A 230,686-nucleotide genomic window follows, 5' to 3' on the forward strand; every position below is an offset into this window, starting at 1 on the left:
CGCTCGCTGGGCAACCCCCATCAGCGTGCCGGCAGTGTCGAACATGTGCACGAACAGGAACGCCAGCACCACGCTGATCATGCTGACATTGAACACGCCAGCCACGTCCATGGCCATCCAGGTCGGTGCCAGGCTTGGGGGCATCGACATCACCCCGCCAAACTTGACCAGGCCCAGGCCCCAGCCCGCCAGGGTGACACCAATGATGCTGATCAGGATCGCGCCGAATACCCGCTTGTAGCTGAGGATGGCGATCAGCAGGAAGCACACGGCCGCCAGCAGCGGCCCCGGCTCATGCAACGAGCCCAGCTTGATCAGGGTGGCGGGGCTGTCGACGATGATGCCTGCGGTCTTCAGGCCGATCAGCCCGAGAAACAATCCGACGCCGGCCCCCATGGCATGGCGCAGGCTGACCGGGATGCTGTTGAGCAGCCATTCGCGCACTTTCGACAAGGTCAGGAACATGAACAACACGCCGGAGACGAATACCGCCCCCAGCGCCGTTTCCCAGTTGTAGCCCATGGTGCCGACCACGGTGTAGGTAAAGAAAGCATTGAGCCCCATGCCCGGCGCCAGGCCCACCGGCCAGTTGGCGTACAGGCCCATCAGCAGGCAGCCCAGCGCGGCGGCGATGCAGGTGGCGACAAAAGCGGCACCATGGTCGATGCCGGCGTCGGCCATGATGTTGGGGTTGACGAAGATGATGTAGGCCATGGTGATGAAGGTGGTCACCCCAGCGATCATTTCGGTTTTGACAGTGCTGCCGTGTTGCTTGAGTTTGAAAATCCGCTCCAGCCAGCTCGTTTCGAGCGGCGGGGCGAGATCCAGCGTAGGGGCTTCGGATTTGCGGCTTTCCACAGCGGGTACTCCTCAAGTCTTTCTTGTTGTTATGGAGCCAGTTTCCTGCGCAATGCACTTGGCGGCTCCGCGAGGGAAGGCAGACGTCTGACCTTTTTGTTGACTCATGGGTCAAGAAGTTGCTCGATGGATTATGCTTTTGTGTACAAATAAAGCAAATAATGTTTTATGTTTTGTATGCGCAATGCGTCGTACAACGGCTATATAGGTAAAACGCCCCCTGCGGAATCGCCTCAGCCTGTGTACAATGGCGCCATACTTTCTCTTCGTGCCTCGAGAGCCCATGAACGAACAGCTGCAACCTCTGAAAAAACCTGCACGAGTCGGCAAGGCCGGCCGCAGCGGTACCCAGGACGACATCGTCTACGCGCATATTTTCGAGGCGATCCTCGAGCAGCGTCTGGCTCCGGGCACCAAGTTGAGCGAGGAAGCGCTGGGCGAGATCTTTGGCGTCAGCCGCACCATCATCCGCCGCGCCTTGTCGCGCCTGGCCCACGAAAGCGTGGTGCTGCTGCGGCCGAACCGCGGCGCGGTGGTGGCAAGCCCGACTGTAGAAGAGGCGCGCCAGGTGTTCTTCTCGCGGCGCATGGTCGAACGCGCCATCACCGAGCTGGCGGTGCAGCATGCCACCCCCGATCAGCTTAACGAGCTGCGGCAGATGGTGCGTGAGGAGCGCGACAGCTTTTCGCGCGGTGACCGGGGTGCCGGCATTCGCCTGTCCGGTGAGTTCCACCTCAAGCTGGCCGAAGCGGCGGGCAATGCACCGCTGGTAAGTTTCCAGCGCAGCCTGGTATCGCAGACTTCGCTGATCATTGCCCAGTACGAAAGCGGCAACCGCTCGCACTGCTCTTACGATGAGCACATGCAGCTCATCGATGCCATCGAGGCGCGCGATGCCGAGCAGGCCGTGAGCCTGATGATGCATCACATGGACCACATCGACAGCAAGCTGAACCTGGACGAGGAGAGCGCCTCCGACGATTTGCATGCGGTGTTCTCGCATTTGCTGAAAAAGCCCAAGGTTTCCGTCAAGGGTTGAACGTTTGCCAGTGTGATCGAGGGGCTGCAAGGCCGCCCCCAGCCGCTACTGGCCATAACCCAAAGGTCTGCTAAATTCTTGTGAGCAAACCTTCATCAAGCAGTTGGGCTTGCGCATTCGTTGCGTTCAACTTCTTGAGGAATGGATTCATGAGCATGTCCCTCGGTAAACGCATGGGTGCCGAACTGATCGGCACCTTCTGGCTGGTCCTTGGTGGCTGTGGCAGTGCGGTACTCGCAGCCAGTTCCCCTCTCGGCATCGGTGTGCTCGGTGTCGCCTTCGCCTTCGGCCTCACCGTACTGACCATGGCCTTTGCCATCGGCCATATTTCTGGTTGCCATCTAAACCCTGCCGTGTCGTTCGGGCTGGTGGTCGGCGGGCGCTTCCCGGCCAAAGAGCTGCTGCCTTATGTGATCGCCCAGGTGATCGGTGCCATCCTGGCGGCCGGGGTGATCTACCTCATCGCCAGCGGCAAGGCCGGGTTCGAGCTGTCTTCGGGGTTGGCTTCAAACGGCTACGCCGACCATTCGCCCGGTGGCTATACGCTGGGTGCAGGCTTTGTCAGTGAAGTGGTGATGACGGCGATGTTCCTGGTGGTCATCATGGGGGCGACCGACGCCCGCGCACCGGCAGGTTTCGCACCCATCGCCATCGGCCTGGCCCTGACCCTGATCCACCTGATCTCGATCCCGATCACCAATACTTCGGTCAACCCCGCGCGTAGCACGGGGCCGGCCTTGTTCGTCGGTGGCTGGGCCCTGCAGCAGCTATGGCTGTTCTGGGTGGCGCCGCTGATCGGTGCTGCAATCGGCGGCGCGCTGTATCGGGGCCTGGCGAAAGAACCTTAGCGCTGGTGCACGCAGCGCCCGGCGGCGTAGGTTTCACGCACGGTACGGTCATCGCCCAGGGTAGTGAGCACGAACAAGGTTTCTTCGATGCTGTTGGACTGCTGGATGCGGTAGTCCAGCAGTGGTGTGGCCTTGTAGTCCAGCACCACGAAGTCGGCATCGTTGCCTGGGCGCAGGCTACCGATACGGTCGTCCAGGCGTAGCGCGCGGGCGCCGCCGAGGGTGGCCAGGTACAGCGATTTGTACGGATGCAGGCGCGCGCCTTGCAGCTGCATCACCTTGTATGCCTCGTTCAGGGTGTTAAGCAGAGAGAAGCTGGTGCCGGCGCCAACGTCGGTACCCAGGCCCACGTTGACCTTGAACCGCTCGGCCTGGGGCAGATTGAACAGGCCACTGCCGAGGAACAGGTTGGAGGTGGGGCAGAAGGCCACGGCCGAGCCGGTTTCGGCCAGGCGCTGGCACTCGTCGTCGCACAGGTGCACGCCGTGGGCGAACACCGAGCGCTCGCCCAGCAGCTCGAAGTGGTCGTAGACGTCCAGGTAACCCTTCTGCTCGGGGAACAGCGACTTGACCCAGTCGATTTCCTTGAGGTTTTCCGACAGGTGCGTGTGCATGTACACGCCGGGGGTGTTCCTTGAGCAGTTGGCCGGCCAGGGACAACTGTTGCGGCGTGCTGGTCGGGGCGAAGCGCGGGGTGACTGCATAGTGCAGGCGGCCTTTGCCGTGCCAGCGCTCGATCAGTGCCTTGCTTTCGGCATAGCCGGACTCGGCGGTGTCGGTCAGGTAGTCTGGGGCATTGCGGTCCATCATCACTTTGCCGGCGATCAGGCGCAGGTCCAGGCGCTCGGCCTCTTCGAACAGGGCGTTGACCGATTCCGGGTGCACGCTGCCGAATACCAGCGCAGTGGTGGTGCCGTTGCGCAGCAGTTCCTTGAGGAAGATCTTCGCCACCTGGTCGGCGTGGCCTTTGTCGGCGAACTGCTTTTCGCACGGGAAGGTGTAGGTGTTCAGCCAGTCCAGCAACTGCTCGCCGTACGAACCGATCATGCCGGTCTGCGGGAAGTGGATGTGGGTATCGATGAAGCCCGGGGTGATCAGCGCGTCCTGGTAGTGCTCGACCGGGATGCCGGCATCCAGCGTCGGCAGCAGTTCACTGGCGTGCCCAACGGCGCTGATGCGGCCATCGTCGACCACCAGCAGGCCGTCTTCGTAGTATTCATGGGAAGCCTCCAGGCCCACCTCGGCCGGGTCGGCAATGCTGTGCAGGATGGCGGCACGGTAGGCTTTGCGGGTAACGGTCATAACACACTCGTCAAATGGCTTGGCTGCGGCGGGAGGGCGGCAGCAATTGGGCAATGGGGCCGGCATTGGCGGCAGCGTCGTGCTGGCCGAAGCAGGCGTTGTAAGTGGCAATGATTTCACCGGCGATAGACACGGCGATCTCGATGGGCAGCTTGCCCTTGACCTCGGCCAGGCCCATCGGGCAGCGCATGCGTGCCATGACGGCCTCGTCGAAGCCTCGCTCGCGCAGACGGTGCTCGAACTTGACCCGTTTGGTCTTCGAGCCGATCAGGCCGAACCAGGTGAAATCGTTGCGCTTGAGAATGGCGGCGGTCAGTTCCAGGTCGAGCTGGTGGTTGTGGGTCATGACGATGCAGTAGCTGCCGGGCGGCAGGTCCGCGACTTCGTCGACCGGTTCCTCACTGACGACCTTGGTCACCCCTTTGGGGATGAGTTCGGGGAATTCCTGTTCACGCGAGTCGATCCAGCGCACCCGGCAGGGGAGCGCGGCGAGCAAGGGTACCAGAGCCCTGCCGACATGGCCCGCGCCGAACACGGCGATCTGCGCCTGCACCGCGGCCATCGGCTCGAACAGCAGCACGGTGGCGCCGCCGCAACACTGGCCCAGGCTGGCACCGAGGCTGAAGCGCTCCAGGTGCGGGGTGGTGCGCTGCTCTTCGAGCATTTGCCGGGCGATGTGCAGCGCCTTGTATTCCAGGTGGCCGCCGCCGATGGTGTCGAACAGGCCGCTGGCGCTGACCACCATCTTCGAGCCTGCGTTGCGCGGGGTAGAGCCGCGCTCTTCGATGATGGTCACCAGCACGCAGGCTTCGCCACGGGACTGATGGTCGGCGAGGGCGTTGATCCATTGGTGCATGATGCAACCTCTCTAAGCCATGCTGCCGACCCTTGTAGGAGCGGGTTTACCCGCGAATGCGGCGGTGAAGCCACTATCGCATTCGCGGGTAAACCCGCTCCTACAAGGGCCTTGCGTTGTCAGGGGGTGATGGTTTCCAGTTCCCGTTCGCGCGACTGTGTTTCAGCCACTGCCTTGCGCATCTGCTCGCAGCCCCACAGCACCCGCTCCGGCGTTGCCGGCGCATCCACCTGCGGCTGGACGCGGTAATCAGCCAGGCTGGCCACGGCATCCTTGATCGCGCACCAGGCGGCAATGCCCAGCATGAACGGCGGCTCGCCCACGGCCTTGGAGTGGAACACGGTGTCTTCCGGGTTTTTGCGGTTTTCCACCAGCTTCACCCGCAAGTCCAGTGGCATGTCGGCCACGGCCGGGATCTTGTAGCTGGCCGGGCCGTTGGTCATCAGCTTGCCTTTGGCGTTCCACACCAGCTCTTCGGTGGTCAGCCAGCCCATGCCCTGGATGAAACCGCCCTCCACCTGGCCGATGTCGATCGCAGGGTTCAGCGAATCGCCCACGTCATGCAGGATGTCGGCGCGCAACATCTTGTATTCACCGGTCAGCGTGTCGACGATCACTTCCACGCAGGCAGCGCCAAAGGCGAAGTAGTAGAACGGCCGGCCGCGGGCCTGGCTGCGGTCGTAAAAGATCTTCGGCGTGCGGTAGAACCCGGTGCTGGACAGCGACACCTGAGCGAAGTAAGCCTGCTGCACCAATTGCTCGAAGCTGACGATCTGGTCGCGCACCCGCACATGGCCGTTGCGGAACTCGACGTCTTCCTCGGTCACTTGATAGTGCCGTGCGGCAAACTCGGTCAGGCGGCGCTTGAGGATTTCAGCCGCGTTCTGCGCCGCCTTGCCGTTCAGGTCGGCACCACTCGACGCAGCCGTAGGCGAGGTGTTGGGCACCTTGTCGGTGTTGGTGGCAGTGATCTGGATGCGGCTGAAGTCCACCTGGAAGATCTGCGCCACCACCTGGGCCACCTTGGTGTTCAGGCCCTGGCCCATTTCGGTGCCGCCGTGGTTCAGGTGAATGCTGCCGTCGGTGTAGATATGGATGAGTGCACCGGCCTGGTTGAGGAAGGTGGCGGTGAACGAAATGCCGAACTTGACCGGTGTCAGTGCCAGGCCTTTCTTCAGGATCGGGCTGTTGGCGTTGAAGCGGCGGATCGACTCGCGGCGTTCGGCGTAGTCGCTGCTGGCTTCCAGTTCGGCGGTCATCTCCTCGAGCATGTTGTGCTCGACGGTCTGGTAGTAGTGGGTGATGTTGCGTTCGGTCTTGCCGTAATAGTTGGCCTTGCGCACGGCCAGTGGGTCACGGCCCAGATGACGGGCGATATGGTCCATCACCTGCTCGATGGCGACCATACCCTGTGGGCCGCCAAAGCCGCGGTAGGCGGTGTTGGAGGCGGTGTTGGTCTTGCAGCGGTGGCCGTGGACGGTGGCATCGCCCAGGTAGTAAGCGTTGTCGGAGTGGAACATGGCACGGTCGACGATCGAACCGGACAGGTCGGGCGAATAGCCGCAATTGCCGGCCAGGTCGAAGTTGATCCCGTGCAGCCGGCCGTTGTCGTCGAAGCCCACGTCATACTCGACGTAGAAAGGATGGCGCTTGCCGGTCATGGTCATGTCTTCGACCCGCGGCAGGCGCATCTTGGTCGGCTGGCCGGTCAGGCGCGCGACTACCGCGCACAGGCATGCCGGGCTGGCGGCCTGGGTTTCCTTGCCGCCAAAACCGCCACCCATGCGGCGCATGTCCAGCACCACCTTGTTCATCGGCACGTCGAGCACTTCGGCGACCAGTTTCTGCACTTCGGTGGGGTTCTGCGTGGAGCAGTAGACGATCATGCCGCCGTCTTCGGTGGGCATGACCGAGGAAATCTGCGTTTCGAGGTAGAAGTGCTCCTGGCCGCCGATGTGCAGGGTGCCCTGAATGCGGTGCGGGGCGCTGGCCAGGGCGGCAGCCGAATCGCCGCGCTGGTGGGTGTGGCTATCGAGCACGAAGTGCTTCTTGCGCAGCGCCTCGACCACGTCCAGCACCGGCTCCAGGTCTTCGTACTCGACGATGGCGGCCATGGCCGCTTTGCGTGCGGTTTCAAGATCGCGGGCAGCGACAGCGAGCACCGGCTGGCCGAAGAACTCGACCTTGTCGATGGCCAGCAATGGGTCGCCGGCCACCACCGGGCCGATGTCTTTCAGGCCGGGGATGTCTTCGTGGGTGATGGCAATGCGCACACCCTCGAAGGCATAGCACGGCGTGGTGTCGATGCGCAGGATGCGCGCATGGGCGCGGTCGGCGGTGCGGGCATAGACGTGCAACTGGTTGGGGAATTCCAGGCGATCGTCAATGTACAGTGCCTCCCCCGATACATGCTTGTCGGCGCTGTCGTGCTTGACGCTGCGGCCGACCCCGGTGGTCAGGTCCTGGCTGAACAGTTCGGCCATCTCGGCCTGGCTCTTGGCTACGTGATGGTTAGACATAAGCGGTCACCCGGGTTTCGATGTGCGGCGTTTGCTGTTCGATGAAGTACTTGCGCAGCAGGTTCTGCGCGGTCAGCAGGCGGTATTCCTTGCTGGCGCGGAAGTCGCTGAGCGGGGTGAAGTCCTCGGCCAGGGCCTGGCAGGCGCGCTCGATTGCGGCCTGGTTCCACGGCTTGCCGCGCAACGCTGCCTCGCAGGCACGGGCGCGCTTGGGTATCGCCGCCATGCCGCCGAAGGCGATCCGCACACCGCTGACCACACCGTCTTCGATGCTCAGGTTGAAGGCTGCGCACACGGCGGAGATGTCATCGTCCAGGCGCTTGGACACTTTATAGGCGCGGAACGCCCAGTCACTGGAGGCGCGCGGTACGATGATTTTCTCGATGAACTCGCTGTCCTGGCGAGCCGTGATGCGGTAGTCGATGAAGTAGTCTTCCAGCGGCATCACCCGTTGGCGTTCACCCTGGCGCAGCACCACCTGCGCGTCCAGGGCGATTAGTAGGGGTGGCGAGTCGCCGATTGGCGAGGCGTTGCCGATGTTGCCGCCGAGGGTGCCCTGGTTGCGTATCTGCAGCGAGGCAAAGCGGTGCAGCAGGGCGCCGAAGTCGGGATACTCCTCGTTAAGCGCGCCATAGCAGTCGGTGAGCGGGGTGGCGGCGCCGATTTCCAGGTGGCTGGCGGTTTTCTCGATGCGCTTGAGCTCGGCCACGTGGCCGACGTAGATCATCACGGGCAAGGTCTTGTGGAACTGGGTGACTTCCAGCGCCAGGTCGGTACCACCGGCCAGCAGTCGCGCTTCGGGGTGCGAGCTGTACAGGTCGGCCAGATCCGCCACGGTCAGCGGCACCAGGCAGCGCTTGTCGCCGCTGTTCAGCTCGCCGGTCTGGGTCGGGGCAATGGCCTTGAGGCGGCTGATGGTTTGCGCCTGCTGGGCATCGAACTGGTCGCGGCAGGGCTGGCGGCAGCTCTGCTCGGCGGCGTCGAGGATCGGCCGGTAACCGGTGCAGCGGCACAGGTTGCCAGCCAGGGCTTCCTGGGCCTGGTGCAGATCAGGGCCACTGCTGTTCTTTTGCAGGGCGAACAGCGACATGACAAAGCCGGGGGTGCAGAAGCCGCACTGCGATCCATGGCAATCGGCCATGGCCTGTTGCACGCTGTGCAGTTGGCCTTGGTGCTTGAGCCCCTCGACGCTGATCAGTTGCTTGCCGTGCAGCGACGACACAAAGGTGAGGCACGAATTGAGGCTGCGGTAGCGCAGGCTGTCGTTGCCTTGGTCGTCCTGGCTCAGTTCGCCGACCACCACGGTGCACGCACCGCAGTCACCACTGGCGCAGCCCTCCTTTGTGCCGGGTTTGCCCAGGTGCTCGCGCAGGTACTGCAGCACTGTCATGTTAGGGTCCAGGGCGTGCTCACTACGCAGCTCCTGGTTGACGAGAAACTGGATCACGGGGATGGCCTCGCAATGGTTTTATTGTTGTTGGGCGGACTCTAAGCAAGACCTGTCTAGCAGGTCAATATTTTTCTGACTCAAAGGTCAAGAAAATGTACATGTCCATGCCCAGCCGCACACACTGCCTCTATTACAAGCATAGATCGCGCCGGGCGCGTGGCTGTCTGACAGGTCAAATAAACCACCTGGCCCCTCTGCGCGATTACCGCCCAAGTACGCTACAATTCGCCCCTTGTGCCCAGTTCAATGATTTTGAAGGAAAACCATGACGTTCAAGGCCCCGGACAGCCTCTCCGAGCAGATTGCCGATTACCTGGCCGAACGCATCATCCGCGGCGAGCTGGCGCCAGGCGAGCGTATCCAGGAGCAGAAGGTTACCCAGGCGCTCAACGTCAGCCGCGGCTCGGTGCGCGAAGCACTGCTGATCCTCGAACGCCGCCATCTGGTGGCGATCCTGCCGCGACGTGGTGCCCATGTCACCGAACTGGACGAACGCAGCGTTCGTAGCCTGTGCTCGCTGATGGGCGAGTTCTACATCCTGCTGGGCAATGCGGTTGCGCAAAAATGGCGCACCGAAGCCGACCTGCGCCCGTTTCTGGAGATCCAGCAGCGGCTGCAGCGTGCCCATGACCAGCTCGACATCAAGACCTTCGTCGCCGACAGTTTTGCGGTCATGCGTGCGGCCTATCCGTTCGCCGACAACCCGTTCCTGCAGGAAACCGTGGAAAACCTGCAACCGGCCATGAGCCGTGCCTATTACCTGTCGCTGGACCAGCGCCAGGCCAACATGATCGACTATCTCGACCTGTTCGCCCGCCTGCTCGAAGCCGTGGTCTCCCGCGACCTGCCGCGCATTCGCGAGGTGCTCACCGCCTATGGCCAGCGCAGCTGCGAACTGGTGCTGGCGGCACTGGCCAGAGGCTGACCGATGCGCCTGAAGTGCATTCGCCTGGCCGGGTTCAAGTCGTTCGTCGACCCGACCACGGTCAACTTCCCCAGCAACATGGCGGCCGTGGTCGGCCCAAACGGCTGCGGCAAGTCCAATATCATCGACGCGGTGCGTTGGGTGATGGGCGAGAGTTCGGCGAAAAACTTGCGCGGCGAGTCGATGACCGACGTCATCTTCAACGGCTCCAGTGGCCGCAAGCCGGTCAGCCAGGCCAGTATCGAACTGGTGTTCGACAACAGCGAAACCACCCTGGTCGGCGAGTATGCCGCCTACGCCGAGATTTCGATCCGCCGCAAGGTTACCCGCGACGGGCAGAACAGCTATTACCTCAACGGCACCAAGTGCCGCCGGCGTGACATCACGGATATTTTCCTCGGGACGGGTCTGGGGCCGCGCAGCTACTCGATCATCGAGCAGGGCATGATCTCCAAGCTGATCGAGGCCAAGCCCGAGGAGCTGCGCAACTTCATCGAGGAAGCGGCTGGCATTTCCAAATACAAGGAGCGCCGCCGCGAAACCGAGAACCGCATCCGCCGCACCCAGGAAAACCTGGCGCGCCTGACCGACCTGCGCGAAGAGCTCGAGCGCCAGCTGGAGCGTCTGCATCGCCAGGCCCAGGCAGCCGAGAAGTACCGTGAGTACAAGGCTCAGGAGCGGCAGATGAAAGCGCGCCTGTCTGCCTTGCGCTGGCGAGACCTGGACGAACAAGTAAGCCAGCGCGAATCGGTGATCGGCGATCAGGGCGTTTCTCACGAGGCACTGGTGGCCGAGCAGCGCAATGCCGATGCCAGTATCGAACGCCTGCGCGACGGTCATCACGAACTGTCCGAACGCTTCAACCAAGTGCAGGGCCGTTTCTATTCGGTGGCCGGTGACATCGCCCGGGTCGAGCAGAGTATCCAGCATGGCCAGCAGCGCCTGCGGCAGTTGCAGGACGACTTCAAGGAAGCCGAGCGCACACGACTGGAAACCGAATCGCACCTGGGGCACGACCGTACCCTGCTGGCGACTTTGGGCGAAGAGCTGGCCATGCTCGAACCCGAGCAGGAAATGACCCTGGCTGCTGCCGAGGAAGCCGCTGCCGCGCTTGAAGAGGCCGAGCTGGGCATGCACGGCTGGCAGGAGCAGTGGGACAGCTTCAACAGCCGCTCCGCCGAACCGCGCCGCCAGGCCGAAGTGCAGCAGGCGCGCCTGCAGCAGCTGGAAACCAGCCTTGAACGCCAGGCCGAGCGCCAGCGCAAGTTGGTCGAGGAGCGCGAGCAACTGGGCAGCGACCCGCAGGATGCCGCCATGCTCGAACTGGCCGAGCAACTGGCCAGCAGCGAAATGCTGCTGGAGGAACTGCAGCTCTGCGAAGAGCAGGTGATCGAGCGCCTGGAAAGCGCGCGCGAGCAACTGCAGCAGGCCACCCAGGCGCAACAGCAGGCACAGGGCGACCTGCAGCGTCTGGGCGGGCGCCTGGCCTCGCTTGAAGCCTTGCAGCAGGCCGCCCTGGAGCCGGGCGCAGGTGCTGCGCAATGGCTGCACGGCCAAGGGCTGGAGCAACAGCCGCGGCTGGCCGAAGGCTTGCGGGTGGAGCCGGGTTGGGAGCTGGCGGTAGAGACGGTGCTTGGCGCCGATCTGCAGGCTGTGCTGGTGGACGATTTCAACGACCTCGATTTTGCCGGCCTGGAACAGGGTGAGCTGCGCTTGCTGCTGGCCGTCGGCGCGGGGGCGACGTTGCCCGGCAGCTTGCTGGAGAAGGTCGAGGGCCGTATCGACCTGGCGCCCTGGCTGGGCCAGGTCAGGCCTGTGGAAGACCTGGCTCAGGCACTGGAGCAGCGCGGATCGCTCGGCGAAGGGCAGAGCCTGGTCAGTCGCGATGGCTACTGGGTCGGCCGGCACTTCCTGCGGGTACGCCGGGGTGGCGAGGCCGAAGGCGGCGTGTTGGCGCGCGGCCAGGAAATCGAACGCCTGGGCCAGGAACAACTGGAACAGGAAGCGGCGCTGGAACAGCTCGATCAACAGTTGCAGGCCCTGCGCGAGCAGCAACTGGACCTGGAGGAGCAGCGCGAACAGTTGCGCCGCCGCACCCAGGATGAAAACCGCCTGCACGGCGAGCTGAAGGCCAGTCTTTCGGCCAGCCGCGCGCGCGCCGAGCAGGTCGAGCTGCGCCGCCGCCGCCTGCACGAAGAGCTGGGCGAGCTGGAAGAGCAGCGCGCCCTGGAACACGAGCAACTGGGCGAAGCACGCCTGCTGCTGCAAGAGGCTCTGGAGCTCATGGCCCAGGACACCGAGCAGCGCGAACAGTTGATGGCCCGCCGCGACACCCTGCGCGAAAGCCTTGACCGGGTGCGTCAGGAGGCCCGCCAGCACAAGGACCACGCTCACCAGCTGGCGGTGCGCCTGGGGTCGTTGCGTGCCCAGCACGACTCCACCCGCCAGGCGCTGGAGCGTCTGGAGCAGCAAGCTGCGCGCCTGACCGAGCGCCAGGAACAACTGAGCCTGAACCTGGAGGAGGGTGAAGCCCCGCAGGAAGAACTGCGCCTGAAGCTGGAGGAGCTGCTGGAGCGGCGCATGAGCGTCGACGAGGAAATGCGCCTGGCTCGCCTGCACATGGACGAAGCTGACCGCGAACTGCGCGATGCCGAAAAACGCCGCACCCAGGCCGAGCAGCAGGCCCAGCTGCTGCGTGGTCAACTGGAGCAGTTGCGCCTGGAGTGCCAGGGCCTGGATGTGCGGCGCAAGACCCTGCAAGAGCAGTTGCTGGCCGACGGCTATGACCTGCAAGGCGTGCTCGCCACCCTGGAAACCGAGGCCAGCGAGCAGGGCACCGAGCAGGAGCTGGAACAGCTTGAAGCGCGCATCCAGCGCCTGGGGGCGATCAACCTGGCGGCCATCGAAGAATACGAGCAGCAATCCGAGCGCAAACGATACCTGGACGCTCAGGACGCCGACCTGGTCGAAGCGCTGGAGACCCTCGAAAACGTCATCCGCAAAATCGACAAGGAAACCCGCAACCGCTTCAAGGATACCTTTGATCAGATAAATGCCGGATTACAGGCACTTTTCCCAAAAGTTTTCGGTGGTGGCAGCGCTTATCTGGAACTGACGGGCGAAGATCTACTCGATACAGGGGTAACGATCATGGCGCGACCGCCGGGCAAGAAGAACAGCACCATCCATCTGCTGTCCGGCGGCGAGAAGGCACTGACCGCTTTGGCGCTGGTGTTTGCCATCTTCAAGTTGAACCCCGCACCGTTCTGCATGCTCGACGAGGTCGATGCACCGCTGGACGATGCCAACGTCGGGCGCTACGCGCGTCTGGTCAAGGAAATGAGTGAAAGCGTGCAGTTCATCTACATCACCCATAACAAGATTGCCATGGAGATGGCGGACCAATTGATGGGGGTGACCATGCATGAGCCGGGTTGTTCACGCCTTGTTGCAGTTGATGTGGAGGCGGCCATGGCCATGGTCGACGCTTGATGCACGACGATAGGGGCACATTCTGCAGCGAAATGCCCCCGCCGTGTGCGACAGACGGTGTAAAGTTGTCTTTGGTCGTGCTAGCTTAATGTCACTCGTTTTTTGCGTGGGTAAAACGCCTGTCAGAACATAGAGTTGGCGCCACGTGTTAAAGGGCTTTGAACCCTTTGTTTTCAAGCATATTTTTATAGAGGCACGGGATTACATGGAAATCGGTCTGCGCGAGTGGCTGATCCTCATCGGCATCATTGTTATCGCCGGGATTCTTTTCGACGGCTGGCGCCGCATGCGCGGCGGGAAAGGCAAGTTGAAATTCCGTCTGGATCGCAGTTATTCCAACCTGCCAGACGAAGAGGGTGGCAGTGCCGAGGTGCTCGGCCCGTCGCGAGTGCTCGATACCCACAAGGAGCCTGAGCTGGACGAAAGCGACCTGCCGTCGCTCAGCGCGTCTGCGCGTGATCGCGAGCGTGAGCCCAAGCCGGTCAAGGCCAGCAAGCGCGGCAAGCGTGCCAGTGCGGCTGCCGATGTGCAGCAGGGTGACCTGAACCTGAGCGCCGAGCCGCGCGAGCCCGACCTGTTTGCCGACAGCGATGACGACTTTGCCGCCGACAACAACCGTAGCAGCGGCGCAGCGCCTGCCAGCAGCAGCGTCAAGGAGTTGCCACCCGCCGAAGAGGTGCTGGTCATCAGCGTGATCTCCCGCGACGAGGGTGGCTTCAAGGGCCCGGCGCTGCTGCAGAACATCCTGGAAAGCGGCTTGCGCTTCGGCGAAATGGACATCTTCCACCGCCACGAGAGCATGGCCGGTCACGGCGAGGTGCTGTTCTCGATGGCCAACGCAGTCAAGCCTGGCGTGTTCGACCTGGACGACATCGATCACTTCAGCACTCGCGCTGTGAGCTTCTTCCTCGGCTTGCCGGGCCCACGTCATCCGAAGCAGGCTTTCGACGTGATGGTTGCCGCGGCACGCAAGCTGGCCCACGAACTGAACGGTGAGCTCAAGGATGACCAGCGCAGCGTGCTGACTGCCCAGACCATCGAGCACTACCGCCAGCGTATCGTCGAGTTCGAGCGCCGTGCGCTGACCCAGAAACGCTGACAGATCCAGACGAAAGAGCAGCCTGAGGGCGTGCTGGCCGGTTCGGGTATCGTCGTTGCCTGTGCCGGCCTCTTCGCGGGTAAACCCGCTCCTACAAAGGCATGTGATGCCCTCGTAGGAGCGGGTTTACCCGCGAAGAGGCCGGCACAGTCAATAGACACCTAAAACTCCACGCACACCCCAAGCTGCTCTTTTGCTTTGCAAGAGAAGACAAATCCCATGACCGCCGAAACCCGTATCCTCGAACTGCGTGCCGAGCTCGATCAGCATAACTATCGCTACTACGTGCTCGACGAGCCCAGCGTGCCTGATGCCGAATACGACCGCCTGTTCAACGAGCTCAAGGCGCTGGAAGCCGAACACCCGCACCTGGTAACCCCCGACTCGCCCACCCAGCGCGTTGGCGGCGCTGCCTTGGCGGCGTTCAGCCAGGTGCGCCACGAAGTGCCCATGCTCAGCCTGGGCAACGCCTTCGAAGAAGCCGACCTGCGTGAGTTCGGTCGCCGCGTGGTAGAAGGCCTCGATCAGCCTGGCGCGGTCGACTACAGCTGCGAACCCAAGCTCGATGGCCTGGCCGTGAGCCTGCTATACCGCGACGGCCAGCTGGTGCAGGGCGCCACCCGTGGCGACGGCACCACTGGCGAAGACATCAGCGCCAACGTACGCACCGTGCGCAACATCCCGCTCAAGTTGCAGGGTAAGGGCTGGCCGGCAGTGCTGGAGGTGCGCGGCGAGGTGTACATGAGCAAGGCCGGTTTCGACCGGCTCAATGCCGCCCAGGCCGAGGCCGGTGGCAAGACCTTCGCCAACCCGCGCAATGCCGCCGCTGGCAGCTTGCGCCAGCTGGACTCGAAAATCACCGCCAGCCGCCCGCTGGAGTTCTGCTGCTATGGCGTCGGCCAGTTGTCCGAAAGCATCGGCGACAGCCACATCGGCATCCTCGAGCAACTCAAGGCCTGGGGCCTGCCGATCAGCCGCGAGCTCAAGCATGCGGCGGGCATCGAAGAATGCCTGGCCTACTACCGCGACATTGGCGAGCGGCGTAACAGCCTGCCGTATGAGATCGACGGTGTAGTGTTCAAGGTCAACAGCCTGGCCGCCCAGCGCGAGCTGGGCTTCCGCGCCCGTGAGCCGCGCTGGGCGATTGCCCACAAGTTCCCGGCCATGGAAGAGCTGACCGAGGTGCTGGACGTTGAGTTCCAGGTTGGCCGTACGGGTGCCGTAACGCCTGTGGCGCGGCTGAAGCCGGTCAAGGTGGCCGGTGTGACCGTGTCCAACGCCACCTTGCACAACATGGACGAAATCGCCCGCCTGGGCCTGCGCATCGGCGACACGGTGATCATTCGCAGGGCCGGCGACGTGATCCCGCAGGTGATGCAGGTGGTGCTGGAGCGTCGTCCGCAAGACGCCCGCCCGGTAGAAGTGCCAAGCGAGTGCCCGGTGTGTGGTTCGCAGGTCGAGCGCACCCAGCTGGTCAAGCGCAGCAAAGGCAAGGAAACCACCAGCGAAGGTGCGGTGTACCGCTGCGTCGGCCGCCTGGCCTGTGGCGCCCAGCTCAAGCAGGCGATCATTCATTATGTGTCGCGCCGTGCCATGGACATCGACGGCCTGGGTGAGAAGAGTGTCGAGCAGTTGGTGGATGAAGGCCTGATCGGCTCGCCGGCTGACCTGTACAAGCTGCAGTTCGAGCAGGTCGTCGGCCTTGAAGGCTTTGCCGAGGTGTCGACCCAGAAGCTGCTGGATGCCATCGAAGCCAGCAAGCGCCCGAGCCTGGCGCGCTTCATCTACGCGCTGGGCATCCCGGATGTCGGCGAGGAGACTGCCAAGGTGCTGGCCCGCTCGCTGGGCAGCCTGGCGCGCGTGCAGCAGGCATTGCCGCAGGTGCTGACCTATTTGCCGGACATCGGTCTCGAAGTGGCCTACGAGATCCACAATTTCTTTGAAGACGAGCACAACCAGAAGGTTATCCAGCAGCTGCTTGACAGCGGTATGCAGTTGCAGGACGAAGGTGAGCTGGCTGCCGAATTTGCCGCCAGCACCACCTTGGCCGGGATGATCGCCAAGCTCGACATTGCCTCCGTCGGCCCGACCGGTGCCGAGAAGTTGGTGGCCAAGCTCGACAGCCTGGACAAGATCATCGCCGCCGACGGCATTGACCTGCGCCAGGCCCTGGCGGCCAAGCAGGCCGACGCAGTGCGTGAGTTCTTCAAGGATGAAGCGAACCAGAAACTGGCCCGGGACATCGAAGCGCAGCTGCTGGCGTTCGGCATGCACTGGAGCAGCGAGAAGAAGGTAGCCGAAGGCTTGCCGCTGGCCGGCCAGACCTGGGTGCTGACCGGTACGCTGGAGCGCATGAGCCGGGACATTGCCAAGGACAAGCTGGAAAGCCTGGGGGCCAAGGTTGCCGGTTCCGTTTCCGGCAAGACCCACTGCGTGGTGGCAGGGCCTGGGGCAGGTTCCAAGCTGGCCAAGGCTGCTGAGCTGGGTGTGAAGGTACTGGACGAAGATGCCTTCGTCACATTCCTGGCCGAACACGGCATAGCGGTCTAGGCATCCGTGCCCCCCTGTGGGGGGCAACTGTCTTGCTCAAAACTTGAAAAGCCTGCGCGGTCGCCCGTAGGAGCGGGTTTACCCGCGAAGAGGCCCGTCCAGGCCGTCTCGACCCTGTCAAGTCATTGAGAAATGATGACTTTTTCTGCCGCGGTGGTTGTATCTGCTCCAAAGACCGGTACAATGGCGCCACTCGCTGCTCAGCGAGGCATGTAGTGGTGGCCCCATCGGTCCCCCCGCATTGATTACCCGTTAACCTGGTCAGGCCCGGAAGGGAGCAGCCATAGCGGGAACATCGAGTGCCGGGGTGTGGCTGGTGGGGCCGCCTCCATTCTGTAGGTCCTTAATTCTAAAGGACTGTTCTCGCTCAAAATTTCGAAGTGGACCAGTGCCGTAGTACACCTAAGTGGTGCACTGTGCTGAGCAGCTTCGTCATCTCGCCTCTCCAATAGCCTCTCTGGTTACGCCAATCTCGGCGCTACCTTGTCATTCGCTCATGTGGCGTTTTCCCCTTGTCTCTCGCAGTGATTTGCAATTGCCAGTATGGTGGCTGTGCTACTAGGATGTGGCATCTGAGCGAGGAGTGAGAGATGGAATTCTTAGAGCGACTGAACGCATTATCAGCCAAGATCCGCCAGCAGGGCCCTGCTATCCAGACAGAGGAGGCGACCAAGATTGCCTTTGTCATGCCCTTCATCAACTCCGTCCTAGGCTACGACGTCTTCGATCCCTCAGAGGTTACGCCAGAGTACGTCTGCGACGTGGGGACGAAGAAGGGCGAGAAGATCGACTACGCCATCATGAAGAACGGCGAGATTCAGATCCTTATCGAGTGCAAGAAGATCGGCGAACCGCTGCATATCAACCATGCGAGCCAGCTGTTCCGGTACTTCCACGTCACCACCGCCCGTATCTCGATCCTTACCAATGGCCAGATTTACCGGTTCTTTACCGACCTCGATGCCCCTAACAAGATGGATGAGAAGCCATTCTTGGAGCTAGACCTTCTCGATCTGGACGAGCACGCCCTTCCGGAGCTTCAGAAGCTAACCAAGTCTGCGTTCGATGTTGACTCGATCATCAGTGCTGCAGGAGAACTGAAGTATGTTGGCCAGATCAAGAAAGAGATGGCTTCGCAGTTCAGTCAGCCTAGTGACGAGTTCGTGAAGTTCTTCGCTACTCGCGTCTACGACGGGATCATTACCCAGAAAGTTAGAGAGCAATTCACCACCTTGACTAGGAAGGCGGCAATCCAGTTCCTAGGAGATCAGATTAACGACAGGCTGAAGTCGGCTATGAGCGGTGCGGTCGAGCCGTCTTATGCGATGATGGCCGTTCAAGCAGCTCCGGCGCCTGAGTCTGCTGAGGGAAGCGGCGACGACGATCGTGTCCAGACTACTCTTGAAGAGCTTGAGGGCTTCCATATCGTCAAGGCAATTGTGCGGGCGGTTGTGGATGCAAAGCGGATCGTTCACCGTGATACCCAAAGTTACTTCGGGATTCTGCTGGACGATAATAATCGTAAACCGATTTGCCGGTTGCACTTCAATCGCAGCCAGAAGTACATAGGGATCTTCGACGCTGAAAAGAACGAAACGCGCCACCCAATTGCATCTGTGGATGATCTCTACGGATTTGCGGAGCAGTTGAAGGGTACCATTTCGCTGTACCAGTAAGTTTTTGTTTCTGGCGGGAGCCGATCTAATTAGTTGTCGAGCGGTGCTCTCGCCATTATTTCCGAAAAGTTGCTGTGAGAGGGAGTTCGCCTAATTGCCTGCTCGCTTGCTCCGCCAACAATGGTTCGAGAAACAGAGCAGCTTGACGTCATGCAATAGGAGGGATATGCCAAGGGTATGGCGGTTGGGGAGCAGACGCTTCGGGAGTCGAAGATATAGGTAGCAAACTTGGCGTCGGACGATGTAAGTCAAAAATGTCACCGGAGCGGACCAGAAAAGTGGAGCAATTGAGTGGAACAATTCTGATCACACCCCGAGTCTTGAGCACCCATGATGGATATCCGCATGGTTGAATGGCCGGCCTCCTCGTCAGTCTGAAACCCTTGCCTCATAAGGCCTGCATTCAGGAGGCGCTATCGCTCAGCCAAACGAACATCTGCCTTATTGCGTCAAAGAGACTTGCTTGGCCTCAGGGTTGAGCGCCTTGAGACGCTTCATAAGTGTGCTGATATTGGTGCGAGCCGAACCCTCATTGGCCAGGCGAAGACGCTTGATCCCGATTAGTGAGTCGCCCATCCCGGCAGTATATGGCGTCCGGATGATCTCTCGGAAGATCACGGCGTTTGAACTTGACTCGGTCAGTGTGTATTCAGCCTCGCAGGTGACTTCGAAATCCGCGCCAAAAATGGGCTGATCGACGCGTAGCAGGTTGGCGCGCAGTGTGTAGGCAGTGGGGCCTTCGCCTAGCAAGCCGGCGCTAGCAAGTGATTGCTTGAGGGCTGCGCCAAAGTCGGGGCCGTCAATTTCCGAAGTCCAGAGAGGATTGGTGCTGTCTCCGCCATTAACCTCGGTTACCTGGATGTTGCGATGCAGGCGTTGGTCATAGAATTGCGCATCGGTTTGATCCGATATTACGGCCATTCCGGAGATCTGGGCAGGTGAAGCACACCCTGTGCAAAGCGCAATAAATGCCGAGGCTATAAACAAACGGAAGTAGTTCACTCGAATAATCCTTGAATGTTATGTCAGTCACATTAGACAGAAGCCATACGTCGTGTATGGCCTCAGGGGTTTCTACGTCCGCGCTGAGCATCGTCGGAACGTGTATTCCTCATGCCGAGCGTTGCGCTGATCGGCAGCCCTTACAGGTTGTATTTGTCATCGATCCTGCGTTTGTCCAGCGTGTACCGCTTGAGGTCGATTGCGTCGGACTCCAGCTTGGCATCTAGCTCGTCCATGTCATGCTTCTTAAGCGTCGCAACGTGAGCTTTGGTGGCCTGGTAGTTGATGAACTCTGCAGCATCATGCCCGCTCACTGGGTCCCAGAGAATTGAGAGAGGCCAAAACAGCAAGTTCACGACGCCAAAACCGTAGGCGCGACCATAGAACGAGCCTCCTCCCGGAAGCAGGCCGAGGCCGGCAGCCAGCCCAGGGTTTTTTTCTTCAACCGCGAGGTTTTTGGCGCGGTAGCTAGCAAGTTCCGACTCTTGGGCCGAATTGAGGCCGGTAGCGCAACCAGTGGTTAACGTTATCAGGGCGGCAGCGGTCAGATTTCTAATTGTGGACATGCAACATTTCCTAAGCGTAAGTGTTGTTCTCGTGCACGGCTGGGCGTCGAGGCGCGTAACTTTACACTGAGTAGTGGCGCATTAGAATCATTATGCCATCATCTTGTGAGGGCGATTCGGCCCCTGTTTTTCCCGAGCCCCGCCGCCGACAGCTTCATCAGCCGCTGGAATTTCGGGCATGCCAGATGATCTTTCTCAGGGCATTGCGCGGCATGCCGCAACCCCTTGCTCATCGCCTGCAACCGCTTGATCCGCGCATCCAGCTCGTCCGCCTTGGCCATCAGCATCTGCCGGTCGACCTGCAGGTCCACCAGCATCGCCCCCACTTCATCCAGCGAAAACCCCGCAGCCTGCCCCAGGGCGATCAGCGCTAGCCTGTCCGCCACGTCGGCTGCAAACTGTCGTCGCTGGCCGCGCCCGGCCAAGGACTTGAGCAAGCCTTTCTTCTCGTAGTAACGCAGTGTCGATGCGGGTACGCCTGTGCGTTTGGCGACGTCGGCAATGTCCATTTCGGGCCCTTGACTTGAAGTTGACTTTAACTTCTATGCTGCGCGGCATGGTAATGACCGTCAACCTTCGAGGGCTTGTTCAAATGACGTTTACTGCGATGTTTCTAGCTGCATTGCCGATTGGCATTGGTGCCACTGTAGTGATGGACCTGTGGGGGTTGCTGCTGAGGCGGTTAGGTATCGCAACGCTGAATTTCGCCATGGTCGGACGTTGGGCGGGGCACCTGCTAGGCGGGCGTGTTTCGCACCAAGCGATTGCCAAAGCGGAACCGGTGCGAAATGAGTTGGCGTGGGGATGGGTGATTCACTACGCCACCGGCGTGCTTTTCGCGATGCTGCTGGTTGTGATCGTAGGGGAGGGCTGGTTGCGGTCGCCTACTCTTTTACCAGCAGTAGTTGTGGGTGTGGGTACAGTTGTGGCGCCGTTTTGCCTCATGCAGCCAGCGATGGGGGCAGGGTTCTTTGCGTCCAGGACGCCGACGCCTGCGCGCAACTGCCTGAAGAGCCTGGCCACGCATTTTGTGTTTGGTGTGGGGTTGTTCTTGAGTGCGTATTTACGGGCTTTGGTGTGAAGACAGGGAGCCCGATAACAGTAAGCACATGATCAGAGTGCCCACTTTAAGATAGGTCTGATAACAGTCTAGGAAAGCCCCTACACGTCAGGCAGGCATAGCGAATTATCCTACGTGTTCCGTCGACTCCCGTCTGATTGTCCCGGTCAACCTCGCCCACTAGGCTTTCGCGGTCGCTGTCAGTTCAGCGATCGGGTGTGGAAGCCTGGGTGGTTTGGCGGCTGTCGATATGACAGTTGTGCGTGGGAGGCCTTCGGGCCTGCCGGGTTTGCCATACCCCTGGTCTTCCACCCCGCGTACAACTGTCACCCTAAGTGTGGAAGCAAAAGGGTGCTCTCAGCCCGGTATGGTGAGCTCATGAAAAAATTGGTCCCCGATCCGCCCCACGTCTTTGATCTTCCCCAAGGCAAATCCCTTTCCCGCGCGATCAGCGAAGGCATCGTCCCGATGGAGTTCGCGTTGATGAATGTTTCCCACTACCTGATGTTCGCCTACAGCGATATCCGGCGGGCGCTTGAGCGTATTCAGGACGAAGAAACCAGGTAGTTGTTGGAGCATGGGTTGCGGGCCATGCAGATTGCCTGGGGGCAGGCGGATGCTGTCAGCTTGGCGTTTGAACGTAAAGGCCGGTGACATTGAGTTTGTGATAGAGATTGTGAGTGTGCCGCACAACGCTGTGGGAGCGGGCATGCCCGCGAAGAATATAACGTGGTGGATGGCACCGGCTATGCCGGTGTTCGCGGGCAAGCCCGCTCCCACAGTGTTTGCGCAAGCGTTCGCGAAATGAGCAGGGCGTTAGTTGCGCTGGCTGTGTGCCGGCATTTTGCTGGGTATTTCGGGCCGGGCCACAGACATACTGTCCGGGTCGCCCGTCCCTCCATACCGCTGCAAAATCCGCTCGATCTCCCCCGACTGCTTCATCCTTACCAACGCCCGCAACAGCCCTTGTGTCGGTATCGCCGGATCGTTGCGCACCATGCACCCCAAATCCTGTTCGTCCAGCACCGCCAGCGCTTGCAATTGCTGCTCCGCTGGCAACCCTTGGTTGAACCACTGCAACGACAACTGGTTGCTCACCGCATGGCGATACCGGCCTGCCTGCAGCTTTTGCAGCACCAGCAACTGGCTGCGGCTGTCCTCACGGTGCAGCTGGCCGTGGTCCAGCAGCGGTTGCAGGGTTGAATAGGTGTAGCCAAGCACCGTGCCGATCGCCTGGGGTGGCAGTTGCTCAGGGGGGATCGGTGTGCTGTCGCCGGCGCGGCCGACCAGTACGTCACGCTGATGAATCAGCGGGATACTCCACACAAAATCCCTTGGGCGGTCGTTGAGCCATTGGGTACTGACGTAGCAACGGACATCAATGTCGCCGCTGCTCATGGCCTCCTCCAGGCGCAGGCGGGCCATGACGTGGAACTCGGGGCGAGCGCCCACTTGCCTGGCAACGGTTTGCATCAGGTCGTAAAGCAATCCCTCCACTGGCTGATCGCCTTCGATGCGTACCAGCGGCATGCTCCAGCTCTCGGCGACGGAAAAGCGCAGCACCGGCTGGTCAGCCAGGCTGTTTGTAGACCACAGCAGTAACAGGGCCAGCAGTCTTCGCAAAGGCAATCCTCCCTGGACAATGCGCCATTCCAAGCTTAGACGAGTTGCGCAGGGTGCAATTTTGCCCCCGCTCCGCTAGCATTAGCGATCTTCCGCTCGATCAGGCTACGATGGTTTTTCGATGAGTTATCAGGTTCTTGCACGAAAATGGCGTCCGCGCTCGTTCCGCGAAATGGTCGGCCAGACCCATGTGCTCAAGGCCTTGATCAATGCCTTGGACAACCAGCGCCTGCACCATGCCTACCTGTTCACCGGTACCCGCGGCGTGGGCAAGACGACCATCGCCCGTATTATCGCCAAGTGCCTGAACTGTGAAACCGGCATCACCTCCACGCCCTGTGGCACCTGTTCGGTGTGCCGGGAAATCGACGAAGGCCGTTTTGTCGACCTGATCGAGATCGACGCCGCCAGCCGTACCAAGGTCGAGGACACTCGCGAACTGCTCGATAACGTGCAGTACGCCCCCAGCCGTGGGCGCTTCAAGGTCTACCTGATCGACGAAGTGCACATGCTCTCGACCCACTCGTTCAACGCCTTGCTCAAGACGCTGGAAGAGCCACCGCCCTACGTCAAGTTCATCCTCGCTACCACCGACCCGCAGAAGCTGCCGGCCACCATCCTGTCGCGCTGCCTGCAGTTCTCGTTGAAGAACATGAGCCCGGAGCGGGTGGTGGAGCACCTCAGCCACGTACTGGCCGCCGAAAATGTGCCGTTCGAGGAAGATGCCCTGTGGCTGCTGGGCCGTGCGGCCGATGGTTCCATGCGTGATGCCATGAGCCTGACCGACCAGGCCATCGCCTTCGGTGAAGGCAAGGTACTGGCCGCCGATGTACGTGCCATGTTGGGTAGCCTCGACCATGGCCAGGTGTATGGGGTCTTGCAGGCACTGCTCGAAGGCGATGCCAGGGCTTTGCTGGAGGCCGTGCGTAACCTGGCCGAGCAAGGGCCGGACTGGTCGGGCGTTCTGGCCGAAATGCTCAATGTGCTGCACCGTGTAGCCATTGCCCAGGCGCTGCCCGAAGCGGTAGACAACGGCCAGGGTGATCGCGAGCGGGTATTGGCGCTGGCTTCGGCGCTGCCGGCCGAGGATGTGCAGTTCTATTATCAGATGGGCCTGATAGGCCGCCGTGACCTGCCCCTTGCGCCGGACCCGCGCGGTGGCTTCGAGATGGTGCTGTTGCGCATGCTGGCGTTCCGCCCGGCAGACACGGACGACGCACCGAAGCCGGTGCTAAAGCCAGCGGGGATCAGCCAGGCCACAGCTGATCCTGCAGGGAAGGTGGCAGCCGCGGCGCCGGTCGAGCCTTCATCACCTGTCGCGGCTGTGCCGGCGGAGCCTGTAGCGCAAGCCCCGCAACTGGAGGTGCCTGCACCCGCGACGGCTGATCATGAGCCGGAGGCCGAGGCAGATGTTGAGCTGAAGGCCGAAGCCGAGGCCATCTCCGTACCTGAGCCTGTTGCCGAAGTGGTCGACTTGCCGTGGGAAGAGCCTGCCGTTGCGCCCGCGCCGTTAGCGGCTGAACTCGCGCCCGAACCGGCACCTGCGCCCGAGCCCGAGTCTGTTGCCCCGGTGGCGCCCCCACAGGCCGCCCCGGCACACGACGAGCCGCCTTTCGACCCGTCTGCCTACGCTGCCGTGGGGATGGAGCGCGACGATGAGCCGCCGCTTGACGAAGACTACTACGGTGGCGAAAGCGACCCGGCAGGCTTCAGCTACCTGGACGAGCTGGCCGAGCATGTTCAGGAAGATGTGTCCAAACCGGCGGCCGAACCGTTGCCGGCAGCCAAACCAGCCACCGGTCTGGCCCTGCAATGGCTGGAATTATTCCCACAGTTGCCTGTGTCCGGGATGACAGGCAACATCGCGGCAAACTGTACGCTGATTGCCGCCGATGGCGACGACTGGTTGCTGCATCTGGACCCGGGCCAGGGTGCGTTGTTCAACGCCACCCAGCAGCGGCGCCTGAACGAAGCGCTCAACCAGCACTTGGGGCGCACGCTGAACCTGCGTATCGAGCTGATCCTGCCCGAGCAGGAAACCCCGGCTCAGGCCGCAGCGCGCAAGCGTGCCGAGCGCCAGCAGGACGCCGTCGCGTCGATCGAGCAGGATCCGTTGATCCAGCAGATGATCAAGTTGTTCGGCGCCAAGGTGCGGCAGGATACTATTGAGCCTGTAGAAGCCCTGGCCAGTCAGGGCCAGTAACGGATAACCATGCGGCCGGCCCGGTGCCGGGCCGCATCACATGACCCAATCGAGGTATACCCCATGATGAAAGGTGGCATGGCCGGCCTGATGAAGCAGGCCCAGCAGATGCAGGAAAAAATGCAGAAGATGCAGGAAGAACTGGCCAACGCCGAAGTCACCGGTCAGTCCGGTGGCGGTCTGGTGAGCGTGGTGATGACCGGTCGTCACGACGTCAAGCGCGTCAGCATCGACCAGAGCCTGATGTCGACTGATGAAGACGACAAGGAAGTTCTGGAGGACCTCATTGCCGCTGCGCTGAACGACGCCGTGCGCAAGGTTGAGCAAAGCAGCCAGGAAAAGATGGGCGGCATGACCGCCGGCATGCAGCTGCCGCCAGGATTCAAGATGCCGTTCTAAGGCATTGAGGTACTCAAAAACGCCGCTGATATCAGCGGCGTTTTTTTTTGCGTAGATTTCACCCGGCTGCGGTCTGCTATTTATGTGGGGGCGGCCTTGTGTCGCGAAAGGGGCGCGAAGCGGCCCCCGGATTCCAGCTTTGCAGCATAGAATGCCGGGGCTGCTTCGCAGCCCTTTCGCGACACAAGGCCGTTCCCACAAAAAAGCAGACCTTGCAGGCTTTGGGCGAGGTGATTTGACGCCATCGCCCCCGCTGGGTATAAACCGCCTCTTATTGAATTGTCAGGCCTTTCCCATGAGCTTCAGCCCTCTCATCCGCCAACTGATCGACGGCCTGCGCATCTTGCCAGGCGTTGGCCAGAAAACCGCCCAGCGCATGGCCCTGCAACTGCTCGAGCGCGACCGCAGTGGCGGGCTGCGCCTGGCTCAGGCCTTGACCCAGGCCATGGAAGGGGTAGGGCATTGCCGCCAGTGTCGCACCCTCACCGAGCAGGAACTGTGCCCGCAGTGCGCCGACCCGCGCCGTGACGACACCCAGCTGTGCGTGGTCGAGGGGCCGACCGATGTGTATGCGGTGGAGCAGACGGGCTACCGTGGGCGTTACTTCGTGCTCAAGGGGCACCTGTCGCCGCTGGATGGCCTGGGGCCTGAGGCGATCGGTATTCCGCAGCTGATGGCGCGGATCGAAGAGCAGGGCACCTTTACCGAGGTGATCCTGGCGACCAACCCGACGGTGGAGGGGGAGGCGACGGCGCATTACATTGCCCAGTTGCTGAGCGAGAAAGGCTTGGTGGCGTCTCGCATTGCCCATGGTGTGCCGCTGGGCGGTGAGCTGGAGATGGTGGACGGTGGTACCTTGGCCCATGCCTTTGCAGGGCGCCGGCCCATTTCGCTCTGATTCATTGGGGCCGCTTGGCGGCCCATTCGCGGGTAAACCCGAGCCTACAAAAAATGCGTGGCCTTTGTAGGCGCGGGTTTACCCGCTGATGGGCTGCAAAGCAGCCCCAAAAGCCCACTCAGTACTCGCTGAGGGAAAACTCGGTCAGGCAGAAGGTAGGCACCCCGGCCGCCTGCAACCGGCGCGACCCGTCCAGTTCCGGCAGGTCGATGATCGCTGCCGCCTCGAACACCTGCGCCCCAGTACGACGCACCAGGTTGGCCGCCGCCAGCAGCGTACCGCCAGTAGCAATCAGGTCATCGAAGATCAGCACCGAGTCGCCTTCACACAGGCTGTCGGCATGCACTTCCAGGAAGGCCTCGCCGTACTCGGTCTGGTAACCCTCGCTCAACACGTCGGCCGGCAGCTTGCCCTGCTTGCGGAACAGGATCAGCGGCTTGTTCAGCTGGTGGGCGATGATCGAGCCGATCAGGAAACCCCGCGCGTCCATGGCGCCGATGTGGCTGAATTCAGCCTCGACATAGCGCTCGATGAACTGATCGGCCACATAGCGCAGCCCGCGTGGCGACTGGAATAACGGGGTAATGTCGCGGAAGATCACACCCGGTTTGGGGAAGTCCACTACCGGGCGGATCAGGGCTTTGAGGTCGAAGGCTTCGCTGTGCATTGTTGCGGGTATCCTGGGAAAACGAATGCCCAAGTATACCCGCTAAAAACCGGCCTCAGGCCTCGATTGCACCACCGGCCAGCGCGCACAGCTGGATCGGGTCGAGGATGTGCACTTCCTTGCCCTCGGCGCGCAGCAGGCCGTTCTGCTGGAAGCGGGTGAACACCCGTGACACGGTTTCTACCGCCAAGCCAAGGTAGTTGCCGATTTCGTTGCGCGACATGCTCAGGCGGAACTGGTTGGCCGAATAGCCACGGGCACGGAAGCGCGCCGACAGGTTGACCAGGAAAGTGGCAATGCGCTCGTCCGCGGTTTTTTTCGACAGCAGCAGCATCATTTGCTGGTCGTCGCGGATTTCACGGCTCATTACCCGCATCAGCTGGCGGCGTAGCTGTGGCAGTTGTACCGACAGCTCGTCCAGCCGCTCGAAGGGGATTTCACACACCGAAGTGGTTTCCTGGGCCTGGGCCGATACCGGGTAGGCCTCGGTATCCATGCCTGACAGGCCGACCAATTCGCTGGGCAGGTGGAAGCCTGTGATCTGCTCTTCGCCGCTGTCGCTGAGGCTGAAGGTTTTCAGGGCCCCGGACCGTACTGCGTAGACCGAGCCAAAACTGTCACCCTGGCGGAACAGAAACTCGCCTTTCTTGAGCGGCCGCCCGCGTTTGACGATTTCATCCAGCGCGTCCATGTCTTCCAGGTTCAGCGAAAGAGGCAGGCACAGAGGGGCCAGGCTGCAATCCTTGCAATGGGCCTGGTTGTGTGGGCGCAGTTTGACTGGCTCGGACATTTGAATCGATCCTTGTGGGAAAGCACACATAAGTCGTAAGGGTAACTCACGACACAGGGTGTAGGCCAGTGTGCGCGGTGATGGTGCGCGCTGGCGAAACCCCGGCAGGTGGCCTGCCGGGAGTCCTTGTGTGCTCATAGTGTGCCTGACAAGGAAGCTTGTCCATGCGGTTGAACGCCTTGTTTTTCAGATCACTCGCGAGAAGCGCTGGCGGTTGTGCATCGCCAGATAGGCGTCGAACACCATGCATACCGAGCGCGCCAGCAGCCGGCCGGCGGGCAGGATGCGAATGCCCTTGTCGTCCAGGCTGATCAGGCCGTCGCGCTGCAAGGTCAGCAGCTCGGGCCAGAGGTCGTTGAAGTAACCGCGAAAATCCAGAGTGAAAGCCTGTTCGATGGGTTCGAAATCCAGCTCGAAATGGCAGATCAGTTGCTGGATCACTGCCCGGCGTATGCGGTCGTCGTGGTTGCACAGCAAGCCGCGCTGGGTGGCCAGCTGGGCGTTGGACAGGCTGTCCTGGTAGGTGTTGAGGTCACTGCTGTTCTGGCAGTACAGGTCGCCGATCTGGCTGATCGCCGACACGCCCAGGCCAATCAGGTCGCAGTGCCCGTGGGTGGTGTAGCCCTGGAAGTTGCGCTGCAAGGTGCCTTCTTCCTGGGCAATGGCCAGTTCGTCGTCGGGCAGGGCGAAGTGGTCCATGCCGATGTAGCGGTAACCGGCGGCGGTCAGTTGGTCGATGGTGGCGTGCAGCATCTCCAGCTTGGCGGCCGCGCTGGGCAGATCGTTGCTGTCAATGCGCCGTTGCGGCATGAAGCGTTCGGGAAGGTGAGCGTAGTTGAACACCGACAGGCGGTCGGGCTGCAGGCGGATCACCTCTTCGACGGTGCGGGCAAAGCCTTCCGGGGTTTGCTTGGGCAGGCCGTAGATCAAGTCGAGGTTGACCGAGCGAAACTGCAGCGTGCGCGCAGCCTCGATCAAGGTGCGGGTCTGCTCCAGGCTCTGCAGGCGGTTGATCGCGCGCTGCACGACCGGGTCGAGGTCCTGTACACCCAGGCTGACGCGGTTGAAGCCCAGTTCGCGAAGCAGGCCCATGGTCGACCAGTCGGCTTCGCGAGGGTCGATCTCGATGCCGTAGTCGCCGGAATCGTCGTCCAGCAGGTGGAAGTGCTGGCGCAGGGTGGCCATCAGCTGGCGCAGTTCCACATGGCTGAGGAAGGTCGGTGTGCCGCCGCCAAAATGCAGCTGTTCAACACGTTGTTTAGGGTCCAGGTGGCAGGCGACCAGCTGGATTTCCTGCTCCAGGCGCTGCAGGTAGGGCGCGGCGCGCGCACGGTCTTTGGTGATGACCTTGTTGCAGGCGCAGTAGTAGCAGATGTTGGCGCAGAACGGCACATGCACGTACAGCGACAGCGGGCGCACGGCCCGTCGGCTCTCGCGCAGGGCGTTGAGCAGGTCGAACGAACCCACCTCGCTGTGCAGTTGCACGGCGGTTGGGTAAGAGGTGTAGCGTGGCCCGGCGAGATCGTAGCGGCGGATCAGGTCGGTATCCCAACGGAGGTCGTCGAGCATGAGGGTAGTCCCCGGAAAGAGCAGCAGTGCACCGGAGTCTATGGCCGTCTGTAGGAAACTGTGTTGATTTGTATCAAGGGCATTGGGGCTGCTTTGCAGCCCCCGTCAATGCCCCATCAGCCAGTGCTGGTGTGGGCCCGGCAGAGTCCAGACACCGAATAGCATCACCAGCACACCGCCCGCCACGCGCACGCTGCGTCGCCGCAACAGGGCGTTTACCCGTTCGGCTGCCAGCCCGGTTGCCAGCAACACCGGCCAGGTGCCCAACCCGAACGCGAGCATCAATACCGCGCTGTACCCGGCGTTGCCCTGGCTGGCGGCCCACAGCAGGGTGCTGTACACCAAACCGCACGGCAGCCAGCCCCACAAGGCGCCCAGCAGCAACGCCCGGGGCAGGCTGGACACCGGCAGCAAGCGCGACGCCATCGGCTGGATATGCCGCCACAACCCGCGGCCCAGCGCCTCGATACGGGTCAGCCCGCTCCACCAGCCGGCCAGGTACAGGCCCATGGCAATCAGCAGCAGCGCTGCAGCCACCCGCAGCGCCAGCGCTGCCGGGCTGCTGGCCACGGCCCAGCCGGCCAGGCCCAGCAACAGGCCGGCGCAGGCATAGCTGAAAATGCGCCCCAGGTTGTACGCCAGCAACAGGCGCAGGCGCTTGCCGCGTTGTTCGGGGGGGATGGCCAAGGTCAGTGCGCCCATCAGGCCACCGCACATGCCCAGGCAGTGACCGCCCCCTAGCAGGCCAAGGACCAGTGCCGAGCCCAGCAGCGCAAGCAGGTCAGGCACGGGGCGGTGGTTCCTTGTCGGTGTCGGCCGGGGCATCGTCAAGCTTCACTGCCGCCTGGTGGCGCGGGTCCTGATCGTCGAACAGGATGCTGTGGGCGGGGCCTTCAAGGTCATCGTACTGACCGCTGTCGACCGCCCAGAAGAAGATGTACACGGCCACGCCGACCAGCAGCAGGGCTGCCGGGATCATGACATAGAGGGCGGGCATGGCGACTTCCTCCCGGGTAAAGGGGCTTCGTGGGGCAGCGGGCCCGAGGCCACTGGCATACGGGTCAGGCGCAAGGCATTGAGCACCACGATCAGCGAGCTGACCGACATGCCGATGGCGGCCCACACCGGCGTGATCCAGCCGAGCGCGGCGAACGGCAACATCAGGCCATTATACAGGGTCGCCCACAGCAGGTTCTCGAGGATGTTGCGGCGGGTGCGGCGGGCCAGCTCGAACGCCTGCACCAGCGCTTGCAGGCGGTTGGACAGCAAGACGGCGTCGGCACTGGTCTTGGCCAGGTCGGTGGCGCTGCCCATGGCGATGCTGATATCGGCGGCGGCCAGTACCGGTACATCGTTGACCCCGTCGCCGAGCATCAGCACCTTGCGCCCGTCAGCCTGCAGGGCTTTCAGGCGGTCCAGTTTGTCATCCGGGCGCAGGCCGCCAATGGCCTGCTCGATACCCAGCTGCGCGGCCACTTCGGCAACCATCGGCGAGCTGTCGCCCGACAGCAGCAGGGTGTGCCAGCCGCGCGCCTTGCAGGCAGCGAGCAGGGCCGGGGCATCGTCGCGCAGACGGTCATCCAGGCCGAACCAGGCCAGTGGCCCCTGGCGGTCGCCCAGCAGCAGCCACTGGCCGCGAGGCTCGGGCACAGCGGGGATTTCCGCACCACTCAAGGCGCAGACGAAGGTAGCCTGACCAATGCGCAGGCGCTGGCCGTCGACCAGCCCCTCCAGGCCCAGGCCGGGTACGCTCTGTACGTCATCGGCAGGCGTGGCGGTACGACCAAAGGCGCGAGCGATGGGGTGTTCGGAGCGGTTTTCCAGCGCCGCGGCCAGGGCCAGGCAGCGGTCGGCGGCCTGGCTGCCGAGCGGGCGGATGCTGCGCAAGGTCAGGCGGCCTTCGGTCAGTGTGCCGGTCTTGTCGAAAATCACCGTGTCGATGTGGTTCAGGCCTTCCAGCACGTGGCCGCGGGTGACCAGCAGACCAAGCTTGTGCAGGGTTCCGGTGGCGGCGGTCAGTGCGGTTGGCGTAGCCAAAGACAGGGCACAAGGGCAGGTGGCCACGAGCATGGCCAGCACGATCCAGAACGCCCGTGCCGGATCCAGGTGCCACCACCACAGGCCGATGGCAATGGCGGCCAGCAGCGAGAACAGCAGGAACCACTGCGAGGCGCGGTCGGCAATTTCCGCCAGGCGCGGTTTTTCAGTCTGGGCGCGCTCCAGCAGGCGGACGATGGCCGACAAGCGTGAGTCATGGCCGAGGGCTTCCACTTCCACATTCAGCGCGCTTTCAACGTTCAGCGTACCGCCAGTGACCCGCTCACCCACCCGGCGTGGTTGCGGCAGATACTCGCCGGTCAGCAGCGATTCGTCGACGCTGGAGCGGCCCTCGACGATGCGCCCGTCGGCAGGGATGACCGCGCCGGGCAGCACCTGCACGGTGTCGCCGCACTGTAACTCGCTGAGCAGGATGCGTTCGCTGCGCCCGATGGCGTCCAGGCGCAGGCATGAGGCTGGCAGCAGGTTGACCAGCTGCGCAGTGGCCGCCGCTGTGCGCTCGCGAGCGCGGCGCTCCAGGTAGCGGCCGGTCAGCAGGAACAGGGCGAACATGCCCACCGTGTCGAAATAAAGCTCGCCGCTGCCAGTGATGGCTGTCCAGATGCCGGCGCCGAACGCCAGGCCAATGGCCAGCGACACCGAAACGTCCATGGTCAGGTGGCGCGTTCGCAAGTCGCGCGCCGCGCCCTTGAAGAAGGGCGCGCAGCTGTAGAACACGATGGGAATGGTCAGGAACAGCGCCACCCAGCGCAGGATCGTGTGCAGCTCGGGTGTCAGGTCGATGTTGAATTCCGGCCAAGTGGCCATGGTCGCCATCATCGCCTGGAACCACAGCAGCCCGGCCACGCCCAGGCGGCGTAGGGCGCTGCGGTTTTCCCGGGCCAATTGCTCGGCGGCCTGGTCAGGCTGGTAGGGGTGGGCGGCGTAGCCGATCTGGCGAAGTTCGGCGAGCAAGCGCGACAGCGGCAGCTGCTTGTCGTCCCAGTTCAGCGCCAGGCGGTGGTTGGACAGGTTCAACCGGGCTTCGGCGACACCGGGCAGGTTGCGCAGGTGCTTTTCGATCAGCCAGCCGCAGGCGGCGCAGCTGATGCCCTCGACAAGCAAGGTGGTTTCGGCCAGCTCGCCCTGGTGGCGGACGAAGGTTTGCTGCACGTCGCTGCGGTCGTACAGGGCCAGTTCGTCCTGCAGTTGCTTGGGCAGGGCTTCGGGGTTGGCGCTGTTGTCGCTGCGGTGCTGGTAGTAATGTTCCAGGCCACCCGCGACGATCGACTCAGCCACCGCCTGGCAACCGGGGCAGCAGAACTGCCGCGGCTGGCCGAGGACCACGGCGGTGAAGCGGCTGCCGGCCGGGACGGGCAGGGCGCAGTGGTAGCAGGGGGTGGGCTGGGTCATTTTGGAACAGTCTTATGTCGTGAGATCGCCGGGGCCGCTTCGCAGCCCTTTCGCGACGCAAGGCCGCTCCCACAGAAGCATGCGTTCTCCTGTGGGAGCGGCCTTGCGTCGCGAAAGGGGCGCAAAGCGCCCCCATTCATACCAGGAATCATTACTGGTGTTCGGCGCCTTGCAGGGCTTCGTCACCCAACTGCAAGGTCACACCATGCGCCACTTTTTCCTCTTCGAACAGGCGCCACACCTGGCCCCCTTCGTTGCCCAGCAGTTCCACAAAGCGCCGCCCGTCGACCTTGTCTTCCAGTTGTCCCACATAGCGCCCTGCTTCGACACGGCTCAGCAGCACCTTGCGGTCCTTCTCTGGCTGGGTTGGCGAAATCAGGTTCAGCTCCAGGTTTTGCGGGCCACTGCTACCGGTCAGGCGCAGGTCCACTTCGCCGGTCAGTTCGTCCAGATGCACGCTGGCTTTCAGGCCCAGCTGCTGCGCCAGCAGCTCGCGGTCCAGCGAGCGGTTGATGCCCTTGCCGGCCTCGTAGTAGTTGTCATTCACCAGGTTGTCCGGGTTGTGCACAGCGATGCTGACCATGGTCAGGCTCAGGCACACCGAGGTGGTGAGGATGCCGATGATGATCCAGGGCCAGAGGTGCTTGTACCAGGGGCTGGCGGCGGTGGCGGCAGGCATTGTGCGTTATCTCTCTTAGCGGATCTGTGGGCCGATGAAACGGCTCTTGGCTTCAACCTGGGCGTCGCTGTCGTCGGCGCTCTTGAGGATGAAGGTGATTTCGTTGGTGGTCGATGGCAGCTTCTCGGGGGCAACCGACAGCTGCACGGGAAGGCTGACGATGTCACCGGCGGCCACGCGGATCTCGCGCTGGCCTTCGAGCTTGAGGTCCGGCAGGCCAGCGGCGTCCAGCACGTAGACGTGATCGCGCTGATCCTTGTTCATTACCTTCAGGCTGTAGACGTTCTCGATCCGGCCCTGGGCGTTTTCGCGGTACAGCACGCGGTCTTTGCTGACGTCGAAACCGACCAGCGAACGGGTGGCGAAGGCCGTCGCCAGCCCGATCATCATCACCAGCAGTACCACGGCATAGCCGATCAGACGCGGGCGCAGCAGGTGGGTCTTCTGCCCGGACAGGTTGTGCTCGGTGGTGTAGCTGATCAGCCCTTTGGGGTAGTTCATCTTGTCCATGATGCTGTCGCAGGCGTCGATGCAGGCTGCGCAGCCGATGCACTCGATTTGCAGGCCGTCACGGATGTCGATGCCGGTCGGGCAGACCTGCACGCACATGGTGCAGTCGATGCAGTCACCCAGGCCCTGGGCTTTGTAGTCGGTATCTTTCTTGCGCGGGCCGCGGGTTTCGCCACGGCGCGGGTCGTAGGAAACGATCAGCGTGTCCTTGTCGAACATCACACTCTGGAAACGTGCATACGGGCACATGTACACACACACCTGTTCGCGCAGCCAGCCGGCGTTGCCGTAGGTGGCGAGGGTGAAGAAACCGACCCAGAAGTAGGCCCAGCCATCGGCCTGGCCCGTGAAGAATTCGACCACCAGCTCACGGATCGGCGAAAAGTAGCCGACAAAGGTCATGCCGGTGACAAAACCGATCAGCAGCCACAGGCTGTGCTTGGCGAATTTGCGCAGGAACTTGTTGCCGCTCATGGGGGCTTTGTCGAGCTTCATGCGCTGGTTGCGGTCACCCTCGGTGACCTTTTCGCACCACATGAAAATCCAGGTCCACACGCTTTGCGGGCAGGTGTAGCCACACCACACCCGGCCGGCGAACACAGTGATGAAGAACAGGCCGAAGGCGGCGACGATGAGAATGCCCGAGAGCAGGATGAAGTCTTGCGGCCAGATGGTGGCGCCGAAGATGTAGAACTTGCGCTCGGGCAGGTTCCACCACACGGCCTGGTGCCCTCCCCAGTTCAGCCACACGGTGCCGAAGTACAGCAGGAACAGTGCGGCACCCCCGACCATGCGCAGGCGACGGAACAGGCCGGTGAAGGCGCGGGTGTAGATCTTTTCCCGGGAAGCGTAGAGGTCGACGGAATCCTTCCCTTTGCTGGCAGGCGGGGTGACATCATGTACCGGAATTTGCTTGCTCATCATCAAGTCCCACGGCAGTGGAGAAACGCCGCGGCCTGTGCGTGCGGGCCGCAGTCTCGCGCAATCTGCTAGCGCTCTGCGGTCCATGATACGCCGCTGAGGGCAGCATGGGATCGCACTGCGACCTTTAGTCGCGTTGGGTTCGTGGTATGAAACGTGTTATGGCGGGTGTCAATTGATCCAGGTCATCAGCCTGCGAGAAATGCTGTGCCAGTACCGGCCTCTTCGCGGGTAAACCCGCTCCTACAAGGATCCTGTGTAGGAGCGGGTTTACCCGCGAACAGGCCAGGCCTGCCTTACTCAGCCTTGGCCGGCTCAGCCTGGTGCGACAGGCTGTACACATAAGCCGCCAGCAAGTGCACCTTGTCGTTGCCCTGCAGCTGTTCCTGGGCCGGCATCTGCCCCTGGCGACCATAACGGATAGTCTGCTGCAACTGGGCAAAGCTCGAGCCGTAGATGAACGCCTGCGGGTGTGTCAGGTTCGGTGCGCCCATGGCGGGCGTACCTTTGCCTTCCGGCCCGTGGCAGGCCACGCAGTTGGCTGCGAAGATCTTCTGCCCGTTCTCCACATCGGCCTTAGCCCCCTCAGGCAATGTGCGGCCATCGAGTTTGCTGACCACGAACGCAGCCACGTCGGCCACGCCCTGGTCACCGATCACTTCGGCCCAGGCCGGCATCACGCCATGGCGACCGCCCATGATGGTGGTCTTGATGGTGTCCGGTTCGCCGCCCCAGCGCCAGTCGTTGTCGGTCAGGTTGGGGAAGCCGAAGGCGCCCTTGGCGTCGGAGCCGTGGCACACCGAACAGTTGGAGGCGAACAGCCGCGCACCCATTTTCAATGCCTGTGGGTCCTTGGCTACGTCTTCGATCGGCATGGCCGCGAACTTGGCGAAGATCGGCCCGAAGCGGGCGTCGGCCTTGGCCATTTCCTTTTCCCATTCGTGCACGCCGGTCCAGCCCGGCTGGCCGTTGGAAAACTCGGTCTGCTTGTCGTTATCCAGGTACGAATAGCCCGGCAGGACGCCTTTCCAGTTGCCCAGGCCCGGGTACAGCACCAGGTAGCCGAGGGCGAAGATGATGGTGCCGACGAACAGCCAGAACCACCATTTCGGCAGCGGGTTGTCGTATTCCTCGATGCCATCGAAGGCATGCCCGACGGTTTCGTCGGTAACCTCTTCGCGCTGGCCCTTGCGGGTCGACAGCAGCAGCCAGGTCAACGAGAAGATGGTGCCCAGGGTCAGGACGGTAACGTACAGACTCCAGAAGGTTGTCATTGTTGTTTGCTCCCAGAAGCTTTTGCTTGCTCGACGTGCCGAGTGGCCTCGGGGTCATCCGCGAAGGGCAGTTGGGTCGCTTCGTCGAAGTCCTTTTTACGCCGTGGGTTGAACACCCACAGCGCCAGGCCCACGAACGCCACCATCACCACGACGGTGCCCAGGCCGCGAATCATCCCGATATCCATCAGCGTCACCGTTTGCTCTTGATGATGGTGCCAAGACCCTGCAGGTACGCGACGATGGCGTCCATTTCGGTCTTGCCCTTGACCGCGTCACGTGCGCCGGCAATGTCGGCGTCGGTGTACGGGGTGCCGAGTGTGCGCAGCACTTCCATCTTCTTCGCGGTGTCCTTGCCGTCGAGCTTGTTCTCGACCAGCCACGGGTAGGACGGCATCTTCGATTCCGGTACCACGTTGCGCGGGTTGTACAGGTGCGCACGGTGCCAGTCATCGGAGTAGCGGCCGCCGACGCGGGCCAGGTCCGGCCCGGTGCGCTTGGAGCCCCACAGGAACGGGTGGTCCCACACGCTTTCACCGGCTACCGAGTAGTGGCCGTAACGCTCGGTTTCAGCACGGAACGGGCGGATCATCTGCGAGTGGCAGCCTACGCAGCCTTCGCGGATGTAGATATCGCGGCCTTCCAGCTCCAGCGCGGTGCGCGGCTTCATGCCCTCGACCGGCTTGTTGGTGACGTCCTGGAAAAACAGCGGGACGATCTGGGTCAGGCCACCGACGCTCACGGCGATGACCATGAAGAAGGCCAGCAGGCCTATGTTCTTCTCGACGGCTTCATGCTTCATCAGTGCGCTCCCACAACGACGATCTTGGCGGCCTCTTCAGCCTGTGCCGGGTTGGCGGCACGTACGGTACGGAACACGTTGTAGGCCATCAGCAGCATGCCGCTGGCGAAGAACGCACCGCCCAGGGCGCGGACGATGTAGCCGGGGTGGCTGGCCTGCAGGGCTTCGACGAAGGAGTAGGTGAGGGTGCCGTCATCGTTGATGGCGCGCCACATCAGGCCCTGGGTGATGCCGTTGACCCACATCGAGGCGATGTACAGTACGGTGCCGATGGTGGCCAGCCAGAAGTGCGCGTTGATCAGGCCGATGCTGTGCATCTGCTCGCGGCCGTAGAGTTTCGGGATCATGTGGTACACGGCGCCGATCGAAATCATTGCCACCCAGCCGAGGGCGCCGGCGTGGACGTGGCCGATGGTCCAGTCGGTGTAGTGCGACAGTGAGTTCACGGTCTTGATGGCCATCATCGGGCCTTCGAAGGTGGACATGCCGTAGAACGCCAGCGACACCACCAAGAAGCGCAGGATCGGGTCGGTGCGCAGTTTGTGCCAGGCGCCCGACAGGGTCATCATGCCGTTGATCATGCCGCCCCAGCTTGGCGCCAGCAGGATGATCGACATCACCATGCCCAGCGACTGCGCCCAGTCAGGCAGGGCGGTGTAGTGCAGGTGATGCGGGCCGGCCCAGATGTACAGGGTGATCAGCGCCCAGAAGTGCACGATCGACAAGCGATACGAGTAGATCGGCCGCTCGGCCTGCTTGGGCACAAAGTAGTACATCATCCCCAGGAAACCGGTGGTGAGGAAGAAGCCCACGGCGTTGTGGCCGTACCACCACTGGATCATCGCGTCGGTGGCGCCGGAGTAGGCCGAGTACGACTTGAACAGGCTCACCGGCAGCGAGATGTGGTTGACGATGTGCAGCATCGCGGTGACCACGATGAAGGCGCCGTAGAACCAGTTGCCGACATAGATGTGTTTGGTCTTGCGCTTGACGATGGTGCCGAAGAACACCAGCCCGTAGGTAACCCAGACGATGGCCAGCAGGATCGCCAGCGGCCACTCGAGCTCGGCGTATTCCTTGGTGGTGGTGTAGCCCATCGGCAGGGTGATCAGCGCGCCGACGATCACGGCTTGCCAACCCCAGAAGGTGAAGGCGGCCATGCTGTCGGAGATCAGCCGGGTCTGGCAGGTGCGCTGCACCACGTAGTAGCTGGTGCCGAACAGCGCACAGCCCCCGAAGGCGAAGATCACCAGGTTGGTGTGCAGCGGGCGCAGGCGGCCGAAGCTGGTCCAGGGAAGGTCCAGGTTCAGCTGCGGCCACACCAGCTGCGAGGCGATGAAGACGCCGAGGCCCATGCCAAGGATCCCCCAGACCACCGTCATGATGGCGAACTGGCGGACGACCTTATAGTTATAAGCAGTCGGACTGATTGCTGTGCTCATTCTAAGGTTCCACGGTTTTGATGTTCTTGTTGGTCGAAAAATCGGCGCCAGTATTGATAACCAGCAAGGTTGCCGCAACGCAACTTTGGTACGCCGACCCGTGTCCAGACCCGTTCACTGATGTCCCGCAGGGATCGGGTCTGGGCGATTGTACACAAATAAATATTTGTAATGTGTACCGTTTTTCATCTTTTTCTGATCGATCGGTCAAGCTTTTTCGGGGCGGCGTCAGGCTACGCGCCGTGTCTGCATCGGTCCTTTCGGAGCGAAGCCCACTGAGGCAACAAGCTTAGTTCTGTTCGGTGGGGGTGCAAGGGAAGGGGACTGAGGCTGGTAGTGGGCGGGGGAGTGTAAGGCTTGAGGGTTATGGGGGCGGGTAAGGAATGGGGGTGTGGTGGGGCGGGGGGGTAAGGTTTGGGTGTTGTGGTGGGGCGGGGGGTAAGGTTTGGGTGTTGTGGTGGGGCGGGGGTGTAAGGTTTGAGTGTTGTGGTGGGGCAGAAATCGAGCGCCGCCCGCGCGGCGCTTCGCGGGTAAACCCGCTCCTACGTTTGTTTCGGGCCAATTATTCCTGTGAGATTTGCGCGCGACCGCCTTGGCGCATGTCTCGATATCGCGTCGTACAAACAAGGCGGTCGCGCGCGACTGGTGCAGGAGGGACTGGCCCGAAACAAACGTAGGAGCGGGTTTACCCGCGAAGCGCCGCGCGGGCGGCGCTCGATCTCACAGGCGGCGAATGCCTTTCGGCGAACTCACTTGGCAAATCCCTTTCGGCAAACTCACTTGGCCGTCACAGCCTCAGCCGAACCATCCTGCGACAGGCTATACACGTAAGCCGCCAGCAGGTGCACCTTGTCATTCCCTTGGATCTCGGCCTGTGCCGGCATTTGCCCCTGGCGACCATAACGAATGGTCTGCTGCAGCTGGGCAAAGCTCGAGCCGTAGATGAACGCCTGCGGGTGGGTCAGGTTCGGAGCGCCCATGGCGGGCGTGCCTTTGCCTTCCGGCCCGTGGCAGGCCACGCAGTTGGCTGCGAAGATCTTCTGCCCGTTCTCCACATCGGCCTTCGCCCCCTCAGGCAGTGTGCGGCCATCGAGTTTGCTGACCACGAATGCAGCCACGTCGGCCACGCCCTGGTCACCGATCACTTCGGCCCAGGCCGGCATCACGCCATGGCGACCGCTCATGATGGTGGTCTTGATGGTTTCCGGATCGCCGCCCCAGCGCCAGTCATTGTCGGTGAGGTTGGGGAAGCCGAAGGCGCCCTTGGCGTCGGAACCGTGGCACACCGAGCAGTTGGAGGCGAACAGGCGGCTGCCCATTTTCAGCGCCTGCGGGTCCTTCGCCACTTCTTCTACGGGCATGGCGGCGTATTTGGCGAAGATCGGACCGAACCTGGCATCGGCCTTGTCCATTTCCTTCTGCCATTCGTTGGCGCCAGTCCAGCCATTTTCATAGCCCGGCAGGATGCCTTTCCAGTTGCCCAGGCCCGGGTAGAGGATCAGGTAGCCGACCGAGAACGCCAAGGTGCCCACGAACAGCCAGAACCACCACTTGGGCAGCGGGTTGTCGTACTCCTCGATGCCGTCGAAGCTGTGGCCCATGGTCTCGTCGGTGGTGTTGTTGCTCTGGCCCTTGCGCGTGGCGAGCAGTAGCCAGGTCAGGCCAATCAGGCTACCGATGGTCAGTACGCTGATGTACGTACTCCAGAAGGTGGTCATTGCCCGTTACTCCTTTTTGCAGCAGGCTCCTGCCCGGCAGGGGGCAGGCGGTCGTCGACGAAGGGCAGCAGGCGCGCTTCGGCGAAATCACGGTCGCGGCGGCGGTTGAAGACCCACAGGGTGAGGCCGATAAAGGCAATCATCACCACCAGGGTGCCCACACCGCGGATCATGCCGATGTCCATTTCCATCGCACTCACCTCTTGTTCTTGATCGCGGTGCCGAGCACCTGCAGGTAGGCGACCAGTGCGTCCATCTCGGTTTTGCCTTTGACCGCTTCACGGGCGCCGGCAATGTCGTCGTCGGTGTACGGCACGCCCAGGGTGCGCAGGGTGCGCATCTTGACGTCGGTGTGGCTGTTGTCGACCTGCTGGGCAACCAGCCACGGGTAGGACGGCATCTTCGACTCCGGTACCACGTTGCGCGGGTTGTACAGGTGCGCACGGTGCCAGTCGTCCGAGTAGCGGCCACCGACCCGGGCCAGGTCCGGCCCGGTGCGCTTGGAGCCCCACAGGAACGGGTGGTCCCACACGCTTTCACCGGCCACCGAGTAGTGGCCGTACCGCTCGGTTTCGGCACGGAACGGGCGGATCATCTGCGAGTGGCAGCCCACGCAACCTTCGCGGATGTAGACATCGCGGCCTTCCAGTTGCAGCGCGGTATAGGGCTTCATGCCTTCGACCGGTTTGTTGGTGACGTCCTGGAAGAACAGCGGGACGATCTGGGTCAGGCCGCCGATGCTGACGGCAAATACCATCAGCAGGGCCATCAGGCCGACGTTTTTCTCGATGACTTCATGTTTCATCAGGCGTTTCTCCTCAAGCCAACTGGGCGTTCGCAGGGGCGACGTCAAGCGCTGGCGAACGCACGGTGCGCCAGGTGTTCCAGGCCATCAGGAACATGCCGCTGAGGAAGATCGCGCCGCCGACGAAGCGCACGACGAAGCCTGGGTGGCTGGCCACCAAGGTTTCCACGAACGAGTAGGTGAGCGTGCCGTCGCTGTTGACCGCGCGCCACATCAGGCCCTGGGCGATGCCGTTGACCCACATCGAGGCGATGTACAGTACGGTACCAATGGTGGCCAGCCAGAAGTGCGCATTGATCAGGCCGAGGCTGTACATGCGTTCTTTGCCGAACACTTTGGGAATGGTGTGGTACAGCGCGCCGATCGAGATCATCGCTACCCAGCCGAGGGCGCCGGCGTGGACGTGGCCGATGGTCCAGTCGGTGTAGTGGGACAGGGCGTTGACCGTCTTGATGGCCATCATTGGCCCTTCGAAGGTGGACATGCCGTAGAACGCCAGCGACACCACCAGGAAGCGCAGGATCGGGTCGCTGCGCAGTTTGTGCCAGGCGCCCGACAGGGTCATCATGCCGTTGATCATGCCGCCCCAGCTTGGCGCCAGCAGGATCAGCGACATCACCATGCCCAGCGACTGCGCCCAATCGGGCAGGGCGGTGTAGTGCAGGTGGTGCGGGCCGGCCCAGATGTACAGGGTGATCAGCGCCCAGAAGTGCACGATCGACAAGCGATACGAATACACCGGCCGTTCGGCCTGCTTGGGCACGTAGTAGTACATCATCCCCAGGAAGCCTGCGGTCAGGAAGAAGCCCACCGCGTTATGGCCGTACCACCACTGCACCATGGCATCGGTGGCGCCTGCGTAGACCGAATAGGATTTGGTCAGGCTGACCGGCAGCTCCAGGTTGTTGACGATGTGCAGCAGCGCCACGGTCAGGATGAAGGCGCCGAAGAACCAGTTGCCGACGTAGATGTGTTTGGTGTTGCGCTTCATCAGCGTGCCAAAGAACACGATGGCGTAGCCTACCCAGACGATGGTGATCAGAATGTCGATCGGCCATTCCAGTTCGGCGTATTCCTTGGAGCTGGTGTAGCCCAGCGGCAGGCTGATGGCCGCCAGCAGGATAACCAGTTGCCAGCCCCAGAACGTGAACGCGGCCAGGCCCGGTGCGAACAGGGTGGTCTGGCAGGTGCGTTGCACCGAATAATAGGAGGTGGCGAACAGTGCGCAGCCGCCGAACGCGAAGATCACCGCATTGGTATGCAGGGGGCGCAGGCGGCCGAAACTGGTCCAGGGGAGGTCGAAGTTGAGGGACGGCCAGGCGAGCTGGGCGGCGATGAAGACGCCGAGCCCCATCCCGACGATTCCCCACACCACCGTCATGATGGCGAATTGGCGGACCACCTTGTAGTTATAGGCGGTACTGCTGGTTGTGTTCATGTATGGGTTCCCATCCACGGTTATTTGGCAGGCTTTACAGCGAGGCAAGCATGATTAATGGGCAAAGTGCCGGTATTGACGGGGATCAATGGGCGAAGGTCGCAAATGTCCCAGGCTTGCGCTGCGATCCTCCGCGGTTTGAAGGTAAAGGGGGCTACAAGGGGGGCCTGATCCTGGCTCATGGCGCGGGTGCGCCGATGGACAGCGGGTTCATGGACGAAATGGCGCAAAGGCTTGCGGCGCTTGGGGTAGCGGTAGTGCGCTTCGAGTTCCCGTACATGGCCGAGCGCAGGGTTACCGGTGGCAAGCGGCCGCCGAACCCGCAGAAGGTGTTGCTTGAATGCTGGCGCGAGGTGTACCGGCAAGTGCGACCTTTGGTCGCGGGTAAGCTGGCCGTGGGTGGCAAGTCCATGGGCGGGCGCATGGCGAGCCTGCTGGCCGACGAATTGGGCGCGGATGCGCTGGTGTGCCTGGGCTATCCGTTCTACGCGGTGGGTAAACCCGAGAAGCCACGGGTAGAGCACCTGGCCGAGTTGAAAACACCGACGTTGATCGTGCAGGGCGAGCGGGATGCGCTGGGTAACCGCGAGGCGGTGGCGGGGTATGCGTTGTCGCCGGCGATCGAGGTGAGCTGGCTAGTGGCGGGGGACCATGACCTGAAGCCGTTGAAGGCTTCGGGGTTCAGCCATGAGCAGCATTTGCAGGCGGCGGCTGAACGTGTTGCTGATTTCCTGAAGGATTAGTGCTGGATTCTTCGCGGGTAAACCCGCACCTACAAGGACCGCACACCATCGAAGGTCGGCTCAGCACCCTGTAGGAGCGGGTTTACCCGCGAAGAGGCCGGAACAGGCCGGCGCTTAGTCGCGGTATTCGCACAGGTAAGCGGTATCCACCTTCACCTGCAGCTGGAACTTGCTGTCAGCCGGCACGTTGAACTTGTCACCGGCGTTGAAGGTTTCCCAGTTGTCGCTACCCGGCAGTTTCACGGTCAGCGCGCCCGATACCACATGCATGATCTCACGCTTGGCAGTGCCGAATTCGTATTCGCCCGGAGCCATGACGCCGACAGTGGCCGGGCCTTCTTCGCCCGAGAATGCGATCGACTTGACGGTGCCGTTGAAGTACTCGTTGACCTGGAACATGGGCGACTCCTGAAAAGAGGTGCTGAAAAAGGGCTGGCCAGTATGCCCAAGGCCACAGGCCTCGTCATCTGCTTTCAGGGGCTGTGGGCGGGCAGGGTCAACGGTAATAGCCGCGCCGTGTTGCGCGCATCTTCCAGGGCCCTGTGCTGTTGCCCGCAAAAGTGCATGCCGGCCAGTTGCAGGGCGCCGTTCAGGCCGGTGGGGCGCTGCAGGTGGCGGGCCTTGGCAAAGCGTTGCTTGAGGTTGATGTGCGGCAATGTGCGCAGCAGGCTGTCGAGGCCGTGCTGCTGCCACTCCTGGTGCAATTGCTGGCGGTCGTAGTCGCCCCAGCTGACCCAGGCCTGAAGCTGCCCGCGGTGGTGCCCCAGCCAGCGCTCGAAGCTTGCCCACACCTCGCGAAACGGCGCGGCGTTGTCCACGTCGGCCTGGCTGATGTGGGTCAGCTCACGGCAGAACGGGGTCAGCTGCGGCCGCCGCCGTGGCTTTACAAAACGCTGGAAATGGTCGACCTCGCGGCCTTCGCGGGTCACCAGGCTTGCGCCGATTTCAATGATTTCCATCTCTGTGACCGGCCACCCACCATCGTCGGTGGTGGCTTCCAGGTCGATCACCAACCAATGGCCCATACCAGGCTCCCATGCAGATCCTGCTAGAGCGTAGCCAATGTACGGGCATACGGCATCCTATGGCATTTTGCCGCCTGCTTTGGCACAAAGAGCAGACGCCAGTAGTTGTGCCGCCCCTGGAAAACGCCTAGCTTAAGCGCATACAGGCATAAACCGTGATGAGTGTCCGTCTTGACTCCAGCGCCCGGCCTCAAGGCCTTGTCCACCCTGATGCTGCTGGCCGTGTTCTGGTTGGCGGCACCGGTATGGGCTGGCGAAGCGGTTGAAGTGAAGATTGGCGCAGCCCATTTCCCGCCTTACACAGTGCGCCCCGAGCAAGGTGCCGATACCGGTTTGCTGCCGCAGTTGGTCGATGCACTCAACCGGGCGCAGCAGCACTATCACTTCGTTCTGGTACCTACGTCTATCCAGCGGCGCTTCGGTGACTTCCAGCAAGGCCGCACCGACATGGCCATTTTCGAGAACCCACAATGGGGCTGGGAGCAGATTGCCCATCAGACCGTGGACATGGGCCTGGAAGATGCCGAAGTGTTCGTCGCCCGCAAGGAAAACGGCAGTGATCCGCGTTACTTCGACAACCTGCGCGGCAAACGCCTGGCCTTGTTCAACGGCTACCACTACGCGTTCGCCAGCTTCAACGCTGACCCCGATTACCTGCGCAAGACATACAACGCGACCCTGACCTATTCCCACGACAGCAACCTGCTGATGGTGCAGGCCGGCCGCGCCGATATCGCCCTGGTCACGCGTTCCTACCTCAGCGATTTCCTGGCACGCAACCCGGCGAGCAAGGCGCAGCTGGTGCCTTCGCAACGCATTGACCAGGTCTATCACCACTACGCCTTGCTGCGCCCGGGGGCGCCTATCGGCGAGCAGACGTTCGCTGCACTGCTGCGTGGCCTGCGTGACAGCGGTGAACTGGCGCGGATTTTCGAGCCCTACCGCATCACAGTCAGCACGCGCAGGCCTTGATTCCCGCCCGACGGCCTCGCCAATGTTCTCGAAGAATGACTCAGACCTGCCGGTTGGCGGTCTTGCGGCAATGCACCAGTGCATCGCGGATCATGAAGTTGACCAAAGTCGGCGACACCCCCAGTTCCTTGGCAATGTCCTTTTGCGGTACCCCATGCAGGCGGTACATCTCGAACGCATAGCGGGTACGTTGCGGCAGCTCGTTCAGCGCTTCGGCAATGTCGTCCAGCGCGGCAAGGTTGATATGGGTGGCTTCGGGCGAGGCGTTCTGGATAACCACATTCAGGCCTTCCTCCTCGCTGCCGGAGTACTTCAGCTCCATCGTCTGCTTGCGGTAGTGGTCGATCGCAAGGTTGCGCACGATCTGGAACAGGTAGCTTAGTTGCGCCTTGAACGACGAAGTGATCTGCGGGGCAGCGCCGAGCCGGAAGAAGGCGTCTTGCACCACATCCTCGGCGCGGGAGCGGCAGCCAGTGATGCGGGCAGCAATCTTGACCAGGATGCTGCGGTTGTCGACGAAGGCCTGCAGTAATGGTGAATCGCACTTACTTGTGGATAGTTGTTCCGCCATGGAAATCACCTTGTCACAGAGGGGAAAGGAGGCGCCCAAGGGTGGGTCGCTTCCTACGACGTGCGACAAGCTATTCAGAATGATAATGATTGTCAAATGCGAAACTAAATTATTATTGGGTGTTTCTGTTCTAAGGGGGCATACCTCAAGGTATGCCCCCAACCTTGACGCAGCGCAAAACCCTCACCCCCGCTAATTTCTGCCCCCGTCCATCCGTTCCCCTGTGTACATCCCCGGTCGCCGCTCGCTGCCCGCCCATGTTCGCGGCGTAGCCGGCACGCCCTAACAGACACTGGCAGGAACACCCCATGACGGACGCCTTCGAACTCCCGCTCTCGCTGGTCCAGGCCCTGGCGCAACGCGCCGCGCAGACCCCGGACAGGATTGCCCTGCGCTTTCTCGCCGACACCCCCGGCGAGCAGGCCGTGCTCAGCTACCGGGACCTCGACCAGCGTGCACGCACCATCGCCGCTGCCTTGCAGGCGCGCGCCAGCTTCGGTGACCGTGCCGTGTTGCTGTTCCCTAGCGGGCCAGACTACGTGGCGGCGTTTTTTGGCTGCCTGTATGCGGGCGTGATCGCAGTGCCGGCTTACCCGCCGGAGTCCGCGCGGCAGCATCACCAGGAGCGTTTGCTGTCGATCATCGCCGATGCCGAGCCGCGCCTGCTGCTGACCGTGGCGGCACTGCACGACAACCTGAACGGCCTGGAGGCACTGGCGGCAGATAACGCGCCCGAGCTGCTTGCCGTGGATGGCCTGGACCCGTTGCTGGCCTCGAGCTGGCACGCGCCCGAGCTCCAACGCGATGACATCGCCTTCCTGCAGTACACCTCCGGCTCCACCGCGCTGCCCAAGGGGGTGCAGGTCAGCCATGGCAACCTGGTGGCCAACGAGCAGCTGATCCGCCAAGGCTTTGGCATCGACCTCAACCCCGACGATGTGATCGTCAGCTGGCTACCGCTGTACCATGACATGGGCCTGATCGGCGGCCTGCTGCAGCCGATCTTCAGTGGCGTGCCTTGCGTGCTGATGTCGCCGGGGTACTTCCTGGCCCGGCCGTTGCGCTGGTTGCAGGCCATCAGCGAATACGGTGGCACCATTAGCGGTGGCCCCGACTTCGCTTATCGCCTGTGCAGCGAGCGGGTCAGCGAGGCTTCGCTGGCCGGGCTCGACCTGAGCCGCTGGCGCGTGGCCTATTCCGGTTCCGAGCCGATCCGCCAGGACAGCCTGGCCACCTTTGCCGACAAGTTCCAGGCCTGTGGCTTCGACCCGCAGAGCTTCTTCGCCAGTTATGGTCTGGCCGAAGCCACCCTGTTCGTTAGCGGCAGCCGTCGTGGCCAGGGTATCGCCGCGCTTGAGCTGGATGCCAAAGCCTTCGCCGCCAACCGCGCCGAACCCGGCACTGGCAGCGTGCTGATGAGTTGCGGCTTCCCGCAGCCGGGGCACGCGGTACGCATCGTCGAGCCGCAACAGCTGCAAGTGCTGGGCGACAACCAGGTGGGGGAAATCTGGGCAGGCGGCCCGAGCATCGCCCGGGGCTACTGGCGCAACCCAGAAGCCAGCGCTCGAACCTTCGTCGAAATGGACGGCCAGACCTGGCTGCGTACCGGCGACCTGGGTTTCATGCGTGAGGGCGAGGTGTTCGTTACCGGGCGCCTGAAAGACATGCTGATCGTGCGCGGACAGAACCTGTACCCGCAGGACTTGGAAAAAGCCCTCGAGCGTGAAGTCCAGGTGCTGCGCAAAGGCCGTGTGGCAGTGTTCGCCGTCGAGCACCAAGGCGAGGAGGGCATCGGTGTCGCGGTGGAGATCAGCCGCAACGTGCAAAAGGCACTCAAGCCCCAGGACCTGATCAAGACCCTGCGCCAGGTCATTGCCGACGCCTGCCGACAGGCCCCGGCCGTGGTCCTGCTGCTGAACCCCGGCGCGCTGCCGAAGACCTCCAGCGGCAAGTTGCAGCGCTCTGCCTGCCGCCTGCGCATGGACGATGGCAGCCTGGACTGCTATGCCCGTTTCCCTGAGGTGAGCGAAGCCGGTACCCGTGCAACCGCTGGCGATGACCTGCAAGCACGCATCGCCGCTGTGTGGCGCGACATCCTCAAGGTAGAGGCGGTGGCCGCGCACGACCACTTCCTGCTGCTGGGCGGTAACTCCATCGCCGCCACTCAGGCCACAGCGCGCCTGGCCGATGAGTTGGGTATCGACATGAGCCTGCGTACCCTGTTCGAGGCGCCGGTACTGGCCGACTACAGCAAGGCTGTGGCACAGATCATCGCCGATGGCGCCGCAGGCACCGCAGCGATCACCACGCTGGCGCGCGCCCAGGCATTGCCCCAGTCGCTGGCGCAAAACCGCTTGTGGCTGCTGTGGCAGCTGGAACCGCAATCAGCGGCCTACAACATTCCTGCCGGCTTGCACCTGCGTGGCGAGCTGGATATCAACGCTCTGCAAGTCGCCTTCCAGGCGCTGGTGGCGCGCCACGAGTCGCTGCGTACCGTGTTCAGTGAAGAGCGCGGTCAGGCGCTGCAGCGTATCCTGCCGCAGCAGCCATTCAGCCTGCACCGCCTGGACCTTGAAGGGCACTCGCCCGAGCAGGTTGCCGCGCAGCGTGAAACCGAGGCTCGCCAGCCGTTCGACCTCACCCAGGGGCCGCTGCTGCGGGTAACCCTGGTGCGCCTGGGCGACGAAGAGCATCAGCTGTGGGTGACCCTGCACCACATCGTTGCCGACGGCTGGTCGCTGAACATCCTGCTCGAAGAATTCGCCAAGCTGTATGCCGCTCGCTGCCAAGGCCTGGAGGCCAACCTGGCGCCGCTGCCCCTGGGTTACGCCGACTACGGCAGCTGGCAGCGGCAATGGCTGGTTGACGGTGAAGCCGAACGCCAGTTGCAGTACTGGAAGGCACACCTTGGTGGTGAGCTGCCGGCGCTCGACCTGTGCACTGACCACCCGCGCGCCAGCCAGCGCGAGCACAGCGCTGCGCGCTTCAACCTCAAGGTGCCGGCCAGGCTTGGCGAAGCGCTCAAGGGCCTTGCCCACCAGCAGCAGGCCAGCCTGTTCATGGTCCTGCTGGCAGGTTGGCAGGCGCTGCTGCAGCGCTACAGCGGCCAGGCCGATATCCGCGTCGGCGTGCCCAACGCCAACCGCCCGCGCCTGGAAACCCAAGGCATGGTCGGTTTCTTCATCAATACGCAGGTGCTGCGCGCGCAATTCGATGGCCGTCACTCGTTTACCCAATTGCTGACCCAGGTACGACAGGCCACGTTGCAAGCCCAGGCTAATCAGGACCTACCCTTCGAACAGCTTGTCGAAGCCCTGCCCGATGCGCGCGAGCAGGGCCTGTTCCAGGTCATGTTCAACCACCAGCAACGCGACCTGTCAGCCCTGCGGCGCCTGCCAGGGCTGTTGGCCGAAGAGCTGGCGTGGTACAGCCGCGAAGCCAAGTTCGACTTGCAGTTGCACAGTGAGGAGGACCATCTGGGCCGCCTGAGCCTGGCCTTCGACTACGCCGCGGAGCTGTTCGAAGCCAGCACCGTCGAACGTCTGGCCCATCACCTGCTGGCGCTGCTGGAACAGGTGTGTGCCGCGCCGCAGCAGGCGCTGGGCGACGTGCAACTGCTGGATGAGCCCGGCCGTGCGCAGCTGCTGGGTTGGGGCCAGGCACCGGCCGCCGCAGCGCAGCACCTGTTGGTCGAACAACTCAATGAGCAGGCACGCCTGACGCCGCAGCGCACCGCCCTGGTTTGGGACGGGGGCAGCCTGGATTACGCCGGGCTGCACCAGCAAGCCAACCGCCTGGCCCACTACCTGCGTGACAAAGGCGTCGGCCCCGATACCTGTGTGGCCATTGCCATCGAGCGCTCACCGCAATTGCTGGTTGGCCTGCTAGCCATTCTCAAGGCTGGCGGTGCCTACGTGCCGCTGGATGTCGATTACCCTGCCGAACGCCTGGCCTACATGCTGGCCGACTGCGACGCCCGTTTGCTACTGAGCCACAGCAGCCTGCTGGGCAAGCTGCCACAGGTCGACGGTGTCAGCGCCATTGCCCTCGACCAGTTGCACCTGGACAGCTGGCCCAGCCATGCCCCCGGCCTGCACCTGCACGGCGACAACCTGGCCTACGTTATCTATACCTCCGGCTCCACCGGGCAGCCCAAGGGCGTAGGCAATACCCATGCGGCGTTGGCCGAGCGCCTGCAGTGGATGCAGACGACCTATGCGCTGAATGACAGCGACGTGCTGATGCAGAAGGCGCCGATCAGTTTCGACGTCTCGGTGTGGGAATGCTTCTGGCCGTTGGTCACCGGCTGCAAGCTGGTGCTCGCCGGCCCCGGTGAACACCGCGACCCTCAGCGTATCGCTGCCCTGGTGCAGGCTTATGGGGTGACTACGCTGCACTTTGTACCGCCGCTGTTGCAGGTGTTCGTCCAGGAGCCGCAGGCAGGTGCCTGCAGTAGCTTGCGCCGGGTGTTCTCGGGTGGCGAAGCGTTGTCCGCCGCGCTGCGTGACCGCTTGCTGCAGGTGCTGCCGCAGGTGCAGCTGCACAACCGGTACGGCCCGACCGAAACCGCCATCAACGTCACCCACTGGCACTGCCAGGTGGTGGACGGCGAGCGCTCGCCCATCGGCCGCCCGCTGGGCAATGTGCTGTGCCGCGTGCTGGACGATGAGCTGGAACTGAGCGCCCCCGGTGTGCCGGGCGAGCTGTACCTCGGTGGCGCGGGCCTGGCCCGTGGTTACCTGGGCCGCCCCGGCCTCACTGCCGAGCGCTTCGTACCCCAGGCCGACGGCAATGGTCAGCGTCTGTACCGCAGTGGCGATCGCGCCCGCTGGCAGGTTCAGTTGGAGGCCCTGGAATACCTTGGCCGCCTCGACCAGCAGGTAAAGGTGCGTGGTTTCCGCGTCGAGCCCGAGGAAGTGCAGGCCTGCCTGCTGGCACAGGCGGGTGTGGAACAGGCGCTGGTGCTGATACACAAGGACGCCGTTGGTGCGCAACTGGTCGGCTATTACAGTGGCAGCGCCCAGCCTGCCGAGGTGCTGGCCGTACTGGCTGAGCAATTGCCAGCCTACATGGTGCCGGCGCAACTCATCCCTTTGGCACAGATGCCACTGGGCCCCAGCGGCAAGGTCGACCGCAAGGCACTGCCTGCTCCAGTGTGGCAGCAGCGTGAGCATGTCGAGCCACGAACCGAGCTGCAACAACAGGTCGCGGCCATCTGGCGCGACGTGTTGAATCTGCCGCGCATTGGCCTGCAGGACGACTTCTTCGCCCTCGGTGGCCACTCGCTGCTGGCTACCCAGATCGTTTCGCGCACCCGCCAGGCCTGCGATGTCGAGCTGCCGCTCAAGGCCCTGTTCGAAGCCAGCGAGCTGGGCGCCTTCTGTGCCGAAATCGCCCGCCTGCGCGCGGCCGGCGAGCGCAATCTGCAGGGTGCAATCACCCGTGTCGACCGCCGTCAGGCGGTGCCGCTGTCGTACTCGCAGCAGCGAATGTGGTTCCTCTGGCAGATGGAGCCGGACAGCCCGGCGTACAACGTCGGCGGCATGGCACGCCTGCGTGGCACCCTGCACGTGGACGCCTTCGAGCGTGCGCTGCAGGCGCTGATCGTGCGCCACGAAACCTTGCGCACCACGTTCCCCAGCATCGACGGGGTGCCGTACCAGTGCGTGGCCGAAGACAGCGGCCTGCATCTGGACTGGCAAGACTTCAGCGCTTTGTCAGACGATGCCTGCCAGCAACGTTTGCAACAACTGGCCGACGACCAGGCGCACCAGCCCTTCGACCTGGAGCGGGGGCCGCTGCTGCGCGCCTGCCTGGTCAAGGTCAACGAACGTGAGCACTTCTTCGTGCTGACGCTGCACCACATCGTCACCGAAGGCTGGGCCATGGACATCTTCGCCCGCGAGCTGGGCGAGCTGTACGAAGCCTTTGTCGATGACCGCGAGTCGCCACTGGCGCCGCTGCCAGTGCAGTACCTGGACTACAGCGTGTGGCAACGGCAATGGCTGGAAAGCGGCGAGGGTGCTCGTCAACTGGCCTACTGGAAGCACCGCCTGGGCGACGAGCACCCGGTGCTGGCGTTGCCTGCCGACCGCCCGCGTCCGGCAGTCCAGAGCCACCGTGGCGCGCTGTACCGCTTCGAACTCGATCCGGCACTGGTGGCCCGCGTGCATGCTTTCAATAGCCAGCGCGGCCTGACCCTGTTCATGACCATGACCGCCACCCTGGCCGCCTTGCTGCACCGTTACAGTGGCCAGCGCGACCTGCGTATCGGCGCGCCGGTGGCCAACCGCATCCGCCCGGAGAGCGAAGGCCTGATCGGTGCCTTCCTCAACACCCAGGTGCTGCGTTGCGAGCTGGACGGGCAGATGACCGCCAGTGAACTGCTGGAGCAGCTGCGTCAGGTTGCCATCGAAGGCCAGTCGCACCAGGACCTGCCGTTCGACCAACTGGTAGAGGCCCTGCAGCCACCGCGCAGCAGTGCCTACAACCCGTTGTTCCAGGTGATGTGCAACGTGCAGCGCTGGGCCTTCCAGCAAAGCCGCACGCTGGCCGGCATGCAGGTGGACTACCTGGTCAACGATGCCAGCGCCACCAAGTTCGACCTGTACCTGGAGGTGACCAACCTGGACGGCCGGCTGGGCTGCTGCCTGACCTACAGCCGCGACCTGTTCGACGCGCCGCGTATCGCGCGCATGGCCGAGCATTGGCAACAACTGCTGGTCGGTTTGCTCGACAACCCGCAACACCGCCTGTGCGAACTGCCAATGCTGAGCAGTGCCGAGCAACAAGTGCTTACAGGCCAATTGCAGGGCGAACACGATTTCGACCTTGGCCAGACCCTCCACGGTCTGTTCGCCGCCCAGGCCGCGCGCACGCCACAGGCGGGCGCGTTGACCTTCGCCGGCCAGCACTTGACCTACGCCGAGCTCGACCAGCAGGCCAACCGCCTGGCGCGTGCCCTGCGCGAACGGGGTGTCGGCCCGCAGGTGCGGGTGGGCCTGGCGCTGGAGCGCTCGCTGGAAATGGTCGTCGGCCTGCTGGCCATCCTCAAGGCCGGCGGCGCCTATGTACCACTTGACCCCGAGTACCCGCTCGACCGCCTGCGCTACATGATCGAAGACAGCCGCATCGGCTTGCTGCTCAGCCAGCGTGCGCTGCTGCACACCCTGGGCGAGTTGCCTGAAGGCGTGGCCAGCTGGAGCCTGGAAGACGATGCCGCCAGCCTGGCGGCCTACAGCGATGCGCCGCTGGACAACCTCAGCCTGCCGCAGCACCAGGCTTACCTGATCTACACCTCAGGCTCCACCGGCAAACCCAAGGGCGTGGTGGTCAGCCATGGCGAGTTCGCCATGCACTGCCAGGCGGTGATCGCTGCATTCGGCATGCGCAGCGATGACTGCGAGCTGCATTTCTATTCGATCAATTTCGACGCTGCCAGCGAGCGCCTGTGGGTGCCGCTGTTGTGTGGCGCGCGCGTGGTATTGCGCGCCCAGGGGCAGTGGGGCGCCGAGGACATCTGCCAGTTGGTGCGCGAGCAGCAGGTGAGCATTCTGGGCTTTACCCCCAGCTACGGCAGCCAACTGGCGCAGTACCTGGGCGGGCGGGGCGAACAATTGCCGGTACGCCTGGTGATTACCGGGGGCGAGGCGCTGACCGGCGAGCACCTGCAGCGTATCCGCCAGGCCTTTGCGCCGCAGCAGTGCTTCAATGCCTACGGCCCGACCGAAACCGTGGTTATGCCGCTGGCGTGCCTGGCCCCAGAGGCCTTGCCAGCAGACCTTGGCAGCGTACCGATCGGCCGCGTCATCGGTAGCCGTACGGCCTACATCCTCGACGAGGATCTGGCCTTGTTGCCGCAAGGCGGCATTGGCGAACTGTATGTCGGCGGCGCCGGCCTGGCCCAGGGTTACCACGACCGGCCAGGCCTCACTGCCGAGCGCTTTGTCGCCGACCCGTTCAGTGCCGAAGGCGGGCGCCTGTACCGTACCGGCGACCTGGTACGCCTGGGTACCGATGGCCTGGTGGAGTATGTCGGCCGTGCCGACCAGCAGGTGAAGATCCGCGGCTTCCGCATCGAACTGGGCGAAATCGAGAGCCGCCTGCAAGCGCACGAGGATGTCGACGAGGCCGTCGTGCTGGCGCTGGACTTGCCGGGCGGCAAGCAACTGGTGGGCTATCTGGTGTGCAGGCAGGCCACCGCCGTTAACGACGTGCAACAACTGCTGCGCGAAGCGGTGAAAGCCGATGCCCGCCAGCACCTGCCCGACTACATGGTGCCTGCGCACCTGGTGCTGCTCGATAGCCTGCCGCTGATGGGCAACGGCAAGCTCGACCGCCGTGCGCTGCCGCTGCCGGACCTTGAGCAGGCGCGGCAGCAATACCAGGCCCCTGGCAATGAGGTGGAAGCACAGTTGGCGCAGATCTGGCGCGATGTGCTCAACGTTGGCCGGGTCGGCGTGCAGGACAACTTCTTCGAGCTGGGGGGCGACTCGATCCTGTCGATTCAGGTGGTCAGCCGCGCCCGGCAGGCCGGCTTGCAATTCACCCCACGCGACCTGTTCCAGCATCAGACCATCCAGACCCTGGCAACTGTGGTTCAGCTCAGCGAAGCCGCGAGCACCGTCGAGCAAGGCCTGCGCCAGGGCCAGGCCGGGCTGACGCCGATCCAGCACTGGTTCTTCGACAGTGACCTGCCACAGCCGCAACACTGGAACCAGGCTGTGCTGCTGGAGGTGCGCCAACCCTTGGTTGAGGCCACCCTTGAACAGGCATTGGCTGCGCTGGTGCAGCACCATGACAGCCTGCGCCTGCGCTTCAGCGACGCCCAGGGCCGCTGGCAGGCACAGTACGCGCAGCCTGGCGCCGAGCAACTGCTGTGGAGCGCCACTGTCGCCGATTTCAATGATTGTCAGGCCCTCTACACTGACGTGCAGCGCAGCCTGGACCTGCAACAGGGGCCGCTGCTGCGCGCCTTGCTGGTGCGTGACGGGCAGGGCACCCAGCGGTTGCTGCTGGCGATTCATCACCTGGTGGTTGATGGCGTGTCCTGGCGGGTGCTGCTGGAAGACCTGCAGGCGCTGTACCGTGGCCAGCCTCTGCCGGCCAAGACCCACGCCGTCGGCGACTGGGCGGCGCGCCTGGTCAGCTACGCCGGCAGCGATTCGCTGCGTGACGAACTGGCCTGGTGGCAAGGCCAGCTGGGCGGTGTGCGTCGCGAATTGCCGTGCGACCATCCGCAGGGCGGCAATTTGCATCGCCACGCTCAAACCCTGGCCATCGGCCTGGACGTGGAGCAAACCCGGCAGCTGTTGCAACTGGCCCCGGCGGCTTACCACACCCAGGTCAACGACCTGCTGTTGACTGCACTGGCGCGGGCCTTGTGCCGCTGGAGCGGCGATGAAGAAGTGCTGGTGCAGCTCGAAGGCCATGGCCGTGACGGGTTGTTCGAAGACATGGACCTGACCCGCAGCGTCGGCTGGTTCACCAATGCCTACCCACTGAGCCTGCGTCCGCTGCCAGGTGAAGACGACGCGGCGCGGGCCGGTTCGATCAAGCGCATCAAGGAACAACTGCGCCATGTACCGCACAAGGGCCTGGGCTACGGTGTACTGCGCTACCTGGCGGATGCCGCCGGGCGCGAGCAGATGGCGGCCTTGCCGCAGGCGCGCATCACCTTCAACTACCTGGGCCAGTTCGACCAGCAGTTCGACAGTGCGGCCTTGTTCCAGCCCCTGGAGGCCCCGGCCGGGTTGGCGCATGACCTCGATGCGCCGTTGCCCAACTGGTTGAGCGTCGATGGCCAGGTGTATGGCGGTGCTCTCCAACTGCGCTGGACCTTCAGCGCCGAGCGCTACGACCAGCAGACCATCGCGGGTCTGGCTGAGGCCTATCGTCAGGAGCTGCTGGCGCTGGTCGCGCATTGCCTGGCTGATGGCAATGGCAGCTTCACCCCATCGGACTTCCCGCTGGCGCACCTGACTCAGGAGCAGATCGACGCATTGCCGGTCCCGGCCGCGCAGATCGAGGACGTTTACCCGCTGACGCCGATGCAGGAAGGCATGCTGCTGCACACCCTGCTGGAGCCGGGCACTGGCCTGTACTACATGCAGGACCGCTACCGCATCAACAGCGCCCTCGACCCTGAGCGTTTCGCCCGGGCTTGGCAGGCGGTGGTGGCGCGCCACGAAGCGTTGCGCGCATCGTTCAGCTGGAACAGCGGCGAGGCGATGCTGCAGATCATCCACAAGCCGGGCAACCTGGCGGTGGACTACCAGGACTGGCGCGGCCTGGCCGACGATGCCCAGGAGCAGCGCCTGCAGGCCCTGCACAAGCAGGAGCGCGAGGCCGGCTTTGCTTTGCTCAGCGAGGCACCGTTCCACCTGCGCCTGGTGCGCGTGGCCGATGAACGCTACTGGTTCATGATGAGCAACCACCACATCCTTATCGATGCCTGGTGCCGCTCGCTGTTGATGAACGATTTCTTCGAGGTCTACCAGGCCCTTGGCGAAGGCCGTCAGGCCCAACTGCCGGTGCCGCCGCGTTACCGCGATTACATCGGTTGGCTGCAACGCCAGGGCCTGGACGACGCACGCGCCTGGTGGCAGGCCAACCTGGCTGGCTTCGAACGTGCCACAGCCATCCCTAGCGACCGCCCGCTGCGCCATGACCACGCCGGTAGCGGCATGGTCGTCGGCGATTGTTATACCCGCCTTGAGGTGAATGATGGCGTGCGTCTGCGCGAACTGGCCCAGGCCCATCAGCTCACCGTCAACACTTTCGCCCAGGCGGCCTGGGCCCTGGTGTTGGCGCGTTACAGTGGCGACCGCGACGTGGCCTTTGGGGTAACCGTGGCCGGGCGCCCGGTGAGCATGCCGCAGATGCAGCGCACCGTCGGCCTGTTCATCAACAGCGTGGCCCTGCGCGTGCAGTTGCCCGCGGCGGGTGAGCGCTGCAGTGTGCGCCAGTGGCTGCAGGGCCTGCTGCAAAGCAACATGGAACTGCGCGAGTACGAATACCTGCCGCTGGTGGCGATTCAGGCGTGCAGCGAGCTGCCCAAGGGCCAGCCGCTGTTCGACAGCCTGTTCGTGTTCGAGAATGCGCCGGTTGAAACCGCCGTGCTCGATCACGCCCAGCACCTGAACGCCAGCTCCGACTCGGGCCGTACCCACACCAACTTCCCGCTGACGGCGGTGTGCTACCCGGGTGATGACCTGGGCCTGCACCTGTCGTTCGACCAGCGCTACTTCGACTACCCGACCGTCGAGCGCTTGCTGGCCGAATTCAAGCGCCTGCTGCTGGCGCTGGTACAAGGTTTTGATGGGGAGGTGAGCGAGCTACCGTTGCTGAGCGCCCAGGAGCAAGGCTTCCTGCTGGAGGACTGCAACCGGACCGAGCGGGTTTATCCGCTGGAACAAAGCTATATCGCGCAGTTCGAAGCGCAGGTCGTGGCGCATCCACAGCGTACCGTGGCCCGCTGCCTGGATGCGTCCTATGATTACGCCGGGCTGAACCTGGCGGCCAACCGCCTGGGCCATGCGCTGGTGGCTGCCGGGGTCTGCGTGGACCAGCCAGTGGCACTGCTTGCCGAGCGTGGGTTGCCGCTGCTGGGCATGATTGTCGGCAGCTTCAAGGCCGGCGCCGGCTACCTGCCGCTGGACCCGGGCCTGCCGGCGGCGCGCCTGCAAAGCATCATCCAGCTCAGCCGCACGCCAGTGTTGGTGTGCAGCGCGGCCTGCGCCGAGCAGGGGCGGCAGTTGCTCGGTGAGCTGGAGGCTGCGCTGCGGCCGCAACTGCTGGTCTGGGAAGACGTCCAGGCCAACCCGATCGCAAGCCACAACCCGGGTATCCACAGTGGCCCGGACAACCTCGCCTACGTGATCTACACCTCAGGCTCGACCGGTCTGCCGAAAGGGGTGATGGTCGAGCAGCGCGGCATGCTCAACAACCAGCTGAGCAAGGTGCCTTACCTGGCGCTGAGCGAGCAGGACGTGATTGCCCAGACCGCCTCGCAAAGCTTCGACATCTCGGTCTGGCAGTTCCTGGCTGCGCCGCTGTTCGGCGCCAAGGTTGAGATCGTGCCTAACGCCATCGCCCACGACCCGCAAGGCCTGCTGGCGCACGTGCAGGCCACCGGCATCACCGTGCTGGAGAGCGTGCCGTCCCTGATCCAGGGCATGCTGGCCAGCGACCACCAGGCCCTCGACGGCCTGCGCTGGATGCTGCCGACCGGCGAGGCCATGCCACCGGAGCTGGCGGCGCAGTGGCTGCAGCGCTACCCGCAGATCGGCCTGGTCAATGCCTATGGCCCGGCGGAGTGCTCGGATGACGTGGCGTTCTTCCGCGTCGATGCCGCCTCGACCCAAGGCAGCTACCTGCCAATCGGCACGCCCACCGATAACAACCGGCTGTACCTGTTCGGTGAGGACCAGAAGCTGGTGCCGCTGGGGGCGGTGGGCGAGTTGTGCGTGGCGGGTGCGGGTGTAGGCCGTGGCTACGTCGGTGACCCGGTGCGCACGGCGCTGGCGTTCATTCCTCACCCTTACGGGGCACCGGGAGAGCGCCTGTACCGTACCGGTGACCTGGCGCGGCAACGCCCGGACGGCGTGCTGGAATATGTCGGGCGCATCGACCACCAGGTGAAGATTCGCGGCTATCGCATCGAACTGGGCGAAATCGAGGCCCGGCTGCATGAGCAGGCGGAAATTCGCGATGCCGCTGTGGCGGTGCAGGAGGGCGTGAACGGCAAGCATCTGGTTGGCTACCTGGTGGCGCACCAGGGCGTCAGTGCCGATGCCGCGTTGCTGGAGCAGGTCAAGCAACGGCTGCGTGCCGAGTTGCCGGAGTACATGGTGCCCTTGCACTGGGGCTGGTTCGACAGCTTGCCGCACAACGCCAACGGCAAGCTCGACCGCAAGGCCCTGCCAGCCATCGACATCGGCGTGCAGGATAGCCAGGCCTATCAGGCGCCACGTAACGACCTGGAGGACGTGTTGGCGGGCATCTGGGCCGATGTGCTCAAAGCCGAGCGGGTGGGGGTGCACGACAACTTCTTCGAGCTGGGCGGGCATTCGCTGCTGGCCACGCAGATCGCTTCGCGGGTGCAGAAGCAGCTACAGCTGAACGTGCCGCTGCGGGCGATGTTCGAGTGCAGCACGGTGGAGGCGTTGGCCGAGTATGTACAGGGGCTGCAGGGCAGTGCGCTGGATGATGACAAGGTCGACCGGCTCAGTGACCTGATGGCGGAACTGGAGGGGCTGTGATGGGCAGGGGCGCTTGGCGCCCCCTCTCAATGGCCACGGTACCTAGACCGAAGCATTGATAAAGGCTTCATCCAGCGATTTGGCATGGTGGCGTTCCATGAACTGTCCACCACTGTCAAACGCTTCCAGTCGCTTGTTTGCGAGCATATAAAAGCGCTGGCAGTTTTTCGTGATTTCCTCTGTGTAATGAGAAGCTATCAGCACGCTCGCGCCTTCCGCGCACGCGCTTTTTATACCGAGCCATATATAGTGTCGAAATTCAGGGTCTACGCCAGCCGTTGGCTCGTCAAGAATGATCAAGTCACTGTTTAAAAGCAACAAGGTCAGCGTGAAGTAGCTGCGAATTTCACCGTAGCTGCAATTGGCGGCTTTTTTCTTGGCAATTTCTGCATATCGCTTGGACAGTGACGGGGACCATTTGGCTAGTTTCGAGAGAATCTCTGTGTGATCTGGGGAAACGTTGGGGGTCAGGCTGGTGATTAGCTTGCCCGCTTCGTCCATGCGCAGTAAGGGGGGCGGTGTAAGGATTTGGGTCAAATAGGCCTGACGCCTGGATACATTGAAAATGGCGCCTTTCGCCGGTTTCTTTATTTTACAGATGAGGTCGAAAAGGGTTGTCTTTCCGGCCCCGTTGTTGCCCAGAATACCGACCAGTTCCCCCGCCTTTATAGTGAGTTCAATGTCGTTCAGCAGCGGGTTTCCGCTGTATCCGAAGTGAAGGTTGTTTATAGTTAAAATGTCCATCAGTATCGGCTCCATATGGGTTGAATTCTGAAATACCTTCCAGTCAGATATGTCGAGGCTGCAGAGGCCGAAAGTGCAATCAGGAAACTGTTGAGAAGGGGCATTTCGCCATGGAAGATCTGCGCGCTTAAAAAGAGCGGGTTGATCAGCGTTAGCGCCTGCGAAGCATCGTGCCCCATTGTGGCGCCGTTGTATCCGGAGACCAGCATGAGAAATGACATGAGCGAAAAAAGGGTGCTGGCCGTGCTGAATTTTATCGGCAGCGCAGCGATCCCCAGGCCGATACAGGTGAACATGAGGTAGCTGGTGTAGAAGCATGCCATCAGATAGAGGTATTCAGGAAGTGAGTAGTGACCTCGTAAGGGTTTGGTTAAGAGGTAGAAAAGCGTGGCGTACAGTGAGCTCAATAAGAAATAGCTGAGTGTGTGGGCCGTCAGGAATAGCTTGATTGCGCTGTGTTGGTAGATGAAGGACCGCGTGAAGCCACTTTCCCTCCTGCCGATGAGGTAGAAGCTGAATCCAAAGAACGCGAGGGTGGCAGAGATGTATGAGTAGAACCAGGCGGCTGAAGCGGTATAGGTCGAGGCTGCATGCGTTGGCTGGGTGATGATGAAGAGTATGCAAGGGGCCAGCGCTGACCAAAGAAGCGATGTGGGCTCCCTCAAGTGCTCAGTGGTCAAGATTTTTGTGATGGTCGTGATTTTTTTTGCGCTGCGGATACAGTGGTTTGGGTTCATGAGTAGACCATTTTGGTGTCATGGTTGCGTGTTGTTTGATTTCGCAGTGAGTGTCGAAGCCAATGCCATGAGGCTAATGCCATATTGATTTTTCATGAGTGTCTCCTGGTTTTTGGTGTGGTCTGAAATGTACGGGTATGGAGGTTTAGGCGTTCGGTTGTTTCAAGTCAAGCTTTCGGTGGGGATGGCGTGGCTGGGCGTGATATTAGAGTGTTCGGTTTAAAGCTATTTTTGTGGGAAAATTCTTCAGAAGGGTCTTACTTAAACCTGATAATGTTTTTTGGGACTTATTTTTTCTTCTAATTGTGTAAGAAGTTTCTGTTTTTGATGCTCGAACGCTCTGTTGTGAGCGCCCGAGTGTTCTTTGTTGTGCGTGTGTGTGGGATTTGAGTAAGGGAAGCAAGCAGACGATGTTTAACGACAGGGGGTGCCGAATAATTGTTGCTAGATTTGTTGAGTGGCAGATTGAAATCTGCGCGGGGTAGATTTGCCGGGCCGGGAGATTTACTGCTTGCGAAAGAACGGCCTGCGTCCAATCACCAATGTGTCTCCACCCCCGATCAGCGTAGGAGCGGGTTTACCCGCGAATACAGTGGCGGCGGCAACGGTGAACGGCTGGTGGAAATTGGCCAGTAGGTCCGGCCCTTTCGCGGGTAAACCCGCTCCTACGCCCGACCGCGCAGGCCTTGCGATCACATGCCTGGCGCAAAATCCAGCCGTTAGCGCGAGCCCCGTAGGAGCGGGTTCACTCGCGAACACCGGCGTAGCCGGTGCCATGCCCCGCGTCACCTGCTTCGTGGCGCTCGATCTGTGCCCCACCACATGCACTAGCGCTTGCCCAGAATCTTCCCCAGCATCTCCGGCCGTGGTGCCCCTTGCTGGCTTTGCAGGTTGCCTTGCTCATCCTGATAGAAAATGGCTGGGGTCGCCTGCAACCCCATCTCTTCCATCAACGCCATGTTCGCCGCCAGTTTCTGTTGCACAGCCTCTGGCACCTGTTCCAGCGCCTTCAGGGTGCTGGCCTTGCCGGCCTTCTCATGCTGTTGCAGTGCCTTGGACGGGTCTTTCGCCGCCAGCAGTGCCGCTGACTTGCCCGGGCTGTCCTCGCGGATGATGCCGACCATGATATGGCGCAACTGCACCTTGCCCGACTCCACCCAGGGCCGCGCCTGTTCCCAGAACATGTTGCAGTACGGGCAGTTCGGGTCGCTGAACAGGTACACCTTGCGCGGCGCGTCGGCCTTGCCATCGGCGATCCACGCGGTCTTTTCCATTTTCGCCCAGATTTCCTTGCTCATCGGCGCGTATACCAGCTTTTGCAGCGGCTCGGCGCTCAGGTCCTTGCCCTGTTCGTCGAACAGGCTGCCGACCAGCACGTGCTTGCCGTCGGGGGTCAGGTACAGGGCCAGGGCGTTGTTTTGGTACTCGGCGGCATAACCGCGCAGGCCGTTGGGCGCATCGAAGCTGCCCTTGATCACGGCGCCTTTGGCTTGCAGTTGCTGAACCGCCTTGGGCAGTTCTTCGGCTTGCAGGGCAGGGGCGGTCAGCAGGGCCAGGGACAGGGGCAGCAGTGCAGTCAATCGCATGTCAGTTTCCTTGTGCGGCAGGGGCGGGCGCAATGGCCCGGTCGAAAGGTTCCAGGGCGTGGCGCAGGCTGGCCCGGGACAGTTCGCCCAGGTGGCTGCCGACCAGCCGCCCGTTGGCGTCGTAGAACAGGGTGGTGGGCAAGGCCATGGAGCCGACACGCTGGGCCAGCAGGCCGGTGCCGTCGAACAGCACGTGGGTCAGGCTCAGGCCGGTGGTGGCGAGGAAGGTGCTGACGTTTTCCGGGGTCTCGCCCTGGTTGACGAACAGGAAGGTCACGTGCGGGTAATCGCTTTGTGCCTGTTGCAGCACTGGCATCTCACGCCGACACGGCGGGCACCAGGTGGCCCAGATGTTGATGACCAGCGGCTTGCCGCGGTAGCTGTGCAATGCCACGGCCTGGCCGCCGGCGTTGCGCAGGCTCAGTTCGGGCAGTTCGGTGCCTTTGCTGTACAGGTGGCCGCCGAGGCTGGCCAGGCCCCAGAACAGTGCGCCGCTGAACAGCGCCCAGCCTAGCGGGCGGCGCAGACCGGGGTGGCGCCAGCCCTGCCACAGGGCTCCGAGCACGATGCCGGCAAGGCCCGACCAGAACAGGAAGCCGCCGTCACGGATGTCGATGATTTGCAGCGGGTCGTCCCGGTACATCGGCCAGTAGGCCAGTACGAAGCCGGCGCGGGCACACAGCAGGCCGATCAGGAACAGGTTGAACAGCGCCGATTCCGGGCTCTCGCCGCCACGTCGGGCGACCCACCAGCCGACCACGCTGGCGATCACCAGGGCGGTGAGCATCAGCAGGTGGTTGAGGGCCATGGTCAGTGGCCCGAGTGTTACGGTCAGCATCAGCCTTGGCTCCTGGTCTGGACCCAGTGTTGCTGGAACGCTGCTGCGTCCACCTCACCGGTGATGCGCCGCGCGCGGCGTTCTTCGCCTTCCGGGCCGATCCAGATGATGCTGGGCGGGCCGGGTACTTGGTAGCGCTGCAGCAGGGCTTTGCTGGCCGGGCTGTCGGCGGTCACGTCCAGGCGCAGCAGGTGCACGCCGGCCAGGCCGGTCTGCACGTCGCTGCGGGCGAACACCTGTTTTTCCATGACTTTGCACGACACGCACCAGTCGGCATAGTAGTCGAGCATCACCCACTGGCCGCGGGCTTTGGCCGCATCCAGCTCACGTTGCAGGTCTTCGGGGCGGCTGACGGTGACGAAGCGGTCTTCGGCGTGTTGGCTTGGGGCTGTCGCGGCGACGCCACCGGCGAACGGGCGTAGTGGCTGCCAGAGGTCGTCGCCGCCTGCTGCCGCACCGACCAGCAACAAGCCACCCCACAGCGCGCCGAGCAATGGCACTGCACGCAATGCCGGCAGCCGCTGCAGGGCCGGCCAGGCAGCCCAGGCCAGGGCGATCAGCCAGGCGCCGCTCAGTGCCAGCAGCAAGGTCGCAGGCAGCAGGCTGCGCACGGTGTACAGCGCCATGGCCAGGAACACGAAACCGAACACACCCTTGACCCGGTTCATCCACGCACCCGGGCGCGGCAGATAACGGTTGCCCAGGGTTACCAGCAACAGCAGCGGCACGCCCATGCCCAGGCCGAGGCTGAACAGCACCAGCGCGCCTTGCAGCACGTCGCCGCTCTGCGCGATGTACAGCAGCGCACCGGCCAACGGCGCAGTCATGCACGGGCCGAGTAACAGGCCGGACAACGCCCCGAGCAATGCCGCGCCATACAGGTTGCCGCCACGGGTACCTTGCCCGGCGCGGTCCAGGCGGTCGCGCAGGGCGGCAGGCAGTTGCAGTTCGAAGGCACCGAACATCGGCAGTGCCAGCAGCACGAACAGCCCCGCCAGGCTGCCCAGCAGCCAGGGTTGCTGCAGCCAGGCTTGCAGGCTGGCACCCAGCAGGGCAGCAACCACCCCGAGCCCGGCGTACACCAGGGCCATGCTCAGCACATAGACCCCGGCCAGCAGCCAGCCACGGCGGGCGCTGGCGCCATTGCCCAGCACCAGCCCGGCCAGGATCGGCAGCATCGGCAGCGAGCAGGGGGTAAACGCCAGCAGCAGGCCAAGGCCGAAGAACGCCAGCAGGCTCCAGGCCAGGTGGCCTTGTTGCAGGCCGCTGGCCAGGGCCTGGTCGCTGGCTTGCTCGGCGGCCGGCGTTACGCTGCCACCCAAGTCGATCGAGGTGGTTTGCGGCGGGTAGCACAGGCCGGCGTCGGCGCAGCCCTGCCAGCCCAGGCGCAACTGACCCTGGGCGTTGGCAGGCAATAGCAGTTCAAGCTGGTCGCGGTATACCGCGCTGTCGCCGAAGAACTCGTCGTGATGGTTGAGTGCCGGTGGCAGTTGCGGGTGTTGCTCGGTGGGCAGGCCATCGAACTTCAGGCGCTTCTGGTACAGGTAGTAGCCCGGCTTGATCTGGAAGTACAGGCGCATCTGGCCGTCGGCCTGGCGGTCGTGGGTGAGCACGAAGGCTTGGTCAACCGGCAGGAAGTCTGGTTTCACATCGAACGGGTTGGCTTGCAACGGGCCGGCCAGTAGGAGTGTGAGGAAGAGCAGGAGAACGCGCATGTCTTCGCCTTGGCAGATCTGGGAATGGGGCCATGCTGGCTGGGGTTGATTAAATGAAGGTTAACGCGGGTGTTGGGGTTGGGGTGGTCAGGGAGTAGTAAGAGTTTGGTTCTGGATTTGCAGGGTCTTCGTTGTTGGATTTTCGAGGGGGGCGGCGTTGGAATTTTGAGGTGTTTGCCGGGAGAGTTTCAGCGCCTGCGAGATCGAGCGCCGCCCGCGCGGCGCTTCGCGGGTAAACCCGCTCCTACGTTTGTTTCGGGCCAGTCCCTCCTGCACCAGTCGCGCGCGACCGCCTTGTTTGTACGACGCGATATCGAGACATGCGCCAAGGCGGTCGCGCGCAAATCTCACAGGAATAATTGGCCCGAAACAAACGTAGGAGCGGGTTTACCCGCGAAGCGCCGCGCGGGCGGCGCTCGATCTCACAGGCGCTGAAACTCTCGCGGCGAACACCTACCAGGCGCTGAAACTCTCGCGGCGAACACCTACCAGGCGCTGAAACTCTCGCGGCGAACACCTACCAGGCGCTGAAACTCTCGCGGCGAACACCTACCAGGCGCTGAAACTCTCGCGGCGAACACCTACCAGGCGCTGAAACTCTCGCGGCGAACACCTACCAGGCGCTGAAAATCTCCCGCCAAACACCTACCCGCCAACGCGCGAATTCCGCCTCTTGCCCTATACACACCGCGACACATTGTCGACTTGACTTTGCCTATACCCACCCAATTGCTGTAAAGTTGACGCCAAGGTCAGCTTTTACAAGCCAGGCCAAGAATCAAAAGAAAGGGCAGGCCCCAACTGCCCAGAGGATCAAGCATGTCCAACCGTGATATTTCCCGGCGCGCCTTCCTGCAAGGCGGCCTGATCGCTGGTGTCGGCGTGACCATGGCGCCACTTGGCAGCCAGGCCTTCGCCGCGTTGATGGAGGAGCGCGTCACCACCTCGCCACAGAAGTGGATGAACCACGACGGCAAGGCGCGTTTCCGTAACGATGCCTTGTCCAAGGTCTGCGGCGACAAAGTGTTCGCCCGCGACATCCGCGCCAAGGACATGCCCGGCTGGCCCGCGCAGCAAGGTCATGCGCTGCTGCTCAAGGCGACCAAGGTCGACCGGATTTATGCCGGCCATGACCTCAGCCTGCTCGGCACCGACCTGCAGCCGGACCGCATCGTCACCGCCGCCGACCTCGAACAGGACGGCATTGCCTGGCCCGAGGCCCATTCGCCCGACCCGCTGCTGCCGCCCGGCAAGGTGCCGATGTTCATCGGCCACCCGGTGGCGATCCTGATCTGGCACGACTTCGAGCGCTTCCGCCAGGCCAAGCGCAAGCTGCAGTTCAATCAGCAGGCGATCCGCTACGGTGCCCAGGCGCCGCTGTACCAGCGCGACCCTTATGGCAGCTTCCGCTTCGTGCGGGTGGGTGGCGCCACTCCGTTCGACGACGATGAGTTCTCCAGCCTGAAGAACTCCATGCTGTTCCCCACCATTCTCAACCGCAAGCCGGTGTGGTCGAAGCAGCCCAACCAGCACGGCGACCTGACCGAGCAGGGGTTGTTCTACGCCAAGCGCATGGCCGAGCAACTGGACAACCCGCCCGAGGACTGGCTGGTGTTCGACGAGCGCTACAAGACGCCGTCCATCGAACCTGCCGCGCTGGAGCCGGACAACGGCAACGGCTGGTATGACCCGGCCACGGGCACGCTGCACTTCGTGGTCGCCACCCAGTGCCCGTTCGAAGTGGCGCAGGAATGCGTGCACATGATCAAGCCGTCGCGCTTTGCCCTGAACACGCTGAACATGCATCCGGGCTATACCGTGGGCTATGGCTCAAAAGACAACAACATCTTCGTCTTCTATGCCGCGGTGGCTGCGCTTTACGGCGCCGGCGTGCCGATCCGCCTGGCCAACGACCGCTACGAGCAGTTCCAGAGCGGTATCAAGCGCCATGCCTTCGATATCCGCTACCAGCTGGCGGTGGACAAGAAGGACAACAGCTTCAAGATCTTCCGCGCCGACATGAGCTGCGACGGCGGCGGGCGCATCAACTACAGCCCGTCGGTGGCAGCCGTGGGCGCCACGGCAGCGCAGTCGATCTACTACATGCCACAGAACGACCTGTCGGTGACCGCCTACTATTCCCGTGGCGTCGAGGCCGGCTCCATGCGCGGTTACGGCACCCTGCAGAGCATGGCGGCCACCGAGATGATGGTGGATGAGATCGCCGGCCGCCTGGGCGTCGATGCCATCGACCTGCGCCGCGCCAACGCGCTGAAGTCGGGCATGAAGAACACCCAGGGTGCGGTCCCGGCCGGCGCCCTGCGCCTGTACGAGATCCTCGACAAGGCCGCTGTGCACGAGTGGTGGCGCAACCGCGATGCACGCAAGCAACAGATGGACGCCAAGGACCCGGACCACTGGTACGGCGTCGGCTTCGCCATCTGCCAGAAGGACTTCGGCACAGGTTCCGAGGCGCCGATGGCCAGTGTCGAATTCAGCGCCGATGGCCGCATCAGCCTGCGCCATATCGGCACCGAGCTGGGTACCGGCATGTCCACCTCCCAGGCTTTGGTGATCAGCGACTTCCTTGGCCGTTCGGCCGACGAGGTGAAGACCGCGGTCACCGAATGGCCGGAGCTGCAGCTGACCACCAGCGGCAACCCCTACCTGATCAGTCAGCCCGAACAGGACGCTGCGCTGCGCAATCCGCGCTGGGTCGGCAAGCTGGCGTCGCCGTCGTCGGCCACCAACTCGGCCTTCTACTTCAGTCATGCCACCCGCGAAGCGGCGCGTGTGCTGTTCAATCATGGGCTGTGGCCGGCGGCCATGGCGATCTGGAGCCAAGGCCCGTACGGCGGCCAGGCCAACCCGCTGGTGGTGCGCCGTGAAAATGCGGTGTGGGTCAACGGTGAGCTGACCGGCAACGGCCTGGCGCCGATTCCGTTTGTCCAGCTGGCGCAGAAGGCCCACGACATGGGGCTGGTTACTGGCGTGAGCGTGCACGGCTTCAACCGCTGGAGCTGGGCCGAGGCCGACTTTGTCATCAATGGCGTGCGCGAGCGCTTCCCGCTCGATGCCATGGCGGTGAAATACGGCGATGGTGCGGTGAATGCCAAGAAGGCGCAGATGGGCAGCCATGGCTATCACCTGCTCGACCGGCAGAATGCGGCCTACCCCGACACCCAGCTGAACAACGCCATGGTCACCTACTACAGCCCGGTGGCGACCATCGTCGAGGTCAAGGTCAACAAAGGCACCATGGAGACGCAGGTGCTCAACCACCACAGTTGGGTCGAGTGTGGCCGGGTGCTGGTGCCGGAACTGGTCAAGGGCCAGCTCGAAGGCGGTATCGCCATGGGCATTGGCCATGCACTGACCGAAGAAATGCCGTTGTACGAGGGTGGGCCCGGGGAGGGCGACTGGAACTTCAACCGCTACCGCCTGCCGCATGCGCGCGATGTGGCGGTGTGGCAGCAGACCAGCGAAATCCTCCCGCCGCTGTCACCGACCGACCCCTCCAAGGGCATCGCCGAAGTGGTGATGATCCCGGTCGTCGGTGCCATCGGCAATGCCGTCGCGCATGCCATCGGCAAGCGCGTGCGCGATCTCCCCATCACCCCAGCCCGTATCAAGGAGGCCCTCAATGGCTAACCGTCCACTGCAACTGACGCTCAATGGTCAACCGGTCGGGCCGGTCGAGGTCCCTGCGGACCTGGCGATGATCGACTACCTGCACGAACACCAGAACCTCACCGGCTCGCGCCTGGGTTGCGGCCAAGGCATCTGCCACGCCTGCGTGGTAATCGTCGACAACCCCGACGGCACCAGCGAAGAAGTGCGCACCTGCATCACCGGTGCGCATTACTTCGAAGGCAAGAAGGTTCGCACCATCGAAGGCCATGCCAAAAAAGACGAGGCCGGCAACCTGACGCTCAACCCGATCCAGCAGAAGTTCGTCGACCTGTTCGCCTTCCAGTGCAGCTACTGCGCACCAGGCTTCGTCAACGCCGCAACCGTGCTGGTGGAAACGGCCCAGCGCCAGCCGCTGAAGAAGAGCGAAGTGGAAGACCGCATCGAGGCCAGCCTTGGTCACCACATCTGCCGCTGCACAGGCTACGTGCGTTACTACGATGCCACCCGCAAGGTGCTCAACGATCTCGGCCTGGTCAAGGAGGGTTGAACATGGGCTTCGTACGTAGCGCCTCGGCGTTGGCCCTCGGGCTGGCTGTCAGCTCGTTTGCCTTGGCGGCCGACGATGCGCAGGTCAAGCGCGGTGAATACCTGGCCCGCGCGGCCGACTGCATGGCCTGCCATACCGCCGAAGGCGGCGCGCCGTATGCGGGCGGCCTGCCGATCCATTCGCCGTTCGGCACCATTTATGGCAGCAATATCACCCCGGACAAACAGTACGGCATCGGTAACTACAGCGCCGACGAGTTCTTCGCCGCAGTCACCGAGGGCAAGCGCAAGGACGGCGCCAACCTTTATCCTGCGATGCCTTACACCTCGTACCACCTGATCAAGCGTGAAGACTCGGACGCGATCCTCGCCTACCTGATGACCATACCGCCGATCAACCGCCCGGCACCGCAGACTGCGTTGCGCTTCCCGTTCAATGTCCGCATGGGGCTCAGCGGCTGGAACATGCTGTATGGCAAGAGCGTGCAACTGCAGCCGACCGAGGGCAAAAGCCCGGCCTGGCAGCGCGGCCAGTACATGGTCGAGGTGATGGGCCATTGTGGCGAATGCCATACCCCGCGCAACCCGATCGGTGCGCTGCAGCAGGACCAACGCCTGAGCGGCGGCCTGCTGGGTGGCTACCTGGCGCCAAGCCTGCTGGCCCAGGACCTGGCCGAGCGCGGCTGGACCCAGCCGGACCTGACCACCTTCCTCAAGCACGGCATCAGCGCCCAAGGCAGCATGTTCAACGAGATGTTCCCGGTGGTGCACCACAGCACCCAGCACCTGGAAGATGCAGACCTTGCGGCCATGGCCACCTACCTGCTGGGTGACCAGCCGCCGCCGGCCAAGGCTATCGAGGCCGTTGCCCTGGAGCAGATGAGCGACAGTGCCAAGCGGGGCCACCAGCAGTACCTGAACGTCTGCGCCGGCTGCCATGGGGTCGACGGCGAGGGCAAGCCGCACATCGCCGTGGCCATGCGCGGCAACACCGTGCTGCGCCAGGCCGACTCGCGCAATCTGGTCAAGGTGGTCCTCGAGGGCATCCGTGAACAGCAGTTCACCGGCTTCGAGCGCATGCAGCCGATGCCGGGCTTTGCCGACAAGCTTGATGACCAACAGGTGACGGATATGGTCAACTACCTGCGCCAGGCCTGGGGTGGATTGCCCGGCGACCTGAACGTACAGCAGCTCGCCGAGCTGAAGGCGGAGTAAAGCGTGCAGCATCTCGATCTCCAGGTGGTCCGTCAGGCTTTGCAGTGGTCCTGCAACGGCCAGCGGGTATGGTTGTGCACGGTGCTCGCCACCTACGGCTCGGCGCCGCGTGCGCCGGGTTCGCTGCTGGCGGTCAACGCCAGCGGCCAGTGGCTGGGCTCGCTGTCCGGTGGCTGTGTCGAAGACGACTTTCTCGAACGCGTGGCCCTCGGGGAATTCCCGGAGCCGGTTGCCATCGTGCGTTATGGCGACGGCAGCGACCCGCGTTCGCGCGTTCGCCTGCCGTGTGGCGGTGTGCTGGAAGTGCTGGTGGAGAACCTGCCGGTTGAATGCGAGGTGCAGGCGCATCTGCGTGAGTTGGAACGTGCGCTGCTGGGCCAGCGCCGGGTACTGCGTGAGGTGAGCCTGCCTACGGGTACCCGCCAGTTGCTCGATGACCATAGTCAGGGGCCACGGGTCGAGCGGGAAAATGCCCGGGTGCGCTTGCGTGTCGGCGCCGCCCAGCGGCTGCTGCTGGCCGGCTATTCCAGCGTGGCGCATTTTTGCGCCGAATTCGGCAGGGGGCTGGGTTTTGAGGTCATCCTTTGCGAGCCGCGTGACGAAGTACTCGACGGCGTAGTGCTGAATGGCATAGAGGTGCGCCGCGAGCTGCCGTCGGAATTCATCGCCAATGGCGGTTGCCATGCCGATACGGCAGTGGTGGCATTGACCCATGATCCAAAAATCGATGACCTGGCCATGCTTGAAGCCGTGCGGACCGAAGCGTTCTACATCGGCGTGATGGGCTCCAAGGCCACCTCCGACAAGCGTCGCGAACGCTTGCAGCGAATTGGTGGCCTGGGTTGCGACGAGCTGGCGCGCATCCATGCGCCGATTGGCCTGAACCTGGGCAGCAAGACCCCGGCCGAGATCGCCCTGGCGGTACTGGCCGATATCCTTCGTGCGCGCAATGGCATCGAGCGGGCGACGCTGTGAGCGTGGTTGCGTTGGTATTGGCGGCAGGCAGCAGTGTGCGTTTCGGCGCTGACAAGCGCCGTTCGCTGCTGGCTGACGGTCGAAGCTTGCTGGTACACAGCGTAGAGAGCGCCTGCGCAGTGTTCGATGATGTGCGGGTGGTGTTGCGTGAAGGGGAGCGAGGCGTGGACCTGGGTTTGCCTGCGCGGTGCAGGGTGGTCTCCAGTCCGGATTTCACATTGGGCATGGGCCATAGCCTGGCGGCCGGTGCCGCTTCGCTGGCTGACAGCGAGGCGCAGGCAGTAGCGATTCTGTTGGGTGATATGCCCTGGGTGGCGTCCGCGACCCTGGATTTGCTTGCGCGCGAGGCCAGTGGGTCAACGATAATCCTGCCTTGTCATGCTGGACGACAGGGCCATCCGGTGTTGTTCGGGCGCGATTTCTGGCCGGCGCTTGCCCGGTTGAAGGGTGATGAAGGGGCGCGTTCGGTGCTGAAGGCCCATGCGGACCGTTGCGTCCGGCTGGATGTCGAGGATGCCGGCGTGCTGCAGGATGTCGATTCGCCCGATGCGCTGCGCCAGTGAGCGTTGTAAGCGCGTGCTAATCATCTTCCTTTTCATCGAGTTCGTAGGGTCCCAGTTCGCCCGTCTACGCTAGCAGAATCAGATGCACGTCGGCCTTCAGCCGCTGAAGATTGGCCAGGCTGGCAGACGCGTCCAGCATCAACGCCGTGACGAAGCCGTGCATCTCATCCGCCGCTTTTCACGGCCAATACTGTGTTTAGAAGTCAGAAAAGCTATAGGGGTCGAGGGTGGAGATCTGTGCAAGTAGTATTAAGTGCTCGACAGCTTTGACTTTTTCTAGGTGAGCAAGATCGCAGGGGCCACCGAATGCCAAGGCTGGAACGAAACCATACATCTCATCATGATTGAGTTTGCCTAATTTGTTATATGCAGGCTCGAATAAATCGCCAAAGTCGTTGGACTCCCGTTCGATCAATAGAAAGAAATCTTGCACCTCCTTGTCCATGTTGCCTGCATCAAGTTCATTCACTCTGCCGGAGTATTGTGAAGTGTGGGCTACGATGTCTAATGAAAACCCGGAATTTTCTCCGTACAGATAGAGATCACCAAAGGCGCCCCGAGCGATGACATGATAGGTATCTCGCCCTTCGAGCGCAGTGCCTTCTATGAAGGAGGCGGCTACGCCCTCGTAGTCTTGCGGATTGACCGTCCAGAATATTCCATCACCATATCCGCACCATCCGTGCTCGGCCCAGTATTCCAACAGTTTCTTCGGCAATTTACCGCTGTAGCGCTCGATGCTAGAAGGTGGCACCTCCTGCCTGAAAATCGGCTCGCCCATTTCTTCTATGAAGAGGGAGAAAAATTCGTCCATTGTCGCGCTCCTTATCTTGTTAGCATTTGTGCAGTCTGATATTTAAAAAGCCTGATGCGCGGCCATCTTTGGCTTGCTCTTCGACTGATCTTGTCAGCTCTCCTACCCTGCTTCTCCATTGGGGACCTATAGTGGAATTTACTTGCCTATCCCCGAAGTCAGAGATGACATCCTTGCCGCCGGCGATTAGATCTGGATTGTGCAGCGCAGCAAGAGAGGACATCGTTTCCTTAGCCTGCATCGTTGAAATTTTTCTTGCTTCAACTGGGTTCATGTCCTTGGGCAGTTTTCTATAAGCTCTTTTCCTTAGGTCGTCATACAGTTTTTGTCTTGCTTTTCTCGCGGTTTTCGGATCTCGCTTTATGGGATTTGCAATATTTTCCAGGAACTCTTCAACCGTCAGCCGATTGAGTCCATCTTGTTGTCCCTTTAACTGCCGCTCAAACTCGCCATGCTTCGACGCTGGCAATTTATCCGCCTTGAAACACGCCACCGTATGCAACGGCATCCTACCGGGCTTAGCTGTCGAGGGCTCCTTGTCTTTTCCCGCCTGCCGATTCGGCTGAACTGGCTGCGGATCATCCATCGTCCCTTTGCGCCGCTCCGGCACTTGCAGATCCGGCCGTTTCTTCAACCCCTCTTCATGCTTGAGCATCCATTGCCCCAGCCGCGCGCCTTTGCGGCTGGCCGCCATCTCCTGGGCCAGCACTCGGGCATCGCCGCGTCCGCGGGTGAGGTATGACACGATCGCCCCCAACAACAGCACCACGACTTCCACATGGCCTTGGGCAATCTGATGCGTGGCCCGAGATATCGCATAGGGGTCGTCCCGGCAGAACGGGCCGGTGCCTTCATTGCCGCAGGTGCCTTCCCAGGCGAAGCGGATGCCATCGACGTAGTACTCACCGATCCGCGGCAAGCCCTCGATGAAGAACTCGGCAATGGAAGCCAGCCCCAGCGCGCCAAGGATCCAGCCGCTGACCTTGAGGCCCATGGCCGCGCCTGCGCCAGCGAACGGTATGGTTCCGGCGCCGCCGGCGAATGCGCCTAACCCCGCGCCAAGCAGGCCACCGGTAATGGTGCTGCCGGCGACGATCATCGCCATCTGCTGCACGACCCTCAGCAGTTCGTCGACGATGCTGTTGATGTCGAGGTCGGCGAAGCGCTGGCGCAGCATCTGCGCCGCCTGCCATTCGGCGTGGTAGAAGGCTGTGCGGACAGCTTCGATCCGGCGCAGGTTGAGGCCCAGCGAGGCGACTTCTTCATTGAGGCTGGTGCGGAACTGGCCACCGCTTTGGTAGCCCACCATGGCGATGACACGTGACTCGATCTCGTGCCAGGAGGGCACGAGGTAATCCAGGTACATGAGGTGTCTCCCTGACAGCGCGTGCAGGGGAAATCCCATCATGGATTCGGATCAGAGGTTTCTGGGTCAGTTGTAGGAAAAGGCGACTTCGTTTCTGTTGTGTTCGAGAAACTCGGGAATTGGGGTTGAGGCTGCGAGGGGCAGGGTGGCGACCCGCGCGGCGCTCGATCTCCCCCCAACCCTCCCCAAAAGGTCCATAATGCCCCCTTAATCCGCCCAAGGTGCAATACCAGCCACACCACTCCGGGAGCCCCACCATGCACGTTCTGCTCTGCGAGGACGACGACCTGATCGCCGCCGGCATCTGCGCCGGCCTCACCGCTCAGGGTCTGACCGTGGACCGGGTTGGCAACGCCGCCGCTGCGCGAGCGATGCTGCAGGCCGCGCAGTTCGACGTGATGATCCTCGACCTCGGCCTGCCCGACGAAGATGGCCTCAAGCTGCTGCGCCGCCTGCGCGAAAAAGGCGAGACCCTGCCGGTACTGGTGCTCACCGCCCGCGATGCCGTCACTGATCGTGTCGATGGCCTGCAGGCCGGTGCCGACGATTACCTGCTCAAGCCCTTCGATCTGCGTGAGCTTGCCGCACGCCTGCATACTTTGCTGCGGCGGGTGGCCGGGCGGGCGGTGAACGTGATCGAGCACGGCCCGCTGCGCTATGACCCGAGTAGCTGCGAGGCGACCCTGGCCGGCCAGCATGTCGACCTGTCCCGCCGTGAGCAGGCCCTGCTCCAGGCACTGCTGCAGAACCCCGGGCGCGTGCTGTCCAGCGAGCAACTGAAAGACTGCGTGTATGGTTTCAGCGACGAAGTCGAGAGCAACGCCCTGAATGTGCACATCCACCACCTGCGTCGCAAGCTGGGTAACGGCATTGTCGAGACCGTGCGTGGCCTGGGCTACCGGCTGGGCCCGGCGCAGGCACCGCAAGAGGCCGCATCATGAGCCTTCGGGTACGCCTGAGCCTGATCCTCGGCAGCGCCTTCGTGATCATCTGGGCGCTGGCCGCGGCGTGGATGCTGCGTGACCTGCGCCAGCAGATGATGTTTTCCCTCGACCAGCGCCTGGTGGCGTCGGCGCGTATGGTCGCCGGGTTGATCGACCAGTTGCCGCAGCCGCTGACTGCCAAGGGCGGGGAGGCGCATTTTTCCGCCGACCAGTTCAGCGTACCGGACGGCATGGCCTGCCAGGTCAGCTCGCTGCGTGGCGAGATCCTCGCCAGCAACCACAAGCACGATGGCGCCATGGACGACGAGCGTAGCGGGTTCCGTGACCAGACCATCGACGATGCGCTTTGGCGCACCTTTACCTACAACCACGGCGATGTGCGCATCACCACGGCCGACCGGCACATGGAGCGCGAGGCGCTGAACCAGTCGATTCTGCTGGCGGCATCGGCGCCGGTATTGATGGCCCTGCTTGGCAGCCTGGGGCTGTTGTGGATCGGCCTTGGCAAGGGCCTGGAGCCGCTCAACCGCATGCGTGATGCCTTGCGCCGCAGGCGTGCGGACAGTGTCGAGCCGCTGCAGGTGGCGGGCATGCCCAGCGAGTTACAGCCGTTGCTGGAGACCCAGAACCAGCTGTTCCTGCGCATTGCCCAGACCCTCGAGCGGGAGCGGCGCCTGACCGACGATGCCGCGCATGAACTGCGCAGCCCGTTGACCGCGATCAAGACCCACCTGCAGGTGGCGCGCATGACCGACGGTGCAGTGCGCGAGCAGGCGCTGGAACATGCCGAGCAGGGCACCGACCGCATGCACCGCACGCTTGAGCAGTTGCTGATGCTGGCGCGGGTAGAAGGCAGCCTGTCGTTCGAGGATGGCGTGCAGTGCAGCGCCGAGCAGGTGGCGCGGCAGGCGATGCAGGATGCGGGCGGCGGCGACAACCGGCGTATCGTGCTGCGTCTGCCTGAGGAGGCTACGCAAATCTACCTGGGCATGCCGGCACCGTTGGCGGTGGCAGCACTGCGCAACCTGCTGGACAACGCCTTGCGTCATGGCGGTGATGAAGCTGTAGAGCTGGACGTGCAGATGGCAGACGGCCAAGTGGGCTTCATGGTGCGTGACCATGGGCCAGGGATTGCCGAAGCGGACCTGGAGCACCTGACCGAGCGCTTCTGGCGTAATGGGCAGAGTGGTGGTTGCGGATTGGGGCTGGCGATAGTGCAGGCAATCGTGCAGCGGTGTGCCGGTAGCCTGCGCTTTGACAGCCGTAGTGACGGCTTGCGGGTCTTGTTGCGGGTACCGGCGCGTCCGGTGCATTGATGTTTATTGCCTGTGCTGGCCTCTTCGCGGGTGAACCCGCTCCTACGAGCGGGTTTACCCGCGAAAGGGCCGGCACAGACAAAAATAAAATCCAGTAACAACCGCTAAATCCTCCCCCCACTCAAGCGTTTCCAAAGCGATAACCGCCCATCCGCTTGCTTGCGAGGATTCACCCATGTCCACCGCTTCCAGCCTTGCCCAGGTTGCACCGGCCAGCTTGCCGCAACCCTTGTACGAATTCACCGATTCGCCTTTGCTGCAACGCCAGCAACAGCAGGAATCCAACGCCCGCAGCTACCCGCGGCGCATCCCGCTGGCGCTCAAGCGCGCCCGGGGCATCCATGTCGAAGACGTCGAAGGCCGCCAGTTCATCGACTGCCTGGCCGGCGCTGGCACCTTGGCCCTGGGTCATAATCACCCGGTCGTAGTCGAGGCAATCCAGCGCGTGCTGGCTGACGAACTGCCGCTGCATACACTCGACCTGACCACACCGGTCAAGGACCGTTTCGTCCAGGACCTGTTCGGCATCCTGCCCGAGGCGCTGCGTCGCGAGGCCAAGGTGCAGTTCTGCGGCCCAACCGGTACCGACGCCGTTGAAGCGGCGCTCAAACTGGTGCGTGGTGCAACCGGGCGCAGCACCGTGCTGGCCTTCCACGGCGCCTACCATGGCATGAGCCAGGGCGCGTTGAGTCTGATGGGTAGCCTTGGCCCCAAGCAGCCACTGGGTGCGTTGCTGAGCAGCGGCGTGCAGTTCATGCCGTACCCCTACGACTACCGCTGCCCGTTCGGCCTGGGTGGTGAGGCCGGGGTCAAGGCCAACCTGCATTACCTGGAAAACCTGCTGCTCGATCCGGAAAGCGGCGTGCCGCTGCCCGCCGCCGTGATCCTCGAAGTGGTACAGGGTGAGGGCGGGGTAATTCCGGCCGACATCGAATGGCTCAAGGGCGTGCGGCGCATTACCGAGCAGGCGGGCGTGGCGTTGATCGTCGATGAGATCCAGAGCGGCTTCGCCCGTACCGGGCGCATGTTCGCCTTCGAGCACGCCGGCATCGTGCCCGATGTGGTCACCTTGTCCAAAGCCATCGGTGGCAGCCTGCCGCTGGCGGTAGTCGTCTATCGCGACTGGCTGGACACCTGGAAGCCGGGCGCCCATGCCGGTACCTTCCGTGGCAACCAGATGGCCATGGCGGCGGGTTCGGCGGTGATCCACTACCTGGTCGAGCATCGCCTGGCCGAGCATGCCGAGGCCATGGGGCTGCGCCTGCGTCAGCACTTACAGCAATTACAACGTGACTATCCGCAATTGGGTGATGTGCGTGGGCGTGGCTTGATGCTTGGGGTCGAACTGGTGGAGCCGCAGGGCGAGCGGGATGCCTTGGGGTATCCACAGGCCAACCGAGAGCTGGCGGCCAAGGTGCAGCGCGAGTGCCTCAAGCGCGGGTTGATCCTGGAACTGGGCGGGCGGCATGGCGCAGTGGTGCGCTTCCTGCCGCCGTTGATCATCAGCGCTGAGCAGATCGATGACGTGGCGCAGCGCTTTGCAGAGGCGTTGATCGCGGCAGTCTGAACCTTTGTCAGGGCCGCGTTGCGGCCCATCGCCTGCGCCAATGGCCCATCAAGATCAGGTTGCCGTCACGCCGGTTACCAGCCGCGTCCGGAGTCTACCCAGAAGTTCACGGACAGCGACGTGGACACTGACTCTACCTGGTGGAACCAGCCCTCGGGCAGGAACAGCAAGTCGCCGGCCTGCAACACCACGCGCAGGAAGGGCACCTTAAGGGCTTCGGGGAAGCGCTCGTAGTCGGGGGCATCGGGGTTGAAATCGCAGCCGTCCAGGCCGCCCTTCGGGCTGGTTGACCAGGTGCCCAGTGCGGCGCGATGGTGCGGTGCTGCCAGAATGAACGATTTCTGCCCCCAGACCTGGGCGAACAGGTTGTCGGTGTCATCCCGGTGCAGGGGTGTAAGGGTGCCTTTGGGACCGATCCAGATGCGCGGTGGAATGAAGCGCTGGCGATCGAAGTAGTCCGGGTAGCGGATCAGAGCCTGCAGCTTTTCCGGCACGATATTGTTGCCCATGTAGGCGGGCGGCTCGCCGGGCTTGGCCGGCTTGTCGAGCGAAGCGATGAAGTCGGCCATGGGGGTGGTGCGGAAGTCGCGGTCGGTAGAGAACGTCTTCTTCACGTAGTCACCATGCCGGGTGATGCCCTGCAGCTCGGCAAAGTGGGCCAGCGAAGCGTCACGGCCCATGGTGAACAGCGGCCAGTCGCCAAGGGCATCGCTCAGCACCACTGGCACGCCCGTTGAAAGGTGTTCGTGGTGAAACCGCGACGGCGGCATTTCGGCCCGTGACAGGCGTTGTACCTCATACAGCACGGGTTGGGCTGCCGAGACCTCCTCGCTGTAGCGTCCTGGCGTGGGGTAGCGCTGGTTCATTGCTGCCTTGCTGGTGGTCGCGCCTTGCCGCGCGCTGCTGATAACCTGCGGCAGTAGGGTCGCCAGGCCCATGTTGCCGGTTATTTTCAGGCGTCCACTGGCGAAAAGCTCCTCTACGTCGACAGCGCCCGCCATGATGCCGAGGAAGTCATCTTGAGCCACTTCGATCGTGACGTCCGGAGCCTCATGCCAGCCACCCCCCGTGCAGGGGTTGGCGCATACCTCGGACCAGTAGGCGAGTCCCTGGCCGAAGTCGAACTGGAACACGCCTTCGATGCCGACGGCATGGGCATTGACGAACAGTTTTTCGAGTATGCGCTGAAGGTCCACGGTAAGCCTCGTCGGTTGTCGTTGTGCAGGGTTGGCATGGGCGCGTGTGGCCGGGCCCGGGTTGTCAGGCGCGCGGGCGCTGGCGCAGTATGTCGACCAAGCGGTCGATTTCCGCTTCGGTATTCAGCAAACCCGGCGCAGTGCGCACCACTGGCCCGGCATCGCGCGAGACGGCGTCGACGATGATGCGTTGGCTAGTCAGGTACCTGGCCAGCGCGTCGGCATCCTGGCCTTTGCCGCGAAAGAAGGTGAAGCCCGCCGAATGGGTGCTGCTGCGCGGCGTCACCAGTTCGATGGCAGGCAGGCTTTCCAGCTGTTGCTTCAGGTAGTCGTTGAGGGCGTGGATGCGTGCCTGCACGGCAGCCTTGCCGGTTTGCAGGTGCAGTTCGAACGCCTTGCCCAGGGCCCAGCGGTGCTCGAAGGCGTGGTAACCGCCCGGGCTCATGATGGTGGCGAAGTCTTCGTTTTCCGAGAAGGTGGCGATGCTCGGTTGCAGCTGCCCCAGTGCCGAGGATGCGGCGCAGATGATGCCTGTCCCGCGGGGGCCGAACATCCACTTGTGGGTCCCGGATATGAAGTAGTCGCAGTTCAGGTCGGCGAAGCGCATGTCCTCGACGCCAAAACCGTGAACCCCGTCGATGACATACAGGATATGGTCGCGTTCGTCCCTGTTCTGATTGACCTCGCGTACGAGCGCACCGATTTCGCCAACCGGCAGTTTCACCCCGCTGCCCGAATGTACCCAGGTCATGCCCAGCACGCGCGTTTGTGGGGAAATGGCGGCCCGCACGGTACCCAGCACCTGGTCGGTGCTCACCTGCCAGGGTTGCTCGAACAGGCGTAGCCTGCGTACCGGGTTGCCATCGCGGGCGCTGCGGTAGTTCATGGTCTGCCGTGCGGCGGAATGCTCGTGCACCGTGGTCAGGATTTCCTGGCCGGGCGCCAGCTTGATGCCGCCATAAATCAAACCCAGGCCCTCGGTAGTGCTGCCCGTCAGGGCAATCTGGCGTGGCGCCACCTCCAGGTAGCGTGCCGCCCATTGGCGTACCTCAGCCTCGTGCTTCCACTCCGACTGGGCATCCCAGTCGACCATCAGCGCCGGGTGACGGTCGAAACGTGCACGCAGGGCCTCGATGGCTTCGCGTACCGGCCTTGGATGAGAGGTGATCAGGAAGTTGGCGAAGTGCGCATAGTTTGGGTCGAGTTCGAACAGGCGGCGAAAATCGGCCCATCGTTGGTTGCCGGCGCTCGGTATCGGCGTGGCGGCCTCGGCAACGGGTAGCAGATGGCTGGCGAGGGGCAGGCCGGCGGCGAGGATGCCGGCCCTTTTGAGAAAATTGCGGCGGTCGTTCATAAAGGTGCCCAATGGCTTAGCGCAGTGAAGTGTCGGTACCGCGGGCGGCGCTCTGTACCTGTGCCCAGACGCGCAGGAAGTTGCCACCCCAAAGCTTGGCGATGTCGGCTTCGGAGTAGCCGCGGGTAATGAGTTCGGCCGTTACGTTGCGTGCTTGGCTGGCGTCGTGCCAGCCGTCGATGCCGCCGCCTTCGTTGAAGTCCGAGCTGATGCCTACGTGGTCTATGCCGAGCTTGCGCACGGTGTAATCGATGGCATCACCGTAGTCCTTCAGGGTCGCTGGCGGCTCCTGTTCGAGGATTGCATAGAGTTCGTTGGCATATTGCCCGACCTTCTGCTCGGGCCAGCCGGCTATGACCGGGTCGCCAGGCATCAGCGCGTAGTTCAGGTCAGCCAGTGGCGGCAGCGCGTAGCGGGCACGCAAGGCATTGAGCTTTTCCTGGGTCTGCGCGCTGAGCGGCTTGAGGTAGCTGGAGAACGCGACCAGTTGCACGACCCCGCCGCTTTCCTTGATCAACTGCATTTCCTTGTCGGACAGGTTGCGGTTGATATCGACCATGGCCCGTGGTGCCGAGTGCGACGCCACCACCGGAGTACGGCTGAGCTGAATGACCTGGTTCAGCGCCTTGCTGGACATCTGCGAGACATCGATGATCACACCCAGGTCATTGAGCCGTTGTACGGCGCGCTTGCCGATGGGGGACAGACCCTCGAGCGCATCGACAGTGTCATTGAAGAACGGTAAGGGGCGAGACGAGTCGGCCCAGCTGTTGTTGCCGACGTAGCTGAAGCCGAACATGCGCACCCCGCGTGCCGCCCAGCGGTCGAGCTGGTCGATATCGTCCCCCAGCGCATACGCATTGAGCATGCTCAGGAACACCGCGAACTTGCCTTCGCCGTGCAAGCGCCGCATGTCCTGTGGGGTGTAGGCGATGGCGACGCGTTCGGGGAAGTCGCGCACCATTGCGGTGATGGCGTTGTAGCGCACTTCCTGGGTGTGGCGGGCGGCCTCGACGAAACCTGGCGTGGGGCGATGCGGGCTGTTTGCGCCCGTCCAGGATTCGGGCCAGGCAAAGATGGTCAGCGCCGCGCCAGACAACCGCCCTTGGGCAGCCTTGGCCAGGTCGAAGCGGCCCGGTCCGTCCTTGTCGGCTTCGCTGCCTTCGTTGCCGAAGTCCAGCGGCAAGGTGACATGGCTGTCGAACGAGATGATGCGTTCCTGCAAGTCGTTGGCTTGACGAACGACTTCCCGGGAGTAGCCGCCAGGGGCCGCGAAATGGTACCAGGCAGCCAGACCGGCACCCGCGGCGACTGCCGCAGCCAGGCTGATGTACAGGGCTTTTTTCCAGCGTGGTGTCGTCATCTTGGTCTCGGTAGGTTCGCCGTCGAGGGAGGGCACAGAGGCCGTCGCTACCTGGGGTGAACGAGTCGACACGGAGGAAATTTAGCCGCCCCGGCCGCGGCGTTAAATTTCAGTGCAGGTACAACGTTCTAGCCTTGGACGGGCCGTGCTCCATGGCCGCAATGAAGGCGCAGGTAGTTGCAATGACGATTTCTCGACGCGGGTTCATCGCTGCTGTGGCATTGACGGGCGTAGCGGTACCCGGAGCGCTGTATATACAGCGCCAGCGGGATGCCGAGGCGTTTCCGGAAACGCCTGGCGAGGCTGTTGTCGAGTTGGCCGATACCCGCCTGCAGCAGCTGGGCGACATCCTGCGGGGCATCTGGCGCTGGACTGCACATGGCAAGGATGCCCAACTGCTGGGTTTGCCCGACGGGGAGCTGGAATTGTTTCTGGATGTCGCCAGCAATGGCCGGGGGCTGCGAGGTTACCTGGACACCGCCGAACGCCTGCGCAGTGAGCAGGAACCCCGTTATCGGGTCATGGGTGACTTGCTGACGGACAAGCCCGGGATGTTGCGCTGGCGGCTGTTTTCAACCGAGCCCGGTGCAGGGCAGGCGCGCTATGAATGCCATGTGGTGCTCGATGAGGTCTGGGGCGCCTATGGCAATGCCGGGCCGGCAACGCTCAATGGTCGTATCTCGGCCCTGGACCGCGCCCTGTCTCTGCCTGTTCTGGACAATGGCTTCCTGGCCTTGAAGCGGCCTTTCCCGGAGGCTCGCGAACGTACGCCGCTGTCGCCACAGCTGCTGGCTTGGCTCATTTCGCCGGAGCATCGGCTGTTCCACCAGCTATGGCACGCATCGCGGGACAAGTGGCACAAGCTGGAAGAGGACAAGCAATCCGCCCTGCGTGGCTTGGGCTGGCAACCCGGGCCGCGTGGCCAGGAGCGTGATGCGCGTGGCCGGCACAAGGATCGCAACGGTTCCGGAGAGGACTTCCTGTTCATGCACCGGCACATGCTCGGCAGTGCCAGGGCCCTGCAGGACCTGCCTTCGTGGACGCGGTTCCCGCTGCCTCAGCCGGAGCTTGAGCGTGACCGCATCGGTTTTGCCCGTTACTTCGACAACCACGACGGCAATGCCTTGCCACCGACCTGGCTGGCCCATGACGACCAGGAGTACACCCAGTGGGTACGCGACATCAAAAGCCCGGATACCTTCCACGGCAACTTTCAGGTCTGGGAGTCGCGCTACAGTGATCCGGAATATCTGAGCAAGCTGACCTTGGGGCAGTTCGGCTCAGAACTGGAGCTGGGCCTGCATGACTGGTTGCACATGCGTTGGGCGGCGGTGCCGCGCGACCCGTCCAACGGTATGCCGGTGCCTGCTGCACGTACCCCGGGTGATTTCGCTGAGCGCTGGTTCGAAGCACGCAACGATTTTCTCGGCGACCCGTTCTCGTCACATGTAAACCCGGTGTTCTGGCATTTTCATGGCTGGATCGACGACCGAGTCGACGATTGGTTCCGAGCCCATGAGCGGGTCCACCCGGGTGAGATCCGCCGCTTGCAGGTGAACGGCGTGCCCTGGTTCGCACCCGGGCGTTGGGTGGCGGTGGCTGACCCGTGGCTGGGTCCCGATACCCATGGCTGTTCGACGGTGCCGGGCTTGCGGCCCGGTCGAAGCGTCGAAATGGACCCGGAAACCATGAAGCTGGCGTTGCGCATCATTTATGGCAACGAAGACCTCTTTGCCCGGCTGCAACCACGGGTGCCGCAGCGCCCCTGGTATGCCCGCAATCTCAAGGTTGTACGGGCGTCGGGTTGACGGTAAGCACAGCGCAGGTGTGCGTTGCTGAGAATCATTATATTTTGTAAGATCGCACGCTGATATCACTCAGTTCTGCATCTGCCCCAGCGTGGGTGTGCAGACGATTCCAGGTGTGTTTGTGGAACGTTACTATCGTGAGTTGGTGAGTTTCCTGTCCGCGCGCTTGGGTAACCGTCAGGCGGCAGAGGATGTTGCCCACGATGCCTACCTGCGGGTACTGGAGCGAACGGACAACGGGCAGATCGAGCATCCGCGCGCATTCCTGTACCGTATCGCCCTGAACCTGGTGATCGACCGTCATCGTCGCCATCTGGTGCGTCAGGCCGAACCGCTTGAGATACTCGACAGTGATGAGGGCGGGCATGTGCCGGCGCTGGCGCAGGAACTGCAGCTCAACCAACGCCTGGCCCTCATGCAGCGGGCGCTTGACGAACTGACCGGCCCCTGCCGCGAATGCTTCCTGCTGCGCAAGATCGAAGGCCTTTCACATCTGCAGATCGCCGAGCGGCTGGGCATCTCCCGCAGCCTGGTGGAAAAGCACATCGTCAATGCCATGAAGCACTGCCGGGTGCGCATGCGGCAATGGGAATCCTGATTGCCAGGTTAAAGGCAAATGCAAATTCCGTCAGTCAATCACTTGATTTATGCGGCTTTCCCGACTTCTATCAAAGAAGACCGTTGCCGGGCATGGCCTTGGCATTAGCCGTTACCGGCGCAGTAGGGTCATGGAGCGTGCCCATTACCCAATGGCCTAGGTCCGACCATGGTAAACAAGACCCTGCGCATTCTCATCGCCGATACACACCCGTGCCAGCGCCTGCAGCTGGAGCGGTTGCTCAATGGTTTGGGCTATTACCGGATAGCCCCAGTGGCCAGCTTCGAGGAGCTGCAGCGCCTGGTGCAGTGCGCCTTGCAGCCCTTTCACCTGTTGCTGGGCAATATCGAGCTGGCCAGCCATTGTGGCGTCGATCTAGAGCGCTTCTGCCGTGTCAGCACACAGATCCAGCATGCCCTGCTTTACCATTCGAGCCAGTTGAAAGTGCCAGCAGTGCCGCAGGCCGAGCGCCAGGCGGTCAGCCTGAGCCTGCCTCAGGCGCCCGATAACGAGGCGCTGGAGACGTTCATGGCAATCATCGACGCACCGATGGTGGTCGGCAGGCTACCGCTGCCGGGCACCCTGCCGGCCAGTACAGCGCGGCCACGGCCGCGAGCCAACTTCGCGCATACGGTGTTCAACCGCTAGCGGTGCCGCCGGCGGGGCAATCGGGCAGCTATTTGATATGCTCTTGCCCTTTGCCGATCTGCGGACCCTGCCATGACTGCCATCGATACCGCTCGCCCGCCCCGGTTCAGCCGCGGCGACCATCGGACCCTGGGCCTGGCGGCGCTGGGTGGCGCGCTGGAAATCTACGACTTCATCATTTTCGTGTTCTTCGCGCTGACCCTCAGCCAGCTGTTCTTCCCGCCCGAGATGCCCGAATGGCTGCGCTTGCTGCAAAGCTTCGGAATCTTCGTCACCGGCTATCTGGCGCGGCCGCTGGGCGGCATCCTGATGGCGCACTTCGCCGACCACCTGGGGCGCAAGCGGGTATTCAGCCTGAGCATCCTGATGATGGCCCTGCCGTGTCTGCTGATCGGGGTGATGCCGACCTATGCCGACATCGGCTATGCCGCCCCGCTGATCCTGTTGGCCTTGCGCATCCTCCAGGGGGCTGCCGTAGGCGGTGAAGTGCCAAGCGCCTGGACGTTCGTTGCCGAGCACGCGCCCAACGGGCGGCGCGGTTATGCCCTGGGCTTTCTGCAGGCCGGGCTGACTTTCGGCTACCTGCTGGGGGCGCTGACCGCCACCTTGCTGGCGCAACTGTTCACCCCGCAGGAAATCCTCGATTACGCCTGGCGCTACCCGTTCCTGTTGGGTGGGGTGTTCGGTGTGGTGGGTGTGTGGCTGCGCCGCTGGCTCAGTGAAACACCGGTGTTCCTCGCCCTGCGCGCGCGCCAGGAGCAACCTGTGAGTTTTCCGCTGCGGCGAGTGCTGGGTGAACACCGCCGGGCATTGATCCCTGCCGCGTTGCTGACCTGTGTGCTGACCTCGGCGGTGGTGGTGCTGGTGGTGATCACGCCGACGGTGATGCAGCAGCGCTTCGGCATGACTGCCGGGCATACCTTCGCCCTCAGCAGTGTGGGCATCGTCTTCCTCAACATGGGCTGCGTGCTGGCCGGGCTGCTGGTCGACCGTGTGGGTGCCTGGCGCGCGCTGATGCTGTATAGCCTGTTGCTGCCGCTGGGTATTGGCGCGTTGTACGCCAGCCTGGTGGGGCAGTGGGGCATGACCTGGCTGGCCTATGCGCTGGCGGGGTTGAGCTGTGGCGTGGTGGGGGTGGTGCCCTCGGTGATGGTGGGGCTGTTCCCGGCGCAGATCCGCGTATCGGGCATTTCCTTCACCTACAACGTGGCCTACGCACTGTGGGCTAGTACCACGCCGTTGGCACTGATTGCGCTGATGCCGTGGAGCCCATGGGTGTGTGTCGGGTTTTGTCTGATCATGGGCGCGGTGGGGCTGCTGACGGCCCTGTATTTCGGGCGTCGTGAGCCTTTGGTGTTTGCGGCTGAGCCGATGCCGGTCATGTGTGGCGACAAATGATCGGGTAACGCGCATGGGGCATTGAGTCATCCTTCCGGGCGGGGGTTATTGGAATAACCTATTGGCCAAATTTAACCTGGAAGGTTAATTTCTCATGGAAAAGAGAACGCCTCACTGCCCTTTGCATCGGCTGCAAGTGCTATTGAGCCAAGGGAAGGTACGTACCACCCAGGCGGCGACCCTGGGAGCGCGGTCGCTTGGGCTAGGTCCCTATGACATGTTGGATGTTGTCCGCGGGCTATCGCCAGGTGACTTCCATAAAAGTATGACGAGCTACAACGATCATCGTATTTGGCAGGATGTCTATCGGGCGCAAACCGCCGTAGGCAGGGTTTACCTCAAGCTGACGGTGGTCGACGATCTGCTCATCCTATCTTTCAAGGAGCTTTGAAATGAAATGTCCCCTATGTGGAGGAGCGGAGTTGGTTGCGCAGTCGCGAGACATGCCGTATCGCTACAAAGGTGAGGCGACCGTCATCCCGGACATCTTTGGTGACTACTGCCCGACGTGTGGCGAGGCGGTACTGGGCATGGACGAGGCCCAGCGTATGAGTGATCTGATGACGGCGTTTGAGCGCAAGGTCAATGCAGCCGTTGTCGATCCCGGCTTCATTGCTGCCATGCGCAGAAAGTTCGACCTCGACCAGCGTGAAGCAGGGGAAATCTTCGGTGGTGGGGTCAATGCGTTCTCCCGTTATGAAAACGGCAAGACCACCCCGCCAGTGGCGTTGGTGAAACTGCTCAAGCTGCTGGATCGCCATCCAGAACTCTTTGAGGAAGTGCGTACTGCCTGATAATGGCAGCCAACAAAAAGCCCCCGGCTCATGAGAACCGGGGGCTTTTTGTTGCCGCAAGGGCAGGGGCCTTACATGTTCGGGTAGTTCGGCCCGCCAGCGCCTTCAGGGGTGACCCAGGTGATGTTCTGGGCCGGGTCCTTGATGTCGCAGGTCTTGCAGTGCACGCAGTTCTGCGCGTTGATCTGGAAACGCTTGTTGCCGTCTTCCTGGGTGACCACTTCGTACACGCCGGCCGGGCAGTAGCGCTGGGCTGGCTCGTCGTACAGCGGCAGGTTGCTGGCGATCGGTACGCTCGGATCGGTCAGCTTCAGGTGGCAGGGTTGTTCCTCTTCGTGGTTGGTGCTGGAGAGGAATACCGAGCTGAGCTTGTCGAAGCTGAGCTTGCCGTCCGGTTTCGGGTAGTCGATCTTTTTCGAGTCGGCGGCCAGCTTGAGGCAGGCATAGTCCGGCTTGGTGTCGTGCAGGGTGAACGGCAGCTTGCCACCGAACCAGTTCTGGTCGACATAGTTGAACGCCGCGCCCAGCAGCGGGCCGAACTTGTGCATGGCCGGGCCGAAGTTGCGGCTGGCGAACAGTTCTTCGTACAGCCAGCTCGCCTTGAAGGCGCTGACATAGCTGTTCAACTGATCACCGCCTTCGCTACCGGCGATCAATGCGTCGGCCACTGCTTCGGCAGCAAGCATGCCGGACTTCATCGCGGTGTGGCTGCCCTTGATCTTGGCCACGTTCATGGTGCCCAGGTCGCAACCGATCAGCGCGCCACCCTCGAAGACCATTTTCGGCAGCGAGTTGATGCCGCCCTTGGCCAAGGCGCGGGCGCCGTAGCTGATGCGCTTGCCGCCTTCGAGGTACTGGCTGATCACCGGGTGGTGCTTGAGGCGCTGGAATTCGTCGAACGGCGACAGGTAGGGGTTGGCGTAGGACAGGTCGACGATCAGGCCGACCACCACTTGGTTGTTTTCCAGGTGATAAAGGAACGAGCCACCGGTGTTTTCCTTGGCCACCACGTCCAGCGGCCAGCCGGCGGTGTGTACCACCAGGCCCTGTTCGTGCTTGGCCGGGTCGATTTCCCAGATTTCCTTCAGGCCGATGCCGTAGTGCTGGACGTCGGACTCGCTGTCGAGGTTGAAGCGTTTGATCAGTTGCTTGCCAATATGGCCCCGGCAGCCTTCGGCGAACAGGGTGTACTTGGCGCGCAGCTCCATGCCCGGGGTGTACAGGCCGTCCTTGGGGTTGCCTTCACGGTCGACACCGAGGTCGCCGGTAACGATGCCGCGGACCACGCCGTTGTCGTCGAACAGCGCTTCCTGGGCGGCGAAGCCCGGGTAGATCTCTACACCGAGGTTTTCGGCCTGCTGCGCCAGCCAGCGGCACAGGTTGCCCAGCGAGATGATGTAGTTGCCATGGTTGTGCATGGTCTTGGGCACGAACAGGTCAGGCACCTTGGTCGCGCTGCCGGCATCCTTGAGCACGTAGATGTCGTCGCGCTTCACTTCGGTGTTCAGCGGTGCGCCGAGCGCTTTCCAGTCGGGGAACAGCTCGTTCAGGGCGCGGGGCTCGAACACTGCGCCAGAGAGGATGTGGGCGCCGACTTCAGAGCCTTTCTCCACCACGCAGACGCTGATTTCGCTACCGGCTTCGGCGGCCTTCTGCTTCAGGCGGCAGGCGGCGGACAGGCCCGCCGGGCCGGCGCCGACGATGACCACGTCGAATTCCATGTATTCGCGTTCCACTGGTTCTCTCCTACTCATCAAGGCTCGTGCTGTTGCTTTGTCTTATGGGTGCGGGGCATTCGCAGCGGTTCTACGCAACGGCGGAACTGTAGCTGGGCAAATGACGGACTACACCGTTTTGTCTTGGCCGCGCATTATATCTACACCACTTGGCGGGTCCAATACAAACGTTTGTTTGAATTTGCCGCAGGCCAGTAAAATCACAGGAACGCGGCTGGAGGGTGACCGATTTGCCGTATTGACCGGAATGGGTGTTACGGTCAAGATACGAGCGGTTTTACGTTCGCCGTAGGCTTGCAGCCGGGCGCAGGTACACCTCTAAAGACCAGGTGTGGAGCAGGGTTTTGCGGGCTTAGGCCAGTTTGTAGTGGAGTTTACACGCCACGACAGGAAATGACCCGTGAGGATTTGTCGCAAGAGTCCGAACAAGACTGTTTGGTCACTGTGAAGTTGCTGCCTCCCGATACGTTTTTAGAGGTGCCCTTGTACCCACGCGCATCGCTGGGCTCTGCCCCAGGCGACTATCTATTCACCGGAGAGTAACGAGGAATCCATGAAGGTTCTTGTAGCTGTCAAACGAGTGGTCGACTACAACGTCAAGGTTCGCGTCAAAGCGGACAACTCCGGCGTCGACCTTGCTAACGTCAAGATGTCCATGAACCCCTTCTGCGAAATCGCCGTCGAAGAAGCCGTGCGCCTGAAGGAAAAAGGCGTTGCGACCGAGATCGTCGTCGTTTCCGTCGGCCCGACCACTGCCCAGGAGCAACTGCGTACCGCCCTGGCCCTGGGTGCCGACCGTGCCATCCTGGTAGAAGCCGCTGACGAACTGAACTCCCTGGCCGTGGCCAAGGCGCTGAAGGCCGTTGTCGACAAGGAGCAGCCGCAGCTGGTCATCCTCGGCAAACAGGCCATCGACAGTGACAACAACCAGACCGGCCAGATGCTGGCCGCGCTGACTGGCTTCGCCCAGGGCACCTTCGCTTCCAAGGTCGAAGTCGCTGGCGACAAGCTGAATGTCACCCGTGAAATCGATGGCGGCCTGCAGACCGTTGCGCTGAACCTGCCCGCGATCGTCACCACCGACCTGCGCCTGAACGAGCCACGCTACGCGTCGCTGCCGAACATCATGAAGGCCAAGAAGAAGCCGCTGGAGACTGTTACTCCAGACGCACTGGGCGTTTCCCTCGCCTCCACCAACAAGACCGTGAAGGTTGAAGCCCCGGCTGCCCGCAGCGCGGGCATCAAGGTCAAATCGGTGGCCGAACTGGTCGAGAAGCTGAAGAACGAAGCGAAGGTAATCTAAATGACTATCCTGGTTGTCGCTGAATACGAGAACGGTGCCGTAGCCCCGGCCACCCTGAACACTGTCGCCGCAGCCGCCAAGATCGGTGGTGATGTGCACGTGCTGGTCGCAGGCCAGAACGTCGGTGGCGTTGCTGAAGCCGCTGCCAAAATCGCTGGCGTTGCCAAGGTGCTGGTGGCTGATAACGCCGCCTACGCCCACGTCCTGCCGGAAAACGTCGCGCCGCTGATCGTCGAGCTGGCCAAGGGTTACAGCCATGTGCTGGCCCCGGCTACCACCAACGGCAAGAACATCCTGCCACGTGTTGCCGCGCTGCTGGACGTGGACCAGATCTCCGAGATCATCTCGGTCGAGTCCGCCGACACCTTCAAGCGCCCGATCTATGCGGGTAACGCCATTGCTACCGTGCAATCGAGCGCGGCCATCAAGGTGATCACCGTGCGTACCACCGGCTTCGACGCCGTGGCCGCCGAAGGTGGTTCGGCTGCCGTCGAGGCTGTTGGCGCTGCGCACAACGCCGGTATTTCGGCTTTCGTTGGCGAAGAGCTGGCCAAGTCCGACCGCCCAGAGCTGACCGCTGCCAAAATCGTCGTTTCCGGCGGCCGTGGCATGGGCAACGGTGACAACTTCAAACACCTGTACAGCCTGGCCGACAAGCTCGGCGCTGCGGTTGGTGCTTCGCGCGCCGCAGTCGACGCAGGCTTCGTACCGAACGACATGCAGGTCGGCCAGACCGGCAAGATCGTTGCGCCACAGCTGTACATCGCCGTCGGTATCTCCGGCGCGATCCAGCACCTGGCCGGCATGAAAGACTCCAAAGTGATCGTGGCGATCAACAAGGATGAAGAAGCGCCGATCTTCCAGGTGGCTGATTACGGCCTGGTTGCTGACCTGTTCGAAGCGGTGCCGGAGCTGGAAAAGCTGGTCTGATCCGTCTGCTTCACTTATAAAGAACCCGGCCCTCGTTTTGAGGGTCGGGTTTTTTTATGGCTTGAGGGGTGAGGGATGACGTTGCGCGGAACGGGCAGGGTGCTGGCATGTGTGGCGCTGTTGGTGTCACCACTGGCCATGGCCGCAGGCAAGTGCGAGCGCCTGGTGGCGACCGGCAGCCCTGATGCGCCGCCCTATTCGTGGCAGGACCCGAAAGACCCGAAGCACCTGGTCGGCGCCAACGTTGACCTGTTGCGCCAGGTGGCGGAAGAGCTGGGTGTGAAGGTCGAGGTGCTGAGTGCCGGTCGCCGTGATCAGGCGCTGGAAGAGGTGCGCAGCGGGCGCATGGACCTGCTGCTCGACACCCCCATGCAGGTGGAGCAACTGACCGCGCTGGACTACATCCATCCGCCGTTGCAGCTCAATGAGTACCTGGTGTGGACCCGCCATGATGCAGCGGTGACCGTTGATGGCCCGGCCGACCTGGCCAGGTACCAGGGCAGTTTGTCCGAGCGTGCGCGCCTGACCCCGGCCTTTACTGCGTTCGCCAAGGCCCAGCTCAAGCTGGTGCCGGCGCAGAACCTGACCCAGGCGTTCCAGAAACTGGTACTCGGCCAGGTGGATTATGTGCTGGCTGGCCGTTACTCCGGTATGGCCATGGCCCAGAGCCTGGGTATGAGCAATGACCTGATAGCCCGCGGCTTGCCGGTGGACAGGCCGGGCCTGTACCTGGCGCTGTCGCACAACTCGGCGTGCAATGACAGCTGGTTGCGTGGGCAATTGGCAAAAAAACTGACAGAATTGCCGATCTCTGGTGCATCCGAAGCTGTGCTGCAACGTAATGTCGAGCGCTGGAAAGCGCAGTTGCACGTGCCTGCGGACGCCCCCAAACACTAGGAAGATTGCGTGAGAACCCAACCACTAATCCTCGCCCTGGCCGTGCTCGGCCTGGCTGGCTGCGCCAATGATCCGGCCCCTGACGAGCAGATGCGCATTTCCGAACAAGCGCTGGACCAGGCGAAGGCCGTCGGCGCCACTGAGCAGGTCGAAACGCTGAAACTGGCTGAAGACAAGCTGGCCCGCGCCAAGGCCAACATGCTTACCCAGGACTACCGCGATGCGCGCATGCGCGCCGAGCAGGCCGAGCTGGATGCGCGCCTGGCCGAGGCCCAGGTGCTGAACCAGAAGAGCGAAGAGCAGCTGCAGGTGCTGCAGTCGCGGGTCAAGCGCTTGCGCAAGCAACTGGAGGTGCAGCCATGATCCGTCGTACGCCTTTGGCTGCATTGGCATTGTTGGCGCTGACGGCAGGTTTGCAAGGTTGTGCCAGCCAGCGCAGCAGTGCCGCGCTGGATGAGGCCACCGTCGCCTTCCAGGGGGTCAAAGATGATTCCGATGTGCTGCGCAGCGCGCCGCGTGACGTGATTCGGGCGGGTGAATCGCTGGCTCGCGCCGAGCGCCTGTCCAGTTACATCGGCACCGGTTCTGATGTGCGGCATTATGCTTACCTCAGCCAGCGCTACAGCGAGATTGCCCGCGAGCATGCCAAGCTGGCGCTGAACCAGGAGCGCCAGGCCAAGCTCGACCTGGAGCGCCAGCGCCTGCAGTTGGCCTTGCGTGAGGCCAAGCTGGCCAGCGTGCAGCAGCAGGGCAAGTGGGTCGAGTCGCAGATTGCCGCGTTGGCTTCGGAGCAGACCGACCGTGGCTTGGTGATGACCTTGGGCGATGTGCTGTTCGATACCGGCAGTGCCGACCTGAAGAACTCGGCCAGCCGGACTGTGCTCAAGCTGGTGCAGTTCCTGCAGCTCAACCCGCGCCGGGTAGTGCGTATCGAGGGCTATACCGACAGTACTGGCGCGGGCGAGGAAAATCTCAAGCTGTCGCGCGACAGGGCGCAGTCCGTGGCCGACATGCTTGTGGACCTGGGCATCGATGAAAAGCGCCTGCAGGTCGAGGGCTATGGCGACCAGTACCCGATCGAGGCCAATGCTTCGGAGCGGGGCAGGGCGCAAAACCGACGAGTGGAGATCGTATTCTCCGATGACAAGGGTCGGCTCGCGCCAGCGCGCTGAGTCTTGTCGAAACGGGCCGCTTTGCGGCCCGTTTTATGTCGGTTTAATCGTTTCGATAGCGGTCACGCTGTTGTATTGTCGACTATGTTGCAATCTGTCCCAGTACACTTTGCAACTGTTACGGTATTCTCTACCGTCAGTGACCCGTACAAGAATAACGAGCATGTCGACATGACCAACCTGCTGCTGTACCAGCGTATCGCCCAGCAACTGGCCGATGATATCCGTCGCGGTGTCTACCAGCCAGGCGAGCGGGTACCTTCCGTGCGCAAGATGAGCGCCCAGCTCAACGTCAGCCATGCCACGGTGTTGCAGGCCTATGCCAATCTTGAGGACCAAGGGCTTATCCGGGCGCGGCCGCAGTCTGGCTATTACGTGCACCAGACCCCTGCCTTGACCGCGCAAACCCCGGACATCGCTCGGGTGGAGCGCCCGGGCCTGGTCACGCGCGCCAGCATCATCCAGCAGGTGCTGACTGAGGCGCGCCGCGATGGTGTGTTCCCGTTTGGCGCTGCTGTGCCGCATGTCGACTACCTGCCAGTGCGCGCCCTGCATCAGCAAATCGCCAAGGTGACGCGCTTCCATAGTCCGCGCGCCTTCAGCTACATGTTCAGCCCCGGTTTCGAGCCGCTGCGCCGACAGATCGCCATACGCATGCGCGATGCCGGCGTGCTGGTCGATCCGCGCGAAGTGATCGTGACCCATGGGTGTGTCGATGCCCTGCAGATGTCGCTGCGGGTGCTGACCCGCCCAGGTGACCTGATCGCCGCCGAGTCACCGACCTATTACGGCTTGCTGCAGCTGGCTGACCTGCTGGGTTTGAAAGTGATCGAAATCCCCAGTGACCCGTCCACCGGTATCAGCCTCGAAGCCTTGCAACTGGCGGCTAACCAATGGTCGATCAAGGCGCTGGTGCTCACTGCGCGCTTGAGCAACCCGCTGGGCGGCACCGTTCCCGAAGAGCGGCAAAAGCAATTGCTGCGCCTGGCCTCGGACTTCGATATCCAGATCATCGAGGATGACATCTACGGTGAGCTGATGTTCGAGCAGGGCAAGACCAAGGCGCTGAAGGCGTTCGACCGGCTGGACCGGGTAATCTACTGTTCGAGCTTCTCCAAGACCCTGTCCCCTGGCGTGCGGGTGGGCTGGATGATCGCCGGGCGTTACCAGGATGAGATTCAGCGCCTGCAGACGTTTACCACCCACTCGGCCTGTAGCGTGACGCAGATGGGCGTGGCAGCCTACCTGGAGAATGGCGGCTACGACCGGCATCTGCGCTACATACGCCAGGAATATCGCAAGAACCTCAGTGCCTATCAGCTGGCAGTGCAGCAGCACTTCCCCGAGGGTACCCAGATGACCCGGCCGACAGGCGGCTTCATTCTCTGGGTGAGCCTGCCTGGTCGGGTCAATACCCAAGAGCTGCATGTGCGCGCGCTGGAGCAGGGCATCAGCATTGCACCGGGACTGATATTCAGTAACACAGAGCAGTTTAACCACTGTGTCCGACTCAATTGCGGCATACCTTGGAATAAAGAGGCCGAGCGGGCGGTGATTACGCTCGGTTTGCTGGCGCAGCAGTTGTGCAGGGAGACTGCGGTTACGCTTTTGTAAGGCTTGCAAGCTGCCTGTGGAACAGGGAGCATACGCATTTTTCCTGCCAGTCTGTCCATTTGCCATGAACGCTTCGCGCTGCTTTGTCCTGATCGTGTGCCTTCTGCCGTTCTGCTGCCCGGTCGTCCCTGCCTTGGCTGGGCAACCGGCAAACCAGGCTCAGGCAGCTCAGGGTAAGCACGTGCCAAAAAAGGCGACAGCCAAGCCTGCACACAAGCCGGTCAGCAAAGCGGTTGCCAAGCCATTGCCCAAGACAAATCTGGACCTCAGCCTGCCCGTTGATATGGTCAACAACCTTGAGCCGAATGTGGGCACGCCCTCGCCAATCCAGCGGCGCAAACCTTTGTTGCCGCCCATGTTCACAGAAAAGCCAGTGACCAATGACAGTCCGTACCAGCTCAATGGCCGGCTGATCAACAACGAAATGCAGCTGCAACTGCGCAATGACAGCCGTCATGACGTGGAGGGCGCTGCCATCGATTTCGAGTATCGCCAATAGGCGCGAACTGACTGCCGGGTCACAGCAGATTTCATCGTGCCAGCAATTTCAAACGACTGTTTGAGCGGTTACTATCCGGGGACGTTCGTCCCGTTTTGTTCCAGGGAGTCCTGATTTTGGTGAATAGCCATGCAATGCCGTGAGGGTTGTGGTGCCTGCTGCATCGCCCCGTCCATCACTTCTGCGATGCCGCGAATGCCCAATGGCAAGCCGGCGGGTGAGCGCTGTCTGCACCTGACTGCGGCCAACCTTTGCGACCTGTTCGGCAAGCCTGAGCGGCCGGCGGTGTGCGGTGGTTTCAAGGCAGATGCCGAGGTGTGCGGCAGTGATCGTGACGAGGCAATCAGGATTCTTGGCTGGTGGGAGCAGATGACGGCGGCGTGACAGGCTGGATCTTCGACAACAAGGATAAACATGATGAGATCGTTCAAGCGTATTGCACTGCTGTGTGGTGTGGGTGTTCTGCTGTCGCCTGTGGCCTGGGCTGAAAACTGGCAAGTGGCCAAGGACGAGGACGGGATCAAGGTATCCCTCAGCGAAGTGGCCGGTTCCAAGTACAAGGCCTATCAGGGCGTTACTGTGATCAAGGCGCCGTTGGCCAAGGTGCAGGCGCTGCAGGAAGACGTGGCCGGTGCCTGTGCGTGGATTCACGAATGCAAGTCGCAGAAGCTGCTCAAACACGAGGGCGACCAAAGCTGGACCTACACCCAGTTCAATACGCCTTGGCCGGTGACCCCGCGTGATTCCGTGCTGCATATCACCACGGTGAAGGGGGCTGATGGCAGCCTGACCCGTAACCTGGTTGAAGAGCCGACCTATGTCCCGGAAGAGAAGGGCTTTGTGCGGGTGGCAAAGGTCCAGGGCTTCTGGAAGCTGGTGCCCAAGGGCGACAGCACCGAAGTGACTTACCAGGTGCACACTGAGCCGGGTGGCAGCGTGCCGGCGATGGTGGCCAACAAGTTCGTGGTCGATGCGCCGTTCAATACCCTGAAGGGGGCTGCGCGAGCGGGCTGAGAAAAACTGAGTTTTAACGCGGCGCGCGGTCTCTGTGGGAGCGGCCTTGCGTCGCGAATGGGGCGCGCAGCGGCGCCCGAATCTTAGGCTTACCGCAATATTGCGTGGGCTGCTTTGCAGTCCTTTCGCGACGCAAGGCTGCGCCCACAAAGGCCGAGCTGCGACCGGCAGGATTTACAATAAAAAAGGCTGCCCGAGGGCAGCCTTTTGCGTTCAGCGATCAACGCTTACTTGCGGTCTTTCAGGGCAACGATGTCGCGCTTCTGCTCGCCGGTGTACAGCTGGCGCGGACGGCCGATCTTGTACGGGCTGGAGAGCATTTCTTTCCAGTGCGAGATCCAGCCCACGGTACGTGCCAGGGCGAAGATCACGGTGAACATGCTGGTCGGAATGCCGATCGCCTTGAGGATGATCCCCGAGTAGAAGTCGACGTTCGGGTACAGCGAGCGCTCGATGAAGTAAGGATCGGTCAGGGCGATCTCTTCCAGGCGCATGGCCAGTTCCAGCTGCGGGTCGTTCTTGATGCCCAGCTCGCGCAGGACTTCGTCGCAGGTCTGCTTCATCACGGTGGCGCGCGGGTCGCGGTTCTTGTACACGCGGTGACCGAAGCCCATCAGCTTGAACGGGTCGTTCTTGTCCTTGGCCTTGGCGATGAATTTGTCGATGTTCGAAACATCGCCGATTTCATCCAGCATGGTCAGTACGGCTTCGTTCGCACCGCCGTGGGCCGGGCCCCACAGTGCAGCGATACCGGCGGCGATACAGGCGAACGGGTTGGCACCCGACGAGCCGGCCAGACGAACGGTGGAGGTGGAGGCGTTCTGCTCGTGGTCGGCGTGGAGGATGAAGATCCGGTCCATTGCCTTGGCCAGCACCGGGCTGATCGGTTTGATCTCGCACGGGGTGTTGAACATCATGTGCAGGAAGTTTTCCGCGTACGACAGGTCGTTGCGCGGGTACATCATCGGCTGGCCCATGGAGTACTTGTAAACCATCGCAGCCAGGGTCGGCATCTTGGCGACCAGGCGCACCGCGGAGATTTCGCGGTGTTGCGGGTTATTGATGTCCAGGGAGTCGTGATAGAACGCCGACAGGGCGCCGACCACGCCGCACATCACCGCCATCGGGTGAGCGTCGCGGCGGAAGCCGTTGAAGAAGGACTTCAGCTGCTCGTGAACCATGGTGTGGTTCTTGACGGTGCTGACGAACTGGGCCTTCTGCTCGGCATTCGGCAGTTCGCCGTTGAGCAGCAGGTAGCAGGTTTCGAGGTAGTCGGACTGTTCGGCGAGTTGCTCGATCGGGTAGCCGCGGTGCAGCAGGATACCTTTGTCGCCGTCAATATAGGTGATCTTCGACTCGCACGAGGCAGTCGCCATGAAACCTGGGTCGAAGGTGAAGTGACCAGTGGCCCCTAACCCGCGGACGTCGATTACATCAGGACCAACGGTGCCGGTTAAAATGGGCAGCTCGACGGGGGCAGCGCCCTCGATGACCAACTGCGCTTTTTTGTCAGCCATGTGGCCTCCTATTAATGCTTGAAATCATCAGACAGACCCCCCACGCAGGGCCCGCACCACTATAGAGGGATAAATTCAGATGTCAATTTGCCTAAAGGCTTGTTGAATCAGGCATTCAAGCCTGATTTTTCCCGAAATTCTCGCCCATTTACGCCTTTTGTTCATTAAAGGCAATGCGCTATTTGGGCTACCCCGTCACGTTGTCATAAGCAGCCTAACTGTCTATACTCGGCACCCGACCGCCAGGGGCTTGCAAGCCCGAACTGCTGGGGGTCGCCGTTCCCTGGGTGGTGGGTACCTGACCAGTACACTTACCAACAACTTTGCCCTGATTCGCTAGGGGCTCTTCAGTGTGAAAAAAGCCGTGAAAAGCCAACGACCTGTAAACCTAGACCTAAGGACCATCAAGCTCCCCGTCACTGCGTACACGTCCATCCTGCACCGTATCTCCGGCGTCATCCTGTTCATCGGCCTTGCCATCATGCTTTATGCACTGGGCAAGTCGCTGGGTTCCGAGGAAGGCTTCGGTGAGGTGAAGGCGTGTCTGACCAGCCCGCTGGCCAAGTTCGTGACCTGGGGTCTGCTGTCCGCCCTGCTTTATCACCTCGTGGCAGGTGTTCGTCACCTGATCATGGACATGGGTATCGGTGAGACGCTGGAAGGCGGCAAGCTGGGCTCGAAAATCGTGATCGTCATCTCCGTGGTGCTGATCGTTCTGGTGGGAGTTTGGGTATGGTAACCAATGTCACGAACCTGTCGCGTTCGGGCCTCTATGACTGGATGGCGCAGCGCGTTTCTGCGGTCGTTCTCGCGGCTTACTTCCTCTTCCTGATCGGCTACGTGGTCGCCCACCCAGGCATCGACTACACCCAGTGGCATGGTCTGTTCTCCAATAACGCGATGCGGATCTTCAGTCTGCTGGCCCTCGTTGCCCTGGGCGCTCACGCCTGGGTTGGCATGTGGACCATTGCAACCGACTACCTGACGCCTATGTCGTTCGGCAAGTCGGCAACTGCGATTCGTTTCCTGTTCCAGGCGGTATGCGGCGTTGCGATGTTCGCTTACTTCGTCTGGGGTGTGCAGATTCTCTGGGGTATCTGATCCATGGCTAGCATTCCAACCATTTCCTTCGACGCCATCATCATCGGTGGCGGCGGCGCCGGCATGCGCGCAGCGCTGCAACTGGCTCAAGGCGGCCACAAGACTGCCGTAGTCACCAAGGTCTTCCCGACCCGTTCGCACACCGTATCCGCCCAGGGCGGCATCACCTGCGCCATCGCTTCGGCCGACCCGAACGACGACTGGCGCTGGCACATGTACGATACCGTCAAGGGTTCCGACTACATCGGTGACCAGGACGCTATCGAATACATGTGTCAGGAAGGCCCGGCTGCGGTCTTCGAACTGGACCACATGGGTCTGCCGTTCTCGCGCACCGAAACCGGCCGCATCTATCAGCGTCCGTTCGGTGGTCAGTCCAAGGACTTCGGTAAAGGTGGCCAGGCCGCCCGTACCTGTGCCGCTTCGGACCGTACCGGTCACGCGCTGCTGCACACCCTGTACCAGGGCAACCTGAAAGCGGGCACCACGTTCCTCAACGAGTACTATGCAGTTGACCTGGTGAAGAACCAGGACGGCGCATTCGTGGGTGTGATCGCCATCTGCATCGAAACCGGCGAAACCCTGTACATCAAGTCCAAGGCCACCGTGCTGGCCACTGGCGGTGCGGGCCGTATCTACGCGTCCACCACCAACGCCCTGATCAATACCGGTGACGGTATCGGCATGGCCCTGCGTGCAGGCGTGCCGGTGCAGGACATCGAGATGTGGCAGTTCCACCCGACCGGTATCGCCGGCGCCGGTGTACTGGTCACCGAAGGTTGCCGCGGTGAAGGTGGCTACCTGATCAACGCCCATGGCGAGCGCTTCATGGAGCGTTACGCGCCGAACGCCAAAGACCTGGCCGGCCGCGACGTGGTTGCCCGTTCCATGGTCAAGGAAATCATCGCCGGCAATGGCGTGGGCCCGAACAAGGACCACGTACTGCTGAAGCTGGACCACCTGGGCGAGGAAGTGCTGCACAGCCGCCTGCCAGGTATCTGCGAACTGTCCAAGACCTTCGCCCACGTCGACCCTGTGGTCGCGCCGGTGCCGGTCGTGCCGACCTGCCACTACATGATGGGCGGCGTTGCCACCAACATTCATGGCCAGGCCATCACCATGGACGCCGACGGTCAGGATCACATCATCCCGGGCCTGTTCGCCGTAGGTGAAGTGGCGTGCGTATCGGTTCACGGTGCCAACCGCCTGGGCGGCAACTCGCTGCTCGACCTGGTGGTGTTCGGCCGTGCTGCCGGCCTGCACCTGGAGAAGGCGCTGAGCGAAGGCGTGGAATACCGCGACGCCAGCGACACCGACGTCGATGTTGCCCTGAACCGCCTGAACAAGCTCAACGAGCGTACCAGCGGTGAAGACGTTGCCAGCCTGAAGCGCGAGCTGCAGAGCTGCATGCAGAACTACTTCGGTGTATTCCGTACTGGCGAATACATGCAGAAGGGTATCGAGCAACTGGCCGGTCTGCGTGACCGTATCGCCAACGTCAAGATCAACGACAAGTCCCAGGCCTTCAACACCGCGCGTATCGAAGCGCTGGAGCTGCAGAACCTGCTGGAAGTTGCCGAAGCTACCGCCATCGCGGCGGAAGCCCGTAAAGAGTCCCGCGGCGCTCACGCCCGTGAAGACTTCGAAGACCGTGACGACGAAAACTGGCTGTGCCACACCCTGTACTACCCGGGTGAGAAGCGCGTTGCCAAGCGCGGCGTCAACTTTGCGCCGAAGACTGTTCCAGCCTTCGAACCAAAAGTCCGGACTTACTAAGGGTGGCTGCTATGTTGAAAGTCGAAGTTTATCGTTACAACCCGGACACCGACTCGGCGCCAAAAATGGAGTCGTTCGACGTCGATACCGGCGGCAAGGACCTGATGGTGCTGGATGTATTGGCACTGATCAAGGAAAAGGACGAGGGTTTCTCGTACCGTCGCTCCTGCCGTGAAGGCGTTTGCGGTTCCGACGGCATGAACATGAACGGCAAGAACGGCCTGGCCTGCATCACCCCGCTGTCGGCGGTGGTGAAGGGCGGCAAGCTGGTTCTGCGTCCTCTGCCAGGCCTGCCGGTCATTCGTGACCTGGTGGTCGATATGAGCATCTTCTACAAGCAGTACGAGAAGGTGAAGCCGTTCCTGCAGAACGACACCCCGGCCCCGGCCATCGAGCGCCTGCAGTCGCCGGAAGACCGTGACAAGCTGGACGGCCTGTACGAGTGCATCCTGTGCGCGTGCTGCTCGACTTCCTGCCCGTCGTTCTGGTGGAACCCGGACAAGTTCCTGGGCCCGGCAGCCTTGCTGCAAGCCTACCGCTTCCTTGCCGACAGCCGCGATACCAAGACTCAGGAGCGCCTGGCGTCCCCTGGATGACCCGTTCAGCGTATTCCGCTGCCGCGGGATCATGAACTGCGTAAACGTTTGCCCGAAAGGTCTGAACCCGACCAAGGCAATCGGTCACGTACGTAACATGCTGCTGCAAAGCGGCACCTGATACAAAGCGTTGTACCTGCAGTAAGCCGAGGTGCGGGTGGTGAGCCCGCACTGAGGTAAAACCCGAACAAGGGCCCACAAAGCCCGCGTTCATTACCTATGAAGATATGAGACCAGCAGGGGCTTTCCGGGCTGGTACCCGGAAAATCAGCAGGATCCAGGTGGCGTGGTTCAGTCGCTGTTTTCGGACTTTTCCAGGTTTGCTGTGGCTCTCGCCGATCAGTCCCCTAATCGAGGGTGACCAAGCATGCAAGAAAGCGTGATGCAGCGCATGTGGGATAGCGCCCACCTTTCAGGTGGTAACGCTGCATATGTGGAAGAGCTCTACGAGCTCTACCTGCACGACCCTAACGCTGTGCCAGAAGAGTGGCGCACTTACTTCCAGAAGTTGCCAGCCGACGGCAGCACCGCTACTGATGTATCGCACTCGACAATCCGCGACCATTTCGTACTGCTGGCAAAGAACCAGCGCCGCGCCCAACCGGTTTCCGCCGGGAGCGTGAGCAGTGAACACGAGAAGAAGCAGGTTGAAGTTCTGCGACTGATCCAGGCCTATCGTATGCGCGGCCATCAGGCTGCCAAGCTCGACCCGTTGGGGTTGTGGCAGCGCCCTGCGCCCGTAGACCTGTCGATCAATCACTACGGCTTGACCAATGCCGATCTTGATACGACCTTCCGTGCCGGCGACCTGTTCATCGGCAAAGAGGAGGCGAGCCTACGCGACATCTTCGATGCACTCCAGAAGACATATTGTCGCACCATTGGCGCCGAATTCACCCACATCGTCGATTCCGAGCAGCGCAGCTGGTTCCAGCAGCGCCTGGAAAGCGTGCGCGGCCGTCCGGAGTTTTCCGCTGACGTGCAGGCCCACCTGCTCGAGCGCGTGACCGCCGGTGAGGGCCTGGAAAAGTACCTGGGCACCAAGTACCCGGGCACCAAGCGTTTCGGCCTTGAAGGCGGCGAGAGCCTGATTCCGATGCTGGATGAAATGATCCAGCGTTCCGGCTCTTACGGCGCCAAGGAGGTCGTGATCGGCATGGCCCACCGTGGCCGCCTGAACGTGCTGGTGAACACCTTCGGCAAGAACCCGCGCGAGCTGTTCGACGAGTTCGAAGGCAAGAAGATGAACGAGCTGGGCTCCGGTGACGTGAAGTATCACCAGGGCTTCTCCTCGAACGTGATGACCCCGGGTGGCGAAGTGCACCTGGCCATGGCGTTCAACCCGTCCCACCTGGAAATCGTTTCGCCGGTGGTCGAGGGTTCGGTGCGCGCCCGTCAGGACCGCCGCAACGACACCGTTGGCGACAAGGTGCTGCCGATCTCGATCCACGGCGACGCTGCGTTCGCTGGCCAGGGCGTGGTCATGGAAACCTTCCAGATGTCGCAGACCCGCGGTTTCAAGACCGGCGGTACCGTGCACATCGTGATCAACAACCAGGTTGGTTTCACCATCAGCAACCCACTGGATGCGCGCTCCACCGAGTACGCGACCGACGTTGCCAAGATGATCCAGGCACCGATCCTGCACGTGAACGGCGATGACCCGGAAGCCGTGCTGTTCGTCACCCAGCTGGCCATCGACTACCGCATGCAGTTCAAGCGTGACGTGGTCATCGACCTGGTCTGCTACCGTCGCCGTGGCCACAACGAGGCTGACGAGCCGAACGGCACCCAGCCGCTGATGTACCAGCAAATCAGCAAGCAGCGCACTACCCGTGAGCTGTATGCCGAGCAGCTGATCCAGGCCGGTCGCATCGACGCCGAGCGCGCTCAGGCCAAGATCGACGAGTACCGCAACGCGCTGGACAATGGCCTGCACGTGGTGAAAAGCCTGGTCAAGGAGCCGAACCGCGAGCTGTTCGTCGACTGGCGTCCGTACCTGGGCCATGCCTGGACCGCGCGTCACGACACCCGTTTCGACCTCAAGACCCTGCAGGATCTGTCGGCCAAGCTGCTCGAGCTGCCGGAAGGTTTCGTGGTCCAGCGTCAGGTGTCGAAGATCTACGAAGACCGTCAGAAGATGCAGGCCGGTGGCTTGCCGATCAACTGGGGTTATGCAGAGACCATGGCTTACGCCACCCTGCAGTTCGAAGGTCACCCGATCCGCATGACCGGCCAGGACATCGGCCGTGGCACCTTCTCGCACCGTCACGCGGTGCTGCACAACCAGAAGGACGCCAGCACCTACATTCCGTTGCAGAACCTGTTCCCTGGCCAGCCACGTTTCGATCTGTACGATTCGTTCCTGTCCGAGGAGGCGGTACTGGCCTTCGAATACGGCTACTCCACCACCATGCCGAACGCGCTGGTGATCTGGGAAGCCCAGTTCGGCGACTTCGCCAACGGTGCGCAAGTGGTGATCGACCAGTTCATCACCAGTGGTGAGCACAAGTGGGGCCGCCTGTGTGGCCTGACCATGCTGCTGCCACACGGCTATGAAGGGCAGGGGCCGGAGCACTCCTCCGCGCGTCTGGAGCGTTACCTGCAGCTGTGCGCCGAGCACAACATCCAGGTCTGCGTACCGACGACGCCGGCACAGATTTACCACCTGCTGCGTCGCCAGGTCATTCGCCCGCTGCGCAAGCCGCTGGTCGTCCTGACGCCGAAGTCGCTGCTGCGCCACAAGCTGGCCATCTCGACCCTGGAAGACCTGGCAGAAGGCTCGTTCCAGACCGTGATCCCGGAAATCGACGCAATCGATCCGGCCAAGGTCGAGCGTCTGGTGCTGTGCAGCGGCAAGGTCTACTACGACCTGCTGGAAAAACGCCGTGCCGAAGGCCGCGAAGACATCGCCATCCTGCGTATCGAGCAGCTGTATCCGTTCCCTGAGGACGATCTGGTCGAAATCCTCGCCCCTTACACCAACCTCAAGCATGCGGTCTGGTGTCAGGAAGAGCCGATGAACCAGGGTGCCTGGTACAGCAGCCAGCACCACATGCGCCGTATCCTGGGCCGCCACAACAAGGCACTGGTCCTGGAATACGCAGGTCGCGACGCTTCTGCCGCGCCAGCCTGTGGTTACGCTTCGAAGCACGCCGAACAGCAGGAAAAACTGCTGCAAGACGCCTTCACTGTCTAACGCCTTCGCGCACCTGAAACCGAATTTAAGGAAACACAGATAATGGCTATCGAGATCAAAGCCCCAACCTTCCCGGAATCGGTTGCCGATGGCACCGTTGCCACCTGGCACAAGAAGCCGGGCGAAGCCGTCAAGCGTGACGAGCTGATCGTCGACATCGAGACTGACAAGGTTGTCCTGGAAGTACTGGCGACTGCCGATGGCGTGCTGGGCGACATCGTCAAGGGCGAGGGCGACACCGTCCTGTCCGACGAATTGCTGGGTTCGATCGTTGAAGGCGGTGCTGCCGCCGGCGCCTGCCGCGGCCGCCGCACCTGCAGCTGCTCCGGCCGCTGCCAGCGCTGACGCCGGCGAAGATGACCCGATCGCTGCCCCAGCTGCGCGCAAGCTGGCTGAAGAAAACGGCATCGACCTGGCTACCGTGGCAGGCACCGGTAAAGGCGGTCGCGTCACCAAGGAAGACGTGGTTGCTGCTGTTGCCAACAAGAAGTCGGCTCCTGCCGCTGCACCGGCTGCCAAGCCTGCCGCTGCTGCCGCTGCCCCGGTTGTCGTCGCCGCTGGCGACCGTACCGAGAAGCGCGTGCCGATGACCCGCCTGCGTGCCAAGATCGCCGAGCGTCTGGTCGAAGCCCAGTCGAACATGGCGATGCTGACCACCTTCAACGAAGTGGACATGACCGAAGTCATGGCCCTGCGTTCGAAGTACAAGGACCTGTTCGAGAAGACCCACAATGGCGTGCGCCTGGGCTTCATGTCGTTCTTCGTCAAGGCTGCTACCGAAGCGCTGAAACGCTTCCCGGCTGTCAACGCCTCGATCGACGGCAACGACATCGTCTACCACGGCTTCGCCGACGTCGGTGTTGCCGTGTCCAGCGACCGTGGCCTGGTGGTGCCGGTGCTGCGTAACGCCGAGTCGATGAGCCTGGCTGAAATCGAGAACGGCATCGCTACCTTCGGCAAGAAGGCCCGTGACGGCAAACTGTCCATCGAAGAGATGACCGGTGGTACCTTCACCATCACCAACGGTGGCACCTTCGGTTCGATGATGTCGACCCCGATCGTCAACCCGCCGCAGGCCGCCATTCTCGGCATGCACAACATCATCCAGCGCCCGATGGCCATCAATGGCCAGGTCGTGATTCGCCCGATGATGTACCTGGCGCTGTCGTACGATCACCGCCTGATCGACGGCAAGGAAGCGGTAACCTTCCTGGTCACTATCAAGAACCTGCTGGAAGATCCGTCCCGCCTGCTGCTGGACATCTAACCCTCTGGCTGCGTACCGTGCCAGGCCTGGCTTCGCGAGAAGCCATGCCGCGCGGTTCGCGGCTTGTAGCTTGTAGCTGATAAGGAATCTTTTATGACCCAGAAATTCGACGTAGTGGTAATCGGTGCAGGCCCAGGCGGCTATGTAGCTGCCATCAAGGCCGCACAACTTGGTCTGAAGACTGCCTGTATCGAGAAGTACACCGACGCCGAGGGCAAGCTGGCCCTGGGCGGCACCTGCCTGAACGTAGGTTGCATTCCTTCCAAGGCGCTGCTGGACAGCTCCTGGAAATACAAGGAAGCCAAAGAGAGCTTCAACGTCCACGGTATCTCCACTGGCGAAGTGAAGATGGACGTGGCCGCGATGGTTGGCCGCAAGGCGGGCATCGTCAAGAACCTGACCGGTGGCGTTGCCACCCTGTTCAAGGCCAACGGCGTCACTTCGATCCAAGGCCACGGCAAGCTGCTGGCCGGCAAGAAAGTCGAAGTCACCAAGGCTGACGGCACCACCGAAGTCATCGAAGCCGAGAACGTGATCCTGGCTTCCGGCTCGCGCCCGATCGACATTCCGCCGGCCCCGGTCGACCAGAACGTCATCGTCGACTCCACCGGCGCCCTGGAATTCCAGGCCGTACCGAAGCGCCTGGGCGTTATCGGTGCAGGCGTGATCGGCCTGGAGCTGGGCTCGGTATGGGCTCGCCTGGGTGCTGAAGTGACCGTCCTGGAAGCCCTGGACACCTTCCTGATGGCTGCCGACACCGCCGTGTCGAAAGAAGCTCAGAAGACCCTGACCAAGCAAGGCCTGGACATCAAGCTGGGCGCTCGCGTCACCGGCTCGAAAGTCAACGGCAATGAAGTCGAAGTGACCTACACCAACGCCGAAGGCGAGCAGAAGATCACCTTCGACAAGCTGATTGTTGCAGTCGGCCGTCGCCCGGTGACTACCGATCTGCTGGCTGCCGACAGCGGCGTGACCATCGACGAGCGTGGCTACATCTTCGTCGACGATTACTGCGCCACCAGCGTTCCTGGCGTGTACGCCATCGGTGACGTGGTACGCGGCATGATGCTGGCCCACAAGGCTTCCGAAGAGGGCATCATGGTCGTTGAGCGCATCAAGGGCCACAAGGCCCAGATGAACTACGACCTGATCCCATCGGTCATCTACACCCACCCGGAAATCGCGTGGGTCGGCAAGACCGAACAGGCCTTGAAGGCCGAGGGCGTTGAGGTTAACGTGGGCACCTTCCCGTTCGCGGCCAGCGGCCGTGCGATGGCTGCCAACGACACCGGTGGTTTCGTCAAGGTCATCGCCGATGCCAAGACCGACCGCGTTCTGGGTGTTCACGTGATTGGCCCATCGGCTGCCGAACTGGTGCAGCAGGGCGCAATCGCAATGGAATTCGGCACCAGTGCCGAGGATCTGGGCATGATGGTCTTCAGCCATCCAACCCTGTCCGAAGCGTTGCATGAAGCAGCGCTGGCGGTGAATGGCGGCGCCATTCACGTGGCCAACCGTAAGAAGCGTTAATTATAAGAAACCACGGCGGGCTGCCCGTCGTGAGTCTTGCGTGCATGACTCACCGCGGAAAGTCCGCCGGACCGGATCACACGGGAAACCCGGGGTCAACGGTCACAGGTGGTGCGGCGCCACTGATGGCGCAGCGCCGAAGCGCAGTACCTAACGAAGACGGTAAAAAGCATGAATCTTCACGAGTATCAGGGTAAGCAGCTGTTCGCTGAATACGGCCTGCCAGTTTCCAAGGGTTTCGCAGTCGACACCCCTGAGCAAGCTGCAGAAGCCTGCGACAAGATCGGCGGGAACGAGTGGGTTGTAAAAGCCCAGGTTCACGCGGGTGGTCGCGGTAAAGCGGGCGGCGTAAAGCTGGTTCGCAGCAAGGAAGACGCCAAGGCGTTCGCTGCACAGTGGTTGGGCAAGAATCTGGTTACCTACCAGACCGATGCCAACGGTCAACCCGTCTCCAAGATTCTGGTCGAATCCTGCACTGACATCGCCAAAGAGCTGTACCTGGGCGCTGTAGTCGATCGTTCGAGCCGCCGTATCGTGTTCATGGCTTCCACCGAAGGTGGCGTGGACATCGAGAAAGTCGCTCACGAAACGCCTGAGAAAATCCTCAAGGCCACCATCGACCCACTGGTCGGCGCTCAGCCGTTCCAGGGTCGCGAGCTGGCTTTCCAGCTGGGCCTGGAAGGCAAGCAAGTTCAACAGTTTGCCAAGATCTTCGTTGGCCTGGCCAAGCTGTTCAAGGATCATGACCTGGCGCTGCTGGAAGTGAACCCGCTGGTGATCAAGGCCGATGGCGACCTGCACTGCCTCGATGCCAAGATCAACATCGACGCCAACGCCATGTACCGTCAGCCGAAGCTGAAAACCTTCCACGACCCGTCGCAGGACGACGCCCGTGAAGCCCACGCTGCCAAGTTCGAACTGAACTACGTTGCCCTTGAAGGCAACATCGGCTGCATGGTCAACGGTGCCGGCCTGGCCATGGGTACCATGGACATCGTCAACCTGCACGGCGGCAAGCCGGCCAACTTCCTCGACGTTGGCGGTGGTGCTACCAAAGAGCGCGTTACCGAAGCGTTCAAGATCATTCTGTCCGACAGCAATGTCGCGGCCGTTCTGGTCAACATCTTCGGCGGCATCGTTCGCTGCGACATGATTGCCGAAGGCATCATTGGTGCAGTGAAAGAAGTCGGCGTTAAAGTTCCGGTCGTCGTTCGCCTCGAAGGCAACAACGCCGAACTGGGCGCTAAAGTACTGGCAGAAAGCGGTTTGAACATCATTGCGGCAACCAGCCTGACCGACGCTGCTCAACAAGTTGTCAAAGCTGCGGAGGGCAAGTAATGAGCGTCCTGATCAATAAAGATACCAAAGTCATCTGCCAGGGCTTCACCGGCTCGCAGGGTACTTTCCACTCCGAACAGGCCATTGCCTACGGCACCAAGATGGTCGGCGGCGTAACCCCAGGCAAGGGTGGCACCACCCACCTGGGCCTGCCGGTGTTCAACACCGTCAAGGAAGCCGTGGAAGCTACCGGCGCTGACGCTTCGGTCATCTACGTACCGGCTCCGTTCTGCAAAGACTCGATCCTGGAAGCTGCCTTTGGCGGCATCAAGCTGATCGTCTGCATCACCGAAGGCATTCCTACCCTGGACATGCTGGATGCCAAGGTCAAGTGCGACGAGCTGGGCGTGACCCTGATCGGCCCTAACTGCCCAGGTGTCATCACCCCGGGCGAGTGCAAGATCGGCATCATGCCAGGCCACATCCACTTGCCAGGCAAGGTCGGTATCGTTTCGCGTTCCGGCACCCTGACCTACGAAGCTGTGAAGCAGACCACCGACGCCGGCTTCGGCCAGTCGACCTGCGTCGGCATCGGCGGTGACCCGATCCCAGGCTCCAACTTCATCGACATCCTGAAGCTGTTCCAGGAAGACCCGAAGACCGAAGCGATCGTGATGATCGGTGAGATCGGCGGTTCGGCTGAAGAAGAAGCCGCGGCCTACATCAAGGCCCACGTCACCAAGCCTGTCGTTTCCTACATCGCCGGTGTTACCGCACCTGCGGGCAAGCGCATGGGCCACGCTGGCGCCATCATCTCCGGTGGCAAGGGTACTGCGGACGAGAAGTTCGCCGCCCTGCAGGACGCGGGTGTGAAAACCGTGCGTTCGCTGGCTGACATCGGCAAGGCCCTGGCCGAGCTGACTGGCTGGGAAGCCAAGAAGTAATACTGCTACACCCCCCACGCGCACAGAGGCCACCTTCGGGTGGCCTTTGTCGTATGTGGGGTTCGTAGGAGCGGGTTTACCCGCGAAGAGGCCGGTGCTGGCGATAGAGATTCTTCGACAGGTTTAATAGGAATTTTCACGCAGACGAATGTTTCAATCCGAGGATAATGCCTGCTGTCCTCGGTCGCGCAGACGACAAACATGTACGCACATCGGACAAGCAGCACTGTGCCAGTGCGTTTGACTGACAAAACAGTTACATTACGCGTTCACTCTGTGCCCGTACCCCAAAAGGGAACGACACGCTAAACGGGTCTGGCCTATCAAGCCGGGCAGCATTTCCCCTTACCCAAAGGGAAATCCCCTCTCGAATCCCGATTTCAGCAGTGTGGTACTACCTTAAATGAAAGTTCTCAAAGGCCAGGATATCCTGGCGCTTGGCTTTATGACGTTTGCGCTTTTCGTGGGTGCAGGCAATATCATCTTCCCGCCTATCGTCGGCCTGCAGTCTGGCCCGCATGTATGGATGGCTGCACTGGGCTTCCTGGTGACTGCCGTCGGCCTGCCGGTCATCACCGTGGTCGCCCTGGCCAAGGTCGGTGGCGGCATGGATGCCCTGAGCAGCCCGATCGGCAAGTTCTTCGGTGGCTTGCTGGCTGCTGTGTGCTACCTGTCGGTAGGCCCACTGTTCGCCACCCCGCGTACCGCGACCGTGTCGTTCGAAGTGGGCGTTGCACCGCTGACCGGTGAAAGCCCGCTGGCGCTGTTCATCTACAGCCTGGTGTACTTCATCGTCGTGCTGGCCGTGTCCATGTACCCTGGCAAGTTGCTCGACACCGTGGGCCGCTTCCTGGCACCGTTGAAGATCATTGCCCTGGCCGTACTGGGCATCGCTGCCTTCGCCTTGCCCGCCGGTACCATCGGTGACGCACAGCCTGCTTATGCCGCCGCTGCGTTCTCCAAGGGCTTCTCCGATGGCTACCTGACCATGGATACCCTGGGTGCCCTGGTGTTCGGTATCGTCATTGTCAATGCCATTCGCTCGCGCGGTGTCGAGTCGCCGAGGCTGATTACCCGCTACGCCATCATCGCCGGCCTGATCGCCGGTGTCGGGCTGGCCCTGGTTTACATCAGCCTGTTCCGCCTGGGTGCCACCAGCCACGACATCGCGGCGGACGCCACCAACGGTGCGGCGGTGCTGCATGCCTACGTACAGCACACCTTCGGCTCCCTGGGCAGCGGCTTCCTGGCCGTGCTGATCGCGCTGGCCTGCCTGGTGACCGCGGTTGGCCTGACCTGTGCCTGCGCCGAGTACTTCAGCCAGATCCTGCCGCTGTCGTACCGCGCGCTGGTGGTGATCCTCGCCGGCTTCTCGCTGCTGATTTCCAACCTTGGCCTGACCAAGCTGATCATGTTCTCGATCCCGGTGCTCACCGCCATCTATCCGCCGTGCATCGTGGTGGTTGGCCTGAGCTTCGTGAAAGACCTGTGGAACTCGCCAACGCGCATCCTGGCACCGGTGATGCTGGTATCGCTGTTGTTCGGCATGGTCGATGCGATCAAGGGCAGCAGCCTTGCCCACGTGTTGCCAGACTTCATGGCGCACCTGCCATTGAGTGATGCCGGCATGGCCTGGCTGGTACCTTCGGTGGTGACCCTGGTGGGTGCCGTGGCCTGCGACCGCATGCTCGGCAAGCCGCGCGAGGCGCTGGCCTGACCGGACAAGTCGAAGCCTGAGGGCGGCACCGGCCACAAGCCGAAGGGTGCCCGCCAAGGGTGAAAACAAGAGAGCCCCGTCTCCGAAAGGATGCGGGGCTTTTTGCTGTTTGCCTGTTTCGGCCGCTTCGCAGCAGGTAATGCATTTTTCAGTGTGCAGGTGTGCCTTTTGCCGCTTGCCAGCGTCGAAATCCGGTCCCTATCCTTTAGGCACATGGCCCTTTCGGTAACCCTGCATGAACTTCATCCAAAGCAACCTCAACAACCTGCTGGCCATCGCCTGGTTCGCCCTGTGCTGGGGTGGCTATACCCGCTATGCGATCTGGAAGGGGCGCGACACCGCGTGCCTGGCCAGTGTGCTGCACTTGTACCGCGAAGACTGGATGCGCCGCATGCTGCTGCGCGACAACCGCATCGCTGATGCCAGCGTGATCGGTAACCTGGAGCGCAACGCTTCGTTCTTTGCCTCCAGCACCCTGATCATTCTGGCTGGCATCCTCACCGTGCTCGGTGCCTCCGACCGGGCACTGTCGTTGCTGGCCGACCTGCCGCTGGTTCAGCAAACATCCCAGGGCATGTCGGAGATCAAGCTGCTGTGCCTGGCCATGGTATTTGTCTATGCCTTCTTCACGTTCAGCTGGTGCATGCGCCAATACAACTTTGCCGCCGTGCTGGTGGGGTCGGCGCCGATGATCGGCGAACGGCTGGTCAATGAGCTGGAGCGCAAGGCGTTCGCCTCCCGCGCGGCGCGGGTGCTGTCACTGGCCGCCAACCAGTTCAACTTCGGCCTGCGCTCGTATTACTTCGGCATGGCCATGCTGACCTGGTTCATCAGCCCTTGGCTATTCATGGTGGTGAGTGTGGGCGTGGTATTGATCCTGTACCGCCGTGAGTTCCATTCCGATGTACTGGAAGTGATGGTCTTCACGCCCACTGAAAGCGCCCCCACGGACGCGGGCAAGGAAAGCGCCGCTGGCAACGCTTGACCCGATCAGGGGGCGCCGCCGGGTTGTCTAGCGGCTGCCAACCTGCGCCTGCAGCCAGGCAACTGTCGCCGGCGAGGCCTGGCTGAGGGGGATCGAAGCCTGGTGCACGCTGCCATCCCAGCCTTCCATGGTGATCCACAATTCAGCGTTGGGTCGGGTCTTGGCCGGAACCGGGACGGAAGCGCCCATGCTGTAGGGTGAACCGAAGAAGATGCTCCCGGCCGCGCGCAGGCTGCGAGGCTTACCCACCCGCAGGTAGGTGGCCTTCACTTCGCCGATACAGTGGTTGCACAGCGCCGCACTGAAACTCTTGAAATACCCGGCCGGGCCTTCCTGGCGGGGCGCCGACGCACGGAATTCGGCCAGGCGCAGGCTCCATGGGCCCACTGCGACCACACCCGCCTCACGCTCACCCAGCCCGGCTTCACCTTTGAACAACGCCTGGTCGGCAAAATACCTGGGCATGAACCCCAAGGGGATGAGTATCAGCAGGATGTTCAGGTGAAAGCGCCATTTCAGCCACAGGCGGCGTGAGGCAGAAGGTGCGTCGGTGGTGGTGGCTCGGCTCATCGGGCGGTCTCCGGCAGGTGGGCGTCTTGCGCGGCGTTGGCCGTTGGTGCGCTGCGCGGCTTGCGTTTCAGTGCGGCTGCAGTGGCCTGTGCGGTGCGCTTGCTCCAGATCAACAGGCCGCTGAGCACCATCAAGGTCAGCACCAGGCCAAAAACGAACCAGATCATCTTGACCCACAGCCCGCCGAAGTCGCCTGTGTGCAACGGGCGCATGGATTCGGTGACGAACTCCAGCGACGTGCGATCATCCAGGGTGTGCGAGGTGGCGACCACGCCTGTGTACGGGTTGATGCTGGCGCTCTGGAACATCAGCGGGTACCAGCCGCGGCCACGGATGTTGAAGGTGTCATAGGCATTGCCGGGCAGGCGCACGAAGGATGCCTCGAAGCCGGGGATCTGCGCCTTCACCGTTTCGATGGCATGCTCCAGGCTGACCAGCCGGGGCGCTTCGCCAGCCTGCAGCAGCGGTACGTCCTCGCGGGCCACCACGGCGGGGACGTCGCGGCTTGAGATCGAGATGTGGTTGTCGGCCAGCAACGCCTGGATCAGGAACCAGGTGCCGGTGATCGCGATCACGGCAATGAACCAGATCGACCAGATACCGCTCAGGCGATGGAAGTCACCCCAGAAGATGCGCGCACCTTGGCGAAAGCGCAGGGTAGGTTTCAGAAAGCCTTTCCAGAAGCGCTTGTAGACGACCAGGCCGGTGACCAGCGAGGCAAGCATCGGCAAGCCCAGCAGCGAGACCAGGTACCACCCCCACGGGTAGCCGTTGCCGAAAGGTACCAGCCACCAGCCATGCAAGGCGCGAGTGAACTGGCGGAAGTCGAAGGAAGGGCTGATGCCCTGGATCTTGCCTGTATAGGGGTTCACGTAGAGGTTCTGGGTGGTGTTGTCCGGTTGCACCACCTGCACCTGCAGCGCGAAGTGCGACTCGTCCGGGCGCATGATGTATTGCACATCCAGATCGGGGCGGGCTTCACGCAGGGCCTTGAGCACCTGGTCGTAAGTCAGCAGTGGCGCATCATCGCTCGGCTTCGCCGCGCGTATCTCCGGTTTGGCCAGCCACACCAGCTCTTGGCTGACCACTGCCAGGGTGCCGGTGAAGCAGACGATCAGCACGAAGAACCAGATGGGCAGGGCCAGCCAGCTGTGAACCAGGAACCAGAGTTTCGAGCGTGACTTTTTGGACATAGGGGCCGGTGCCTTGTGGTTTGGGGGGCTTGCGCGTCGATCCCTCGCGGTATGAGGAAAATCCCGCCGGTACCCTTATGACGCGCGAGGGCAGGCAAACCGGAAAACCGTCTGTCATGGCGAACCCCAGGCCCCCGCTGAGCCTGCCTTTGCCGGTGGCCGTGACGGGTTAATTTTCCCGGTGTTCCATCCGTTTCGTAGGGATAGCCGAGTTGTTACTCGAAACCCATGTGCACGGATGAAACCCGATGAATGTTGAGAAGTCCCTGAAGCTCGCCCGCCGTTTCATTGAGCTGCCGGTGGAAAAGCGGCGGCTGTTTCTCGAAACCCTGGCCAGCGAGGGTATCGACTTTTCACAATTCCCGATCCCTGCGGACGTCGCCGTCGACGATCGCCATGCACTGTCCTATGCCCAGCAGCGCATGTGGTTTCTGTGGCAACTGGACCCACACGGTGCCGCCTACAACCTGCCCAGTGCGGTGGTGCTGAAAGGGGCGCTGGACACCTCGGCGGTACAGCGCGCTTTTGAGCAGGTACTGCAGCGTCACCAGGCCCTGCGTACTGTGTTCCAGACCCAGGGTGACGACGTGGTGCAAGTGGTGCAGCCAGCGGCCATCGTCATTGAAGAACACGACCTTCAGGCGCTGGCCGCCGAAGCCCGCGACGCCGCCGTCGCGCAGGCGGTGCGGGACGAAGCCGGTTTGCCCTTCGACCTCCAGCAGGGCCCGCTGTTTCGCGTACGCTTGTTGAAGCTGGCGGCACAGGAGCATGTGCTGCTGTTGACCCTGCACCATATCGTCGCCGACGGCTGGTCGATGAACGTGCTCATCCAGGAATTCGTCCACGGCTACGACGCCTTGGTTCGCGGGCAGGTGCCGGTGCTGCCTGAGTTGCCGATCCAGTACAGTGACTATGCGCTGTGGCAGCGGCGTTGGCTGGAGGCCGGGGAGCAGGCGCGACAGCTGGCTTACTGGCAGGCCAAGCTGGGCGACCAGCACCCGGTATTGCAGTTGCCTGCCGACTACCCGCGCCCGCTGCATGCCAGCCGCCAGGGCCAGCGCCTGCCCATCGCGGTGCCACAGGGCCTGAGCGAGCGCCTGGCGGGCCTGGCGCGTCAGCAAGGGGTCACCTTGTTCAGTGTGCTGTTGGCCGGTTTCAAGCTGCTTTTGCAACATTACAGTGGCCTGCAGGACATCCGTGTCGGGGTGCCGGTCGCCAACCGCAATCGCGAAGAAGTCGAGGGGCTGATTGGCGTATTCGTCAACACCCAGGTGTTGCGCACCGAGCTCGACCCGCAGATGTCCGTCGCCCAATTGCTGGCCGATATCCGCGAAACCACCCGCGCGGCCCAGAGCCACCAGGATTTGCCGTTCGAGCGTTTGGTCGAAGGCCTGCAAGTCGAGCGCAGCCTCAGCCATACGCCGTTGTTCCAGGTGTTGCACAACCATCAGGCGAACGTCGCCGACATCGGCGCCTTGCGCAGCGAATCAGGCCTTGAGCTGCACGTGCTGGAGCGCCACGAGCGCAGTGTCCAGTTCGAGCTCACCCTCGATACCGTGGAGCGCGACGGCCAGGTGCAGGCAGCCTTCACCTATGCCCGCGAATTGTTCGCCCCGGCCACCATCGAACGTATGGCGAGCCATTGGCTGAACCTGTTGCAGGCCATGGCCGCCGACCCGCTGGCGGCCATCGGCGATTTGCCGCTGCTGGGTGCCGGCGAGCGGCAGCGGCTGCTGCAGGCCAGCCAACCGGCCGCCAGCGAGTTCGCCGTCGACAACATACTTGCGCTGTTCGCCGCGCAGGTGGCGCAGCAGCCGCAGGCCCCGGCACTGGTGTTCGGCGACCGGCAACTGAGCTATGCCGAACTCGATGCCGATGCCAACCGGCTGGCACACCAACTGATCGAGTGGGGCGTCGGGCCTGAAGTACGGGTGGGTATTGCAGTCGAACGGTCGGTGGAGATGATCGTTGGCCTGCTGGCCATCCTCAAGGCCGGCGGTGCCTATGTGCCGTTCGACCCCGAATACCCGCAAGAGCGGCTTGCCTACATGCTCGACGACAGCGGTGTTCAACTGCTGCTGACCCAGCAGGCGCTGCTGCCCCGTCTACCGCAGGACACACAAGTGCGCTACCTGGTGCTCGACCAGGCAGCAGAGGAACTGGCGCGCTTCAGTACGACGGCTCCGCCTGCACAGCTGAATGCCGATAACCTGGCCTATGTCATCTATACCTCGGGCTCTACCGGGCGTTCGAAGGGTGTCACCATCAGCCATGGCGCCCTGGCCAACTACGTGCAGGCGGCCTTGCAGCGCCTGGCGCTGGGCCGGGTCGCGAGCATGGCGGTGGTTTCCACGCTGGCGGCCGACCTTGGCCATACCACCCTGTTCGGCGCACTGTGCAGCGGCAGCTGCCTGCATGTGATTGCCCTGGACATCAGCCTGGACGCCGAGCGTTTCGCCGCCTACATGCACGCACACGCCGTGGACGTGCTGAAAATTGTCCCTTCCCACCTGCAGGCTTTGCTCGATGGCCCGCACCCGGCCCGGGCACTGCCGCAGCGTGCGCTGGTGCTGGGCGGCGAGGCTTGCCCCGCCGGGCTGATGGCACAACTGGCGCAGCTGGCCCCGCACTGCACGCTGTTCAACCATTACGGCCCAACCGAAACCACCGTGGGCGCGCTCGCTGATGCGGTCGAGGCGCCACCGGCGACGGGACGTGCGCCGCTTGGGCGGCCGTTGGCCAACATGCAGGCTTATGTGCTGGACGCTTCGCTGCAACCGCTGAGCACCGGCTGCCAGGGCGAGTTGTATCTTGCCGGCGCAGGGGTGGCGCGAGGCTATCACCGCCGCGCGGCGATGACCGCCGAACGCTTCGTGCCCAACCCGTTCGGGGCCGCCGGTAGCCGCGTGTACCGAACCGGCGATCTGGCGCGGCAGTTGGCGAACGGCCAGGTCGATTACCTGGGGCGGGTCGACCATCAGGTGAAGATTCGCGGTTACCGCATCGAACTGGGTGAAATCACCGACACCCTCAAGCGCCAGCCCCGTGTGCACGACGCCGTGGCCGTTATCCACGGCACCGGCAGCGCGGCCCGTATCGTCGCCTACGTGGTGCCCGACAGCCAGGCCGACGCCCCGCAGGTGCTTGCCGACGTACAAGCGGCGCTGGCCAGGCAGTTGCCGGACTACATGCTGCCGAGCCGCTTCATGGCATTGCCCGGCATGCCACTGACACTCAACGGCAAGCTCGATTTACGTGCCTTGCCTGTGCCTGACGAAGGCCCGGCACAGGCCTACCGTGCCCCGCAGACCACCTTGCAGAAGCAGCTGGCGCTGATCTGGCAGGACGTGCTGAACGTTGCCCAGGTAGGGCTTGACGACAACTTCTTTGCCCTGGGTGGGCATTCCCTGCTGGCGACGCAGATCATCGCCCGGGTCCGGCGCATCCTGGGGCGTGACGTACCGTTGCGCAGCCTTTTCGAAAGCAACTCGCTACAGGGCTTTGCCGAACAGGTAATGGGCGCTGGCGCGCAGCACGTCGAGCCGATCGCCGCGGTGCCGCGTGACCAGCCCCTGGTCGCGTCGCACGCCCAGCAGCGGCAATGGCTGTTCTGGCAGATGCAGCCGCACAGCACCGCCTACCACACACCTATGGTCGTGCGCCTGCGTGGCGAACTGGATCGTGCCGCATTGACCCAGGCCTTCGTGATCCTCTGCGAACGCCATGAAGCCTTCCGCACGACGTTCGTCGAGCGCGATGGCGTGTTGCTGCAGCGCATTCAGCCTGCGGGTGAATTACCGCTGACCTGGGGCCGACTGCTGGCAACGGCCGAGCTGGCACAGATACAGGCTCAGGTACTGGCCGAGACCCAGCGGCTGTTCGACCTGGGCACCGGTCCGTTGTGGCGCGCCAAGGTGCTGCAGTTGGGCGAGCAGGACCAGCTGCTGGTGGTCACCTTGCACCACATCATTTCCGATGGTGGTTCGATGAGCGTGATGGTGCGTGAGTTCGTTGCCCTGTACCAGGCCTTGCACCGGGGCGAGGCGCCGGCATTGGCCAAGCTGCCGATCCAGTACGCCGATTACGCTTCCTGGCACAAGCACTGGCTCGACCAGGGCGAGCTCCAGCGCCAGCTGGACTACTGGCGCGGGCAGCTGGGAAGCGAGCAGCCCATCCTGGAACTGCCAATCGACCACCCGCGTAGCGCGCTGAAAGACCACCGCCTGGGGCGGGTCGCGTTCGCCCTGGACAGCGAACTGGCGCAGCGCTTGCGGCAGTTGGCGCGTGAGCATGAGCTGACCCTGTTCCAGCTGTTCCTCGGGGCTTTTGCCCTGTTGTTGCAACGCTACTGCGAACAGCCCGATGTACGCATCGGCATACCGGTGAGCAACCGTAGCCGGCAAGAGCTGGAAAACGTCCTGGGCTTTTTCGTCAATACCCTGGTCATGCGCGTCGAAGTCGACCCGGCCATGAGCGGCGCGGCGCTGCTCAGCCAGGTCAAGGCCACGGCGCTGGCCGGCCAGGCGCATCAGGACCTGCCGTTCGACCGCCTGGTCGAAGCCTTGAACCCGCAACGCTCGCTGGACCGCAACCCGCTGTTCCAGGTGATGTACAACCACCTCAGCATTGCCGGCCAGCAGGTTGGCAGCTCCAGCCTGGCAGGTTTGCATGCCGAGGAAATGACCCTGCAGGGTGGCACCGCGCAATTCGACCTGACCCTGGAAACGCTGGAGACCGACGCGGCGATCAACGTGTCGTTCCTCTACGCTGCCGAGCTGTTCGAAGCCGCTACCCTGCAACGCATGGCTGAGCACTGGTGCAACTTGCTGCGCGGCCTTGCTGCCGACCCAGCCCAGGCTGTCGGCGAGCTGCCGTTGTTGGCGCCCCAGGAGCAGGCGGCACTGTTGCAGGGCTGGCAACAGGCGGGGCTCGCGGCCGCGCCGGCGGCGGTCCACCAGCTGATTGCCGAACAGGCCCAGCGCCAACCGCAAGCGGTAGCGTTGCTGGTCGGCGACCAGCAACTGAGCTACGGCCAGCTCGAGGCCCGGGCCAACCAGCTGGCACACCGCCTGCGGGCGCTGGGTGTCGGCCCCGACGTGCTGGTGGGCATCGCCCTGGAGCGTTCGCTCGACATGGTTGTCGGTTTGCTGGGCATTCTCAAGGCCGGGGGCGCGTTCCTGCCGCTGGACCCCCAGTACCCGGCAGAGCGCCTGGCCTACATGATGCAGGACAGCGGCATCGACCTGTTGCTCAGTCACAGCCGGGTGCTGCCGGGCCTGGACGTGCAGGCCGGCATGCGTACGCTGCTGCTCGACCAACGGGTTGAGCAGCCGGGCGCCGACCATGCACCCACCGTGGCATTGAACCCACAGAACCTGGCCTACGTGATCTACACCTCGGGTTCTACCGGCCAGCCCAAAGGCGTTGCGGTCGCACACGGGCCGCTGGCCATGCACTGCCTGGCCACTGGCCAATGGTACGAAATGACCCCGGCGGACCGTGAGCTGCATTTCCTGTCGTTTGCCTTCGACGGTGCTCATGAACGCTGGCTGACCTCGCTGGTCATGGGTGGCAGCCTGCTGCTGCGCGACGATGAGCTGTGGAGCCCCGAGCGCACCTACGAGGAGATACGCCGGCATGGGGTGACCATGGCCGGATTCCCGCCGGCCTACCTGCAACAGCTGGCCGAGCATGCGGCGCATGCCGGTAACCCTCCACCGGTTCGTCTTTACAGCTTTGGCGGCGATGCCATGCCGCGGGCGACTTACGAGCGGGTGCAGCAAAGCCTGCAACCCCAGGTGATGATCAATGGGTATGGCCCCACCGAGACCGTGGTCACGCCGATGGTCTGGCGTACCCGCGCCGGGGATCATTGCGACAGCGCCTATGCACCGATCGGCCAGCCTGTCGGCGAGCGCAGTGCGTGTGTGCTGGACGCCGCCCTGGGTCTGCTGCCAGCAGGCGTGGCCGGGCAGCTGTACCTGGGCGGTGCCGGCCTGGCCCGCGGCTACCTGGGGCGCCCGGGGCTGACGGCCGAGCGCTTCGTGCCCGACCCGTTTGGCACCGAGGGTGCGCGCCTGTACCGCACCGGTGACCAGGTTCGCCTGCGCGCCGACGGGCAGTTCGATTACCTGGGGCGGATCGATAACCAGGTAAAAATCCGCGGCTTCCGTGTCGAACTGGGCGAAATCGAGGCGTGCCTGCTGGCCTGCGCCGAGGTGCGCGAGGCCGTGGTGGTAGCCGTCGACGGCCCAAGCGGCAAGCAGCTGGCGGCTTACCTGGTGCTGGCCGATAGCATTGCCGCACACGGGCCGGCCGAGCAGCGCGAGCAGCTGAAGGCGGCGCTGCGCCAGAGCCTGCCGGACTACATGCTGCCGACCCACTGGCTGGTGCTTGAGCAACTGCCGTTGCTGCCCAACGGCAAGCTCGACCGCAAAGCACTGCCGGCACCCGACTTCAGCGCCCTGCAGCAGGCCTACGTGGCGCCACGCAATGCCCTGGAGCAGCGTCTTGCCGCGTTGTGGCAGCGCGTGCTGAAGCTGCCGCAGGTGGGCGTGAGTGACAACTTCTTCGAGCTCGGGGGCGACTCGATCATCTCGATCCAGCTGGTCAGTCGGGCGCGGCAGGACGGCCTGCTGTTCAGTGCCCGTGATCTGTTCGAGCATCAGACCGTGGCCGCACTGGCCAGCGTTGCCCAGGTCGGCGCATGCGAGGTGCAAGCCGACCAGGGGCCGCTCAGTGGTGAGCAACTGCTGCTACCGGTGCACCAGCTGTTCTTTGCCCAGGAGATTCCGGCACGTCACCACTGGAACCAGTCGATCCTGCTTGAACCACGGCAGCCTTTGAACGCTGCTGACCTGGACCAGGCCCTGCACGCCCTGGTCGAGCACCATGATGCCTTGCGCCTGAGCTTTGCGCCCGCCGATGACAGCTGGAAGGCGCGCTACCGCAGCCCTGCCCAGTGCGCCCAGGCGGCGCTGCTATGGCAGGCCGCGGTGGCCGACGAAGGTACGTTGCAAAGCTTGGTAGAGCAGGCGCAGCGCAGCCTTGACCTGGAAAACGGGCCATTGCTGCGTGCCTTGCTGGCAACGCTGGCGGACGGCAGCCAGCGCTTGCTGTTGGTCGTTCATCACCTGGTGGTGGATGGGGTGTCATGGCGCATCCTGCTGGAGGACCTGCAACAGGCCTACGCTGCCCTGCTTGCGGGTAACCAGCCGAACCTGCCCGCCAAGAGCCATTCCATGCAGGCATGGGCCAAGCGCTTGCAGGGGCATGCAGCGCACATGCAGGGCCAGCTTGGCTACTGGTGCGAGCAGTTGCAGGGGCGCGCCGCACTGCCGCGTCGGCAGGTCAGCGACCTGGCCGCAGCCAATCAGCAGTGCCACGCCCACACGGTTTACAGCCGCCTGGACCGGGCATGGACCGAGCGGCTGCTGCGCGAGGCGCCGGCCGCCTACCGCACACGGGTCAACGACCTGCTGCTGGCAGCCTTGGTGCGGGTGATTGCAGGCTGGACCGGGCGCGACGAAGTGTCGGTGCTGCTGGAAGGTCATGGCCGTGAAGCGCTGTTCGACGACCTGGACCTCAGCCGCACGCTCGGCTGGTTCACCACGGTGTTCCCGCTGAAGCTGGCGGTGCCCAGCGAGCGTTCCCACACCTTGAAGCAGGTCAAGCAGCACCTGCACAGCATTCCCGACAACGGCATCGGTTTCGGGGTGCTGGGCCAATGGGGCAGCGCCGAGGCGCGTCAGCAACTGGGCCATGCACCGCTGCCGGAAATCACCTTCAACTACCTGGGCCAGTTCGATGGCAGCTTCGATCAGGCCGAAGCGCTGTTCGTGCCGGCCAAGGAAGACAAGGGCGCCGATCACGACGCGCAGGCGCCGCTGGGCAACCTGTTGAGCCTCAATGGCCAGGTGTACGGCGGTGAGCTGAGCCTGGGCTGGACGTTCAGTCGCGAACTGTTCGATAGCGCCACCCTTGAGCGCCTGGCCGCAGATTACACCCGCGAGTTGCAGGCGTTGATCGAGCACTGCTGCACACCGGGGGTGTGCGGTGTAACGCCGTCCGACTTCCCGCTGGCGCGCCTGTCGCAGACCCAGCTGGACCAACTGCCAGTGCCCGCGGCCGAGATCGCCGACCTCTATCCGCTGGCGCCGATGCAGCAGGGCATGCTGTTCCACGCCTTGTACGAGCAGCAGGCGGGGGATTACGTGAACCAGATGCGCGTCGATGTCGACGGCCTGGATGTCGAGCGTTTCCGCCGTGCCTGGGAGGCTGTACTGCAGCGCCACGATATCTTGCGCACGCAGTTCCACTGGGAACACGAGCAGGCCCTGCAGGTGGTACGCAAACACGTTGAACTGCCGTTCGTGGTGCACGACTGGCAGGGGCGCGAAGGCCTTGAGGCTGCCCTTGAGCAACTGGCACTCGACCAGCGCCAGCAGGGCTTCGACCTCAGCCAGGCGCCGTTGCTGCGCCTGGCGCTGGTGCGCACCGGTCCGGCCCGACAGCACTTGCTCTATACCAGCCATCACATCCTCATGGATGGCTGGAGCAACTCCCAGCTGTTGGGCGAAGTGCTGCACCAGTACGCCCTGCTGGGCGACGGTCAGCCCTCGGCATTGCCACCGGTCACCAGCCGCTACAGCGATTACATCGGCTGGCTGGGCCGGCAGGACGCCGCTGCCGGTGAAGCGTTCTGGAAAGACTGTCTGCGCGACCTGCAAGGGCCCACCCGCCTGGCGCAGGCCATTGCCTACGAGGCCCAGGCCGAAGCCGGGCAGGGCTACGCCGAGCATGTGCAGGTGATCGATGCCGCCACCACCGGGCAGCTGGTGGCACTGGCGCGCCAACACAAGGTCACCCTCAACACCTTGCTGCAGGGTGCCTGGCTGTTGCTGCTGCAACGCTATACCGGGCAGGACAGCGTCACGTTCGGGGCCACGGTTGCCGGGCGCCCGGCGGCGCTCAAGGGCATCGAGCAGCAGGTGGGCCTGTTCATCAACACCTTGCCGGTCACTGCCAGCCCGGCCCCGCAGCTGCCGTTCGCGCAATTCCTGCAGCAGTTGCAGGCGCAGAACGTGGCCATGCGCGAGTTCGAACACACCCCGCTGTTCGACATCCAGCGCTGGAGCGGGCAGGGCGGCGAGGCCCTGTTCGACAACATCCTGGTCTTCGAGAACTACCCGGTTTCTGAAGCGCTGCAGCAGGGTGCCCCGGCAGGCTTGAGCTTCGGCGAGGTCTACAGCCGCGAACAGACGCATTACCCGCTGACCTTGTCGATCAGCCAAGGGCAGACCTTGCAGTTGCACTACAGCCATGCGCTGGAGCATCTGCAGCGCCCGGCGCTGGCTGCGCTGGCGGACAACTTCCAGCATGTGCTGCAGCAGTGCCTGAGCTTGCCGCTGGACAGCTGCCTGGGCGCGTTCTGCCTGGTAGCCCCTGCCACTCGCGAAGGGCTGTTGCAGCACGTCAACCAGACGGCTGCCGATTACCCGCTGCAGCACAGTTATGCCGAGCTGTTCGAAGCGCAGGTGGCCCGTACCCCGCAGGCGGTCGTTGCGCGCTGCGGCGACCGGCAGTACAGCTACAGCGAGCTCAACCGCTGTGCCAACCGTGTGGCCCATGGGCTGATTGCGCTGGGGGTCGGGCCTGACCAGCCAGTGGCATTGCTGGCGCAGCGCAGCCTTGAGCTGCTGGGCATGATGGTGGGCACCTTCAAGGCCGCCGCCGGCTACCTGCCACTGGACCCTGGCCTGCCACAACAACGCCTGAGCCATATCGTCGCCTTGAGCCGCACCCCGGTGTTGCTCTGCACCGAGGCGTGCCAGGCGCAGGCCGAGGCTTTGCTGGACGCACTGGACGAAGCACGGCGGCCGCAGCTGCTGGTGCTGGAAGCACTCGACCGGCCTGGCAGCGCCGAGCACGATCCGCAGCGCTACAGTGGCCCGCAGCACCTGGCGTACGTGATCTACACCTCGGGCTCGACTGGGCAGCCCAAAGGGGTGATGGTCGAGCAGGCGGGCATGCTCAACAACCAACTGAGCAAGGTGCCTTACCTGGGCTTGGGGCCGGACGACGTGATCGCCCAGACCGCGTCGCAGAGCTTCGACATTTCGGTGTGGCAGTTCCTTGCAGCGCCACTCTTTGGCGGCTGTGTGCAGATTGTGCCAAACGAACTGGCCCATGACCCTGAAGCCTTGCTGCAGCAGGTGCGCGAGCAGCGCATCAGTGTGCTCGAGAGTGTGCCGTCGTTGATCCAGGGTATGTTCCAGGCCCCGGCCATTGCGGTGCCGTCGCTGCGCTGGATGCTGCCCACTGGCGAAGCGCTGGCGCCGGAGCTCGCTCGTCAATGGTTGCAGCGCTATCCCGATGTCGGGCTGGTCAATGCCTATGGGCCGGCCGAATGTTCCGATGACGTGGCGTTCTTCCGCGTCGACCTGGCGAGCACGCAAGGCGTGTACCTGCCCATTGGCAGCCCGACCGACAACAACCGCCTGTATGTGCTGGACGCCGCGCTGGAGCTGGCGCCGCTGGGCGTCACCGGAGAGCTGTGCGTGGCAGGAACCGGCGTGGGCCGTGGCTATGTCGGCGACCCACTGCGTACTGCCCAGGCCTTTATTCCGCACCCTTGCGGGGCGCCCGGCGAGCGCCTGTACCGCACTGGCGACCTGGCCCGGCGCCGTGCCGACGGCGTGCTGGAATACGTCGGCCGGGTCGATCACCAGGTCAAGATCCGCGGTTTCCGTATCGAGCTGGGCGAAATCGAAGCCGCGTTGCTCGACAGCGATCAGGTACGCGAGGCGGTGGTGATGGCCCAGCCCGGCGCCAACGGGCCGCAGTTGGTGGCCTATTGTGTGGCGGATGACGCTGTGGCTGCCGACGCGCTCAAGCAACAGCTCAAAGCCAGCCTGAAAGCCCGTCTGCCCGACTACATGGTACCCGTGCACTGGGTGCTGATGGCGCGCCTGCCGTTGACGCCGAACGGCAAGGTAGACCGCAAGGCGCTGCCGCTGCCGGACATGAGTCAGGCACGCCAGGACTATGTTGCCCCGCGCAGTGAACTGGAGCAGCAGCTGGCCGCGATCTGGCAGGACGTGCTCAAGCTTGAGCAGGTGGGGCTGGACGACAACTTCTTCGAACTGGGTGGCGATTCGATCGTTTCCATCCAGGTGGTCGGGCGCGCCCGCCAGGCCGGCATCGCCTTCAGCCCCAAGGATGTTTTCGAGCAGCAGACGGTGCAGGGCCTGGCGCGTGTCGCTCGGCGGGGGGCCGCTCAGCAGCAGATCGACCAGGGCCCGGTCAGCGGTGAGCTGCACCTGCTGCCGGCCCAGGCCGAATTCTTCGCGCTGGCTATTCCCGAGCGCCATCACTGGAACCAGTCGGTGCTGCTGGACGCCCTGCAGCCGCTGGATGCCGACCGGCTGGAACACGCCCTGCACCAGTTGGTGGTGCACCATGACGGCTTGCGCCTGAAGTTCGACGAAAGCGAACAGGGCTGGCGCGCCAGTTTCGGCGAAGCGCACGTGCGCCACGCGCTGTTGTGGCAGCGTGACTGTGCCGATGCGCAGGCGCTAGAGGCACTGTGCGACCAGGCCCAGGCCAGCCTGTGCCTGGGCAGCGGCGACCTGGTGCGTGCGGTGCTGGTAACGCAACCGGGCGAGTGCCAGCGCTTGTTGCTGGTGATCCATCACCTGTTGGTCGACGGGGTGTCCTGGCGAATCCTGCTGGAAGACTTGCAGCGTGCCTATCGTCAATGCGTGGCGGGCCAAACGGTGGTGCTGCCGGCCAAGACCAGTTCGCTCAGGGACTGGGCCGGGCAGTTGCAAGCCTATGCTGGCAGCGCAGGGCTTGGCAGCGAGCTGGCGTACTGGCAGGCGCAGTTGCAGCACGACCACGCCGAGCTGCCCTGCGACCACCCAGGTGCCGGGCAACAACGCCGACGTGCGCGCACGGTCAGCACGCAACTTGACCGCGAAGTGACCCGGCAGCTTCTGCAAGAGGCTCCGGCCACCTATCGTACTCAGGTCAACGACTTGCTGCTGACTGCGCTGGCGCGCGTGGTGGGTCGCTGGAGCGGCCAGGCCGCGACGCTGATTCAGCTGGAAGGGCATGGCCGCGAAGAACTGTCCGCCGACCTTGACCTCAGCCGAACCGTCGGCTGGTTCACCAGCCTGTACCCGGTGTGCTTGCGCGTCGAGGGCGAGCTGGGCGCGTCGATCAAGCAGGTCAAGGAGCAGTTGCGCGCCATCCCCAACAAAGGCCTGGGTTACGGTGTACTGCGTTACCTTGGCAGTGACGAGCAGCGTCAGGCCCTGCAAGGCCTGGCAACACCACGCATCACTTTCAACTACCTGGGGCAGTTCGACGCCAGCTTCGATGGCGCCGGTGATGCCTTGCTGCAACCTTCACGGCTGGGCGTCGGCGCCGAGCAGAGCGCTGACGCGCCGCTGGAAAACTGGCTCAGCCTCAATGGCCAGGTCTATGGCGGCGAGCTGCGCATGGGCTGGACGTTCAGCCTCGACCTGTTTGACGAACAGACCGTGCAACGCCTGGCGGACGATTACGGGCGCGAGCTGCGCAGCCTGGTCGAGCATTGCCTGCAGGCCAACGAGGCCGGTGAACAGGGCATGACACCTTCGGACTTCCCGCTGGCGGGCCTGAGCCAGGCCCAGCTCGATGCGTTGCCGGTACCGGCGGCGCAAGTCGAAGACATCTACGCGCTGTCGCCGATGCAGCAAGGCATGCTGTTCCACTCGCTGTACGAGCAGGGCAGCGGTGACTACATCAACCAGATGCGTGCCGATGTGCAGGGGCTGGATGCCGAACGGCTGCGGGCCGCCTGGCAGGCAGTCTACGACCGTCACGAGGTGCTGCGCGCCAGTGTGCTGTGGCAGGGCCAGCAGCAACCGTTGCAGGTGATCCACAAGCACCTGGCCGTGGCGCTGGTGTACCAGGATTGGCGCGAGCGGCGGGAGCTGCCCACCGCGCTCGACCAGTTGGCCAACGCCGAACGCCTGCGCGGGTTCGACCTGGGCAAGGCGCCGCTGCAACGCATCCAGGTCATCCGCATTGGCGACGATCGCTACCACCTGATCGATACCAACCACCACATCCTCATGGACGGTTGGAGCTATTCGCAGCTGCTGGGGGAGGTACTCGAACAATACGGTGCCCAGGCCCGCGGCGAGCCTCGCCCAGCGGCGCCGGCAGGGCGTTACCGCGATTACATCGGCTGGTTGCAGCGCCAGGATGCGCAGGCCAGCGAGCAGTTCTGGAAAGCCCGCCTGGCGGACCTGGAACAGCCCACACTGCTCAGCCGCAGCCTGGCGACCGGCCAGCCATTGGCCGAAGCCGACGTGGCCGGGCAGGGGCAGGTTGTCTTGCTGCGTGATCGCCAGCAAACCCGCCAGCTCAGCGATTTTGCCCGGCAGCACAAGGTCACGCTCAACACCTTGATGCAAGGGGCCTGGTTGTTGCTGTTGCAGCGTTATACCGGGCAGGCGGCGGTCGCATTCGGTGTCACCGTAGCAGGCCGTCCTGCCGAGCTGCGCGGCGTCGAAGCGCACATCGGGCTGTTCATCAACACCTTGCCGGTGGTTGCCAGCCCGCGCCCGGAACAACCTGTGGTGCAATGGCTGCAAGCGTTGCAAAGCCTCAACCTGCAATTGCGTGAACACGAGCACACGCCGTTGTTCGAGATCCAGCGCTGGGCCGGTCACGGCGGCGAGGGGCTGTTCGACAGCATCATGGTGTTCGAGAACTACCCGGTCTCGGAGATCCTCCAGCAAACGGCACCCGAGGGGCTGCGTTTCGATGCGGTGCACAACCATGAGCAGGCCAACTACCCATTGACCCTGGCGGTCAACCAGGGCGAGACGCTGTCGGTGACCTTCGGCTACGACCGTGGCTGCTTCGCTGCCGTGCAGGTCGAGCAACTGGCTGGGCACCTGCGACAGTTGCTGGAGCAGATTGTCGAGGCCTCGGCGCACCAGGCGCTGGGCAGCCTGACGCTGCTCGATGCGCAACAGCAGCAGGCCACCTTCGCCCAGTGGAACCCGGCCCCCGCCGAGCACCCGGCCGACCAGGCCCTGCACAGCCGCATCGAGGCCCAGGTGCAGCGCACCCCCGATGCCATCGCCGTCACCTGCGAGGGCCAGGCCCTGAGCTATGCCCAGCTCAACCAGCGTGCCAACGCCCTGGCCCGGCGCCTGGTCGACGACGGGGTCGGGCCCGACGTGCTGGTCGGCCTGGCTGCCGAGCGCTCGCTGGACATGGTCGTTGGCATCTTCGCCATCCTCAAGGCTGGCGGTGCCTATGTGCCGCTGGACCCGGCCTACCCGGCCGACCGTTTGGCCTACATGATCGAAGACAGCGGCCTGCAGCGCGTGCTGGCACAGCCCCAGGTGCTGGCCAGCCTGCCGGTGCCGGCAGGCGTGCGCGTGCTCAGCCTGGAAAGCAACGATGACAGCAGCCAGGCCGACCCGCTGGCCTGCTCGCCGGTCACGGTCAGCCCGGACAACCTCGCCTACGTGATCTACACCTCCGGTTCCACCGGCAAGCCCAAGGGCGTGCTGCTGCCGCAGCGCAACGTGCTGCGCCTGTTCACGGCCACCGACGCCGACTTCCGCTTCGGCAGCGACGACGTGTGGAGCCTGTTCCACTCCTATGCCTTCGACTTCTCGGTGTGGGAAATCTTCGGCGCCCTGCTGTACGGCGGGCGCCTGGTGATCGTGCCGCAGCACACCAGTCGCTCGCCCGAGGCCTTCTACCAGTTGCTGGCCGATGAACAGGTCACGGTGCTGAACCAGACCCCGTCGGCGTTCAAGCAACTGATGGCGGTGGCCACCACGGCCGAGCCGCAGCGGCCACTGGCACTGCGCAGCGTGGTGTTCGGGGGCGAGGCGCTGGACGTCAACAGCCTGGCACCGTGGTTCGAACGCTTCGGCGACCGCCAGCCGCAGCTGGTCAACATGTACGGCATCACCGAAACCACCGTGCATGTCAGCTACCGGCCGCTGTCGCTGGCTGACCTGGGCAAGGCGGCCAGCAGCCCGATGGGCGTGCCGATCCCCGACCTGTCCTGGTATGTGCTCGACGGCGACCTGAACCCGGTAGCCAAAGGCTGCATCGGCGAGCTGTACGTGGGCCGCGCCGGCCTGGCGCGCGGCTACCTCAAGCGCAGCGACCTGAGCGCCACGCGCTTCGTGCCGGACCCGTTCGGTGCCCCTGGCGGGCGCCTGTACCGCACCGGTGACCTGGCGCGCTACCACGCCGACGGGGTGATCGAATACGCCGGGCGGATCGACCACCAGGTGAAGATCCGCGGCTTCCGCATCGAGCTGGGGGAAATCGAAGCCCGCCTGCAGGCCCAGCCGCAGGTGCGCGAGGCCCTGGTGCTGGCCCAGGAAGGCGCGACCGGCCAGCAGCTGGTGGCCTACCTGATCCCCGCTGCCGAGGTAGCGCTGGAGCAGCAGGCCGGGCTGCGCGCGCAGCTGCGCGAACAGTTGAAGGAAGCGCTGCCGGACTACATGGTCCCGGCGCACCTGCTGCTGCTCGACCAATGGCCGCTGACAGCCAACGGCAAGCTCGACCGCAAGGCCTTGCCCAAGGCCGATGCCAGCCTGTTGCAGCAAGGTTATCGCGCCCCAGGCAGTGAGCTGGAACAGCAGCTGGCAGCCATCTGGCAGGACGTGCTCAAGCTTGAGCAGGTGGGCCTGGACGACCACTTCTTCGAACTGGGCGGCCATTCATTGCTGGCCGTGAGCGTGGTATCGCGGGTGCAACTGGAACTCGGCCTGAGCCTGACCCCGCAACTGATTTTCCAGCACCCAACCCTGGCGAGCTTCGCCGAACAGCTGGCCCAGGCATCTGCGCCGGCGGACACACAAACACTCAGCAAGCTGTCGGCTCTGCTGGACGAAATGGAGGAGGTGTGATGGACACCGCAGTCGCCACGAAAATTGCCCAGCGCTTCATCAATCTGCCGCTGGAAAAGCGTCGCCAATACCTGCAGAAAATGCTTGAAGAGGGCGTGTCCCCGGCCAACCTGCCCATTCCGCTGGTGCGCGACGACACCACCGTGGTGCCGTTGTCGTTTGCCCAGGAGCGCCAATGGTTCCTGTGGCAGATGGAGCCTCAGGGCACTGCCTACAACATCGGGGTCAGCCTGCGCCTGCATGGCCCGCTGAACCTGCAGGCCTTGCAAGGCAGTTTCGATGCGCTGCTGGCGCGGCACGAGAGCTTGCGCACCACGTTCACCCATGACAGCCGCGACGGTGGCCCACGCCAGCAAATCGCCCCACAGCTGACGGTAGCGATCGAATGCCGTGAGCGCGGTGTGGGCGATGAGCAGGCGCAGATTCAGGCCTTTGTCGAAGCCCACCGGGAGCAGCCGTTCGACCTGCAACATGGCCCCGTGTTGCGCGTGGCGTTGCTGCGCCTGGCGGCCGAGGACCATGTGTTCAGCCTGGTGGTGCACCACATCGCCGCTGACGGCTGGTCGCTGAAGGTCATGGTCGATGAACTGCTGCAGGGTTACAGTGCCTGCTGCCAAGGGCATGCCGTGGCTGTTCGGCCGCTGCCCATCCAGTACGCCGACTATGCCATCTGGCAACGGCGCTGGATGGAGGCCGGTGAACGCGAGCGGCAGCTGGCCTATTGGCAAGCGCAGTTGGGTGGCCAGCAGCCGGTGCTGGAACTGCCCACCGATCGGCCCCGCCCGGGGCTGATGAGCTACCGCGGCGCACGGCACGACTTCAGCTTGCCGGCCGAACTGTGCCAACGCCTGCAAGACCTGGCCCGCCACGAAGGGGTGACCTTGTTCGTGCTGTTGCTGGCCGCGTTCCAGGCCTTGCTGCAGCGCTACAGCGGGCAGCAGGACATTCGCGTGGGTGTGCCTATCGCTAACCGCAACCGGGTAGAAACCGAAGGGTTGATCGGGTTTTTCGTCAACACCCAGGTGCTGCGCGCGCAAATCGAGCCGCAGCAGACCTTCCGCGCGCTGTTGCAGCAAGCCCGCCAGGCCGCCAGCGACGCCCAGGCCCATCAAGAGCTGCCGTTCGAACAACTGGTCGAAGCCTTGCAGCCGGGGCGCAGCCTGAGCCACAGCCCGTTGTTCCAGGTCATGTTCAACCACCAGCGCCAGGGCAATGGCCAGCAAGCCGCCAACGACACAGCGCTGCGTATCGAGGCTTTGCCTGGCGAAACGCGCACCGCGCCGTTTGACCTCACCCTGGAAACCTTCGAAGCGCCAGGGCAGATCGGCGCTTCTTTCAACTACGCCACCGATCTGTTCGATGCCACCACCATAGCGCGAATGGCCGGGCACTGGCTGCAATTGCTGGACGGCATCGTGGCCGACGCGGGTCAGCGAATCGCTGCGTTGCCACTGCTCAGCGACCGCGAGCTGGACGTGATCGGGCAAGCCTGGAATGACACGGCGGTGCCGGTTGCCGACGCCTGCATCCAGCACCTGATCGAGCAGCGTGCCCATGCCACACCGCATGCACCGGCCGTGCAGTTCGAAGACCAGACGTTGAGCTACCAGCAACTCAACGAACACGCCAACCGCCTGGCCTGGCGCCTGATCGAAGGCGGCGTGGGGTCGGACGTCAAAGTCGGGGTGGCCCTCGAACGCTCGCCACAGATGCTCGTCGCCTTGCTGGCCGTGCTCAAGGCCGGGGGTGCCTATGTACCGCTGGACCCCCACTACCCGGACGAGCGGCTGGCCTACATGATGGAGGACAGCGGCATCAGGCTGCTGCTGACCCAGCCGTCGCTCCAGGCACGCCTGCCGATACCGGCCACGGTCCAGTGCCTGTTGCTGGCGCCCGAGCACCCGCTGGGCAGTGGCTGCAACGTGGCAGCCTACGGTGTGCACAACCCGCAGCCGCACCTGTCGGCCGAGCACCTTGCCTACATGATCTACACCTCGGGCTCCACCGGCAGGCCAAAAGGGGTGATGGTGCCCCACGGCGCGCTGGTCAACTTCATCGCCAGCATGGCCAAGGCGCCGGGGCTGGCTACCGGCGACCGCCTGTTGTCGTTGACCACGTTCTCGTTCGATATCTTCGGGCTGGAATTGTACCTGCCGCTGGTGCAGGGCGCCTGCATGGTCCTGGCCGGTCCGGATACCGCACAGGACCCGCAGCGGGTGCTGGAGCTGGTAGCGCAGCAGTCAGTGACCGTGCTGCAGGCCACCCCTTCGACCTGGCGCATGCTGTTAGACAGCGGCCGCGGCGAGGTGCTGGCGGGTTGCACGAAGTTGTGTGGCGGCGAAGCGCTGAGCGATGACCTGGCCCAGCGGCTGCTGGCCCTGGGCGGGCCGTTGTGGAACCTGTACGGGCCGACCGAAACCACCATCTGGTCGGCGCTGCACCGCTTGCAGCCCGCCAGGCCGCAGGCGTTGCTAGGCAGGCCGTTGGACAATACCCGGCTCTACCTGCTGGGTGAGGACCTGGCGCCAGTCCCTGTTGGTGTTGCCGGCGAGCTGCTGATTGGCGGGGCGGGGCTGGCGCGCGGGTATTACCAGCGGCCAGGGCTGACCGCCGAGCGTTTCGTCCCCGACCCGTTCGCCGGGAACGGTGAGCGGCTGTACCGCACCGGCGACCTGGCGCGTTACCGGGCCGAGGGTGTGGTGGAATACCTTGGGCGAATCGACCAGCAAGTGAAGATGCGTGGCTATCGTATCGAACTCGGTGAAATCGAGGCACAACTGGCGCGTCATCCCGCCATTCGCGAAGCGGCGGTAGTCGCCCGGCCGGGGCCTGGTGGCCAGCAGCTGGTGGCTTACCTGGTGCCGCAGGACGTGGCCGTGGTCGACGATGCGCAAACGCGGGAGGCACTGGGCGAGGCGCTGAAGCGGCAACTGCGCAGCGTGTTGCCGGAGTACATGGTGCCGACCTGGACGACGTTCGTCGCAACCTTCCCCCACACCCCCAATGGCAAGCTTGACCGCAACCGGCTGCCTGCCCCTGACCTGAGTGTCGCCCGGGTGGCCTACCTGGCACCGCAGAGTGAGCTGCAGCAGCAAGTGGCGAAGATCTGGCAGGAGGTGCTGCACGTCGATCAGGTCGGCCTTGCCGACAACTTCTTCGACCTCGGCGGGCATTCACTGCTGGCCACCCAGGTCACCGTGCGCCTGCGTGAGCAGTTGAAGCTGGAAACAGCGGTCAAGGCGCTGTTCACCACCCACGACCTGCAAACCTACTGCGCCGAGATCGCTGGTGCTCAGCCGCACATCCAGGCGGTCAACGATGCCTTGGCTAAATCCTTGGAGGCCCTCAAACGTCTATCAGCCGAAGATCTGGAAAATCTGATCTCTTGACAGGGGAAGGGCGTGCAAAAGTTAATCGAATCGGTAGCAACACTGTCGGCAAAGCAACGCAAGGCGCTGGCAGTGCTGCTCAAGCAGCAAGGTGTCGATCTGTACAGCGTGGCACCTGTTTTTCGACGCGATCCGACCGAGCCGCTTTCGCTGTCCTTCGCCCAGGAGCGGCAGCTGTTTCTTTGGCACCTTGAGCCAGACAGCGCCGCCTATCACCTGCCCAGTGCGCTGAACCTGCGCGGCGCACTGGACCTGGCTGCCCTGCAGCAAAGCTTCGATGCGCTGGTGGCGCGCCACGAGTCGCTGCGCACCACCTTCGCCACTGACGGTGAGCGCACCACACCAGTGATCCATGCCCCCGCGCCGGTGAGCATTGCCAGGCATACCCTGGCCCTGGCGCCCGGCGAGGACCGGGCGGCGCGGCTGCGCACCTGTATCACCGAAGAAATCCGCCAGCCGTTCGACCTGGCCCAGGGCCCGCTGCTGAGGGCCAGCCTGCTGTGCCTGGGGCCGGACGATCATGTGTTGCTGATCACCCAGCACCACATTGTCTCGGATGGCTGGTCGCTGGCGCTGATGGTGCAGGAGCTGGTGCACCTGTATCGCGCGTACAGCAGCGGCCAGCCTGCCAGCCTGCCGGCGTTGCCGATCCAGTACGCCGACTATGCCGCCTGGCAGCGTCAATGGATGGATGGCGGCGAACGGCAGCGCCAGCTAGCCTACTGGACCGCCCAGCTGGGCGGTGAGCAGCCTGTGCTGGCGCTGCCCGCTGATCGCCCGCGGCCGTTGCACAGCAGCTACCGTGGCGCCCGCATCGACCTGCCACTGAGCCCGGCACTGGCCGATGGCCTGCGGCAACTGGCACGGCGCGAAGGGGTGACCCTGTTCATGCTGTTGCTGGCGACCTTCCAGTGCCTGTTGCACCGCTACACCGGGCAGTCGGACATCCGCGTCGGCGTGCCGGTCGCCAACCGCACCCGCAAGGAAACCGAAGGCCTGATCGGCTTCTTCGTCAATACCCAGGTGCACAAGGCCGACATCGATACGCACCAACCGTTCGTCCGCCTGTTGCAGCAGGTCAAGGCCACTGCGCTGGAGGCCCAGGCGCACCAGGACTTGCCCTTCGAGCAGCTGGTGGATGCGCTGCAGGTCGAACGCAGCCTGAACCGCAGCCCGTTGTTCCAGGTCATGTTCAACCATCGCAGCGCCGAGCGCCGGCTGCCAGGGGCCACACAGCTGCCAGGCCTGAGCGTGGAAGTGCTGGCGTGGGAAGAAGTGAACGCCCAGTTCGACCTGACCCTGGACACGGTCGAGACCGCGGATGGCCTGTGGGCATCGCTGACCTACGCCACCGACCTGTTCGACGCGCCAAGCGTCGAGCGCATGGGGCAGCATTGGCAGCATCTGCTGCACAGTGTGGTAGCCCAGCCGCAACAGCCGGTGGGCGAGTTGCCGATGCTGAGCCCGCAGCAGGCGCAAGCGGTGCTGCACGACCTTAACGACACTGCCACCGACTACCCCGGCGACTGGCGCGTGCACCAGCTGTTCGAGGCGCAGGCGCGTCGCCAGCCAGACGCCACGGCACTGCTGTTCGGCGACCAGCGCATGAGCTACCGGGCGTTGAGCGAGCTGTCCAGCCAGTGGGCGCACAAGCTGATCGAGCAGGGTGTCGGCCCGGAAAGCCTGGTGGGTATTGCCGCCGAGCGTTCGCTGGAAATGGTCGTTGGCCTGCTGGCGATCCTTAAAGCCGGCGCCGCCTATGTACCGCTGGACCCAGACTACCCGGCCGAGCGGCTGGCCTACATGTTCGAAGACAGCGGCATCGAACTGCTGCTGACCCAGGCGCACTTGCGCGAGCAGCTGCCGGCGTTTGCCGGGCAGGTCCTTTTGCTGGACCAGCCCGGCGAACTGGGCGGGTACTCGCGGCAGGTGCCGGCGTGCCGGCTGCACCCCGAGAACCTGGCCTACGTCATCTACACCTCCGGCTCGACCGGGCGGCCGAAAGGCGCCGGCAACCGCCACCTGGCGTTGTATAACCGGCTGGCATGGATGCAGCAGGCGTATGCGCTGGACGGCGCCGACACGGTGTTGCAGAAAACCCCGTTCAGTTTTGACGTGTCGGTGTGGGAGTTCTTCTGGCCGCTGATGACTGGTGCACGGCTGGCCCTGGCGGCGCCGGGGGAGCATCGCGAGCCGGAGCGGCTGATCGACACCATCGAGCGCCACCAGGTGACCACTTTGCATTTCGTGCCGTCGATGCTGCAGGTGTTCGTCCGCGAGCCGGGCCTGCAGCGCTGCCACAGCGTGCGGCAGGTGATCTGCAGCGGCGAGGCGCTGGCGGTGGACACCCAGCAGCAGGTGTTCAGCCACCTGCCCGGTGCCCGCCTGCACAACCTGTACGGGCCGACCGAGGCAGCGATCGACGTCACCCACTGGACCTGTGTCGACGAAGGGCGTGACAGCGTGCCGATCGGCCAGCCGATCGCCAACCTGTACACGCACATCCTTGGCCCGGCGTTCGAAGCCTTGCCCCAGGTGGCCATGGGCGAGCTGATGCTCGGTGGCCAGGGCCTGGCGCGTGGTTACCATCGTCGCCCGTCGCTGACGGCCGAGCGTTTCGTGCCCGACCCGTTCGGCAGCCACGGCCAGCGGTTGTACCGCACCGGGGATTTGGCGCGCTACCGCGACAGCGGGGTGATCGAGTACTGCGGGCGCATCGACCATCAGGTGAAGGTGCGCGGGCTGCGTATCGAACTGGGTGAAATCGAGGCACGGGTGCTGGAGCACCCGCAGGTGCGCGAGGCGGTGGTGCTGGCCCAGGACAGCGGGCATGGCCAGCAGCTGGTGGCCTACGTACTGGCCGAGGAGCAGGGCATGGCAGTGGACGCTGCCGAACTGCGTGACAGCCTTCGCGAACAGCTCAAGGGCAGCCTGCCGGACTACATGGTGCCGACGCACATCCTGCAGGTGCAGGCCTGGCCGGTGACGGCCAACGGCAAGCTCGACCGCAAGGCGTTGCCCAAGCCCGACAACAGCGCCCTGCAGCAGGCCTACAGTGCACCGCAAGGTCCGCTGGAACAGCAGATCGCGGCGATCTGGCAGGACCTGCTCAAGCTGGAGCGGGTCGGCCGCAGCGACAACTTCTTCACCCTCGGTGGCGACTCGATCGTCTCGATCCAGGTGGTCAGCCGCGCCCGCCAGGCGGGCATCCGCTTCACCACCAAGGACCTGTTCCAGCACCAGACGGTACAAGACCTGGCCGCAGTCGCCCAGGTGGGGTGTGCGGCACAGGCCGACCAGCGCCCATTGCACGGGCCCACACCGCTGCTGGCGGTGCAGCATGCCTTCTTCGACACAGCCATTGCCGACCGCCAGCAGTGGAACCAGTCGGTGCTGTTCCGCCCGCTGCAAGTGCTTGATGCACAGGCACTGGAGCAGGCGCTGCAGGCCCTGGTCACGCACCACGACAGCCTGCGCCTGAGCTTCGTCGAGGTTGATGGGCAGTGGCAGGCCAGCTACCGGCCTGCCGGGCCGGTACAGCCACCTTTGCTATGGTGCGCGACACTGGCCGATGCCGGTGAGCTGCAGGCATTGGGCACCGAGGCCCAACGCAGCCTCAACCTGGCCGATGGGCCGATGCTGCGCGCGGTGCTGGCAACCTTGGCGGACGGCAGTCAGCGCCTGTTGCTGGCGATCCACCATCTGGTCGTCGATGGAGTGTCCTGGCGTATTCTGCTGGAGGACTTGCACCGGGCCTACCAACAGTGTGCGGCCGGGCAGGTGCCACAGTTGCCCGCCAAGACCAGTGCCTTCAGGGCCTGGGCCGAACAGCTGCAGGCCTACGCCGGCAGCGACACGTTGCAGGCCGAACTGGGCTATTGGCAGGCGCAGTTGAGCCATGCCAGCGGCAGCCTGCCGCAGGACAACAGCGCTGGCGCCCTGAGCAACCGGTACGCCCACACGGTCTACAGCCACCTGGACGGGGCGCTGACCCGACAGCTGTTGCAGCAGGCCCCGGCCGCTTATCGTACCCAGGTCAACGACCTGCTGCTGACTGCGCTTGCGCGGGTAATCTGCCGCTGGAGCGGCGAACCCTCGACCCTGATCGAGCTGGAAGGGCACGGGCGCGAAGCGCTGTTCGACAACCTCGACCTGGGCCGCACGGTCGGCTGGTTCACCAGCCTGTTCCCGCTGCGGCTGAGCCCGGCAGCAACGCTGGATGGGTCGATCAAGCAGGTCAAGGAACAGCTGCGCGCCGTGCCCGAAAAGGGCATTGGCTATGGTGTGCTGCGCTACCTGGCAGACGCTGCCAGCCGTGAGTGCCTGCGTGCCTTGCCGGTGCCGCGCATCACCTTCAACTATCTGGGCCAGCTGGATGGCCACCTGGCAACCGATGAGCAGGCGCTGCTGGTGCCCTGCGCAGACCCCAAAGGCGATGAGCAAAGCCTGGACGCGCCATTGGGTAACTGGCTGACGCTCAATGGCCAGGTCTACGCCGGTGAGCTGAGCCTGGGCTGGACCTTCAGCAGCGACATGTTCGAAGTCGCCACCGTACAGCGCCTGGCCGATGAATACAGCCACGAGCTGCGCGCCCTGGTCGAACACTGCTGCCAGCGCGAACACGCCGGTATGACCCCGTCGGACTTTCCGCTGGCCGGCCTGACCCAGGCCCAGCTCGACAGCCTGCCGCTGCCGCCAGCGATGGTCGAAGACATCTTCCCGCTTTCACCCATGCAGCAAGGCATGATGTTCCATACGCTGCTGCAGCAGGGCGGGGATTACATCAACCAGCTGCGGGTCGATGTGACTGGCGTGGATCCCGAGCGCTTCCGTGCTGCCTGGCAAGCGGCAGTCGACTGCCATGACCTGCTGCGTGGCAGCTTCATCTGGGGTGAGCTGGCCAGCCCGTTGCAGATCATTCAGCGCGAGGCGCAATTGCCGTTCGCGGTGTATGACTGGCGTGGCCGTGACGACCTTGCCGATGCGCTGGAGGCGTTCGCTGCTGCAGACTGCGCGGCCGGCTTCGACCTGGGCAAGCCGCCGCTGTTGCGCCTGACCCTGATTCGCCTCGACGCGCAGCGTTATCACCTGATCTACACCAGCCACCACATCCTGATGGACGGCTGGAGCAATACCCGGCTGCTGGGCGAGGTGCTGCAGCGCTACCACGGCAGCGTGCCGGAGCAAGGGCCGGGGCGCTTCCGTGACTACATTGCCTGGTTGCAGCGCCAGGATGGCGCAGCCCGCCAGGCGTTCTGGACCCGCCAGTTGCAAGACCTGGATGCACCCACTTTGCTGGCCAGGGCCACGGACTGGGCAGCCGGTAGTGAAGGGCAGGGGCAGGTCGAGCGGGTACAGCAACTGGATGTCCGGCAGACCGCCCGCCTGGACGCCTTTGCCCGTGAGCGCAGGGTCACCGTCAATACCGTGGTGCAAGCGGCCTGGCTGCTGGTGCTGCAGCGCTATACCGGCCAGGCCTGCGTCGCCTTTGGTGCGACCACGGCTGGGCGGCCGGCCGAACTCAAGGGCATCGAGCAGCAGATCGGCCTGTTCATCAATACCTTGCCGGTCATTGCCAGCCCACGCCCGGAGCAAGCGCTGGGTGATTGGCTGGACACCGTGCAGGCGCTGAACATCGCCCTGCGTGAGTACGATCACACGCCATTGTTCGATATCCAGCGCTGGGCCGGGCAGGGCGGCGAAGCGCTGTTCGACAGCATCCTGGTGTTCGAGAACTACCCGGTGTCCGAAGCGCTGCAGGCCGATACCACCAGCAGCCTGGTGTTTGGTGAGGTGGCGAACCACGAACAGACCAACTACCCGCTGACGCTGGTGGTGAACCTGGGTACGCACCTGTCGCTGCAGTTGAAAGCCGATCGGGCACGGTTCAGTGCCCGGTTGGCCGAGCAACTTGGCGAGCACCTGTTGCAGGTGTTGCAGCAGATGCTTGAGAGCAGCGCCGAAACGGCGTTGGGCGAGTTGCCGATGCTGAGCCCGCAGCAGGCGCAAGCGGTGCTGCATGACCTTAACGACACCGCCACCGACTACCCCGGCGACTGGCGCGTGCACCAGCTGTTCGAGGCGCAGGCGCGTCGCCAGCCGGACGCCACGGCACTGCTGTTCGGCGACCAGCGCATGAGCTACCGGGCGTTGAGCGAGCTGTCCAGCCAATGGGCGCACAAGCTGATCGAACAGGGCGTCGGCCCGGAAAGCCTGGTGGGTATCGCCGCCGAGCGCTCGCTGGAAATGGTCGTTGGCCTGCTGGCGATCCTTAAAGCCGGCGCCGCCTATGTACCGCTGGACCCAGACTACCCGGCCGAGCGGCTGGCCTACATGTTCGAAGACAGCGGCATTGAACTGCTGCTGACCCAGGCCCACCTGCGCGAGCAGCTGCCGGCGTTTGCCGGGCAGGTGCTGCTGCTGGACCAGCCCGGCGAGCTGGGCGGTTACGCGCGGCAGGTGCCGGCGTGCCGGCTGCACCCGGAGAACCTGGCCTACGTCATCTACACCTCCGGCTCGACCGGGCGGCCGAAGGGTGCCGGCAACCGCCACCTGGCGTTGTATAACCGGCTGGCGTGGATGCAGCAGGCGTATGCGCTGGACGGCGCCGACACGGTGTTGCAGAAAACCCCGTTCAGTTTTGACGTGTCGGTGTGGGAGTTCTTCTGGCCGCTGATGACCGGTGCACGGCTGGCCCTGGCGGCGCCGGGCGAGCATCGCGAGCCGGAGCGGCTGATCGACACCATCGAGCGCCACCAGGTCACCACTTTGCATTTCGTGCCGTCGATGCTGCAGGTGTTCGTCCGCGAGCCGGGCCTGCAGCGCTGCCACAGCGTGCGGCAGGTGATCTGCAGCGGCGAGGCGCTGGCGGTGGACACCCAGCAGCAGGTGTTCAGCCACCTGCCCGGTGCCCGCCTGCACAACCTGTACGGGCCGACCGAGGCAGCGATCGACGTCACCCACTGGACCTGTGTCGACGAAGGGCGTGACAGCGTGCCGATCGGCCAGCCGATCGCCAACCTGTACACGCACATCCTTGGCCCGGCGTTCGAAGCCCTGCCGCAGGTGGCCATGGGCGAGCTGATGCTCGGTGGCCAGGGCCTGGCGCGTGGTTACCATCGTCGCCCGTCGCTGACGGCCGAGCGTTTCGTGCCCGACCCGTTCGGCAGCCACGGCCAGCGGCTGTACCGCACCGGGGATTTGGCGCGCTACCGCGACAGCGGGGTGATCGAGTACTGCGGGCGCATCGACCATCAGGTGAAGGTGCGCGGGCTGCGTATCGAACTGGGTGAAATCGAGGCACGGGTGCTGGAGCACCCGCAGGTGCGCGAGGCGGTGGTGCTGGCCCAGGACAGCGGGCATGGCCAGCAGCTGGTGGCCTACGTACTGGCCGAGGAGCAGGGCATGGCAGTGGACGCCGCCGAACTGCGCGACAGCCTTCGCGAACAGCTCAAGGGCAGCCTGCCGGACTACATGGTGCCAACGCACATCCTGCAGGTGCAGGCCTGGCCGGTGACGGCCAACGGCAAGCTCGACCGCAAGGCTTTGCCCAAGCCCGACAACAGCGCCCTGCAGCAGGCCTACCGGGCGCCGCAAACCCCGCTCGAGCAGCACGTTGCGGGTATCTGGCAGGAGGTGCTCGGCCTTGAGCGGGTGGGCCTTGGCGACCACTTCTTCGAGCTGGGTGGTCACTCGTTGCTGGCGACCCAGGCGGTATCGCGGATGCGCAAGCTGCCGGGTGTGCAAGTGACTTTGCGTGACCTGTTCGATCACCCGGTGCTGGAGCGCCTGCTGGCAGCGCTCGGCGGCGCTGGCAAGGCTGCGACCGCGCACGGTGTCGAGCTATTGGCCCATGGAGAAAAAGCCACCGCACCGTTGTCGTTGATGCAGCGGCGCTTGTGGGTTGCCGAACAATTGTCCGGGGGCAGTGCTGCCTACGGCATGCCATTGGCCCTGCGCCTGCAAGGGCCGCTGCAGGTCGAGGTGTTGCGCAACAGCCTGAACGCGCTGGCGCAGCGACATGAAGTGTTGCGTACGGCCTACGTGCAGGACGACGAGGGTGATCCGCTGGCGCTGATTGCCGACCGGATCGAGGTGGATATCGCCCTCGACGACTGGTCCGGGTTCAGCCCGCAGGAGCAGCAACGGTGCATTGCCGAAGCCACCCTGGCCAACGCCAGCACACCGATTGCACTGGAGCATGCGCCGTTGTTGCGCTGCCGTCTGGCGCGCCTGGCAGACCAGGAGCATGTGCTGTTCTTCGCCATGCACCACATCATCTCCGATGGCTGGTCGATGGGCGTGCTGGTCCGCGACCTGGTTGAAATCTACCGTCACAGCGCCCCAGGGCAGACCCACCTTCTGGCGCCGTTACCGCTGCAGTATTCAGACTTTGCCTTGTGGCAGCAGGCCCTCGAGCAGGCGGGTGAGCTGCAGCGCCAGGCAAGCTACTGGCAACAGGCCTTGGCGGGCCATACCGGCCGCCTTGAGCTGCCACTGGAACAGCCGCGCAGCGAGCAGGCCTCCCATGCCGGCGGTGCGGTGGACTTTAGCCTGTCGCCAGCATTGACCGATGCGCTTGGCCAGTTCGCGGCCAAGGCCGGGGTGACCCTGTACAGCACGCTGCTGGCGGCGTTCCAGTGGTTGATGCACCAGACCAGCGGTGCCCACGACGTACTGGTCGGGGCCGACACCGCAGGCCGCCAGCACAGCGAACTGGAAGGCCTGATCGGCTTCTTCGTCAATGTATTGCCGCTGCGTTCCAGGGTGAGCGATGGGCTGGCCTTCGGTGACTTCGTGCAGGGCACCCAGCGCACCTTGCTCGCGGCCCTGGAGCATCAGGACCTGCCGTTCGACATGATCGTCGAGGCCCATGGCGCCCCGCGGGTGCGCGGCATGAACCCGCTGGTGCAGGTGCTGTTCGTGATGAACAACCTGCCCGTACGCAGCGAAGCCCTGGCCGACATTACCGTGCAGGCGCTGCCCGCCCCGGCGCTGTATTCGAAGTTCGACATGGCCCTGTTCATCGAACAGGAGGCCGGGCAGCTCAGTGGCAACTGGCAGTTTGCGACAACGCTTTTCAGGCAAGAGCATATCCAGCGACTCGTCAGCGCATGGATCGCGATGCTCGAACAGATCGTCAGTGTTCAGGATATGAGGTGGCAAGCGATGAACGTTCCATTACAGGGTGGCGCCCTGGCTGGCAGCACACCGGTAAGCGCCCCGGCCAGCAAGGCCGACAAGCTGGGCAAATTCCTCAAGCGCTCTGCCGGCGCCACTGCAGCTGCACCGCCACGGGCAGCGGTGCGCGAGTCGCTGCTGGTACCAGGCCAGCTGTTCCCGTTGCTCGTCGAGCCTGGCGACGCATCGATCGACCTGATCGAGTGGGTGCGCAACAACCGGCCGCTGGTCGAGCGCAAGCTGGGCGAGCATGCCGGGATCCTGTTCCGCGGCTTTGCCCTGGAGGGTATCCAGGGGTTTGAAGCATTCGCCGAAGCTGTACAGCCGGGGCTTTACGGTCAATACGGTGACCTGCCGAAGAAGGAGGGGGGCAAGAACACCTACCGCTCCACGCCGTACCCGGAAACCAAAATGATCTTGTTCCATAACGAGAGTGCGCACCAGGACAGCTGGCCGCGCAAGCAGATGTTCTATTGCGAGCAGCCTTCGCCGGTCGGCGGTGCCACGCCGGTGGTCGACTGCCGCCTGATGTACGAAAAGCTGCCGCAGGCACTGCGGCAAACCCTCGAGGACAAAGGGCTGCTGTATGTGCGCACGTTCGCCGACAAGCTCGACGTGCCATGGCAGCATTTCTTCCGCACCGATGACCGCGCCGAGGTCGAGGCCCGTTGCCGTGCCGCTGGCATCGAATGGCGCTGGCTGGACAACGACGAGTTGCAGACCCGCACCCGCTGCCCGGCAATCATCACGCACCCGATCACCGGCGCACGCTCGTTCTTCAACCAGGTGCAGCTGCACCACATCTATTGGCTGGAGCCGGATGCGCGTGAAGACCTGCTGGCCATGTTCGGCCTGGAGCGCATGCCACGGCATGTGTACTTCGGCGATGGTTCGCCGATCCCCGACCAGGACATGCAACTGATCGGCGAGCTGTATGAAGCCTGTGCCGTGCGGTTCCAATGGCAGAAAGGCGACGTGATCCTGGTCGACAACATGCTGGCGGCGCATGCCCGTGACCCGTACGAGGGGCCGCGCAAGATCGTCGTGGCGATGGGCGACATGTTCGACCGGGCCGCGCTGGAGGCGGCTGCGGCCATGCAGGTGATGGCGACCGAGGAGGCCCAGGGATGAACAGTTACGTAGACCAGGCCGAGGACATCGGTTTTGCCCTGACCGTCGACCAGCAACACTGGCTCGATGCCTTGCCCGCTTGCCCGGACTGGGCACAGGCCGCGACGCTGCTGAAGATCAGCGTTCAGGGCCGGCCGGACCCGGCGCGCCTGAGCCAGGCGCTTGAGCGCTTGGTCGAGCGCCACCCGATATTGGCCGGGCGCCTGGGCACTGCCCCGGGATACCGCGGCATGCGTCAGTTCATCGGCGCCCGGCGGCCAGCCCTGACGCTGGCAGTGCAGGCCGAGGCAGGTGCGCCGGCACTGCTCGAGCCTTGGTTGCAGCAGCGCTTCGAAATCGACCAGCTGCCAGCCGCCCAGGCCTTGCTGGTACCGGCCGCCGATGCCGAGCAGTGGCATCTATGGCTGGGGGTGGCGGGCTTTGCCTGCGACGCGGCTGGCATGGCCATGCTGTACCGTGACCTGGCGGCGTTGTATGACACGCCAGCCGTGCCGGATGAAGACCTGCCTGAAGCCTTCGGGCAGTACCTGGAGTGGCGTGCCGAAGTGGCCCAGGATGAGGATGCAGCGGCAGCCCGTGGCTACTGGCAAGGGCACCTGATGCCAACGGAGCAGGGCATGAGCGCGCCTTGGCCAGCCTATCGCCAGGACCAACCAGCGACGCATCAGGCACACCATCAGGTGAATCTGCCGCTGGCCTTGCAGGGGCAGTTGCAACGCCTGGCCGACGCCCGTCAGGCCAGCCTGGACACGATGCTGCAGGCGGCCTGGTGGGCCTTGCTGGGCCGGCTTGGCGACAGCAACCAGTTGTTGGGCGCCTGGCAGCACGATGCGCGACAGGATTATGACTACTTCGCGAACAGTGCGGGGTCGTTCAGCAAGTTATTGCCGTTGTGCCTGCAGTGGGCTGACGAAACCCGTTTCGGCGAGCACCTTGCAGCGCTCGGCGCCGCGCTGGAGCAGCATGTGGCGTGGCAGGAGTACTGGGTACCGGAATGGGTGCCCACAGCCGTGCCGACCGTGGCGTTTTCCACTACGCCGGCGCTCGCGCCGCAGGTTGCCGGCGGTCTGTGCTGGCAGGGCGAGCTACTGGCGCCACGCCTGCCGACGGGCATCGAGCTGCAGCTGCGCATTTGCCCAGCAGCGGGTGCTGACCAACCGATTACCGTGAGCCTGGATTACCTGGCCGGGCGCTACAGTGCGCGCGGCATGCAAGGCCTGCTGGAGCAGTACATTGAATTGCTGCGCAGCATCGTCCAGGCGCCGGACCGCCCGCTGCGGCAGTTGAACCTGCTGGGTGAAGCCGAGCGCCAGCGCCTGCTGTCGATCAACCCCGCGCCGCAACCACTGGCCGCGACATCACTGGCGGCACAGATCAGCCAGTGGGCAATCGACACCCCCGACGCGCTGGCACTGGTCGCAGGTGACGCGGGCCTGAGTTACGCCCAACTGGAGTTGGCAGTGCAGCGCCTGGCGCTGGCGCTGCAGCAGGCTGGCGTGCAACCCGGGGCGGTGCTGGCACTGGCGCTGCCGCGTTCGCTGGACTGGGTCGTGGCGATGTTGGCCAGTTGGCGTGTCGGCGCAGCCTACCTGGCGCTGGAGCCGCACTGGCCCGTTGCCCGGCAGGTGCGCCTGATGACACAGGCCGGCGCCACGCAGGTGCTGGTCGAACCGGCAGCGGTGGCCAGCCTGCGTGAGCAGGGCATAGAGGCGCTGAGCCTCGACAGCCTGTACCCGCTGGCGGTTGACACTGCACGGCTGCAACCGCACGCCGCCAGCGCCAGCGATGCCGCCTATGTCCTGTTCACCTCGGGCTCGACAGGCACCCCCAAAGGCGTGGTGGTCGAGCACCGGCAACTGCTGAACTACACCGCAGGCGTGTGCCACACGCTGGCGCTGGAGGGCTGTCGTCACTTCGCATTCGGCTCGACGGTGTCGGCCGACCTTGGCCATACCACGCTGTTCGCAGCCTTGTATGTGGGTGCGACACTGCACGTGGCCGCCGACGAGGTGATGAAGGATGCTGAACTGTTTGCTGCGTACCTCGAGCAGCAGGCAATCGACTGCCTGAAGATCGTACCGTCGCACCTGAGCGCGCTGCTGGAGTCGAAGGCACCGGCAGTACCGGCCACCGTCATCCTGGGGGGGGAAGCCCCGAGCGCGGCGTTGCTGCAGCGCCTGTTGCAGATACGTCCGGACTGCAAGCTGTTCAACCATTACGGCCCGACCGAAACCACGGTCGGGGTCATGGTGCACCCGGTTCGGGCGGTACCGACCGGCACCCTCGGGTTGTCGCAGGTGTTGCCCAACAACCAGGTCTATGTGCTGGATCAGCACTTGCAGTTGGCGGTCACCGGCGTGCTGGGCGAACTGTATGTCGGTGGGCAGCAGGTGTGTCGCGGCTACCTGCAAGACGTGCAAAGTGACCCGCCGGCGTTCGTCGAGAGCCCGTTCGTGGCGGGCGAGCGGCTTTACCGCACCGGCGACCTGGCCCGCTATCGCCCGGACGGTGCTATCGAGCTGCAAGGCCGGCGCGACCATCAGGTGAAGATACGCGGCTTCCGCATCGAGCTGGCGGAGATCGAGGCACAGCTGTCGGGTGCACCGCAGGTGGTCGAGGCGGCGGTGTTGTGTGATGGAGAAGCGCTGAGCGCGTATGTCAGCTTGCGCGACGAGGCCACGGCGGCTGCCCTGGACGCGGTCCGCGAGTACCTTGCCCGGCAACTGCCGGCGGTGATGCTGCCGCGTACCCTGCAGGCATTGCCACGGTTGCCGCGCCTGGGCAACGGCAAGCTCGACCGGCAAGCGTTGCGGCAGGTGGGCAATGAACCTGCGGCGGGTCTGCTGGCCCCGCGTGATGCACTGGAAACCGTGATTGCGCAGCGCATGGCGCAACTGCTGGGGCTGGAGCAAGTGGGCATCGAGCAGGACTTTTTTGCACTGGGCGGGCATTCGCTGCTGGTCATCAAGCTGGCGGCAGGTATTCGCAAGTTGCTGCAGTGCGACATCAATCCAGGCGTCATCTTCGACCACGCTACGGTTGCCGCCCTTGCCCAGGCGCTGCGCGAGCGCGAAGCCAACCCTGGCCAGTTGCTCAAGCTGGCCCAGGCCCGTCTGCGGCTCGACAGCATGAGCCCTGAAGAAAAAGCCCGGCTGCTGGAAAAGAGCCGCTGAGCCTCACCACGCCCAGGGGCGGGCAACCCGCCCCTGGGGTCTTTTGCATTGCCTCCCCCGTACTGCCGTGCCGATTGCGTGGAAGGATGCCGGCGAGATACTAATGCAAAAAATTCTCATTCTGGATTTTTCAGGGTGATGCGTCTTATGTAGGAGCGCGCTGAAAGCCACACGTGGCAAGCCGTTTTGACTTGCGTGTCAGGCGTCTGTCGCGGGATCTGTCCGGGGGAGGATGGGCAGCTCGGCCGTTTGGGGGCCGTTGGCGGGCGCGGGACGATTTCATTACACGATATAAATAGAGAAATACCATGCCAGCAGGATTTTTCGAGTTCAAACCATTGGTCAAGGCGCTTTGCATGTCCCGCTCGATCAGCGCCCGCTCATCACGGGCGTTGCTCGGCAAAGGGGTGCTGGGCGCCGCATTGATGCTGCCCATGGCCGCCCAGGTCTGGGCTCAGGGGGTCAACTTCGACATCGCTGCCCAGTCGCTGCCCAACGCCCTGCGTGCGCTTGGCGAGCAGGCCGATGTGCAGTTCATCTACAACGCCTCGGAAATGGCCGACCTGCGTGGCAATGAAGTGCGTGGCAGCTACACCGTCGATGCGGCAGTGGCCAAGCTGTTGCGCGGCTTGCCGGTCAGCTACAGCCTGGAGGGCGATACCCTGACCCTGGTGCGGCGTGAGCGGCCAGCGTCCTCGGCGCTGGAGCTGGGCACCACCAGCATCACGGGCAACACGTTGGGCGTGACCACCGAAGGCAGCAACTCGTATACCACCGGTGGCGTCACCATCGGCAAGAGCGAACACAAGCTCAAGGACATTCCGCAGAGCGTGTCGGTGATGACCCGCAAGCGCATGGATGACCAGAACATCACCGACTTGCCGACGCTGTTGGCCAACGCGCCGGGCATGACCTTCGCCAAAAGCCCGGGTACCGGCGGCTTCATCACCTCGCGCGGTTTTGAAATCGATTCGCTGCAGTACGATGGCGTGCCCATGACCCGTGGCATCTACGCGCTGGGCAGCTACCTGACGGAACCGACGGCATTCTATGACCGTGTCGAACTGCTGCGTGGCGGCGCTGCGCTGCTGCAGGGGGCCAACAGCCCCGGTGGCGCGATCAACTTCGTGCGCAAGCGCGGCCAGGCCAAGCCGACAGTCACCCTGACCGCCCAGGCCGGTTCCTGGGACCACTATGCCACCCAGGTTGACGTTGGCGGCCCGCTGAACGAGGCGGGCAACATCCGTGGGCGTGCCGTGGTCGACTACGATACGCGCAACTCGTTCATCGACTATGTGGGCGGCTGGGAGCAGAAGGTCTACGGTGCGCTGGACTTCGACCTGTCTGAAGACACCACCCTCGGTGTCGGCATCAGCGATCGCAAGACGCGTTTCACGCCCATGGTCGCCGGTTTGCCGCGCTTCAGTGATGGCCGGGACGTAGGCTTGTCGCGCTCGACCTTCACCGGCTCCGACTGGAACCGCGGCATGACCGAGCAGCTGGCGTTGTATGTCGACCTCGAGCACCGCTTCAACGACCACTGGAAGTTCAAGACCGCGGCGGTGGCGATCAACGAGCGCAACGAAATGACCTACGCCTACGTGGTAGCGCCGACCGGCCTGGCCAACGATGGGTCTGGGTTGTTCGACTGGCGCTATGCCACTGATTTCAACTCCCACAGCCGTGGCCTGGACATGTTCGTCGATGGCGACTTCAACGGTTTTGGCTTTGACCAGGAAGTGGTCTTCGGCGGTAACTACTCACGCTTCACCAGCGACAACACCATGGCGGTGGTGCGCAGCGCGGGGGCGAACATTTTCGATCTCGACAACCACTTGCCCTTCGAGAACTACGACAGCCTGGCGGCCCGTGGCACGCGTACCGACAGCCAGTACACGATCGTGCAGAAAGGTATCTACGGTACCTGGCGCGTCAAGCTGACCGACCCGCTGACCTTGATCCTGGGCGGGCGTACCAGCTGGTACTCCTATGATTACGATTCCCAGGTCTATCAGGCCGGCGTCCATCAATACGACAGCCCAGCCTCCAAGGCCAACAACGGTGTTGTCACCCCCTACGCGGGCCTGGTTTACGAATTGACGCCGCAATGGTCGGCCTACGCCAGCTATGCCGACGTCTTCATCCCGCAGAGTGCCATTGGCGTGGGTGGTTCCACGATCGAGCCGATCACAGGTAGCAACTACGAGCTGGGCTTGAAGGGCGAGCTCAACGACGGCCAGGTCAATACCAGCGTCGCGCTGTTCCGCTATGACCATGAAAACCGCGCGGTGCCGATTCTGAACACCGAATCGTTGTGTGGCGGCTCCAACTGCGCGGCAGCGTCTGGCAAAGTGCGTAGCCAAGGCCTTGAAGCCGAGATCAACGGTGAGGTGCTGCCAGGCCTGCAAGCGTCGGCCAGTTACGTCTACAACACCACCAAGTACCTCAAGGACAACACGTACGAAGACAAGATTTTCTCCACCTGGACGCCGAAACACTCGGTGAAGGTGTGGACGGACTACACCCTGCCTGGTGACTTCAGCCGCTTCAGTGTCGGCGGCGGTTTCAACAGCCAGAGCAGCACCGTTGCCTACGACCGCAAATTCGATTCGCCCGGCTTCACCATCTGGAATGCGCGCCTTGGTTACAAGGTCAGCGATGAAGTCAGCCTGGCGGTCAACTTCAACAACATCTTCGACAAGGTGTACTACATCCCGTCGTATGCTGCGGTCAGTGCCAACAACTATTACGGCGACCCTCGCAACTTCATGTTCTCGGTCAAATACACCCCGCAGTTCTGAACCTGGGGCCACGCAGGCCATCTTGGCGGGTACCCCGCCCAGATGGCCTGCGCCAGGTCACAGCTCCCGCGCTACACGAAAGCCCAGGAAGTCGCCACGTACCGTGCGTTCGCGATCATTGCGATTGCCCGAACGCGAGAAGATCGGCGCTTCACCCCAGTCATTCCCGCGCATGTGCGCCGCCTGGCAAAGCCCGCCGTCGGCCTCCATCCAGGCGCTGCCATCGCTGGGCGCGCCGACGTAGTCCTTGTGGTAGCAGTCGGCGACCCATTCATACACGTTACCGTGCATGTCATAGACGCCAAAGGCATTGGGCGGGTAGCTGCCTACCGGTGAGGTGTAGCTGTAGCCGTCCTTGGGGCCGTAGGTATTGGCGTGCTTGCTTATCTGGTAGTCGCCTTCTTCATCGAACGGGAACGGGAACGGCCCGGTGGAGCCGGCCCGTGCCGCATACTCGCGTTCGGCCTCGCTGAGCATGCGGTAAGTGTGGCCGGTCTTTTTGCTCAGCCACTGCGCATAGGCCTGCACATCGTAGTAATCAACGCACACTGCCGGCTGGCGCGGCCCTTGCGGGTAGCGAGGCTTGCTGGCCTGGCACAGGCGCCCTGGGCGTTTGTCACCGTCCTTGATGACCACGCCGGTTTCCTTGATATAGGCATCCAGCTCGCCGGCGGTGACCTGGAAGCGGCTGATGGCGAAGGGTTTGGCGAAGGTCACGGTATGTTGCGGGCCTTCGTCGGGCTGCTTGCCCGGTTCGTCATCCGGCGTGCCCATGACGAAACTGCCCGCAGGCAGCACGACCATTTCCGGGCAGCCGGCCTTGCAATCCTGGAAGACCTCGCCCGGGGTCTTGCTGGCAGCCTGGGCGAGTAGCGGGCAGGCCGCCATGGCCAGGGCAAGGGCCAGGCCGGTGACGGTGTAGGGGGCGCACTTCATGGCGAACGTTTCCTTTTTGGCAGGTGTGACGGGGTATTCAGGGTGCCGGGCAGCTACGGCCGAACGCCTCGATGAACGAGTCGATCAGGGGCTGCTCCAGCATCATGGTTTCGTGTGGGTAGGGTGAGTGCAGCGAAACGTCCAGCTCACCCCCTGCGCAGAACTGGCGGATGACCTGCTCGGCGGCGTGAATGTGTGCTGCGCTCTTGTGCACCTGCGACCACCAGCAACTGGGCTTGACCCTGAGCGGAGTGAGGGTGAAATCGGCGAAGCTCGCTTCCAGCTGATCGTGGATGTCGAACGCCTGGGCATTCATGATCTGGGCCTTGGCACTGGCCAGCACGCCCTGGACATCGCTGCCAGCGTCAGCCAGGTGCGCCGTGGCCCACTGGTAGAACGCCTTGACGTCCTGAGTAGGGTTGGCGTGCAGCTGCTCGGCGGCGGCCTGTTTGGCCTGCGGGAACAACAGGCCGAACAGCTCGACGGTGTCTTGCAGCTCGCGCTGGCCCGGCGTATCGCTGTGGCGGGCTGGGCGAGGGGTGTGAGGGGGGAACGCGGCGCGGCTTAACTGCGCCTCGGGCAGGGTGCTGTCGACCAGCCCCAGGAATGCGACCTCGCAGCCGGCCTGTTCCAGCTGCCGGGCGATGTCCCAGGCAATGCTGCCGCCCAGGGACCAGCCCATCAGGCGGTATGGCCCGGACGGTTGTGCCTGGCGGATCTGTGCGGTGTAGTCGGCGATCATCGCTTGCCAGCCTTGCCGTTCGGCCGGCGCCGGGCTGCCGCCCCGGTGCTGCACGCCGTAGACGCAAGCCTGCGGTTCCAGGCACCTGGCCAGCGGCTGATAGCTGAAGACCATGCCGCCGCTGGGGTGGATACAGAACAATGCAGGCAGCGGTGTGGCCGGGCGGTTGAGGGGCACGATGCACGGGCTCGCACCTGCATGCTCTCGGCCCAGATGTGCGGCCAACAGGTCGATGCGGGGGTAGGCGAGCAGGTCCTGGATACGCACTGCCAGGCCCAGTGCCTGCTTGATGCTGGCCAGCAGCTGGATGGCCAGCAACGAGTGGCCACCCAGTTCGAAGAAGTGATCGTCGCGGCTGATACGTTCGACGTTGAGCGCGGTTTGCCACAACGTGGCCAAGGCCTGTTCCAGCGCGCCCTGGGGAGCGTTGTAGGCTTGCTGCAGCAGGCTGGCATCGGCCTTGGGCAGGGCCTTGCGGTCGAGCTTGCCGTTGGCTGTCAGCGGCCACCGGTCGAGCAGCAGCAGGTGCGCCGGGACCATGTAGTCCGGCAGCGCTTCCTTCAGCTGTTCGCGCAGCTGCGCGCGCAGCCCGGCCTGCTGCTCCAGCGCTACCTCGGCAGCGGGGATCAGGTAGGCCACCAGCTGCTGGCCGGTCGCGCCTTCCTGGGCCAGCACCAGGGCCTCGCGCACTTGTGGTTGAGCCTGCAGGCGGGCTTCGATTTCACCCAGCTCGATGCGGAAGCCGCGGATCTTCACCTGGTGGTCGATGCGCCCGGCGTATTCGATCACCCCGTCGGCGTGGTAGCGCGCCAGGTCACCGGTGCGGTACAGGCGCCCGCCAGGGGCACCGAACGGGTCCGGCACGAAGCGTGTGGCGCTCAGGTCGCTGCGCTTGAGGTAGCCGCGCGCTAGGCCGGCGCGGCCCACGTACAGCTCGCCGATGCAGCCTTTGGCTACCGGGTTCAGGTCGCCGTCGAGCACATACCAGGACAGGTCGGGGATCGGCACGCCCATCGGGCTGCTGGCCGCCTTGCCCAGGTCAGCCAGCGACAGCGGCCGGTAGCTGACATGCACGGTGGTTTCGGTGATGCCGTACATGTTCACCAGCTGCGGCTGGTGGTCGCCGAAGCGCTCGAACCACGGTGCCAGGCTGTTGACGTCCAGCGCCTCGCCCCCGAACACCACGCTGCGCAATGCCAGCGGCCGCTGCGGCTCGGCCGTGGTGGCCACTGCCATCAGTTGCTTGAACGCCGACGGGGTCTGGTTCAGCACCGTGACCTGCTCATCGGCCAGCAGCTGGTAGAAGGCCTCGGGCGAGCGGCTGGTGTGCTGCGGCACGATCACCAGGCGCCCGCCGTACAGCAGGGCGCCGAAGATTTCCCACACCGAGAAGTCGAAGGCATAGGAGTGGAACAGGCTCCACACGTCGTCGCTGCCGAAGCGGAAGTCGGCGTCGGTGGCCGTGAACAGGCGCAGCACGTTGCGCTGCGGCAGCAGCACGCCCTTGGGCTTGCCGGTGGAACCGGAGGTGTAGATCACATAGGCGAGGTTGTCCGGGCTGACCGTGACCGGCGAGCAGGCCAGCGGGTCGGCCTGGCTGCTGTCATCGTTGCTTTCCAGGCTGAGCACGCGCACGCCTGCCGGCACCGGCAGGCTGGCCAGCACCTGGGGCTGGGCCAGCACGCGCTGCAGGCCGCTGTCTTCGATCATGTAGGCCAAACGGTCGGCCGGGTAGGCCGGGTCCAGCGGCACATAGGCACCGCCAGCCTTGAGGATGGCGAAGATGCCAACGACCATGTCCAGCGAGCGCTCGGCAGCCAGGCCGACCAGCACGTCGGGCCCGACCCCGTCGTCGACCAGGCGCCGCGCCAGGGCGTTGGCACGCTGGTTGAGCTGGGCATAGCTCAGGGCCTGGCCCTCGCAGGTGACGGCGATGGCATCGGGGGTGCGCTGCACCTGGGCTTCGATGCGGCTGTGCAGGGCCTGATCGGCCGGGTGCTCGGCGGGGGCCGGGTTCCACTGGGCGAAGGTGGCTTGCTGTTCCGGCGTGCCCAGCATGTCGAGCTCGCCCAGCCGTTGCTCGGGCCCCCGGGCCATGGCCAGCAGCAGGTTCTGCCAGTGCCGGGCCATGCGTTGCACGGTGGCGTGGCTGAACTGGCTGCAGTCGTATTCCAGGCTGAAGCCAAGGCCATCGGCTGCGTATTCAAGGTCGATGCCGACCAGGCATTTGGCCTGGGCGCTGGCGGTATCGAGGAAGTCCAGCTGCAGTGGGCCCAGGGCCAGCGGGCCGCTGGCAGTCCCGGCCACGCGCCAGTTGAACAGCGCCTGGAACAACTGGGTGGGTAGCACCTGGCCGTTGTGCTGCAGCGTCTCCAGGTACAGCTCCATCGGGTAGTCGCTGTGGCTCAGGGCCGCAATAGACTGCTCCCGCAGGTTTTGCAGCAGGGTCTGCACGGATTGCTGCGGGTCGAGTTCGGCGCGGTAGATCTGGGTGCTGACGAAAAAACCTACCAGCTGCTGGGTTTCGCTGCGGTTGCGCCCGGCGCTGGGCACGCCGAGGGTGAATTGCCGCTGGCCGCTGTAGCGGCCCAGCAGCACCTGCCAGGCGGCCAGGGCGATGACGAAGGGTTGCACGCCCTGCTGCCGGCTGAGCTGCAGCAGGGCCTGGAACACCTCGGCGTCCAGTTGCAGGCCATGGTAGCGGGCACTGGTGCCCTCGGGCGGTGCGTCAGCGCAGCGCGGGTCGAGGTCACCCGGCAACATCAACGGCTGCAGTTCGTCACCCAGCCGGGTATGCCAGTAGCGGGCAGACGCTTGGCACGCATCGCTTTGCAGGTAAGCCTGGCGTTGCCAGATGGCGTAATCGGCATACTGGATGGCGGGCCGTTGCAGCTTGCAGGCTCCCTGGGCGGCTGCCTGCGAATAGGCGCCCAGCAGGTCCTGCAGCAGGATCGGATTGGACCAGGCGTCTGAAACGATGTGGTGCATGTTCAGCAGCAACACATGCTCGTCACCTTGTACTTTCACCAGCCGGGCCCGGATCAGGGGCGCCTTGCCGAGGTCGAACGGTGCCAGCGCATCCGCTTCGATGAGCCGCTGCAATGCATGAGGGCGTTGCGTGGCGGGCATGGCGGTCAGGTCGTCGCAGGGCATTTCGAGGCGTGCGTCGGCTTCGACGAACTGCTGCGGTATGCCCTCGACCTCGGCGAACCTGCTGCGCAGGATGTCATGGCGGTCGACCACCGCCTGCAAGGCCATGGCCAGCTGCTGGCCATGCAGTTCACCCTTCAGTGACAGTGCCCGTGGCAGGTTGTACGCCGCGCTCTGCGGGTTGAACTGCTGCAGGTACCACAGGCGCTGCTGGGCGAAGGAGAGGGGGGCCGGCCCGGCACTCTCGCGTGGTGCTATCCGGTCGGGTTCAGGCCGCTCATCCTGGAGGAGGGCGAGCAAGGCGTCGTCCAGCAAGTCTTCAGCGAGCGAGTCGGCATCCAGTGATTCGTGCATGGCGGTCCCTGTGGCAGTCGAGGCGAAGGACAGCAGCATGGGGGCCGGCCTTGCCGGCGAATGGCCGCTGTCCTCTGGAGAGGTGTATGGCCAGTAAACGAGCCGCCGCACGGCAAATTTACCGGCGGGCGTGTGGGTGACGGGGCGGGTGGGCAGGCCCCGGCCAGGGTTGTAACCGACCTGGTCGGGGCGAGGGATGCAGCCGGTCAGGCCGGCTGGGCTGCGGTGCGAACCTTGCCGCTGTCCATGTGTACCAACTGGTCGGCAATATCGAAGTAGCGGTCATCGTGGGAGATGACAATGATGGTCTTGCCCAGGCGCTTGAGGTCCGGCAGCAGCTCTGTGTAGAAGATGCGGCGGAAGGTTGGGTCCTGATCGGCTGCCCACTCGTCGAACACCAGTACCGGGCGCTGCTCCAGCCAGGCGCTGATCAGGGCCAGGCGCTTGCGTTGCCCAGTGGACAGGTCGGTGGTGGTGAAGGCGCCGTCACGTACGCTGACCTTGTGCGCGATCTCCAGGCGTTGCAGGTATTGGGTCGCATCGTCGGGAATCTGCTGGTCACCCTGGACCACGTCGTCGAACAGGTAGTAGTCGGCGAAAATGGTGGTGAACAGTTGTCGGTAGTCATCCCGGTCAAGCACCGAGACCGGCTGACCATCCAGCAGGATGTCACCACTGTGCGGCGCATACAGGCCAAGCAGCAGCTTGATCAGCGTGGTCTTGCCACAACCGTTCTCGCCGACGATGAACACGATGTCGCCCTGGTTGATCGTGAGGTTCACCGGGCCCAGGCGAAACGGCGTGCTGCCCTCGACGGCCGGAAATGCGTACTGCACATTGCGCAGTTCCAGGCTGTCCATGGTCTGGCGCGGTGCGCCTTGGCCGTCGAGCAGCAGGTTCGGTTCGGGCGAGGAAAACTGCTCTGACAGCTCGGCAATGCGCTGGAATGCCACCTGTGCCTTGCTGACCAGCGGCAGTACGCTGACCAGATGGTCCAGTGGGCCTTTCATGTACAGCAGCACCAGCACGAAGCCGGTCATTGCCGCCTGATCGACGCTTGTCCAGGTGCTCTGCAGGGCCAGGGCCAGGCCGATGACGATGAAGAACAGCGTCGAGCCGAACGTCTTGGCCAGGATGTAGGTATTGACTGCCTTGATCTGGATGGCGCTGATCCGCTCGCTGATCCCCTGGATGTGCCGGGTGAACATGCGATACCGGCGCGGCCGGTGTATGCGCAGCTCCTTGGCGCCCTGGGCAATGGCGTTGTAATGCTTCTGCAGGTCGTCCTCGGCCTCGCGGGCGCTATTGAACCCCTTGATGCCGCGCGTGCGGGCGATGACCTGGGCGGTGATGCCGGCGCCCAATGCCAGCAGCATCAGCAGGAACAGCGGGCCGGACAATGTTGCCAGGTAGCCCATGCAGCCCAGCGTCACCGTCAGCGAAATGGTCAGGGGGGCGAAGGCGAACGAGAAATCGCTGATGGTATCGATATCGTGGGTCAGTACCGGTATCAGGCGGTGGCTGCGATAGCGCTCGATCTGCTCGATGGGCGCCGAAAGCACTTTTTCGCCCAGCTCCTTGCGCAGTTTGGCAATGATCTTCTGGCCAACGAAATTGGTGCCCATGTCGGAGAAGATGCTGCTGAGCAAGGTCAGCACGCAGAGGCCGGCAAACAACCACAGCACGGCGTGGGTCAGCCCTGCTTCGCTGTTGAGGGCGCGGTTGATGGTGGCCAGCAGCGTGGTGACGCTGAAGCCGCCGAGGATGCCCAACAGTATGGAAACCAGCACGATGGGCCAGAATGGCTTGAGCAACTGGGCAAGCTCGCGGGTCGCGCTGAGCGGTTTGCGAATCATGGGGAAGTCTTCTCCAGGCGGATCAAAGGACGTGGTCATCAAAGAAGGCTTCGCGCTCCAGACGCAGCAGAGCGGCTTTCTTGTGGGCCAGTTGAATGTCCTTCAGGTGGCCGAACCCCTGGGACTTGAGGAAGTCGATCTGGCGCGTATGGTCGATGCGCGGCTCGCCGAGAATCCGCTGGGTGCGTGGGTCATCGAGGAACATGTAATGCATCAGCGAGCGGAACCAGCCGCGCAGTTTGCCGATGCCCTGGTGCTTGGGCTCGCCGATCACCACATGCCAGCCACGGTCGTAATCGGCGACGTCGTAGTAGGGGGCGATGCGGTCTTCCTTGCACCAGTACACCTCGAAGTAGGCGAAGGGTTCGTCGTCGAAGCAGCCGATCAGCGGGTGTACGCGCGGGTCGTCGAGCATTTCGCGAATGTATTGCGCATGTTCTTCCGGAGTGCCGGTCTGCTCCCAGAAGAACGCGACTTGCTCCAGGTTCATCCAGCGGTTGAAGGCTGCAAGGTCCTTCACCGGGTCGATGGTGCGCAGTGAAAAGGTGGCGTTCAGCTTCGGCAGATGGCGTCGATAGACTTCGCCCGCCGGTTTGGGCGGGCGTTGCGGGTGGCGTTTCTCGCCGCTGAAGCAATAACGCGGGGCCGTGTGCACGCTGGCCGGCTCGCGAAGCCACGGCAGGGGTTGCTGCCAGAAGGTCTGGCGGGTACAGCGCAGGGCAAGCCTGCCTTGGTCGTCGACCTGCCAGTGATCGAAAATGCCTTCGCGTACCGCACGCACGGCAAATTCCCGGTCGCCAGGGACCTGCACATTCACCTCGTTGCATTGTTTGCGGTGGCAGAAACGGGTCGCCAGCACTGCCAGCATCGCGCTGGCCGGAAATGCTGGCGGAAGTTGCTCGAAGACGATGCGGTTGTCGACCTCCCGGTAGGCGATGGCGGCGCTGCTGTCGAGGCGCAGGCTACCGCTCTCTGGCGTTTCATCCTGGGCACTGGCTTTGCGGCCATCGGCCAGGATCAGACTGAAAGAGGGTGCGTTCATAGGGCTTCCTGTGAGGGGTCGAGTGCGACTTGTCGGGTGCTGTCCATGGATAAAGACGAACCGCACCTGCCGATGTTTAAGCGCCGGGTGCGGCACCCGGTTCAGCGCCAGCGACCTGCCAGCCGCCGCCCAGGGCCTTGTACAGGGCGATGCTGCCCATGACCCGCTTGAGGCGCAGTTGCACATCCTCGTCCTGAGCCTGGTACAGGGTGCGTTGGGTTTGCAGGACGGTCAGCAGGTCCTCGGCGCCCGCCTGGTAGCGGCTTTCGGCGATGTCGAAGGCTTTGCGCGCCTGTTGCAGTTCGATCGCCTGCCAATGCAGTTGCCGGTCGATGCCGTCCAGGGTATTGAGGGCCTTTTCCACATCGCCGAAACCGGCCAGGATAGCGCCGCGGTAGTTCTGCAGCAGTTCCTCCTGGCTTGCGACCGCCTTGTCGCGTTCAGCGCGCAGGCGGCCGTTGTTGAACACCGGCGTGACCAGGCCTGCGGCGAGGCTGGTGAAGGGGTTGCGCAAGACGTCCGGGAAGTGATCGGCGCCGCTGCCGACGATCAGCGTCAGGTTGAGTTTGGGCAGCATCGCCGCGCGGGCTACGCGCACATTGGCCTGAGCCGCCGCCAGCTTGGCCTCGGCATTGGCGATGTCCGGCCGACGGCTGATCAGTTCGCTGGGCAGGCCCGCATCGATCGAGGGCCAGTTGAGCTGTTCAAAGCGCGTGTTGTCCAGTTGCAGGTCCTGCACCGGCTGCCCGACCAGGGTCGCCAGGGTGATCAGGGCCTCCCGGGCCTGTTGCTGGTAAAGCGGGCGTTGCCGTTGCTGGGTGGCGACCAGGCTTTGTTGCTGGGCCAGTTCCAGTGCTGTGGCCGAGCCTGCATCGAAGCGGGTTTGCACCAGTTGCAGGACACGCTCGGCATTGGCCAGGTTAAGGTCGGCAATCCGCCCCTGCTGCTGGAAGGCCAGCGCCTGCATGTAGCTGTCGGCAACCTTGCCGAGCAAGGTCAGTTCAACGGTCGCGCGGTCGAACTCACTGGCTTGCAGGCCGTGCAGGGCACTCTCGCGGGCTGCCGCGTTGCCGCCCCAGAAGTCCACCTCATAGCTGGCCTTCAGGGCCACATCCAGGTAATGAGTGGTGCGCTGGGTCGGGCTGGAATTCAGTTGGCTGTAGCCGTTGCCGTGCTGCAGGCGCTCGCGGTTGGCATTGGCTGCCCCGGTCACCTCGGGCAGCAAGGGGCCGCCGGCGATGATCGCATCAGCCTGTGCCTGGCGAACCCGGGCCATGGCCGCGCCGATTTCGAAGCTGTCGGTGCGGGCTTGCTCCACCAGCTGGTTCAGTGCCGGGCTGCCGAACGACTGCCACCAGCCGGTCAAGTGGCGTGGTGTGCTCTGAGGCGCGGCCGCCTGCCAGCGGGCCGGGGTATGCACACCGTGTTGCGGCGGCGTTGCAGGGGTGGCGCAGGCGCTCAGCAGCAGGCAGGCGCCGAGCAGGGGCAAGGGTTTGATCAACGTTGGGGTACTCATACGCTGGTAAGGGCGGCCACCGGGTCGAGCCGTGCAGCCTTGCGGGCGGGCATGAAGCCGAACGCGATACCGGTGACCACCGCGCAGGCGAAGGCACCGATGGCGGCAGGCAGCGAGAAGGCGACGGCGACCTGGCCCAGGCTCAGGGCGCCGCCGATCAGTAATGCCAGGGCGATGCCGCTGACGCCGCCGACCATCGTCAGCATCACGGCTTCAGTAAGGAACTGGCGCAGGATGTCGCGCTGGCGCGCGCCGGTGGCCATGCGGATACCAATTTCCCGTGTGCGCTCGCGCACGGTCATCAGCATGATGTTCATCACCCCGATGCCGCCCACCAGCAGCGAAATGGCGGCAATGGCGCCCAGCATCAGCGACAGTGCGTTCTGCGTTTTGGCTTCGGCCTGGATCATGGCCGCATTGTTGGTCAGTTCGAAGTCGGTTACGCCGTTGTGCAGTTTCAGCAGCAACTGGTCGATGACCTGCTCGGTCTGCTTCACCTGGCGCGCATCTGCGGCGGCGATCACCACGTATTCCGGGGCCTGGTTGCCGAACAGGCGCACGCTGGCGGTGGTGTAGGGCACCATCACTCGGGCGTCGGCATCCTGGTCGCCAGAGCTGGCGCCCTTGCCGGCCAGCACCCCGATGACCTGGAACGGTGCGTTCTCGATGAGAATGTACTGGCCCACCGGGTTGCGGTCGGCAAACAGTTTTTCCCGGGTCTTTTCGCCAATCACTGCCACTGCCGCGCCGGCGGCTTCGTCGGCCTCGGTGAAGAAACTGCCCTGCGCCACTGGCCAGTTGAATATCTGCGGGAAGTAGGTGTTGGAGCCGCCGACATAGAGCTTCAGGTCCTGGTTGCCATAGCGCACACCGGCCTTGCCGCCATTGACGGGCATGATCATGCGCACCTGGGGCAGGGTGGCGATGGCGCGGGTGTCGTCCAGGGTGATGATGCCTTCCGGCGCCCTGGGGGCGGGTGGCTTGCCGTTGAGGTAGATGATGTTGGAGCCGAAGGCGCCCATCTGCGCCATGACCTGGCGCTTGCTGCCTTCACCCACTGCCAGCATGACCACCACCGACGCCACGCCGATGATGATGCCCAGCAACGTCAGTGCGGTGCGGAAGCGGTTGATCCACATCACCCTCCACGCCGCCTTGACGGCGTCCAGCAGTTCGCCTTTCCAGGCACCGTTGTGCTCGCTGCCGTCGTTCAGGCGCTGGCGCAGGTCGACGGCCTGCAGCACGTCGACCTCAGGGTGCGAAGCGGGCAGTGGCTCAGGCTGGGCCTGGTCGCTGATGATCTGGCCATCGCGGATTTCGATGATGCGCTTGGCCCGTGCGGCGACTTCCCGGTCGTGGGTGATGAGGATCACCACATGGCCCTGGCTGGCCAGTTCGTCGAGCAGGGCCATGACTTCGGTACCGCTGCGGCTGTCGAGGGCGCCGGTGGGTTCGTCTGCCAGAATGATGTGGCCACCGTTCATCAGCGCGCGGGCTATCGATACGCGTTGTTGCTGGCCGCCGGACAACTGGTGCGGGCGATTACCGGTACGTTCGGCCAGGCCCAGGCGGGTCAGCAGGGCATGGGCGCGTGCGTGGCGCTCGGCGGCAGGCGTGCCGGCATAGATCGCCGGCATTTCGACATTTTCCTGGGCGGTGCCGGAGGCAATCAGGTGATAGCCCTGGAACACGAAACCGAAGGCTTCACGCCGCAGCCAGGCGAGTGCGTCACTGTCCAGGCTGGCCACCTGTTCACCCGCGAACAGGTAGTCGCCACTGGAGGGGCGGTCCAGGCAGCCGAGGATGTTCATCAGCGTAGACTTGCCTGAGCCGGAGGTACCGACAATGGCGACGAATTCACCGGCGTGAATGCTCAGGTTGATACCGCGCAAGACCTCGATTTGCGGTGTATCGACGCCGCCATAGCATTTGCGGATATCGCGCAGCTCAATCAGTGGGACTGGCATTTACCCTCCTGCACTGAGCAAGGGGCTGATCAGCAGGCGATCACCTTCTTCCAGCCCTTCGAGAATCTGCACGCGCAGGCGGTCGCTGATGCCGGTGCGCACTTCGCGATTTTCAATGGCGCCGTGTTTCGTCAGTACCTGTGCCAGCCTGCGATCGGGCTGCTTGCCCGGGTTGAGCGCGGAAATCGGGGCGGTCAGCACATTGTGCGCACGGTCAGCGACGAAGAACACCTGGGTGGTCATTTCTGCCATCAGGGCGCCGTCGGCGTTATCGACGTCCAGCAACACCGTATACAACACCACCCGGCCATTGCTTTTGCTGGCCGGGCTGCCGCTGCCCTGGTTGGCATGCTCCAGCGGCTTGGGCGGCACCGGCAGGATCTGCCGTACAGTGCTGTTCCAGCGCCGGGTGCCACCGCTGAGGGTGGTGAAATAGGCGTGCATGCCGGGTTTGACGTGGCCAATGTCCGCTTCCGACACTTCCGCCCAGACTGTCATCGGTGACAATTTGGCGATGCGCAGGATCAGCGGGGTCTGCTGCTGGGCGTTAAGCGTCTGCCCCTCGCGGGCATCCAGTGCGACCACGGTGCCACTCATGGGGGCATAGATGCGGGTGTAACCCAGTTCGGCCTGGTCGCTGCGCAGGCTGGCCTGGGCCTGGCGAATCTGCGCCTGGATCATGTCGATGCGCGCCTGGGTGGCCTTGAGCTCGGCGCGGGCCGTTTGCACATCCTCTTCGCGCGTGGCGCCGCCTGCCGCCAGGCTCTGCTGGCGCTCGGCCTTCTGCCGGGCCAGCTCATGCTGGGCACGTTGCTCTTGCAACTGTGCCTGCAGGTTTTCGACCGAGTAGCGTCCCGCGTCCAGCTTGGCCTGTTGCGTGGAAGGGTCGATCTCGACCAGCAACTGGCCTTCTTGCACCGCGTCGCCGACCTCGACCTTGATGGCACGGATCTGCCCGGATGCCTGGGCGCCGACGTCAACATAACGGCGTGGCTGCAAGGTGCCGATGGCGGTAACGCTGCTCTCGATATCACCCCGGCTGACAGTGACGGTATTCAGGCCATCATGGCGGGGTGGCATGATCTGCCAGGCACTTACGGCCAGCAATGTCGCCAGGCCAACTAAGGTGATCAGGGCCCGGCGGGCCAAGGGGGGACGTTTCATGCAGGGTTCCGGCCAAAGTAAGTTCCTCCGAGACACGTCGCGGGGTTGTACTTTGAACGAGAACCCGCCCGCAAAATTTACTGCGCGGCGCGCGGCGGGCGCTGATAAATGCCGGCGGCGAGTGAACTATTGGGTTAAACGTTTAAGCTGCAACTTGCAAACACAAAAAAACCCGACAGTTGTCGGGTTTTTTTGTTGACTCGAGTTACTGCTTGGCAGGTTCTGCCGGCGTAGCTGGAGCCGGAGTAGCCGGAGCGGCTTCTTCGGCAGCCTTCTGCTCGGCTTCGGCCTGATCTTTGGCAGCTTCGGCGTTTTCCTTGGCGGCTTCGTTCATCTTATCCTGAGCTTCACCCATTTTTTCCTGGGCTTGCTCGGCGTGTTGCTGTGCGTCCTGGGCTTTGTCTTCGCTCGCTTTATCGCAAGCAGCCAGGCCCATGGCAGCGGCCAGCATCAGAGCAAAAGCAAAAGGTTTACGCATGGGGGTGTTTCTCCTTGGTGGAATAAGTGACTTGTTCCTTCGAGTGCAACTACGCGGAATAAGTTCCACGAAGATTACAGATATATAACGCCCCGTTCTACATAGACTTTTTAACGAATTTATGCCGCTGCCCTGCGGCCGGTGGGAACAGCCGATGAACGATTCAACCTTGATGGCAATGGCCGAACGCTTTCTCTCGGCGTTAAAACATTGTCAGCTGTTGCAGATGCGCGTGGCGCAGGCTGATGGTGATGGCATGACCCTGGTCCTGCCATGGTCGCCAGCGATTGTCGGCAACCCGCAAACCGGTGCCGTGCACGGCGGTGCGCTGACCACGCTGATGGACACCACCTGTGGCATGGCCACGTTGTGTGTGCTGCCGCGCTTCGAAGTGTGCCCGACGTTGGACCTGCGCATCGACTACATGCACCCGGCTGAGGCTGGCAAGGACATCTACGGCCACGCCCAGTGCTACCGTGTTACCCGCGACGTGATCTTTACCCGTGGCACCGCCTACCAGGACGACCCCGACCAGCCCATCTGCCAGGTGGTGGGCACGTTCATGCGCCTGGGCCAGGACATCAAGGGCGGCATCCGTTTCGGCGACAGTCTGAAGGAGGGCAAGGCATGATTCCGCACGCGGTGCGCCAGCAGCTCAACGCCGCCCATGCGGTGGGCGACTATCGACCATTGCTGGCGCTGATTCCCTATGCCGGGCTGATCGGCATCGAATGCGAACGTCAGGGCGATGATGTGTTGTTCCGCCTGCCGGCAAGCCCGGACAATATCGGCAACCCACTGCTACCGGCCATTCATGGCGGCGTGATCGCCGGCTTCATGGAGCTGTCGGCAGCGCTGTACCTGCTGATCTACAGCGAGAGCGCAAGCATTCCGAAGATCATCGACTTTTCCATCGACTACCTGCGCGCCGGGCATTTTCGCGATACCTACGCCCAGTGCCAGTTGTGGCGTCAGGGCCGGCGGGTGACCAACGTGGCCATCACCGCCTGGCAGGGCGACAGGCAGTCGCCGATTGCCACGGCCCGTGCGCATTTCAAGATCGAACCGGAAAAGCCCTTGAAATCATCCGGGCAGCCCCCATCTGCATGACATCCGCCGTTAACGCTGGCCGAACCGGCCGCCAGGCGCCACCGCCATCAGATCGGAGTTTCGAAGACCATGACTGTGGAAACACAAAAGGAAACGTTGGGCTTCCAGACCGAGGTAAAGCAACTGCTGCACCTCATGATTCACTCGCTGTACTCGAACAAGGAAATCTTCCTGCGGGAGCTGATTTCCAATGCTTCCGACGCCGCCGACAAGCTGCGTTTCGAAGCCCTGGCCAAGCCAGAACTGCTCGAGGGCGATGCTGACCTGAAGATTCGCCTGAGCTTCGACAAGGACGCCGGTACCGTGACCCTCGAGGACAACGGCATCGGCATGAGCCGCGAAGACGTCATTGCCCACCTGGGCACCATCGCCAAGTCCGGCACTGCCGACTTCATGAAGAACCTCACCGGTGACCAGAAGAAGGACTCGCACCTGATCGGTCAGTTCGGCGTGGGCTTCTACTCCGCGTTCATCGTTGCCGACAAGGTCGACGTGTACAGCCGCCGTGCGGGCCAGCCAGCGGCCGAAGGTGTGCACTGGTCGTCGAAAGGCGAGGGCGAATTCGAAGTCGCCACCATCGACAAACCACAGCGCGGTACCCGTATCGTCCTGCACCTGAAGAAGGACGAGCAGGAGTTCGCCGATGGCTGGCGCCTGCGCAATGTGGTCAAGAAATACTCCGACCACATCGCCCTGCCGATTCAACTGCCAAAAGAGCAGGCCGCCGCTGAAGGTGAAGAGCAGCCGGCCGAAGAGTGGGAAACCGTCAACCGTGCCAGCGCCCTGTGGACCCGTTCGCGCACCGAGGTGAAGGACGAGGAATACCAGGAGTTCTACAAGCACATCGGCCATGACTTCGAAAACCCGCTGGCCTGGAGCCACAACAAGGTCGAAGGCAAGCTCGAATACAACTCGCTGCTGTACGTGCCGGCCCGTGCGCCGTTCGACCTGTACCAGCGCGAAGCGCCGCGCGGCCTGAAGCTGTACGTGCAGCGTGTGTTCATCATGGACCAGGCCGAGTCGTTCCTGCCGCTGTACCTGCGCTTCATCAAGGGTGTGGTTGATTCCAACGACCTGTCGCTGAACGTGTCGCGTGAAATCCTGCAGAAAGACCCGATCATCGATTCGATGAAGACCGCGCTGACCAAGCGTGTGCTGGACATGCTGGAGAAGCTGGCGAAGAACGAACCCGAGCAATACAAGGGCTTCTGGAAAAACTTCGGTCAGGTGCTGAAAGAGGGCCCGGCCGAAGATTTTGCCAACAAGGAGAAAATCGCCGGCCTGCTGCGCTTTGCTTCCACCCAGGACGACAGCGGCGAGCAGAGCGTCGCCCTGGCCGACTACCTGGCCCGCGCCAAGGAAGGTCAGGATAAGATCTATTACCTCACCGGCGAATCGTACGCGCAGGTCAAGAACAGCCCGCACCTGGAAGTCTTCCGCAAGAAAGGCATCGAAGTGCTGCTGCTCACTGACCGCATCGACGAGTGGCTGATGAGCTACCTCAACGAATTCGACGGCAAGGCCTTTGTCGATATTGCCCGTGGTGACCTGGACCTGGGCAAGCTGGATTCGGAAGAAGACAAGAAAGCCCAGGAAGAAGTCGCCAAGGACAAGGAAGGTTTGGTCGAGCGACTGAAAGGTGCGCTGGGTGACAGCGTGGCCGAAGTGCGCGTCTCGCACCGCCTGACCGACTCGCCGGCGATCCTGGCCATCGGCGAGCAGGACTTGGGCCTGCAGATGCGCCAGATCCTGGAAGCCAGCGGGCAGAAAGTGCCGGAGTCCAAGCCGATCTTCGAGTTCAACCCGAGCCACCCGCTGATCGAGAAGCTGGACCACGAGCAGAGCGAAGACCGTTTCGCCGAGCTGTCACATATCCTGTTCGATCAGGCGGCCCTGGCGGCCGGTGACAGCCTGAAGGACCCGGCGGCATACGTTCGTCGCCTGAACAAGCTGCTGGTCGAGCTGTCTGCTTGAGTTGATGCATAGGAAAGCCCGCTTCGGCGGGCTTTTTCATGGCTGCCTTTTTTGTGAAAGTGCCAAAGGAGTGCTAGATGAGCAAAGTTATCGTCGAATCGCTGGTTTATCACCTGTCTGGCAAGGCCTTCGAAAGCCGTTTGGTCTATGAGCCGGGTGCGCTGGGCCGCCCAGGGCTGGTGATGGCGCCGAACTGGATGGGCATTGGTGAAGGTGCCGAGCGCATTGCCAAGGAAGTGGCCGAGAAGGGCTATGTGGTGCTGATCGCCGACCTGTACGGGCAATCGGTGCGCCCGTCCAATGCCGATGAGGCAGGCGTGGCGATGATGCCGCTGAAGAATGACCGTGACGAACTGCGCAAGCGCATGCAGGAAGCCCTGGCGCAATTGCTGGGGCAGTCGAAGGCGCTGCTGGAGCCTGGCAAGGTGGCCACCTTCGGCTTCTGCTTCGGTGGCTGCTGTGCGTTGGAACTGGCCCGTAGCGGCGCCGACCTGCGTGCGGCCGTGTCGTTCCACGGCACCCTGGACACGCCGGACCCTGAAGATGCCAAGCACATCAAGGGCTCGGTGCTGGTGTTGCACGGTGCCTCCGACCCATTGGTGCCTAAGGAGCAGTTGCCGGCATTCGAGGACGAGATGAACGCGGCCAAGGTGGACTGGCAGTTGCTCAGTTATGGCGGCGCGGTGCACTCGTTTACCGACCCGAATGCCAATGTGCCGGGCAAGATGCAGTATAACCGGCGCACTTCCGAGCGAGCGTTTCGTTCGATGCATAATCTGCTGAGTGAAGTGTTCCAGCGTTGAGATTGCAGGGGGCTGCTTTGCAGCCCTTCGCGGGTAAACCCGCGCCTACACGACGGCCTGCGCCCAATCACCGACCTGTGTCCACCCCCGATCAGGTGTAGGAGCGGGTTTACCCGCGAAGGGCCGCAAAGCGGCCCCGATCACCGAGGCAACTCGATCCTCGAATGTTCCCCCGGCACCTCCGGCCAATCCCCCGCAGCCCACCTGGCCCGGGCCCGCTCGATCAGCTCCGGGTCGCTGGCGACGAAGTTCCAGTTCATCCGACGCGGCCCATCCAGCGGTGCGCCGCCAATCAGTACCAGTTGGCATTCACCCTCGGCATACAATGTCACCTCTTCGCCCTGCGGCAACACCACCAGGGTGCACGGCTCCACGTCTTCATCGTTCATCATCAACTCACCATCGAGCACGTACAGCGCCCGCTGCACATGCTCGGTCGGTACCAGCAAGGTGGTCGCCGGTTGCATCCGGACATGCGCATAAAGGGTAGGGGACAGCACCGGCACCGGTGACGCCAGGCAGAACCCGCTGCCCGCAATCATGCAGATACGTACACCCAGGCTGTCACTGACGGGCAGGCTCTCGGCTGGGTGATGGCTGTAACTTGCCGGGCCTTGCTCAAACGCACGTGGCGACGCCAGCCATACCTGCAGCCCATGCAGGCGCGAACCATGGGCCAGGGCATCTTCCGGGGTGCGCTCGACATGGGCGACGCCGCTGCCCGCAGTCATCCAGCTGACATCACCAGGCAGCACCCGCTGCGCCGAGCCGAGGCTGTCCTTGTGCAGGATTGCGCCTTCGAACAGGTAGGTCAGGGTGGACAGGCCGATATGCGGGTGCTGGCGGATGTCCATGCCATGCCCCGGGGCATAGTCTGTTTCGAGCATGTGGTCGAAGAACACGAACGGGCCGACGCTGCGGCACTGGGCTGATGGCAGCGGGCGCAGGATCGGCTGGCCCTCTACCGTCTCGGCTCGGGGGTGGATGACCAGTGGGCTGCTCATGGGGAAGGCTCCAGGCACGGTGGAAGTGCCTCAAGCATAGCGGTTTGCCCGCCGTGGCTGAACCGTCTTGGCGGCCGCCTGGTCTACTGGGTTCGTACTTGCATGAGGAAGATGACCATGACCGCCAGAGCGCTGGCTTGTGTGCTGTTGTTCGGCTGGCTGTGCCAGGCGGCCCAGGCGCGCGAGTACCGCTACAGTGATGCCCACTTGCACTACGTGGACTTCTTCCAGGAAAGTGAAGGCATGCCGGCGCTGATCAAGGCCATGGATGCCGCAGGGGTTGAGCAGTCGATGATTTCAGGCATACCCGTGGCCAAGAAATGGCACGAAGACGAGCCCAAGCGCCCGCGCTACTACGCCGGTGATGACGCCGACGCCTATTGGTACAGCGCCACCGACACATACGTGGCGGCGGCGCTGCAGCAATTGCCAAGTCAGCAGCGCAAGCGGTTCCACCCGTTCCTCAGTGGTTTCAACCCGGTGGACAAGAATGCTGTCAGCCATATCGAGCGCATGCTCGATATGTACCCGGGGCTGTGGCAGGGCATCGGCGAGGTGTTCACCCGACATGATGACCTGACAGCGCTGACCAGTGGCGACACGCCACGTGCCAATAATGAAGCCATGACGCGTATCTACCACCTGGCGGCCGAGCGCGACCTGCCCGTGCTGCTGCATTCCAACATCACCTCCAAGCGCGAGCGCAACCCGCTCTACCTGGCGGAGATCGAAGAGCCGCTGCGCAACCATCCGCACACGCGATTCATCTGGGCGCATGCGGGCAGCAGCATGGAGATACACCGCCACCAGACGCAGATGGACTTCCTACTGCCGGTGCTGACGCGATTGCTGGAGGACTACCCGAACCTGTATGTCGATTTGTCGTGGAGTGTGCTGCAGCCGTATTTGCTGGATGAGCAGGGCGTGCCGCGCAAGGCATGGTTGGCGCTGGTCGAGAAGTACCCGGAGCGGTTCATGCTGGGGTCGGATGTGGTGGGGCGGTTCGGCAGCCTGGGGGAGCAGATGCACGGGTTCAAGCCGTTTCTGGATGCCTTGCCGGAGGCGGTGGCGCACAAGGTGGCCCGGGAGAATTTTCTGGCGGTGTTGCCCAAGGTACAGCAGTGACCTGTGCGGGCCTCTTCGCGGGTAAACCCGCTCCTACAGGGTGGGCACAGCGCTGAAGGCTTGTGTGGTGGGTTTACCCGCGAAGAGGCCCGCACAGGCAATACAAACAAAAACGCCCCGAACCAGTCGGGGCGTTTTCATTGACAGCAGCAGCGTCTTACTTGCCTTCCCAGCGCTTGAGCACCAGGGTGGCGTTGGTGCCGCCGAAGCCGAAGCTGTTGCTCATGACCGTGTCGATCTTGGCGTTTTCTTCGGTTTTACGCAGGATTGGCAAGTCGGCGACTTCCGGATCCAGCTCGTCGATGTTGGCAGAGCCGGCGATGAAGTTGTTTTCCATCATCAGCAGGCAGTAGATCGCCTCGTGCACGCCGGCAGCGCCCAGCGAGTGACCCGACAGGCTCTTGGTAGAGCTGATCTTCGGCGCCTTGTCGCCGAACACGGCACGCACGCCCTTGATCTCGGCCACGTCACCGACCGGGGTCGAGGTACCGTGGGTGTTCAGGTAGTCGATCGGGGTGTCGACAGTGGACAGCGCCTGCTGCATGCAGCGGATGGCGCCTTCGCCGCTCGGTGCAACCATGTCGTAGCCGTCGGAAGTCGCACCGTAGCCAACGATTTCGGCGTAGATCTTGGCGCCGCGGGCCAGGGCGTGTTCCAGTTCCTCGACCACGACCATGCCGCCACCGCCAGCGATGACGAAACCATCACGGTCAGCGTCGTAGGCGCGCGAGGCCAGTTCCGGGGTTTCGTTGCGCTTGGTCGACAGGGCGCCCATGGCATCGAAAAGGAACGACTGGCTCCAGTGCTCTTCTTCACCACCACCGGCGAAGACGATGTCCTGCTTGCCCCACTGGATCTGCTCCAGTGCGGTACCGATGCAGTGAGCCGAAGTGGCGCAGGCCGACGAGATCGAGTAGTTGATGCCCTTGATCTTGAACGGGGTGGCCAGGCATGCCGACACGGTGCTGCCCATGGTGCGGGTAACGCGGTATGGGCCGACGCGCTTGACGCCTTTCTCACGCAGGGTGTCCAGCGCTTCCATCTGGTTCAGGGTCGAGGCGCCGCCGGAACCGGCCACCAGGCCGGTACGCGGGTTGGAAACCTGCTCTTCGGTCAGGCCGGCGTCCTTGATCGCGTCCTGCATGGCCAGGTAGGCGTAGGCAGCCGCATGGCCGACGAAGCGGTAAACCTTGCGGTCGATCAGTTCTTCGAGGTTGAGGTCGATGGAACCGGAAACCTGGCTACGCAGCCCCATTTCCTTGTATTCCGGGTTGAAACGGATACCCGGACGGCTGTTGCGCAGGTTTTCGGTGACGGTAGCTTTGTCATTGCCCAGGCACGATACGATGCCCAGACCAGTGATAACGACGCGGCGCATGCGAATAACCCTTAGAAATTGTCAGTGGAGGTGAACACGCCGACCCGCAGGCCTTCGGCAGTGTAGATCTCGCGGCCGTCGACGCTGACCGAGCCATCGGCGATGGCCATGTTCAGCTTGCCCTTCAGGACGCGCTTGATGTGAATGTTGTACGTGACTTTCTTGGCTTCAGGCAGTACCTGGCCAAAGAATTTCACCTCGCCCGAACCCAGGGCGCGGCCACGGCCTGGCAGGCCCTGCCAGCCGAGGAAGAAGCCAACCAGCTGCCACATGGCGTCGAGGCCCAGGCAGCCCGGCATGACCGGATCGCCTTCGAAATGGCAGGCGAAGAACCACAGGTCCGGGTTGATATCCAGCTCGGCGACCAACTCACCTTTGCCGTACTTGCCGCCTTCTTCGCTGATATGGGTGATGCGATCGACCATCAGCATGTTCGGCGCGGGCAGTTGCGCATTACCTGGGCCGAACAGCTCACCGCGACTGCAGCGCAGCAGGTCTTCCCGAGTAAAGGCGTGTTGTTTGGTCATGCGAGCTCCTCAATAACCCCCTGCGGCAGGGGATGAATCTTCCCGGCCGGCCCGAAAACCAAGCGCTTCGAGACGGCAGCCTACAGGTAGACTATTGCGTTGTGGTGAAAGTCACAGCGCACCTGGTGAAAGAAGTACAGGTGTGCACTGAAACGTCTATTTTCAGGTCCGATGAAGGTCCTGTCCAGTGTTTAAGACTGCCGCACTTTAGCATTTATCGCCAGTCGCGGTTGTCTGACCGGGTAACCAGCGCTGCAGCACCTGCTGCAATTCGGTACGGCGCAAGGGTTTGCTCAGGTAATCGTCCATACCGGCGGCCATGCAACGTTCGCGGTCGCCCTGCAACGCGTTGGCGGTCAGGGCGATGATCGGTAGCCCAGCGCCGTTGGGCAACTGGCGGATGCGTCGGGTGGCTTCATAGCCGTCCAGGTGCGGCAGGCGGCAATCCATCAGCACGGCAGCAAAGCGCTGCTGGCCGACCCGCTCGACGGCTTCAAGGCCATCTTCTGCCGTGCATACTGCCAGCCCCAGGCTGCGCAGCATGGCTTCCACGACACTGCGGTTGACCGGATTGTCCTCCACCAGCAGTACCTGATCATTGTCCGGCACCGTCGTTTGTGCAGCCGTTGGCGGCGTCAGCGGGATGGGGGCAGGGGTGGCGAGTGCCAGCGGCATCTCCAGGGTAAAGGTCGAACCCAGGCCCTCACGGCTTTCACCGCGTAGCTTGCCGCCCATGCGCTCGGCCAAGGTACGAGCGATCGACAGCCCCAGCCCGGTACCGCCATAACGACGGGAAATCGAGCTGTCGGCCTGCTGGAAGGCGACGAACATCATTTCCAGGCGGTCGCTGTCGATGCCGATGCCGGTGTCGCGCACGCTGCAGGTCAGCCAGATCAGCTGTCGGTCGAGCACCTGCCAGCGTGCCTCGACTTGCACCTGGCCACGTTCGGTGAACTTCAGGGCGTTGCCCACCAGGTTCAGCAGGATCTGGCGGATGCGCGTGGGGTCGCCGTTCACCTGCAACTGCTCGATGCCGGCCGGCAGTTGCAGGTGCAGGCCCAGGCCGCGTTGCTGGGCGCTGTGCTGGAACGACTGGACACTGCTGGTGATCAGCTCGCCCAGGTTGAAGTCGATGTGCTCCAGCTGCAGCGCGGCGCGTTCGATGCGCGAAAAATCGAGGATGTCGTTGATGACCTTGAGCAAATGCCCGGTGGACTCGCTGGCCACTGCCGTGTAATCGGCCTGTTCATTGCTCAGCGGCGTGGTTTCCAGCAGTTGCAGCATGCCCAGCACGCCATTCATCGGGGTGCGCAACTCATGGCTCATCATCGCCAGGAAATCCGATTTGGCGCGGTTGGCCTGTTCGGCCTCCTCGCGGGCCTGGATCAGTTCGGCAATGGCCTGCTTCTGTTCGGCACTGGCCTGTTCCAGGGCGCTGGCCAGGTTGTTGATGTGGCGGGCCAAGTGGCCCAGCTCGCTGTCGTCGACGACCGGCAAGGGGGTGTTGTACTTGCCTTGCTGAATCGCCTTGACCGCATGGCCCATGTCGCTGATCGGCTTGGCCAGGCTCAGGGCCAGGCGGCGTGCCAGCAAGAAGGTGAACAGCAGGGCGAACAACGCCAGGATCCCGGCCTTGATCACGATTTCCTGCTGGCGCTGACTGAAGGCGTCATCGGACATGCCGACGATCACGCGGCCCAGGTAGTCGTCACCGATGGCCGGGGTGGTGGCTTTGCCCTGTTGCAGGAAGTCGTTGTCCAGGCGGATTTGCTGCAGGCGAATGGGCGCCTGGAACACTTCGACCCGTTGCGCGCGGTTGGCACTTTCGTCGGACTGCTCGACGTACACCAGGATGTGGTTGCGGCTGTCCTGCACTTCCAGAAAGCGTACGTGCGGGATGCTGAGGGTGGCACGCATCAGCCCTTCAAGCACTTCGTTGTTGCCCGAAATCACCCCATACTCCGACGCCGGTGCCAACTGGTTGGCGATCAGTTGCCCGGTGTGGTTGAGCTCCTGGCGCAGGTCCTGGATGCGTACGAAGGTAAAGAAACTGATCAGGAGCAAGGTCAGTAGCAGGGCGGGGCCGAGGCTGATGATCTGCGTGCGGGTATGAATGTCCCAGCTCAAGCGTTTGCTCATGGGGTGGGTTCTCCCTCGGCCAGGGCCTTGACGGCGGCGTTCTGATCGATCGGTTCAAGACCCAGGGCCCGGGCCACCTGCTGGTTGCCACTGACCCCGTAGCGCACTGGGTACAGGCTGCGCGGCCAGCGTGTCGGCGGCTGGTCGAGCAACTGGTCGAGCACCCACAGCCAGTCGTCCTGGTCGCTGTAGGTACTGGCCAGGGCGCCGGCGCGAACGAAGCCGGCGTTCGGGCCGATCAGTGCCATCTGCCGGCCATAACTGCTCAACAGCAGGTTCTTTGCGGTCTTGGAGTTGTACAAGTCAGGGTCGTCCAGGCCCAGTAGCACATCGCTGTTGCCCAGCAGGTGCTGCAGCGGCCGGTTGTCACGCGGGTCGGACCAGTCCTGGGCCACGATTTCCAGGCCTAGCGGCCGTGCAGCATGGCGCAGTTCGTCCAGCAGAAAGCTGCTGTGCTCGCCGTACAGCACGCCAACGCGCCTGGCCTGCGGCAACAAGTAGCGTGCCAGGCGCAGTTGCCGTCCCAACGGTGCGTCGCTCCACAACAGTGTGAGGAACGCGGGGCGCGACTTTCCCAGGCGCTGTTCAGCCTGTACCCGGCTGACCCGCATGACCAGCGCCGGCGGGCCGGCGGTTTCTCCCAGGCGCCATTCCAGTGCTGCGTTGTCGAGCAGGATCAGGCGTTGGTCGGCTTTGAGCTTGCCCGGGCGCGGCAGTTCGGTGGTGGTGCGAAACTGCACATGATCGTGTGGCCGGCGGCTTTCCAGTGCGGCGATGAAGCTGCGTACACCGGGCTGGTCCTCAGCCCCAACCAGCAGGACTTCGCTGGCGGACAAAGGCCCCAACGGCCACAGGCAGAGCAGCAACAGGCGCAGCAGCAGGGCCATCAGAACTCCAGCTCCGCGCTCACGCTCAGGCGGTGACGGCTGTCGTAGCGGTTCTGCAGGGCCGAGGTCGGTTCATCGTCCAGGCGCTGCTGCCACAGCGCCGCCAGCTCCAGGTTGCTGCCATACACCCGAAAACGCTTGGCCAGGCGCAGGTCCAGACGCTCGTAGCGGTACTGGTTGAGGGCATCGTCACCGTAATAGAACAGCGCGCTCGACCAGCCGGCACCCCATTCGCGCATCCACCCGGCCGAGCCGCTGTTGCGGGCGCTAAGGCGACGGTCGTCGGGGTTACTGGCCCAGGCATCGACATAGGCATAGGTCAGGCGCAGGCGGTCGCGCAGGGTGGGGCGCCAGTCCATTTGCGCCTCGCTGCCGCTGAAACGGGCCTTGTTGGCGTTGCTGGCGATGTACTGGTTGTTCCTCAGCGGCTCGCTGATCATGCCGGTGATCTCGTCGTAGAACAGCTTCACATCCAGGCTCAGGTCGATGTCGCTGAAGTAGCCGTTGTAGCCCAGCTCGCGCGAGCGCATGCGCTCCTGTTCAAGGTCGCCAGGGCCACGGGTCTTGACGAAGTACTCACCGTTTTGCAGGCCGAATGAATTGGGGGTGAGGTTCTTGACCGTGTAACTCCAGTTGACGTTGTTCTCGAACATGTCGGGCGAGCGCACCGCTTCGGAGTACACCGCACGCAGACCGTGGCGTGGGGTGATCAGGTAGTTGACCGCGACGCGCGGGGTCAGCGAACTGCCTGACAGGCGCGAGTCTTCGAACATGGCGCCACCCTGCAATATCCAGTGCTCGTCGGCCCGCCATTCCAACTGGCCGAACAGGCGCCAGGTCTGGTCGTCGATGCTGCCGTTGAAGTAGGTCTGCGAGTCGGCGCGATCATAGCGGTAGTTCATGCCACTGAGCAGACGCAGGCTATCGGTCAGGCTCAGGGTGTCCTGGATTTCCAGGTCATAGCGGGTTTCACGGGTGCTCTGATCGACATCGCCGCAGACCTGCTCCCTTCCACCCTCTTTCCATTGCTGCTGCACTTTCTGCAGAAGGCCTTTCAGGGCAGGGTCGTCAGTGGAAAGGGGAGCGCCCGTTGCAATGCCGCGCGCCACTTTTTCGGCAAAGTCGGGGTTCATCTGCCAGAGCTGGGTCAGTTCGGGGCTGAACGACTGCAAGGCATCACAGGCGCGCCACACTTGCTGGCGATCAAAATGCTGGGCTGAGCCCTGGATATAAAGGCTGTGTTCAGCGCTGAAGTCTTTGGTCCAGCGCAACGAGCCCGCATAGTCCTTGGCGTTGACGTCGGCATTGTTCCCGGACTCGTACTGCTGGAACACCGGCTGGTAGGTGTAGGGCCGCTGATTGCTGCCTTCCTTGGCCGCCAGTTGCCACTCCAGGGTCTGGTCGACCGCCAGGTTGTGGTTGGCGCTGAGGTTGAAGCGGGTCAGGCGGCGACTGTCGCGGTAGTCCTGGCCGAACTGGTTCTCATCAAAGCCGTCGTCCTGTTGGCCCGACAGCGACAGGCGCATGTCGCCACCGTCCCAGCCGAAGCCGTGGCTGGCATAGAAGTCGTTGATGCCGTCCTGGCCGCGCGTCACTTTCAGCCGTGTACCATGGCTGTCGGCGGGGTTGCGGGTGAGGATGTTGACCACTGCCATCAGCGCGTTGGCGCCATAGCTGACGGTGTTCGGGCCGCGGAACACCTCGATGCGCTCGATGTCCTCCATGGCCAAGGGGATGTCGCTCCAGTCCACCGTGGCCAGGCCTGCGCGGTACACCGAACGGCCATCGATCAGTACCTGCATGCGCCGTGCGTCGTTGACGTTGCTGCCGTGGTAGTTGACCGTGGGTTGATTGCCGGCACCGTAGCCGATCATCATGCCCGGTACCAGGCGCAGCAGTTCGGGGATGTCACGGGCACCGCTGGCGCGAATCAGTTCGCTGTCGAGTACGGTCATGCTGCCCGGGACAGCGGCGGGGGATTGTTTCAGGCGTGTGGCGGTCAGAACCTGTGGCAGGTCGGGGGTGTCGATGAACAGGTCGTCGGCCGCAGCCTGGCCGCCGAGCAGGGCGGTCAATAACAGCAGGCGCGGGTACGGTGGCGTGCCAGGGAACACGGAGCGGCCTTTGTTTCAGGATTGAAACAGGCATGGTAACTGACCTTGGCGTATTTTCCAGTGATCTGCAGCGGTTTTGCAGCGTGCCTGTCTTGACGCTTTCGTGGGGGCGGAAATCGAGCGCCGCCGGCGCGGCGCATCGCGAGCACGCTCGTGCCTGCATTTGTTGCAACGTGGCCATGACAGTGTGATCTGCGTTGCTGACCTTGGCGCATGGCAGGCGAGCCGTATAATGGCGGGGTCGCCACTTAACTTTTGGCTTTAATGGATTGGATATGACTGAACAGCAACCTGTTGCGGTTCTGGGCGGCGGTAGCTTCGGCACCGCCGTGGCGAACCTGCTGGCGGAAAACGGTGTGCCGGTGCGTCAATGGATGCGCGACCCGGCGCAGGCCGAGGCCATGCGTGTGAATCGCGAGAATCCGCGCTACCTCAAGGGTATCCGCCTGCACGATGGGGTTGAGCCGGTCAACGACTTGCTGGCCACCCTGCAGGCCAGCGAGCTGATCTTCGTTGCCCTGCCATCGAGTGCCTTGCGCAGCGTGCTGGCACCGCATGCCGAGCTGCTGCGCGGCAAAGGCCTGGTCAGCCTGACCAAGGGCATCGAAGCGCAAAGCTTCAAGCTGATGAGCCAGATCCTCGAAGAAATCGCCCCCGAGGCGCGCATCGGCGTTTTGTCAGGGCCCAACCTGGCGCGCGAAATCGCCGAACATGCACTGACTGCCACAGTGGTGGCCAGTGAGCACGAAGATCTGTGCCAGCAGGTACAGGCCGTGCTGCACGGGCGTACCTTCCGCGTCTACGCCAGTGCCGACCGTTTTGGCGTCGAACTGGGCGGTGCACTGAAGAACGTCTACGCGATCATCGCCGGCATGGCTGTGGCCTTGGGGATGGGCGAGAACACCAAGAGCATGCTGATTACCCGGGCCTTGGCCGAGATGACCCGTTTCGCCGTCAGCCAGGGCGCCAACCCCATGACGTTCCTCGGCCTGGCCGGTGTCGGTGACCTGATCGTCACCTGCTCCTCGCCCAAGAGCCGCAATTATCAGGTTGGCTACGCACTGGGGCAGGGCCAAAGCCTGGAAGAGGCGGTCAACCGCCTGGGCGAAGTGGCCGAGGGGGTCAACACGCTCAAGGTGCTCAAGACCAAGGCCCAGCAAGTGCAGGTGTACATGCCGCTGGTGGCTGGCCTGCATGCCATCCTGTTCGAAGGCCGCACGCTGAACCAGGTGATCGAGCACCTGATGCGCGCCGAGCCCAAGACCGATGTCGATTTCATTTCCATCAGCGGTTTCAACTGAGCCCTTGGCGGCTCTGACACGAGCAAGGAGCAACACATGAACGATACGCCCGAACGCGCCCAGCGCGAGTCGATCATCCTGCGGGTGCTGTGGATGCTGGTGTTCCTGGTGGTCTGGCAACTGGCCGAGTTGCTGTTGGGTGGCCTGGTGCTGGTACAGCTGATCTACCGACTGGTGTATGGCGCGCCCAGCGCCAGCCTGATGAACTTCGGCGACAGCCTGAGCCAGTACCTGGCACAGATTGGTCGCTTCGGCAGTTTCCACAGCGACCAGAAGCCATGGCCGTTCGCAGACTGGCCGGCCCCGCGTGCGCCGGAAGGTGAAGCCGCGCACGCTGTGGCACCGGCCGCGCATCCAGTGCGTGACGAGGAACCCAAGCTGTGAAGCTGTGGGTGCTGCGCCACGGTGAAGCTGAGCCGCGGGCCAAGACAGATGCCGAGCGCCGGTTGACGGCCCATGGTCGCGAGCAGGTGCTGCACAGTGCGGCTTACCTGATCGGGCAGCCATTGCAGGCGATTGTCGCCAGCCCTTACGTACGCGCCCAGCAGACCGCCGCACTGGTGCATGACACCCTGGGTTTCGCCGAACCGGTGCGCACCGTGCCCTGGCTGACGCCCGAGGGTGATGTACAGCAGGTCATCGGCGAAATCGAGCGCCTGGGGCTTGAGCATGTGCTGCTGGTCAGCCACCAGCCGCTGGTAGGCACCTTGGTCGGTGCGCTGGAGCACGGCCACAGGCAACAGCCGGCAGCCATGAGCACTGCCAGCCTGGCGGAGCTGGAAGGGGAGTGGCCGCTGGCCGGGTTGATGACGCTTCGGGCCATCCACTCACCCGCGTGAACTTCCCATGGTTTGTGCAGGCCACTGTTTCGCTCGCTTCTGAATGCTGGCATGGGTAAAGAGCGATAAGGCAACTGGCATTTTTGTCAGTTGCCGCACTTCACCACCGCTTGCTAGCGTTGCCACATGGCAAATATCAGGGAACGGCGAATGAGGGGTGAAATGCTGGAGCTGTTGCGCTCCCTGGACCTGCAACCCACCCTGGAACAGGTTGACCAAGGTACCTCGCTGGATTTCGCCCAATACAGCCTGCTGCGTGAATCGGCCGATGCCAAGCTTTACCACCTGATGCGCAAGGTGAACGACAACCCCGGGCTGGACCCTGTTGCGAGGCAACAATGCGAGCAGGACCTGAGGACGCTGCAGGACGCCTGCCTGCGGGTTTCGCACTTGCTGCAAATCAGTTGTCTGGCCCTGCGCCGCCTGCAACTGGACTACCAGGACCAGCGTCTGGCCCGCGAGGCGCTGGAGAGCCAAGTGGCCTACATGCAGGCCTGCCTGCGTCGGTCGCTGAGCAGTTTCGACCGCTCGGCATGACCTGATCCCCCTCGCCGATGACCTTTATGGACATTGCCGAACTGCCCCGCGATGCCGACAATGGGCCATCATCCCGGTCCGGACCAGGCGCCATGTCGCAGCAGATCTTCTTCGCCCATGCCAACGGTTTCCCATCGGCCACCTACGGCAAGCTGTTTGCAGCGCTGGCGCCGGACTATCAGGTGCAGCACCTGGCCCAGCACGCGCATGACCCGCGCTTTCCCGTGGACGAAAATTGGCAAAGCCTGGTCGATGAATTGTTGCATCACCTGGCGCAGCAGGACCAGCCGGTCTGGGGCGTCGGCCATTCGCTGGGTGGCGTGTTGCACCTGCACGCGGCATTGCGCTGCCCCGAGTACTACCGGGGGCTGGTGATGCTCGACTCCCCGGTGCTCACCCGCGCTGATCAATGGCTGCTGCGCACAGCCAAGCGCTTTGGTTTCATCGACCGCATCACACCGGCCGGGCGCACCCTGGGGCGTCGCGAAACGTTCAATGACCGCGACAGCGCCCGGGACTATTTCGCTGGCAAATCACTGTTCCGCCATTTCGATCCCGATTGCCTCGACGCTTATGTAGAACATGGCCTGCAGGTGGTGGAGCAAGGGCTACAGTTGCGCTTCGACCCTGCTACTGAAATCAGCATCTACCGCAGCATCCCGCACACCAGCCCCGCCCCCGCGCGCCAGTTGCAGGTGCCGCTGGCCATGGTGCGCGGCAACCGGAGCAACGTCATTCGTCGCCACCACACCTTGGCTGTGCGCGGTATGCCCAAAGGTGAATACCACAGTGTACCGGGTGGGCACATGTTCCCGCTGGAGCGCCCGGCCGACACTGCCAGCCTGATCAAGGGCCTGTTCGACCGCTGGAGCCAGGCATGAGCGCACACGTTGAGGAAATTCGTCTGAGCCTGGGCCATATCGAACTGGCTGCACACCTGTTCGGCCCCGAAGACGGGCTGCCGGTGATTGCCCTGCATGGCTGGCTGGACAATGCCAACAGCTTTGCCCGCCTGGCACCGCAACTGAAAGGTCTGCGCCTCGTCGCCCTGGACCTGGCCGGCCATGGTTATTCGGAGCACCGCCCGCCTGGCGCCGGTTATGCCCTGGCCGACTATGCCCATGACGTGCTGCGCGTGGCCGAGCAACTGGGTTGGCCGCGTTTCGCCCTGCTGGGGCATTCGCTGGGCGCGATCATTTCGGTGCAACTGGCCGGTGCATTGCCCGATCGGGTCAGTCACCTGGCGCTAATCGACGGCGTGATCCCGCCGACTGGCGCCGAGCAGGACGCAGGTGAGCGCTTAGGGATGGCACTGCAAGCCCAGTTGCGGCTGGATGGCAAGCGCAAGTCGGTGTATGCGACATTGGAAGCAGGGGTGCAAGCCCGGATGAAAGGCATGGTCGCGGTCAGCCGTGAAGCGGCCGAGCTGCTGGCCCAACGTGGCCTGATGCCAGTGCCCGGTGGCTACAGCTGGCGCAGCGACAGCCGGCTGACCCTGCCCTCGCCGGTGCGCCTGAGCGAGGCCCAGGCCATGGCCTATGTGCGGCGGGTGAGTTGCCCGGCGCTGTTGGTGGTGGCCGCCGACGGCATGCTGGCGCGCCACACCGGGTTGCTGGAGCAGCTACCCTTTGAACAGGTGACACTACCCGGCGGCCATCACCTGCACCTGAACGATGCGCAGGGCGCGGCCCTTGTTGCAGACTGTATCAATCGCTTCTTTGGCTTTGCTTGACTTGCACCGGACAAGTGTCGAGGCTTGGCGGGTTGAACAGGGAGACAACCATGCAACTGCCAGACATCCTGGAGCTTCAATTCGGCGCTGAGCGCCGCCTGGTTCGCCAATGAGCGTACCCGTTTCCATTCGCACTGCCTTGGCTGCCTGTCTGGTGCTCGCCACCCCCGTGTCGTGGGCCGGCGTCCTGCCGGTCCCGCAGGACGCCAAGGTGGTCGATCAACGCCCGGCGACGGAACAGGAGCGCGTCTACCCGATGGGCCCGCTACGCAAGATCAGTGGCCGCCTGCGGGTCGATGACAAAGTCGAAAGCCGCGGTCAAGTCAGCTCGGTAACCTACGAATTGCCCGTCGAGCGTACTGCGCGCGAGGCGTTCACCAGTGCCCGTGAAGCACTTGTGCGCGACGGTGGCTACCCGTTGTTCTGGTGTCAGGGGCGTGATTGCGGTGAGGCCAGCCTGTGGGCCAATGATGTGTTCGCCAATGCCCGCCTCAACGGAGGCGACGAGCAGCAGGCGTTCATCCTGCTACGCCGCTCGGCAGACGAGGCCGACACCCTGGTCGCGCTGTACAGCGTTACCCGTGGCAACCGCCGTGCCTATCTGCATGTGGAAGAGTTCATCGCAGGCAGCCCGCTGGGCGAGCTGCTGCCAACCGCTGCCACGGTGCTGCGCGAAATGCGTGACACCGGCAAGCTCGACTACCCTGACCTTGCTGCGCCGCAAGACGCCTGGGTAAACCTGCTGGCCCGCAGCCTGAACCTTGACAGCACCTTGCGTGTCAGCCTCAGTGGCGCCCAGGCTGAGGCCTGGCGCGAGGCGCTGGTCAAGGCCGGGGTGCGCAATCGCCGTCTTGAAGTCGGCAGTGCGCCTACAGACGGCCTGCACCTTGAACTGATCCCTTGAACGAGCACCCTCATGGTTAACAATGATCGCCTGCTGGTCCAGATTCTGCTGGTGGCGTTGCTAGGTGCCGGCCTGTGGGTGATGGCACCGTTCATATCGGCATTGTTGTGGGGGGCCATCCTGGCCTTTGCCAGCTGGCCGTTGATGCGCTTCCTTACGCGCCTGCTGGGCGGTCGTGAGACGCTGGCAGCCGGCCTGCTGACCATGGCCTGGATCCTGATCGTGGCACTGCCGCTGGTGTGGCTGGGGTTCAACCTGGCCGATCACATTCGCGACGCTACGGCGTTTGTGCGTGACGTGCAGGTCGACGGCCTGCCCGATGCACCGGCCTGGTTGGGTGGCATTCCATTCGTTGGCGAGCGTCTGGTCAACGGTTGGCAATCGCTGGACCAGCAAGGCGCAGCCTTGCTTACCTCGATCAAGCCTTACTTTGGGCAGGTGGGCAACTGGTTGCTGGCGCGCAGCGCGCAGATCGGCAGCGGCGTGCTGGAACTGACCCTGAGCCTGGTGTTCGTGTTCTTCTTCTACCGCGACGGGCCACGTTTGGCGGCATTCGTGCTGCGCTTGCTGCACCGGCTGGTGGGCGAACGCGCCGAGTATTACCTGGACCTGGTAGCCGCTACCGTGCAGCGGGTGGTCAACGGGGTGATCGGCACGGCGGCCGCGCAGGCCCTGCTGGCGCTGATCGGCTTCCTGATCGCGGGGGTGCCTGGGGCGATCGTGCTGGGGTTGGTGACCTTCATGCTCAGCCTGATCCCCATGGGGCCGCCACTGGCCTGGATCCCGGCCACCGCTTGGCTGGTGTGGAAGGGCGAATACGGCATGGCGGTGTTCCTGGGCGTCTGGGGCACCTTCGTCATCAGCGGCGTGGACAACGTGCTCAAACCCTACCTGATCAGCCGTGGCGGCAACCTGCCGCTGGTGATCGTGCTGCTGGGCGTGTTCGGCGGCTTGCTTGCCTTTGGCTTCATTGGCCTGTTCATCGGGCCGACCTTGCTGGCGGTAGGCTACAGCCTGCTGCTGGACTGGAGCCGTAACGCGGCGCAGCAGCCGCCACAACAATAAGCCTGTAACGGCCCTTTTGCGGGTTTGCCCGCTTCCACAGCTACCACACAGGCCTTGAAGGCTGTGCAGTACCTGTGGGAGCGAGCGAGCCCGCGAAGAGGCTGTTACAGGCAAACTACAACGCTGATCTTTACGCATTCTTTATCCCCACCCCCATCCCCCGATCTCGCCCCTTTACGCCCCTCCCTCGGACAATTTCCCCAAAGCGGCCCAAGCCGTAACACGGGGAGAACCACACATGAACATGCTCGACGGGCTGTCACTGCTGCTGGCAGTGGCATTGGCGTTTTATCTGCTGGTGGCGCTGCTGCGCGCCGATCGCAGCTAGGGAGCGGCCATGCACAGTTACGATTTCGCCTTGCTCCTGGCATTCTTTGCCATCGTGCTGCTACCAGCACCCTGGCTCGGGCGGTTCTACTTCAAGGTCATGGAAGGCCAGCGTACCTGGCTGACGCCTGTGCTGGGGCCGGTCGAGCAGGGCTGTTACCGGCTGGCGGGTGTGAACGCCAGCCAGGAGCAGAACTGGCGGCAATACACCCTGGCCCTGCTGGCGTTCAACCTGGTCGGCTTCCTGCTGCTGTTTGCCGTGCTGCTGTTACAGGGCTACCTGCCACTCAACCCTCAGCACCTGCCTGGCCAGGAATGGTCGCTGGCGTTCAACACCGCCGTCAGTTTCGTTACCAACACCAACTGGCAGGCCTACAGCGGTGAGGCGTCGGTCAGCTACCTGAGCCAGATGCTTGGCCTGACCGTGCAGAACTTTGTCAGCCCTGCCACCGGCCTGGCCGTGCTGGTTGCCCTGTGCCGCGGTATCGCCCGGCGCAGCGCGACGACGCTGGGCAACTTCTGGGTCGACATGACCCGTGCCACCCTCTACGGCCTGCTGCCGCTGTGCTTGCTGCTGGCGCTGTTGCTGGTGTGGCAGGGCGTACCGCAGACCTTTGCCGACTACGCCCACGCGCTGACCTTGCAAGGTGCCGACCAGACCATTCCGCTGGGGCCGGCCGCCAGCCAGATCGCCATCAAGCAATTGGGTACCAATGGCGGTGGCTTCTTCGGCGTCAACTCGGCGCACCCGTTCGAAAACCCAACGGCCTGGAGCAACCTGTTCGAGGTGGCATCGATCATCCTCATTCCGGTGGCGTTGGTGTTCACCTTCGGTCACTACGTGAAGGACCTGCGTCAGAGCCGCGCCATCCTCGCCTGCATGCTTGCCCTGTTCCTGATCGGCGGTAGCACGGCGCTGTGGTCCGAGCACCAGCCAAACCCGGCCCTGGAAAGCACGCAGGTGCAGCAGACCGCCCCCCTGGAGGGCAAGGAAAGCCGCTTCGGCACCACCGGTTCGGTGCTGTGGACGGTCACCACCACCGCCGCCTCCAACGGTTCGGTCAACGCCATGCACGACAGCCTGAACCCGCTGACCGGTATGGTGGCGATGGTCAACATGATGGTCGGCGAGGTGATATTCGGCGGCGTCGGCGCGGGCCTCTACGGCATGCTGCTGTTCGTCCTTATCGCGGTGTTCCTGGCCGGGCTGATGATTGGCCGTACCCCGGAATACCTGGGCAAGAAGCTGCAGGCCCGTGAAGTGCAGCTTCTGGTGGCAACCCTGCTGGTGATGCCGGTCGGCGTGCTGGTACTTGGCGCCATCGCCGCCAGCCTGCCCGGCCCGGCCGGGGCGGTCACCAACCCGGGGGCGCATGGTTTCAGCCAGTTGCTGTACGCCTATACCTCGGGCTCGGCCAACAACGGCTCGGCCTTTGCCGGGTTTGGCGCCAACACCGTGTACCACAACCTGATGATCGGCCTGGCCATGCTCATCGGCCGCTTCGGCTACATCCTGCCGATACTGGCGTTGGCCGGCAGCCTGGCGGCGAAAAAAAGCGCGCCGCTGGGGCAGAACAGCTTCCCGACTCACGGCCCGCTGTTCACCGGCTTGCTGCTGGTGACCATCCTGCTTGTCGGTGGCCTGACCTTCCTGCCGACCCTGGCCCTTGGGCCAATCGCCGAACACCTTAGCCTGGGTTTTTGAGGACCGATCATGAACATGCCCATTCCTGAAGTGAATAGCCGGCACAATGCCAAGGACCAGACCCGCTTCGCCGCGCTGTGGCGCCCGGCGCTGGTGCAGGCGTTCGTCAAGCTCGACCCGCGTCAGCTCAAGCGCTCCCCGGTAATGCTGGTGGTGGCCCTGACCGCGGTGCTGACCACCGTGCTGTGTTTTGCCCCCGGCGGCGGCGTGAGCACCGGCGTTGCGGTGCAGATTGCCCTGTGGCTGTGGTTCACCGTGTTGTTCGCCAACTTCGCCGAGGCGTTGGCCGAGGGCCGTGGCAAGGCCCGCGCCGACAGCCTCAAGGCCGGCAGCCAGGGCCTGACCGCCCAGCGTCGTCTGCGTGATGGCAGCTACGAGACGGTAGCTGCCAGCGCGCTGCGCAAGGACGACGTGGTACGCGTGGTCGCCGGCGAAATGATCCCCGGCGACGGCGAGGTGATTGAAGGCATTGCGGCCGTCAACGAGGCCGCCATTACCGGCGAGTCCGCGCCGGTAATACGCGAATCAGGTGGCGACCGCTCGGCGGTGACCGGCAATACGCGGCTGGTCTCCGACTGGCTGCTTGTCCGCATCACCAGCAACCCGGGCGAGTCGACCCTGGACCGCATGATCGCCCTGGTTGAAGGGGCCAAGCGGCAGAAGACCCCGAACGAAATCGCCCTCGACATCCTGCTGATCGGCCTGACCCTGATTTTCCTGATCGTGGTGGTGACCTTGCAGCCGTTCGCCCACTTCGTGGGTGGCAGCCTGCCGCTGATCTTCCTGGCCGCGCTGCTGGTGACGCTGATCCCGACCACCATCGGCGGCCTGCTGTCGGCCATCGGTATCGCCGGCATGGACAGGCTGGTACGGCTGAATGTCATTGCCCGCTCGGGCCGCGCCGTCGAGGCCGCCGGGGACGTGCATACGCTGATGCTCGACAAGACCGGCACCATCACCTTCGGTAACCGCCGCTGCAGCGCACTGCATGCTGCACCGGGCATTACCGCCAAGGAACTGGGGGAGGGCGCCTTGCTGGCCTCGCTGGCCGACGACACCGCCGAGGGCAAGTCGATTGTCGAATACCTGCGCCAGTTGCACGACTTCGTCGACCCGCCTGCCGGGCAGTTCGAAGCGGTGGCTTTCAGTGCCGAGACACGCCTGTCGGGTATCGACTTCGAGCAGCACCGCTACCGCAAGGGCGCCGTCGATGCGGTGCTGGCCTTCGTCGGTATGCAACGCCTGGAAATGCCGGCGGCGCTGGCCCGTGAAGTCGAACGCATCGCGCAGAGTGGTGGCACCCCGTTGCTGGTGTGCGTCGACAAGCGCTTGCTGGGTGTGATCCACCTCAAGGACGTGGTCAAGCCTGGTATCCGCGAGCGCTTCGCCGAGCTGCGCAAGCTGGGCATTCGCACGGTCATGGTAACCGGCGACAACCCTTTGACTGCGGCTGCCATCGCCGCCGAAGCGGGGGTCGATGACGTGCTGGCCGAGGCCACGCCCGAGAAGAAGCTGGCGCGCATTCGCCAGGAGCAGAATGAAGGCCGCCTGGTTGCCATGTGTGGCGACGGTGCCAACGACGCCCCGGCACTGGCCCAGGCTGACGTAGGCATGGCCATGAACGACGGCACTCAGGCTGCGCGGGAGGCCGCCAACATGGTCGACCTGGACAGCGACCCGACCAAGCTGCTGGACGTAGTCCAGGTCGGCAAGGAGCTGCTGGTCACCCGCGGTGCGTTGACAACGTTCTCCATTGCCAACGACGTGGCCAAGTACTTCGCCATCCTGCCGGCGTTGTTCGCTGCCATCTACCCGCAACTGGGTGTGCTCAACCTGATGCAACTGGCCAGCCCGCAGAGCGCCATCCTGTCGGCGATCGTGTTCAACGCGCTGATCATCATCGTGCTGATCCCGCTGGCGCTGCGTGGGGTGCGCGTGCAGGCGGCCAGTGCGGCGCACCTGTTGCGGCGCAACCTGCTGATCTACGGGCTGGGCGGCATTGTGGTGCCGTTTGCCGGGATCAAGCTGATCGACCTGCTGCTCAACGCCCTGAACCTGGTCTGAGGAGGCCGCCATGACTGCTTATCTACGCCCGGCATTGAGCCTGGCTTTGTTGATGACCCTGGTGACGGGCGCCCTGTATCCGCTGGCGGTGACCGGTATTGCCCAAGTCGCTTTCCCGAACCAGGCCAACGGTAGCCTGGTACGTGATGCGCAAGGCCAGGTGCGGGGTTCGGCATTGATCGCCCAGGACTTCCAGGGCGATGGCTGGTTCCACTCGCGGCCCTCGGCAGGTGCCTACGCGACCGTGGCCAGCGGCGCCAGCAACCTGTCGCCGAGCAACCCGGCGCTGGCTGAGCGGGTAAAGGGCGATGCGGCTGCGTTGTATCAGGCGCAGCAGGGGCCAGTGCCGCAGGCGCTGCTGACCACCTCGGGCAGCGGCCTGGACCCGCACCTGCCACCGGAGGCCTTGGCCTATCAGATCCCGCGGGTGGCGGCGGCACGGCAGCTGCCGGTCGAGCGCTTGCAAGCCTTGCTGGAACAGGCCACCCTCCACCCATTGATCGGCCCGCCGGTGGTCAACGTGCTGGCGTTGAACCAGGCCTTGGAAAAGCTCGCCATTGTCAGGTAATCGAAGCGCTGGCAGGAAGCCTGTAGGAGCGGGTTCACCCGCGAATGCGGTGGTGGTGCCACTGACGTATTCGCGGGTAAACCCGCTCCTACACGTTAAGGGGGCTTTCCCTGAAGTGGCCGACTGCTGGAAAAAGCAAAGGATGAAACATGAGTGACTCCGCCCGCGCCGATGCGCTGTTGGCCAACCTCCCACGCACCGGTCGGGGCCGGCTGAAGGTGTTCCTCGGCGCTGCCCCCGGCGTCGGCAAGACCTTCGCCATGCTCCAGGCTGCTCACGCCCAGCAACGCCAGGGCGTGCAGGTGTTGGCCGGGGTGGTCGAAACCCATGGCCGCGCCGAAACCGAAGCGTTGCTCGGAGGGCTGCATCAGCAGCCCTTGCTGCGCAGCCAGTACCGTGGCGTCACCCTCGAGGAAATGGACCTTGACGGCCTGCTGCGTGCCGCGCCGGCGTTGGCCCTGGTGGACGAACTGGCCCACACGAACGCCCCCGGCAGCCGCCACGCCAAACGCTGGCAGGACGTGCAAGAACTCTTGGCCGCAGGCATCGACGTGTACACCACGGTCAACGTCCAGCACCTGGAAAGCCTCAACGACAAGGTCCGTGACATTACCGGCGTGCAAGTGCGCGAGACCCTGCCGGACTGGGTGCTGCAGGAGGCGTTCGAGCTGGTGCTGATCGACCTGCCTCCGCGAGAGCTGCTCGAACGCCTGCGTGAAGGCAAGGTGTACGTGCCCGAGCAGGCTCGGGCGGCCATCGATGCGTATTTTTCGCAAACCAACCTCACCGCCCTGCGCGAGCTGGCCATGCAGACCGCCGCTGCTCAGGTCGATGCCGACCTGGCCCACGGCTATCGTCAGCGCGGCCAGGAGGCGCCGGCCTTGCGCGGCCGGTTGCTGGTGGGCATAGACGGTGACGACCAGGCCGAACGCCTGGTGCGCCATGCCAGCCGCGTGGCCCAGCGCCGCCACCTGCCCTGGAGCCTGGTGCATGTGGACAACGGCCGCCTGCGTGACGAAACCGCACGGCATCGTTTGCAAGCCGCGCAGCAACTGGCCGAGCGACTGGGCGGGGAGGTGGTGCTGCTGCGTGCTGGCGAAGTGGCCCGCACGCTGATCCAGCATGCTGTCGAGCGGCGGGCCAGCCTGGTGCTGGTCGGGCAATCCCGCAACCGCCTGCGTCGGCGTTTGTTCGGCGCGGGTGTGGCGGCGCGGCTGCTGCGCGAAAGCCGTGGCCTGGAAATCAACGTGCTGGACCGCGACGTGCAGCCGCCAGCGCCGCGTTCAGCCGTGCGGCGGGTGTGGGTGTGGCGTCATTACCTGCTGGCGCTGCTGGCCACCGTGATGGCTGCGGGTCTGGCCTGGGCGGTGTCCAGTGTGCTGGCGCTGCCCAATATCTCGCTGGTGTTCCTGGCGGCGGTGTTGCTGGTCGCAGTGCGCAGTAGCCTGGGACCTGCGCTGGCTTGCGCCGCGCTGTCGTTCCTGGCCTATGACTTCCTGTTCATACCGCCCAACTTCTCGTTCACCATCCAGCGCGAAGAAGACGTGCTGACCCTGGTGTTCTTTCTGTTGATGGCTGCGCTCACCGGCAACCTGGCCGCGCGCCAGCGTCGCCAGTTGCAGGCGCTGCGCGAGACCCAGGCGCAGACCAGCCAGTTGCTCGACCTGTCTCGCCGGTTGACGGTAGCCACCGACCGCCAAGCCATATTCAAGGCTGCCGGCCAGCACCTGGACGGCTGGCAGGACACCCAGGTGTGCTTGCTGGAGCGCAACGCCGAAGGCCAGTTGCAAGTGGCCAGCGGGGAAGCCTGCACCTTCAGCGACACCGAACGGGCGGCTGCCGATTGGGCCTGGCAGCACGGGCAGGCCGCCGGCCACGGCAGCGATACCCTGCCTAATGGCCGCTGGTGGTGGTGGCCATTGGCGGTGGACGATCAGCCGCTGGCGCTGCTGGGCGTGCGCCCGCGCAACGGGCAGCCGCTCAGCGACCCACGGCGGCGCCTGCTCACCGCCCTGGGCCAGCCCCTGGCCCAGGCCCTGGCCCGCGCACGCCTGGCCGAACAGCTGGAAGCCGCACGCCTGCACGGCGAAACCGAGCAACTGCGCAGCGCCCTGCTGGCTTCCGTATCCCATGACTTGCGCACGCCGTTGACCGCCATGCGTGGCAGCATCGACAGCCTGCTGGCGTTGGGCGACGCGATCCCGGCCGAAGACCGTCGCGAGCTGCTGGAGGGCACCCGCAACGAGGCCGAACGCCTCGATCGCTACATCCAGAACCTGCTGGACATGACCCGCCTGGGCCATGGCGGCCTCAAGCTGGCCCGCGACTGGGTGGCCCCGGCGGATATCGTCGGCAGTGCGCTCAACCGCCTGCGGGTGGTGCTGGCGCCGCTGCGTGTGCACACGGACGTGCCGGCCGAGCTGCCATTGCTGTTCGTGCATGCGGCGTTGATCGAGCAGGCACTGGTCAACGTGCTGGAAAACGCCGCACGCTTTTCGCCGGTCAATGGTCGGCTTGAGCTGCAGGTGGCCGTGCATGACGACCAGCTGCGCTTGACCGTCAGCGACCAGGGCCCCGGCATTCCCGTAGCCGACCGCGAGAAAATCTTCGACATGTTCTACACCGCCGCCCGTGGCGATCGCGGCGGGCAGGGTACCGGGCTGGGCCTGGCGATCTGCCAGGGCATGATCGGTGCCCATGGCGGGCAGATTCTGGTGGGCGAAGGCATTGATGGCCAAGGCACCAGCATCACTCTATGCTTGCCGCTGCCTCCTCAACCTGAAGCCGAAAGCGAAACCCCATGAGCCACTCCGCCACCCTGTTGGTCATCGACGATGAACCGCAGATCCGCAAGTTCCTGCGTATCAGCCTGGCCTCGCAAGGCTACAAGGTGCTGGAGGCCGCCACCGGTGCCGAAGGGTTGGCCCAGGCGGCACTGGGCAAGCCGGACCTGGTGGTGCTCGACCTGGGGCTGCCGGACATGGACGGCCAGCAGGTACTGCGTGAGTTGCGCGAATGGAGTGCAGTGCCGGTGATGGTGTTGTCGGTGCGTGCCAGTGAAGTGCAGAAGGTCGATGCGCTGGATGGTGGCGCCAATGACTATGTGACCAAGCCGTTTGGTATCCAGGAGTTTCTCGCGCGCGTGCGGGCGTTGCTGCGCCAGGTGCCACAAGCCGGCGGCTCGGAAGTGGCGGCCAGCTTTGGGCCGCTGACGGTGGATTTTGCCTTCCGCCGGGTGACGCTCGAGGGTGTGGAGGTGGCATTGACACGCAAGGAGTATGCTTTGCTGGCGCTATTGGCCGGGCACCCTGGGCGGGTGATTACCCAGCAGCAGTTGCTCAAGGATATCTGGGGGCCGACCCATGCGGAGGATACCCACTACCTGCGCATCGTGGTCGGGCATCTGCGACAGAAGCTGGGCGATGACCCCACGGCGCCGCGGTTCATCATTACCGAGGCGGGGGTTGGCTACAGGTTGGTAGCGCCGACAGCATAACCCGCAGCCCAAAGGGCTGGGCGAACGCCTGCAGGGCCTGGACGCGCGCAAGGGGGTCAGGCCCTGGGTGGCTCCTTCTCGAACAACTGGCGCATGACTTCCAGGTAGCGTCGCGCGCCCAGGCCCAACGGGCGCGACTTGATCCAGATGATGTCTACCCACAAGCGCAGGCGGCTGGCCATGTTGTCGAAGCGCACCTCGGCCAGTGCGCCCGAGGCAATCAGCGGTTCGACCAATGGCTGCGGCAGGTAGGCCCAGCCCAGCCCGGACTGCACCAGGTCCAGCGTGGCCAAGTAGCTGTCGGTCAGCCAGATGCGCCGGGATAGCACCATGCGCGGGTCCGATCCGGTGGCCTTGCCCGAAGCCACGATGATCTGCCGTTGTTCGGCAAAGGCCTCTTCAGGCAATGGCGTACCGCTGTTCTGCCCGGCTGGATGGCGTGGTGAGGCAACGGCCACCAGCAGTTGGCTGCCGGCTTCGAGGAAGGATTCGCGCTCATCGATGCCGGGCCGTTCGAACACCAATGCCAATTGCACACTGCCGTCATGCAGCAGGCGAATGGCTTCGGTCTGGGTGGCCGAACGTACCTCGACTTCCAGGCTGGGAAATGCCTGGGCGAGGATTTCCAGCGGCTGGCTCCAGCGGCCGGTCTGCAACTCGGGCGCCATGGCGATGGTCAGGCGCTTTTCCAGGCCTTTGTGCAATTGCAGGGCCTGGGCATCCAGCAGGTTGAGTTGGCAGATGACCTGCCTGGCCTGGGGCTCCAGCGCCAGGGCGGCGTTGGTGGGCAAGGCTTTGCGCGTGGCCCGGTCGAACAGGGGCAGGTCCAGTTCCGCTTCCAGTTGGGCGATTGCCATGCTCACGGCTGAAGGCACACGGCCCAGCTTGCGGGCGGCGGCGGAGAACGAGCCGGCATCGAGCACCGCGAGGAAAATCGCCAGGGAGTCGCTGGTAAAGGCCATTGTCAGTAAACCTGATGATGATCATCTTTTATGGCTAAAAATTATGAACATTAATGCACCTGCAGGACAGCCCCCTCAATGGAGAAAAGCGTGCACAGACCAACCGCGTGGCATGTCACCCACTGGAGCTGCGACCCATTCAGCCTCGGTGCCTACAGTGCCTTGCTGTCTGGAGGGTCGCCGTTGCATCGAAGCGCCCTGGGCCAAGTGCTGCATGGGCGCTTGGTCATCGCTGGAGAAGCTTGTAATGCCAGCGCTCCGGCAATGACTCATGGTGCGTGGAATGATGGGCTGCGTGCCGCCGAGGCAGCCGTGAGTGCCGGTGCGAGCAAGGTGATCGTGATCGGTGCGGGGTGTGCAGGCCTGGCTGCCGCTCAACGCTTGCGGGAAAGGGGGGTCGATTGCACGGTGCTGGAGGCGCGTGGGCGAACGGGTGGGCGCACGCACACTGTCGAGTTGGGCGGCGTGAAAGCAGATGAAGGTGCGGCATGGCTTCAGCATTTCGCCGAGAACCCATTGGCCGCTGTTGCACTTCAGCATGGCTTGGTTTGCGTCGAGACCGATTTCAGTTGCCCGCTTGCAGCAGCACGCGGCGGGGCGGTGCCGGATATCGACGCCGCCTGGGATGCCTTGACCAGGCGTCTCGATCGGCAACAACCTTTGTCTGAGGCGATCGGTGGCTACATGGCCACACTCGACCCCGCGCTCGCGCGTGCCACGCAGTTCGCCATCGACGCCAACCTTGTACTGGAAGCGTGTTTGCCCGTCGAGCAACTGTCGGTCTGTGCCTTGGATGAAGAGGGGGTCGGGCATGGTGATCGTATGCTGCCAGGCGGCTACAGCGAGCTTGTCGGCTTGCTGTCGAAGCACCTGGATATCCGCCTGAACAGTCCTGTCACCCACATCGACTGGTCGAGCGCGCGCGTCAAGGTAAATGAAGAGGTGTGCGACTTCTGCATTTGCACAGTCCCGGTGGGTGTTCTGAAAACGTTGCACTTTACCCCTGCGTTACCTGAAACCCAGCAGGGAGCGCTGGCGCATCTGGGGATGGGCAAGCTGGAGAAAGTGATTCTGCAGTTCGATGAGCGATGGTGGCCGTGCTCACCCTCAGGCTACCTGCGCTGGTACGACGTACCCGCCACCTGGGGGGAATGGCTGGACCTGACCGATGCTGTCGGCAAGCCCACCATTGCCGGGCTGATTGCCGCCGATGCGATCGAGCGGCAGTTCACCGGGCGCACCGATGAACAGGTGGCCATGGCCGCGTGTGAGGCATTACAGGCGTGGGCCGCAGCTGTCGGGCCCACGCCTTGACACTTACAGGCCTTCGCCCAGCACCCGGTCAATGCTGTCGACAAAGTAATCCACGCTGGCCCGGCTGGTGCACATCGGTGGCTTGATCTTGAGGATGTTCAGGTAGTCGCCGGTCGGCTGCATGAAGATGCCCAGGTCACGCAGGCGATTGCACAGCATCATGGTTTCTTCGGTGGCCGGCTCCAGGGTGGTGCGGTCGCGCACCAGTTCCAGCCCCAGGTAGAAGCCCGAGCCATGTGCCGCGCCGGCCAGCGGGTGCTTGTCGACCAGCGCCTGCAGGCGTGCCTTGAAGTAGCGCCCGGTGTCACGGGCGTTGTCCCACAGGCCTTCCTCGTGCATGACATCCAGCACCGCCATGCCGATGCGGCAACTGACCGGGCTGCCACCGGCCGAGGAGAAGAAGTAGCCCTCGGCCTCCAGCGCCTCGGCGATTTCGCGACGGGTGATGACCACGCCCAGTGGCTGGCCGTTACCCATGCCCTTGGCCATGGTAATGATGTCCGGCACCACGCCCTGTTCCTCGAAGCCCCAGAAGTACTCGCCCAGGCGGCCATAACCCACCTGCACTTCGTCGGCGATGCACACCCCGCCGCGGGCGCGGACCTTGGCATAGGCTGCGCGCAGGTAGCCTGCGGGCAGCGAGATACCGCCGGCATTGCCGTACACCGGTTCGCAGATGATGCCCGCCAGCTGACGGCCACGGGCGTCGAGGTCAGCCAGCTTGGCGTCGACGTCTTGCAGGTAGTCGGCGGCGCTGTCGGCCCCGCGGAAGCGGCCGCGGAAGGTGTTCGGTGCTTCGACCGGGTGAACCCAGTCCGGGCGGGTTTCCAGGGCTTGCGGGTTGTCGGCGATCGACGTGGAGATGGCATCGGTGGCCACCGACCAGCCGTGGTAGGCCTCCAGCACACTGAGCAGATCGCGCCCGCCACTGTAGGCCCAGGCCAGGCGAATCGCCAGGTCGTTGGCCTCGGTGCCGCTGTTGACCATGAACACCCGGTCGAAACCTTCGGGGGCCAGGTCCAGCAGGCGCTCGGAGAATTCGGTGATTGCTGCGTAATGGAAGCGCGAGTTGGTGTTCAGCAGCGACCACTGCCGCGCCGACTCGGCAACCATGCGTGGATGGCCATGGCCCAGCACTGCGACGTTGTTGAGCATGTCCAGGTAGGAACGGCCCTGCATGTCGATCAGGTAGTTGCGCCAGCCACGCTCAATGTGCGGCGGTTGCGTGTAGTAGTGCTTCTGCGAGCGGGCGAAGCTGGCGTCGCGGCGGGCCAGCAGGGCTTGTGGATCGGGTAGTGGCTCGGCATCGCAATCGAAGCCCAGCAGGGCGGCCGGTGACGGGCACAGGGCCAGCCAGGCGGCGGCTTGTGACGGCGTGGCGAAGCGCGGCGGCTGGATGCCATTGTCCAGGCATACCTGCACGCTGAGGAAGCCGCAGCTGCTGCCCAGGGCCTGGCCTTTTTCCACGGCCTGGCCGTCTGCCGGTGCGTCTTCCAGGCCTTGCAGCCACAAAGCCCAATGCGGGGTGCGCAGGCAGCCCCGGCCGTCGCCGCGGTGCTGCCAGGTGCCGGCTGCCGGCGCTTGCACCGGGCTGCCGTTGGGCACATGCAGCTCGACGCCAAGGGCGCAGGTGGCGGGCTCTTCGGGGCGATCGATATGGGTTTGCGACAGGCGGTACTGCCCGTGCAGGCTGCAGGCCGGGGCGGGGTGCAGGGTTAATAGACGTTGGTCGAAGCCGGGTTGCTCCCAGTTGCCCGCTTCACAATGCTCGCTGAGCACGCCGAGGTCTACGCGCGTCACCGGTTGCCCCGCAAGTTCGGGCAGCAGCGGCGCGCAGCCGGTCAGGTCTGGCGTGGCGGGCTGCAGGCCGGCAGCTTGCAGGATGGCCGCTTGCATTAGCGCGAAAGGCACGGCGGTGGCGGTGTCGAAGATTTCCCACTCATGGGCGACGTTGTCGCGGGTGTACTGGTTGCCCGGGTCCACGGCCAGTTGCTGCGCACTGCTCAGCACCAGCACTGCCGCGCGGTTCAGTACCAGAGGCCACAACGCACGCAGCTCGGCGTCGGTCAGCGGGTTGAGCGCCTGGTAGGCGCTGATCGCCGGCAGGATCCGCAGCGGGTCGCCTTCGGCGTGATGCAGCAGCGCCGCGCAGGTCACCGACAGGTCGGCGATGCGCCACGTGCGCAGCAGGTCGCCGAAGTCGATCACTCCTTGCAACTGCCACTGGCGCTCGCCATCACGGGCCCAGACGGTGTTGTCGTCGGTAATGTCCAGGTGCACGGCCTGGCTTGGCAGCCGATCAACCAGCGGTGCGAGGTGTTCGTCGGCGACGCGGGTGGCGTGTTCGATGCGGACGCGTTGCTCGGTGTTGTGCAGGACGGGCAGCAGATGCTGGATCAACGCCTGGGCGTGTTGCGGGTCCCACTGCAGGGTGCGCGCAAGGCCGGGGTGGTCGAAATCGGCCAGGGCGCTGTCGAGCCGCGCGCACAGCCTGCCCATTTCGGCCATCACCTGCGCTGGCATGTGCTTGAGACGCGTCAACGGTTGACCGTCAATGTAGTCGAGCAGGCGTACCCGCAGCGGTTGGCCATCAACCTCCACGGCCAGCAAGTTTTCGCCGCTGTGCGCCGCATGTACTGCGGGCACCGACAGGCCGTGCTCACGCAGGTAGGCGAGGGCGGCATGCTGCGCCTCCAGCTCCACCTTTGCGTAGCTGCCATGACAGGCCTTGAGCACGAACTGCCCTCCAGCCGTGTTGACCCGGAAGTTCAGGTCCTGCTGACTGCCCAATGCCGACAACCCACCGGCAACGCCGTAGTGCATCTGCAGCAAGGCATGCGCCTGGGCTTCGCTGAGCGTGGGGCCTGGCAGGCCGGCGCGCTGGATCAGCTGCTCGAGGGCAGGGGAGACGTTTTTTTGTTGTTGACTGGGCATGAGCTCTACCGTTGGAGCAGGGGTGACAGCAGCGACTGTATGCCCGATCTGGCTGATGATGAAAGACGATCGTGATCAGAAATCCTGATAAATGGCAGCCCTTTGCCACGTACCTGGGTTGATGTTTGTTTTTGGTAAGCATTACCATTTACATTTAGTTTCACTTCCTCAGCGCTGTCAGGAATTTACCAATGCCTTCCCGTATTCCCTCACGCCCCGCATTACTGGCGATCTGCTGTTCCGTAACTCTGATGGCGCAGGCTGCCGAGCCGATCCAGCTGGAGGCGACCGATGTCAGCGCCGATGCCTTGAAAGCGCGGCCCGACGCGTTACCGGACGAGTTTGCCGGAGGCCAGGTTGCCCGTGGCGGGCGAATGGGCGTGCTGGGTAACCAGGACTACATGGATGTGCCGTTTACCATGACCAGTTATACCGCCAAGGTGATCGAGGACCAGCAGGCGGAGGATATCGGTGACGTCTTGGCCAACGATCCTTCGGTGCGTGAATCATTCGGCTTCGGCAACCAGTCCAAGGTGTTCGTGATCCGTGGTTTGCCGTTGGCTGGCGACGATATTTCATTCAATGGCCTGTACGGCATCTTGCCGCGACAGATCATGTCCACCGACGGCGTCGAGCGGGTCGAAGTGTTCAAGGGGCCCAATGCCTTCCTCAATGGCGTAAGCCCGACTGGCACCGGCCTGGGCGGCAACGTCAACCTGCAGCCTAAGCGCGCCGGCGATGAGCCGACCCGCCGCTACACCCAGGACATCAGCGCTGATGGCCGCATTGGCGAGCACCTGGATATCGGCCAGCGCTTCGGTGAGGACAACCGCTTCGGCGCGCGCCTGAACCTCAGCCAGCGTGAAGGTGAAACCGCCGTCGACGACCAGGACCAGCGCACCAAGCTGTTCACCGCTGGCCTGGACTACCGCGGCGACAACTTCCGCATGTCGGCTGATATCGGCTACCAGAAACAGCGCATCAACCACCTGCGCAATTCGGTGCGCCTGGGCAGCACCGCGACCAAAGCCCCGACCGCACCGGATGCCAGTCACAACTATGGCCAGAACTGGAGTTACAGTGAGTCGGAAGATACCTTCGGCATGGTGCGTGGCGAATGGGACCTGAGTGACAACTGGACCGCCTACCTCGCCGGCGGCGCCCGTCACACGCGCGAGCAGGGTACCTACGGCACGCCGGTACTGGTCGGCAACAGCGGCGCAGCGACGATGACCGCTTCGGACATCGTGCACGGCGAAGACAACACCAGCTTCAGTACCGGCCTGAATGGGCGGCTGCAGACCGGGCCGATCAGCCACCAGATCGCCGTGGGAGCCAATACCATGTGGACCCAGGCGGAAAACGCCTACATCTTCTATTCGCCAATCAACACCAACATTTACGACACCGTGCAGCAGGCCAAGCCGGGCACGGTCACCAGCACGGGTGGCGACATGGGTGACCCTGGTGTCACCGGCAAGACTCGCGCGCGGAGCATCGCGATTTCCGACACCATTGGCGTCTTCGATGACCGCCTGTTGCTGACTTACGGCTTGCGACGGCAGCAACTGCGGGTGGAAAGCTACACCTACGATGGCACTGTTTCCCAAGGGCAGCCCAACCTGGCGAATGACGGAAGCCGCAAAGGCGACCCATACGAGGAGTCCATCACCACACCGGTCTATGGCATCGTTTTCAAGGCCACCGACAGCATTTCCTTGTATGCCAACCGCATCGAAGGCCTGGCGCAGGGGCCGACGGCGCCAGCCAATGTGTCGAACGCCAGCGAGATGTTCCCGCCAGGCCGCACCAAGCAGCTTGAGGCTGGTATCAAGTTCGACCGACAGACCTTTGGTGCGAACCTGGCCGTGTTCCGTATCGAGAAGCCTTCGGACGGCTACACCTTGAACAACGTCTTCGTTCGCGACGGCGAGCAGGTCAACAAAGGCCTGGAGTTGAGTCTGTTCGGCGAGCCGGTCCAGGGCTTGCGCCTGATGGCCGGCGGCACGCGCATGACCTCGGAGCAGAAAAACACCGCCAACGGCAGCAACGATGGCAACCATGCCATCGGCGTGCCGACGTTCCAGCTCAATGCCAGCGTCGACTGGGACGTGCCCGGCGTGTCGGGTCTGGCGCTGAATGCGAGGATGCTGCGCACCGGTGGCCAGTTCGTCGATGCGGCGAACAATGTCAGTCTGCCGACCTGGAACCGTTTCGATGCCGGTGCTCGCTACAAGTTGAAGGTAGCGGAGAAAGACCTGACCTTGCGGGTGAATGTGGAGAACCTGACCGACAAGAACTACTGGGCTTCGGCTAACGGCGGTTACCTGACCCAGGGTGACCCGCGACTGGTGAAGTTCTCCGGGACCATTGATTTCTGATAAGCCGGGCGTACGTAATCTCCAGGTGTTCTATGCCCGATTGCGTCAGGGCACCTGCCTTGGGTTTTGCGGTGTTGCGTAGATCGAGCGCCGCAAGAATCAAGGCGAACACACGCCCTTCTCCTACAAATTCCCAACCTCCAGAAACGCCGCCTCCAGCAACTGCCGCGTATAGGGATGCTGTGGCGCATGGAAGATTGCCTGCGCGTCCCCTTGCTCTACCACATGCCCATGCTTGATCACCATCAATTGATGGCTCAACGCCTTGACCACTGCCAGGTCATGGCTGATGAACAAGTAGGTCAGGTTGTACTTCTGCTGCAGATTACGCAGCAGCTCGACCACTTGCCGCTGCACGGTACGGTCCAGCGCCGAGGTGGGCTCATCCAGCAGAATCAGCGCCGGCTTCAGCACCAGCGCCCGGGCAATCGCTATGCGCTGGCGCTGGCCACCCGAAAACTCATGCGGGTAGCGATGCCGCGTGCGCGGGTCCAGCCCCACTTCCTCCAGCGCCGCGATGATCGCCGCTTCCTGTTCCTGCGCGGTGCCAATGCCGTGAATGCGCAGCCCTTCACCGACAATGTCCGCCACGCACATGCGCGGGCTCAGGCTGCCAAACGGGTCCTGGAACACCACCTGCATTTCCCGCCGCAGGGGGCGCACGGCTTTCTGGTTAAGCCCTTGGAGGTTCTGCCCATGAAAGCGAATGCCGCCTTGGCTGGAAATCAGCCGCAAGATGGCCAGGCCCAATGTGGACTTGCCCGACCCGGATTCGCCAACAATGCCCAGCGTCTGGCCCTGGGGCAAGCTGAAGTTGACCCCGTCCACCGCCTTCACATGGTCGACCGTGCGCTGCAGAAAGCCCTTCTTGATCGGGAACCAGACCTTGAGGTCATCCACCTCCAGCAATGGCGCACCCACCGGGTTGTGTGCCGGCAGCCCACTGGGCTCGGCATTGATCAGCATCTGTGTGTAGTGATGCTGTGGCGAGCTGAACAGCGTGGCGCATTCGGCTTGCTCGACAATTTGCCCACGCTGCATCACGCACACGCGGTGAGCGATGCGGCGCACCAGGTTCAGGTCATGGCTGATCAGCAACAGGGCCATGCCCATACGCGCCTGCAATTCCTTGAGCAGCTCGAGAATCTTCAGCTGCACGGTCACATCCAGCGCCGTGGTTGGCTCGTCGGCAATCAGCAGCTCGGGCTCGTTGGCCAGCGCCATGGCGATCATTACCCGCTGGCGCTGGCCGCCCGACAATTCGTGGGGCAGGGCCTTGAGGCGCTTGCGCGGCTCTGGAATGCCGACCATATCCAGCAACTCCAGGGTGCGCGCAGTCGCTTCCTTGCCCGTCAGGCCCTTGTGCAGCAGGAGGATTTCGTTGATCTGCTTTTCGATGCAATGCAGCGGGTTGAGCGAGGTCATCGGCTCCTGGAAGATCATCGCAATGCGGTTGCCGCGAATGCGCTGCAGGGTCTTCTCGCTCTGCTGCAGCAGGTCCTTGCCTTCGTAGCGAATGCTGCCGCTGGGGTGCCGGGCCAGGGGATAGGGCAGCAGGCGCAGGATCGAGTGCGCGGTGACCGATTTGCCCGAGCCACTTTCGCCCACAAGGGCCAGTGTCTCGCCTTTGCGAATATCGAAGCTGACGCCGTCCACCACCCGGTTGACCTGGTCCCCGGTCACGAACTCCACGGCCAGGTCCCGCACTTCGATCAGGTTCTGTTCACTCATGTCACTTCCTCGGGTCGAAGGCGTCGCGGGCGGATTCGCCGATGAACACCAGCAGGCTCAGCATCAGCGCCAGCACGGCAAAGGCGCTGATGCCCAGCCATGGCGCTTGCAGGTTGGACTTGCCCTGCGCCACCAGTTCGCCCAGCGAGGGCGAACCGGCGGGCAGGCCGAAGCCGAGGAAGTCCAGGGCGGTGAGGGTGCCGATGGCGCCGGTGAGGATGAACGGCATGAAGGTCATGGTCGAGATCATCGCGTTGGGCAGGATGTGCCGGTACATGATTGCGCCGTTGCGCATGCCAAGGGCGCGTGCGGCGCGCACGTATTCCAGGTTGCGCCCGCGCAGGAACTCGGCGCGTACCACATCCACCAGGCTCATCCACGAGAACAGCAACATGATGCCCAGCAGCCACCAGAAGTTGGGTTGCACGAAGCTGGCCAGGATGATCAGCAGGTACAACACAGGCAGGCCGGACCAGATTTCCAGAAAGCGTTGCCCGGCCAGGTCGACCCAGCCACCGTAGAACCCCTGCAGGGCGCCTGCGATGACGCCGATAATGGAGCTGGCCACGGTCAAGGTGAGGGCAAACAGAACCGAAATGCGGAAGCCGTAGATCACCCGCGCCAGCACGTCGCGGCCCTGGTCGTCGGTGCCCAGCCAGTTGTCCGCCGAAGGTGGGGCGGGGGCGGGGACGCGCAGGTCATAGTTGATGCTCTGGTAGCTGAACGGAATGGGCGCCCACAGCACGAAGCTGTCTTTCTTCGCCAGCAGTTCGCGGATGTAGGGGCTCTTGTAGTTGGCTTCCAGCGGGAATTCCCCGCCGAAGGTGGTTTCCGGGTAGCGCTTGAACGCCGGGAAGTACCATTGGCCGTCGTAACGTACGGCGATCGGTTTGTCGTTGGCGATCAGTTCGGCGCCCAGGCTCAGCCCGAACAGAATCAGGAACAGCCACAGCGACCACCAGCCACGGCGGTTGGCCTTGAAGCGCTCGAAGCGCCGGCGGTTGAGGGGGGACAAGGCCATGTCAGTGCTCCCGGCTGGCAAAGTCGATGCGCGGATCGACCAAGGTGTAGGTCAGGTCGCCGATCAGTTTCACCACCAGCCCTAGCAGGGTGAAGATGAACAGGGTGCCGAAGACCACCGGGTAGTCGCGGTTGATGGCCGCTTCGAAACTCATCAGCCCCAGGCCGTCGAGGCTGAAGATCACCTCGATCAGCAAGGAGCCTGTGAAGAAGATGCCGATGAACGCCGAAGGGAAACCGGCGATCACCAGCAGCATGGCGTTGCGGAACACATGACCGTACAGCACCCGTGATCGGCTCAGGCCCTTGGCTTTGGCGGTGACCACGTATTGTTTGTTGATCTCGTCGAGGAAGCTGTTCTTGGTCAGCAGGGTCATGGTGGCGAAGTTGCCGATGACCAGCGCGGTGATCGGCAGCACCAAGTGCCAGAAGTAGTCCAGCACCTTGCCGGTGGTGCTCAGTTCGTCGAAGTTGTTGGAGGTGAGGCCACGCAGGGGGAACCAGTCGAAGTAGCTGCCACCGGCGAACAGCACGATCAGCAGGATGGCGAACAGGAACGCCGGGATGGCGTAGCCGACGATGATCGCCGAGCTGGTCCACACGTCGAAGTGGCTGCCGTGGCGCACGGCCTTGGCGATCCCCAGCGGGATCGACACCAGGTACATGATCAGCGTGCTCCACAGCCCCAGCGAGATCGAAACCGGCATCTTCTCGGCGATCAGGTCGATCACCTTGGCGTCGCGGAAGAAGCTGTCGCCGAAGTCCAGCCGGGCGTAGTTCTTGACCATGATCCACAGGCGCTCGGGCGGCGACTTGTCGAAGCCATACATGCGCTCGATTTCAGCGATCAGGGCCGGGTCCAGGCCCTGGGCGCCGCGGTAGTTGGAGCCGGCCACGGAAACCTCGGCGCCGCCACCTGCAATGCGGCTGGTGGCGCCTTCGAAGCCTTCGAGCTTGGCGATCATTTGCTCGACCGGGCCACCGGGGGCGGCCTGGACGATGATGAAGTTGATGATGAGGATGCCGAACAGGGTCGGAATGATCAGCAGCAGGCGGCGCAGGATGTAGGCCAGCATCTTAATTGGCCTCGTCCGCAGGCGCTTCGCTGACCGCCGGGGTTACACCGGGCTTGATCCACCAGGTGTCGATGCCGATGTCGTACTTGGGCGACACGCTCGGGTGGCCGATGTGGTTCCAGTAGGCCACACGCCAGGTCTTGATGTGCCAGTTGGGTATCACGTAGTAGCCCCACAGCAACACGCGGTCGAGGGCGCGGCAGTGGTCGATCAGGCTCTGGCGCGAGTCGGCGTTGATCAACTGGTCCACCAGTTGGTCGATGGCCGGGTCGCGCAGGCCGATGAAGTTGCGGCTGCCGGGGTTGTCGGCGGCGGCGCTGGACCAGAACTCGCGCTGCTCGTTGCCTGGCGAGTTGGATTGCGGGTAGCCGCCAACGATCATGTCGTAGTCACGCGAGCGCAGGCGGGTGATGTACTGCGAAACGTCGACGCGGCGAATGTTCAGCTCGATACCGAGGTCGGCAAGGTTGCGCTTGAACGGCAGCAGAATGCGTTCAAACTCGGTCTGCGCCAGCAGGAACTCGATGCTTGCCGGCTTGCCTTGGGCGTCGACCATCTTGTCGTCGACGATTTTCCAGCCGGCTTCCTGCAACAGCTTGTAGGCCTGGCGCTGTTGCTCGCGGATCATGCCGCTGCCGTCACTGACCGGGTTGTGGAAGACCTCGGTAAATACTTGCTCGGGCACTTTGCCGCGCAGTGGTTCGAGGATTTTCAGCTCGTTGGGGCTGGGTAGGCCGTGGGCGGCCATTTCCGAGTTGTCGAAGTAGCTGCCGGTACGGGTGTAGGCGCCGTTGAACAGCTGCTTGTTGGTCCACTCGTAGTCCAGCAGCAGGCTCAGGGCCTGGCGCACACGCACATCCTGGAACACCGGGCGGCGGATGTTGAAGATGAAGCCCTGCATGCCAGTGGGGTTGCCATTGGGCAGCTCTTCCTTGATCAGGCGACCTTCGCGCACGGCGGGCACGTTGTAAGCGGTGGCCCAGTTCTTTGCACTGACTTCCAGGCCATAGTCGAATGCCCCGGCCTTGAGGGCCTCCAGGGCGACGGTGGTGTCGCGGTAGGCGTCGAAGGTCATGACATCGAAGTTGTAGAAGCCACGGTTGATGGGCAGGTCCTTGGCCCAGTAATCCTTGACCCGTTCGTAGCGCACCGAGCGCCCGGCCTTGACCTCGGCGACCTTGTACGGGCCGCTGCCCAACGGGATTTCCAGGTTGCCGCGGTTGAACTCGCGGTTTTCGTACCAGTGCTTGGGCAGTACCGGCAGCTGGCCGAGAATCAATGGCAGCTCGCGGTTGTTCTTGTGCTTGAACTTGAACAGCACCTTGAGTGGATCTTCGGCGACCACTTCGGCGACGTCGGCGTAGTACTGGCGGTACAGCGGGGCGCCGTCCTTGATCAGGGCGTTGAACGTGAACACCACGTCGTCGGCGCGCATCGGATGGCCGTCATGGAAGCGCGCTTCGGGGCGCAGGTAGAAGCGTACCCAGCTGTTGTCCGGGGCCTTTTCGATCTTGCCGGCCACCAGGCCGTATTCGGTGAACGGTTCATCCTGGCTCTGGCGCATCAGGGTGTCATAGATAATGCCGATGTTCTCGGCCGCCACGCCTTTGTTGATGAACGGGTTGAGGCTGTCGAAGCCGCCGAAGCTGGACTGGCGGAAGGTGCCGCCCTTGGGCGCATCCGGGTTGACGTAGTCGAAGTGCTTGAAGTCGGCGGGGTACTTGGGTGGCTCGTCGTAAAGGGTGAGCGCGTGCTGCGGTGCGGCCAGCGCGGGAAGGCTCAGGCAGGCGAGCAACAGGCTGCCTGCCAGCCGGCGCAGACGGTGCGTTGGCGTCATTGGGCTTTCTCCGAAGTCTTGATCCACCAGCTGTTCAGCCCAAGGGTGTAGGGCGGCGTGGTGACGAAGGCGAACCGGTTGCGGTAGGCCAGGCGATGGTTGTCGAGGTACCAGTTGGGGATCATGTAGTAGTGCCATGAGAGCACGCGGTCCAGGGCGCGGGCAGCGGCGATCTGGTCATCGCGGGTGCGGGCGGCGAGCAGGGTGTCGAGCAGGTGGTCGACCACCGGGTCCTTGACCCCAGCATAGTTCTTGCTGCCCTTTGTCGCGGCCTGGCTGGAATGGAAGTACAGCCACTGTTCGAGGCCGGGGCTGAGGGTCTGGTTCAGGGTCATCAGAATCATGTCGAAATCGAACTGGTCCAAGCGTTGTTTGTACTGAGCGCGGTCCACGGTGCGCAAGCGCGCATCGATGCCGATGCTGGACAGATTTTCGACATAAGGTTGCAGGATGCGTTCAAGGTTGGGGTTTACCAGCAGCAGCTCCATGCGCAATTGCTGGCCCTTGCTGTCGACCAGACGCTGGCCGTGCAGCTTCCAGCCGGCCTCGGCGAGCAGGCCCAGGGCCTGGCGCAGGGTTTGGCGGCTGATACCCCGGCCATCGGTGTGGCTGACCTTGTACGGTTCGCTGAACAGCTTGGCCGGCAACTGGTCACGGAATGGCGCCAGCAGCAGCCACTCCTTGCCGGTGGGCAGGCCGCTGGCGGCGAATTCGCTGTTGGGGTAGTAGCTGGTCGAGCGGCGGTAGGCGCTGCTGAACAGCGCGCGGTTGGTCCACTCGAAGTCCAGCATCAGCCCCAGCGCCTGGCGTACCCGCGGGTCGCTGAACGCGGCCCGGCGGCTGTTCATGAACAGGCCCTGTGTTTGCGTGGGAATGCTGTGCGGGATTTGTGCCTTGATCACTTCACCGCGGCGCACGGCAGGGAAGTTGTAACCGTTGGCCCAGTTTTTTGCCTGGTGCTCGATATAGATGTCGAACTCGCCGGCCTTGAAGGCTTCGAAGGCCACCGTCGCGTCTCGATAGAACTCGTATTCGACCCGATTGAAATTGTACTTGCCACGGTTGACCGCCAGGTCTTTGCCCCAGTAGTTCTTCACCCGTTCAAACACCAGGCGTCGTCCGGGTTGTACCTGGGTGATGCGGTAGGGGCCGCTGCCCAAGGGGGGCTCGAAGGTGGTGGCCTTGAAGTCGCGCTTCTGCCAGTAGTGTTTGGGCAGCACCGGCATTTCGCCCAGACGCAGGATCAGCAGCGGGTTGCCGGCGCGTTTGAACACGAAGCGGATGCGCAGCGGGCCGAGGATGTCTACCCGCTGCACTTCCTGCAGGTTGGTGCGGTAGATCGGGTGGCCATCCTTGAGCAGCGTGCGGTACGAGAAGGCCACGTCAGCCGAGGTGATGGGCTGGCCGTCATGCCAGCGGGCTTCGGGGCGCAGGTTGAACACCACCCAGCTGCGGTCCTCGCTGTACTCCACCGAGCGGGCGATCAGGCCGTAGCTGGAGGTTGGCTCGTCACCGGACGGGTCGTACTGGCCCGTGCCGACCATCAGTGGCTCGTTCAGCTCGCTGATGCCGTACTGCTGGAAATTGGGCGTGGTAATCGGGCTCGACCCTTTGAAGGTGTAGGGGTTGAGCGTGTCGAAGGTACCAAAAGCCATGGCCCGCAACGTGCCGCCCTTGGGCGCTTGCGGGTTGACCCAGTCGAAGTGGGTGAAGGTGGCCGGGTACTTGAGCGTGCCGAACTGCGCGTATCCGTGGCTTTCGCTCACCATCGCGGCTGCGGGAAAGCTCAAGGCCAGGCTGAGTGACAGCAGGAGGGGACGTATCAAATCGGCATCCGATCCAGAGGCGTTGGGCTTTGATCGAGTACAGTAACAGCTTGGTGGCGTTGGAAAAAGAGAGGCGTTGAAGGCGCAGCCCGCAAGCGGACGCAACAGGTGCCACGGTACCTGTGGGAGCGGCCTTGTGTCGCGAAAGGGCTGCGCAGCAGCCCCGGCAGTTCATGCTGAAAAATTGAAATCCTGGGGGCCGCTTCGCGCCCCTGTCGTGACACAAGGCCGCTCCCCACAAGGCCGCGTAAGGGCCCTGGTTACCGGATCAATGCCCGAGGTAGACGGTCAGGGTCTGGCCTGGCTTGAGGGCGTGGCCGCTGCGTGGGTTCCAGCGCTTGAGGTGCTTCATTTCCACATTGAAACGCTTGGCTACCAGGTACAGGGAATCACCCTTGCGGACCTTGTATTGCGTGGAGCGCTTCCCGGAGGCGGCAACCCGGTTACCGGCGGCGCTTGGCGAACTGCCACCACGCAGGGCCAGCACCTGGCCAGCGCGCAGACTGTTGCCGGACAAGCGGTTCCAGCGCTTGATGTCCTTGACCGACACACGGTTGACCTTGGCGATGGCGCTCAGGTTATCGCCACGCTTGACCCGGTAGCTACGCGCCCCCACCGGTGCCTTGGCTTCGGCCACAGCCCGGGCAAACGCTGCTTTCGGCGGTTGCAGGCTGACCAGTTGCTCCGGGTTGAGGTTGGACAGGCTGGCACTGAGCAACTGCGCCTTGGCGGTGGGCACCAGCAGCTGTTTCGGGCCATCGACGGTCATGCGCTTCTTGAATGCCGGGTTGAGCTGGATCAGCTCGTCCTCGTCGATGTTGGCAAAGGCCGCGACCCGGGTAAGGTCCAGGCGGTCATTGATCGCCACCGCTTCGAAGTACGGTTCGTTGGCGATCGGGGTGAGATTGACACCATAGGCTTCTGGCGTGGACACCACCTGCGACAGTGCCAGCAACTTGGGTACGTAGTCGCGGGTTTCCTGTGGCAGCGGCAGGTTCCAGTAGTCGGTCGGCAGGCCGAGCCTTTCGTTGCGCTCGATGGCTCGGCTGACGGTGCCTTCGCCGGCATTGTAGGCCGCCAGGGCCAACAGCCAGTCGCCGTTGAACATGTCGTGCAGGCGGGTCAGGTAGTCCAGCGCGGCGTTGGTCGACGCGGTGACATCGCGGCGGCCGTCATAGAAGTTGGTCTGGCGCAGGTTGAAGTGGCGACCGGTAGCCGGCATGAACTGCCACATGCCGGCAGCGCTGGCGCGTGAGTAGGCCATGGGGTTGTAGGCGCTTTCGATGGCTGGCAGCAGGGCCAGTTCCAGCGGCATGTCGCGTTCTTCAAGGCGCTCGACGATGTAGTGCAGGTAGAGGCTGCCACGTTCCCCGGCGCTTTCGATGAAGGTCGGGTTGCTGGCGAACCACAAGCGCTGCTGCTCGATGCGCGGGTTGACGTCGATGCTGTCCTGCAGGGCGAAGCCCTGGCGCATGCGCTCCCAGACATCCTGCGGCGCCTGCTCGGCCGGCTTGACCAGCAGCGGGGAAGGCTTGTGCTTGATCCGCGCCTGGTAGTTGTGCGCGCGAACGCTATCGGATTCGTCGAGCTGACGGGTGCTCTGGCAGCCCACCAAGGTGGCGGCCAGGGCCAGCGCACTGATTTGGGCCAGGCGCGTCAGGGCGACGGAATGAGAGGTTCTGCGGCTACGGGAAGACATCGGCTGATACAGGTATCCGGGCGAAAAAGTTCGGCGATTCTAGAAACCGCTCCGGGCCTGGTCAACCTTTGACCATCACTTGCGATATATCTTGCGGTTATCAGAAGGTGTCCTTCCAAGACCTCAAGGCAGCAAAAACAGCGACATGCGTGGTGTTTGAATGTCCCTTCCATTCGTCTGCTTTTTGTTTAACTAATGTTTCAGAGGTACGCAGAAAGGGGTTGGTCAGGCGCTCCAGGCCGATCGTTGTTGGCAAACTGATGCGATTTTCGGCGCGTAAACGGCTAACGTCCTCGAACCGTTGTTGAACGTGCGGGTTGGTCGGTTCCACCGCCTTGGCGAAACGCAGGTTGCTGAGGGTGTACTCATGGGCGCAGTACACTGCTGTCTGCTCTGGCAGGGCCGCCAGGCGGGCGAGGGCCGGCTGCATCTGTTCGGGTGTACCTTCGAACATGCGCCCGCAACCGGCGGCGAACAGGGTATCGCCACTGAACAGGATGGGCGTTGCTGGCTGGTCGCTGAAGAAGGCGATATGCCCCAGGGTGTGGCCGGGTACCGCCAGCACCTGGAAAGTCACACCCAGCACGTCCACCCTGTCGCCTTCGTCCAGTGCCAGGTCGCGGCCGGGAATGCGTTCGTTGGCGGGGCCACAGACCCGTGCGCCGGTCAATTGCCTGAGCCGCTCCACACCGCCGACATGGTCATTGTGGTGGTGGGTGACGAGGATGTCGCTCAGCACCCATTCGGGGTTGGCAGCCAGCCAGCGCTCCACCGGGCCGGCATCGCCCGGGTCGACCACCGCACAACGGCGTTTGGCAGTATCCTGTAACAACCAGATGTAGTTGTCGGAGAAAGCGGGGAGAGCATCGATCTGTATCATGGTGCGGATCCGATTCGCCTAGCGTGGCACATGAGGGCATCTTAGCCGCGATGGCGCGGTGGGAGAACCTTCGAGGGAGAGCGCAATGACCGACCAAGCTTTTGCACAGGCCGACCCGGACTGGGTCGAGCTGATCAGCCTGGCCCGTGAGTGGTTCAACGGCCCACTTGGGCAACTGATGCTCAAGGAGGAGGACAAACTGCTGGAAGAAGAGCTCGGGCGCTTCTTTGGCGGCTATCTCGTGCATTACGGGCCCTGCGCCGAGCCACCGCCCAGAGCCCCCCAGGTGCAGCGTAACGTGCGCCTTGGTGCGCCCTTGCCGGGTGTGGAGATTGTCTGCGAAGAACAGGCCTGGCCGTTGAGCGAGCACGCTGCCGACGTGGTGGTGCTGCAGCATGGCCTGGACTTCTGCCTGTCGCCCCATGGCCTGCTGCGCGAGGCCGCCAGTGCCGTCCGCCCGGGCGGGCACCTGCTGATCGTGGGGATCAACCCCTGGAGCAGCTGGGGCATGCGCCATTTCTTCAGTCACGGTGCTCTGCGCAAGGCGCGCTGCATCTCGCCGTCCCGGGTGGGCGACTGGCTCAACCTGCTGGGCTTCGCGCTGGAGAAACGCCGCTTCGGGTGCTATCGTCCGCCGCTTGCCTCACCTGCCTGGCAGCAACGCCTGGAGGGCTGGGAACGACTGGCCGGCGGCTGGCAGGGCTCCGGTGGCGGGGTGTACCTGCTGGTGGCGCGCAAGATGGTGGTAGGCCTGCGGCCTTTGCGGCCGGAACGCCGCGAGCCAATGGGCAAGCTGCTGCCGCTGCCACTGGCGAAAGTCAACCGCACCGCAGCCAACCCCGAAACTGACAAGCACTGAATTCAAGAGTGGTACATGAGCGATAGCGTCGAGATGTTTACTGATGGTGCCTGCAAGGGCAACCCTGGCCCGGGTGGCTGGGGCGTGCTGATGATCTACAAGGGCGTCGAGAAGGAACTGTGGGGCGGCGAACGTGAGACCACCAACAACCGCATGGAGCTGATGGCCGCGATCCAGGGCCTGATGTCGCTCAAACGTGAATGCGAGGTGGTGCTGACCACCGACTCGCAGTACGTGATGAAGGGCATCAACGAATGGATGGTCAACTGGAAGAAGCGCGGCTGGAAGACCGCCGCCAAGGAGCCGGTGAAGAACGCTGACTTGTGGCAGCAGCTCGATGAGCAGGTCAACCGCCACAAGGTGACCTGGAAGTGGGTACGCGGCCATATCGGCCACCCCGGCAACGAACGCGCCGACCAGCTGGCCAACCGTGGGGTCGATGAGGTGCGCGCCCAGCGTTGAGCTGGGGTACAATCGCGACCTTTGTAACGGATGCAAGTTGGAGCGCCCGCGTGGAGCAGCAGCAAGATAAACGGTTCGTCATTCTCGATACCGAAACCACGGGTATGCCGGTTGGCGAAGGCCACCGGATCATCGAGATCGGCTGTGTCGAGGTCATCGGCCGGCGCCTGACCGGGCGGCACTTCCACGTCTACCTGCAGCCCGACCGCGAGAGTGACGAGGGCGCGATCAACGTTCACGGCATCACGGATGCCTTCCTGGTCGGCAAGCCCCGCTTTGGCGATGTCGCCGAGGAGTTCTTCCAGTTCATCCAGGGTGCCACGCTGGTCATCCACAACGCGGCGTTCGACGTTGGTTTCATCAACAACGAATTCGCCTTGCTGGGCCAGCAGGACCGTGCTGACATTTCGCAGCACTGCACCATTCTGGACACCCTGTTGCTGGCACGTTCGCGCCACCCGGGGCAGCGCAACAGCCTGGATGCGCTGTGCAAACGCTACGACATCGACAACTCGGGCCGTGAGTTGCACGGCGCACTGCTCGACTCGGAACTGCTGGCCGACGTTTACCTGGCAATGACCGGTGGCCAGACCAGCCTGTCGTTGGCTGGGAATGGCGCAGATGCCGAAGAGGACGGGCAGGGCGCTGGCGGCAGCGAGATCCGCCGGATTGTCGGGCGTGCGCCAGGGCGGGTGATCATGGCCAGCGCTGAAGAGCTGGAGGCGCATGCCGAGCGGCTGGCGGCCATTGCCAAGTCGGCGGGTGGGCCTTCGCTGTGGCAGGCCCTGACTGAGACGCCAGCCGGCTGATCTTTCGCCCTGCAACAGAAGTGGAGATCGTTGGAGGCGCGGGTTTACCTGCCGAATACGGTGGCGGCTGCGGCGGTGAATGGCGGGGGCAGATTGGCCAGCAGGCCCGGCCCTTTCGCGGGTAAACCCGCTCCTACGACGGCCTGTGTCCAATCACCGACCGGTGCCCAGCAGGAGCGGGTTTACCCGCGAAAGGTCCAGTACAGGCAATACAAGGCTCAACTACCCTGAAATGGACGCCATGTCCTTCGGAGGTAGCCACCTGATGTACAAGGACCTCAAGTTCCCGATCCTCATCGTCCACCGCGCCATCAAGGCCGACAGTGTTGCTGGCGAACGTGTGCGCGGCATCGCCGAGGAATTGCGCCAGGATGGCTTTGCCATTCTCGCCGCCGCTGACCACGCCGAAGCGCGCCTGGTCGCTGCCACCCACCACGGCCTGGCCTGCATGCTCATTGCGGCCGAAGGCGCTGGCGAGAACACCCATCTGCTGCAGAACATGGCCGAGCTGATTGGCCTGGCCCGCCTGCGTGCACCCAACCTGCCGATCTTCGCCCTGGGCGAGCAGGTGACCCTGGAAAATGCTCCCGCCGAAGCCATGAGCGAGCTCAACCAGCTGCGTGGCATCCTTTACCTGTTCGAAGACACCGTGCCGTTTCTCGCCCGCCAGGTGGCGCGTGCTGCACACACCTACCTCGACGGCCTGCTGCCGCCGTTCTTCAAGGCGCTGGTGCAGCACACTGCGCAGTCCAACTACTCCTGGCACACCCCGGGCCATGGTGGCGGTGTGGCCTATCATAAAAGCCCGGTAGGCCAAGCCTTTCACCAGTTCTTCGGGGAAAACACCCTGCGCTCGGACCTGTCCGTTTCCGTGCCGGAGCTGGGTTCGCTGCTCGACCACACAGGCCCGCTGGCCGAAGCCGAGGCCAGGGCGGCGCGCAACTTCGGCGCCGACCACACCTTCTTCGTCATCAATGGTACCTCCACGGCCAACAAGATCGTCTGGCACGCCATGGTCGGTCGTGACGACCTGGTGCTGGTGGACCGCAACTGCCACAAGTCGGTGGTGCACGCGATCATCATGACGGGTGCCATCCCGCTGTACCTGTGCCCGGAGCGCAACGAACTGGGCATCATCGGCCCGATCCCGCTCAGCGAGTTCAGTCCCGAGGCGATCGCCGCGAAGATTCAGGCCAACCCCCTTGCCCGTGATCGTGGCCAGCGTATCAAGCTGGCGGTAGTGACCAACTCCACCTACGACGGGCTGTGTTACCACGCCGGGCTGATCAAGCAGGCCCTGGGTGCCAGTGTCGAGGTGCTGCACTTCGACGAGGCCTGGTTTGCCTATGCTGCGTTCCACGACTTTTTCACCGGGCGCTACGCCATGGGCACCGCCTGCGCGGCAGACAGCCCGCTGGTGTTCAGTACCCATTCCACCCACAAGCTGCTCGCGGCGTTCAGCCAGGCTTCGATGATTCATGTGCAGGACGGGGCCAGGCGGCAGCTGGACCGGGACCGTTTCAACGAAGCGTTCATGATGCACATCTCTACCTCGCCGCAGTACAGCATTCTCGCCTCGCTGGATGTGGCTTCGGCGATGATGGAAGGGCCGGCCGGGCGCTCGCTGCTGCAGGAGATGTTCGACGAGGCGTTGAGTTTTCGTCGTGCCCTGGCCAACCTGCGTGAGCACATTGCCGCAGAGGACTGGTGGTTCAGCATCTGGCAGCCGCCCAGTGCCGAGGGCATCCCCCGTCTGGCCGCGCAGGACTGGTTGTTGCAGCCGGGGGCGCAATGGCATGGTTTTGGTGAAGTGGCGGCCGACTACGTGCTGCTCGACCCGCTGAAAGTGACTTTGGTGATGCCGGGCCTGAGCGCTGATGGTGTGCTGGGCGTGCACGGCATCCCGGCGGCAGTCGTCAGCAAGTTTCTCTGGGAGCGCGGGCTGGTGGTGGAAAAAACCGGCCTGTACAGCTTCCTGGTGCTGTTTTCCATGGGCATCACCAAGGGCAAGTGGAGCACCTTGCTCACCGAACTGCTGGAGTTCAAGCGCCACTATGACGGCAACACCCCACTCAGCAGCTGCCTGCCCAGTGTGGGGGCTGCCGACGCCTTGCGCTACCAGGGCATGGGCCTGCGCGACCTGTGCGACCAGTTACATGACTGCTACCGCGCCAATGCCACGGCCAAGCAGCTGAAGCGGCTGTTCACCCGTTTGCCGGAGGTGGCCGTAAGCCCGGCCCAGGCCTATGACAAGATGGTGCGTGGCGAGGTGGAGGCGGTACCGATCGAGGCGCTGCTGGGCCGTGTGGCGGCGGTGATGCTGGTGCCGTACCCGCCTGGCATCCCGTTGATCATGCCGGGTGAGCGGTTCACCGAGGCGACCCGCTCGATCCTTGATTACCTGGCATTCGCCCGAGCATTCAACCAGGGCTTTCCCGGGTTTGTCGCCGATGTGCACGGCCTGCAGCACGAAGGGGGCCGCTACACGGTGGATTGCATCACGGAATGCGCGTGATCTCGACGCCGGAGCGTGCCAGTTCGAAACGGTTATCACCCAGGTGGTTGACCTTGTCGCCGATGGCCAGGCGGTAGGTGGTGATGGGGGCGCCCAGCGTGCTGCCGTCGAGTTGCAGGGTGGATTCCTGAAACTCGTGCACGGGGTAGATGCGGCCTTCGGCGTCACGGGCGTGGAATTGGCCGACCATTACTGCTGCCATTTGGGTGGAAACCTCTGAATTACGTAGGAAATGTATGAAGGCATAGACCGTGAAACAGACGCGGAAGTTTTCGCCCTGCGGAAAAAAACTTAGGCACTGGAGAACGGTCATCTATAACTACAACGTCTATTTAACCCGCAAAGGTTGGAATTGCCATGAGCCAGGTGTATTCGGTAGCAGTCGTCGTGGGCAGCTTGCGCAAGGAGTCCTACAACCGCAAGGTCGCCCGCGCACTTTCGGAGCTGGCGCCGTCCAGCCTTGCGCTGAAGATCGTCGAGATTGGCGACCTGCCGCTGTACAACGAAGATATCGAAGCCGAGGCACCGCCGGAAACCTGGAAGCGTTTTCGCGATGAAATCCGCCGCAGTGATGCGGTGTTGTTCGTCACCCCGGAATACAACCGCTCGGTGCCAGGCTGCCTGAAAAATGCCATCGATGTGGGTTCGCGTCCTTACGGGCAAAGTGCCTGGAGCGGCAAGCCGACGGCGGTGGTGAGTGTGTCGCCGGGGGCGATTGGTGGCTTTGGCGCCAACCATGCGGTGCGCCAGTCGCTGGTGTTTCTCGACATGCCCTGCATGCAGATGCCCGAGGCTTACCTTGGCGGTGCGGCGAGCTTGTTCGAGGATTCGGGCAAGCTCAACGACAAGACGCGACCGTTCTTGCAGGCGTTTGTCGACAGGTTTGCTTCATGGGTGAAGTTGAACAGGGCGGTCTGAATCCGAATCATGCTGTGCAGTGCCCCGGGTAGGAGCGGGTTTACCCGCGAATGCGTCATTGAATTTGCCGACGCAATTGCGGGTAAACCCGCTCCTACCCGTCAGCGGAAGCTGTAGGAAACCCCCGCGTATACGCCAAACCCTTCGCCCGGTGTCGAACGGGCATTGTCCTTGCCGGCGTCGTTGTAGGCCGGCGTCACGGTCGCTGCATAGCGCTGGTTGGTCAGGTTGCGCAGGTCCAGCCAGGTCTGCCAGTCCTGTTTCGGTGAGTCCCAGCCAACGCGTGCGCCGAGCAAGGCATATTCATCGGCGTGGTAGCTATTGGCGTAGTCCACCTGCACCTTCGAAGCCATTTGTGTGTTGACCCCGGCATAGAAGCCGCTCGGCCAGTCGTAGCGCAGCTCGGCCTGGTAGTAGTGCATGGGGATGCCGGGCAGACGGTTGTCGCCAAACGTGTCGTCATCACGGTAGTGGAAGTCGCTGAAGGTGTAGGCCTGGCGCAAGCTCAGCTTGCCAGTGCCCGCGCGCTCCCACAGGGTGCTTTCGAGGCCGGCTTCCACGCCTTGGTGCACGGTAGCGCTGGCGTTGAATTCCGAGGTGAAATTCGGCACTACCTCAACGGCCAGCAGTTCGTGGCGCACTTGCGAGTAGTACCAGGCCAGGTCCCAGCGGCCGAGCGCCGAGTCGCCACGGGCGCCCAGTTCCAGGGTGGTGGCTGTCTGGTTCTGCATCTCGATCGGCTGGATCTGCTTGCCGCCTGTGCTGGGCGCGCTCCAGATCAGCGACCACGGGTGTGGCGGCTCTACCGAGCGGCTCAGGTTGCCGTACACCTGCAAGTCCGGGCGGATGTCGTAGCGCAGCCCCAGGCGGGGGGCATAGTCCCAGTCATGCATGCTCACCTTGCCGCCTTCAGCGGGGTAGGTCACGTCACTTTCGCGGCGTGTGTAGACCATGGCCAGGCCGGTGCTCAGCCACAGGTTGGGGACCAGTTCCAGGTCGTTGCCAACATGCAGCACGGTGTCCGAGCCCTGGTAGGTGAAGTCACGGGTGCGCTCGCCGAACACATCGCCATTGCGGGTAAATTGCGAAGCGCCGCTGTTGGGCAGGTGCTTGGTGGTACGCCAACCGACGGTGGTCTTGCTCTCGCGCCCGAACAGTGTGTCGCGGCGGAAATAGTTCAGCGTACCGCTGACATCGGTATAGGCGACCTTCAGGCGCATGGGGCCTTCGCGCAGGTCCATCGGGTAGTCGTGATAGACCAGGCCGGCTTCCAGGCGCGCCTCGTCGTCGAGGTAGAAGGTGGTCTTGTTGCCCACCCAGGTGCTGCCTGGTTGCGGGCGGCTGTCGTCGCGTGCCAGATAGTTGGGGTTGGCCGCGCGCGGGTGGTGCTTGATCTGATCTTTGGTCAGGCGCCCAGGCAGCTCGTTTTCAGTTTCCCGGTAGCGCAGGTAGAAGCGGGTTTCCAGGTCGGGGTTGAAGCGGTAACCGACATTGGCGGCAATGCCCTTGGCGCTGCCGCTGCTGTGCGCCTGGTAGCCGTCATATTCCGAGTCGGTCAGGGCCACGTAATAGTCGAGATTGCCCAGCACCTGGCCCGAACTGATGTGCCGATGCTGGTAGCCGCGGCTACCGACCTCGTAGCGTACTTGCAGTGCAGGCGCGTCGTAGCCGGTGTGGGTGACGTAGTTGATGGCACCGCCCAAGGCCAGGGAGCCTTGGTCAAAGCCATTGGCGCCACGCAGCACTTCGGCACGGCTCAGCCACAGCGGTTCGAACAATTCGTAAGGCGTGCCGCCCGGGCCGGTCAGCGGCAGGCCGTCGAACATCGTGTAAACACCGGAACCGTGCGCCCCCGGTGCGCGGTTGAGGCCCGAGCCGCGTATCGACAGCTTGATGCCGTCGTTGCCTGCCGATTGGGCGAACACCCCAGGCTGGTAGGCCAGCACGTCCTGGTTGCTGGCCACTCGGCCTTGCCCCACGCGCTGCATGTCCACCAGGTTGCTGGCTCCCGGTATTTCACGCAGGCGCTCGCTGGCTGCCGTCAGCTCGTTCTGCTCCTCATCGGTGATCAGCACTCGGCCCAATTCGACCGAGGATGCCCCCAGAGCGGGCTGAGTAGCAGCCAAGGCCGCCAGCAGACCGAGGCAGGACGAGAGGGGTAAATCGGAACGCATTGTACGACTCCAGGCGAAAGGCGAATGGACAACGGCGTTGAGACGAGCGAAATGCGGCTTGGAGCACGCAGAAAGTCAGCAAATCGTGCGTAACCTTCGTCATACGGTCTTGTACGAAAGTTCTTTACAAACCACGGCGGTGGAGGTGGGTGGCCTGTGCTTCGTAAGGTGACTGCAGGTAGGCAGTAATGCCTCGCTCAATCACCCGTGGAGTTCAAACATGACTGACAACGCTCGACACTCGCAGCAACCCTTGGCGGACGCCCCGGTTCGCCTGACGCCACGTGAACAGCAAGTGCTGTTGTGGTGTGCTTATGGCAAGAGCTCGTGGGAGATCGGCCAGATCCTTGAATGCAAGGAGTCGACGGTGAACTTTCACGTGTCCAACATCCTGCGCAAATTTGAAGTGCCTACCCGGGTGGCAGCTGTGATCAAGGCCATTCGCTACGGCATGCTGGCCGAGCAGTAAGGGGGGTAGAGCATGAGCAACGATCCTCGGCTACCGCGCTTTGTCGATTGCCATGACCCGTTCTGGCCGCGAGTGGATTTGGGCAGTTTGCGTGAGCATCTGCAACTGCCGCGGGCTGTCAGTGATGCTGCTTTGGAAGTGGCCGCGCGCTGCGCTGCTATCGAGGCAGCACGCGAATTCGCCCGCTGGCGGTCAGTGCTGCGAGAGCGGGGCTACAAGCGGCTCGAGGATGTGGCCGGGCATGATCATGGGCGTGCCTTGCAGGTGTGCTACATCCGTTTTGTCGAAGCGGCGGTCATGTACAGCCTGGGTTCAACCGCCTGCCCGCCTGTTCCGCGCGGAGGGCAATTGCATGCCTGAGCGAACTGTTTTCGACCACCTGGCCCCGGCATTGGTGACGTTCCTGGGCGTGGATGGCGATGTGCTGTTCGCCGCGCTGCTGGGAGCATTGTTGGTGAGCGCGGCACGCGATCGATTGATCACCAGTGAGGCCAGGCGCCTGACACTGGCCAAGAAACTGCTGCTGCTATTCGTGACCGTGGGCGTGGGCCATTTGTTCGAGCCACTGGTTTCGTCATTGGTGCCATTACTGACCCGGGGCATGGCGGCATTCGTGGCCGCTGTGGTGGTGATCCCCATCAGCCTCAAGGTCATGGTCTGGCTGGATACACTCGACCCACGCGAACTCATCCAGCGCTGGCGCCGTCGGGGTTAGCCACTGGTTGCGCCGCCGAGCTCGCTCAGTTGCTGTTCCAACTGCTGGATGCGCTGTTTGTCCTTGATGAACAGCAGGATGGCCTGGCGATCGCTGTGCGAGAGCGTGCGCAGCCGTTCGAGCATTTCGCACTCCCAGCCCGCATCACCTGGGTCGGCGGCGATGTGCTCGGCTTGACCCAGCAATAGCCAGTCCAGTGAGCATGCATGCTTTTTGGCGATGTCTATGCAAAGTGAGTAAGGAATGCTTTCGCGAACCTTCCAGCTGCTCAGCGTTTGCGGGCTGACCGACAGTGCACGTGACAGCTCGGCATCAGTGTTTGCGCCAGTAAGAAGCTTAAGGCGGGTGAGCACCTCAGCAAGTATGTGAGTACTCATAACAAATATCCATGACTGGTTTAATGATATTCCATGGGCTTAAACTACTCGTTATGAATACAGCCCTGCGTTTTAAGGAGCACTTCTGCAATGAGAACCATCAAATTGAAGAATACACCCACAGTTGCAGCCAATACTGATACACAGGCTAGCCTGGGCAATGCTAGCAGGTACTTGCCGTGAGTACTTACAAGCTGGTTTGCCCGCATTGCCACAGCCGGATGCGCATACGTACTAGCGAAGGGCGCCATATTTTCCTGCGAATCGCTTATTTGCAATGCACCACCGAGGCGTGTGGCTGGTCAGTGCGCGCCGAATTCGAAATGACCCATGAACTCTCCCCCAGCGGCATGCCCAACCCGGAAGTGTACCTGCCTTCGGCCAATGGTGATTTGCGCAAGGCCGCCTTGCCGGGCGCAGGTCAGGGCTGCCCGAGTGAGTGAGGCACCCGTGGGCGCAGGTAGCAAAACGTGCAGATAAAAAAACACCCCGCCTAGGCGGGGTGTTTTCTGTTACCGGGGCTGCCGGGGTGATCAACCGATCAGTTGCAGGCCCGCTTGCTGAACCATTTCCAGCAGGGGCTGCGGGTACACACCCAGTACGAAAGCGAGAATGGCGATAGCCAGCAGCATGACGCCGCCGGTGCGCTGTTCCCACTTCAGCGGGGCGTCGTGACGACGCAGATTCGGCTCGACCAGGTACAGGGTAACCATGACGCGCAGGTAATAGTACACGCCGATGGCGCTACCGATCACCAGCGCACCGACCAACCACCACAGGTGCGATTCGACGCCGGTAGCGATGATGTAGAACTTGCCGATGAAGCCGGCGGTCAGCGGGATACCCGCCAGCGACAGCATCATCACGGTCAGTACCGCTGTCAGGTACGGGCGGCGCCAGAACAGGCCGCGGTACTCGTACAGGGCATCGGCGTCACGGCCGCCGTATGGCGAGGACATCAGGGTGATGACGCCGAAGGCGCCCAGGCTGGTGATCACGTAGGTGACCAGGTAAACGCCCATGGCTTCCAGGGCCAGGCCCTTGCTGGCGACCAACGCGATGACCAGGTAACCGAAGTGGGCGATGGACGAGTAACCCAGCAGACGCTTGAGGTTGCTCTGGGTCAGCGCCAGCAGGTTACCAATCAGGATCGAGGCTACGGCAATCACCGCCAGTACGGTGCTGAGCACGCCGCTGCTGGCAGCAGGGGAGAGCATGAACAGGCGTACGACAACGGCGAATACTGCCACCTTGCTGGCGGTTGCCAGGAACGCGGCGACCGGCGCCGGAGCGCCTTCGTACACGTCCGGGGTCCACAGATGGAACGGCACCAGCGACAGCTTGAAGGCCAGGCCGACCAGCATCATGCCCAGGCCCAGCTGGGCCACCAGGCTTGGCATGCTGGTGGTAGCCAGGGCTTTGCCGATCTGGTCGAAGCTCAGGCTGCCGGCGTCGGCGTACAGCAGGGCCATGCCGAACAGCAGGAAAGCCGAGCCTGCGGCCGACAGCACCATGTACTTGATGCCGGCTTCCAGCGATCGCTTGTTGAAGAAGGCATACGCCACCAGGCCGTAGACCGGTACCGACAGCAGCTCCAGGCCGATGAACAGGCCGGCCAGGTGGTTGGCGCTGACCAGCACCAGGCCACCGAGGGCCGACATCAGCAGCAACAGGTACAGTTCTTCACGGTTGCCCGGGAAACCCTTGGAGCCCTCGCCGAGGTAGGCGTGGGCGAGGGTGACGCAGGCCAGCGTCGCCACGAGGATGATCGCCATGTACAGGCAGGCGAATTTGTCGATGGTGATCAGCGAGGTGACCGCCAGCGGCGCGACCTTCAGTGCCGGCAGGAGCGACAGCAGGGCCAGGTTCAGGCCCACGGTGGACAGCAGGAAGGTTTGCGAGTGGTTGCGCTTCCAGGCGATCGCCAGCATCACCACCACCGTGGTGATGGTGGTGATCAGCATCGGCGCCAATGCGATGAAGTGTTGAGTGGTGAATTCCATAGCGCTCTTACCGGGCCGAAGCGAGTTGAGTGAAAGCGGATCCGAGCCACTGCTGCACACCGCTCATGGTGGCGGCAGAGGTGTCGAGGAACGGCTGCGGATACACGCCCAGCAGGATCAGCAATACCGCCAGACCCAGAACCATGATCAGTTCGCGACCGTCCATGCCGGCCAGCACGGTGTCGGTCTTGGCCGGGCCGAAGTAGGCGCGGTGGATCATGATCAGCGAGTACACCGAACCGAACACCAGGCCGGTGGTGGCAATCACGGTGATCCACGGTACATGAACGAAGCTGCCGATCAGGATCAGGAACTCGCCGACGAAGTTGCCGGTGCCTGGCAGGCCCAGCGATGCCGCTGCGAAGAACAGGCTGATGGCCGGCAGGTACGCGATGCGGTGCCACAGGCCACCCATCTGGCGCATGTCACGGGTGTGCAGGCGCTCGTACAGCTGGCCGGACAGGATGAACAGTGCCGCAGCCGACAGGCCGTGGGCCAGCATCTGGATCACCGCACCTTGCAGGGCCTGCTGGCTGCCGGAGTAGATACCGATCAGCACGAAGCCCATGTGCGAGACGCTGGAGAAGGCGATCAGGCGCTTGATGTCGGTTTGTGCGAAGGCCAGGAAGGCACCGTAGAAGATACCGATCAGGCCCAGGGTCATGGCGATCGGCGCGAACTCGGCCGAGGCGTTCGGGAACAGCGGCAGGGCGAAGCGCAGCAGGCCGTAGGCCGCTGTCTTCAGCAAGATACCCGCCAGGTCCACCGAGCCTGCGGTCGGTGCCTGGGCGTGAGCGTCAGGCAGCCAGGAGTGGAACGGCACCACCGGCAGCTTCACCGCGAAGGCGATGAAGAAGCCCAGCATCAGCACGTACTCGACACCGGCAGGCAGCTCGGCCTTGAGCAGGTCGCTGTAGTTGAAGGTGAGCACGCCAGTGGTGTTGTAGTTGACCAGCACCAGGCCCAGGATCGCCACCAGCATGATCAGGCCGCTGGCCTGGGTGAAGATGAAGAACTTGGTCGCCGCGTAGATCCGGGTCTTCTTGCCGTCTGCCGAGCTGTGACCCCAGAGCGCGATGAGGAAGTACATCGGCACCAGCATCATTTCCCAGAAGAAGAAGAACAGGAACAGGTCCAGGGCCAGGAACACACCGACCACGCCGCCGAGGATCCACATCAGGTTGAGGTGGAAGAAGCCGACGTGGCGCTGGATCTCTTTCCAGGAACACAGTACCGACAGCACACCGAGCAGGCCGGTGAGCAGGATCATCAGCAGCGACAGGCCATCAAGTGCCAGATGGATGCTGATGCCGAAGCGCTGGATCCACTGGACTTTGTATTCCAGGGCCCAGGCCGGTTCGGCGCCCGGGGCGGGAGCAAGGGTGTAGTCGCCGGTACCCCACAGCCACAGGCCGATGCCAAGCAGCAGGGACATGGTAAGCAGCGCGATCCAGCGCGGCAGGGTGGCGCCGAAGCGCTCACCCAGCCAGCACAGGAAGCCGCCGATGAAGGGGATCAGGATCAGCCAAGGCAAAATCATGACGGGTTGGTTTCCTTTGGCAAAGTCGCAAGATTCATAGTCATACCGCAGCCACTACCACGGCACCGAGCAACAGCACGGCACCCACGGCGATAGAGGCGGTGTACCAGCGCAGTTGGCCAGTCTCGGTCTTGCTCATGGCCACGTGGCCGCCACGCGCCATCCGAGGAATCAGGCCGATGGTGCGGTCAACCGGGTCCTTGCGCAGGATGTGGCTGATCAGCAGGTACGGTTTGACGAAAAGCTTGTCGTAGATCCAGTCGAAGCCCCAGGCAGCGAACCACCAGGCCGACAGGACGCGACCGATGCCACTGTTGGCGACGGCGCTGACGAAGCGGCGCTTGCCCAGGAACAGCAGGGCGGCCAGCAGGATACCGGCGATGGCGATGGCACCCGAGGTGATCTCCAGCGCGTGCTTGGCTTCGCCACCGGCATGGCCGGCGCTTTCTGGCAGCACACCGGCCAGCGGCGGGGTGATCCAGGCGCCGACGAAGGTCGACAGCACGATCAGCACGCCCAGCGGCAGCCAGTGGCTGATGCCGTGGCCCGCGTGGGCTTCGGTCTTGGCTTCGCCGTGGAAGGCGATGAAGATCAGGCGGAAGGTGTACAGCGAGGTCATGAACGCGCCTACCAGGCCGGCATACAGCAGGCCGGTGTTGCCGCTGGCGAAGGCTTCCCAGAGGATCTCGTCCTTGGAGTAGAAGCCCACGGTCACGATCGGCAGGGCCGCCAGTGCCGCACCACCGACCACGAAGCTGGCGTAGGCCAGCGGCAGCTTCTTCCACAGGCCGCCCATCTTGAAGATGTTCTGCTCGTGGTGGCAGGCAACGATCACCGCACCGGAGGCAAGGAACAGCAGGGCCTTGAAGAAGGCGTGGGTCATCAGGTGGAAGATCGCCGCGTCCCAGGCACCCACGCCCAGAGCCAGGAACATGTAGCCGATCTGGCTCATGGTCGAGTAGGCGAGGATACGCTTGATATCGGTCTGTACCAGCGCAGCGAAGCCTGCCAGTACCAGGGTCACGCCACCGACCACACCTACAAGGTGCAGGATGTCCGGCGCCAGCAGGAACAGGCCGTTGGTACGGGCGATCAGGTACACGCCCGCGGTCACCATGGTTGCGGCGTGGATCAGTGCCGAAACCGGAGTCGGGCCCGCCATGGCGTCGGCCAGCCAGGTCTGCAGTGGCAGCTGTGCCGATTTACCGACCGCACCACCCAGCAGCATCAGCGTGGCCAGCACCATCCAGGTGTCGCCAGCCTGGAACTTCTGCGGTGCCAGCACCAGCAGTTCCTGCACGTTCAGGGTGCCCAGCTGGGCGAACAGGATGAACAGGCCGATGGCCATGAACACGTCGCCGATACGGGTGACGATGAATGCCTTGAGTGCCGCGTTACCGTTGTTGCGGTTGCTGTAGTAGAAACCGATCAACAGGTACGAGCACAGGCCCACGCCTTCCCAGCCGAAGTAGATGAACAGCAGGTTATCGCCAAGGATCAGGAACAGCATGCTGGCGATGAACAGGTTGGTGTACGAGAAGAAGCGCGAGTAGCCAGCTTCGCCACGCATGTACCAGGATGCGAACAGGTGGATCAGGAAGCCGACACCGGTCACCACACCGAGCATGGTGACCGACAGGCCGTCCAGGTACAGGGTGAAGTTCGGCGCGAAGCCGTCCACCGACATCCACTGCCACAGCAGCTGGCTGTACGCGCCGCCCTCAGGCGGGGCGACGTTGAACTGCCAGATGACGTAAGCGGCGGTGGCGGCCGACAGACCTACCGAGCCGACGCCGATCAGGGCGGACAGGTTCTCCGAGAACCGTCCACGCGAGAACGACAGCAGCAGGAAGCCGATGAGGGGAAAGACGAAAGTCAGGAAGAGAAGGTTCATCCGCGCATCTCACTGGCAGCATCGATGTCGAGAGTGTGGAAGCGGCGATACAGCTGCAGCAGGATGGCCAGGCCAATGCTGGCCTCGGCGGCTGCCAGGCTGATCACCAGAATGAACATCACCTGGCCGTCGGGCTGGACCCAACGGGCACCGGCGACGACGAACGCCAGGGCAGAGGCGTTCATCATGACTTCCAGGCTCATGAGCACGAAGAGGATGTTGCGGCGGACCATCAGGCCAACCAGACCTAAGCAGAACAGGATGCCGGCGACCGCCAGACCATGTTCGAGAGGGATAGCACCCATGATTTACTCCTTCGCCTCGTTGCGGCCCAGGTGGAAGGCGGTGACGGCTGCAGCCAGCAGCAGCATCGACGCCAGTTCGACCACCAGCAGGTACGGGCCGAACAGGCTGATGCCCACGGCTTTCGGGCCCACGGTGGTACCGCTGATGCCGGCGCCACTCGGGGTGACGAACAGCACGTACAGCAGCTCCGCCAGCAGCAGGGCGCCGAGGATTACCGGCCCGGCCCAGATGCCGGGCTTGAGCCAGCCCCGTTCCTGGGCGACCGAAGCCGGCCCGAGGTTGAGCATCATCACCACGAACACGAACAGCACCATGATGGCGCCGGCGTAGGCGATCACTTCCAGGGCGCCGGCAAACGGCGCACCCAGGGCGAAGAAGATCATGGCCACGGAAATCAGCGAAATGATCAGGTAAAGCAAGGCGTGCACGGGGTTGGTGCCAGTTACCACCCGAAGGGTGGAGACCACGGCGATCCCGGATGCGAAGTAGAAAGCGAATTCCATCTTTCTGTCCTTATGGGAGCAAGCTCTTCACGTTGATCGGCTCGGCTTCGTTCTGTGCAGAGCCCTTCGGCTTGCCAGCGATTGCCATACCCGCAACACGGTAGAAGTTGTAGTCAGGGTTCTTGCCGGGGCCGGAGATCAGCAGATCTTCTTTCTCGTACACCAGGTCCTGACGCTTGAACTCGGCCATTTCGAAATCCGGAGTCAGCTGGATTGCGGTGGTCGGGCACGCTTCTTCACACAGGCCGCAGAAAATGCAACGCGAGAAGTTGATGCGGAAGAACTCCGGGTACCAGCGGCCGTCCTCTGTCTCGGCCTTCTGCAGCGAAATGCAGCCAACCGGGCAGGCCACCGCGCAGAGGTTGCACGCTACGCAGCGCTCCTCGCCATCGGGGTCGCGGGTGAGGACGATGCGGCCGCGGTAGCGCGGCGGCAGGTACACGGGTTCTTCGGGGTACTGCAGGGTGTCGCGCTTGCGGAACCCGTGGGAGAACACCATTGCCAGGCTGCGCAGCTGGGTGCCGGTGCCCTTAACGATGTCGCCGATATACTTGAACATGGGTCAAATCCTCACTGGGCCGCGACGGCTGGCGTGTTGTAGAGCACGATCGCAGCGGTCACCAGCAAATTGATCAGGGTCAGCGGCAGGCAGAACTTCCAGCTGAAGTCCATCACCTGGTCATAGCGTGGGCGCGGGATCGAGGCGCGCAGCAGGATGAACAGCATGATGAAGAACGCGGTCTTCAGGGCGAACCACAGGAACGACAGTTGCGGCAGGATGCCGAACGGGCCGTGCCAGCCGCCGAAGAACAGGGTTACCAGCAGCGCCGAGATGAGGATGATGCCGATGTACTCACCGACGAAGAACATGCCCCACTTCATGCCGGCATACTCGATGTGGTAGCCGTCGGCCAGTTCCTGTTCTGCTTCCGGCTGGTCGAACGGGTGACGGTGAGTCACGGCGACGCCAGCGATGAAGAAGGTGCAGAAGCCGAAGAACTGCGGAATGATGAACCACAGGTTCTGCGCCTGGTACTCAACGATGTCGCGCATGTTGAACGAGCCCACCTGCACCACCACGCCCATCAGCGCCAGGCCCAGGAACACTTCGTACGACACGGTCTGTGCCGAAGCACGCAAGCTGCCCAGCAGGGCGTACTTGTTGTTCGACGACCAGCCGGCGAACAGCACCGCGTAGACCGACAGGCCGGCCATGGCGAAGAAGAACAGCAGGCCGATGTTCAGGTCGGCAACGCCCCAGGTCGGGGTGATCGGGATGACCACGAAGGCGATCAGCAGGGCGCTCATAGCCACTACCGGTGCCAGGGTGAAGATCACGCGATCGACGAAGGGTGGGTTCCAGTCTTCCTTGAAGAACATCTTCAGCATGTCGGCAGCGATCTGGAACATGCCGAACGGGCCGACGCGGTTCGGACCGTAACGGTCCTGCCACCAGCCCAGCAGGCGGCGCTCGACGAAGCTGAGCAGCGCACCGCAGACCACCACGGCCAGCAGGACCACGATGGCCCGCAGCACGGTGAGGATCACATCGATCACTTCGGGGGTGAACCAGCTCATTGTGCTGCCTCCTGCAGACCTTCGACGGATGCACCGAAGATGGCAGGCGGAATGCCAGCCAGGCCTTTCGGCAGCGCGACCAGGCCAGCGCCCAGCTCTTCATTGATACGCAGCGGCAGGCGCAGGGCCACACCGGCGACGTTCAGGCTCAGCAGGGCACCCTCGTTGACGCCCAGGCGGTCGGCTTCGGACTTGGCCAGGGCCACGTAGGCAGCCGGGATGCGTTCTTGAACCGGAGCGGCGCGCGAGGAGCTTTCTTCGCTGCCGAACAGGTGGAAGAACGGCACGGCAGTCCAGGTGCCACGGGCCGGGTTGAAGGCCCCCGGAATGGTGTTGAACCAGTTCAGGCGGTCGCCTTGCGATTCGATCAGGCGTACGCCGGGGTCACCGGCACGCAGGTGGCCACCGACCTCGTCCTGAAACTTGTTCCAGGCTTGTGGGGAGTTCCAGCCCGGCGACCAGGCGAACGGCACCTGCTGGCGCGGTTCGGCCGAACCCGAGTAGCCTTCCATGGAGAAGGCGAACGCGGTGTCCTTGTCTTGCGGGGTGCGCGGCTCGTGCACACTGATGTTGGCACGCATGGCGGTACGGCCGGAGTAGCGCAGCGGCTCACGGGCCAGCTTCATGCCCTTGATGCGGAACGCGGCGCTTGGCGCGGCGTTGACGATGCCGGCCAGTTGCGGGGCGGCTTCGGCGCAGGCGCTGGTGACGTGGTCCAGCTGGGTCCAGTCGACCGGCTTGTTCAGCAGGGTGGCACGCAGGGCGTGCATCCAGCGCCAGCCTTCGTGGATCTGGATGCTGCTGTCCAGGTACTGCGGGTCGAACACCTGGAAGAAGCGCTGGGCACGGCCTTCCTGGCTGACCAGGGTACCGTCACCCTCGGCGAACGAGGCGGCCGGCAGCACCAGGTGGGCGCGGTCGACGGTGGCAGTTTTGGAGTGGTCGGCAACGATCACCACCTTGGCCGCAGCCAGGGCTGCGTCGACCTTGGCGGCCGGTACGCGGGCGTACAGATCGTTTTCCAGCACGACGATGGCGTCAGCTTTGCCGCTGATGACCGCGTCCAGGGCGGCATCGACCGACTCGCCGCCGAGCATGGCCAGGCCGATGCTGTTGGCCTCAGGCACCACCAGGCTCAGCGAGCCGTTTTTCTCGCGCAGCTTCAGGGCCTTGGCGATGTTGGCGGCGGCTTCGATCAGCGCCGGCTCGGCCAGCGAAGTACCGGCTACGACCAGTGGGCGCTTGGCGGCAACCAGGGCGTCGGCGATGCGCTGGGCCAGGGCCTTGGCTTCGTCGTCCAGGCCGGCGACGGCAGGGGCGCTCGGGTCGATGGCGTGGGCCACGGCGAAACCGATGCGGGCCAGGTCGGCCGGCGCGGCGTGTACGCACTCTTCGGCGACGTCGTCCAGCTTGGTTTCAGCCAGGGATGCGATGAACAGCGGGTACAGCGCGTGCTGGCCAATGTTCTTCACAGCAGCGTCGAGCCAAGGCTGCACTTTCATCGCTTCGGCCATGGCCTCGGCCTTGCCTTTGGTGGCCTGGCGCACGGCCAGGGCAACGCGGGCAGCGGTCTGGGTCAGGTCTTCACCGAGCACGAACACGGCGTCGTGGTCTTCGATGTCGCGCAGGGTCGGCACGGGCAGCGGGCTGTTGTTCAGCACGTTCAGGGCCAGGCGTACGCGGGCCAGTTCGCCAGCTTCCATGCCCGAGTAGAAGTACTCGGCGCCGACCAGCTCACGCAGGCCGTAGTTGCTTTCGAGGCTGGCGCGTGGCGAGCCGATACCGACGATGGTACGGCCGCGCAGCAGGTCGGCGGCCTTGTCCAGGGCGGCGTCCAGGCCCAGCTTGGTGCCGTCGGCCAGTTGTGGCTGGCGCGGGCGGTCCTTGCGGTTGACGTAGCCATAGCCGAAGCGGCCGCGGTCGCACAGGAAGTACTGGTTGACCGAACCGTTGAAGCGGTTTTCGATACGGCGCAGTTCGCCGTAGCGCTCACCCGGGCTGATGTTGCAGCCGCTGGAGCAGCCATGGCAGATGCTTGGGGCGAACTGCATGTCCCACTTGCGGTTGTAGCGCTCGGAGTGGGTCTTGTCGGTGAATACGCCGGTCGGGCAGACCTCGGTCAGGTTGCCGGAGAACTCGCTTTCCAGCACACCGTCTTCGACGCGGCCGAAGTACACGTTGTCGTGGGCGCCGTAGACGCCCAGGTCGGTACCACCGGCGTAGTCCTTGTAATAGCGCACGCAGCGGTAGCAGGCGATGCAGCGGTTCATCTCATGGGCGATGAACGGGCCGAGGTCCTGGTTCTGGTGGGTACGCTTGGTGAAACGGTAGCGGCGCTCGTTGTGGCCGGTCATTACCGTCATGTCCTGCAGGTGGCAGTGACCGCCTTCCTCGCACACCGGGCAGTCGTGCGGGTGGTTGGTCATCAGCCATTCGACGACGCTGGCGCGGAACGCCTTCGACTCGTCGTCGTCGATGGAGATCCAGGTGCCGTCGGAAGCAGGGGTCATGCAGGACATGACGATACGACCACGGGTGTCGTTCTCGTCGGTGTACTGCTTGACTGCGCACTGCCGGCAGGCGCCAACGCTACCAAGCGCCGGGTGCCAGCAGAAATAAGGGATGTCGAGGCCGAGCGACAGACACGCCTGTAACAGGTTGTCTGCACCGTTGACTTCGAGCGCTTTGCCGTCTACGTGGATAGTGGCCATTGTTCAAAGTTCTTCGTTGGCCCGCGTGAGCGGGCGTGGCTAATGGAAATCGGTGAGCTTGCGACACGCCTCGATTGCTCGGGCCTGCCGGTAAGCTGGCGAGTGGCACGGACCACCCGCCTAATCATCTTGTTATGCGCCGACCACGATCGGCTTCGCCAGGTCGGGGCGCAGGGTGGCAGCGCTTTCTGGCGCCACACCGGCCTCGAACTCCGAGCGGAAGTATTTGATGGCACTGCCCAGCGGCTCGACGGCACCCGGTGCGTGAGCACAGAAGGTACGGCCTGGGCCGAGGAAGTTGACCAGCCCCAGCAGCGTCTCGATGTCTTCGGCGCGGCCTTGGCCTCTTTCCAGTGCACGCAGCATCTTCACGCTCCACGGCAGGCCGTCACGGCATGGTGTGCACCAGCCGCACGATTCGCGGGCGAAGAACTCTTCCATGTTGCGCAGCAGCGACACCATGTTGATGCTGTCGTCGACCGCCATGGCCAAGCCAGTACCCATACGGGTGCCGACCTTGGCGATGCCACCGGCATACATTTGCGCATCGAGGTGCTCAGGCAGCAGGAAGCCGGTACCGGCGCCGCCTGGTTGCCAGCACTTGAGCTTGAAGCCATCGCGCATGCCACCGGCGTAGTCTTCGAACAATTCGCGCGCGGTAACGCCAAATGGCAGTTCCCATAGGCCTGGGTTCTTTACCTTGCCGGAGAAGCCCATCAGCTTGGTGCCATGGTCTTCGCTGCCTTCGCGGGCTAGCGACTTGTACCAGTCGTTGCCGTTGGCGACGATGGCCGGGACGTTGCACAGGGTTTCGACGTTGTTCACGCACGTCGGCTTGCCCCACACGCCAACGGCGGCAGGGAAGGGCGGCTTGGAGCGCGGGTTGGCGCGGCGGCCTTCCAGCGAGTTGATCAGCGCGGTTTCTTCACCGCAGATGTAGCGGCCGGCGCCGGTGTGCACGAACAGCTCGAAATCGAAACCGCTGCCCAGGATGTTCTTGCCCAGCAGGCCGGCGGCCTTGGCTTCATCGATGGCGCGGTTGAGGTTCTTCGCTGCGGTGGTGTACTCGCCACGCAGGAAGATGTAACCGCGGTAGGCCTTCAGGGCGCGGGCGCTGATCAGCATGCCCTCGACCAGCAGATGGGGCTGTTGCTCCATCAGCATGCGGTCCTTCCAGGTGTTCGGCTCCATTTCGTCCGCGTTGCACAGCAGGTAGCGGATGTTCATGGATTCGTCTTTGGGCATCAGGCCCCACTTCACGCCAGTGGGGAAGCCTGCGCCGCCACGGCCTTTGAGGCCGGAGTCCTTGACGCTCTGCACGATGTCGTCGGCGGACATTTGCGCCAGCGCCTTGCGGGCTGCGGCGTAGCCGTTCTTCGATTCGTACTCGGCCAGCCAGACCGGCTCGCCGTCGTCACGCAGGCGCCAGGTCAGCGGGTGGGTTTCGGCCGAGCGCGCGATGCGGTTGGCCGGGCCGAAGGAAGTAATGGTCATACGTAACCCTCCAGCAGTTTGGAAACGCCAGCCGGCTGCACGTCACCGAAGGTGTCGTCGTCGATCATCAGTGCCGGGGCCTTGTCGCAGTTGCCCAGGCAGCACACGGGCAGCAGGGTGAAACGGCCGTCGGCGGTGGTCTGGCCGAGGCCGATGCCCAGCTCGCTCTGGATCTGGCTGACCACCGACTCATGGCCGCCGATGTAGCAGACCATGCTGTCGCACACGCGGATGATGTGGCGGCCGACCGGTTGGCGGAAGATCTGGCTGTAGAAGGTGGCGACACCCTCGACGTCGCTGGCCGGAATGCCCAGCACTTCGCCGATGGCGTGAATGGCGCCGTCCGGCACCCAGCCACGCTCCTTCTGGACGATCTTCAGGGCTTCGATGGACGCCGCGCGCGGGTCCTCGTAGTGATGCATTTCGTGCTCGATGGCCGAGCGCTCGGTTTCGCTCAGGGCGAAACGGTCTGTCTGGATAAGCGTGCTGTTCATGCTTAGCGGTCCACGTCAGCCATAACGAAGTCGATACTGCCCAGGTACGCAATGAGGTCGGCAACCATGCTGCCTTTGATCACCGAAGGGATCTGCTGCAGGTGCGGGTAGCTCGGGGTGCGGATCCGGGTGCGGTAGCTCATGGTGCCGCCATCGCTCGTCAGGTAGTAACTGTTGATGCCCTTGGTCGCTTCGATCATCTGGAACGACTCGTTGGCCGGCATGACCGGGCCCCACGAGACTTGCAGGAAGTGCGTGATCAGGGTTTCGATGTGCTGCAGGGTGCGCTCTTTCGGCGGCGGCGTGGTCAGCGGGTGATCCGCCTTGTACGGGCCTTCCGGCATGTTGCGCAGGCACTGGTCGATGATGCGGATACTCTGACGCATCTCCTCGACACGGACCATGCAGCGATCGTAGGCATCGCCGTTGTGGGCCAGCGGTACTTCGAACTCGAAGTTTTCGTAGCCGGAGTAAGGACGGGCTTTACGCAGGTCGAAGTTGCAACCGGTGGCACGCAAGCCGGCACCGGTGGTGCCCCATTCCAGCGCTTCCTTGGTGTTGTACGCGGCAACGCCGATGGTACGGCCCTTGAGGATGCTGTTTTGCAGGGCGGCCTTGGTGTATTCGTCGAGGCGCTTGGGCAGCCACTCGACAAAGTCCTTGACCAGCTTGTCCCAGCCACGTGGCAGGTCGTGGGCGACGCCACCGATGCGGTACCAGGCCGGGTGCAGGCGGAAACCGGTGATCGCTTCGATCACGGTGTAGGCGCGCTGGCGGTCGGTGAAGGTGAAGAACACCGGGGTCATGGCGCCGACGTCCTGGATGTAGGTACCCAGGAACAGCAGGTGGCTGGTGATGCGGAAGAACTCGGCCAGCATGATGCGAATCACGTCGACCTTCTGCGGCACCTTGATGCCGGCCAGCTTCTCTACCGCAAGCACGTACGGCAGGTTGTTCATCACCCCGCCGAGGTAATCGATACGGTCGGTATAGGGGATGAAGCTGTGCCAGGACTGGCGCTCGGCCATTTTTTCGGCACCACGGTGGTGGTAGCCGATGTCCGGTACGCAGTCGACGATTTCTTCACCGTCCAGCTGCAGGACGATACGGAACGCACCGTGCGCCGAAGGGTGGTTGGGGCCGAGGTTGAGGAACATGTAGTCCTCGTTGGCGCCCTGACGTTTCATGCCCCAGGCTTCCGGGTTGAAGCGTGCCGATTCCTCTTCA

Annotated in this window: 160 protein-coding genes, 1 other RNA gene and 4 pseudogenes (2 of these 165 cut by a window edge); 85 read left to right on the forward strand and 80 right to left on the reverse strand. The window is 63.4% G+C overall.

Annotated elements, in window-relative coordinates; all coding sequences use genetic code 11:
* Nucleotides 1–858: the 5' portion of an NCS2 family permease gene (locus ACZ889_RS11890; protein WP_060546451.1), read on the reverse strand. It extends 492 nt beyond the left edge of the window; only the first 858 of its 1,350 coding nucleotides appear in the window; it begins with the start codon at nt 856–858; its stop codon lies off the left edge, out of view.
* A 283-nt stretch (nt 859–1,141) separates the two neighbouring features.
* On the opposite strand from ACZ889_RS11890, the gene ACZ889_RS11895 reads away from it, so the two are divergent.
* Entirely contained in the window at nt 1,142–1,897 is a 756-nt protein-coding gene (locus ACZ889_RS11895) for a GntR family transcriptional regulator (RefSeq protein ID WP_004577063.1), read from the forward strand.
* Between the two features lie 149 nt (nt 1,898–2,046).
* Nucleotides 2,047–2,745 (forward strand): aquaporin Z, encoded by a 699-nt coding sequence (gene aqpZ / locus ACZ889_RS11900; protein WP_033725980.1) that lies wholly within the window; start codon nt 2,047–2,049, stop codon nt 2,743–2,745.
* Here the strand turns inward: aqpZ and guaD are convergent.
* The 4 genes and pseudogenes from guaD to xdhA all read right to left on the reverse strand — a co-directional run bounded on the left by guaD (nt 2,742) and on the right by xdhA (nt 8,869).
* Nucleotides 2,742–4,047, reverse strand: a pseudogene (guaD, locus tag ACZ889_RS11905) (guanine deaminase). The gene aqpZ and the pseudogene guaD sit on opposite strands and share 4 nt — an antisense overlap.
* 10 nt (nt 4,048–4,057) lie before the next feature.
* A complete protein-coding gene (gene xdhC, locus ACZ889_RS11910; protein ID WP_180688616.1) occupies nt 4,058–4,903 on the reverse strand; it encodes a xanthine dehydrogenase accessory protein XdhC in 846 nt (281 codons plus the stop codon).
* 119 nt (nt 4,904–5,022) lie between these two features.
* The gene (gene xdhB, locus ACZ889_RS11915; RefSeq protein WP_180688615.1) at nt 5,023–7,422 is read right to left on the reverse strand and encodes a xanthine dehydrogenase molybdopterin binding subunit; all 2,400 of its coding nucleotides are present in this window, start codon (nt 7,420–7,422) and stop codon (nt 5,023–5,025) included.
* Nucleotides 7,415–8,869, reverse strand: a complete 1,455-nt coding sequence (gene xdhA, locus ACZ889_RS11920) for a xanthine dehydrogenase small subunit (RefSeq protein WP_003254319.1) — start codon at nt 8,867–8,869, stop codon at nt 7,415–7,417. Before xdhA ends, xdhB begins: the two co-directional genes overlap by 8 nt.
* A 268-nt stretch (nt 8,870–9,137) precedes the next feature.
* Between xdhA and ACZ889_RS11925 the strand changes: the two genes are divergently transcribed.
* From ACZ889_RS11925 to ACZ889_RS11950, 6 genes are all read left to right on the forward strand, one after another.
* Nucleotides 9,138–9,797 (forward strand): GntR family transcriptional regulator, encoded by a 660-nt coding sequence (locus tag ACZ889_RS11925; RefSeq protein ID WP_003254317.1) that lies wholly within the window; start codon nt 9,138–9,140, stop codon nt 9,795–9,797.
* Nucleotides 9,798–9,800: 3 nt separating this feature from the next.
* Nucleotides 9,801–13,289 carry a chromosome segregation protein SMC gene (gene smc / locus ACZ889_RS11930; protein ID WP_476257397.1) on the forward strand — a complete coding sequence of 1,163 codons (3,489 nt, stop codon included), beginning with the start codon at nt 9,801–9,803 and terminating at the stop codon, nt 13,287–13,289.
* A 205-nt stretch (nt 13,290–13,494) separates the two neighbouring features.
* The gene (gene zipA / locus ACZ889_RS11935; RefSeq protein ID WP_179052263.1) at nt 13,495–14,388 is read left to right on the forward strand and encodes a cell division protein ZipA; all 894 of its coding nucleotides are present in this window, start codon (nt 13,495–13,497) and stop codon (nt 14,386–14,388) included.
* Nucleotides 14,389–14,607: 219 nt separating this feature from the next.
* Nucleotides 14,608–16,938, forward strand: a complete 2,331-nt coding sequence (gene ligA / locus ACZ889_RS11940; protein WP_180688613.1) for an NAD-dependent DNA ligase LigA — start codon at nt 14,608–14,610, stop codon at nt 16,936–16,938.
* Nucleotides 16,939–17,163: 225 nt separating this feature from the next.
* Nucleotides 17,164–17,260, forward strand: an RNA gene (gene ffs, locus ACZ889_RS11945) — signal recognition particle sRNA small type.
* A gap of 268 nt (nt 17,261–17,528) precedes the next feature.
* Nucleotides 17,529–18,614 (forward strand): type I restriction endonuclease, encoded by a 1,086-nt coding sequence (locus ACZ889_RS11950; RefSeq protein ID WP_060539045.1) that lies wholly within the window; start codon nt 17,529–17,531, stop codon nt 18,612–18,614.
* A 441-nt stretch (nt 18,615–19,055) separates the two neighbouring features.
* On the opposite strand, the gene ACZ889_RS11955 is transcribed toward ACZ889_RS11950, so the two are convergent.
* From ACZ889_RS11955 to ACZ889_RS11965, 3 genes are all read right to left on the reverse strand, one after another.
* Entirely contained in the window at nt 19,056–19,616 is a 561-nt protein-coding gene (locus ACZ889_RS11955; protein ID WP_257645121.1) for a hypothetical protein, read from the reverse strand.
* Nucleotides 19,617–19,756: 140 nt separating this feature from the next.
* Complete coding sequence (locus tag ACZ889_RS11960) at nt 19,757–20,182, reverse strand: hypothetical protein (protein ID WP_060539047.1); 426 nt, start codon at nt 20,180–20,182, stop codon at nt 19,757–19,759.
* Between the two features lie 98 nt (nt 20,183–20,280).
* Nucleotides 20,281–20,691: a helix-turn-helix domain-containing protein gene (locus tag ACZ889_RS11965; RefSeq protein ID WP_060539049.1), complete on the reverse strand. Its 411-nt coding sequence runs from the start codon at nt 20,689–20,691 to the stop codon at nt 20,281–20,283.
* 83 nt (nt 20,692–20,774) lie between these two features.
* Here ACZ889_RS11965 and ACZ889_RS11970 point away from each other — a divergent pair, with 83 nt between their 5' ends.
* Both ACZ889_RS11970 and ACZ889_RS11975 read left to right on the forward strand, forming a co-directional pair.
* Complete coding sequence (locus ACZ889_RS11970; protein WP_102885903.1) at nt 20,775–21,263, forward strand: DUF2938 domain-containing protein; 489 nt, start codon at nt 20,775–20,777, stop codon at nt 21,261–21,263.
* 357 nt (nt 21,264–21,620) lie between these two features.
* Nucleotides 21,621–21,809: a hypothetical protein gene (locus ACZ889_RS11975; protein ID WP_475508488.1), complete on the forward strand. Its 189-nt coding sequence runs from the start codon at nt 21,621–21,623 to the stop codon at nt 21,807–21,809.
* A gap of 249 nt (nt 21,810–22,058) precedes the next feature.
* Here the strand turns inward: ACZ889_RS11975 and ACZ889_RS11980 are convergent, their stop codons facing one another.
* A complete protein-coding gene (locus ACZ889_RS11980; protein WP_180688612.1) occupies nt 22,059–22,865 on the reverse strand; it encodes a substrate-binding periplasmic protein in 807 nt (268 codons plus the stop codon).
* 121 nt (nt 22,866–22,986) lie between these two features.
* On the opposite strand from ACZ889_RS11980, the gene dnaX reads away from it, so the two are divergent.
* The 3 genes from dnaX (at nt 22,987) to recR (ending at nt 26,365) form a co-directional block, all read left to right on the forward strand.
* Complete coding sequence (dnaX, locus tag ACZ889_RS11985) at nt 22,987–25,068, forward strand: DNA polymerase III subunit gamma/tau (protein WP_180688611.1); 2,082 nt, start codon at nt 22,987–22,989, stop codon at nt 25,066–25,068.
* Between the two features lie 63 nt (nt 25,069–25,131).
* Nucleotides 25,132–25,467 carry a YbaB/EbfC family nucleoid-associated protein gene (locus ACZ889_RS11990; protein WP_003254305.1) on the forward strand — a complete coding sequence of 112 codons (336 nt, stop codon included), beginning with the start codon at nt 25,132–25,134 and terminating at the stop codon, nt 25,465–25,467.
* Between the two features lie 295 nt (nt 25,468–25,762).
* Nucleotides 25,763–26,365, forward strand: a complete 603-nt coding sequence (recR, locus tag ACZ889_RS11995; protein ID WP_003254304.1) for a recombination mediator RecR — start codon at nt 25,763–25,765, stop codon at nt 26,363–26,365.
* Between the two features lie 118 nt (nt 26,366–26,483).
* Here the strand turns inward: recR and ACZ889_RS12000 are convergent, their stop codons facing one another.
* The 16 genes from ACZ889_RS12000 to ccoN (ACZ889_RS12075) all read right to left on the reverse strand — a co-directional run bounded on the left by ACZ889_RS12000 (nt 26,484) and on the right by ccoN (ACZ889_RS12075) (nt 42,430).
* A complete protein-coding gene (locus ACZ889_RS12000; RefSeq protein ID WP_003254303.1) occupies nt 26,484–27,032 on the reverse strand; it encodes an adenine phosphoribosyltransferase in 549 nt (182 codons plus the stop codon).
* A 55-nt stretch (nt 27,033–27,087) separates the two neighbouring features.
* Nucleotides 27,088–27,822, reverse strand: a complete 735-nt coding sequence (fnrA, locus tag ACZ889_RS12005) for a Crp/Fnr family transcriptional regulator FnrA (protein WP_003254301.1) — start codon at nt 27,820–27,822, stop codon at nt 27,088–27,090.
* Nucleotides 27,823–28,008: 186 nt separating this feature from the next.
* Nucleotides 28,009–29,391, reverse strand: a complete 1,383-nt coding sequence (gene hemN, locus ACZ889_RS12010; protein ID WP_476257398.1) for an oxygen-independent coproporphyrinogen III oxidase — start codon at nt 29,389–29,391, stop codon at nt 28,009–28,011.
* Between the two features lie 105 nt (nt 29,392–29,496).
* Complete coding sequence (locus ACZ889_RS12015) at nt 29,497–30,216, reverse strand: sulfite exporter TauE/SafE family protein (RefSeq protein ID WP_265181024.1); 720 nt, start codon at nt 30,214–30,216, stop codon at nt 29,497–29,499.
* Entirely contained in the window at nt 30,173–30,388 is a 216-nt protein-coding gene (gene ccoS, locus ACZ889_RS12020; RefSeq protein WP_003254296.1) for a cbb3-type cytochrome oxidase assembly protein CcoS, read from the reverse strand. The genes ACZ889_RS12015 and ccoS overlap by 44 nt, the downstream gene beginning before the upstream one ends.
* On the reverse strand, nt 30,367–32,841 hold the full coding sequence (locus ACZ889_RS12025) for a heavy metal translocating P-type ATPase (protein ID WP_476257399.1): 2,475 nt from the start codon (nt 32,839–32,841) through the stop codon (nt 30,367–30,369). The genes ccoS and ACZ889_RS12025 overlap by 22 nt, the downstream gene beginning before the upstream one ends.
* Before the next feature lie 151 nt (nt 32,842–32,992).
* Nucleotides 32,993–33,520 (reverse strand): FixH family protein, encoded by a 528-nt coding sequence (locus tag ACZ889_RS12030; protein WP_108078494.1) that lies wholly within the window; start codon nt 33,518–33,520, stop codon nt 32,993–32,995.
* Between the two features lie 15 nt (nt 33,521–33,535).
* The gene (gene ccoG / locus ACZ889_RS12035; protein ID WP_029380549.1) at nt 33,536–34,951 is read right to left on the reverse strand and encodes a cytochrome c oxidase accessory protein CcoG; all 1,416 of its coding nucleotides are present in this window, start codon (nt 34,949–34,951) and stop codon (nt 33,536–33,538) included.
* 296 nt (nt 34,952–35,247) lie between these two features.
* Nucleotides 35,248–36,225 (reverse strand): cytochrome-c oxidase, cbb3-type subunit III, encoded by a 978-nt coding sequence (gene ccoP, locus ACZ889_RS12040; protein WP_003254289.1) that lies wholly within the window; start codon nt 36,223–36,225, stop codon nt 35,248–35,250.
* Nucleotides 36,222–36,413, reverse strand: a complete 192-nt coding sequence (locus tag ACZ889_RS12045) for a CcoQ/FixQ family Cbb3-type cytochrome c oxidase assembly chaperone (RefSeq protein WP_003254287.1) — start codon at nt 36,411–36,413, stop codon at nt 36,222–36,224. Before ACZ889_RS12045 ends, ccoP (ACZ889_RS12040) begins: the two co-directional genes overlap by 4 nt.
* 5 nt (nt 36,414–36,418) lie before the next feature.
* Nucleotides 36,419–37,027 carry a cytochrome-c oxidase, cbb3-type subunit II gene (gene ccoO / locus ACZ889_RS12050; RefSeq protein ID WP_003254286.1) on the reverse strand — a complete coding sequence of 203 codons (609 nt, stop codon included), beginning with the start codon at nt 37,025–37,027 and terminating at the stop codon, nt 36,419–36,421.
* Nucleotides 37,027–38,469: a cytochrome-c oxidase, cbb3-type subunit I gene (gene ccoN / locus ACZ889_RS12055; protein WP_003254284.1), complete on the reverse strand. Its 1,443-nt coding sequence runs from the start codon at nt 38,467–38,469 to the stop codon at nt 37,027–37,029. Before ccoN (ACZ889_RS12055) ends, ccoO (ACZ889_RS12050) begins: the two co-directional genes overlap by 1 nt.
* A 776-nt stretch (nt 38,470–39,245) precedes the next feature.
* A complete protein-coding gene (gene ccoP / locus ACZ889_RS12060; protein WP_064493231.1) occupies nt 39,246–40,187 on the reverse strand; it encodes a cytochrome-c oxidase, cbb3-type subunit III in 942 nt (313 codons plus the stop codon).
* Entirely contained in the window at nt 40,184–40,378 is a 195-nt protein-coding gene (locus ACZ889_RS12065; protein ID WP_003254282.1) for a cbb3-type cytochrome oxidase subunit 3, read from the reverse strand. The genes ccoP (ACZ889_RS12060) and ACZ889_RS12065 overlap by 4 nt, the downstream gene beginning before the upstream one ends.
* A gap of 5 nt (nt 40,379–40,383) precedes the next feature.
* Nucleotides 40,384–40,992, reverse strand: coding sequence for a cytochrome-c oxidase, cbb3-type subunit II (gene ccoO, locus ACZ889_RS12070; protein WP_003254281.1), 609 nt, complete (start codon nt 40,990–40,992; stop codon nt 40,384–40,386).
* Between the two features lie 13 nt (nt 40,993–41,005).
* On the reverse strand, nt 41,006–42,430 hold the full coding sequence (gene ccoN / locus ACZ889_RS12075) for a cytochrome-c oxidase, cbb3-type subunit I (protein WP_003254280.1): 1,425 nt from the start codon (nt 42,428–42,430) through the stop codon (nt 41,006–41,008).
* 50 nt (nt 42,431–42,480) lie between these two features.
* On the opposite strand from ccoN (ACZ889_RS12075), the gene ACZ889_RS12080 reads away from it, so the two are divergent.
* The gene (locus ACZ889_RS12080) at nt 42,481–43,173 is read left to right on the forward strand and encodes an alpha/beta family hydrolase (RefSeq protein WP_012051697.1); all 693 of its coding nucleotides are present in this window, start codon (nt 42,481–42,483) and stop codon (nt 43,171–43,173) included.
* A gap of 114 nt (nt 43,174–43,287) precedes the next feature.
* Here the strand turns inward: ACZ889_RS12080 and ppnP are convergent, their stop codons facing one another.
* A complete protein-coding gene (gene ppnP, locus ACZ889_RS12085) occupies nt 43,288–43,572 on the reverse strand; it encodes a pyrimidine/purine nucleoside phosphorylase (RefSeq protein WP_003254278.1) in 285 nt (94 codons plus the stop codon).
* Nucleotides 43,573–43,646: 74 nt separating this feature from the next.
* Nucleotides 43,647–44,198 (reverse strand): 3'-5' exonuclease, encoded by a 552-nt coding sequence (locus ACZ889_RS12090; RefSeq protein WP_003254277.1) that lies wholly within the window; start codon nt 44,196–44,198, stop codon nt 43,647–43,649.
* Nucleotides 44,199–44,369: 171 nt separating this feature from the next.
* Between ACZ889_RS12090 and ACZ889_RS12095 the strand changes: the two genes are divergently transcribed.
* Nucleotides 44,370–45,170 carry a substrate-binding periplasmic protein gene (locus tag ACZ889_RS12095; RefSeq protein WP_012051698.1) on the forward strand — a complete coding sequence of 267 codons (801 nt, stop codon included), beginning with the start codon at nt 44,370–44,372 and terminating at the stop codon, nt 45,168–45,170.
* 40 nt (nt 45,171–45,210) lie between these two features.
* Here the strand turns inward: ACZ889_RS12095 and ACZ889_RS12100 are convergent, their stop codons facing one another.
* On the reverse strand, nt 45,211–45,741 hold the full coding sequence (locus ACZ889_RS12100) for an RNA polymerase factor sigma-70 (protein WP_003254275.1): 531 nt from the start codon (nt 45,739–45,741) through the stop codon (nt 45,211–45,213).
* A gap of 308 nt (nt 45,742–46,049) precedes the next feature.
* Between ACZ889_RS12100 and ACZ889_RS12105 the strand changes: the two genes are divergently transcribed.
* Nucleotides 46,050–59,003, forward strand: coding sequence for a non-ribosomal peptide synthetase (locus ACZ889_RS12105; RefSeq protein ID WP_476257400.1), 12,954 nt, complete (start codon nt 46,050–46,052; stop codon nt 59,001–59,003).
* Nucleotides 59,004–59,045: 42 nt separating this feature from the next.
* On the opposite strand, the gene ACZ889_RS12110 is transcribed toward ACZ889_RS12105, so the two are convergent.
* The 5 genes from ACZ889_RS12110 to dsbD all read right to left on the reverse strand — a co-directional run bounded on the left by ACZ889_RS12110 (nt 59,046) and on the right by dsbD (nt 64,623).
* Complete coding sequence (locus ACZ889_RS12110) at nt 59,046–59,747, reverse strand: ATP-binding cassette domain-containing protein (protein WP_180688607.1); 702 nt, start codon at nt 59,745–59,747, stop codon at nt 59,046–59,048.
* On the reverse strand, nt 59,747–60,484 hold the full coding sequence (locus ACZ889_RS12115) for a hypothetical protein (RefSeq protein ID WP_180688606.1): 738 nt from the start codon (nt 60,482–60,484) through the stop codon (nt 59,747–59,749). The genes ACZ889_RS12110 and ACZ889_RS12115 overlap by 1 nt, the downstream gene beginning before the upstream one ends.
* An 827-nt stretch (nt 60,485–61,311) precedes the next feature.
* The gene (dsbG, locus tag ACZ889_RS12120) at nt 61,312–62,070 is read right to left on the reverse strand and encodes a thiol:disulfide interchange protein DsbG (protein ID WP_060539010.1); all 759 of its coding nucleotides are present in this window, start codon (nt 62,068–62,070) and stop codon (nt 61,312–61,314) included.
* Nucleotide 62,071: 1 nt separating this feature from the next.
* A complete protein-coding gene (locus ACZ889_RS12125) occupies nt 62,072–62,908 on the reverse strand; it encodes a TlpA disulfide reductase family protein (RefSeq protein WP_047604132.1) in 837 nt (278 codons plus the stop codon).
* Complete coding sequence (dsbD, locus tag ACZ889_RS12130) at nt 62,908–64,623, reverse strand: protein-disulfide reductase DsbD (protein WP_047604131.1); 1,716 nt, start codon at nt 64,621–64,623, stop codon at nt 62,908–62,910. Before dsbD ends, ACZ889_RS12125 begins: the two co-directional genes overlap by 1 nt.
* 819 nt (nt 64,624–65,442) lie before the next feature.
* Between dsbD and ACZ889_RS12135 the strand changes: the two genes are divergently transcribed.
* From ACZ889_RS12135 to ACZ889_RS12155, 5 genes are read left to right on the forward strand one after another with little or no spacing between them, the layout of a single operon-like run.
* Nucleotides 65,443–68,274: a xanthine dehydrogenase family protein molybdopterin-binding subunit gene (locus ACZ889_RS12135; protein ID WP_476257401.1), complete on the forward strand. Its 2,832-nt coding sequence runs from the start codon at nt 65,443–65,445 to the stop codon at nt 68,272–68,274.
* Nucleotides 68,267–68,803: a (2Fe-2S)-binding protein gene (locus ACZ889_RS12140; RefSeq protein ID WP_003254265.1), complete on the forward strand. Its 537-nt coding sequence runs from the start codon at nt 68,267–68,269 to the stop codon at nt 68,801–68,803. Before ACZ889_RS12135 ends, ACZ889_RS12140 begins: the two co-directional genes overlap by 8 nt.
* A 2-nt stretch (nt 68,804–68,805) precedes the next feature.
* Nucleotides 68,806–70,017: a cytochrome c gene (locus tag ACZ889_RS12145; protein ID WP_003254263.1), complete on the forward strand. Its 1,212-nt coding sequence runs from the start codon at nt 68,806–68,808 to the stop codon at nt 70,015–70,017.
* Between the two features lie 3 nt (nt 70,018–70,020).
* Nucleotides 70,021–70,992, forward strand: coding sequence for an XdhC family protein (locus tag ACZ889_RS12150; RefSeq protein WP_014859278.1), 972 nt, complete (start codon nt 70,021–70,023; stop codon nt 70,990–70,992).
* Nucleotides 70,989–71,555, forward strand: coding sequence for a nucleotidyltransferase family protein (locus ACZ889_RS12155; protein WP_121783109.1), 567 nt, complete (start codon nt 70,989–70,991; stop codon nt 71,553–71,555). The genes ACZ889_RS12150 and ACZ889_RS12155 overlap by 4 nt, the downstream gene beginning before the upstream one ends.
* Nucleotides 71,556–71,619: 64 nt before the next feature.
* Here the strand turns inward: ACZ889_RS12155 and ACZ889_RS12160 are convergent, their stop codons facing one another.
* The 3 genes from ACZ889_RS12160 to ACZ889_RS12170 are packed head-to-tail and all read right to left on the reverse strand — an operon-like array spanning nt 71,620 to nt 73,735.
* Nucleotides 71,620–71,718 carry a hypothetical protein gene (locus ACZ889_RS12160; RefSeq protein ID WP_019750823.1) on the reverse strand — a complete coding sequence of 33 codons (99 nt, stop codon included), beginning with the start codon at nt 71,716–71,718 and terminating at the stop codon, nt 71,620–71,622.
* Nucleotides 71,719–71,751: 33 nt separating this feature from the next.
* Complete coding sequence (locus ACZ889_RS12165; protein ID WP_476257402.1) at nt 71,752–72,369, reverse strand: GAD-like domain-containing protein; 618 nt, start codon at nt 72,367–72,369, stop codon at nt 71,752–71,754.
* Between the two features lie 19 nt (nt 72,370–72,388).
* Nucleotides 72,389–73,735, reverse strand: coding sequence for a DUF6861 domain-containing protein (locus ACZ889_RS12170; protein ID WP_476257403.1), 1,347 nt, complete (start codon nt 73,733–73,735; stop codon nt 72,389–72,391).
* A 257-nt stretch (nt 73,736–73,992) separates the two neighbouring features.
* Between ACZ889_RS12170 and ACZ889_RS12175 the strand changes: the two genes are divergently transcribed.
* The 3 genes from ACZ889_RS12175 (at nt 73,993) to ACZ889_RS12185 (ending at nt 77,562) form a co-directional block, all read left to right on the forward strand.
* Nucleotides 73,993–74,676 (forward strand): response regulator, encoded by a 684-nt coding sequence (locus tag ACZ889_RS12175; protein ID WP_004576176.1) that lies wholly within the window; start codon nt 73,993–73,995, stop codon nt 74,674–74,676.
* Nucleotides 74,673–75,995 (forward strand): ATP-binding protein, encoded by a 1,323-nt coding sequence (locus tag ACZ889_RS12180; protein WP_003254253.1) that lies wholly within the window; start codon nt 74,673–74,675, stop codon nt 75,993–75,995. Before ACZ889_RS12175 ends, ACZ889_RS12180 begins: the two co-directional genes overlap by 4 nt.
* A gap of 175 nt (nt 75,996–76,170) precedes the next feature.
* Entirely contained in the window at nt 76,171–77,562 is a 1,392-nt protein-coding gene (locus ACZ889_RS12185; protein ID WP_014859274.1) for an aspartate aminotransferase family protein, read from the forward strand.
* A gap of 74 nt (nt 77,563–77,636) precedes the next feature.
* Here ACZ889_RS12185 and ACZ889_RS12190 read toward each other — a convergent pair whose 3' ends face one another.
* The 3 genes from ACZ889_RS12190 to ACZ889_RS12200 all read right to left on the reverse strand — a co-directional run bounded on the left by ACZ889_RS12190 (nt 77,637) and on the right by ACZ889_RS12200 (nt 81,475).
* The gene (locus tag ACZ889_RS12190; RefSeq protein ID WP_047604120.1) at nt 77,637–78,758 is read right to left on the reverse strand and encodes a cupin-like domain-containing protein; all 1,122 of its coding nucleotides are present in this window, start codon (nt 78,756–78,758) and stop codon (nt 77,637–77,639) included.
* A gap of 64 nt (nt 78,759–78,822) precedes the next feature.
* Nucleotides 78,823–80,112, reverse strand: a complete 1,290-nt coding sequence (gene pvdN, locus ACZ889_RS12195; RefSeq protein WP_180688599.1) for a pyoverdine-tailoring periplasmic protein PvdN — start codon at nt 80,110–80,112, stop codon at nt 78,823–78,825.
* A gap of 16 nt (nt 80,113–80,128) precedes the next feature.
* The gene (locus ACZ889_RS12200) at nt 80,129–81,475 is read right to left on the reverse strand and encodes a dipeptidase (protein WP_004573661.1); all 1,347 of its coding nucleotides are present in this window, start codon (nt 81,473–81,475) and stop codon (nt 80,129–80,131) included.
* Between the two features lie 182 nt (nt 81,476–81,657).
* Here ACZ889_RS12200 and pvdP point away from each other — a divergent pair, with 182 nt between their 5' ends.
* The 6 genes from pvdP (at nt 81,658) to ACZ889_RS12230 (ending at nt 86,721) form a co-directional block, all read left to right on the forward strand.
* The gene (gene pvdP, locus ACZ889_RS12205; RefSeq protein WP_047604117.1) at nt 81,658–83,283 is read left to right on the forward strand and encodes a pyoverdine maturation tyrosinase PvdP; all 1,626 of its coding nucleotides are present in this window, start codon (nt 81,658–81,660) and stop codon (nt 83,281–83,283) included.
* Nucleotides 83,284–83,404: 121 nt separating this feature from the next.
* Nucleotides 83,405–83,881, forward strand: a complete 477-nt coding sequence (locus tag ACZ889_RS12210; RefSeq protein ID WP_003254241.1) for a sigma-70 family RNA polymerase sigma factor — start codon at nt 83,405–83,407, stop codon at nt 83,879–83,881.
* Nucleotides 83,882–84,049: 168 nt separating this feature from the next.
* Nucleotides 84,050–84,529, forward strand: a complete 480-nt coding sequence (locus ACZ889_RS12215) for a hypothetical protein (protein WP_012051716.1) — start codon at nt 84,050–84,052, stop codon at nt 84,527–84,529.
* Between the two features lie 72 nt (nt 84,530–84,601).
* Complete coding sequence (locus tag ACZ889_RS12220) at nt 84,602–85,927, forward strand: MFS transporter (protein WP_047604115.1); 1,326 nt, start codon at nt 84,602–84,604, stop codon at nt 85,925–85,927.
* A 94-nt stretch (nt 85,928–86,021) separates the two neighbouring features.
* Nucleotides 86,022–86,318, forward strand: a complete 297-nt coding sequence (locus ACZ889_RS12225; protein ID WP_019750831.1) for a type II toxin-antitoxin system MqsR family toxin — start codon at nt 86,022–86,024, stop codon at nt 86,316–86,318.
* A 1-nt stretch (nt 86,319) separates the two neighbouring features.
* The gene (locus ACZ889_RS12230; RefSeq protein WP_029380550.1) at nt 86,320–86,721 is read left to right on the forward strand and encodes a type II TA system antitoxin MqsA family protein; all 402 of its coding nucleotides are present in this window, start codon (nt 86,320–86,322) and stop codon (nt 86,719–86,721) included.
* Nucleotides 86,722–86,792: 71 nt separating this feature from the next.
* Here ACZ889_RS12230 and ACZ889_RS12235 read toward each other — a convergent pair whose 3' ends face one another.
* On the reverse strand, nt 86,793–88,475 hold the full coding sequence (locus ACZ889_RS12235; RefSeq protein WP_012051718.1) for an electron transfer flavoprotein-ubiquinone oxidoreductase: 1,683 nt from the start codon (nt 88,473–88,475) through the stop codon (nt 86,793–86,795).
* Between the two features lie 535 nt (nt 88,476–89,010).
* On the opposite strand from ACZ889_RS12235, the gene ACZ889_RS12240 reads away from it, so the two are divergent.
* The 9 genes and pseudogenes from ACZ889_RS12240 (at nt 89,011) to ACZ889_RS12280 (ending at nt 95,896) form a co-directional block, all read left to right on the forward strand.
* Entirely contained in the window at nt 89,011–89,760 is a 750-nt protein-coding gene (locus ACZ889_RS12240) for an electron transfer flavoprotein subunit beta/FixA family protein (RefSeq protein ID WP_003254232.1), read from the forward strand.
* Nucleotides 89,761–90,690 (forward strand): electron transfer flavoprotein subunit alpha/FixB family protein, encoded by a 930-nt coding sequence (locus ACZ889_RS12245; RefSeq protein ID WP_070096583.1) that lies wholly within the window; start codon nt 89,761–89,763, stop codon nt 90,688–90,690.
* A gap of 75 nt (nt 90,691–90,765) precedes the next feature.
* Nucleotides 90,766–91,587, forward strand: coding sequence for a substrate-binding periplasmic protein (locus tag ACZ889_RS12250; RefSeq protein ID WP_476257404.1), 822 nt, complete (start codon nt 90,766–90,768; stop codon nt 91,585–91,587).
* A 9-nt stretch (nt 91,588–91,596) separates the two neighbouring features.
* Complete coding sequence (locus ACZ889_RS12255) at nt 91,597–91,950, forward strand: DUF4398 domain-containing protein (protein ID WP_003254227.1); 354 nt, start codon at nt 91,597–91,599, stop codon at nt 91,948–91,950.
* On the forward strand, nt 91,947–92,759 hold the full coding sequence (locus ACZ889_RS12260; protein WP_003254225.1) for an OmpA family protein: 813 nt from the start codon (nt 91,947–91,949) through the stop codon (nt 92,757–92,759). Before ACZ889_RS12255 ends, ACZ889_RS12260 begins: the two co-directional genes overlap by 4 nt.
* Before the next feature lie 171 nt (nt 92,760–92,930).
* Nucleotides 92,931–94,373: an aminotransferase-like domain-containing protein gene (locus ACZ889_RS12265; protein WP_003254223.1), complete on the forward strand. Its 1,443-nt coding sequence runs from the start codon at nt 92,931–92,933 to the stop codon at nt 94,371–94,373.
* A gap of 64 nt (nt 94,374–94,437) precedes the next feature.
* Nucleotides 94,438–94,872: a hypothetical protein gene (locus ACZ889_RS12270; protein ID WP_180688597.1), complete on the forward strand. Its 435-nt coding sequence runs from the start codon at nt 94,438–94,440 to the stop codon at nt 94,870–94,872.
* A gap of 129 nt (nt 94,873–95,001) precedes the next feature.
* Nucleotides 95,002–95,256, forward strand: a complete 255-nt coding sequence (locus ACZ889_RS12275) for a YkgJ family cysteine cluster protein (protein ID WP_010954952.1) — start codon at nt 95,002–95,004, stop codon at nt 95,254–95,256.
* A gap of 33 nt (nt 95,257–95,289) precedes the next feature.
* Nucleotides 95,290–95,896, forward strand: a pseudogene (locus ACZ889_RS12280) (START domain-containing protein).
* 217 nt (nt 95,897–96,113) lie between these two features.
* Here the strand turns inward: ACZ889_RS12280 and gltA are convergent.
* Nucleotides 96,114–97,403, reverse strand: coding sequence for a citrate synthase (gene gltA / locus ACZ889_RS12285; RefSeq protein ID WP_003254218.1), 1,290 nt, complete (start codon nt 97,401–97,403; stop codon nt 96,114–96,116).
* Between the two features lie 352 nt (nt 97,404–97,755).
* Here gltA and sdhC point away from each other — a divergent pair, with 352 nt between their 5' ends.
* The 11 genes and pseudogenes from sdhC to ACZ889_RS12340 all read left to right on the forward strand — a co-directional run bounded on the left by sdhC (nt 97,756) and on the right by ACZ889_RS12340 (nt 111,796).
* Nucleotides 97,756–98,142, forward strand: coding sequence for a succinate dehydrogenase, cytochrome b556 subunit (gene sdhC / locus ACZ889_RS12290; RefSeq protein WP_008091902.1), 387 nt, complete (start codon nt 97,756–97,758; stop codon nt 98,140–98,142).
* Entirely contained in the window at nt 98,136–98,504 is a 369-nt protein-coding gene (sdhD, locus tag ACZ889_RS12295) for a succinate dehydrogenase, hydrophobic membrane anchor protein (RefSeq protein WP_003254214.1), read from the forward strand. Before sdhC ends, sdhD begins: the two co-directional genes overlap by 7 nt.
* A 3-nt stretch (nt 98,505–98,507) precedes the next feature.
* The gene (gene sdhA / locus ACZ889_RS12300) at nt 98,508–100,280 is read left to right on the forward strand and encodes a succinate dehydrogenase flavoprotein subunit (protein WP_003254213.1); all 1,773 of its coding nucleotides are present in this window, start codon (nt 98,508–98,510) and stop codon (nt 100,278–100,280) included.
* Between the two features lie 11 nt (nt 100,281–100,291).
* Nucleotides 100,292–100,997, forward strand: a pseudogene (locus ACZ889_RS12305) (succinate dehydrogenase iron-sulfur subunit).
* Between the two features lie 246 nt (nt 100,998–101,243).
* Nucleotides 101,244–104,075, forward strand: coding sequence for a 2-oxoglutarate dehydrogenase E1 component (locus ACZ889_RS12310; protein WP_003254210.1), 2,832 nt, complete (start codon nt 101,244–101,246; stop codon nt 104,073–104,075).
* A 42-nt stretch (nt 104,076–104,117) separates the two neighbouring features.
* Nucleotides 104,118–105,342 (forward strand): annotated as a pseudogene (odhB, locus tag ACZ889_RS12315) (2-oxoglutarate dehydrogenase complex dihydrolipoyllysine-residue succinyltransferase).
* Between the two features lie 93 nt (nt 105,343–105,435).
* Nucleotides 105,436–106,872: a dihydrolipoyl dehydrogenase gene (lpdA, locus tag ACZ889_RS12320; RefSeq protein ID WP_003254207.1), complete on the forward strand. Its 1,437-nt coding sequence runs from the start codon at nt 105,436–105,438 to the stop codon at nt 106,870–106,872.
* A gap of 171 nt (nt 106,873–107,043) precedes the next feature.
* Nucleotides 107,044–108,210 carry an ADP-forming succinate--CoA ligase subunit beta gene (sucC, locus tag ACZ889_RS12325; protein WP_003254205.1) on the forward strand — a complete coding sequence of 389 codons (1,167 nt, stop codon included), beginning with the start codon at nt 107,044–107,046 and terminating at the stop codon, nt 108,208–108,210.
* On the forward strand, nt 108,210–109,094 hold the full coding sequence (gene sucD, locus ACZ889_RS12330; protein WP_003254203.1) for a succinate--CoA ligase subunit alpha: 885 nt from the start codon (nt 108,210–108,212) through the stop codon (nt 109,092–109,094). The genes sucC and sucD overlap by 1 nt, the downstream gene beginning before the upstream one ends.
* Nucleotides 109,095–109,497: 403 nt before the next feature.
* Entirely contained in the window at nt 109,498–110,811 is a 1,314-nt protein-coding gene (gene brnQ, locus ACZ889_RS12335) for a branched-chain amino acid transport system II carrier protein (protein ID WP_003254201.1), read from the forward strand.
* 235 nt (nt 110,812–111,046) lie between these two features.
* A complete protein-coding gene (locus ACZ889_RS12340) occupies nt 111,047–111,796 on the forward strand; it encodes a DUF599 domain-containing protein (RefSeq protein WP_003254200.1) in 750 nt (249 codons plus the stop codon).
* A gap of 27 nt (nt 111,797–111,823) precedes the next feature.
* On the opposite strand, the gene ACZ889_RS12345 is transcribed toward ACZ889_RS12340, so the two are convergent.
* On the reverse strand, nt 111,824–112,366 hold the full coding sequence (locus ACZ889_RS12345) for a hypothetical protein (protein WP_004573639.1): 543 nt from the start codon (nt 112,364–112,366) through the stop codon (nt 111,824–111,826).
* The gene (locus ACZ889_RS12350) at nt 112,363–113,559 is read right to left on the reverse strand and encodes a PepSY-associated TM helix domain-containing protein (RefSeq protein ID WP_003254197.1); all 1,197 of its coding nucleotides are present in this window, start codon (nt 113,557–113,559) and stop codon (nt 112,363–112,365) included. Before ACZ889_RS12350 ends, ACZ889_RS12345 begins: the two co-directional genes overlap by 4 nt.
* A 248-nt stretch (nt 113,560–113,807) precedes the next feature.
* Here ACZ889_RS12350 and ACZ889_RS12355 point away from each other — a divergent pair, with 248 nt between their 5' ends.
* The 5 genes from ACZ889_RS12355 (at nt 113,808) to ACZ889_RS12375 (ending at nt 149,174) form a co-directional block, all read left to right on the forward strand.
* Nucleotides 113,808–129,500 (forward strand): non-ribosomal peptide synthase/polyketide synthase, encoded by a 15,693-nt coding sequence (locus ACZ889_RS12355; RefSeq protein WP_476257405.1) that lies wholly within the window; start codon nt 113,808–113,810, stop codon nt 129,498–129,500.
* Nucleotides 129,500–132,889, forward strand: coding sequence for an amino acid adenylation domain-containing protein (locus ACZ889_RS12360; protein ID WP_476257406.1), 3,390 nt, complete (start codon nt 129,500–129,502; stop codon nt 132,887–132,889). The genes ACZ889_RS12355 and ACZ889_RS12360 overlap by 1 nt, the downstream gene beginning before the upstream one ends.
* A 12-nt stretch (nt 132,890–132,901) precedes the next feature.
* Entirely contained in the window at nt 132,902–143,200 is a 10,299-nt protein-coding gene (locus ACZ889_RS12365; protein WP_476257407.1) for an amino acid adenylation domain-containing protein, read from the forward strand.
* Entirely contained in the window at nt 143,197–146,373 is a 3,177-nt protein-coding gene (locus tag ACZ889_RS12370; RefSeq protein WP_476257408.1) for a non-ribosomal peptide synthetase, read from the forward strand. The genes ACZ889_RS12365 and ACZ889_RS12370 overlap by 4 nt, the downstream gene beginning before the upstream one ends.
* A gap of 308 nt (nt 146,374–146,681) precedes the next feature.
* Nucleotides 146,682–149,174, forward strand: coding sequence for a TonB-dependent siderophore receptor (locus ACZ889_RS12375; RefSeq protein ID WP_060546646.1), 2,493 nt, complete (start codon nt 146,682–146,684; stop codon nt 149,172–149,174).
* A 57-nt stretch (nt 149,175–149,231) separates the two neighbouring features.
* Here the strand turns inward: ACZ889_RS12375 and pvdO are convergent, their stop codons facing one another.
* The 8 genes from pvdO to ACZ889_RS12415 all read right to left on the reverse strand — a co-directional run bounded on the left by pvdO (nt 149,232) and on the right by ACZ889_RS12415 (nt 162,379).
* Nucleotides 149,232–150,110 carry a dihydropyoverdine dehydrogenase gene (pvdO, locus tag ACZ889_RS12380; RefSeq protein ID WP_003255995.1) on the reverse strand — a complete coding sequence of 293 codons (879 nt, stop codon included), beginning with the start codon at nt 150,108–150,110 and terminating at the stop codon, nt 149,232–149,234.
* 37 nt (nt 150,111–150,147) lie between these two features.
* A complete protein-coding gene (locus ACZ889_RS12385) occupies nt 150,148–154,395 on the reverse strand; it encodes an amino acid adenylation domain-containing protein (RefSeq protein WP_476257409.1) in 4,248 nt (1,415 codons plus the stop codon).
* A gap of 167 nt (nt 154,396–154,562) precedes the next feature.
* Complete coding sequence (locus ACZ889_RS12390) at nt 154,563–156,212, reverse strand: cyclic peptide export ABC transporter (RefSeq protein WP_476257410.1); 1,650 nt, start codon at nt 156,210–156,212, stop codon at nt 154,563–154,565.
* A gap of 22 nt (nt 156,213–156,234) precedes the next feature.
* Nucleotides 156,235–157,254, reverse strand: a complete 1,020-nt coding sequence (locus ACZ889_RS12395) for a GNAT family N-acetyltransferase (RefSeq protein WP_476257411.1) — start codon at nt 157,252–157,254, stop codon at nt 156,235–156,237.
* Nucleotides 157,255–157,330: 76 nt separating this feature from the next.
* A complete protein-coding gene (locus ACZ889_RS12400) occupies nt 157,331–158,770 on the reverse strand; it encodes an efflux transporter outer membrane subunit (protein ID WP_108078070.1) in 1,440 nt (479 codons plus the stop codon).
* Nucleotides 158,767–160,737, reverse strand: coding sequence for a MacB family efflux pump subunit (locus ACZ889_RS12405; protein WP_014755890.1), 1,971 nt, complete (start codon nt 160,735–160,737; stop codon nt 158,767–158,769). The genes ACZ889_RS12400 and ACZ889_RS12405 overlap by 4 nt, the downstream gene beginning before the upstream one ends.
* Nucleotides 160,738–161,901 carry an efflux RND transporter periplasmic adaptor subunit gene (locus tag ACZ889_RS12410; protein WP_019750845.1) on the reverse strand — a complete coding sequence of 388 codons (1,164 nt, stop codon included), beginning with the start codon at nt 161,899–161,901 and terminating at the stop codon, nt 160,738–160,740.
* A 205-nt stretch (nt 161,902–162,106) separates the two neighbouring features.
* Nucleotides 162,107–162,379 (reverse strand): hypothetical protein, encoded by a 273-nt coding sequence (locus ACZ889_RS12415; protein WP_003251523.1) that lies wholly within the window; start codon nt 162,377–162,379, stop codon nt 162,107–162,109.
* A gap of 154 nt (nt 162,380–162,533) precedes the next feature.
* On the opposite strand from ACZ889_RS12415, the gene ACZ889_RS12420 reads away from it, so the two are divergent.
* The 4 genes from ACZ889_RS12420 to ACZ889_RS12435 all read left to right on the forward strand — a co-directional run bounded on the left by ACZ889_RS12420 (nt 162,534) and on the right by ACZ889_RS12435 (nt 166,266).
* Nucleotides 162,534–163,010, forward strand: coding sequence for a PaaI family thioesterase (locus tag ACZ889_RS12420; protein WP_003251521.1), 477 nt, complete (start codon nt 162,534–162,536; stop codon nt 163,008–163,010).
* Nucleotides 163,007–163,489 (forward strand): PaaI family thioesterase, encoded by a 483-nt coding sequence (locus tag ACZ889_RS12425; protein WP_003251519.1) that lies wholly within the window; start codon nt 163,007–163,009, stop codon nt 163,487–163,489. Before ACZ889_RS12420 ends, ACZ889_RS12425 begins: the two co-directional genes overlap by 4 nt.
* A 69-nt stretch (nt 163,490–163,558) precedes the next feature.
* Nucleotides 163,559–165,463 carry a molecular chaperone HtpG gene (gene htpG, locus ACZ889_RS12430; protein ID WP_012051738.1) on the forward strand — a complete coding sequence of 635 codons (1,905 nt, stop codon included), beginning with the start codon at nt 163,559–163,561 and terminating at the stop codon, nt 165,461–165,463.
* A 77-nt stretch (nt 165,464–165,540) separates the two neighbouring features.
* Nucleotides 165,541–166,266 carry a dienelactone hydrolase family protein gene (locus tag ACZ889_RS12435; RefSeq protein ID WP_108078072.1) on the forward strand — a complete coding sequence of 242 codons (726 nt, stop codon included), beginning with the start codon at nt 165,541–165,543 and terminating at the stop codon, nt 166,264–166,266.
* Between the two features lie 140 nt (nt 166,267–166,406).
* Here the strand turns inward: ACZ889_RS12435 and ACZ889_RS12440 are convergent, their stop codons facing one another.
* Nucleotides 166,407–167,270: a pirin family protein gene (locus tag ACZ889_RS12440; RefSeq protein WP_003251514.1), complete on the reverse strand. Its 864-nt coding sequence runs from the start codon at nt 167,268–167,270 to the stop codon at nt 166,407–166,409.
* Nucleotides 167,271–167,387: 117 nt separating this feature from the next.
* On the opposite strand from ACZ889_RS12440, the gene ACZ889_RS12445 reads away from it, so the two are divergent.
* A complete protein-coding gene (locus ACZ889_RS12445; protein WP_054888905.1) occupies nt 167,388–168,395 on the forward strand; it encodes an amidohydrolase family protein in 1,008 nt (335 codons plus the stop codon).
* A 157-nt stretch (nt 168,396–168,552) separates the two neighbouring features.
* Here ACZ889_RS12445 and fabB read toward each other — a convergent pair whose 3' ends face one another.
* From fabB to ACZ889_RS12470, 5 genes are all read right to left on the reverse strand, one after another.
* Nucleotides 168,553–169,773, reverse strand: coding sequence for a beta-ketoacyl-ACP synthase I (fabB, locus tag ACZ889_RS12450; RefSeq protein WP_003251511.1), 1,221 nt, complete (start codon nt 169,771–169,773; stop codon nt 168,553–168,555).
* Nucleotides 169,774–169,784: 11 nt separating this feature from the next.
* Nucleotides 169,785–170,300 carry a 3-hydroxyacyl-[acyl-carrier-protein] dehydratase FabA gene (gene fabA, locus ACZ889_RS12455; protein WP_003251509.1) on the reverse strand — a complete coding sequence of 172 codons (516 nt, stop codon included), beginning with the start codon at nt 170,298–170,300 and terminating at the stop codon, nt 169,785–169,787.
* Between the two features lie 207 nt (nt 170,301–170,507).
* Complete coding sequence (locus ACZ889_RS12460) at nt 170,508–172,439, reverse strand: ATP-binding protein (protein ID WP_476257412.1); 1,932 nt, start codon at nt 172,437–172,439, stop codon at nt 170,508–170,510.
* Entirely contained in the window at nt 172,436–173,326 is an 891-nt protein-coding gene (locus tag ACZ889_RS12465; protein ID WP_014860316.1) for an ABC transporter substrate-binding protein, read from the reverse strand. Before ACZ889_RS12465 ends, ACZ889_RS12460 begins: the two co-directional genes overlap by 4 nt.
* On the reverse strand, nt 173,326–175,440 hold the full coding sequence (locus ACZ889_RS12470; RefSeq protein WP_060545918.1) for a TonB-dependent receptor plug domain-containing protein: 2,115 nt from the start codon (nt 175,438–175,440) through the stop codon (nt 173,326–173,328). The genes ACZ889_RS12465 and ACZ889_RS12470 overlap by 1 nt, the downstream gene beginning before the upstream one ends.
* Nucleotides 175,441–175,715: 275 nt before the next feature.
* On the opposite strand from ACZ889_RS12470, the gene ACZ889_RS12475 reads away from it, so the two are divergent.
* The 14 genes from ACZ889_RS12475 (at nt 175,716) to ACZ889_RS12540 (ending at nt 189,978) form a co-directional block, all read left to right on the forward strand.
* A complete protein-coding gene (locus ACZ889_RS12475; protein ID WP_010954935.1) occupies nt 175,716–176,741 on the forward strand; it encodes an NAD(P)H-dependent glycerol-3-phosphate dehydrogenase in 1,026 nt (341 codons plus the stop codon).
* A 36-nt stretch (nt 176,742–176,777) separates the two neighbouring features.
* Nucleotides 176,778–177,125: a DUF4389 domain-containing protein gene (locus ACZ889_RS12480; RefSeq protein ID WP_003251499.1), complete on the forward strand. Its 348-nt coding sequence runs from the start codon at nt 176,778–176,780 to the stop codon at nt 177,123–177,125.
* On the forward strand, nt 177,122–177,580 hold the full coding sequence (sixA, locus tag ACZ889_RS12485) for a phosphohistidine phosphatase SixA (protein ID WP_012051746.1): 459 nt from the start codon (nt 177,122–177,124) through the stop codon (nt 177,578–177,580). Before ACZ889_RS12480 ends, sixA begins: the two co-directional genes overlap by 4 nt.
* Before the next feature lie 162 nt (nt 177,581–177,742).
* Nucleotides 177,743–178,117 (forward strand): hypothetical protein, encoded by a 375-nt coding sequence (locus ACZ889_RS12490; RefSeq protein ID WP_144000579.1) that lies wholly within the window; start codon nt 177,743–177,745, stop codon nt 178,115–178,117.
* Between the two features lie 92 nt (nt 178,118–178,209).
* The gene (locus tag ACZ889_RS12495) at nt 178,210–178,998 is read left to right on the forward strand and encodes an alpha/beta fold hydrolase (RefSeq protein WP_121783123.1); all 789 of its coding nucleotides are present in this window, start codon (nt 178,210–178,212) and stop codon (nt 178,996–178,998) included.
* Nucleotides 178,995–179,849: an alpha/beta hydrolase gene (locus tag ACZ889_RS12500; RefSeq protein ID WP_012051749.1), complete on the forward strand. Its 855-nt coding sequence runs from the start codon at nt 178,995–178,997 to the stop codon at nt 179,847–179,849. Before ACZ889_RS12495 ends, ACZ889_RS12500 begins: the two co-directional genes overlap by 4 nt.
* A 109-nt stretch (nt 179,850–179,958) precedes the next feature.
* A complete protein-coding gene (locus ACZ889_RS12505; RefSeq protein WP_003251489.1) occupies nt 179,959–180,753 on the forward strand; it encodes a DUF4892 domain-containing protein in 795 nt (264 codons plus the stop codon).
* A gap of 12 nt (nt 180,754–180,765) precedes the next feature.
* The gene (locus ACZ889_RS12510) at nt 180,766–181,818 is read left to right on the forward strand and encodes an AI-2E family transporter (protein ID WP_019750854.1); all 1,053 of its coding nucleotides are present in this window, start codon (nt 180,766–180,768) and stop codon (nt 181,816–181,818) included.
* Nucleotides 181,819–182,056: 238 nt separating this feature from the next.
* Complete coding sequence (kdpF, locus tag ACZ889_RS12515; protein ID WP_003251485.1) at nt 182,057–182,146, forward strand: K(+)-transporting ATPase subunit F; 90 nt, start codon at nt 182,057–182,059, stop codon at nt 182,144–182,146.
* Between the two features lie 9 nt (nt 182,147–182,155).
* Entirely contained in the window at nt 182,156–183,850 is a 1,695-nt protein-coding gene (kdpA, locus tag ACZ889_RS12520; RefSeq protein ID WP_004576955.1) for a potassium-transporting ATPase subunit KdpA, read from the forward strand.
* Between the two features lie 9 nt (nt 183,851–183,859).
* Nucleotides 183,860–185,914, forward strand: a complete 2,055-nt coding sequence (gene kdpB, locus ACZ889_RS12525) for a potassium-transporting ATPase subunit KdpB (protein ID WP_144000331.1) — start codon at nt 183,860–183,862, stop codon at nt 185,912–185,914.
* A gap of 10 nt (nt 185,915–185,924) precedes the next feature.
* Entirely contained in the window at nt 185,925–186,482 is a 558-nt protein-coding gene (gene kdpC, locus ACZ889_RS12530; RefSeq protein ID WP_019750856.1) for a potassium-transporting ATPase subunit KdpC, read from the forward strand.
* Nucleotides 186,483–186,631: 149 nt separating this feature from the next.
* Nucleotides 186,632–189,286 (forward strand): sensor histidine kinase, encoded by a 2,655-nt coding sequence (locus ACZ889_RS12535; protein WP_121783127.1) that lies wholly within the window; start codon nt 186,632–186,634, stop codon nt 189,284–189,286.
* The gene (locus tag ACZ889_RS12540) at nt 189,283–189,978 is read left to right on the forward strand and encodes a response regulator (protein ID WP_121783128.1); all 696 of its coding nucleotides are present in this window, start codon (nt 189,283–189,285) and stop codon (nt 189,976–189,978) included. Before ACZ889_RS12535 ends, ACZ889_RS12540 begins: the two co-directional genes overlap by 4 nt.
* 56 nt (nt 189,979–190,034) lie before the next feature.
* Here ACZ889_RS12540 and ACZ889_RS12545 read toward each other — a convergent pair whose 3' ends face one another.
* On the reverse strand, nt 190,035–190,940 hold the full coding sequence (locus tag ACZ889_RS12545; RefSeq protein ID WP_012051754.1) for a LysR family transcriptional regulator: 906 nt from the start codon (nt 190,938–190,940) through the stop codon (nt 190,035–190,037).
* Between the two features lie 78 nt (nt 190,941–191,018).
* On the opposite strand from ACZ889_RS12545, the gene ACZ889_RS12550 reads away from it, so the two are divergent.
* The gene (locus ACZ889_RS12550) at nt 191,019–192,254 is read left to right on the forward strand and encodes a flavin monoamine oxidase family protein (RefSeq protein WP_476257413.1); all 1,236 of its coding nucleotides are present in this window, start codon (nt 191,019–191,021) and stop codon (nt 192,252–192,254) included.
* A gap of 3 nt (nt 192,255–192,257) precedes the next feature.
* Here the strand turns inward: ACZ889_RS12550 and ACZ889_RS12555 are convergent, their stop codons facing one another.
* On the reverse strand, nt 192,258–195,188 hold the full coding sequence (locus ACZ889_RS12555; protein ID WP_476257414.1) for an aminotransferase: 2,931 nt from the start codon (nt 195,186–195,188) through the stop codon (nt 192,258–192,260).
* A gap of 191 nt (nt 195,189–195,379) precedes the next feature.
* On the opposite strand from ACZ889_RS12555, the gene ACZ889_RS12560 reads away from it, so the two are divergent.
* Entirely contained in the window at nt 195,380–197,569 is a 2,190-nt protein-coding gene (locus tag ACZ889_RS12560) for a TonB-dependent receptor (RefSeq protein ID WP_476257415.1), read from the forward strand.
* 123 nt (nt 197,570–197,692) lie between these two features.
* Here ACZ889_RS12560 and ACZ889_RS12565 read toward each other — a convergent pair whose 3' ends face one another.
* The 7 genes from ACZ889_RS12565 to gloB all read right to left on the reverse strand — a co-directional run bounded on the left by ACZ889_RS12565 (nt 197,693) and on the right by gloB (nt 207,638).
* Nucleotides 197,693–199,300, reverse strand: a complete 1,608-nt coding sequence (locus ACZ889_RS12565; protein WP_476257416.1) for an ABC transporter ATP-binding protein — start codon at nt 199,298–199,300, stop codon at nt 197,693–197,695.
* Nucleotide 199,301: 1 nt separating this feature from the next.
* Nucleotides 199,302–200,321 carry an ABC transporter permease gene (locus ACZ889_RS12570; protein WP_003251467.1) on the reverse strand — a complete coding sequence of 340 codons (1,020 nt, stop codon included), beginning with the start codon at nt 200,319–200,321 and terminating at the stop codon, nt 199,302–199,304.
* Between the two features lies 1 nt (nt 200,322).
* Entirely contained in the window at nt 200,323–201,396 is a 1,074-nt protein-coding gene (locus ACZ889_RS12575; protein WP_003251466.1) for a microcin C ABC transporter permease YejB, read from the reverse strand.
* 1 nt (nt 201,397) lies between these two features.
* Entirely contained in the window at nt 201,398–203,233 is a 1,836-nt protein-coding gene (locus tag ACZ889_RS12580; RefSeq protein ID WP_019750862.1) for an extracellular solute-binding protein, read from the reverse strand.
* Nucleotides 203,230–205,059 (reverse strand): extracellular solute-binding protein, encoded by a 1,830-nt coding sequence (locus ACZ889_RS12585; protein WP_033726868.1) that lies wholly within the window; start codon nt 205,057–205,059, stop codon nt 203,230–203,232. Before ACZ889_RS12585 ends, ACZ889_RS12580 begins: the two co-directional genes overlap by 4 nt.
* 268 nt (nt 205,060–205,327) lie before the next feature.
* Nucleotides 205,328–206,758 (reverse strand): lytic transglycosylase domain-containing protein, encoded by a 1,431-nt coding sequence (locus ACZ889_RS12590; RefSeq protein WP_476257417.1) that lies wholly within the window; start codon nt 206,756–206,758, stop codon nt 205,328–205,330.
* Between the two features lie 100 nt (nt 206,759–206,858).
* Complete coding sequence (gloB, locus tag ACZ889_RS12595; RefSeq protein WP_476257418.1) at nt 206,859–207,638, reverse strand: hydroxyacylglutathione hydrolase; 780 nt, start codon at nt 207,636–207,638, stop codon at nt 206,859–206,861.
* Nucleotides 207,639–207,723: 85 nt separating this feature from the next.
* Here gloB and ACZ889_RS12600 point away from each other — a divergent pair, with 85 nt between their 5' ends.
* From ACZ889_RS12600 to ACZ889_RS12615, 4 genes are all read left to right on the forward strand, one after another.
* Complete coding sequence (locus ACZ889_RS12600; protein ID WP_003251461.1) at nt 207,724–208,497, forward strand: class I SAM-dependent methyltransferase; 774 nt, start codon at nt 207,724–207,726, stop codon at nt 208,495–208,497.
* Nucleotides 208,498–208,512: 15 nt separating this feature from the next.
* Nucleotides 208,513–208,959 carry a ribonuclease HI gene (gene rnhA, locus ACZ889_RS12605; protein WP_003251460.1) on the forward strand — a complete coding sequence of 149 codons (447 nt, stop codon included), beginning with the start codon at nt 208,513–208,515 and terminating at the stop codon, nt 208,957–208,959.
* Nucleotides 208,960–209,009: 50 nt separating this feature from the next.
* The gene (dnaQ, locus tag ACZ889_RS12610) at nt 209,010–209,768 is read left to right on the forward strand and encodes a DNA polymerase III subunit epsilon (protein WP_003251459.1); all 759 of its coding nucleotides are present in this window, start codon (nt 209,010–209,012) and stop codon (nt 209,766–209,768) included.
* Between the two features lie 265 nt (nt 209,769–210,033).
* A complete protein-coding gene (locus ACZ889_RS12615; RefSeq protein ID WP_029611831.1) occupies nt 210,034–212,283 on the forward strand; it encodes an Orn/Lys/Arg family decarboxylase in 2,250 nt (749 codons plus the stop codon).
* Here the strand turns inward: ACZ889_RS12615 and ACZ889_RS12620 are convergent.
* Nucleotides 212,267–212,485 carry a hypothetical protein gene (locus tag ACZ889_RS12620; protein WP_003251457.1) on the reverse strand — a complete coding sequence of 73 codons (219 nt, stop codon included), beginning with the start codon at nt 212,483–212,485 and terminating at the stop codon, nt 212,267–212,269. The genes ACZ889_RS12615 and ACZ889_RS12620 overlap by 17 nt on opposite strands.
* A gap of 155 nt (nt 212,486–212,640) precedes the next feature.
* Here ACZ889_RS12620 and chrR point away from each other — a divergent pair, with 155 nt between their 5' ends.
* Complete coding sequence (chrR, locus tag ACZ889_RS12625) at nt 212,641–213,201, forward strand: class I chromate reductase ChrR (protein ID WP_003251456.1); 561 nt, start codon at nt 212,641–212,643, stop codon at nt 213,199–213,201.
* Nucleotides 213,202–213,302: 101 nt separating this feature from the next.
* Here the strand turns inward: chrR and ACZ889_RS12630 are convergent, their stop codons facing one another.
* A complete protein-coding gene (locus ACZ889_RS12630) occupies nt 213,303–215,375 on the reverse strand; it encodes a TonB-dependent receptor family protein (RefSeq protein ID WP_476257419.1) in 2,073 nt (690 codons plus the stop codon).
* A gap of 220 nt (nt 215,376–215,595) precedes the next feature.
* Here ACZ889_RS12630 and ACZ889_RS12635 point away from each other — a divergent pair, with 220 nt between their 5' ends.
* The 3 genes from ACZ889_RS12635 to ACZ889_RS12645 are packed head-to-tail and all read left to right on the forward strand — an operon-like array spanning nt 215,596 to nt 216,559.
* Nucleotides 215,596–215,844 (forward strand): helix-turn-helix domain-containing protein, encoded by a 249-nt coding sequence (locus ACZ889_RS12635; protein WP_003251454.1) that lies wholly within the window; start codon nt 215,596–215,598, stop codon nt 215,842–215,844.
* Between the two features lie 12 nt (nt 215,845–215,856).
* A complete protein-coding gene (locus ACZ889_RS12640) occupies nt 215,857–216,204 on the forward strand; it encodes a head completion/stabilization protein (protein WP_180688580.1) in 348 nt (115 codons plus the stop codon).
* Nucleotides 216,197–216,559 carry a hypothetical protein gene (locus ACZ889_RS12645; protein WP_180688579.1) on the forward strand — a complete coding sequence of 121 codons (363 nt, stop codon included), beginning with the start codon at nt 216,197–216,199 and terminating at the stop codon, nt 216,557–216,559. The genes ACZ889_RS12640 and ACZ889_RS12645 overlap by 8 nt, the downstream gene beginning before the upstream one ends.
* On the opposite strand, the gene ACZ889_RS12650 is transcribed toward ACZ889_RS12645, so the two are convergent.
* The gene (locus ACZ889_RS12650; RefSeq protein WP_180688578.1) at nt 216,556–216,936 is read right to left on the reverse strand and encodes a helix-turn-helix domain-containing protein; all 381 of its coding nucleotides are present in this window, start codon (nt 216,934–216,936) and stop codon (nt 216,556–216,558) included. The genes ACZ889_RS12645 and ACZ889_RS12650 overlap by 4 nt on opposite strands.
* A 179-nt stretch (nt 216,937–217,115) precedes the next feature.
* Here ACZ889_RS12650 and ACZ889_RS12655 point away from each other — a divergent pair, with 179 nt between their 5' ends.
* Nucleotides 217,116–217,379 carry an Ogr/Delta-like zinc finger protein gene (locus ACZ889_RS12655; RefSeq protein ID WP_004576942.1) on the forward strand — a complete coding sequence of 88 codons (264 nt, stop codon included), beginning with the start codon at nt 217,116–217,118 and terminating at the stop codon, nt 217,377–217,379.
* Between the two features lie 90 nt (nt 217,380–217,469).
* Here ACZ889_RS12655 and nuoN read toward each other — a convergent pair whose 3' ends face one another.
* The 11 genes from nuoN to nuoC all read right to left on the reverse strand — a co-directional run.
* A complete protein-coding gene (gene nuoN, locus ACZ889_RS12660) occupies nt 217,470–218,939 on the reverse strand; it encodes an NADH-quinone oxidoreductase subunit NuoN (protein ID WP_012051767.1) in 1,470 nt (489 codons plus the stop codon).
* A 7-nt stretch (nt 218,940–218,946) separates the two neighbouring features.
* Entirely contained in the window at nt 218,947–220,479 is a 1,533-nt protein-coding gene (gene nuoM, locus ACZ889_RS12665) for an NADH-quinone oxidoreductase subunit M (RefSeq protein WP_003251448.1), read from the reverse strand.
* A 40-nt stretch (nt 220,480–220,519) separates the two neighbouring features.
* Nucleotides 220,520–222,373 carry an NADH-quinone oxidoreductase subunit L gene (gene nuoL, locus ACZ889_RS12670; protein WP_476257420.1) on the reverse strand — a complete coding sequence of 618 codons (1,854 nt, stop codon included), beginning with the start codon at nt 222,371–222,373 and terminating at the stop codon, nt 220,520–220,522.
* Complete coding sequence (nuoK, locus tag ACZ889_RS12675) at nt 222,370–222,678, reverse strand: NADH-quinone oxidoreductase subunit NuoK (RefSeq protein WP_003251446.1); 309 nt, start codon at nt 222,676–222,678, stop codon at nt 222,370–222,372. The genes nuoL and nuoK overlap by 4 nt, the downstream gene beginning before the upstream one ends.
* A gap of 3 nt (nt 222,679–222,681) precedes the next feature.
* On the reverse strand, nt 222,682–223,182 hold the full coding sequence (gene nuoJ, locus ACZ889_RS12680; RefSeq protein WP_019438098.1) for an NADH-quinone oxidoreductase subunit J: 501 nt from the start codon (nt 223,180–223,182) through the stop codon (nt 222,682–222,684).
* 10 nt (nt 223,183–223,192) lie between these two features.
* The gene (nuoI, locus tag ACZ889_RS12685; RefSeq protein ID WP_003251442.1) at nt 223,193–223,741 is read right to left on the reverse strand and encodes an NADH-quinone oxidoreductase subunit NuoI; all 549 of its coding nucleotides are present in this window, start codon (nt 223,739–223,741) and stop codon (nt 223,193–223,195) included.
* A gap of 11 nt (nt 223,742–223,752) precedes the next feature.
* A complete protein-coding gene (gene nuoH / locus ACZ889_RS12690) occupies nt 223,753–224,760 on the reverse strand; it encodes an NADH-quinone oxidoreductase subunit NuoH (protein WP_003251440.1) in 1,008 nt (335 codons plus the stop codon).
* A complete protein-coding gene (nuoG, locus tag ACZ889_RS12695; protein WP_476257421.1) occupies nt 224,757–227,471 on the reverse strand; it encodes an NADH-quinone oxidoreductase subunit NuoG in 2,715 nt (904 codons plus the stop codon). Before nuoG ends, nuoH begins: the two co-directional genes overlap by 4 nt.
* A 132-nt stretch (nt 227,472–227,603) precedes the next feature.
* Nucleotides 227,604–228,965: an NADH-quinone oxidoreductase subunit NuoF gene (nuoF, locus tag ACZ889_RS12700; RefSeq protein WP_020192000.1), complete on the reverse strand. Its 1,362-nt coding sequence runs from the start codon at nt 228,963–228,965 to the stop codon at nt 227,604–227,606.
* A complete protein-coding gene (nuoE, locus tag ACZ889_RS12705) occupies nt 228,962–229,459 on the reverse strand; it encodes an NADH-quinone oxidoreductase subunit NuoE (RefSeq protein ID WP_003251433.1) in 498 nt (165 codons plus the stop codon). The genes nuoF and nuoE overlap by 4 nt, the downstream gene beginning before the upstream one ends.
* 2 nt (nt 229,460–229,461) lie before the next feature.
* Nucleotides 229,462–230,686 carry the 3' portion of an NADH-quinone oxidoreductase subunit C/D gene (nuoC, locus tag ACZ889_RS12710; RefSeq protein ID WP_003251431.1) on the reverse strand. The gene runs 557 nt beyond the window's last position, so 1,225 of the gene's 1,782 nt are visible here — the last part of the coding sequence; its start codon lies beyond the right edge, outside the window; its stop codon occupies nt 229,462–229,464.

Source organism: Pseudomonas sp. TE3895 (assembly GCF_056278855.1).

What these genes read in the sequence shown, in the direction of transcription:
- ACZ889_RS11895 (WP_004577063.1), top strand. Translation starts at nt 1,142, where the DNA reads ATGAACGAACAGCTGCAACCTCTGAAAAAACCTGCACGAGTCGGCAAG.
- aqpZ (WP_033725980.1), top strand. Translation starts at nt 2,047, where the DNA reads ATGAGCATGTCCCTCGGTAAACGCATGGGTGCCGAACTGATCGGCACC.
- xdhC (WP_180688616.1), bottom strand. Translation starts at nt 4,903, where the DNA reads ATGCACCAATGGATCAACGCCCTCGCCGACCATCAGTCCCGTGGCGAA.
- xdhB (WP_180688615.1), bottom strand. Translation starts at nt 7,422, where the DNA reads ATGTCTAACCATCACGTAGCCAAGAGCCAGGCCGAGATGGCCGAACTG.
- ACZ889_RS11925 (WP_003254317.1), top strand. Translation starts at nt 9,138, where the DNA reads ATGACGTTCAAGGCCCCGGACAGCCTCTCCGAGCAGATTGCCGATTAC.
- smc (WP_476257397.1), top strand. Translation starts at nt 9,801, where the DNA reads ATGCGCCTGAAGTGCATTCGCCTGGCCGGGTTCAAGTCGTTCGTCGAC.
- zipA (WP_179052263.1), top strand. Translation starts at nt 13,495, where the DNA reads ATGGAAATCGGTCTGCGCGAGTGGCTGATCCTCATCGGCATCATTGTT.
- ligA (WP_180688613.1), top strand. Translation starts at nt 14,608, where the DNA reads ATGACCGCCGAAACCCGTATCCTCGAACTGCGTGCCGAGCTCGATCAG.
- ACZ889_RS11950 (WP_060539045.1), top strand. Translation starts at nt 17,529, where the DNA reads ATGGAATTCTTAGAGCGACTGAACGCATTATCAGCCAAGATCCGCCAG.
- ACZ889_RS11960 (WP_060539047.1), bottom strand. Translation starts at nt 20,182, where the DNA reads ATGTCCACAATTAGAAATCTGACCGCTGCCGCCCTGATAACGTTAACC.
- ACZ889_RS11965 (WP_060539049.1), bottom strand. Translation starts at nt 20,691, where the DNA reads ATGGACATTGCCGACGTCGCCAAACGCACAGGCGTACCCGCATCGACA.
- ACZ889_RS11970 (WP_102885903.1), top strand. Translation starts at nt 20,775, where the DNA reads ATGACGTTTACTGCGATGTTTCTAGCTGCATTGCCGATTGGCATTGGT.
- ACZ889_RS11975 (WP_475508488.1), top strand. Translation starts at nt 21,621, where the DNA reads ATGAAAAAATTGGTCCCCGATCCGCCCCACGTCTTTGATCTTCCCCAA.
- dnaX (WP_180688611.1), top strand. Translation starts at nt 22,987, where the DNA reads ATGAGTTATCAGGTTCTTGCACGAAAATGGCGTCCGCGCTCGTTCCGC.
- ACZ889_RS11990 (WP_003254305.1), top strand. Translation starts at nt 25,132, where the DNA reads ATGATGAAAGGTGGCATGGCCGGCCTGATGAAGCAGGCCCAGCAGATG.
- recR (WP_003254304.1), top strand. Translation starts at nt 25,763, where the DNA reads ATGAGCTTCAGCCCTCTCATCCGCCAACTGATCGACGGCCTGCGCATC.
- ACZ889_RS12000 (WP_003254303.1), bottom strand. Translation starts at nt 27,032, where the DNA reads ATGCACAGCGAAGCCTTCGACCTCAAAGCCCTGATCCGCCCGGTAGTG.
- fnrA (WP_003254301.1), bottom strand. Translation starts at nt 27,822, where the DNA reads ATGTCCGAGCCAGTCAAACTGCGCCCACACAACCAGGCCCATTGCAAG.
- hemN (WP_476257398.1), bottom strand. Translation starts at nt 29,391, where the DNA reads ATGCTCGACGACCTCCGTTGGGATACCGACCTGATCCGCCGCTACGAT.
- ACZ889_RS12015 (WP_265181024.1), bottom strand. Translation starts at nt 30,216, where the DNA reads ATGCCCCGGCCGACACCGACAAGGAACCACCGCCCCGTGCCTGACCTG.
- ccoS (WP_003254296.1), bottom strand. Translation starts at nt 30,388, where the DNA reads ATGCCCGCCCTCTATGTCATGATCCCGGCAGCCCTGCTGCTGGTCGGC.
- ACZ889_RS12025 (WP_476257399.1), bottom strand. Translation starts at nt 32,841, where the DNA reads ATGACCCAGCCCACCCCCTGCTACCACTGCGCCCTGCCCGTCCCGGCC.
- ACZ889_RS12030 (WP_108078494.1), bottom strand. Translation starts at nt 33,520, where the DNA reads ATGCCTGCCGCCACCGCCGCCAGCCCCTGGTACAAGCACCTCTGGCCC.
- ccoG (WP_029380549.1), bottom strand. Translation starts at nt 34,951, where the DNA reads ATGAGCAAGCAAATTCCGGTACATGATGTCACCCCGCCTGCCAGCAAA.
- ccoP (WP_003254289.1), bottom strand. Translation starts at nt 36,225, where the DNA reads ATGACAACCTTCTGGAGTCTGTACGTTACCGTCCTGACCCTGGGCACC.
- ACZ889_RS12045 (WP_003254287.1), bottom strand. Translation starts at nt 36,413, where the DNA reads ATGGATATCGGGATGATTCGCGGCCTGGGCACCGTCGTGGTGATGGTG.
- ccoO (WP_003254286.1), bottom strand. Translation starts at nt 37,027, where the DNA reads ATGAAGCATGAAGCCGTCGAGAAGAACATAGGCCTGCTGGCCTTCTTC.
- ccoN (WP_003254284.1), bottom strand. Translation starts at nt 38,469, where the DNA reads ATGAGCACAGCAATCAGTCCGACTGCTTATAACTATAAGGTCGTCCGC.
- ccoP (WP_064493231.1), bottom strand. Translation starts at nt 40,187, where the DNA reads ATGACCACCTTCTGGAGTACGTACATCAGCGTACTGACCATCGGTAGC.
- ACZ889_RS12065 (WP_003254282.1), bottom strand. Translation starts at nt 40,378, where the DNA reads ATGGAAATGGACATCGGCATGATCCGCGGTGTGGGCACCCTGGTGGTG.
- ccoO (WP_003254281.1), bottom strand. Translation starts at nt 40,992, where the DNA reads ATGAAACATGAAGTCATCGAGAAAAACGTCGGCCTGATGGCCCTGCTG.
- ccoN (WP_003254280.1), bottom strand. Translation starts at nt 42,430, where the DNA reads ATGAACACAACCAGCAGTACCGCCTATAACTACAAGGTGGTCCGCCAA.
- ACZ889_RS12080 (WP_012051697.1), top strand. Translation starts at nt 42,481, where the DNA reads ATGATTAATGGGCAAAGTGCCGGTATTGACGGGGATCAATGGGCGAAG.
- ppnP (WP_003254278.1), bottom strand. Translation starts at nt 43,572, where the DNA reads ATGTTCCAGGTCAACGAGTACTTCAACGGCACCGTCAAGTCGATCGCA.
- ACZ889_RS12090 (WP_003254277.1), bottom strand. Translation starts at nt 44,198, where the DNA reads ATGGGCCATTGGTTGGTGATCGACCTGGAAGCCACCACCGACGATGGT.
- ACZ889_RS12100 (WP_003254275.1), bottom strand. Translation starts at nt 45,741, where the DNA reads ATGGCGGAACAACTATCCACAAGTAAGTGCGATTCACCATTACTGCAG.
- ACZ889_RS12105 (WP_476257400.1), top strand. Translation starts at nt 46,050, where the DNA reads ATGACGGACGCCTTCGAACTCCCGCTCTCGCTGGTCCAGGCCCTGGCG.
- ACZ889_RS12110 (WP_180688607.1), bottom strand. Translation starts at nt 59,747, where the DNA reads ATGGACATTTTAACTATAAACAACCTTCACTTCGGATACAGCGGAAAC.
- ACZ889_RS12115 (WP_180688606.1), bottom strand. Translation starts at nt 60,484, where the DNA reads ATGAACCCAAACCACTGTATCCGCAGCGCAAAAAAAATCACGACCATC.
- dsbG (WP_060539010.1), bottom strand. Translation starts at nt 62,070, where the DNA reads ATGCGATTGACTGCACTGCTGCCCCTGTCCCTGGCCCTGCTGACCGCC.
- ACZ889_RS12125 (WP_047604132.1), bottom strand. Translation starts at nt 62,908, where the DNA reads ATGCTGACCGTAACACTCGGGCCACTGACCATGGCCCTCAACCACCTG.
- dsbD (WP_047604131.1), bottom strand. Translation starts at nt 64,623, where the DNA reads ATGCGCGTTCTCCTGCTCTTCCTCACACTCCTACTGGCCGGCCCGTTG.
- ACZ889_RS12135 (WP_476257401.1), top strand. Translation starts at nt 65,443, where the DNA reads ATGTCCAACCGTGATATTTCCCGGCGCGCCTTCCTGCAAGGCGGCCTG.
- ACZ889_RS12140 (WP_003254265.1), top strand. Translation starts at nt 68,267, where the DNA reads ATGGCTAACCGTCCACTGCAACTGACGCTCAATGGTCAACCGGTCGGG.
- ACZ889_RS12145 (WP_003254263.1), top strand. Translation starts at nt 68,806, where the DNA reads ATGGGCTTCGTACGTAGCGCCTCGGCGTTGGCCCTCGGGCTGGCTGTC.
- ACZ889_RS12160 (WP_019750823.1), bottom strand. Translation starts at nt 71,718, where the DNA reads ATGCACGGCTTCGTCACGGCGTTGATGCTGGACGCGTCTGCCAGCCTG.
- ACZ889_RS12165 (WP_476257402.1), bottom strand. Translation starts at nt 72,369, where the DNA reads ATGGACGAATTTTTCTCCCTCTTCATAGAAGAAATGGGCGAGCCGATT.
- ACZ889_RS12170 (WP_476257403.1), bottom strand. Translation starts at nt 73,735, where the DNA reads ATGTACCTGGATTACCTCGTGCCCTCCTGGCACGAGATCGAGTCACGT.
- ACZ889_RS12175 (WP_004576176.1), top strand. Translation starts at nt 73,993, where the DNA reads ATGCACGTTCTGCTCTGCGAGGACGACGACCTGATCGCCGCCGGCATC.
- ACZ889_RS12180 (WP_003254253.1), top strand. Translation starts at nt 74,673, where the DNA reads ATGAGCCTTCGGGTACGCCTGAGCCTGATCCTCGGCAGCGCCTTCGTG.
- ACZ889_RS12185 (WP_014859274.1), top strand. Translation starts at nt 76,171, where the DNA reads ATGTCCACCGCTTCCAGCCTTGCCCAGGTTGCACCGGCCAGCTTGCCG.
- pvdN (WP_180688599.1), bottom strand. Translation starts at nt 80,112, where the DNA reads ATGAACGACCGCCGCAATTTTCTCAAAAGGGCCGGCATCCTCGCCGCC.
- ACZ889_RS12200 (WP_004573661.1), bottom strand. Translation starts at nt 81,475, where the DNA reads ATGACGACACCACGCTGGAAAAAAGCCCTGTACATCAGCCTGGCTGCG.
- pvdP (WP_047604117.1), top strand. Translation starts at nt 81,658, where the DNA reads ATGACGATTTCTCGACGCGGGTTCATCGCTGCTGTGGCATTGACGGGC.
- ACZ889_RS12215 (WP_012051716.1), top strand. Translation starts at nt 84,050, where the DNA reads ATGGTAAACAAGACCCTGCGCATTCTCATCGCCGATACACACCCGTGC.
- ACZ889_RS12220 (WP_047604115.1), top strand. Translation starts at nt 84,602, where the DNA reads ATGACTGCCATCGATACCGCTCGCCCGCCCCGGTTCAGCCGCGGCGAC.
- ACZ889_RS12225 (WP_019750831.1), top strand. Translation starts at nt 86,022, where the DNA reads ATGGAAAAGAGAACGCCTCACTGCCCTTTGCATCGGCTGCAAGTGCTA.
- ACZ889_RS12230 (WP_029380550.1), top strand. Translation starts at nt 86,320, where the DNA reads ATGAAATGTCCCCTATGTGGAGGAGCGGAGTTGGTTGCGCAGTCGCGA.
- ACZ889_RS12235 (WP_012051718.1), bottom strand. Translation starts at nt 88,475, where the DNA reads ATGAGTAGGAGAGAACCAGTGGAACGCGAATACATGGAATTCGACGTG.
- ACZ889_RS12240 (WP_003254232.1), top strand. Translation starts at nt 89,011, where the DNA reads ATGAAGGTTCTTGTAGCTGTCAAACGAGTGGTCGACTACAACGTCAAG.
- ACZ889_RS12245 (WP_070096583.1), top strand. Translation starts at nt 89,761, where the DNA reads ATGACTATCCTGGTTGTCGCTGAATACGAGAACGGTGCCGTAGCCCCG.
- ACZ889_RS12250 (WP_476257404.1), top strand. Translation starts at nt 90,766, where the DNA reads ATGACGTTGCGCGGAACGGGCAGGGTGCTGGCATGTGTGGCGCTGTTG.
- ACZ889_RS12260 (WP_003254225.1), top strand. Translation starts at nt 91,947, where the DNA reads ATGATCCGTCGTACGCCTTTGGCTGCATTGGCATTGTTGGCGCTGACG.
- ACZ889_RS12265 (WP_003254223.1), top strand. Translation starts at nt 92,931, where the DNA reads ATGACCAACCTGCTGCTGTACCAGCGTATCGCCCAGCAACTGGCCGAT.
- ACZ889_RS12270 (WP_180688597.1), top strand. Translation starts at nt 94,438, where the DNA reads ATGAACGCTTCGCGCTGCTTTGTCCTGATCGTGTGCCTTCTGCCGTTC.
- ACZ889_RS12275 (WP_010954952.1), top strand. Translation starts at nt 95,002, where the DNA reads ATGCAATGCCGTGAGGGTTGTGGTGCCTGCTGCATCGCCCCGTCCATC.
- gltA (WP_003254218.1), bottom strand. Translation starts at nt 97,403, where the DNA reads ATGGCTGACAAAAAAGCGCAGTTGGTCATCGAGGGCGCTGCCCCCGTC.
- sdhD (WP_003254214.1), top strand. Translation starts at nt 98,136, where the DNA reads ATGGTAACCAATGTCACGAACCTGTCGCGTTCGGGCCTCTATGACTGG.
- sdhA (WP_003254213.1), top strand. Translation starts at nt 98,508, where the DNA reads ATGGCTAGCATTCCAACCATTTCCTTCGACGCCATCATCATCGGTGGC.
- ACZ889_RS12310 (WP_003254210.1), top strand. Translation starts at nt 101,244, where the DNA reads ATGCAAGAAAGCGTGATGCAGCGCATGTGGGATAGCGCCCACCTTTCA.
- lpdA (WP_003254207.1), top strand. Translation starts at nt 105,436, where the DNA reads ATGACCCAGAAATTCGACGTAGTGGTAATCGGTGCAGGCCCAGGCGGC.
- sucC (WP_003254205.1), top strand. Translation starts at nt 107,044, where the DNA reads ATGAATCTTCACGAGTATCAGGGTAAGCAGCTGTTCGCTGAATACGGC.
- sucD (WP_003254203.1), top strand. Translation starts at nt 108,210, where the DNA reads ATGAGCGTCCTGATCAATAAAGATACCAAAGTCATCTGCCAGGGCTTC.
- brnQ (WP_003254201.1), top strand. Translation starts at nt 109,498, where the DNA reads ATGAAAGTTCTCAAAGGCCAGGATATCCTGGCGCTTGGCTTTATGACG.
- ACZ889_RS12340 (WP_003254200.1), top strand. Translation starts at nt 111,047, where the DNA reads ATGAACTTCATCCAAAGCAACCTCAACAACCTGCTGGCCATCGCCTGG.
- ACZ889_RS12345 (WP_004573639.1), bottom strand. Translation starts at nt 112,366, where the DNA reads ATGAGCCGAGCCACCACCACCGACGCACCTTCTGCCTCACGCCGCCTG.
- ACZ889_RS12350 (WP_003254197.1), bottom strand. Translation starts at nt 113,559, where the DNA reads ATGTCCAAAAAGTCACGCTCGAAACTCTGGTTCCTGGTTCACAGCTGG.
- ACZ889_RS12355 (WP_476257405.1), top strand. Translation starts at nt 113,808, where the DNA reads ATGAATGTTGAGAAGTCCCTGAAGCTCGCCCGCCGTTTCATTGAGCTG.
- ACZ889_RS12360 (WP_476257406.1), top strand. Translation starts at nt 129,500, where the DNA reads ATGGACACCGCAGTCGCCACGAAAATTGCCCAGCGCTTCATCAATCTG.
- ACZ889_RS12370 (WP_476257408.1), top strand. Translation starts at nt 143,197, where the DNA reads ATGAACAGTTACGTAGACCAGGCCGAGGACATCGGTTTTGCCCTGACC.
- ACZ889_RS12375 (WP_060546646.1), top strand. Translation starts at nt 146,682, where the DNA reads ATGCCAGCAGGATTTTTCGAGTTCAAACCATTGGTCAAGGCGCTTTGC.
- pvdO (WP_003255995.1), bottom strand. Translation starts at nt 150,110, where the DNA reads ATGAAGTGCGCCCCCTACACCGTCACCGGCCTGGCCCTTGCCCTGGCC.
- ACZ889_RS12385 (WP_476257409.1), bottom strand. Translation starts at nt 154,395, where the DNA reads ATGCTGCTGTCCTTCGCCTCGACTGCCACAGGGACCGCCATGCACGAA.
- ACZ889_RS12390 (WP_476257410.1), bottom strand. Translation starts at nt 156,212, where the DNA reads ATGATTCGCAAACCGCTCAGCGCGACCCGCGAGCTTGCCCAGTTGCTC.
- ACZ889_RS12395 (WP_476257411.1), bottom strand. Translation starts at nt 157,254, where the DNA reads ATGAACGCACCCTCTTTCAGTCTGATCCTGGCCGATGGCCGCAAAGCC.
- ACZ889_RS12400 (WP_108078070.1), bottom strand. Translation starts at nt 158,770, where the DNA reads ATGAGTACCCCAACGTTGATCAAACCCTTGCCCCTGCTCGGCGCCTGC.
- ACZ889_RS12405 (WP_014755890.1), bottom strand. Translation starts at nt 160,737, where the DNA reads ATGCCAGTCCCACTGATTGAGCTGCGCGATATCCGCAAATGCTATGGC.
- ACZ889_RS12410 (WP_019750845.1), bottom strand. Translation starts at nt 161,901, where the DNA reads ATGAAACGTCCCCCCTTGGCCCGCCGGGCCCTGATCACCTTAGTTGGC.
- ACZ889_RS12415 (WP_003251523.1), bottom strand. Translation starts at nt 162,379, where the DNA reads ATGCGTAAACCTTTTGCTTTTGCTCTGATGCTGGCCGCTGCCATGGGC.
- ACZ889_RS12420 (WP_003251521.1), top strand. Translation starts at nt 162,534, where the DNA reads ATGAACGATTCAACCTTGATGGCAATGGCCGAACGCTTTCTCTCGGCG.
- ACZ889_RS12425 (WP_003251519.1), top strand. Translation starts at nt 163,007, where the DNA reads ATGATTCCGCACGCGGTGCGCCAGCAGCTCAACGCCGCCCATGCGGTG.
- htpG (WP_012051738.1), top strand. Translation starts at nt 163,559, where the DNA reads ATGACTGTGGAAACACAAAAGGAAACGTTGGGCTTCCAGACCGAGGTA.
- ACZ889_RS12435 (WP_108078072.1), top strand. Translation starts at nt 165,541, where the DNA reads ATGAGCAAAGTTATCGTCGAATCGCTGGTTTATCACCTGTCTGGCAAG.
- ACZ889_RS12440 (WP_003251514.1), bottom strand. Translation starts at nt 167,270, where the DNA reads ATGAGCAGCCCACTGGTCATCCACCCCCGAGCCGAGACGGTAGAGGGC.
- ACZ889_RS12445 (WP_054888905.1), top strand. Translation starts at nt 167,388, where the DNA reads ATGACCGCCAGAGCGCTGGCTTGTGTGCTGTTGTTCGGCTGGCTGTGC.
- fabB (WP_003251511.1), bottom strand. Translation starts at nt 169,773, where the DNA reads ATGCGCCGCGTCGTTATCACTGGTCTGGGCATCGTATCGTGCCTGGGC.
- fabA (WP_003251509.1), bottom strand. Translation starts at nt 170,300, where the DNA reads ATGACCAAACAACACGCCTTTACTCGGGAAGACCTGCTGCGCTGCAGT.
- ACZ889_RS12460 (WP_476257412.1), bottom strand. Translation starts at nt 172,439, where the DNA reads ATGAGCAAACGCTTGAGCTGGGACATTCATACCCGCACGCAGATCATC.
- ACZ889_RS12465 (WP_014860316.1), bottom strand. Translation starts at nt 173,326, where the DNA reads ATGGCCCTGCTGCTGCGCCTGTTGCTGCTCTGCCTGTGGCCGTTGGGG.
- ACZ889_RS12475 (WP_010954935.1), top strand. Translation starts at nt 175,716, where the DNA reads ATGACTGAACAGCAACCTGTTGCGGTTCTGGGCGGCGGTAGCTTCGGC.
- ACZ889_RS12480 (WP_003251499.1), top strand. Translation starts at nt 176,778, where the DNA reads ATGAACGATACGCCCGAACGCGCCCAGCGCGAGTCGATCATCCTGCGG.
- ACZ889_RS12490 (WP_144000579.1), top strand. Translation starts at nt 177,743, where the DNA reads ATGCTGGAGCTGTTGCGCTCCCTGGACCTGCAACCCACCCTGGAACAG.
- ACZ889_RS12495 (WP_121783123.1), top strand. Translation starts at nt 178,210, where the DNA reads ATGTCGCAGCAGATCTTCTTCGCCCATGCCAACGGTTTCCCATCGGCC.
- ACZ889_RS12500 (WP_012051749.1), top strand. Translation starts at nt 178,995, where the DNA reads ATGAGCGCACACGTTGAGGAAATTCGTCTGAGCCTGGGCCATATCGAA.
- ACZ889_RS12505 (WP_003251489.1), top strand. Translation starts at nt 179,959, where the DNA reads ATGAGCGTACCCGTTTCCATTCGCACTGCCTTGGCTGCCTGTCTGGTG.
- ACZ889_RS12510 (WP_019750854.1), top strand. Translation starts at nt 180,766, where the DNA reads ATGGTTAACAATGATCGCCTGCTGGTCCAGATTCTGCTGGTGGCGTTG.
- kdpF (WP_003251485.1), top strand. Translation starts at nt 182,057, where the DNA reads ATGAACATGCTCGACGGGCTGTCACTGCTGCTGGCAGTGGCATTGGCG.
- kdpA (WP_004576955.1), top strand. Translation starts at nt 182,156, where the DNA reads ATGCACAGTTACGATTTCGCCTTGCTCCTGGCATTCTTTGCCATCGTG.
- kdpB (WP_144000331.1), top strand. Translation starts at nt 183,860, where the DNA reads ATGAACATGCCCATTCCTGAAGTGAATAGCCGGCACAATGCCAAGGAC.
- kdpC (WP_019750856.1), top strand. Translation starts at nt 185,925, where the DNA reads ATGACTGCTTATCTACGCCCGGCATTGAGCCTGGCTTTGTTGATGACC.
- ACZ889_RS12535 (WP_121783127.1), top strand. Translation starts at nt 186,632, where the DNA reads ATGAGTGACTCCGCCCGCGCCGATGCGCTGTTGGCCAACCTCCCACGC.
- ACZ889_RS12540 (WP_121783128.1), top strand. Translation starts at nt 189,283, where the DNA reads ATGAGCCACTCCGCCACCCTGTTGGTCATCGACGATGAACCGCAGATC.
- ACZ889_RS12545 (WP_012051754.1), bottom strand. Translation starts at nt 190,940, where the DNA reads ATGGCCTTTACCAGCGACTCCCTGGCGATTTTCCTCGCGGTGCTCGAT.
- ACZ889_RS12550 (WP_476257413.1), top strand. Translation starts at nt 191,019, where the DNA reads ATGGAGAAAAGCGTGCACAGACCAACCGCGTGGCATGTCACCCACTGG.
- ACZ889_RS12555 (WP_476257414.1), bottom strand. Translation starts at nt 195,188, where the DNA reads ATGCCCAGTCAACAACAAAAAAACGTCTCCCCTGCCCTCGAGCAGCTG.
- ACZ889_RS12560 (WP_476257415.1), top strand. Translation starts at nt 195,380, where the DNA reads ATGCCTTCCCGTATTCCCTCACGCCCCGCATTACTGGCGATCTGCTGT.
- ACZ889_RS12565 (WP_476257416.1), bottom strand. Translation starts at nt 199,300, where the DNA reads ATGAGTGAACAGAACCTGATCGAAGTGCGGGACCTGGCCGTGGAGTTC.
- ACZ889_RS12570 (WP_003251467.1), bottom strand. Translation starts at nt 200,321, where the DNA reads ATGGCCTTGTCCCCCCTCAACCGCCGGCGCTTCGAGCGCTTCAAGGCC.
- ACZ889_RS12575 (WP_003251466.1), bottom strand. Translation starts at nt 201,396, where the DNA reads ATGCTGGCCTACATCCTGCGCCGCCTGCTGCTGATCATTCCGACCCTG.
- ACZ889_RS12580 (WP_019750862.1), bottom strand. Translation starts at nt 203,233, where the DNA reads ATGACGCCAACGCACCGTCTGCGCCGGCTGGCAGGCAGCCTGTTGCTC.
- ACZ889_RS12590 (WP_476257417.1), bottom strand. Translation starts at nt 206,758, where the DNA reads ATGTCTTCCCGTAGCCGCAGAACCTCTCATTCCGTCGCCCTGACGCGC.
- gloB (WP_476257418.1), bottom strand. Translation starts at nt 207,638, where the DNA reads ATGATACAGATCGATGCTCTCCCCGCTTTCTCCGACAACTACATCTGG.
- ACZ889_RS12600 (WP_003251461.1), top strand. Translation starts at nt 207,724, where the DNA reads ATGACCGACCAAGCTTTTGCACAGGCCGACCCGGACTGGGTCGAGCTG.
- rnhA (WP_003251460.1), top strand. Translation starts at nt 208,513, where the DNA reads ATGAGCGATAGCGTCGAGATGTTTACTGATGGTGCCTGCAAGGGCAAC.
- ACZ889_RS12615 (WP_029611831.1), top strand. Translation starts at nt 210,034, where the DNA reads ATGTACAAGGACCTCAAGTTCCCGATCCTCATCGTCCACCGCGCCATC.
- ACZ889_RS12620 (WP_003251457.1), bottom strand. Translation starts at nt 212,485, where the DNA reads ATGGCAGCAGTAATGGTCGGCCAATTCCACGCCCGTGACGCCGAAGGC.
- chrR (WP_003251456.1), top strand. Translation starts at nt 212,641, where the DNA reads ATGAGCCAGGTGTATTCGGTAGCAGTCGTCGTGGGCAGCTTGCGCAAG.
- ACZ889_RS12630 (WP_476257419.1), bottom strand. Translation starts at nt 215,375, where the DNA reads ATGCGTTCCGATTTACCCCTCTCGTCCTGCCTCGGTCTGCTGGCGGCC.
- ACZ889_RS12635 (WP_003251454.1), top strand. Translation starts at nt 215,596, where the DNA reads ATGACTGACAACGCTCGACACTCGCAGCAACCCTTGGCGGACGCCCCG.
- ACZ889_RS12640 (WP_180688580.1), top strand. Translation starts at nt 215,857, where the DNA reads ATGAGCAACGATCCTCGGCTACCGCGCTTTGTCGATTGCCATGACCCG.
- ACZ889_RS12645 (WP_180688579.1), top strand. Translation starts at nt 216,197, where the DNA reads ATGCCTGAGCGAACTGTTTTCGACCACCTGGCCCCGGCATTGGTGACG.
- ACZ889_RS12650 (WP_180688578.1), bottom strand. Translation starts at nt 216,936, where the DNA reads ATGAGTACTCACATACTTGCTGAGGTGCTCACCCGCCTTAAGCTTCTT.
- nuoN (WP_012051767.1), bottom strand. Translation starts at nt 218,939, where the DNA reads ATGGAATTCACCACTCAACACTTCATCGCATTGGCGCCGATGCTGATC.
- nuoM (WP_003251448.1), bottom strand. Translation starts at nt 220,479, where the DNA reads ATGATTTTGCCTTGGCTGATCCTGATCCCCTTCATCGGCGGCTTCCTG.
- nuoL (WP_476257420.1), bottom strand. Translation starts at nt 222,373, where the DNA reads ATGAACCTTCTCTTCCTGACTTTCGTCTTTCCCCTCATCGGCTTCCTG.
- nuoK (WP_003251446.1), bottom strand. Translation starts at nt 222,678, where the DNA reads ATGGGTGCTATCCCTCTCGAACATGGTCTGGCGGTCGCCGGCATCCTG.
- nuoJ (WP_019438098.1), bottom strand. Translation starts at nt 223,182, where the DNA reads ATGGAATTCGCTTTCTACTTCGCATCCGGGATCGCCGTGGTCTCCACC.
- nuoI (WP_003251442.1), bottom strand. Translation starts at nt 223,741, where the DNA reads ATGTTCAAGTATATCGGCGACATCGTTAAGGGCACCGGCACCCAGCTG.
- nuoH (WP_003251440.1), bottom strand. Translation starts at nt 224,760, where the DNA reads ATGAGCTGGTTCACCCCCGAAGTGATCGATGTGATCCTCACCGTGCTG.
- nuoG (WP_476257421.1), bottom strand. Translation starts at nt 227,471, where the DNA reads ATGGCCACTATCCACGTAGACGGCAAAGCGCTCGAAGTCAACGGTGCA.
- nuoF (WP_020192000.1), bottom strand. Translation starts at nt 228,965, where the DNA reads ATGACCATTACTTCCTTCGGCCCGGCCAACCGCATCGCGCGCTCGGCC.
- nuoE (WP_003251433.1), bottom strand. Translation starts at nt 229,459, where the DNA reads ATGAACAGCACGCTTATCCAGACAGACCGTTTCGCCCTGAGCGAAACC.